The 207584-nt window shown below is 60.7% G+C and carries 178 protein-coding genes and 1 riboswitch (1 of these 179 only partly in view); of the genes, 86 read left to right on the top strand and 92 right to left on the bottom strand.

The window, feature by feature from the left end:
• From LVD11_RS01860 to LVD11_RS01870, 3 genes are all read left to right on the top strand, one after another.
• Positions 1 to 62, top strand: partial view of a hypothetical protein gene (locus LVD11_RS01860; protein ID WP_237055367.1) — the 3' end only. Its footprint begins 295 nt before the window's first position; 62 of the gene's 357 nt are visible here — the last part of the coding sequence; its start codon lies beyond the left edge, outside the window; the stop codon is at positions 60 to 62.
• 456 nt (positions 63 to 518) lie between these two features.
• Entirely contained in the window at positions 519 to 917 is a 399-nt protein-coding gene (locus tag LVD11_RS01865; RefSeq protein ID WP_237055369.1) for a hypothetical protein, read from the top strand.
• A gap of 551 nt (positions 918 to 1468) precedes the next feature.
• Positions 1469 to 1642: a hypothetical protein gene (locus LVD11_RS01870; RefSeq protein ID WP_237055371.1), complete on the top strand. Its 174-nt coding sequence runs from the start codon at positions 1469 to 1471 to the stop codon at positions 1640 to 1642.
• A gap of 208 nt (positions 1643 to 1850) precedes the next feature.
• Here the strand turns inward: LVD11_RS01870 and LVD11_RS01875 are convergent, their stop codons facing one another.
• A complete protein-coding gene (locus LVD11_RS01875) occupies positions 1851 to 2792 on the bottom strand; it encodes an abortive infection family protein (protein ID WP_237055373.1) in 942 nt (313 codons plus the stop codon).
• A 262-nt stretch (positions 2793 to 3054) separates the two neighbouring features.
• A complete protein-coding gene (locus tag LVD11_RS01880; RefSeq protein WP_237055375.1) occupies positions 3055 to 3969 on the bottom strand; it encodes a TIR domain-containing protein in 915 nt (304 codons plus the stop codon).
• A gap of 1167 nt (positions 3970 to 5136) precedes the next feature.
• Here LVD11_RS01880 and LVD11_RS01885 point away from each other — a divergent pair.
• The 5 genes from LVD11_RS01885 to LVD11_RS01905 all read left to right on the top strand — a co-directional run bounded on the left by LVD11_RS01885 (position 5137) and on the right by LVD11_RS01905 (position 12111).
• Positions 5137 to 6159 (top strand): metallophosphoesterase family protein, encoded by a 1023-nt coding sequence (locus LVD11_RS01885; RefSeq protein WP_237055377.1) that lies wholly within the window; start codon positions 5137 to 5139, stop codon positions 6157 to 6159.
• Positions 6160 to 6749: 590 nt separating this feature from the next.
• The gene (locus LVD11_RS01890) at positions 6750 to 6959 is read left to right on the top strand and encodes a cold-shock protein (protein WP_233006240.1); all 210 of its coding nucleotides are present in this window, start codon (positions 6750 to 6752) and stop codon (positions 6957 to 6959) included.
• Between the two features lie 272 nt (positions 6960 to 7231).
• Positions 7232 to 9505, top strand: coding sequence for a ribonuclease R (gene rnr, locus LVD11_RS01895; protein WP_237055379.1), 2274 nt, complete (start codon positions 7232 to 7234; stop codon positions 9503 to 9505).
• Positions 9506 to 10295: 790 nt separating this feature from the next.
• The gene (locus tag LVD11_RS01900; RefSeq protein WP_237055382.1) at positions 10296 to 11078 is read left to right on the top strand and encodes a DUF3050 domain-containing protein; all 783 of its coding nucleotides are present in this window, start codon (positions 10296 to 10298) and stop codon (positions 11076 to 11078) included.
• A 355-nt stretch (positions 11079 to 11433) separates the two neighbouring features.
• Positions 11434 to 12111 carry an SDR family oxidoreductase gene (locus LVD11_RS01905; protein ID WP_237055384.1) on the top strand — a complete coding sequence of 226 codons (678 nt, stop codon included), beginning with the start codon at positions 11434 to 11436 and terminating at the stop codon, positions 12109 to 12111.
• A gap of 39 nt (positions 12112 to 12150) precedes the next feature.
• On the opposite strand, the gene LVD11_RS01910 is transcribed toward LVD11_RS01905, so the two are convergent.
• Positions 12151 to 13869 (bottom strand): DUF5011 domain-containing protein, encoded by a 1719-nt coding sequence (locus LVD11_RS01910; protein ID WP_237055386.1) that lies wholly within the window; start codon positions 13867 to 13869, stop codon positions 12151 to 12153.
• 320 nt (positions 13870 to 14189) lie between these two features.
• Between LVD11_RS01910 and LVD11_RS01915 the strand changes: the two genes are divergently transcribed.
• Together LVD11_RS01915 and LVD11_RS01920 are read left to right on the top strand one after the other, a co-directional pair.
• A complete protein-coding gene (locus LVD11_RS01915; protein ID WP_237055388.1) occupies positions 14190 to 14510 on the top strand; it encodes a heavy metal-binding domain-containing protein in 321 nt (106 codons plus the stop codon).
• Between the two features lie 48 nt (positions 14511 to 14558).
• Positions 14559 to 14867 carry a hypothetical protein gene (locus tag LVD11_RS01920; protein WP_237055389.1) on the top strand — a complete coding sequence of 103 codons (309 nt, stop codon included), beginning with the start codon at positions 14559 to 14561 and terminating at the stop codon, positions 14865 to 14867.
• A 61-nt stretch (positions 14868 to 14928) separates the two neighbouring features.
• Here the strand turns inward: LVD11_RS01920 and LVD11_RS01925 are convergent, their stop codons facing one another.
• The gene (locus tag LVD11_RS01925; protein WP_237055391.1) at positions 14929 to 15705 is read right to left on the bottom strand and encodes an enoyl-CoA hydratase; all 777 of its coding nucleotides are present in this window, start codon (positions 15703 to 15705) and stop codon (positions 14929 to 14931) included.
• A 592-nt stretch (positions 15706 to 16297) separates the two neighbouring features.
• Between LVD11_RS01925 and LVD11_RS01930 the strand changes: the two genes are divergently transcribed.
• Positions 16298 to 17080: a tryptophan 2,3-dioxygenase gene (locus tag LVD11_RS01930; RefSeq protein WP_237055394.1), complete on the top strand. Its 783-nt coding sequence runs from the start codon at positions 16298 to 16300 to the stop codon at positions 17078 to 17080.
• Between the two features lie 128 nt (positions 17081 to 17208).
• Here LVD11_RS01930 and LVD11_RS01935 read toward each other — a convergent pair whose 3' ends face one another.
• Positions 17209 to 17631 carry an ExbD/TolR family protein gene (locus LVD11_RS01935; RefSeq protein WP_237055395.1) on the bottom strand — a complete coding sequence of 141 codons (423 nt, stop codon included), beginning with the start codon at positions 17629 to 17631 and terminating at the stop codon, positions 17209 to 17211.
• A gap of 184 nt (positions 17632 to 17815) precedes the next feature.
• Positions 17816 to 18268, bottom strand: coding sequence for a methylglyoxal synthase (locus LVD11_RS01940; RefSeq protein WP_237055397.1), 453 nt, complete (start codon positions 18266 to 18268; stop codon positions 17816 to 17818).
• Positions 18269 to 18470: 202 nt separating this feature from the next.
• On the opposite strand from LVD11_RS01940, the gene LVD11_RS01945 reads away from it, so the two are divergent.
• Positions 18471 to 18875: a hypothetical protein gene (locus LVD11_RS01945; protein ID WP_237055399.1), complete on the top strand. Its 405-nt coding sequence runs from the start codon at positions 18471 to 18473 to the stop codon at positions 18873 to 18875.
• Between the two features lie 63 nt (positions 18876 to 18938).
• Here the strand turns inward: LVD11_RS01945 and LVD11_RS01950 are convergent, their stop codons facing one another.
• Entirely contained in the window at positions 18939 to 19805 is an 867-nt protein-coding gene (locus LVD11_RS01950; RefSeq protein ID WP_237055401.1) for a hypothetical protein, read from the bottom strand.
• Positions 19806 to 19913: 108 nt separating this feature from the next.
• Between LVD11_RS01950 and LVD11_RS01955 the strand changes: the two genes are divergently transcribed.
• Positions 19914 to 20723 carry a hypothetical protein gene (locus tag LVD11_RS01955; protein ID WP_237055403.1) on the top strand — a complete coding sequence of 270 codons (810 nt, stop codon included), beginning with the start codon at positions 19914 to 19916 and terminating at the stop codon, positions 20721 to 20723.
• Between the two features lie 114 nt (positions 20724 to 20837).
• On the opposite strand, the gene LVD11_RS01960 is transcribed toward LVD11_RS01955, so the two are convergent.
• From LVD11_RS01960 to LVD11_RS01975, 4 genes are all read right to left on the bottom strand, one after another.
• Positions 20838 to 21824, bottom strand: a complete 987-nt coding sequence (locus LVD11_RS01960; protein ID WP_237055405.1) for a phosphoribulokinase — start codon at positions 21822 to 21824, stop codon at positions 20838 to 20840.
• A gap of 9 nt (positions 21825 to 21833) precedes the next feature.
• Positions 21834 to 25001: an efflux RND transporter permease subunit gene (locus tag LVD11_RS01965; RefSeq protein ID WP_237055407.1), complete on the bottom strand. Its 3168-nt coding sequence runs from the start codon at positions 24999 to 25001 to the stop codon at positions 21834 to 21836.
• On the bottom strand, positions 24998 to 26188 hold the full coding sequence (locus tag LVD11_RS01970) for an efflux RND transporter periplasmic adaptor subunit (protein WP_237055409.1): 1191 nt from the start codon (positions 26186 to 26188) through the stop codon (positions 24998 to 25000). The genes LVD11_RS01965 and LVD11_RS01970 overlap by 4 nt, the downstream gene beginning before the upstream one ends.
• A 300-nt stretch (positions 26189 to 26488) precedes the next feature.
• On the bottom strand, positions 26489 to 27196 hold the full coding sequence (locus LVD11_RS01975; protein WP_237055411.1) for a cyclic nucleotide-binding domain-containing protein: 708 nt from the start codon (positions 27194 to 27196) through the stop codon (positions 26489 to 26491).
• Positions 27197 to 27611: 415 nt separating this feature from the next.
• On the opposite strand from LVD11_RS01975, the gene LVD11_RS01980 reads away from it, so the two are divergent.
• The 6 genes from LVD11_RS01980 (at position 27612) to rlmD (ending at position 37233) form a co-directional block, all read left to right on the top strand.
• Positions 27612 to 28766: a TonB family protein gene (locus LVD11_RS01980; RefSeq protein WP_237055413.1), complete on the top strand. Its 1155-nt coding sequence runs from the start codon at positions 27612 to 27614 to the stop codon at positions 28764 to 28766.
• A 194-nt stretch (positions 28767 to 28960) separates the two neighbouring features.
• Positions 28961 to 31045: a M13 family metallopeptidase gene (locus tag LVD11_RS01985; RefSeq protein ID WP_237055414.1), complete on the top strand. Its 2085-nt coding sequence runs from the start codon at positions 28961 to 28963 to the stop codon at positions 31043 to 31045.
• Positions 31046 to 31339: 294 nt separating this feature from the next.
• Complete coding sequence (locus LVD11_RS01990) at positions 31340 to 32116, top strand: OmpW/AlkL family protein (RefSeq protein WP_237055417.1); 777 nt, start codon at positions 31340 to 31342, stop codon at positions 32114 to 32116.
• A 62-nt stretch (positions 32117 to 32178) separates the two neighbouring features.
• Entirely contained in the window at positions 32179 to 34554 is a 2376-nt protein-coding gene (locus LVD11_RS01995; RefSeq protein ID WP_237055419.1) for an autotransporter family protein, read from the top strand.
• Positions 34555 to 34566: 12 nt separating this feature from the next.
• A complete protein-coding gene (locus LVD11_RS02000; protein WP_237055421.1) occupies positions 34567 to 35838 on the top strand; it encodes an MFS transporter in 1272 nt (423 codons plus the stop codon).
• Positions 35839 to 35904: 66 nt separating this feature from the next.
• Positions 35905 to 37233 carry a 23S rRNA (uracil(1939)-C(5))-methyltransferase RlmD gene (rlmD, locus tag LVD11_RS02005; RefSeq protein ID WP_237055423.1) on the top strand — a complete coding sequence of 443 codons (1329 nt, stop codon included), beginning with the start codon at positions 35905 to 35907 and terminating at the stop codon, positions 37231 to 37233.
• A 4-nt stretch (positions 37234 to 37237) separates the two neighbouring features.
• Here rlmD and LVD11_RS02010 read toward each other — a convergent pair whose 3' ends face one another.
• Both LVD11_RS02010 and LVD11_RS02015 read right to left on the bottom strand, forming a co-directional pair.
• Positions 37238 to 37843 (bottom strand): HD domain-containing protein, encoded by a 606-nt coding sequence (locus tag LVD11_RS02010; protein WP_237055425.1) that lies wholly within the window; start codon positions 37841 to 37843, stop codon positions 37238 to 37240.
• Positions 37844 to 37875: 32 nt separating this feature from the next.
• Entirely contained in the window at positions 37876 to 38640 is a 765-nt protein-coding gene (locus tag LVD11_RS02015) for a class II aldolase/adducin family protein (protein WP_237055427.1), read from the bottom strand.
• A 100-nt stretch (positions 38641 to 38740) separates the two neighbouring features.
• Between LVD11_RS02015 and LVD11_RS02020 the strand changes: the two genes are divergently transcribed.
• Entirely contained in the window at positions 38741 to 39433 is a 693-nt protein-coding gene (locus LVD11_RS02020; RefSeq protein WP_237055429.1) for a Crp/Fnr family transcriptional regulator, read from the top strand.
• Between the two features lie 30 nt (positions 39434 to 39463).
• Here LVD11_RS02020 and LVD11_RS02025 read toward each other — a convergent pair whose 3' ends face one another.
• Positions 39464 to 40375: a bile acid:sodium symporter family protein gene (locus LVD11_RS02025; RefSeq protein ID WP_237055431.1), complete on the bottom strand. Its 912-nt coding sequence runs from the start codon at positions 40373 to 40375 to the stop codon at positions 39464 to 39466.
• Positions 40376 to 40507: 132 nt separating this feature from the next.
• Between LVD11_RS02025 and LVD11_RS02030 the strand changes: the two genes are divergently transcribed.
• The 5 genes from LVD11_RS02030 (at position 40508) to LVD11_RS02050 (ending at position 46070) form a co-directional block, all read left to right on the top strand.
• Positions 40508 to 41413, top strand: a complete 906-nt coding sequence (locus tag LVD11_RS02030; RefSeq protein ID WP_237055433.1) for a DUF1853 family protein — start codon at positions 40508 to 40510, stop codon at positions 41411 to 41413.
• Between the two features lie 86 nt (positions 41414 to 41499).
• Positions 41500 to 42060, top strand: a complete 561-nt coding sequence (locus LVD11_RS02035; protein ID WP_237055435.1) for a GbsR/MarR family transcriptional regulator — start codon at positions 41500 to 41502, stop codon at positions 42058 to 42060.
• Positions 42061 to 42151: 91 nt separating this feature from the next.
• Positions 42152 to 43531, top strand: a complete 1380-nt coding sequence (locus LVD11_RS02040) for a cytochrome ubiquinol oxidase subunit I (RefSeq protein WP_237055437.1) — start codon at positions 42152 to 42154, stop codon at positions 43529 to 43531.
• Positions 43532 to 43554: 23 nt separating this feature from the next.
• A complete protein-coding gene (gene cydB / locus LVD11_RS02045) occupies positions 43555 to 44559 on the top strand; it encodes a cytochrome d ubiquinol oxidase subunit II (RefSeq protein WP_237055794.1) in 1005 nt (334 codons plus the stop codon).
• An 845-nt stretch (positions 44560 to 45404) separates the two neighbouring features.
• Entirely contained in the window at positions 45405 to 46070 is a 666-nt protein-coding gene (locus LVD11_RS02050) for a TetR/AcrR family transcriptional regulator (protein WP_237055439.1), read from the top strand.
• Between the two features lie 11 nt (positions 46071 to 46081).
• On the opposite strand, the gene LVD11_RS02055 is transcribed toward LVD11_RS02050, so the two are convergent.
• Positions 46082 to 46759 carry a cupin domain-containing protein gene (locus LVD11_RS02055; RefSeq protein WP_237055441.1) on the bottom strand — a complete coding sequence of 226 codons (678 nt, stop codon included), beginning with the start codon at positions 46757 to 46759 and terminating at the stop codon, positions 46082 to 46084.
• A 249-nt stretch (positions 46760 to 47008) separates the two neighbouring features.
• Here LVD11_RS02055 and LVD11_RS02060 point away from each other — a divergent pair, with 249 nt between their 5' ends.
• Positions 47009 to 47272, top strand: coding sequence for an HP1242/YdcH family protein (locus LVD11_RS02060; RefSeq protein WP_237055443.1), 264 nt, complete (start codon positions 47009 to 47011; stop codon positions 47270 to 47272).
• On the opposite strand, the gene LVD11_RS02065 is transcribed toward LVD11_RS02060, so the two are convergent.
• Both LVD11_RS02065 and LVD11_RS02070 read right to left on the bottom strand, forming a co-directional pair.
• Positions 47247 to 48389, bottom strand: a complete 1143-nt coding sequence (locus tag LVD11_RS02065) for a PepSY-associated TM helix domain-containing protein (RefSeq protein WP_237055445.1) — start codon at positions 48387 to 48389, stop codon at positions 47247 to 47249. The genes LVD11_RS02060 and LVD11_RS02065 overlap by 26 nt on opposite strands.
• A gap of 87 nt (positions 48390 to 48476) precedes the next feature.
• A complete protein-coding gene (locus LVD11_RS02070) occupies positions 48477 to 50591 on the bottom strand; it encodes a TonB-dependent siderophore receptor (RefSeq protein ID WP_237055447.1) in 2115 nt (704 codons plus the stop codon).
• A gap of 188 nt (positions 50592 to 50779) precedes the next feature.
• Here LVD11_RS02070 and LVD11_RS02075 point away from each other — a divergent pair, with 188 nt between their 5' ends.
• Positions 50780 to 51031: an HP1242/YdcH family protein gene (locus tag LVD11_RS02075; protein WP_237055449.1), complete on the top strand. Its 252-nt coding sequence runs from the start codon at positions 50780 to 50782 to the stop codon at positions 51029 to 51031.
• 189 nt (positions 51032 to 51220) lie between these two features.
• Here LVD11_RS02075 and LVD11_RS02080 read toward each other — a convergent pair whose 3' ends face one another.
• The 8 genes from LVD11_RS02080 to LVD11_RS02115 form a co-directional block, all read right to left on the bottom strand.
• Complete coding sequence (locus LVD11_RS02080) at positions 51221 to 51865, bottom strand: hypothetical protein (protein ID WP_237055451.1); 645 nt, start codon at positions 51863 to 51865, stop codon at positions 51221 to 51223.
• A gap of 19 nt (positions 51866 to 51884) precedes the next feature.
• Complete coding sequence (locus LVD11_RS02085) at positions 51885 to 53279, bottom strand: selenium-binding family protein (protein ID WP_237055452.1); 1395 nt, start codon at positions 53277 to 53279, stop codon at positions 51885 to 51887.
• Between the two features lie 818 nt (positions 53280 to 54097).
• Positions 54098 to 56539, bottom strand: coding sequence for a matrixin family metalloprotease (locus LVD11_RS02090; protein WP_237055454.1), 2442 nt, complete (start codon positions 56537 to 56539; stop codon positions 54098 to 54100).
• Positions 56539 to 57180, bottom strand: coding sequence for a hypothetical protein (locus LVD11_RS02095; protein WP_237055456.1), 642 nt, complete (start codon positions 57178 to 57180; stop codon positions 56539 to 56541). Before LVD11_RS02095 ends, LVD11_RS02090 begins: the two co-directional genes overlap by 1 nt.
• Before the next feature lie 224 nt (positions 57181 to 57404).
• Entirely contained in the window at positions 57405 to 58082 is a 678-nt protein-coding gene (locus LVD11_RS02100) for a response regulator (RefSeq protein WP_237055458.1), read from the bottom strand.
• Positions 58083 to 58085: 3 nt separating this feature from the next.
• Positions 58086 to 61274 (bottom strand): sensor histidine kinase, encoded by a 3189-nt coding sequence (locus LVD11_RS02105; RefSeq protein WP_237055459.1) that lies wholly within the window; start codon positions 61272 to 61274, stop codon positions 58086 to 58088.
• Positions 61275 to 61698: 424 nt separating this feature from the next.
• The gene (locus LVD11_RS02110; protein ID WP_237055461.1) at positions 61699 to 63906 is read right to left on the bottom strand and encodes a S9 family peptidase; all 2208 of its coding nucleotides are present in this window, start codon (positions 63904 to 63906) and stop codon (positions 61699 to 61701) included.
• Between the two features lie 160 nt (positions 63907 to 64066).
• Complete coding sequence (locus LVD11_RS02115) at positions 64067 to 65434, bottom strand: mechanosensitive ion channel family protein (protein WP_237055464.1); 1368 nt, start codon at positions 65432 to 65434, stop codon at positions 64067 to 64069.
• A 521-nt stretch (positions 65435 to 65955) separates the two neighbouring features.
• Here LVD11_RS02115 and LVD11_RS02120 point away from each other — a divergent pair.
• Positions 65956 to 66153: a hypothetical protein gene (locus LVD11_RS02120; RefSeq protein WP_237055466.1), complete on the top strand. Its 198-nt coding sequence runs from the start codon at positions 65956 to 65958 to the stop codon at positions 66151 to 66153.
• Positions 66154 to 66297: 144 nt separating this feature from the next.
• Here the strand turns inward: LVD11_RS02120 and LVD11_RS02125 are convergent, their stop codons facing one another.
• Positions 66298 to 68328 (bottom strand): tetratricopeptide repeat-containing sulfotransferase family protein, encoded by a 2031-nt coding sequence (locus tag LVD11_RS02125; protein WP_237055467.1) that lies wholly within the window; start codon positions 68326 to 68328, stop codon positions 66298 to 66300.
• 165 nt (positions 68329 to 68493) lie between these two features.
• Positions 68494 to 70908, bottom strand: a complete 2415-nt coding sequence (locus LVD11_RS02130) for a TonB-dependent receptor (RefSeq protein ID WP_237055469.1) — start codon at positions 70906 to 70908, stop codon at positions 68494 to 68496.
• Positions 70909 to 71525: 617 nt separating this feature from the next.
• Between LVD11_RS02130 and LVD11_RS02135 the strand changes: the two genes are divergently transcribed.
• On the top strand, positions 71526 to 72452 hold the full coding sequence (locus LVD11_RS02135; RefSeq protein WP_237055471.1) for a LysR family transcriptional regulator: 927 nt from the start codon (positions 71526 to 71528) through the stop codon (positions 72450 to 72452).
• A 15-nt stretch (positions 72453 to 72467) separates the two neighbouring features.
• Here the strand turns inward: LVD11_RS02135 and LVD11_RS02140 are convergent, their stop codons facing one another.
• Entirely contained in the window at positions 72468 to 73163 is a 696-nt protein-coding gene (locus tag LVD11_RS02140; protein ID WP_237055473.1) for a type 1 glutamine amidotransferase domain-containing protein, read from the bottom strand.
• 196 nt (positions 73164 to 73359) lie between these two features.
• On the opposite strand from LVD11_RS02140, the gene LVD11_RS02145 reads away from it, so the two are divergent.
• The 4 genes from LVD11_RS02145 to LVD11_RS02165 all read left to right on the top strand — a co-directional run bounded on the left by LVD11_RS02145 (position 73360) and on the right by LVD11_RS02165 (position 76220).
• Positions 73360 to 74058, top strand: coding sequence for a pirin family protein (locus LVD11_RS02145; RefSeq protein ID WP_255775213.1), 699 nt, complete (start codon positions 73360 to 73362; stop codon positions 74056 to 74058).
• On the top strand, positions 74058 to 74801 hold the full coding sequence (locus LVD11_RS02155) for a sulfite exporter TauE/SafE family protein (protein WP_237055475.1): 744 nt from the start codon (positions 74058 to 74060) through the stop codon (positions 74799 to 74801). The genes LVD11_RS02145 and LVD11_RS02155 overlap by 1 nt, the downstream gene beginning before the upstream one ends.
• A 106-nt stretch (positions 74802 to 74907) precedes the next feature.
• Positions 74908 to 75567, top strand: a complete 660-nt coding sequence (locus LVD11_RS02160; RefSeq protein WP_237055477.1) for a DsbA family oxidoreductase — start codon at positions 74908 to 74910, stop codon at positions 75565 to 75567.
• 35 nt (positions 75568 to 75602) lie between these two features.
• On the top strand, positions 75603 to 76220 hold the full coding sequence (locus LVD11_RS02165; protein ID WP_237055479.1) for a hypothetical protein: 618 nt from the start codon (positions 75603 to 75605) through the stop codon (positions 76218 to 76220).
• Between the two features lie 29 nt (positions 76221 to 76249).
• On the opposite strand, the gene LVD11_RS02170 is transcribed toward LVD11_RS02165, so the two are convergent.
• The 4 genes from LVD11_RS02170 to LVD11_RS02185 all read right to left on the bottom strand — a co-directional run bounded on the left by LVD11_RS02170 (position 76250) and on the right by LVD11_RS02185 (position 80014).
• On the bottom strand, positions 76250 to 76654 hold the full coding sequence (locus LVD11_RS02170) for a GFA family protein (protein ID WP_237055481.1): 405 nt from the start codon (positions 76652 to 76654) through the stop codon (positions 76250 to 76252).
• A 208-nt stretch (positions 76655 to 76862) separates the two neighbouring features.
• On the bottom strand, positions 76863 to 77720 hold the full coding sequence (gene fghA / locus LVD11_RS02175; protein ID WP_237055483.1) for an S-formylglutathione hydrolase: 858 nt from the start codon (positions 77718 to 77720) through the stop codon (positions 76863 to 76865).
• A 14-nt stretch (positions 77721 to 77734) separates the two neighbouring features.
• Entirely contained in the window at positions 77735 to 78865 is a 1131-nt protein-coding gene (locus tag LVD11_RS02180; RefSeq protein WP_237055486.1) for an S-(hydroxymethyl)glutathione dehydrogenase/class III alcohol dehydrogenase, read from the bottom strand.
• Between the two features lie 138 nt (positions 78866 to 79003).
• On the bottom strand, positions 79004 to 80014 hold the full coding sequence (locus LVD11_RS02185) for an AraC family transcriptional regulator (RefSeq protein ID WP_237055488.1): 1011 nt from the start codon (positions 80012 to 80014) through the stop codon (positions 79004 to 79006).
• 264 nt (positions 80015 to 80278) lie between these two features.
• On the opposite strand from LVD11_RS02185, the gene LVD11_RS02190 reads away from it, so the two are divergent.
• Positions 80279 to 80719 (top strand): hypothetical protein, encoded by a 441-nt coding sequence (locus LVD11_RS02190; RefSeq protein WP_237055490.1) that lies wholly within the window; start codon positions 80279 to 80281, stop codon positions 80717 to 80719.
• Here LVD11_RS02190 and LVD11_RS02195 read toward each other — a convergent pair.
• The 3 genes from LVD11_RS02195 to LVD11_RS02205 all read right to left on the bottom strand — a co-directional run bounded on the left by LVD11_RS02195 (position 80716) and on the right by LVD11_RS02205 (position 82470).
• A complete protein-coding gene (locus LVD11_RS02195) occupies positions 80716 to 81285 on the bottom strand; it encodes a PhnA domain-containing protein (protein WP_237055492.1) in 570 nt (189 codons plus the stop codon). The two genes, LVD11_RS02190 and LVD11_RS02195, sit on opposite strands and share 4 nt — an antisense overlap.
• Before the next feature lie 242 nt (positions 81286 to 81527).
• Positions 81528 to 81947 (bottom strand): CBS domain-containing protein, encoded by a 420-nt coding sequence (locus LVD11_RS02200; protein ID WP_237055494.1) that lies wholly within the window; start codon positions 81945 to 81947, stop codon positions 81528 to 81530.
• A gap of 94 nt (positions 81948 to 82041) precedes the next feature.
• Positions 82042 to 82470, bottom strand: coding sequence for an Hsp20/alpha crystallin family protein (locus tag LVD11_RS02205; RefSeq protein WP_237055496.1), 429 nt, complete (start codon positions 82468 to 82470; stop codon positions 82042 to 82044).
• A gap of 282 nt (positions 82471 to 82752) precedes the next feature.
• Between LVD11_RS02205 and LVD11_RS02210 the strand changes: the two genes are divergently transcribed.
• The 5 genes from LVD11_RS02210 to LVD11_RS02230 all read left to right on the top strand — a co-directional run bounded on the left by LVD11_RS02210 (position 82753) and on the right by LVD11_RS02230 (position 86455).
• Positions 82753 to 83190 (top strand): host attachment protein, encoded by a 438-nt coding sequence (locus tag LVD11_RS02210; RefSeq protein ID WP_237055498.1) that lies wholly within the window; start codon positions 82753 to 82755, stop codon positions 83188 to 83190.
• 109 nt (positions 83191 to 83299) lie between these two features.
• The gene (corA, locus tag LVD11_RS02215; RefSeq protein WP_237055500.1) at positions 83300 to 84253 is read left to right on the top strand and encodes a magnesium/cobalt transporter CorA; all 954 of its coding nucleotides are present in this window, start codon (positions 83300 to 83302) and stop codon (positions 84251 to 84253) included.
• Between the two features lie 105 nt (positions 84254 to 84358).
• A complete protein-coding gene (locus LVD11_RS02220; RefSeq protein ID WP_237055502.1) occupies positions 84359 to 85039 on the top strand; it encodes a hypothetical protein in 681 nt (226 codons plus the stop codon).
• Positions 85040 to 85230: 191 nt separating this feature from the next.
• Entirely contained in the window at positions 85231 to 85845 is a 615-nt protein-coding gene (locus LVD11_RS02225) for a cytochrome b (RefSeq protein ID WP_237055504.1), read from the top strand.
• Between the two features lie 43 nt (positions 85846 to 85888).
• On the top strand, positions 85889 to 86455 hold the full coding sequence (locus LVD11_RS02230) for a YceI family protein (protein WP_237055506.1): 567 nt from the start codon (positions 85889 to 85891) through the stop codon (positions 86453 to 86455).
• A gap of 191 nt (positions 86456 to 86646) precedes the next feature.
• Here the strand turns inward: LVD11_RS02230 and LVD11_RS02235 are convergent, their stop codons facing one another.
• The 6 genes from LVD11_RS02235 to ectA form a co-directional block, all read right to left on the bottom strand.
• Positions 86647 to 88068, bottom strand: a complete 1422-nt coding sequence (locus LVD11_RS02235) for a sodium/proline symporter (protein WP_237055508.1) — start codon at positions 88066 to 88068, stop codon at positions 86647 to 86649.
• Between the two features lie 106 nt (positions 88069 to 88174).
• Positions 88175 to 89131, bottom strand: coding sequence for a tetratricopeptide repeat protein (locus LVD11_RS02240; RefSeq protein WP_237055510.1), 957 nt, complete (start codon positions 89129 to 89131; stop codon positions 88175 to 88177).
• A complete protein-coding gene (locus LVD11_RS02245) occupies positions 89119 to 90567 on the bottom strand; it encodes an aspartate kinase (RefSeq protein ID WP_237055512.1) in 1449 nt (482 codons plus the stop codon). The genes LVD11_RS02240 and LVD11_RS02245 overlap by 13 nt, the downstream gene beginning before the upstream one ends.
• Before the next feature lie 79 nt (positions 90568 to 90646).
• Positions 90647 to 91048 (bottom strand): ectoine synthase, encoded by a 402-nt coding sequence (locus LVD11_RS02250; protein WP_237055514.1) that lies wholly within the window; start codon positions 91046 to 91048, stop codon positions 90647 to 90649.
• A 51-nt stretch (positions 91049 to 91099) separates the two neighbouring features.
• Positions 91100 to 92431 (bottom strand): diaminobutyrate--2-oxoglutarate transaminase, encoded by a 1332-nt coding sequence (ectB, locus tag LVD11_RS02255; RefSeq protein WP_237055516.1) that lies wholly within the window; start codon positions 92429 to 92431, stop codon positions 91100 to 91102.
• A gap of 89 nt (positions 92432 to 92520) precedes the next feature.
• On the bottom strand, positions 92521 to 93117 hold the full coding sequence (ectA, locus tag LVD11_RS02260) for a diaminobutyrate acetyltransferase (RefSeq protein WP_237055518.1): 597 nt from the start codon (positions 93115 to 93117) through the stop codon (positions 92521 to 92523).
• A 371-nt stretch (positions 93118 to 93488) separates the two neighbouring features.
• Between ectA and LVD11_RS02265 the strand changes: the two genes are divergently transcribed.
• From LVD11_RS02265 to LVD11_RS02280, 4 genes are all read left to right on the top strand, one after another.
• Positions 93489 to 93995 carry a MarR family winged helix-turn-helix transcriptional regulator gene (locus tag LVD11_RS02265; protein ID WP_237055804.1) on the top strand — a complete coding sequence of 169 codons (507 nt, stop codon included), beginning with the start codon at positions 93489 to 93491 and terminating at the stop codon, positions 93993 to 93995.
• A 435-nt stretch (positions 93996 to 94430) separates the two neighbouring features.
• Positions 94431 to 95411 (top strand): FHA domain-containing protein, encoded by a 981-nt coding sequence (locus LVD11_RS02270; protein ID WP_237055520.1) that lies wholly within the window; start codon positions 94431 to 94433, stop codon positions 95409 to 95411.
• A 111-nt stretch (positions 95412 to 95522) separates the two neighbouring features.
• A complete protein-coding gene (locus tag LVD11_RS02275) occupies positions 95523 to 98141 on the top strand; it encodes a serine/threonine-protein kinase (RefSeq protein ID WP_237055522.1) in 2619 nt (872 codons plus the stop codon).
• Between the two features lie 210 nt (positions 98142 to 98351).
• Positions 98352 to 100916, top strand: a complete 2565-nt coding sequence (locus LVD11_RS02280) for a serine/threonine-protein kinase (RefSeq protein ID WP_237055524.1) — start codon at positions 98352 to 98354, stop codon at positions 100914 to 100916.
• Between the two features lie 6 nt (positions 100917 to 100922).
• Here the strand turns inward: LVD11_RS02280 and LVD11_RS02285 are convergent, their stop codons facing one another.
• Positions 100923 to 101390: a hypothetical protein gene (locus LVD11_RS02285; protein WP_237055526.1), complete on the bottom strand. Its 468-nt coding sequence runs from the start codon at positions 101388 to 101390 to the stop codon at positions 100923 to 100925.
• Positions 101391 to 102307: 917 nt separating this feature from the next.
• Here LVD11_RS02285 and LVD11_RS02290 point away from each other — a divergent pair.
• The 6 genes from LVD11_RS02290 (at position 102308) to LVD11_RS02315 (ending at position 109878) form a co-directional block, all read left to right on the top strand.
• A complete protein-coding gene (locus LVD11_RS02290; protein ID WP_237055528.1) occupies positions 102308 to 104092 on the top strand; it encodes a trans-sulfuration enzyme family protein in 1785 nt (594 codons plus the stop codon).
• 144 nt (positions 104093 to 104236) lie between these two features.
• Positions 104237 to 105520, top strand: coding sequence for a S1C family serine protease (locus LVD11_RS02295; protein ID WP_237055530.1), 1284 nt, complete (start codon positions 104237 to 104239; stop codon positions 105518 to 105520).
• Positions 105511 to 106581: an FHA domain-containing protein gene (locus LVD11_RS02300; RefSeq protein ID WP_237055532.1), complete on the top strand. Its 1071-nt coding sequence runs from the start codon at positions 105511 to 105513 to the stop codon at positions 106579 to 106581. Before LVD11_RS02295 ends, LVD11_RS02300 begins: the two co-directional genes overlap by 10 nt.
• Positions 106581 to 107675: a histidinol-phosphate transaminase gene (gene hisC / locus LVD11_RS02305; RefSeq protein WP_237055534.1), complete on the top strand. Its 1095-nt coding sequence runs from the start codon at positions 106581 to 106583 to the stop codon at positions 107673 to 107675. The genes LVD11_RS02300 and hisC overlap by 1 nt, the downstream gene beginning before the upstream one ends.
• Positions 107676 to 107986: 311 nt before the next feature.
• Entirely contained in the window at positions 107987 to 108853 is an 867-nt protein-coding gene (gene mepA, locus LVD11_RS02310) for a penicillin-insensitive murein endopeptidase (protein WP_237055536.1), read from the top strand.
• A gap of 26 nt (positions 108854 to 108879) precedes the next feature.
• Entirely contained in the window at positions 108880 to 109878 is a 999-nt protein-coding gene (locus LVD11_RS02315; RefSeq protein ID WP_237055538.1) for a D-alanine--D-alanine ligase, read from the top strand.
• Positions 109879 to 109889: 11 nt separating this feature from the next.
• Here the strand turns inward: LVD11_RS02315 and LVD11_RS02320 are convergent, their stop codons facing one another.
• A complete protein-coding gene (locus LVD11_RS02320; RefSeq protein ID WP_237055540.1) occupies positions 109890 to 110459 on the bottom strand; it encodes an HNH endonuclease in 570 nt (189 codons plus the stop codon).
• 739 nt (positions 110460 to 111198) lie between these two features.
• Here LVD11_RS02320 and LVD11_RS02325 point away from each other — a divergent pair.
• The 5 genes from LVD11_RS02325 (at position 111199) to LVD11_RS02345 (ending at position 117941) form a co-directional block, all read left to right on the top strand.
• Positions 111199 to 112704, top strand: a complete 1506-nt coding sequence (locus LVD11_RS02325) for a PQQ-dependent sugar dehydrogenase (protein ID WP_237055541.1) — start codon at positions 111199 to 111201, stop codon at positions 112702 to 112704.
• A gap of 90 nt (positions 112705 to 112794) precedes the next feature.
• Positions 112795 to 113058, top strand: a complete 264-nt coding sequence (xseB, locus tag LVD11_RS02330) for an exodeoxyribonuclease VII small subunit (protein ID WP_237055542.1) — start codon at positions 112795 to 112797, stop codon at positions 113056 to 113058.
• The gene (locus LVD11_RS02335) at positions 113059 to 113970 is read left to right on the top strand and encodes a polyprenyl synthetase family protein (RefSeq protein WP_369413300.1); all 912 of its coding nucleotides are present in this window, start codon (positions 113059 to 113061) and stop codon (positions 113968 to 113970) included. It begins immediately after the preceding gene.
• Positions 113971 to 114120: 150 nt separating this feature from the next.
• Entirely contained in the window at positions 114121 to 116034 is a 1914-nt protein-coding gene (gene dxs / locus LVD11_RS02340) for a 1-deoxy-D-xylulose-5-phosphate synthase (protein ID WP_237055544.1), read from the top strand.
• Between the two features lie 47 nt (positions 116035 to 116081).
• Positions 116082 to 117941: a DUF885 domain-containing protein gene (locus tag LVD11_RS02345; RefSeq protein WP_237055547.1), complete on the top strand. Its 1860-nt coding sequence runs from the start codon at positions 116082 to 116084 to the stop codon at positions 117939 to 117941.
• An 89-nt stretch (positions 117942 to 118030) separates the two neighbouring features.
• On the opposite strand, the gene rsgA is transcribed toward LVD11_RS02345, so the two are convergent.
• The gene (gene rsgA / locus LVD11_RS02350; RefSeq protein WP_237055549.1) at positions 118031 to 119176 is read right to left on the bottom strand and encodes a ribosome small subunit-dependent GTPase A; all 1146 of its coding nucleotides are present in this window, start codon (positions 119174 to 119176) and stop codon (positions 118031 to 118033) included.
• Between the two features lie 703 nt (positions 119177 to 119879).
• Here rsgA and pulA point away from each other — a divergent pair.
• Entirely contained in the window at positions 119880 to 123218 is a 3339-nt protein-coding gene (gene pulA / locus LVD11_RS02355; protein WP_237055551.1) for a pullulanase-type alpha-1,6-glucosidase, read from the top strand.
• Positions 123219 to 123431: 213 nt separating this feature from the next.
• Positions 123432 to 124505 carry an L-dopachrome tautomerase-related protein gene (locus LVD11_RS02360; RefSeq protein WP_237055553.1) on the top strand — a complete coding sequence of 358 codons (1074 nt, stop codon included), beginning with the start codon at positions 123432 to 123434 and terminating at the stop codon, positions 124503 to 124505.
• A gap of 161 nt (positions 124506 to 124666) precedes the next feature.
• Here LVD11_RS02360 and ribA read toward each other — a convergent pair whose 3' ends face one another.
• The 12 genes from ribA to LVD11_RS02420 all read right to left on the bottom strand — a co-directional run bounded on the left by ribA (position 124667) and on the right by LVD11_RS02420 (position 134129).
• Positions 124667 to 125281 carry a GTP cyclohydrolase II gene (gene ribA, locus LVD11_RS02365; protein WP_237055555.1) on the bottom strand — a complete coding sequence of 205 codons (615 nt, stop codon included), beginning with the start codon at positions 125279 to 125281 and terminating at the stop codon, positions 124667 to 124669.
• Positions 125282 to 125296: 15 nt separating this feature from the next.
• Positions 125297 to 125935, bottom strand: a complete 639-nt coding sequence (locus LVD11_RS02370) for a retropepsin-like aspartic protease family protein (RefSeq protein ID WP_237055556.1) — start codon at positions 125933 to 125935, stop codon at positions 125297 to 125299.
• Between the two features lie 34 nt (positions 125936 to 125969).
• Positions 125970 to 126464 (bottom strand): phosphatidylglycerophosphatase A family protein, encoded by a 495-nt coding sequence (locus LVD11_RS02375; RefSeq protein ID WP_237055558.1) that lies wholly within the window; start codon positions 126462 to 126464, stop codon positions 125970 to 125972.
• Between the two features lie 3 nt (positions 126465 to 126467).
• Complete coding sequence (thiL, locus tag LVD11_RS02380) at positions 126468 to 127445, bottom strand: thiamine-phosphate kinase (RefSeq protein WP_237055560.1); 978 nt, start codon at positions 127443 to 127445, stop codon at positions 126468 to 126470.
• 12 nt (positions 127446 to 127457) lie between these two features.
• Positions 127458 to 127901 carry a transcription antitermination factor NusB gene (gene nusB / locus LVD11_RS02385; RefSeq protein ID WP_237055562.1) on the bottom strand — a complete coding sequence of 148 codons (444 nt, stop codon included), beginning with the start codon at positions 127899 to 127901 and terminating at the stop codon, positions 127458 to 127460.
• 72 nt (positions 127902 to 127973) lie between these two features.
• Positions 127974 to 128444, bottom strand: a complete 471-nt coding sequence (gene ribH / locus LVD11_RS02390; RefSeq protein WP_237055563.1) for a 6,7-dimethyl-8-ribityllumazine synthase — start codon at positions 128442 to 128444, stop codon at positions 127974 to 127976.
• A gap of 66 nt (positions 128445 to 128510) precedes the next feature.
• The gene (gene ribBA, locus LVD11_RS02395; RefSeq protein ID WP_237055565.1) at positions 128511 to 129626 is read right to left on the bottom strand and encodes a bifunctional 3,4-dihydroxy-2-butanone-4-phosphate synthase/GTP cyclohydrolase II; all 1116 of its coding nucleotides are present in this window, start codon (positions 129624 to 129626) and stop codon (positions 128511 to 128513) included.
• Between the two features lie 73 nt (positions 129627 to 129699).
• Positions 129700 to 130362 (bottom strand): riboflavin synthase, encoded by a 663-nt coding sequence (locus LVD11_RS02400; protein WP_237055567.1) that lies wholly within the window; start codon positions 130360 to 130362, stop codon positions 129700 to 129702.
• Positions 130363 to 130388: 26 nt separating this feature from the next.
• Entirely contained in the window at positions 130389 to 131522 is a 1134-nt protein-coding gene (gene ribD / locus LVD11_RS02405) for a bifunctional diaminohydroxyphosphoribosylaminopyrimidine deaminase/5-amino-6-(5-phosphoribosylamino)uracil reductase RibD (protein ID WP_237055569.1), read from the bottom strand.
• Positions 131519 to 131983, bottom strand: a complete 465-nt coding sequence (nrdR, locus tag LVD11_RS02410; RefSeq protein WP_237055571.1) for a transcriptional regulator NrdR — start codon at positions 131981 to 131983, stop codon at positions 131519 to 131521. Before nrdR ends, ribD begins: the two co-directional genes overlap by 4 nt.
• 158 nt (positions 131984 to 132141) lie before the next feature.
• On the bottom strand, positions 132142 to 133407 hold the full coding sequence (gene glyA, locus LVD11_RS02415; protein WP_237055573.1) for a serine hydroxymethyltransferase: 1266 nt from the start codon (positions 133405 to 133407) through the stop codon (positions 132142 to 132144).
• A 230-nt stretch (positions 133408 to 133637) separates the two neighbouring features.
• Positions 133638 to 134129, bottom strand: a complete 492-nt coding sequence (locus LVD11_RS02420; RefSeq protein ID WP_237055574.1) for an outer membrane beta-barrel protein — start codon at positions 134127 to 134129, stop codon at positions 133638 to 133640.
• A gap of 392 nt (positions 134130 to 134521) precedes the next feature.
• On the opposite strand from LVD11_RS02420, the gene LVD11_RS02425 reads away from it, so the two are divergent.
• Positions 134522 to 135088, top strand: coding sequence for a hemerythrin domain-containing protein (locus LVD11_RS02425; protein ID WP_237055576.1), 567 nt, complete (start codon positions 134522 to 134524; stop codon positions 135086 to 135088).
• A gap of 40 nt (positions 135089 to 135128) precedes the next feature.
• Here the strand turns inward: LVD11_RS02425 and fnr are convergent, their stop codons facing one another.
• The 3 genes from fnr to LVD11_RS02440 all read right to left on the bottom strand — a co-directional run bounded on the left by fnr (position 135129) and on the right by LVD11_RS02440 (position 138134).
• On the bottom strand, positions 135129 to 135884 hold the full coding sequence (gene fnr, locus LVD11_RS02430; protein WP_237055578.1) for a fumarate/nitrate reduction transcriptional regulator Fnr: 756 nt from the start codon (positions 135882 to 135884) through the stop codon (positions 135129 to 135131).
• Between the two features lie 98 nt (positions 135885 to 135982).
• Complete coding sequence (gene hemN, locus LVD11_RS02435; protein ID WP_237055579.1) at positions 135983 to 137368, bottom strand: oxygen-independent coproporphyrinogen III oxidase; 1386 nt, start codon at positions 137366 to 137368, stop codon at positions 135983 to 135985.
• Between the two features lie 82 nt (positions 137369 to 137450).
• Positions 137451 to 138134 carry an OmpW/AlkL family protein gene (locus LVD11_RS02440; RefSeq protein WP_237055581.1) on the bottom strand — a complete coding sequence of 228 codons (684 nt, stop codon included), beginning with the start codon at positions 138132 to 138134 and terminating at the stop codon, positions 137451 to 137453.
• 276 nt (positions 138135 to 138410) lie between these two features.
• On the opposite strand from LVD11_RS02440, the gene LVD11_RS02445 reads away from it, so the two are divergent.
• Positions 138411 to 138983: a hemerythrin domain-containing protein gene (locus LVD11_RS02445; protein WP_237055583.1), complete on the top strand. Its 573-nt coding sequence runs from the start codon at positions 138411 to 138413 to the stop codon at positions 138981 to 138983.
• A 37-nt stretch (positions 138984 to 139020) separates the two neighbouring features.
• The gene (locus tag LVD11_RS02450; RefSeq protein ID WP_237055586.1) at positions 139021 to 139437 is read left to right on the top strand and encodes a SpoIIAA family protein; all 417 of its coding nucleotides are present in this window, start codon (positions 139021 to 139023) and stop codon (positions 139435 to 139437) included.
• A 35-nt stretch (positions 139438 to 139472) separates the two neighbouring features.
• Here the strand turns inward: LVD11_RS02450 and mmsB are convergent, their stop codons facing one another.
• Both mmsB and LVD11_RS02460 read right to left on the bottom strand, forming a co-directional pair.
• Positions 139473 to 140372, bottom strand: coding sequence for a 3-hydroxyisobutyrate dehydrogenase (gene mmsB, locus LVD11_RS02455; RefSeq protein WP_237055588.1), 900 nt, complete (start codon positions 140370 to 140372; stop codon positions 139473 to 139475).
• 74 nt (positions 140373 to 140446) lie between these two features.
• Positions 140447 to 141589: an enoyl-CoA hydratase/isomerase family protein gene (locus tag LVD11_RS02460; RefSeq protein ID WP_237055590.1), complete on the bottom strand. Its 1143-nt coding sequence runs from the start codon at positions 141587 to 141589 to the stop codon at positions 140447 to 140449.
• A gap of 167 nt (positions 141590 to 141756) precedes the next feature.
• Between LVD11_RS02460 and ettA the strand changes: the two genes are divergently transcribed.
• Positions 141757 to 143421 (top strand): energy-dependent translational throttle protein EttA, encoded by a 1665-nt coding sequence (gene ettA, locus LVD11_RS02465; RefSeq protein WP_237055592.1) that lies wholly within the window; start codon positions 141757 to 141759, stop codon positions 143419 to 143421.
• Between the two features lie 77 nt (positions 143422 to 143498).
• Here the strand turns inward: ettA and LVD11_RS02470 are convergent, their stop codons facing one another.
• Both LVD11_RS02470 and LVD11_RS02475 read right to left on the bottom strand, forming a co-directional pair.
• Positions 143499 to 144719 (bottom strand): methyltransferase, encoded by a 1221-nt coding sequence (locus LVD11_RS02470; RefSeq protein WP_237055594.1) that lies wholly within the window; start codon positions 144717 to 144719, stop codon positions 143499 to 143501.
• Positions 144720 to 144799: 80 nt separating this feature from the next.
• Positions 144800 to 146485, bottom strand: coding sequence for a diguanylate cyclase (locus tag LVD11_RS02475; protein WP_237055596.1), 1686 nt, complete (start codon positions 146483 to 146485; stop codon positions 144800 to 144802).
• A gap of 259 nt (positions 146486 to 146744) precedes the next feature.
• Between LVD11_RS02475 and LVD11_RS02480 the strand changes: the two genes are divergently transcribed.
• Positions 146745 to 147554 (top strand): MOSC domain-containing protein, encoded by an 810-nt coding sequence (locus LVD11_RS02480; RefSeq protein WP_237055598.1) that lies wholly within the window; start codon positions 146745 to 146747, stop codon positions 147552 to 147554.
• 36 nt (positions 147555 to 147590) lie between these two features.
• On the top strand, positions 147591 to 148562 hold the full coding sequence (locus LVD11_RS02485) for a questin oxidase family protein (protein ID WP_237055600.1): 972 nt from the start codon (positions 147591 to 147593) through the stop codon (positions 148560 to 148562).
• A gap of 61 nt (positions 148563 to 148623) precedes the next feature.
• Here the strand turns inward: LVD11_RS02485 and LVD11_RS02490 are convergent, their stop codons facing one another.
• Positions 148624 to 149013, bottom strand: a complete 390-nt coding sequence (locus tag LVD11_RS02490; protein WP_237055602.1) for a YHS domain-containing (seleno)protein — start codon at positions 149011 to 149013, stop codon at positions 148624 to 148626.
• A gap of 181 nt (positions 149014 to 149194) precedes the next feature.
• Complete coding sequence (locus LVD11_RS02495; protein ID WP_237055605.1) at positions 149195 to 152191, bottom strand: TonB-dependent receptor; 2997 nt, start codon at positions 152189 to 152191, stop codon at positions 149195 to 149197.
• A gap of 543 nt (positions 152192 to 152734) precedes the next feature.
• Here LVD11_RS02495 and LVD11_RS02500 point away from each other — a divergent pair.
• Positions 152735 to 153241 (top strand): thioredoxin family protein, encoded by a 507-nt coding sequence (locus LVD11_RS02500; protein WP_237055607.1) that lies wholly within the window; start codon positions 152735 to 152737, stop codon positions 153239 to 153241.
• A 52-nt stretch (positions 153242 to 153293) separates the two neighbouring features.
• On the opposite strand, the gene LVD11_RS02505 is transcribed toward LVD11_RS02500, so the two are convergent.
• Complete coding sequence (locus LVD11_RS02505; RefSeq protein WP_237055609.1) at positions 153294 to 153998, bottom strand: glutamine amidotransferase-related protein; 705 nt, start codon at positions 153996 to 153998, stop codon at positions 153294 to 153296.
• A 149-nt stretch (positions 153999 to 154147) separates the two neighbouring features.
• On the opposite strand from LVD11_RS02505, the gene LVD11_RS02510 reads away from it, so the two are divergent.
• Positions 154148 to 154879: an OmpW/AlkL family protein gene (locus LVD11_RS02510; RefSeq protein WP_237055611.1), complete on the top strand. Its 732-nt coding sequence runs from the start codon at positions 154148 to 154150 to the stop codon at positions 154877 to 154879.
• Positions 154880 to 155281: 402 nt separating this feature from the next.
• Positions 155282 to 157513 (top strand): TonB-dependent receptor, encoded by a 2232-nt coding sequence (locus tag LVD11_RS02515; protein ID WP_237055612.1) that lies wholly within the window; start codon positions 155282 to 155284, stop codon positions 157511 to 157513.
• 66 nt (positions 157514 to 157579) lie between these two features.
• On the opposite strand, the gene cobO is transcribed toward LVD11_RS02515, so the two are convergent.
• The 5 genes from cobO to LVD11_RS02540 all read right to left on the bottom strand — a co-directional run bounded on the left by cobO (position 157580) and on the right by LVD11_RS02540 (position 163063).
• The gene (cobO, locus tag LVD11_RS02520) at positions 157580 to 158206 is read right to left on the bottom strand and encodes a cob(I)yrinic acid a,c-diamide adenosyltransferase (protein WP_237055614.1); all 627 of its coding nucleotides are present in this window, start codon (positions 158204 to 158206) and stop codon (positions 157580 to 157582) included.
• A gap of 92 nt (positions 158207 to 158298) precedes the next feature.
• Positions 158299 to 160161, bottom strand: coding sequence for a TonB-dependent receptor plug domain-containing protein (locus LVD11_RS02525; protein WP_237055616.1), 1863 nt, complete (start codon positions 160159 to 160161; stop codon positions 158299 to 158301).
• A 124-nt stretch (positions 160162 to 160285) separates the two neighbouring features.
• A riboswitch (cobalamin riboswitch) is annotated at positions 160286 to 160454 on the bottom strand.
• A gap of 23 nt (positions 160455 to 160477) precedes the next feature.
• Positions 160478 to 161248, bottom strand: coding sequence for an ABC transporter ATP-binding protein (locus LVD11_RS02530; RefSeq protein WP_237055618.1), 771 nt, complete (start codon positions 161246 to 161248; stop codon positions 160478 to 160480).
• Positions 161245 to 162240, bottom strand: a complete 996-nt coding sequence (locus tag LVD11_RS02535) for a FecCD family ABC transporter permease (RefSeq protein ID WP_237055620.1) — start codon at positions 162238 to 162240, stop codon at positions 161245 to 161247. Before LVD11_RS02535 ends, LVD11_RS02530 begins: the two co-directional genes overlap by 4 nt.
• Positions 162224 to 163063, bottom strand: coding sequence for an ABC transporter substrate-binding protein (locus LVD11_RS02540; RefSeq protein ID WP_237055622.1), 840 nt, complete (start codon positions 163061 to 163063; stop codon positions 162224 to 162226). The genes LVD11_RS02535 and LVD11_RS02540 overlap by 17 nt, the downstream gene beginning before the upstream one ends.
• 166 nt (positions 163064 to 163229) lie before the next feature.
• Here LVD11_RS02540 and LVD11_RS02545 point away from each other — a divergent pair, with 166 nt between their 5' ends.
• Positions 163230 to 163613, top strand: a complete 384-nt coding sequence (locus LVD11_RS02545) for a DUF6249 domain-containing protein (RefSeq protein ID WP_237055630.1) — start codon at positions 163230 to 163232, stop codon at positions 163611 to 163613.
• Between the two features lie 41 nt (positions 163614 to 163654).
• On the opposite strand, the gene radA is transcribed toward LVD11_RS02545, so the two are convergent.
• Entirely contained in the window at positions 163655 to 165073 is a 1419-nt protein-coding gene (gene radA / locus LVD11_RS02550) for a DNA repair protein RadA (RefSeq protein WP_255775221.1), read from the bottom strand.
• Between the two features lie 155 nt (positions 165074 to 165228).
• Here radA and LVD11_RS02555 point away from each other — a divergent pair, with 155 nt between their 5' ends.
• The gene (locus LVD11_RS02555; RefSeq protein ID WP_237055634.1) at positions 165229 to 165936 is read left to right on the top strand and encodes a 4'-phosphopantetheinyl transferase family protein; all 708 of its coding nucleotides are present in this window, start codon (positions 165229 to 165231) and stop codon (positions 165934 to 165936) included.
• Between the two features lie 17 nt (positions 165937 to 165953).
• On the opposite strand, the gene ppk2 is transcribed toward LVD11_RS02555, so the two are convergent.
• Both ppk2 and LVD11_RS02565 read right to left on the bottom strand, forming a co-directional pair.
• Entirely contained in the window at positions 165954 to 166748 is a 795-nt protein-coding gene (gene ppk2, locus LVD11_RS02560; RefSeq protein ID WP_237055635.1) for a polyphosphate kinase 2, read from the bottom strand.
• 299 nt (positions 166749 to 167047) lie between these two features.
• On the bottom strand, positions 167048 to 167209 hold the full coding sequence (locus tag LVD11_RS02565) for a hypothetical protein (protein WP_237055637.1): 162 nt from the start codon (positions 167207 to 167209) through the stop codon (positions 167048 to 167050).
• A gap of 394 nt (positions 167210 to 167603) precedes the next feature.
• Between LVD11_RS02565 and LVD11_RS02570 the strand changes: the two genes are divergently transcribed.
• The 10 genes from LVD11_RS02570 to LVD11_RS02615 all read left to right on the top strand — a co-directional run bounded on the left by LVD11_RS02570 (position 167604) and on the right by LVD11_RS02615 (position 178977).
• Positions 167604 to 170333: a TonB-dependent receptor domain-containing protein gene (locus LVD11_RS02570; protein WP_237055638.1), complete on the top strand. Its 2730-nt coding sequence runs from the start codon at positions 167604 to 167606 to the stop codon at positions 170331 to 170333.
• A 75-nt stretch (positions 170334 to 170408) separates the two neighbouring features.
• Positions 170409 to 171140, top strand: a complete 732-nt coding sequence (locus LVD11_RS02575; RefSeq protein ID WP_237055640.1) for a hypothetical protein — start codon at positions 170409 to 170411, stop codon at positions 171138 to 171140.
• A complete protein-coding gene (nqrF, locus tag LVD11_RS02580; protein ID WP_237055642.1) occupies positions 171137 to 173002 on the top strand; it encodes an NADH:ubiquinone reductase (Na(+)-transporting) subunit F in 1866 nt (621 codons plus the stop codon). The genes LVD11_RS02575 and nqrF overlap by 4 nt, the downstream gene beginning before the upstream one ends.
• A 120-nt stretch (positions 173003 to 173122) precedes the next feature.
• Entirely contained in the window at positions 173123 to 173545 is a 423-nt protein-coding gene (locus tag LVD11_RS02585; RefSeq protein ID WP_237055644.1) for a hypothetical protein, read from the top strand.
• A gap of 135 nt (positions 173546 to 173680) precedes the next feature.
• A complete protein-coding gene (locus tag LVD11_RS02590; RefSeq protein ID WP_237055646.1) occupies positions 173681 to 174196 on the top strand; it encodes a DUF411 domain-containing protein in 516 nt (171 codons plus the stop codon).
• A gap of 8 nt (positions 174197 to 174204) precedes the next feature.
• Positions 174205 to 176175 carry a copper resistance system multicopper oxidase gene (locus LVD11_RS02595; RefSeq protein WP_237055656.1) on the top strand — a complete coding sequence of 657 codons (1971 nt, stop codon included), beginning with the start codon at positions 174205 to 174207 and terminating at the stop codon, positions 176173 to 176175.
• Between the two features lie 12 nt (positions 176176 to 176187).
• Positions 176188 to 177099 carry a copper resistance protein B gene (locus LVD11_RS02600; RefSeq protein WP_237055659.1) on the top strand — a complete coding sequence of 304 codons (912 nt, stop codon included), beginning with the start codon at positions 176188 to 176190 and terminating at the stop codon, positions 177097 to 177099.
• 90 nt (positions 177100 to 177189) lie between these two features.
• On the top strand, positions 177190 to 177552 hold the full coding sequence (locus tag LVD11_RS02605; protein WP_237055661.1) for a copper resistance CopC family protein: 363 nt from the start codon (positions 177190 to 177192) through the stop codon (positions 177550 to 177552).
• Positions 177553 to 178410 (top strand): CopD family protein, encoded by an 858-nt coding sequence (locus LVD11_RS16985; RefSeq protein WP_237055662.1) that lies wholly within the window; start codon positions 177553 to 177555, stop codon positions 178408 to 178410. It begins immediately after the preceding gene.
• A 66-nt stretch (positions 178411 to 178476) separates the two neighbouring features.
• On the top strand, positions 178477 to 178977 hold the full coding sequence (locus tag LVD11_RS02615; RefSeq protein WP_237055664.1) for a YybH family protein: 501 nt from the start codon (positions 178477 to 178479) through the stop codon (positions 178975 to 178977).
• A gap of 78 nt (positions 178978 to 179055) precedes the next feature.
• Here LVD11_RS02615 and LVD11_RS02620 read toward each other — a convergent pair whose 3' ends face one another.
• From LVD11_RS02620 to LVD11_RS02645, 6 genes are all read right to left on the bottom strand, one after another.
• Positions 179056 to 179310: a DUF5676 family membrane protein gene (locus tag LVD11_RS02620; protein ID WP_237055671.1), complete on the bottom strand. Its 255-nt coding sequence runs from the start codon at positions 179308 to 179310 to the stop codon at positions 179056 to 179058.
• A gap of 45 nt (positions 179311 to 179355) precedes the next feature.
• Positions 179356 to 179814, bottom strand: a complete 459-nt coding sequence (locus LVD11_RS02625) for an ATPase (RefSeq protein WP_237055672.1) — start codon at positions 179812 to 179814, stop codon at positions 179356 to 179358.
• Between the two features lie 71 nt (positions 179815 to 179885).
• Positions 179886 to 180344: a hypothetical protein gene (locus LVD11_RS02630; RefSeq protein ID WP_237055687.1), complete on the bottom strand. Its 459-nt coding sequence runs from the start codon at positions 180342 to 180344 to the stop codon at positions 179886 to 179888.
• Between the two features lie 106 nt (positions 180345 to 180450).
• Entirely contained in the window at positions 180451 to 180822 is a 372-nt protein-coding gene (locus LVD11_RS02635) for a cupredoxin domain-containing protein (protein ID WP_237055689.1), read from the bottom strand.
• Positions 180819 to 183137, bottom strand: coding sequence for a heavy metal translocating P-type ATPase (locus LVD11_RS02640; RefSeq protein ID WP_237055691.1), 2319 nt, complete (start codon positions 183135 to 183137; stop codon positions 180819 to 180821). Before LVD11_RS02640 ends, LVD11_RS02635 begins: the two co-directional genes overlap by 4 nt.
• An 80-nt stretch (positions 183138 to 183217) precedes the next feature.
• On the bottom strand, positions 183218 to 184420 hold the full coding sequence (locus LVD11_RS02645) for a permease (RefSeq protein WP_237055693.1): 1203 nt from the start codon (positions 184418 to 184420) through the stop codon (positions 183218 to 183220).
• A gap of 173 nt (positions 184421 to 184593) precedes the next feature.
• On the opposite strand from LVD11_RS02645, the gene LVD11_RS02650 reads away from it, so the two are divergent.
• The 3 genes from LVD11_RS02650 (at position 184594) to LVD11_RS02660 (ending at position 187393) form a co-directional block, all read left to right on the top strand.
• Positions 184594 to 185952: a DnaT-like ssDNA-binding domain-containing protein gene (locus LVD11_RS02650; RefSeq protein WP_237055695.1), complete on the top strand. Its 1359-nt coding sequence runs from the start codon at positions 184594 to 184596 to the stop codon at positions 185950 to 185952.
• On the top strand, positions 185867 to 186529 hold the full coding sequence (locus tag LVD11_RS02655; protein ID WP_237055697.1) for a replication protein P: 663 nt from the start codon (positions 185867 to 185869) through the stop codon (positions 186527 to 186529). Before LVD11_RS02650 ends, LVD11_RS02655 begins: the two co-directional genes overlap by 86 nt.
• A 129-nt stretch (positions 186530 to 186658) precedes the next feature.
• Entirely contained in the window at positions 186659 to 187393 is a 735-nt protein-coding gene (locus LVD11_RS02660; RefSeq protein ID WP_237055699.1) for an outer membrane protein, read from the top strand.
• Between the two features lie 65 nt (positions 187394 to 187458).
• On the opposite strand, the gene LVD11_RS02665 is transcribed toward LVD11_RS02660, so the two are convergent.
• The 3 genes from LVD11_RS02665 to LVD11_RS02675 form a co-directional block, all read right to left on the bottom strand.
• A complete protein-coding gene (locus tag LVD11_RS02665; RefSeq protein WP_237055709.1) occupies positions 187459 to 187998 on the bottom strand; it encodes a hypothetical protein in 540 nt (179 codons plus the stop codon).
• A 71-nt stretch (positions 187999 to 188069) separates the two neighbouring features.
• Complete coding sequence (locus LVD11_RS02670) at positions 188070 to 190028, bottom strand: phytase (protein WP_237055720.1); 1959 nt, start codon at positions 190026 to 190028, stop codon at positions 188070 to 188072.
• Between the two features lie 27 nt (positions 190029 to 190055).
• Positions 190056 to 190238: a hypothetical protein gene (locus LVD11_RS02675; RefSeq protein ID WP_237055721.1), complete on the bottom strand. Its 183-nt coding sequence runs from the start codon at positions 190236 to 190238 to the stop codon at positions 190056 to 190058.
• A 335-nt stretch (positions 190239 to 190573) separates the two neighbouring features.
• On the opposite strand from LVD11_RS02675, the gene LVD11_RS02680 reads away from it, so the two are divergent.
• Entirely contained in the window at positions 190574 to 192502 is a 1929-nt protein-coding gene (locus LVD11_RS02680; RefSeq protein ID WP_237055723.1) for a PhoX family protein, read from the top strand.
• A 50-nt stretch (positions 192503 to 192552) separates the two neighbouring features.
• Here LVD11_RS02680 and LVD11_RS02685 read toward each other — a convergent pair whose 3' ends face one another.
• On the bottom strand, positions 192553 to 193161 hold the full coding sequence (locus LVD11_RS02685) for a MarC family protein (protein ID WP_237055725.1): 609 nt from the start codon (positions 193159 to 193161) through the stop codon (positions 192553 to 192555).
• Between the two features lie 100 nt (positions 193162 to 193261).
• Here LVD11_RS02685 and aceK point away from each other — a divergent pair, with 100 nt between their 5' ends.
• On the top strand, positions 193262 to 195013 hold the full coding sequence (aceK, locus tag LVD11_RS02690) for a bifunctional isocitrate dehydrogenase kinase/phosphatase (RefSeq protein WP_237055727.1): 1752 nt from the start codon (positions 193262 to 193264) through the stop codon (positions 195011 to 195013).
• A gap of 56 nt (positions 195014 to 195069) precedes the next feature.
• Positions 195070 to 195558, top strand: coding sequence for a hypothetical protein (locus tag LVD11_RS02695; protein ID WP_237055730.1), 489 nt, complete (start codon positions 195070 to 195072; stop codon positions 195556 to 195558).
• On the opposite strand, the gene ppk1 is transcribed toward LVD11_RS02695, so the two are convergent.
• The gene (gene ppk1 / locus LVD11_RS02700) at positions 195520 to 197616 is read right to left on the bottom strand and encodes a polyphosphate kinase 1 (RefSeq protein WP_237055731.1); all 2097 of its coding nucleotides are present in this window, start codon (positions 197614 to 197616) and stop codon (positions 195520 to 195522) included. The two genes, LVD11_RS02695 and ppk1, sit on opposite strands and share 39 nt — an antisense overlap.
• Positions 197617 to 197871: 255 nt before the next feature.
• Here ppk1 and LVD11_RS02705 point away from each other — a divergent pair, with 255 nt between their 5' ends.
• From LVD11_RS02705 to LVD11_RS02715, 3 genes are all read left to right on the top strand, one after another.
• On the top strand, positions 197872 to 199344 hold the full coding sequence (locus tag LVD11_RS02705; RefSeq protein ID WP_237055732.1) for a Ppx/GppA phosphatase family protein: 1473 nt from the start codon (positions 197872 to 197874) through the stop codon (positions 199342 to 199344).
• A gap of 7 nt (positions 199345 to 199351) precedes the next feature.
• Positions 199352 to 200821 (top strand): protein adenylyltransferase SelO, encoded by a 1470-nt coding sequence (locus tag LVD11_RS02710; RefSeq protein WP_237055733.1) that lies wholly within the window; start codon positions 199352 to 199354, stop codon positions 200819 to 200821.
• Positions 200822 to 200935: 114 nt separating this feature from the next.
• A complete protein-coding gene (locus LVD11_RS02715; protein ID WP_237055736.1) occupies positions 200936 to 201352 on the top strand; it encodes a DUF2147 domain-containing protein in 417 nt (138 codons plus the stop codon).
• A gap of 80 nt (positions 201353 to 201432) precedes the next feature.
• Here LVD11_RS02715 and LVD11_RS02720 read toward each other — a convergent pair whose 3' ends face one another.
• The 7 genes from LVD11_RS02720 to LVD11_RS16990 form a co-directional block, all read right to left on the bottom strand.
• Entirely contained in the window at positions 201433 to 202917 is a 1485-nt protein-coding gene (locus LVD11_RS02720) for a DHA2 family efflux MFS transporter permease subunit (protein ID WP_237055737.1), read from the bottom strand.
• A complete protein-coding gene (locus LVD11_RS02725; protein ID WP_237055740.1) occupies positions 202914 to 204023 on the bottom strand; it encodes an HlyD family secretion protein in 1110 nt (369 codons plus the stop codon). The genes LVD11_RS02720 and LVD11_RS02725 overlap by 4 nt, the downstream gene beginning before the upstream one ends.
• A 1-nt stretch (position 204024) precedes the next feature.
• On the bottom strand, positions 204025 to 204510 hold the full coding sequence (locus LVD11_RS02730; RefSeq protein WP_237055742.1) for a MarR family winged helix-turn-helix transcriptional regulator: 486 nt from the start codon (positions 204508 to 204510) through the stop codon (positions 204025 to 204027).
• 501 nt (positions 204511 to 205011) lie between these two features.
• Positions 205012 to 205428, bottom strand: coding sequence for a GNAT family N-acetyltransferase (locus LVD11_RS02735; protein WP_237055744.1), 417 nt, complete (start codon positions 205426 to 205428; stop codon positions 205012 to 205014).
• Between the two features lie 249 nt (positions 205429 to 205677).
• A complete protein-coding gene (locus LVD11_RS02740) occupies positions 205678 to 206229 on the bottom strand; it encodes a hypothetical protein (protein WP_237055745.1) in 552 nt (183 codons plus the stop codon).
• 118 nt (positions 206230 to 206347) lie between these two features.
• The gene (locus LVD11_RS02745) at positions 206348 to 206737 is read right to left on the bottom strand and encodes a hypothetical protein (protein ID WP_237055747.1); all 390 of its coding nucleotides are present in this window, start codon (positions 206735 to 206737) and stop codon (positions 206348 to 206350) included.
• A 438-nt stretch (positions 206738 to 207175) separates the two neighbouring features.
• Positions 207176 to 207580, bottom strand: a complete 405-nt coding sequence (locus LVD11_RS16990; RefSeq protein ID WP_369413303.1) for an IS3 family transposase — start codon at positions 207578 to 207580, stop codon at positions 207176 to 207178.
• Between the last annotated feature and the right edge of the window lie 4 nt (positions 207581 to 207584).

Here is a 207584-nt window from a genome sequence, read left to right on the forward strand (position 1 = left end):
AACAGGCACAAGCGTGGCAGCGAGTTTTCACAATGCGTAAGCGCCGGGGGATGTCCCCATGAAGTGCCCCAAGTTCGACAGCTGTAACGCGCCTATCTGCCCATTCGATCCCGGGCGGGCTAAGCGCACCTACCTGAAAGGCGAGCCGGTTTGCGTGTACATGCTGGAGTATGTGAAGCCTGGCGGCGTTGAGAAAATACAGGGGACTATAGGGGGTAGAGGGGCGTCAGCAATAGGCCGGGCCACCCAAGGGGTAGAAAAGCGCTGGAAACCACTATTCCGGCGGCTGTGCATTGCCTCCCAGACCCCTTCCCGCCTTGGGGGTGCGCCATGAGATTTGTGGTCGAGATAGAGCAGACAATAACTCTCCCCACGGCGGTGGAGGCCAGAAGCGAGCGGGAAGTGCGGCCATTGGCAACGCAGCTGCTACAGCGAGCGCCGGCCGGCAGCCCAGTATCCGTTGGCGCTTCCGTGGCGCAGTCACCGCGGATAAGCTCCGCGACAGAGCTGGGGGAGTAATGGCCAAGGGTTACAAGCAAGGCTCGCGGAAACCGGGCGGCCCGAAGTTTGCCGCCTTCCCCGCGCACATGCTGAATCATCCGAACTTTGCCGCGCTCTCCCCCCGAGCCAAGGCCCTGCTGTTCCCACTGGCAGCGCAGTACAACGGGCGCAATAACGGCGATCTGTGCGCCTCTTTTTCGATTATGCGCTCACATGGCTGGACCAGCAATGACCAACTACAGAAAGCGCTACGGGAGCTGCTAGCCACCGGCTTCCTAATCCAGACTCGCCAGGGCCGCCGCCCTAATCTGGCCAGCCTCTACGCACTGAGCTGGCGCCCAATCGACGAGTGCGCGGGCAAGCACGAACTGACGGCGACAGTGACCGCTCCAAACAGTTGGAAGGGCCACGGGTGACAGCTTTCGATTTTCTGATGGCCGCCACACGGCCTAGGCTTAGGCCACCGTGCGGCCCTATCGCATGACGGTTCGCTCTCTCCTAGGCCGCCACACGGCCCTATATTTGCAATTTTTGCCCTCTGCCTAGGCCGCCACACGGACACCTTTCTAGATATATACCATGTACCCATAGGGTATTTATCCAGTGGGGCGGGCTGGCAGGAGGGTGCGCGCCGGTTACACCGCCACCTCCCCTGGGCGGCGCGGGTCCTTCCCGCGGGTCCGCGCTCACGGGTCCGCAGCAGCGCATACTATCGCTATTCATGAGGATTTTTTTGAGGGGGTTGGTGGTTGGTTATTCACGAACACGAAACACCCAATCGTCTAAATAAACCCTAGAAATATGGAACAATATCAATCAAATAGAAATACATTTACTAAGCTCAATGACCAACCTGAGCCCATCCCAAACACACATTGAGAACACTAATCACGTAGACATCAGCCCGATACAATTTGGTATACTGACTTGACAAGAAGTTAAACTATAAATCAAAAATGGAGAAAAAATGAGCAACGAAAAACCCATTAGTCTTGGAGAAATGGCCCAAAAGGTAGGAATTTCTGAGGGATCTGTTTCGCTGGCAGATATAGCTGAAAAAATAGGCTATGAGGAACGGCCAATCAGTATGTCTGAACTGGATAAAGCAGTAGAAAAATATCTTAAAAAGCAAGAAAAATAGTTAGCTTTTCCTGTTGGAATGGGAATCTCATGCTAAAGCGTTGAGTTACGCTTTAGCATGAATCTGCCAATTTCGGAGCTACCTGAAAATTGGGTACGTTGCAGAATAAAGTGATTATTCTAGTAGTAGCTTACATCATGATGTAATTCTGTTTTGATAGAATCCATCCAGTAGCAGTCCCCCACCCTGTTATTAAAACTGCCAAAAACTAAATTTTTCTTTCGGCTTCAGCCAAGAACACCAAGGCTGAGGCCGTCATATGTAGCATAAAAGCTACAAGATATCCCGGCACCTCGGTCGGAACCTCTCCCTGTCCATGCCCACTCAAGCGATTACGCCCGGTAGGGATCCCACTTTCAAGCATACTCCTAAGAGAAGAAAAATGCTGGTCCCAAAAAGCTGGTATAAGACCATTTTCAAAGCAAACGTTGATTAATGATCTTGCAGTAATCTTGCTTGGCAACTCCCAGCCTCTTTTGTTACAAATCGCTATCATTGTGCTCTCAAAAGACTTTAAACAGTCATTCAGAGCTTCTTTATTGTTGCCTTTTCTATAGTGTTCAAATGCCTTTAGAAATTCATCTTGGGATCCAGAATATTCCCTTTCCGACAATAAACGAAGCGCAGGCTTAACTACTTCTGAGTGTATAAGGGCAGAGTCAACTCGTACAATTTCACCTGAAACAAACTCAAACCCGATGGCATGCTCGTTGAACCGTTTGTTCAGCTCTTCAATACCAAATCGTACTCGCTCCCTGATCCGATCCACCCCTTTATGCCTGTATACCCTTGGAAGTATAAACATCATCTTAAATGTTTGTTCTACTACATCTAGGACCCTATCAACATCCTTTTCCTCTAGGAAGAAATCACGCAGCTCTTCCAAATACATCCTATCTTCAGGCCGAACCGGCCTCGAATGTGGCAATTGATAAACGCCATACTCTCTACAAAGTCGATTGACAATCCGCCGATACACTTCCTTCACTTCGCTTTGGAGCCAGTAATCCTGCTCATTTCCCAGGGTATCGGACCATATGTATGTGATTTGAACCCTTAAAGATTGAGGAATTTCATCATATAAATATACATCCTGAACTTCACCTTTTAGAGCTTTCTGCCTCTTTGAATAAAGGTCGATTACTGCCATTCATGACTCCCTGTTTACAAAATGAGCGCACGGCTGCAAGAGAAACTTCTGCGAAACTACAGACACCATTAACCATCATCTCGGCACTATAAGCCACTATTCATATAGTCACCGTAAAGTAACTAATAAGGCTTGGAGTTAACAGAGCTAACCAACACCAATTAAACTCTGATAAATCAATAAGTTAGCGATATACTCCATGCGTAGGAGGGAAATTTAACTCATCCCACTTACTCACATGGAAAGCGACAGACAGTCGGCTTTAGCTTTTGTTGGGCCCCGGCCCTAGTACGGCCTCAAGCCTTATTGCTAGGCGCTCAGCAAGTTCATCGGAAGATTGCCAAAAAATGCAATTGAACTGCCGAATGTCAAAATGAAGTTCCTCCATATGGTCCTGCCGGCAAGTCCAAAAAACCGGCAGTCCTAACCCCAAGGCAAAACCCGCCTCAAAGTAGACTCCGCCTCGATGCCCGGTGAAGTCGGCAACAACAAACCTGGACGCCTTGATTTGCCTGATGATTTCATCATCGATTCGGTTAATATGCTCTGCTTTATCTATTCGCAGAGGGTCATACCCCGCACCGAACACTCCCGGCTCAAAACCATCGCTATATGCGGTATTTAGGTCGTCCGAAAACCACATAGCAACAAACCCTTGGGACGAGGTGGATTCAGGCACTCTCAGCTCATCAAGCTTCATGTACCCTGGTGGCGTAATTTCACACTCCCCATCCATCGTGACGCTATTAACTAGGTACTGCTGCTCTAACACTTTCAAAAGAAAGATAACGTCTTCCCTAGTGGCCGAATAAGTCGCCGCAAGAAAGCGTGGCTCCAGCACATTAAAATGTGCCCCCAAATGCTTAAGGTCTCGACTACCCTCAACCAGGAGCTGAATTGCCCTTTCCTCTACTGACGGGATAGATCGCGTTAAAATCTGGTTTAGGTTGCTTGTCGTAATCATCGGAATTGCGCCAGCCCTCCACTGCGAAAACACCCAGCCAGACAACTTGGCACGCTTCTCAACCCCTAACCCGGCTCCCATCATCGCTAAAGCGCTACCCGTGACCTTAAACTCACCGCAACGCGGACATTTCTGGTGAACATGGTCACCCGTTGGAGGTATTGTCTCGACAAATTTGGTTGTGCAGATTACACAAGGATCTTTTTCTGACATGGTTTTTCTACTCATGAGCTAAGCGTCGGCTTCCGGCGCAAATCTTGTATTTGTTATTCCCTAGATTAAATGAGGTCAAACGAGAGAGAAAACCCCATTTGGGCGGCGCGTTTCTAGAGCACGCTTCCCACGCGGACGGGTTTTATGACGGGTTTCAAGAATTCAACATCAGATTATCGTTAACAATCATAGGGTTAGCGCAACTGTTCAACTCCCGCCATCTCCACCAAATTAAAAGGCCCGGTACCGCAAGGTGCCGGGCCTTTTTTATTTTGGCAGAGCTGTCGGGAAGGGAACGCTTAGCGCAGGGTTCGATCAACGCGCAACGCGCGTTAAGACGGCCGCAGGGCCGCCCCGTAGGGGTGAGGAGCGAGAGCGACGAATCACTCCGGCCATTACAGACTTCCAGAACCCTACCCCATTCTCTGGCGAAGCTGCTCACAAAGCGCCCGTGTTCGATCGATACGCGCATGCGCATCAAGACAGCCGCACGCCCCGAAGGGGTGAGGCGCAAAGCGCCGAGTCACTCCCGCCGCCACAGACTACCAAAGCCCTACTCCATTTTCTGACGAAGCTACTCGCTAAAGCGCCCAGGTTCGATCAACGCGCGAAGCGCGTTAAAACGGCCGCAGGGCTGCCCGCAGGGGTGAGGAGCGCAGCGACGAACACTCCCAGCATCGGCTATTCCAGTTGCCCAGCCTGGTTAAACAGCTGCGTTAGTGCTTATTCATGCCAAACACCAATCTGGCTTCAATTATTCCAGTTTTAAAGGAAAGGACTAAAATGGACTAGAGATCCCAGGGCAGAGCCTGTTGTCAATAAAATTGCTGACTAACACCAGGAGCAATGGATAGGAGGACGTTTCAGTCCACCAAAAAACAACAACAGCGCCAGTTTTGGCGCCTTCCACAGCCTGTCATCGCAGCTTCTCGTAAACCTGCTATCACTCATCTGGACAATCACAACACGTCCGAATCCGCAGCTACCCAGCTGGTGCCGCAAAGAACATTGCGAGCATTGGCGCGATCGTAAAAAGCCACGGTCCAGCATTATGGCTGGGCCCAGACTCAACGACGCGCCGAACATGCCCGCTCAATGACACATGAAGAGTAAGGACCGAACAAAGGCATGAAGCTTACATCATTAAGTATCGCAGTCGCCGTCGCAATGCTATCTCCAGGCCTCTGGGCGGAGGAAAGAGCGGATGGGTTTTCCTACGATAAGGAACGACTGTCTGGGGCCACGCCCTGGACCTCTCAGCCGATTCAGAAAGATCCCGCCGAGTTCCAGTTCGTCGTCATCGGCGACCGGACCGGTGGAGCCAACCAGGAAGGCACCTTCAAGCTCGCCATCAATCAACTCAATCTGCTGCTGCCCGAGTTCGTCATCAATGTCGGTGACCTGATCGAGGGATACAGTGACGACAAGGGGGAACTGAATGCCGAGTGGGATGAAGTCGACCAGATGTTGAGCGAGCTCAAAATGCCGTTCTTCCGCACACCGGGTAACCACGACATCGCAAACAAGACCGCGCAGCAGGTCTGGAAGGATAGGCACGGTGCCACCTACTACCACTTCGTCTACAAGGATGTCCTGTTCATGGTTCTTGATAGCGAAGACCCGCCGCGCGCGGCGCCCGAGGGCATGAGGGAAAAGCTGGAGCTGTACAACAGGCTGCAGGTGGAAGATCCCGCCAGGGCCAAGGAGATGCTGGCTGAGTTCATGGCTGACGAGGCGGTGGTCGCGGCACTCGGTAAGCCCGTCGAGTTTGGCGAAAAGCAAGTGGCGTGGATCAAGAGGACTCTCGCTGACAACCCGAACGTGCGCTGGACCTTCCTGTTCCTCCATGAACCCGCCTGGGAGAATGCGTCCGTCAGCTTCAAGGCGATCCAGAACATGCTCAAGGCTCGCAAGCACACCTTTCTCGCCGGCCACCTGCATTACTACGACTACGATTTACTCGATGGTTCCGAGCACATCACGATGGGCCCCGCCGGTGCCTCGTTCCACCAAGAGGGACCCGGCAACGTGGATCACATCATGTGGGTGACCATGACCAAGGAGGGCCCCCAGATAGGAAATATCGCCCTCAAGGGAATCTTTGACCGCAAAGGCCTCGATCCAGAGTTGTTCGGCGCCTATGACCGCAAGGGCGCCGATAAGGAAGCGAAGCCCAAAAAGGACGAATGATTTGGACAGGCTAATGATGAGAATGAACTAACCGAAAGCCGCACCTATACGAGCACATTGCTTAAGCGGTGGGGTTATTTGTGGGGTCCAACGAAAACCACCACTACAACCTCAGTAACTACGGGCCTACCAGAAAGATTTCGACTCCCGCCATCCCTGCCGCAACGGCTAACGAAATGAGGGGAAGGCAAAGCGACCGGGTTAAATCCATATGCGAACGCGAATCAATACAATCGAGGGTGACCCCGGCTGAGGAGCAATGCTACGAATCACTCATGCGATTACCCCTATCCCCTGACCTGGCGACCACTTATGAAGAGCACAGAAAACTCCAATGATGCTAAATATCGGAATATTTACCCGGAACGGGAGCTCATGCCGCATCAGGATCCCAAGATTCAGCCCCCAAAAAACCTTTGACTTGCTTCTCAAGAGGCCCTACAGTGCCTACAGTTAAAAGTAAGCCTCTTGTTTAAATCCTCAGTTTCGTCGCATCTGTATTTCTTCGTCCTGCAGCATCTAAATTCCAGTCTTTTTTTACTACCCGCGCCCCATAAAGGCTGATCAATAGTTGTTTACAGGAAATCACCATGTCTAATTCAACGACCGGTACCGTTAAGTGGTTTAACGAATCCAAGGGCTTTGGCTTTATTGAACAGAAGTCTGGCCCTGATGTGTTCGCACACTTCAGCGCAATCGTCAGCTCAGGATTCAAAACCCTGGCCGAAGGCCAGGCTGTTGAGTTCTCCGTAACCCAGGGCCCCAAAGGCCCGCAAGCTGAAAACATTGTTTGTGTCTGAGCCAACAGGCTCACATTTACAGCCGGCCCTGCAAAGGTCCACTGCTGGGTGGCCCGGATGCCACCCCGGTTGAGAGGCAACCTCCGGGTCTCCCAACCTGAAAGACCGGCCTTCAGACTGGTGACAGTCTGAATGGCCACTAGTAACACCCGCTCAACACCTTTGAGCCATTCCGCCTGTATACCTTGCCGAGTAACACCTGATCTGCCCTGCCACATCACTCAAGTTCTCACCAAGCGCAATTTTATTGGCGGTTTTCCCGAGAGAATTTTATGAGAAAAGCCCCAGTAGCTGCGTTTAATCCCAGCGATGCTGAAAAATACAGCCACCCAATTCCCGCGCGCGAGTTCATTATGAGCTTGCTCGAGAACAATAAAAAAGCCCTTGACCGTGAGAATCTGGCAACAGTCCTTGAACTCAACAGCGATGAACAGAAAGAGGCATTGCGCCGCCGGTTGCGGGCAATGGAGCGTGACGGACAAATTGCCTTTGACCGCCGCAAGGGCTACAGCCTGGTTAAAGCAGAGGACCTGGTAAGCGGCCGTGTCATCGGCCACCCGGATGGTTTCGGCTTCCTTAGCAGCGATGCACTGGAAGAAGACCTGTTCTTATCGGACAACGAAATGCTGACTGTCTTTGACGGTGACCGTGTGCAGGCCCGCATCAGCGGTACCGACCGGCGCGGTCGCAAGCTCGGCGTTATTGTCAATGTCATTGAGCGCAATACCCAGCAGCTTGTGGGCCGTTTGCAGTTTGAGGATGACCACTATTTCCTCAAGCCGGAAAACAGCCGCATTGCCCACGAGATAGACCTCGACCGTGACGAATTGATGGGCGCAAAGCCAGGGCAGTACATCTCCGTAGATATCACCGAGTTCCCGAGCCGGCGCTACAATGCCTTCGGGCGTGTAACAGAGGTGCTGGGGGACTCCATGGGGCCCGGCATGGAGATCGACGTGGCAATCCGCAGCCATGACATCCCCCACAGCTGGCCGCAGGATGCCCTGCGGGCGGCGAAAAAGCTGGGCAGTGAGGTACCCGAGGCAGACAAGCTGCATCGTGCCGACCTGAGAAAACTGCCATTTGTAACTATCGACGGCGAGGACGCCAAAGACTTCGACGATGCCGTCTACTGTGAAAATGTTGCGTCCGGTGGCTGGCGCCTGTTCGTAGCAATTGCGGATGTTTCGCACTATGTCGCCCCCGGCAGTGCGCTCGACCAGGAAGCCCGGAAGCGCGCAACATCCGTGTACTTCCCCGGCCGCGTGGTACCGATGTTGCCGGAATCACTCTCAAACGGACTCTGTTCGCTCAATCCACAGGTAGACCGGCTGGTTATGGTCTGTGAGATGACCATCAGCAAGTCCGGGAAAATGACCGGTTACACCTTCTCAGAAGGTGTTATCCACTCCCATGCCCGCCTCACCTATAACCAGGTAAACGCGTTCCTGACGTCACCGGATTCAAGCCTGGGTCGCAAGACCGCGCGCAAGCTTGGGGAAACGGCACCGCACATCCTCGCCCTCCACCAGTTGTATGCGGCATTGAAAAGAGCCCGGACAAAACGCGGCGCAATGGATTTCGAAAAACCTGAAGTGCAATTTGAATTCACGGAAGACCGCAAGATTGAACGTATAAAGCCTGTCATACGCAACGACGCGCACAAGATGATTGAGGAGTTCATGCTGAGCGCTAACGTGGCGACCGCAGACTTCCTCGAGCAACAGAAGATGCCGACACTGTACCGGGTACATGAAGGCCCGCAAGACAAGAAGCTGACGGCCCTGCGCGCCTTCCTTCACGCCAGGGGACTCAAGCTGGCCGGCGGCAACAAGCCCCGCCCCGCACATTTCGACCAGCTACTGACCCAGGTAGACCAGCGCAGCGATGCGCAAACCATCCGCACCATGATGCTGCGGTCTCTCAGCCAGGCCGAGTATAGCCCCGATAACCGGGGCCATTTTGGCCTCGCCTATTCCGCCTACGCGCACTTTACTTCACCCATTCGGCGGTATCCGGACCTGATGGTGCACAGGGCCATTCGCTCAGTGATCCGCCAGCCAAAGCAACGCGCTACTTTGCCCCAGCAGCTTAAAGCCATCTTCGGCGCGGACAAAGGAGCGGTGAAGCGTTTCGCTAGCGCTGCCCCGCTCGCCCCCCAGGAGAGCTACCCGTACGACAAACCGACAGTGGAAACCCTTGCGGAACATTGTTCCCATGCCTCGCGGCGCGCCGACAAGGCGAGCTGGGATGTAGAGGCCTGGCTGAAGTGCGAATTTATGCAGGATTTTGTCGGTGACACCTTCTATGGCCATGTGAGCAGTGTCACCAACTTTGGCCTGTTTATCGAGCTTGACGAGATTCAGGTCGAAGGCCTGGTACACGTAACGACCCTGAAAAAGGACTATTACCACTTTGATGCAGCCAGGCAATGCCTTACCGGCGAGCGCAGCAATACGAGCTTTGCCATTGGCGATGTCTTCGAAGTGCGCGTCGTGCGCGTCGATATGGAGCGGCGCAAAATAGAGTTCGCACTGGTCGATTAGGATCCTGGCCCGGGCACTTTTTGAGCAAACATTCAAAAGTTGACAGTGGTTTCCCCAGATAATTTCCTCCCTGGCAACTGACTTGCCTGGGGAGTCCTGGGTTCGACACTGTCAATGAAGCCTGAGATGCATACCGTGATGGCGGCCTGTCAACCATATGCCACGCAGCACTTTAATGGCTGCCAATCACGACCACTTACGCTCTAACGTATTAAGCTCACCAGCAGTCTTCTGCCAAGTTCCAGAAGTGCGCGGCAGATGGATCCAGACGATCCACGCAAAAGCCCTTCCCTCTCCTGTGCCGGTATACGCCACTCGACCGCAGCCACCATCAATCAACCCGCTACAGCTAAAGCCACACTACCTGCCCCACCAGCGAAAGAAAATAAATTTCACTAAAAGTGTGAACCGTAGCAATTTTTTTTTACCTAAAGAAAAAAAGTTGTTGCAGCGTGCTCGACAGTCGGAGACTCTCGAGCGGTGAAGATGAATTTGGCGCTAAGGTCATTGCACTCCCGGACCAAGCATTTCGCAGGTGGTGCGGATCCCAAACCGCCACATTACAAGCCCCATTCACATATACGAAACACCAGCGTCGATTTACGCAGGGTAAATTTACACAGCAGAAGGAGGGCAAGGGGTAAACACTTCGGGCAAGCGCTCGTCACTAGTAATTACAGGCCGCGCCAGACGGCCCCATGAGCGATGTGAAAGCCAGACACAACGACATACAACACTGTTGTACGCGAAACACCTTGGTTCAAAAGCAATAAGACAAGGAAAGAAGTGTATGAAAAATCAGCTGCAATCCGTCACTGAAACCCTCCAACACCACCGGCTCTACCAAAGTATTACCACCCTTGACCAGTTGCGCGAGTTCATGGGCATCCATGTATTCGCGGTATGGGATTTCATGACTCTCGTGAAACGCCTGCAGAACTCCCTGACGTGCGTCTCCCTCCCCTGGAAAAACCCGGACAATATCTTCGCTGCCCGGCTGATCAATGAAATCGTATTTTACGAGGAAACTGACCTGAATTTTGACGGCCAGCCTGCGAGTCACCTGACAATGTATCTGGAAGCCATGGAGGAAATCCAGGCGGATGCATCCTGCTTCCTCACATTCATTGCGGCGCTGGAGCGGGGCCAGGACCTGGAGGCCGCCCTAGAGGAGGCCAACACACCGGATTTCGTCCGGGAGTTCGTGCGGGCCAATATCCAGGTTGCTTTAGATGGTGGCGATGAAGAGGTTGCCGCAAATTTTCTCTACGGTCGGGAAGACGCCATCCCCGAAATGTTCACCCAGCTCCTGAGCCAGTGGGGAGTAGATGAGAGCCGCGTTCCCCGCATGACCTACTATCTGAAGAGACACATTGATCTTGACGGGGATGAGCATGGCCCTGCCGCACAGAAAATTCTCGAAAGCCTGATAGGGGGGTGTGAACACGCCCGGACCCGTGCGCTCAGGGCTGCGGAACAGGCGATAAAGGGAAGAATCCGGCTCTGGGATGGCATTCTACTGCAGATTGAGCAGGCTGAATCGTCCACACGGCCCGAGCGAATCGCCGTCTAGAGATACCGGCTGGCGAACTCAGCCTGCCCCCTGGCAAGTCCGGCTTCGGTAGTTGCCGGGGGGCGCCCTTCTGTAAGCCCATGTTTCCCCACACGTCCTGCACTATCCTGTCACAGGCGGCAACAATTACCGGCATACGACTTGCCAGACGAGCGTATGGTGCCCGGCGCCATGGGTGGAGTAGCGGGCTGCCACCATTTGCGGACAGCGCGGGAGCGATGCCAGGTCGGTTGCACGGGCCGCCCCAGGCCACCCACCGGTCATTACACATTCAAGCGCCAGGTTTTAAGATGGCCGGGATTTTATGTCTTGAGTGGAAACTGATCATTCATCCAACCCAGCAAGGAGGTCATTAGTGGCCAGCAAAGTCATGTTAATCACCGGTGCCTCGAGCGGCATCGGCAGGGCAACCGCCCGCAGGGCCGTGGAGGAAGGCATCAGGGTGGTTGTGACTGCCCGGAACAAAGAGGCCCTGGCTTCGCTGGTAGAGGAGCTGGGAGCGGATAACGCAGTGCCGGTCCCGGCCGACATCACCAGGTTTGACCAGCTCGAGAAGGTGGTCGATAACGCAATCGCGCGGTTTGGCCGGCTGGACGTTGTATTTGCCAACGCCGGCACCGGCATCTCCCAGCCGGGCACCGAAGCGGGCGACCCGGAGGAGTGGCAACAGGTGATTGACGTCAATATCCGCGCGCTGCTCTGGACAGCCAAGCTGACCCTGCCGCACCTGCGTAAAACACGGGGGCACTTCCTCATGACCGGTTCCCAGGCCGGGCGCACTGCGCTCAAGGGCTCGATCTACGGCGCCTCCAAGTGGTTTGTACACGGGTTTGGGGCAAATCTTGCCGAGGAGATGGCCGAGTGGGACGGGCGCTGCACCGTCATTGCGCCCGGCATGGTCAATACGGCGTTCTTCGATGAACCGAAGCCGGACAAGCTGGCCCCGGAAGACGTGGCAGACGCGGTGCTCTTTGCCGTCAGTGCCCACTCACGAAATACAATCAGGGAGATATTCCTGACGCCGACCTACTGAACCAGAAGCCGTGGCCATTCCTGCCCCGTCAGTGAGTCCTCAGCGGCCCGGCACATCGGGCGCCGGCGCATCGCCGGAGCTTACCGGCGTACATCCCTCGGAGTCGGTAAAGATCTGCGTCTCGTCGTGCAGTTCGCCGTCGTCCTGTCGGCACTCGGGATTAACATCCTGGTAGTGATTACCCCGCATGACGATATCAACACCGCCCACCCGGACCTGGGCGGCCGCGGTGTCCACCATATCGGCAAAGAAACGGCTGTTGAAAAGTCCGGAGTAGAGATAGCCAGAGGACAGTTCAACGAAAGCGGCCGAATCGTGCTCCGGCATCAGCATGGTGTCATTGAATAAGCTGTCCACGACAAAATTAAACCTCGGCGCCCAGTGATTACTGACATCGCCCGTGCGCAGGTGGTCGGTGCCGGAAAAGTCCTCCGGGTTTTTTGTGGTATTGAGGTTTTTCAGGCCACCACTGCCACGCAGGGCCAGGCGATGCTTGCCGCCACGCCCACCAATGTGGTTGCCCCGATGCCAGACGTTGGACACCACCAGGCCCCACACGCCCATAAAGCGGGCATTATGCTCCAGCGCGGTGGTCACATCGTTGCCAATCATGCCACCGTTAACCATCTGGCAGCTGTCCATGCAACCGATGTTGACGTTGGGCAGGTTATCCGGGTGACTTTTCAGCACCGAATCGGACAGGAATATCCCGTATGGCCAGTGCAGCAGCGAACAATCCAGAATGTCAGGGTTTTTACCGCAGTAGTTGGTCTGGGCAGTAAAACTGAAGCTACCCCAGTAGCGACCTGTCTCCGACCAGTCCATATCGACATCGTGCACAGTGACCAGGGTGGCCGCCATTCCCCCACTGATGTTACCAGCACGAATACCAGTAACTGTGACATTGTAACTCCAGCCCTGGACAACATTGCCCTCCGCATCCCGGAGGAGCTGCGGGTAGCCCTCGGCCTGTGCCGAAGTGGGGCTGCGGTCACCGCAGCGACCAGCAACCCCTATACGGACTTCCTCAACCAGTGGGCGCTCGCCCGGGCCGTAGCGATCGATGGTGACATCGGCTTCACTGTAATCAGTGCATATCCGGCCAAATTCTTCTCCCGCATGGAGCAGCACCCGCTTGCCCGCATACTCTCCGGTAGCGGGCACTTGGTTCCGCTGCGTCGCCCCCGCAGGGCACCCTGTGTAGTCACCGGCCGGGGAAACGCAAACCGTGTCCCCGGCACTGTAGAAGGCCTCCTGGGACTGGACCCGCACTGTCACAAAGGCGTCCTCGAAGTCTCCATGCGGATTCTGGACCCTGACGCCCACATTGTACTCGCACACACCGGCGACATAGCGACTGCTGGACGGGGTACAGACGAAGGTGTGAAGTGCCCTGGGGCTCGACCCCACCTGCTGGTTCCGGCTTCTCATGGTGGTGTCAAACTCGCCGGATTCCGGATCATCAAAATTAAAATGGAAAGCGAGCCACTGGCCGGTAGCACAGGCAACCGGATCAGCGCCGCCGGAAAGATCCACGCAGGTACTGTCAGTAGAGTCCTGGGCCGAGAAATAGATCGTCTCGGGCGAGACGCCGTTGGTGCGCGTCAGCACACGCAGGGATGCGTCGATGTTATCGCTTCCGCTACCATCGTCACATGTGCAGGGTTCATTCTTGGGCCCCTTGCCGTTGCCCTGCCCCGCGACAAGCGACAGGCCCGAGGGGTCAGTTGCGGAATCCCCTCCCGGGGCAGACTGCATCTCCAGTAAACCGGTCGCAAAAATAAGGACCGCAACAGCGGCTAATGCGAGTGATAACCTTGGCATGATGGCACTTCCCTGCGTCCAGCCTTGGGGCGATTAGCATCATGATAGCTGTGCCTAGCCAAAAGATATTGAATGCTGGCGTGGTGGTGGCGCCCATTCATGGAACCTGGTTCTCAATTTTTATAAGCTGGCCCCGAATTTTCGGAGCCTGGCCCCTGGCACCGACGACCAGTCGCGGCATCTACCGCCGACCCGTCGACGGAAAAGGGGTAGCTGGGGTAACCTCGACCGGGACGATTGCAGGGAGATCAATAATGCTCAGAACAACCACTTCTACTGTCGACGGCAAGCAAATTTCTGAATACCTCGATGTGGTCGCTGGCGAGGCGATTATGGGTACCAACGTCTTCAAGGACTTTTTCGGGGCAATTCGCGATTTCGTGGGTGGCCGCGCAGCGGCCTACGAAAAGGAAATGGGTAAAGCCCGGGCTATCGCGTTCAAGGAAATGGAGGAACAGGCGCGCGAACTAGGCGCCGATGGCGTTGTCGGTATCGATATCGATTACGAGGTGGTCGGCCCTGACGGGGCCATGATGATGGTCAGCGTAAGTGGTACGGCAGTAAAGTTCCGCTGAGCCGGCGCTTTTTGACGCCTCCTGAGCCCCATAAGACAGGTTAGAGGAATGGATAGGGACCAGTATCTCGCTGAAGTGGAGTCGCGCCTGCGGCGCATGTTTTCCGCGTCCAAAAGCGGCTATAAAACGCCGGCATCGGATCGCCACCGCCTGGAAGGCTTTATGCAGGCCGGTGTCTTTTTCGGCCTCACCGATAACCGGGAATTGACCGCGCTGATGGAGGAAACCCACTTCAGCGTGTTCGGTAAGACCATCCGGGAACGGCGTGAGGATAATCCACTGAATTGGCAGAATGAGTCAGTCGACTACAGTGCGTATGAGGCACCGACCTTTATTCGCAACAGCGACCCGGCCTGACACAAGGGCCACCCCGCACAGGAGTGGCCCCGGATAGCGGCCAGAACCGGCCGCCTGAGCGCTAGAATCGGGAGAAGTCAGCCGGACGCTTCTCCATGAAGGCGGTGGCGGCCTCCTTGAATTCCTCGGACTGGAGGCGCTTCTGGAAATGGCCTGCCTCCTCCTGGATCACTTCGAGCCCCCTGTCGTGTGTACCCTGCCGCAGCAGCTGCTTGCTCAGGCGCACGGCCTCTGGCGCACGGGTTGCCAGTTCCGCGGCCACCTGGCGCGCCCGTGGCAGCGCCTCGTCAGGTGGCACTGCAGCATTACAGATGCCCAGTTCAACCGCTTCCCGCGCACCGAATTTTTTGCCCAGCAGGAGCAGTTCCGCGGCCCGGGCATGCCCCATGATCCGCGGCATAAAGTAACTGGACGCATACTCCGGGCAAAGCCCCAGGTTCACAAAAGGCATCTGGAACAGCGCGTCTTCCCCCGCAAATGCCATATCGCAATGCAGCAGCATGGTGGTGCCTATTCCCACTGCGGGGCCATTGACGGCTGCCACCACAGGCTTGGGGAAGTTGTACAGGGCCACCATAAACTGGAATACCGGCGATTCCTCATTGGAGGCCGAGCCACCCAGGAAGTCCATCAGGTCGTTACCACTGGTAAACACCCCCTCCCCGCCGGTGATGATGACCACGCGGATATCGCGGTCACCGGCGGCGCTATTCAAGAGGTCGGCCATGGCTGAATACATGGCCATGGTCAGGGCGTTCTTGCGCTCGGGGCGCAAAATGGTGATTTCCAGTACGCGGTCGGTGACCTGCGCCTGGATTTCTGCACATGTGCTCTCCATGGGCATCTCCGGTTACAGTCTGTGGACAGGCACCGGGCAAAGAGGGGCCCGGCGCCGCGATAATGTCACCATCTTAGCTTCTGGGCCGGGGCTTGGGAGACCCGAATCGACCACATCCGTTGACCGGAGGCACCGCAACAACGCCAAACGCCCCCCACAGGGGCGACACCAGTCAGTGGCTGCTCACTTCGCAACCAGGACCGGGCACGAAAACAGGCATTGACTATGCTCACCGGCCACGGGGTGGCGCCTTTCGGCGGCCATGCCCGGACAGTTCCAGGCCGGGTGCCAACGGCCTCGGTAGGCTGCAGCCCCAACTCCACCGATGGAATCGGTCGCGACCGTCCCGCCTCCTACGGTCAAGCCCTGGCGGAGGGGGGAGCGCTCCTGCGTGCCATTTCAATGAGACTGCCGCGGAGGGGCGACATTATCGATCCACAGATTCAATGCAGTGTTTTTCATTTGCACCGCTCCAGAGCTTATAATGTGCCCAAAACTAAGTTCTATCTCGCAATTTTAGTTTTGATCCGCGGCATATTAAGAACAATTGGTTTCACCGCTGATTAAAACCCGAACAGGCTAAGCAGATTCCATGACCGTAACCTATAGCTCCTACCTCAAAGTCGATGACTTGCTCCAGTGCCAGCAACCACTCTCGGACGGCCCGGAACACGACGAAATGCTGTTTATTGTGATCCACCAGAGCTATGAGCTGTGGTTCAAGCAACTGTTACACGAGCTCGATTTCCTGATTGGGCTTTTCAATGCCGGCGAAAAGTACCGTGCCCTGCATACCCTGAAAAGGGTTGATGCCATTTACCGCACGCTGATCCAGCAGGTGGATATTCTGGAGACTCTCACTCCCCTGGAATTCCTCTCCTTCCGTGATCGCCTCTCCAGCGCCAGCGGTTTCCAGTCCTACCAGTTCCGGGAGCTGGAATTCCTCTACGGCGCCAAGGACGCCAGGAAACTGGAGAATTACCCCCGCGGTTCAGAGCATCGTGCGCGCCTGGAGAAGCGACTGGAAGCCCCAACCCTGTGGGATGCGTTTATGAACTTCCTCGCCCAGGAGGGACACTCAATCCCGGACAGCGTACTCAAGCGGGACTTCAGCCAGGTGGCCGAGCCGTCCAGTGCGGTACAGAAGGTGCTGATCGATGTCTACCGCAACGACCCGCTGATCAGTGAGATCTGCGAGGCTCTGGTGGATATCGACACTTCGTTGCAGCAGTGGCGCTATCGCCATGTAAAAATGGTGGAGCGGACCATCGGCGCCAAGATGGGTACCGGCGGCTCCAGCGGCGTCGGCTACCTGCAGAGCACACTGTTCCAGCCGGTGTTCCCGGACCTCTGGGCCATTCGCTCGGAATTCTGACCACCGCCCACCCATCACCGGTGCCGCTGCGCCGGTGAGAGGCCCGCCTGTTAACAGGCATAAAAAAAGCCAGCATCAGCTGGCTTTTTGTTGCCCGGAAAGGCTCCGGGCGATAATTTCGGGAATTATCAGTCCCCGAACGGCACCAGGGATACCTGGATACCGGAATTCACTTCCTTGGCCGCATCCGCGATGGTCACATAAGTGTCGGCACTGGACTTGTTATGTGCACGGACGATCACGATCGCCTGCGGGTTCTCGGCGAACAACTGGGCGATACGGGCACGGACAGCGCGGGAATCAACGCGGCTGGCGCCCATATAGATATCGTCGTTGGCATCCACGGTCAGCAGGATATTCTGCTTGTCGGGATCCGGCGGAGTCTGCTCTGTCTCGTTCGGATCGGGCACGTTCACATCCAGCGCCTTCTCCTTCACAAAGGACGCCGTCACGATAAAGAAGATCAGCATAATGAACACAACGTCCAGCATGGGCGTCAGGTCGATATCTGCTTTTTCCTCTTCTACGGCCTTACCGCGTCGTCTACTCATAAAACACCGTACAATTATCTAATGCGAATGGCGCCGGATTGACCGGTCTGATCAGGTGGGCAAGATTGCCGCGAAATGGCGATCTTTGCAAGTCAAACCTTCACCGTAAGGAAAAGATCCTTCCAAATCAAGCAGTTAAAGCCGATTGCAGCCTATTGCAGCGCCATTTTGGATAAAAATTGCGCTAGCGGGCCGCCAGGTAGCTTTGGTAATCCGGAACCTCCCGCTCGAAGCTGCGGTCCATGAGGGCCGACTGTACCATCATATCAGCGCTGCTGGAGTTACAGGCAACCGGGATGTTCCAGACCGCGGCGATCCGCAGCAGAGCCTTGACGTCCGGATCATGGGGCATGGGCTCAAACGGGTCCCAGAAAAACACCAGCAGGTCAATCTCCCCCTGGCAGATCTTCGCGCCCAGCTGCTGGTCCCCGCCCAGCGGGCCGCTGAACAGCCGCTCCACCGCCAGGTCGGTGGCAGCCTCGATTCGCGCACCGGTGGTTCCGGTTGCCAGCAGTTCATGCTGCTCCAGCAGTGCACGGTGCTGGAGACACCAGTCGATCAGCGCCTGCTTGCGGTTGTCGTGGGCAACCAGGGCCACCCGCTTCCGGGCGGGCAGGGGTTGGGCAATAAACTGCATGGTATCTATTTTCTCTCTTCTCTTATTAGGTCGTCAGCGACAGTAAGCACGGGATGGCGATAGCCGAGCCCGGCCAGGATAGATTTACGCAATTTTGGCAGCCCGGCACAAGTCTTCGCTGCCCCCCCCCCCCCGACGAAAGCGATTTGCCCCGTTATAATGCCCTACCACGAACGGCATCAGAATCATGAGGTGATCGGATATGAGCATTGGCGCCTGGGAGCCGGAAAGCACGACGGGAAACAGCGATGGGCAAATCGCCATAGATCCTGCACAGCTGGAAAGATTTATCCGCGCGGTGCAGGGCAACGAGCGCTTGTCGGACAGCCTTGCACGGGAGGACCTGGAAGCGTCGGCCCTGATGCGCCTGCCGGCCAGCCAGTGGCTGGGAGCCTGTGAGTCGCTGGACAACGAACAAATCTGGGACCTGATCCGCTTCTTTACCCTGGCAGAGATGCAACTACCCGGATGGGATGGCGGTGCCGAATCACCGGTTATTCCGCTGGCCAAGTCCCTGCGTCGCCGTAAGGCTGCCCTCAGTCGCGACCAGCTGCTGTGGATTCGCGAGCACTCCGACAATCGCTATCTTCCCTACGGCCCACTCTAGTCGCCCTCCCCCCGGCTCGCCAACAGCCGGGGCCACCGCAGGGCCCGGCTCAGCGAACGCAACTCAAACATCATCAATGCGTGACAGCTGGCTGCGCAGCAGCTGGATAGGGGGCGGCTTGCGGTAGTTATCCGGGACAAAACGCCACAACACGTATCCGTCCCGGTCCAGCAGCCAGTATGAAGGCCTGCAGGCACCAATTCCGGAGCGCCGGCGGCGACCCGCCCGCCTCACACCAAGCAGCCGCACCCAGAGGGGCACCGCCCCGGTATCGGTCCAGATCCGGTTATCGTCGGCGGAAGCATCCAGGGTAACCATGTAGTGGCGGTTTTTGTCGGGCATGTGCGGCTCCGGCCAATATCCCTCCGGCTCCGTTGATACCAGCACAAGCTTCATATTGTATTTTTTCAGCGCCGGGGCCAGGGAAGGCAGGTCGGCCAGGAGCTCACGGCTGCTCGCACAAAAGCTGCCACGCAACACGATCACCAACGCCCCGGAAAGGTGCTGCTGCCGCAGGCATTCAGCCACCAGCCATTCGTGCCCATCGGCAACCGCGAGCGCGGGGAATCGGTCGCCCGGCACAGGCAGGGGCGGATGGTGGAGGGAGGAAAAATGGAAAAGGTAAAGCAATACCAACCCGAGATTGAGAATCGACAAGTAGAGGGCCAGCCCGATGTCGGTATCAGTAAGTAAAACAACTGCCAACCCTGACAAAACTGCCGTCAGCCCCCCCGATTCCCGCTCATCCGCCCTGAATTTCTGCGGTCGCCAGTAGCGCAGTAACAACCATACCGGTAATCCCCAGCTGCTCAATAACATGCCCAGCCAGGCAATTTCCCCACGGGCAATCCACTGGTCAACTGCGAAAAAACCGCAGCCCCAGAGCCAGGTGAAGGCGATGAAAGTAATAAATCCCTTAAATTTAGCCATAAAAGGTCATATTGGCCCAAAAATACTTGCAATCGATTATATAAATACGCTGCAATTAGCGCGATGAAATTCTTTCGTCCACAACAAATTTAATTACAGGGATCTTTTATGGCTGCACGTAACAAAGCTTCTGCTTCAATCAGTGATGTAACCAAGCTGGAAGCAGACCTGGCTTCACTGAAATCCAAACTGGAAAAAGCCCGCGAAAAGCAGGAAAAGGACGCGGCAAAAGTTGCCGACAAGCTGGCCAAGGACGCCGAAAAAGCGGCCAAGAAAGCCGCTACTGCACAGACCAAACTGAAAACTGTCCGCGGCAAAAAGAAGACCGCGGCCCAGCAGCGCCAGCTGGCTACTGCCCGCTCCGCCGCCGCCGCCGCCAAGAAAGCTGCTGACAATGCCAAGACGGCAGCCAAGGAGGCCAAGGCCCAGCTGGCCACCATCAAGGAAGACAACAAGCAGGCAGCCAAAGTGGCCAAAGCCGTAGCCAAGGAAGAGGCCGCCATTACCAAGAAACTGGCCGCTGACGCCAAGAAAAAGGCCGCTGCTGAAGCCAAGAAAGCTGCCGCCGCCGCCAAGAAAAAAGCCGCTGCAGAGAAGAAAAAGGCCGCCGCCGCCGCCAAGAAAAAGGCTGCTGCAGAGAAGAAAAAGGCCGCTGCAGCGAAGAAGAAAGCTGCCACCAAGGCCAAGAAGGCCGCAGCCAAAGCCAAGACCAAGGCTAAAACAGCCGCCAAAAAAAGTCCGGGCCGCCCGAAGAAGGCCGCTACCAAGAAGGCCGCTACCAAGAAGGCCACTACCAAAAAGGCAGCCACCAAGAAGAAGGCCACTACTGCCAAGCGCGGTCCCGGCCGCCCGAAAAAAGCCGCTGCCAAGAAGACCGCCGCCAAACGCGGACCGGGTCGTCCGCCCAAGTCCAAGTAAGGCAGGCCATAGGCTCCCCCGGAAGCGGGTAGGCGCCAGCGGCAGACCGCCCAAATGCAAAACCCCGGCTACAGGCCGGGGTTTTGCGTTTTCATGCGAAGGGTTCCGGGCTCTCTAGCACTCCGTTCCGCAGCGGTTTAGGCGCAACCCACAGACCTGGTGATCGCGCCCCAGCTGCAGGACGCAATCCGCCCTTTGCGGCATCTCTTCCAGCAAGTACCGGGTAACCCGCTCGTAGTGCTGCACAAACCGGTTCACCGCCGCATCACTCATGCCACCACCGGTCGCCGCACGCAGCTTCTCTTCCTGCAATCGTCGCCACTCGAGCACACATTCCATATCAGGCACCTGCAACATCAGCAGCAGGTCGAGGCGGGAAAACAGCTCGCGGTAGGGGCCAGCCAGTTGGGCTCGCACATATTCCCGCCATACACCCTCGGGATCCTCCTGCCGTTCCAGTTCGTTAACCGGATCTTCTCTATCCTCCCAGGGCAGCGCACCGACGCACCACCCCTCGAACAGCAGGATATCCACCGGGGACTGCCGGTGAGGCCAGCTATCCCGGGGAGCCCGGTCATCAATGGCCTTATCGAAACGGGGTACCGGCACCTCTTCACCCGCCACCCCTGTGCCCGCGCGCTGGGTGAGCCGGTCGATAGTCTCAATACCCAGTTGCACATCGTGGGTACCTGGCACGCCACGGGTCACCAGCAGGGGATGCACCCGACGGCCCAGCTGCATGCGTTCGTTACGGGTCAGGTAAATATCGTCGAGGGAAAACCCGGCACTCTTTATACCCAGCGATTGCCAGACCAGCTGGAGGAAGGCCGTCAGGGTCGACTTACCCGATCCCTGCCCGCCACATAACCCAACAACCAGCGGGCTGCCCCGGTGTTGCTGGTGCCGGGCCAGCCATACTGCCAGCGGAAAGTAGTAGTCCCCGATCACTTTCCGGAAAGCCCCGGGCAACCGTTGCGCAGCAATAAACTGCTGGATCTCGCCGTCCAGCGCCGCCGCCAGCGCCTGTGCCTGCACAATTACCTGTGTGGGCCACCGGGTTTCAGTCATCTCCCGCCCCATGTCGATATGTTGCTCCTCCATGACCGGCCACTACTCCTCGCCCCACTGGGCCCCGCGGATCTGCGGCGGGGAAAACGCGGCAATCCCCTCCCGGAGGCGTCCCGGCAGCACCAGCATGATCGGGGTCACCACCAGCGTCAGCAGTGTGGAAAATGTCAGGCCATAAACAATGGCACTCGCCAGCTGTACCCAGAAGGAGGCAATCACCCCGCCCACCACAATATCGCGGCCAAGCATATCCACGCTCACCCCCAGGGCCAGCGGCAGCAACCCAAGGATCGTGGTGGCGGTGGTGAGGAATACCGGGCGCAGGCGTTGCCCCGAGGCCTTGACCGCCGCGGCGGCAGGTGACAGCCCGGGCTCGCTATTCCGGACAAAGTTATACGTATCGATGAGCACGATATTGTTATTCACTACGATGCCGGCCAGGGCGACAATGCCGACACCGGTCATAATGACGCTGAATGTGGTCTGGGTGACCAGCAGGCCCAGTAATACCCCGATGGTCGACATCACCACCGATGACAGGATCAACAGCGACTGGTAAAAGCTGTTGAACTGCGTCACCAGCAGGATAAACATCAGGAACAGTGACAGCAGGAACGCCACCCCGAGAAAGGCCAGGGATTCATTCTGCTCCTCATCGGCACCGCGGAACAATAGTTCGATATCGGCAGGCACCGGGTTCTTCTCCAGCCAGGCGCGTATTTCCTTTACCTTGTCATCGGCCAGCACCCCCTCCTCGGTGTCCGCCTTGACCTGCATCCGGGTAACGCCATTGATCCGCTCGATCTTGTCTACCTTGGGACGCGCCTGTGTTCGCACAAAACTGCCCACCGGTACCGCGCCATCAGGCGTATTGACCTTCAACCGGTCCAGTGCGGCAATACCCCGTGCGTGCTCCGGGTAGCGAATACGGATATCCACCTCCTCGTCACTATCGTCCGGACGGTACTCGGCCACCCGCACACCGGTGGTAACCAGTTGCACCGCGCGGCCGACCTCGGTCAGGTTTGCGCCATAGAGCGCCGCCTTGGCCCGGTCCACCTGTACCTCCCACTGGATACCCGGCAGCGGTGCGGTATTGACGATGTCCCGCAGCCCTTCGAACTGGCTTTCCAGCGCGTGATGCAGGCGCCTGGTTTCCGCCAACAGCTGGTCGTAATCCCGCCCGCGCAATTCGAGCACGATGTCCTTGCCGATTGGAGGCCCTCCCTCGAATACGTTGGCCGTCACCTTGATACCGGGGAAGTTGCCAGTCCGCGCGCGCAGGTCGGCAAAGATATCGCGGCTGCGGCGCTCCCGCTGTTGCGCCGGGTAGAGTTCCACCAGCATGTTGGCGATCTGGTCTGGTGCGCGGTCGCGGTTGCCGGACAGTCCGCCGGAACCTACCGCGGTATATACGATGCGCACCTCTGGGATCCCAAGTACGGCTTTTTCCACTTCCGCTACCAGCGCACGCTGCTCGGCAACCGAGAGATTGCCTTGTGCGCGCACTTCCACGTTGCCGTACTGCTCTTCCGTATCGGTGAAAAACTCCACCCCCGCCCCGAATAAGATATACGCAATAAGAATGCCAGCCAGTATCCCCACGGCACCGAAAAACGCCAGCAGCGGACGACGCAACAGGGCGTCCAGGGTACGTGCGAATGTCCCGGTCACCCCGGAAAGCTCAGCGGGCTGGCCGGTCTCCAGCTGCTTGAGGTAGTGCTGGGTGTCACTGTCCAGGTTGCCCTTGCCAAACAGACTGCCCAACACCGGGGCGAAGAAGAGTGCGTATAGCAGCGAGCCCGCCAGTACCGCAAACACGGTCACCGGCAGGTAACGCATAAAGTCACCCACTACCCCGGGCCAGAACATGATCGGCAGGAAAGCCGCCAGCGTGGTGCCGGTAGAGGCAACCACCGGCCAGAACATCCGCCGCACCGACAGGGTGTAGGCAACCCGTGCCGACATCCCCTCCGCCATTTTGCGATCGGCGTATTCGGTGATCACGATGGAGCCATCGATCAGCATACCGAGTGCCAGCAGCATGCCGAACATCACCATGAAATTGAATGAGTAACCCAGGTACCAGGTGATAATGGAGCCGAACAGCAGGGAAAAAGGAATACCGAGCCCGACCAGGAGTCCGGAGCGAAGCCCCAGTGCCGCCACCACGATAATCATCACCAGCAACATCGCGGTCAGGATATTGCCTTCCATCTCGCTGACCATGTCGCGAGCGAAGCGGGACTGGTCGAAAACGAAATTCACCTCCACCCCACGTGGCAGGCTGTTGAGTTCCCCGTTGACCACCTCCCGGACACGGTCGGCCAGCGCCACCGAGCTGGCATCGTTGCGCTTTTCCACATTGATGGCCAGGCCCGGGCGGCCATTGACGCTCGTGTAACTGGAAGCATCCTTGAAGGTGCGGCGCACATCGGTGACCTCTCCCAGGGTCACCACGCCGTCCGGGGACGACTTCACGGGGATGTCGTAGACATCCCTGGCGGTCTCGATCAGGCCCGGCACCTTGACCGAAAAGCGGCCGCGTTCGGTCACCAGCTCCCCGGCGGGAATGAGCAGGTTGTTCCCCACCACCGCATTGATCAACTGGCCACTGGTAATCTGGTAGTGCTCCAGACGCACCGGGTCGATGATGGCTTCCATCACCTCCTCGCGGTTGCCGCGCAGGTCCGCACTGAGAACCTCGCTGATATTCTCGATGCGTCGCTGCAGGTATTGCGCGCTCTGCAGCAGCACCCGCTCGCCCACGCCCTCCCCTGCCAGCGTCACCACGATGGCGGGAAATGGCTGTGCGGCAGCCTCCTCCACGATCGGCTCATCCGCGTCCCGGGGAAGCTCGGCCTTGGCCCGGTCCACGGCGTTGCGCACTTCGTCCAGGGCTTCGTCAACGGGAACCGCTGTATCGAACTCCACCACCAGGTAGGCCAGGGATTCGCGCGCAGTGGCGATCATCTCCTGCACGCCCTCCAGCGCTCGGATTTCCTGTTCCAGCGGGCGCACCAGCAGGCGCACACCGTCCTCGGGCGAAATGCCCTCGTGACGCACCTGCACGATCACAAATGGCGGGTTTACCTCCGGGTTGGTCTCAATCGTCATCATCTGGCGCGCGACAATCCCCACCAGTACCACCAGCAGCATCAGGCTGATGGTGCTGCGCGCGCGGGAAACTGCGCTGTCGAGGATACTCATGGGCGGTTACCCTCTCCATCAGGGGTCACCGGGTCTGCGACCTGCCGCACGGCTGGCAGGCCGGAGCCCGGCGCCGGGGGCGGCAGGGCGGACTGGCCATCCTCCTGCGTCACCGCCACCACCTGCCCGGCAGTCACGTATTCCTGGCCTACGGTAATCAGGTTGGTTTCTTCCGGAAGCCCGGTGACCCAAACCCCCTCGCTACCGTCGCCCACCAGCTGCACATTGGCAAACTGCACCCGGTTCTCGCGGTCCAGGTGGCGCACCCCCAGCTTGCCGCGATCATCCAGGGCCAGCAGGGAGGAATTGATCAGGTGCGCCCGGACCTCGCCGGTGGGCAGCACCAGCCGACCACTCAGCCCGGCACGCAACCCACCGTCGCCGTTGTCCACCGCAACTTCCACCCGGTATGCCCGGGTAACCGTGTGGGCTTCCTGGCTGACATAGCGCAGGCGCCCCTCAACCGCCCGGCCCTGGTGAAGTTCGGCCGCGGCCGGGGCGCCGGGCGACAGACTGCCCACCTCGCCCTCGGAAACCTCGCCCACGACCAGGATCGGGTCCAGGTCGAGCAAAGTGGCGCACTCCTCACCGCGGCGAATGTAATCCCCCAGTTCCACCGCCCGCTGATTGATCACACCGGCAAATGGCGCACGAATCTCCAGGTTCTCCATTTCCACCCGGGCGCGCTCGAACTCGGCGCGGGCATTGGCCAGGGCCATCTCCTGCTGGGCCAGGTCGGCTTCGGACTGGAGCCCTTTCTCGCGCAGTCGACGGGTCGCGGCAAAGTCCAGTTCGGCCTTGCGCAGGGCGGCCCGGGCACGCTCCAGCCGCTGCGGTCGGTCCTCGGCCTCCAGTCGGCAGATCACATCCCCCTTCTCCACTGACCGCCCCTCGGGGACCGGCAGGCCCGTTATCACGCCATCGAGTTCCGCCCGCAACCGCACACTGCGGTTCGCCTCAGTGCGGGCATTGACGGTCACGCGGGTGGTAAAGGGCCGGGCCTCCAGGCGACGCGCGCGCACACTGACCGGGGCCGCCTTCCCTCCGGCTGCGCCATCTGTCGCGGGCGACTCCCCCTGTTCACCGGAACCAAGCAGGCCACTCGCCAGCCACAACAGCGCCACCACGGCAACGACCAGCGCTGTCCGGTAGTTTTTATGGCGCCAGATCTCAATCAGGGAGTTCATTGCGTAAGCCATCCTCAAAGAAAGTCGATCAGAAAACCTGACAGGAAACCGCCCCTGGCGGGAGCTGGATTATAGTGGCCGCCCGCCTGTTCGCGTCTGCCGGATTACGAAAACCACAAGCACGGCGCTACGGCCTCCCAGAATACACCGGGAGGACGGGCCCGAAATAGCGACAGCCGTACCGCAATGGCGATTCAGCCAGCGGCGGCGTGCCACCTGCACGCAGTTTTCAATGAAGGGATTGGCGGGACACGCTGGCGGGATTCCCGCCCATAGATACCCCGCAGGGAGGGATTCAGATCAGGAGAGCATGGACTCGAGGAAGTCGGACATACCGGACTCCTCATCCATCAGCTGGCCACTGCCGAATTCAGCATTCCAGTCCAGCAGGATCCGCGCCAGGGCTCGGGCCTGGTTGGCGAGTGCCATTAACTCATCGCGGCTGTTTTTAGGGCCGGTATAAAGCTTGAGCCGACGATGGCTGTCGGCCAGCTGGTGATCCGGGTACTTGGAGCGGTATACCTCCAGCTTCCAGCGCAGGGAATGCACCATGTTCCGGTAAAAGATCAACTTGGTGGACAGGTGCAGCAGGGAAAAATCATCCAGGTCGCCAAAGAGGGTGCAGTCTACGCCCAGAACCTGGGTATCCCTACTCGCCGGGGCGGCACTCACGTTGGCGGTGCGGGGCTCCGCCAGCAGCATAGACAGGTCCCCGAATACCTCGCCGGGACGGATCACCGCCAGGGGCCGGCCGGAGTGCACGGTCTCGTCATCTTCCGCATCAATGTGAACGTCAAGCTCCCCCCGCAACAGGAAATATACCCACTGGTCCACATCCCCCTCCGCCAACAGCAATTCACCCGGGGCCAGGCCCACCAGCCGCGAACGCTGCAGCACCACGTCATACTGCCAGTCACTGGCCGCACGAATGTCACGAAACAAATGAATGACGTTCAGGAGGCGGTCTACTGCCTCCCGTGGGTAGTCACTGAGTGGTTTTATTTCCATCGGGTTCTTTACAAAGAAATCTTTCAGAGAGCGTTATCGCTGCATGTGTATTGGGCGCGCGGAAGCGCACTGTCGAAAATCCCACCAGAGAGAACACGCATTCCATGCCCCTCTTTCCTACCGGACCACAACCGGACTGAACCCGATTGTACTGTCCCTATGATCACTGTCTCCCCGCTGCAAGTGCAATTTCGGAAAAACGAGACATTCTACCCGTTTTAGACTTGAACTCCATTGCAGTTGAAGTAGAGTTAGGTACAGCCTGGACCAATTAAAGGGTTTGTACTACCAAGGCGTTCTCAGAATGATCGGAGTAGGACAATAGTTTACCGGGCAACGCACTTCGGGGGAGGAGAGCGTAAAGTAACCTATCCTACGGATTAATCCCATCCGGAAAGACAGACACCAAAATAAAATGAAATCTTTAAAATTCATCACCGCTGTAATGGTGTTTGCCGCGGCAGTGTCCGCCAGCGCTGCACCGTTATTGAACGGCCTCGCACTTGAGCAACAATTCAACAAGGATCGATACATTGCCGCTGTCTATTCCGACACACTTGCCGACAGCGCCAACGTGCTTCTCGATGAGAACACCACCCGCCGGCTGGAAATCCGGGTAGTCGCCGACAGCGTTTCCGCACGCCGCCTGCGCAACCAGTGGATGGAGGCTATCGCCATTAACAATGCCGGCAGCGCCCTGACAGCCCAGGCCGACAACATGGTGACCTTCGCCAACCTGTTCTCCGGCCGGTTCAAGAAAGGTGATCAGCTGCGGGTTGATTTCGACGGCGCGTCCGGCGTCAGCACGGTGTCCCTGAATGGCATCCGGCTGGGCAAGATCGCGGACCGCAAGTTCTTTACCACCCTGCTCCGCTCATGGGTCGGCCCGGTGCCGCCCTCCACGGAATTCCGCGAGGGCCTGCTGGCCTCCGGCGATGTGGACACCGGCCTGCTGGCACGCTTTGAGCAGCTGGAACCCACCGATGCCAGGATCCTGGAACTCACTGAAGCTCGTGAGGAAGACGACGCGGAGGAGGAACAGGCAGAATCGGAGACTGAGGCCGTCGCTGAAAAACCGAAACCCTCCAAGCCCAAGGTAGCGGCCGCCATACCGCCACCCACGCTCGCCAAGATAGAGAGCAAACCGCAAGCGCCACAAGCACAACAGCCGGCGCCCGCCAGCAAGCCCCAGCCACGTCCGCAGCCCAAACCCGCCCGGACAGCACCCGAGCAGGCCGAGGAGGAGGACGACCAGCCCCTGACTGCAGATGTGCTGCTGGCTCGCCAGATTTACCACTCCATGCTGCTGCGCCACACCTACGACTTCCTCGAGTATCCGCAGCGGGCACTGGAGCGCAACCAGGAAGGCAGCATCCGTATCCGGGTCACTATCGATCCATCTGGCCGCGTGCGTGACATCCAGACAGTCCAGGCGTCCCGCTTCAACGACCTGAACAAGGCCGCCCTGTCTGCGATCAAGGCCGCGTCGCCCTACCCGAAGGTACCGCCGGCACTGGCGAAGAACGACTACGAGTTCTCCGTGCCGATCACTTTCCGCCTGCCGGACTGATCCGCCAACGGCGCAGCCCGAAAGACCCTATAGCCCCGCCCCGTGCGGGGCTTTTCGATTCATGCCGCATTGCCGGCAAACGCCCTCCCTCTGTACACCGTTCCAGGGTTACCACTGGCCGCAGGCCGGTTGCCCGCGAATGGCGCCAACGCTTACTATCCCATGGGAAAAAACAGACCGCGAAAGGCCGTAGTATGAAAAAACTGATTCTCTCCCTCGCCATTGCCGGCGCCGTGGCCGGCTGTTCGAAGCCAGAGGACACCACTGCCGGGCAGCAGAATGCCACTGACGGGGCACAGGCTGTCGCCGGGCAGGCGAGCGCCCCGCAAGCCGAGCTCGGCTCCGGTATTGACCTGGACGCCATGAATACCCGGGTCCGCCCGCAGGATGATTTCTTTGCCTATGTTAACGGCGGCTGGATGGAGAAGACCGAAATCCCCGCCGACAAGTCCCGCTGGGGTACCTTCGACCAGCTGGCGGAACTGAGCACCGAGCGGGTCAAGGCACTGATCGAGGAGGCCGGCAAGCATGCCGAGACGCCCGAAGCCAAAAAGATCGGGGCCCTGTTTAACAGCTTCATGAATGAGGAGCGGGTTGAAGAGCTGGGTATGCAGGCCATTGCCGGCGAGCTGGCCAGGATCGATGCCATTGAAGACCGGGACCAGCTGACCCGCTACTTTGCCTACGCCGACAGCATCGGCTACGACGCCCCATTCGGGGTGTTTATTAACCAGGACGTGAAGGATGTCGAATCCTACACCGCATACTTCTGGCAGTCCGGACTGGGTATGCCTGACCGCGACTCCTACTTTGACGACAGCGAAAAGGGCCAGAAACTACAGCAGGCCTACCGGGATTACCTGGTCAAGGTGCAGCAGATTGCCGGCCTGGAGAACGCCGAGGCCCAGGCAGAGGCTATCTACCAGCTGGAAGAGAGCCTTGCCAAGCACCAGTGGACCCGTGTAGAAAACCGCGACCCGGACAAAACCTACAACAAGAAAACCCTCGCAGAGCTGGCCGAACTGATGCCCGCCATCAACTGGGAGGCCTACTTGCCCGAAGCCCGTCTGGATGCCCTCGACAGCGTGATCGTTGGCCAGCCCGACTACTTCGAGGCCGCCAACCAGGTTATCGCCGACACCGACCTGGCGACCTGGAAGCGCTACCTGAAGATCAAGCTGCTGACCGCCATGGCCCCATACATGCACGGCGAACTGGCGCAGGCCCGGTTCGATTTCTATGGCACCGCCGTACGCGGCGTGACGGAAATGGAGCCGCGCTGGAAGCGCGGGGTGCAGTTCGTGAATGGCTCCGCTGGCGAGCTGGTGGGTAAGCGCTATGTGGAAAAGCATTTCCCCCCGGAAGCGAAGGCGCGCATGCTGGAGCTGGTGGACAACCTCAAGGCGGCCTATCGCGACTCCATCGAATCACTGGACTGGATGAGCGAGGAGACCAAGAAGCAGGCCCTGGACAAGCTGGCCAACTTCACCACCAAGATCGGTTACCCGGACGAGTGGCGTGACTACAGTGCGCTCGAGGTCAGCGCTGATAACCTGGTAGGGAACGTGATCGCGGCCCGCGCTTTCGAAAACGCCTACGAGCGCGGCAAGCTGGGCCAGCCCATTGACCGCGGTGAATGGCATATGAACCCGCAGCGGGTCAATGCCTACTACAACCCGCCGATGAACGAGATTGTGTTCCCGGCCGCGATCCTGCAGCCGCCATTCTTCAATATGGAGGCAGAGGACGCCGTTAACTATGGCGGCATCGGTGCGGTCATCGGCCACGAAATCGGCCATGGTTTCGACGACAAGGGCAGCAAATACGATGGGCAGGGCTACCTGAATAACTGGTGGACCGACAGCGATCGCGCCAACTTTGAGCAGCTTACCGGCAAACTGGTCGACCAGTACAACGCCTTCGAGCCGCTGGAGGGCGACCACATCAACGGTGAACTGACCCTCGGCGAGAATATCGGTGACCTGTCGGGCCTGGGTATTGCCCACAAGGCTTACCAGATGTCACTGGAGGGCGAAGAGGCACCGGTGATCGATGGCTTTACCGGTGACCAGCGCCTGTTTATGGGCTGGGCCCAGGTGTGGCGCGGGAAGACCCGGGATGAGGCGCTGCGTAACCGCCTGAAGACCGACCCGCACTCTCCGAAGAAATACCGGGTGCTGGGTGTGCTGCCGAATATTTCCGGGTTCTATGCCGCCTTTGACGTAAAAGAAGACGACAAGATGTACCTGCCGGAAGAGGACCGCGTCACCATCTGGTAAGTGCCGGCGAAACACCACTCCAAAGCCCCGCACTGCGGGGCTTTTTTATTTTCCCCCGGGCGAGATACCCCACCCTATTGTCCTTCCTGCAACCGACAGCGCGTGATTCCTCTCTCCGGGTGCAGGGTGAAATTCGCGTGCTAATGTAAATGTTCAGTGGCGGCAGTCCATTGCCTCACCGGTGAAAGCGACAAATCATCCGCCGGTGTCCGCACAATCCAGGCAATCGTAAACCGGGCTGCGCGCACCCGGCCGGAAACCAATAAGCCTGACGTTCCCCGGATGGAGCCCGAGATGAAACTTTTCCAGACCCTGCTCGCCGCAATATTCCTGCTCCCATCTCTGTCTGCCGCCGGGCCGGCGGGAGAGCCGGAAGTGCTGGATAGGCCACAGGAGTGGCATCATATCGGCTGGGGCGATTTCATGCTCCGGATCGGCGGCTCCTACATTCATCCCGATGACCGCTCCAGCCAACTCAAGTTCGCCGTATTGCAGTCATTCGACCTCTACCGCACCCGGTGGGAATTCGACAGCGAAACCACCTGGCATATTTCCGGCGCATGGCGCCCCATGGAACACTGGGGCATCGAGCTGATGTATATCGACGGGGCCGAATACGATGTAAACCTCAGTAACTTCTACGTCTATCCCGGCAGGAACACCATTGACCTGGGCAAGTTCGAGGCGACCTCATCCAACGCCTTTGTCAACTGGTACCCGCTGGACGCTTCCTGCCAGGCCCGCCCTTACTTTGGCCTGGGCATCAACTATACCGACTATCACGATGACCGGCTTGATGGGGACTTTGCGGCTTACCTTGTCGATGCAGGGCTCGCCACGGGTCCCGCAGACCTCACCCTGGGGCATTCCTGGGGCCCCGCGGGCCAGATCGGCGTGGATTACACACCGGTCAGAGACATGCCGCTGCTTCTTAACTTTGCGTTGGTCTATTTCAAGTCGGATACCAACGCCAATATTCGCTACCGCACCCGACGCGGCAATGACCGCCTCTATTCAGACTTCGACTACGACCCCTGGGTAGTCAATTTCGCAATCGGTTACAAGTTTTAGCAATCACCGGGACCGGCGCGCAAGCCGGTGGCCACAGACTCCGGATAACGACAGGTATATCGGTGATCGAGCACATTGAGCCGGCACAAGGCAAACGTAAAGACAAAAAAATCACCCGTGCCCGGGGCTTCCTGGGCTACCCGCTGCTGGCCCTGGGCCTGCTCACCGCAGCATCGGGCAGCTGGGCGACCTGCAGCCCGGACAATATCGGTACCGCAGGTAATGACCTGATCACCTGTGATGAAGACAACGATGCGGACGGAGCTGATGTGTCCTCACTCCAGGGTGACGACACCCTGGAGCTACTCGGCGGCACAATCAATGTCGTGGATGCCGGCGAGGGGGACGATCAGGTCAATATCCTGGGGGCAGATATCGAAGGCGGTGTCTTCACCGGTGACGGTCGCGATACCGTCATCCTCAACAGCCGCGAATCCGTGGTAGGGGACTTCTTCAACGGAAGCGGCATCGACACAGGAGCGGGCGATGACACCGTCGAGATCCTGGACGGTCTCGCGCTGCAAGTGAATACCGGCACAGGTGACGACTATATCCTGCTCGATGGTGGCCTGGTATACGAATTTATCGACGCCGGTGCCGGCGATGATTTTTTTTACTGGGATGAAGGTGTCATTTTCGAGTTTCGCGGCGGCACCGGTTCCGATACGGTAGAAATAGATGCCTATGCCTACGAGGGCGATGCGGTGCTGGATGGTGGTGACGATCACAGTCCCGACGATGGCGATATCGACTTTCTGTTGTTCAAGCTCGATCACACGATCGATGGCAGCCTGTTGCGGAACTGGGAACGCATTGGTGTACAGGGCAGCTCAAAAATAATTTTTGTCGGTGGCCTGGAGGTGGGGGGCGGCTTTGTGGATGGCAACCATCTCGGGCTCGATGTGTTCTGGGGCGGGCTGGTGGAGTTCGACCCCGCCGAATTCACCCTGATTGGCAATATCGCCAATGCCGGCACCGTGAACCTGCAAAATAACCGTTTCGATACCGTCTCGGTGGTGCGCAACAGCGGCGGACACTACGGGAGCTTTATCGGTCGCAATGGCCGCTTGTGGCTGGACGCACAGCTGAATACCGACTCTTCCCCGGCTGACGTGCTGCGAATAGAGAATGCCCTGACTGGACGCACTACGCTGCGAATAAAAAACCTCGGGGGGCTCGGCGCGTTAACGACTGGTGACGGCATCCGCATCGTCGAGATCGGCGGCGACTCCCCCGGGGATGCACTGGTCCTTGATGGCGACTACGTGAGTCTGGACGGCTACCCGGCGGTGATAGCCGGCGCCTACGGTTATACCCTGCACCACAATGCATTATCAGATCCCCAGGACGGCAACTGGTACCTGCGGTCATCGCTGGAGTTTCCGCGTGGGAACTCGATTGAACAAAGATCGCGCTGGCAGCCAGGCGCAGTGGTCTACGAATCCTATGCCCAGGTTCTGCGTTCGCTGAACCAGGCACCTACCCTGCGCCAGCGGCTGGGCAACCGCTTCTGGATGGGCAGCAGTTACTGGGATATCGGCTCCTTTGACTACGTCGACTCCCGCGAGCGTACCATCGACGGCGGTGGCCCATGGATTCGCGCGGAGACCCGCTATATCGAAGAGGCCCCAGACCTCACCACCACATCCAGCCAGTGGGAGCAGGATCGCTGGCTGGTCCAGCTGGGATTGGATGTTCCCCTCCACTACGACATCTACGGCCGCGCCCCCATCGCCGGGATTGCCCTGCATTACGGCGAGGCCGACACCGACATCACGTCTTTCTTTGGCCATGGGACTATTGATACCGAGCAGTTCGGTGTTACGGGTACCTTTACCTGGTATGGCACCGACGGCACCTACGCCGACTCGCAGGTTTACCTCAACTGGTTCCAGTCCGACCTGCGTGCCGGGGGGTTGCGACGGCTGCCCGAAGACCGTGATGCATTCGGCTACGGGTTCTCGGTGGAGGCCGGGCGAAGTTTCAAGCTTTGCAACCACTATTCCGTCACTCCCCAGCTGCAGCTGAATTACAGCAACGAGGATGCCGACGACTTTCGCGATGTCTACGATGTGCATGTCACCGATGTGGACAACGGTGGTTTGAGTCTCCGTCTCGGGGCAGCCTTTGAAGAGCGGGTATCAAGACGCAAGGCTGGGACCAACATGTTTGGTAACCGGGAGCTGGAGAGATACAGCCTCTATTTCACCCCCAGCATTATCTACAACGCTGGCGATGAGAGCGGGGTGACTGTCTCGGAAACCTTGCTGGAGCAGGAACCGGATGACTGGTTTGGGACTGTCGCCTTGGGCGCCTCATACGAGGAGTGCGGTGATCACTGTTCCGTCTACGGCGAGCTCAACCTGTCCAGCAGCCTGGAACAATTCGGCGACAGTGTCAGTGCAGCGGTGATCTTCGGCCTGCGCCTGAAGTGGTAGCCCGGGGGCATCGTGGAGACCGCGGGCCAGCCGGTTTCGCCCTATAACCGGCGCCGGATATGGAGCTGGGCCTTTTACGACTGGGCAAATTCCGCTTTTGCCACCGTCGTCCTCGCAGGTTTCTTCCCACTGCTGTACCAGGACTTCTGGAATATCGGCGTTTCGGCGGAAACCGCCAACCTGCGCCTGGGGTGGACCAACGCCGCAGCGTCTCTGGTCATCGCTGTCAGCGCCCCATTCCTGGGAGCGTTGGCGGATCGCGCAGGCGCGCACAAGCGCCTGTTGTGCCTGTTTGCCCTGTGCGGTGTACTGGGCACGGCGCTGCTCGCCCGCGTGCCCGGTGGCGACTGGCTGGCCGCATCGCTGCTGTTTGTGTGCGCCACTGTCGGCTTTCTCGGCGGCAACCTCCTGTACGACGCCCTGTTGGTGCATGTGGCACCGCCATCGCGGTGGCACGCGGTATCCGGGCTGGGGTTCGGGCTCGGCTACCTGGGGGGCGGCCTGCTCTATCTGGGCTGTGTTGTGGCAGCATTGCAGCCACAGCTGTTCGGCTTCACTGACAGCACTACCGCGGCGCTGGCCGCATTTATTGTGACCGCGCTCTGGTGGGCACTGTTTTCTCTGCCACTGCTGATGTGGGTTCCGGAACCTGAACCAGTGGCGAGCGGTAACCAGCCGGCCTGGCGCCAGGCCATCGCCCAGCTGCGGGCCACACTGCGTATGCTGCCGCATTACCGGCCGGTGGCCACCTTCCTGCTGGCCTACTGGCTGTACATCGACGGGGTCGGCACAGTCATCAGGATGGCAGTGGCCTACGGACGAGGCCTGGGATTTGAGCGCTCTCACCTTATCCTGGCGCTGCTGCTGGTGCAGTTCGTGGGGTTCCCGGCCGCCGTGGCCTTCGGCTACCTGGGGGCGCGCATTGGTGCCCGGCGCGGGATCTATATCGGTCTCGGGGTCTATACCATCGTCTGTACCTGGGGAGCCTTTATCCGATACCCATGGGAGTTCTTCGCCATCGCCGTCCTGATCGGACTGGTCCAGGGCGGTGTGCAGGCACTGAGTCGCTCGCTGTACGCACAGCTGATCCCGGTGGAAAAGAGCGGGCAGTTCTTTGGTTTCTACAACCTGATGGGCAAGTTCGCGGCCCTGGCAGGACCGCCCCTGTTCGGCCTGTTCGGGGCCTGGTTCGGGGATGTGCGTTACTCGATGCTGGCGCTGGTCGTACTTTTTGTCGCCGGCGGGCTGCTGCTGGCGCGCGTGCCGGACGGGTCGCACCCGTGACACCCGGGACGGCGCTGCCTATCATGGCGCCCTTGCCCCCTGCGGATCAACACAGCGGTACACAGCATGAAGAGACGGCGCCAGCGCCTGCCGGCCGGCACCCCTACGGTCGAAATCGAACGGCTCAGCCACGAGGTGCGCGGAATCGGCCGCGTAAGGGGAAAAACCGTATTTGTCGATAACGCCCTGCCGGGGGAAACGGTGCGGATCGGCTACACCGCCAGCCGCTCGAAGTTCGACGAAGGTGTCGCGCGGGAAGTTATCGAGGTATCCCCGGATCGCTGCGTCCCACGCTGTGCTCATTTTGATGCCTGCGGGGGCTGCGCCCTGCAGCATATGCAGGCACCGGCCCAGATCGCTGCCAAGCAACAGATACTACTGGACCAGTTGCAACGCTTCGCGGGCATTATTGTGCCCGAAATACTGCCGCCACTGGTGGCGGCCCCCTACGGCTACCGGCGCAAGGCGCGACTGGGTATCCGGGCCTCGCGTAGCCGTGGCGTTGTGCTGGGGTTCCGCGAAAAACGCTCCAACCAGCTTACCCCTATCAGCGAGTGCCCGATCATGCCGGACGACTTTACCCGGCACCTGCCCGCACTAACACAGCTGATCGGCCACTGTGAAAGCCGTGCCGGCTTTTCGCACCTGGAAGTTGCCATCGGGGAAGACGCCAGTGCCATGGTCCTGCGCCACCAGCACCCCCTGCCCGAGGCAGACCTGCAACAGTGGCTGGCATTCGCACAACGGGCAGGCATCCACCTTTACCTGCAGCCGGGTGATACCGACAGCGTCCACCGGCTCTGGCCGGGTACCGGGGCAGAACGCCTCCACTACCGGCTGCCCGAATTTGACCTGCAGCTGGGGTTCCACCCGCTGGATTTTATCCAGGTGAATTTCGCCATCAACCGGCAGATGGTTGAACGTGCTGTGGAATTACTGGATATCCAGCCCGGTGAGCGGGTGCTCGACCTGTTCTGCGGGCTGGGGAATTTCACGCTGCCGTTGGCGCGCCGGGCGACAGCGGTGGTGGGCGTGGAAGGTGAGGCGGCACTGTTGGTCCGCGGTCGGGAAAACGCCGCCGCAAACGGCCTGGACAATGTCACCTTTCACGCCGCCGACCTGACCAGGGATATCAGTGCAAAACCCTGGGCCAGGGCCGGCTTCGACAAGGTTCTGATCGATCCGCCGCGCACGGGGGCCATCGAGGTGGTGCGGGAGCTGGCGCGCTTCCAGGCCAGCAGGATCGTTTACGTTTCGTGCAATCCGGCCACACTCGCCCGCGACGCCGCAGAGCTGGAGAAGCTTGGCTACCGCCTGCAACGGGCCGGTGTGATGGACATGTTCCCCCAGACCACGCACGTCGAGTCCATGGCCATGTTCGAGCGAGAAAAGTAGCGTTTCAGCCCGATCGGGCGATGGTCTCCACCGCTTTCCTGTAAAGGGATTTCCTGGGCTGCGCGAAGACCCGCCGAAGCATAGGCTCAAAGAATTCCAGCGGCAGGGTCTCACCGTCCCGGTCGAATGCAGGGGCATCGTACCTGGATACGAATTCCAGCGTGCGTTCGTAGTGGGGATGGCCGCGATACTGCTCACGCAGCTCGCGGTCCATGCCCAGGTGGTGGAAAAAGTAGTAGCCCTGGAATATCGCGTGGTGCCTGATCATCCAGTGGTTGGCTTCACTGACAAACGGCTCCAGCAACACCGCAGCCACATCGGCATGGTTATAGCTACCCAGCGTATCGCCGATATCGTGCAACAGTGCGCATACCACATACTCCTCGTCCCTGCCGTCGCGGTAGGCCAGTGTCGCGGCCTGCAGGCAGTGGGTCAGCCGATCCACCGGGAAGCCGCCGCAGTCACCCTCAAGCAGTTTCAGGTGGTCAATTATCCGCTCCGGTAGTTGCCGTGCGTATGGACCGAAAGCATCGGCGATCACCTGCCAGTCCTCCGCCGTGCCATGCTCCATATGCGTAAACTGTGCCTGTTGCTGAACTTCCTGCCCCATCGGGTCTCTCCTGGCTGGCGTTCGTTTGAGTCTCAATCGCGGTAGCTCGGGTCCATGCGATCCAGCTTGCGCAACAGGCCAGGCCAGATGAGCTTGCCACCCTGGCTGCTGGTGACCCTGTCGCCCTCACCCAGGATTTTGTCGAGAATCGGTTGCGGGACCGGCGTGAGGCGCTGGTTACCGGCCAGTGCCGCCACCTGGATCTCGCAGGCGCGCTGCAGAATAAACATCGCCAGGAAAGTATCAGCCACGGTCGGGCCGCAGGTAAGCAGGCCATGGTTGCGCAGGATCATGTAATTGGCACTGCCCAGATCAGACACCAGCCGGACCTTCTCATCGTCCCGAACAGCGATACCCTCATAATCGTGATAGGCAAGACCCGACAGGGGGAACAGGGACTGCTGGGAAATCGGCAGCAGGCCCTCGCTCTGGGCAGCCACAGCCACCCCTGCGGTGGTGTGGGTATGCATCACACACTGGGCATCCTCGCGGGCCTGGTGGATGGCACTGTGAATGGTGAAGCCCGCAGGGTTGACCGGGAAGGGGGTGTCCTCCACCTTTTCACCATCGAGGTCGATCTTGACCAGGCTGGACGCGGTAATCTCCTCGAACAGTGCCCCGAAGGGATTGATCAGGAAGTGATGCCCGGGGCCGGGCACCCGGGCTGACAGGTGGGTAAAAACCAGCTCATCCCAGCCGTAATGGGCAACCAGCCGATACGCCGCCGCCAGCTCGACACGCAGTTGCCACTCCTCGTCGCTGACCTTGCCCTGCAGGGACGGTATTGAATCCAGCATTGCACTTCTCCGTCTATCGCTCAGTATTTGTTGTTATCAGCCGGTTGCATTCTAGGAATCGATCTGCCACCAACACTGTCAACTTGTTTACACTTGGCGGATGACTGAACTGCTGCCATTTCTCGACGCCTGCCCCCTGCTCGCCGGCCTGCCTGATACCGCCAGGCACTCCCTGGCCGGCCATGCGCGCCTGCACCGTTATCCTGCGGGGCAGGAGATTTATCCGGCAGGCTCACTGCAGAGCCGCCTGTCAATCGTGGCGGCGGGGCGGGTACGGATCTGCTCCGGCAATGCCGAGGGCCGCGAGGCAACACTGGCCCTGCTTGATAGGGGTGCCTGGTTCGGTGACACGGTATTTTCCCCCGGCATGCCTCGGGTGTTTGGCGCGACGGCGCACGAGGACTGCGAGGTGGTCGATGTCGCCGGAGAGGCCTTACGCGGACTGCTGGCGCAGTATCCCGAGGCCTACCCGGTGGCCCTCGACCTGGTGAGCCGGCGCCTGTGGGCCGCCATGTCGATCATCCAGGATGATGTGCTGCGCGGCACCGAGGCGCGCATCGCCCGGCGCCTGCTGTTCCTGGCACAGATGCAGAACCCGGTGAGCGACGCCAGTGGCGCGACAAGTTTCCGCATGACCCGGGAATTGCTCGCCAATATGATGGGGATGACCCGGCAGGGGCTGCACCGGGTACTGAAAACTATCGAGGCCCGGGGGCTGGTCCAGTTCGAGTACGGTCGCCTGACCATCCCTGACCCCACCCGCCTGCAGGCCTATATCAGGCAGCTGGACTGACCCGCTGCCGAGAGGAAAAGCCCCCTGGAATCAACCGGCTCCCGCCGGTTCGACCGGTTCCTCACTACCAGCCCGCTTGCCTGATGGAATCACACGCCGGCCATAGGCCGCGAGCAGGAAGCCGATGGGGAACATCAATACGCCATAGATCGCCGAGGGCACCGACATCTCGCTGGAGTGCAACAGGGTCAGGGTGACCATCAGCCCCAGGGTACCGTTCTTGATGCCCAGTTCTGTGGCCACAGCGAGCCCCTCGCGCCGGGACAGCCCGCAGGCACGGCTGGTCAGCAGCCCCAGGGCGACACCGGTCAGGTTCAACACAATGGCCGAGGGACCCGCCTGGGCCAGCAGCTCCAGAAAGCGGTCCCGGATACCGTATACCAGCGCGACAACCAACACCGCCAGCACCAGGCCGCCGAAAATACTGACCACGCTCTCTGCACGGGCGGCCAGCTGTGGCTTCCAGGCACGGACGCCCATACCGATTATTACCGGCAACAGGACGATCAGCGACAGCATCAGCACCGTGCGTCCAAAGGGCAGCACGATTTCCCGCTCCGCTCCCATAAAGAGCTGCAGCGCGTAGTTGGTGAATATCGGCAGGGTCATGACCGTGATCAGGCTGGCCGACACTGTCAGCACAATGGACAACGCCACATTGCCCCGGGCGAGGAGAGTGAAAAGATTGGAGGTAGTGCCCCCCGGACAGGCGGCAATAACCACCAACCCCACAGCAATTGCTGGTGGCAGCCCCAGGAGCCAGCATAACGCAAAGGCGACCAGCGGCATTACCAGGATCTGGGCAATCGTGCCCAGAAGCAATCCCGCAGGCTTTACCGTTACCTGGTGGAACTCCCTCGCGGTGAGGGTCATGCCAATGCCGATCATGATGATAAACAGGGAGATCGGCAGGCCGATCGAAATCATTGGTCCGGATTCCACAGGCAGCTCCATTCGTTATTATGTAATTCTGGTTGCCCAAACCCTAGCACAGCGCTGGCACGTCCGCGCCATAAAAATTGCCGGGGCAAAGTGTCCGCCCAGAGCCTGTACCACCCCCGTAATGGAGAGCAGATGCTTGCAAGACAATCATCCGTAACGCCAGACCACTGGGCCAACCTGATCTGGGCGCTGGGCGCGGAGAACATCGTCGGCGACTTCGGGTTACCGTGGCTCCCCCCCCAGCGCCAGTCCGAACTGGCCGATTACTTCTCCCGCAACGACATTGCCCGGCAGCTGGCGCCGCAACTGCAAGGGACGCTCGACCGGGCCGACCAGCAGCGATCGGCCAGTCGACTCGGCGCCTATTTCGAAAACCTCTGGGCCTTTGCCTTCACCCACCACCCCGACTACCGGCTACTGCACCGCAACCTGCCCCTGCGCGCGGGTGGCCGCACCCTGGGAGAACTGGACTTTATCGTGCGGCACCACCCCAGCGGCCTCACCGAGCACTGGGAAATTGCGGTCAAGTTCTACTTGCAGGTGCAGGAAGAATTCTGGGTGGGGCCGGGCTTGCGGGACAGGCTCGATATCAAGCTGGCGAGGATGCGCGAGCACCAGCTGCCCCTGATCCGGCAGCCCGCCGCTGCAGAACTGCTGGCACAGCAGGGGATATGCATCGAGCGCCAGTGGGCACTGATGCCGGGCCGGTTGTTCCGCCCCCTGGACGACGGCAACACGTCCCTGCACCGGACCATCAATCCAGCCACCGCGCACTACTGGTGGGCGCCGGCGGACGAGTTCCTGTTCCACTTTGCCGCACTGCCCTACCGGTGGGTTCGCCTGCCGAAGCGAGCCTGGCTGGCGGAACGAGGCTACCTGGTTACCGACACAGCAAGCTGCGAGGCCTTCGCTGCCAACTTGCGGGAAGAAGGGAGCCGCGGGCCCGTCTGTGTCGCGGCACAGAATGAGACAGGCGAGGCGGTTCGCGGCTTTATCGTCCCGGACAACTGGCTCGATCTCGCCACAGAAAGCCTCTGAGCCCTACCATCACCGGATGATACGCGGGTTGACATACATCAATTTGCCTTTACAATTTTCAGAAATTTCTGAAAGCTCAAAAAGTAATGAAACTATCCAGTCAGTCCCAGGCATTCGTGCTGCACTTTGGCGAGATGGGCAGCCGCTGGGGCTTCAATCGCACGGTCGGCCAAATGCTGGCCTTACTGACCATCCACAGCGAGCCCCTCAATGCCGACCAGCTGGGAGAGGCGCTGAAAATCAGCCGCGGTAACGTGAGCATGGGGCTCAAGGAGCTGCAGGCCTGGCGCCTGGTGGAACTGCACCATCGTCCCGGGGATCGCAAGGACTACTTCACCGCCGCCGGCTCCATCTGGGATATGGCACGGACCGTGTTCGAGGAACGGCGCAAGCGCGAGCTCGACCCCACACTCTCCCTGTTGCGGCAGTTACTACTGAACGACGCCCAGGATGAAGAGGAAAAGCGCACCCAGGAGCGGATGCAGGAGGTATACGCCCTGCTGGAACTGCTCGATGAGTTCGCCACCACACTGAGCCGCCTCGGGGAGGACGACCTGCTGCGACTGATGAAAATGGGTTCCGGCCTCAGCCGGCTCCTCGACCTGCGGGAAAAGCTGAAAGGAGGAACCTCCGGCGCCGGGGACTGACATCCTCCCTTGTGCAGACCTTTTACTATCAGGGCGCGCCAGAGCATCTATCCTATTAGCCTCGGGGTGCCCATCATCTACCGAGGTAACCATGTTAGATACCCTGGTCCTGTCAAGAATACAGTTCGCCGCCAATATCAGTTTCCATATCCTCTTTCCCGCCATCACCATGGCACTCGCCTGGATACTGTTCTTTTTCAAGTTGCGCTACGACCGGACCGACAATCCCGTCTGGATGCGCGCCTACCGTTTCTGGGTAAAGGTATTTGCCCTGACATTTGCGCTCGGTGTCGTCAGCGGCATCACCATGTCCTTCCAGTTCGGCACCAACTGGCCCGGTTTTATGGAAAACGTGGGGAATATCGCCGGCCCCCTGCTGGGCTACGAGGTGCTTACCGCGTTTTTCCTCGAGGCGACATTCCTCGGCATCATGCTGTTCGGTATCGACCGGGTGCCCAGCTGGCTGCACACAGTTTCAGCCCTGGTAGTAGCCATCGGCACCTCTCTCTCCGCATTCTGGATCCTGGCACTGAACTCCTGGATGCAGACACCAGCGGGCTTCGAGATACGTGACGGTGTAATCCACGCCACCAGCTGGCTCGAGGTTATTTTCAACCCATCCTTCCCCTATCGCTATACCCATATGATGCTCGCCTCCGGCCTTACCGCCGCCTTTTTTGTTGCCGGGCTCTCTGCGTACCGCATTCTCAAGGGGGACGAAAAGCTGGCGCCACGCCTGGCGCTGAAAACCGGGCTGGTTATTGCGGCGATCCTGGCCCCAGTCCAGGCCTATGTGGGCGACCTGCACGGGCTCAATACACTCAAGCACCAACCCCAGAAAGTCGCCGCCATGGAGGCAATCTGGGAAACGCAACGCGGTGCGCCATTGTTGCTGTTCGCGATCCCTGACGAAAAGGAGCGCACCAACCACGCGGAGATCGCTGTGCCGCACCTGGCCAGCCTTATCCTGACCCATGAGGTGGACGGGGAGATCCGTGGCCTCGATGAATTTGAGGGTAACCACCCCCCGGTTGCGCCGCTGTTTTTCGGTTTCCGCATCATGGTGGGCATGGGGATCCTGATGCTGCTCACCGCCTGGACCGGTTGTTACCTGCTGATCAAAAGAGAGGAGCTGCCTCGCTGGATGCTGCGGGTGCTGGTGGGTATGACGTTCTCTGGCTGGGCCGCCGTCCTGGCCGGCTGGTATGTCACAGAGATAGGTCGCCAGCCCTGGCTGGTTACCGGGATCCTGAGAACCGCCGATGCGGTAACACCCCTGGCCCCCACCAATGTGGGCTTCTCACTGGCATTGTACCTGACGGTTTACGTCATCCTGATGTATGCCTATATCCACACGCTGAAAGTCATGGCCCTCAAGGCCGTCAAGGTGGAAGAGTTCGAGACCGAGTCGCCGTCTTCCGAGGGCACCACCAGCGGCCTGCCGGGATCCGCCGAGGAGGGTGCAGCATGAACGCCGAAATCCTGAACGAGAGCCTGACTTACGCCCAATGGCTGCCGATTATCTTTATCGGGCTTATGGGCCTCGCGGTACTGATCTACGCCATCCTGGACGGATACGACCTCGGCGTTGGCATACTGCTGCCCATGCAATCCAGAGATGAGGCGCAGCGGGATACCATGATTGCCTCAATCGGACCCTTCTGGGACGCCAATGAAACCTGGCTGGTACTCGCCGTGGGCATTCTGCTGATCGCCTTCCCCGAAGCCCACAGCATGATCCTGATGCACCTCTATATTCCGGCGGCCCTGATGCTGATAGGCCTGATCATGCGCGGGGTCGCTTTCGACTTCCGCGCCAAGGCAGCGGTCGACCTGAAACTTACCTGGGACCGAACCTTCAAGGCAGGATCACTGCTGACCACACTCACCCAGGGCTATATGCTGGGGCAGTATGTGATGGGGTTCGACAGCCACTGGAACGCACTGCTGTTCTCCTGCCTCAGCGCCCTGGGAGTCACCGCAGCCTATTCCTATGTCGGTGCCGCCTGGCTGGTGATGAAAACCGAGGGCGAGCTGCAAAGACGCGCAGTACGCTGGGCGCGGCGCGCGGGCCGGGCAACCTTCCTCGGCGTGGTGGCGGTGTCAATGGTGAACCCGCTGGTTAACCCGGGAGTATTTGACCGCTGGTTTACCTATCCCCTGGTGATGTTTGTGCTGCTGATCCCGACAGTCTGCTTTGCTATTTTTGTCTTTAATGACAGGCTTCTGAAGCGCATGCCAAAGGAAAACGACCGGCACTGCCGTGTGCCATTCTTCCTTACCGTGGCCATATTTATGCTTTGCTTCTCCGGGCTCGCATTCAGCTTTTTCCCCGAAATTGTTCCCGGCAAGCTCGATATATGGGAAGCCGCAAGTGCCACCGAATCGCTGACGTTTATCCTTGTCGGTGCTGTAATAGTGGTCCCACTCATCATCGCATACACCGCACTGGCTTACCGGGTCTTCCTCGGTAAGGCAACAGCACTGAAGTACCACTAACAACAATTCCTTCCGGGGCCCGGATCCTGGGCCCCATTTCCCGCGATCCGTCACCCTGGTACCAGCCGCACCAGCCCCACCTTCGAAAACACCGGCCGTGCTGGTGCCGATTTCCGGCATTCCCCGGTTACCCTCCTGCATGGGTGAAAGGGGGGAACTGACCTCTTTGGGTGACTGGCAATTCACACCAAAGGCCGCCGCCGTACCTTAAACACACCCGAAAGCAAACTGAATAAAGGTTCGACTTAGGCGGCGATATTTCGACTTCTCGCCACAGGAAATATTGTTTTTGAGACTTACATCAAATTCATTGAACCAATGCAACATCGCTCACAAAAAAAGCGTGATAACAATCTTTCCAACGCCAATAAAACTTTATACCATTCAAGCTCTTGAAATAATGATAAATAAAAACCGCCATATAAAATCAAAAACAATCCGGCGAATAATAAAAAATAAAACCTTCAAGAGAGAAACCGGTGAAAGCCCAGCTTTTGGATCACTTTCACCTGCAATCCCGGCCGAGCAATCGGAGGGGATAAAACCCAAAAAAATATAGTTAGAGCAATGGACGCGAAAAACCATATCAACGACAAGTTATCACTCCCCCACCCAGCAGCCAGTGTTGTCGGGCAGCCCCCTGCGCATAAATATCGAGAGCACTGTTTCAGCTGATCGCTTTACTGAGCGGGGCCGGAATACCTCCCTATAAAACGCGCAGCACGCGTGCGTGGCCCAATGCTTACCTGAAGCGCCTGATCACCCGTTCCGTAAAGCATTTCCCCCGGGAAATGACTTAAGCCAGGCGGAACGGATAACCAATGGTGAGAGACTGGAGTATGGAATTGAGTGATACTGATCAGCTAATCCAGACCAAGCGCAGCATTGCCCTGCCCCGCAAACCCCAGCGGAAGAATGGTCGGGAAAAATACGAGAAGCTACTGGACAACCTGGAGACACTGCTCTCCGAACGGGAGGCCAGCGAGATTACCCTTGCCGACCTCAGCGATGCTGCCGGGGTCCCGACGGCTTCCATTTACCACTTTTTCCCCAGTAAGGACGCAGCGCTTACGGCGCTGGCCGAACGCTACTTTGAAACCAACTTCCATGAGGAGGCTTTTCGGCCGGCGGGAGCTGAGTTCAGCAGCTGGCAGGAACTGGTATGCCTTGTCTGCGAGCGGGCCCTGTCCTACTACCAATCCAACACTTCAATGCAGAAGTTGCGGTTTGGCCCGGATGCCAGCTGGGCTATTCGAGACCTGATCCTGTCGAACAACCAGCGCCTGGCACAGATCCTGTACGATAGCTGCATAAGGGAATTCCAGTTACCGGACTCCAATGACTGGAACAGCCGCTTCCTGGTTGCCATCAGCATCAGCCACACACTCTGGTCGCTATCCTATACGCTTTACGGCCGTATTACCGGGGAGATGACCAGCGAGTCCAAGCGCGCCACCATTGCTTACCTGAAAATGTACATTGGTGAGTTGCTGGAAAAGCGGGTCGCATAGACCCGCCAACTTCATTCGCGGCCGGCCAGGTCGCCCAGGTGGCCCGTCTTACGGTAAATCACCGCTCCTGTCTCCCGGGTAAAAAACGGATGCGCCTCCATCGGCGGGTTACGGATCCAGCTACCGGCGGGATAGGCGCAGTGATCATCGTAGAGGGCCCCCTCCAGCACCAGGATTTCCTCCCCCCCGGCAAAAGCCCGGTCCTGGAACTCCCGGTCAGGGGCACAGCGCACGAGCACCACCCGCTCGCCGTCCAGCTCATGCAGGGGCATCAGCTCCAGGCCCGGCTCAGGCCCCGGTTCCCATTGCCGTCTCCGTGTATCAATCACGGCGCGCTCCCGCTCACTGTCGCTGTGCTGGTGAAGCTTTACGAATATTACGCAGCCGCGGGCGCCAACCCGGGGGCTGTGGCTGGAACCAATGGGATTGCGGATATAAGTACCGGCCGGGTAGGTTCCGTGCTCGTCGGCGAACTCCCCCTCCAGTACCAGGATCTCCTCGCCGCCGCCATGCTCGTGGGCAGGAAACTCGCTGTCCGGCGCGTAGCGCACCAGGGATGTGGCCCGCGCAACCTCCTCGCCAATGCGATCCAGCATCATTCTCTCCACCCCCGGCACCGGGGACGGTTTCCATTCATAGTCTCCCGGCAGCACCACCGCGCGCCGGCCGAAATCTGCATTGAGTCTCATCGGCAATTCCCGGGGAATTTCAGGATATTTTCGACGACATCCTAGTCACAGATTATATGGTAGGCAATTGGAGGGGAGACACCCCCTACCACCAAAGCCATCAATGAGCCGATCCTGAGCAAAAACTGGCACCGAATCATTCATCGCTGGCACGACTTGGAACCAACAAGTCGACCTGCCGACATAGACTGCCGCCAGGCCTGACACAAGACTCGCGCAGCTGGCGGCTGCACCAACAAGGAGATCAGTATGCCGTTTATAGAAGCCCACACTCTCGAGCGAGACTTCCCGGAATACGCGGATAAGATCAAGCAGCTTTATCGGGAGGACCTGGAGTTCAAGCTGGAGAGTGAGCGCTACCACCAGCTGGACAAAAAGATACGTGGGCTGGAGGCCTCAGGCGTGACGACGGATGACCAGAACTACAACGCACTGAAGAAAATGCGGGTACAGATGAAGGATCAGCTGTACCAGCAGATTGTCGAGTTCAGCCCTGCCCACGAGCCGGGCTGAGCTGCCCGCCGCCCAGCCGGCACGCGCGTCGCTTTGCCCTGGCAGAGCGACGCTTGCCCCGTCGCCTGGACCACAGGTAGAGGCCGGTTATCGCGAGCAGGAACGGGCTTAGCCCGATCACACACCAGAGTATGCGACTGGCCAGGCCGGCAAAGTTCCCGAAGTGCAATCGCCGGTAGCTGTCGACAAACTTTGCGCCGAAGCCCGCGTCGCGGATATCAGAACTGGTGATGAAATCGCCGCTGCGCGCATTGTAGGTCACACTGCTGGCATACTGGCTCAACAGCGGGTTTCCGGTTGGGACATCGCCCCAGAAAGTAATATTGACACCCGGCTCCCAGGGCATGGTGATATAAGTGGCCTCAAAGCCTTCCACCCGCCGGACGGCATCGTCTTGCAGGGCCTGTAACGAAAGGCGGCCATCGTAGAGGCGCCCCTCCATCACATGATGCCCCTGCCCTTCCGCATGCTCCCCCAGCTCATGGGCAAAGTGGGTGATATTCCACCAGGCGCCGGTGAAACCAAGCACCAGCAGCACGGGGGAGGCGATCACCCCGCTCATCTTGTGCAGGTCGGAAAAGTACACCATAAGCCGCGCCTTCCAGCGCAGGGTAAAGAAGTTTTTCCAGAACTTCCGGTGCAACACCAGGCCGGTAATACCGAGCAGGCAGAGAAGGATGGAAAAGATGCTGCTGACCAGCATCCCCCAGTCGCCCATCAGCAGGGTGTAGTGCAGGTCCAGCAGCCAGTCGGTCAGATAGTGGGTGAGCCCGACCGGCCGGGCAAGTACCTCGCCGCTGTACTGGTTTAGCAGCGCGTAACGCCACTCGCTGCTCCCATGCGCCATCATGTAGACCAGGTCCGCGCGATTGCGGTCCTGGAACAGGGTCCAGCCGACAATCTCGTAATCCGGCAACTGCGTTTCCAGGGCCTGGCGCAGGTCATCCAGCCCGAGTCGTTCACTCCCCGCCGAATCGACACGTACACGATCCTCCATGAGTAGCGCATCGATCTCATGCTTGAAAACCAGGATGCTGCCCGTGAGGCAGATGACCAACAGCGGGACAACGGCCACCAGCGCCATCCAGCTATGAAGCTTGAACAGGATCTTATTCATTCTTTGCCTGCCTTTAACACACAGACGGGCGACGGCCCGAGCCGTCGCCCTCGCCCAGCTGCCAGGGGTTGAATTGACCGCGCCGTATCAGTAATTCCAGCTCACTGAAGCACTGAAATTTCGCGGTGCCGCGTAGAATGCCTGGTCCCAGTAGAGGCTGTTGAGGTACTTCTCATCTGTCAGGTTGTTGCCGTTCAGGGAGAGGGTCAGGTTTTCACTCGCGGCGTACCGGGCAAAGGCACTGACCGTCGCGTAGGCATCCTGCCTGACCGTGGCGCCGATGGCAGTGGTCCGTTCGATATCGTCCTGCCAGTTAATGCCACCACCGATTTTCAGCCGCTCCAGCATCGGCAGGCGGTAATTGGCGTAGGCTCGCAGTACCCGCCCGGGTACAAAGTTGCGCGTCTCCTCGCCTTCCCGGTTTTCGATTTGCAGGTCGGTATAGCCAAGGGAAGCGTGCAGCCCCGGCGCCAACTCACCGATCAACTCCAGCTCATAGCCGTGGCTTTCATAATCACGACCCTCGTAGATGGTTGCCCCCAGCTCCGCGTCGAAATAGGCAGATTCCGAAACATTGTTATGCTCTGCCCGGAACACGGCCATTGATGCCTGCAGTTTTCCATCCATGAATTCACCCTTGAGGCCGAATTCATTGTTATTGCCCTCAGCCGGCGCCAGGCGATTCAGGTCTGCCCCCATATCCCGCTGCGGCATAAAAGTCCCGGTATGGCTGACGTAAGCGGAGTACTGGTCCGCGAAGGTATAAACCAGCCCGGCATAGGGCAGCACTTCCCCGGACGCCTCGGTGCTGTGGTCTTCACCGTAGCTCTCCCCCTCGCTGTCCCAGTCGGTGACCCGCGCACCGGTTATGAGTGACAGTGCACTGGTGAGTTTCAGGCGTGTGGCGGCGTACAGCGACTGTTGACGGTCGGTCCAGTCGCTGCCACTCAGGCCATCGGTGAATACCGGGCGTACCGGGGTATCACCCTGCCATTGGGTAAAGTCGCCGATGGCCGGGAATCCGTTGGCATAGTCGTAGAGTGAGTAGTCCTCCACACTGCCCTCGGCCGCTGTATAGCCGAACAACAATTCGTGTTCGCGACCGGCAAAAGCGAAACTTCCGCTCAGGCGCAGGTCCAACAGGTCCTGTTGCTCATCAAGGCCATATTCACTGGCGTAGCCGATCAGGCCGACCTCGGTGGACGGGTCAGGCAGGCTGTACATGTAGAAGAGCTCGCTATTTCCGTCGATCTCCGCGTGATTGTAATAGGCGCTGGCCTGCCAGCCGTTGGCAAACTCGTGCTGCAGCTCTACAAATGCACTGGTGTCGACAGTATCCCACCAGGACCAGTCCGCCGAGGTACTCGCGGAGACGTCGTAGTCGGTGGGAGAGCCGTCGTTATAGGTCAATGGAAGCGCCCCCCACAGGGGGCTGTTGGCACGGCTTTCCTGGTGGCTGATCCCGCCGGTGAGGCGTGTCGAGCTGCCCAGCTCATGCTCCAGCACACCATAGGCGACGTTCTTGTCGATGCCGTAGCGATCCAAATGGGAATCGCGACTCTCACTGGCAGCCACAAAACGCCCCCGCAATGAGCCTGTCAGGGGTGCGCTCAGGTCTGCTTCCACACGTCGTTTGCCCCAGGAGCCGGCGGTGCCACGGAGGACCATTTGCAGCTCATCGGTGGGACGCTTTCGTACCATATTGATGGTGGCAGAGGGATTACCGGCACCGGCCATCAGGCCACTGGCGCCACGCACGACTTCGATGCGTTCGTAGATAGCGGTATCGATTTCACCATTCTGGTTGCCATAGGTGGCCTGAACACCAACCCCGTCAAGCTGGAAATTGGTGATATCAAAACCCCGGGCGGTGTAGTAGGTGCGATCCGTCTCGACACTTTCCACCATGATGCCCGGACTGGTCGCCAGCGCCTCATTCAGGCTGTCGATGGCGAAGTCATCCAGCACTGCACGACTGATCAGGGAGACAGACTGCGGTGTCTCAAGCGCGGTGAGCCCCAGCCCGGTCGCGGTATCCATTTCCCCCGGCAGGTAGGTGCCCCTTTCTTCCCCGGTTACTTCCACCTGCTCCAGCGCCGCCTGTGACGGCTTTTGGTCTTCCGTGGCCTCCTCGGCCAAGGCCAGGCCGGTCCCTGTGCCGTTGATCGCGACCAGTGCCGCTGCGATTAGCGTGCGACGCATCCCCGTTGGATTTTCAGTGCCCACAATCTGCTCCCCTTGTTGTGTCCCTGTTGTTACGGCGGGCATCTTAGTAAACCGTAAACGCTTTTGCAAATTATTATCATTTCGCTTTAACAATGGGGCCGCTGTCACCCTTTGCAACTACAATAAATCCTGTGGCAGATTAAAAATTAGCCAGGAGTCGATCAATGGCCATTGCTCCCCATACTCTGGAAGCGGACTTTCCCGAGCACTCAGAAACCATCCGCCGGCTCAGTGAAGTCGACCTGGACTTCAAGGCCCAGAGCGACACCTACCACAGGCTGGATAAGCAGATACGGGGCCTGGAGGAACGCGGTGTCGCCACCGATGACCAGCATTTCAACTCACTGAAGATTCAGCGGGCCCATATGAAAGACCGGCTGTATCGGCGGATTACCGACATGAATATCCATCTGTGAGCAGTTGGACGTGCGGGAACGGGGAAACACCGGGAAACCAGGGCGACGGCCCAGGTGTCGGACAGGCAGCCTCTCAGGATGCCCACTGAAACAGGGCGAACGATGACGGCCTGGACCGCAGGCGCAAGAAAGGTCAGGGCCATGTCGCTGTTTAAGGTATGAGTGAGCGCAGGACGAGAGCGGCGGCACTTATAGCGCCATCAGCGCTGCAATGGCCGCGGCCACCAGTAGCGCACAGGCCCAGATCAGGTCGAAATTGACCCAGCGCTGCCGCAGGATGGCCAGGCCGAACTTCCGGTACACAAACCAGGCAGTGATCCCCATCACGAGCAGCATGGCAGCGGTATGCAGGGCTACTGCCACCAGCATTGCGACTCCACCGCTCTCGCCGTGGCCGGTATGTGCGGCGTGCCCCTCCATACTCCCGGCAACCCCCAACAGCACCGGCACCACCATAAGACCCGCACCGTGCGCGGTGGCCATCAGGAAAGACCAGAGGAACAGGTCCCCCGCCCCGACTTTCATACCCACCCAGCGTGGATGGCGATAGTAATTGAACAACTTGTACAGACCGAATAGCAGCAGCACCCCCGCGGTAATCCACTGCAGGGCAGCCAGCGACACCACCCGCAAGCCTAACAGCACCAGCACTACCGCCAGGCCAATTGCAAGGGCGTGCCCGGCGGCAATGGGTATCAGGGAGAGCCAGATAACCCGCTCGCGCTGCTGCTGCAACCCCAGTGACAGGGCAAACAGCCAGCCCATGCCCGGGTTGAGGCCATGAAAGGCACCGAAGCCGATCATGGCCAGCCACGGGCCAACGGGGCCTAGCATCTGGTCCGCCACGCCGTCATCAGGGGTAGCAGAAAGAATCGGTCGAGGCGTCCCCGCCTTCCAGTCGCACCTGGTGCACCCGGGTCTCGCCGAAATCCACAAAGAAATCCGGGTCCAGCTGGATGCCACCATCGGGGTCCACGTCCACTTTCACCATCCAACCCCCCATCTTGTCCGGGTAAAACTGGTCATCCCAGCTGCTGTAGAGCGAATTGGTGAAGTAGACCCGGCGGCCGTCACGGCTGATCTCCACCATCTGCGGCCCACCCAGCAGTGGATCGGTGGATTTCGGGTGGGGGGCCTTGTTGACGATACCGCCGATTGCCACCTTTCCGGCGAGCCTGGGCTTGAACGGGTCCGACACGTCGTACTGATGCAACTCCCCGATCCCCCAGCAGGACACATACAGGAAGCGATCATCCAGCGACAGATCGATATCGCTTACCAGTGGCGGTACTGCGCCGAAGTCCTTGAGCGCAGGGGGCAGCTCATCGGCGTCGGCGGGTTGCGGCGGGATGGTAATGATTTTTTCCATCTGCCACAGGCCATCCTTTTGGTGCCAGAGCCAGATGGATGCAGAGAGATCCTCGGTGCTGACGACAACCCCGGCAAACCCGTATGTCTTGCGCGGATCATGGGCGGGCCGGAGTTCCAGCGCCATCTGGTGCTCCTTGCCCAGATCGATGGTCTGGCTGAGCTTGCGTTTCCGCAGGTCCCAGAAATGAATGCGGTGACCATATTTCTGGCCCAGCAGATCCTCCGGCACCAGTCCATTCTCAAACTGGCGCGGTGTGCCCCACTCACTGGTCACCATGACGTCCTGTGCCAGGTGCCACCAGAAATCGTAGGCCAGCTCCTGGTCCCCTCGCTCTATTTCCCAGGGACCGATGACATCGAAGCTGAAGTGGTCCAGCAGGAATATGCCACCGGGTCCCTCATCGCTATTGGCAGCCCCCAGGGCGCTTACATAAATGGCATCCGGGCCACAGTGCACCGTATGCGGGCGGCTGTAGCCGGACTTGGCCATCATTTCCTCGGGCTCGATCACCTTGGCGATCCGCGGCCGTCGCGGATCAGGTTTGGTATCAATGATGTAGAGCCGCGAACTGCGGATTCCGGGCACCACCAGGTAACGCCGCTCCAGGTGGGGATGTGGCGCGTAGGGGCAGAGTGCCGAGCTACAGGCGTTCCAGCCAAAGTGGTGCAATTCGTCTTCCAGGTGTGGCAGGTCCAGGGCGTGCACAACCTCACCGTAACTGGGTGAATGCGGGTCCAGGTCCACCACCCGGATACCGTCAGGCTGGTCGTTACGGCCGATATTCAGGGCAGCCACATAGGCATGCCGCTCCGGCGGCGCCTGCATCGCCATTTTGGCAGAAGGATAGAAGGACGGATCGGGTTTCCAGAGCGCCATGCTGCCAGTCCTCTTTATTGTGTTGGCAAATGAAAAGCACGAGGAAAGCAGTATAGGAATGCTGTGCCTGCGATGCGGGCAATCGCCGGCTGAAAGGAAGCTTTCCGCGTCTGGATTTTCCGATAATTGAATTCCACGCCATTAACCCAGCGGCTGAACCCAAACAACAGGACCATGCCCCGTCCCGGCATCAGGGAGAAGATGGTTGCTGTTGTTCTGCAAACCTACCTTGTTCCACTCCAGCGTCGGCAGCCTGGGAGGAGGAGGAGGAGGAGCGGTGTGATCATCAACATGCAGCCCCGCTGGATTCCTGCCGTCAATATTCAGCACTTACCCTGGTTTGGACATATCGCCGGCAGACAGCCGGGACCCACATAGGATAGAGACAAGGATTTCAGAACCGCACCGGGGCACCCCCAATACAGGGTCGACGGGAATCCGCCCCTTGCCGGGAACAGCGGCAGCCGAGTACCCCCGGGAAGGTTTCCGGGAAAAAAGGCGGGGACAAGCCCCGCCATCAACGCCTCAAGGGAATCACTGAATCGTAATTGCGTTCCGATCAATATTTTTTAGAAGGCGTGGCCCTGGGAAGTGGTCTTGGGGTACCACCATCCCTGCCGCATCTATTTTCGATCGAGAATTACCTCCAGCGGGTCCGGACCCTCCGGCCCGAACACGGTATATAGGCTAGGGCTTTTACCCTGCGCGATACATAGGGGATTCCCCTAAATTACCGCCCCGGCCCCAAACCTCCTCCCATACCCATAACGCAAAAAGGCGGGGCCAGGCCCCGCTCAATATGAAGAGAGGAATAGTTATTATCGTTCTATGAATTCGCAGCGACCGACCTCAGCACCCGCGTTCACTGCCTCGCGCAAACCGCCGGGGAAACCGACCTGCTCGGAGACCCCTTCGTTGCAGACGTAGGCCTGGTCCAGGTCGACCTTCCAGGAATACTGGATACCAGCCAGCCCCCCAACGATTTCCGTCCCGGATGCGCTGATAGAGATCGGGTTATTGATCGGCAGTGAGTTCATTTCCACTACACCCTGTTTCTTCAGGAAGTCGGCAAACTCCATCCAGCCAATTCCTTCGACCCAAAGGCCGCCTGCGAGCCCCATACGCCAGTTACCGGCACGGCCGATGGCAACGCGGCCGTCATCACTCATGTCGAACACGGTCATCGGGATCGGGCCTACAGCCTCGGTGATCTCCTCTTCTGTCAGCAACTGGCAATAGTTGTAGCCAAAGAAGTAGAACGGCATGTCCGCGCACCAGCGCAGGGAGCCGATATTGGTGAGTGAATCGGCACCGGTACCCTTGGCCGGATTCCAGAGCTGGACCCCGTCGCGGGTGGACAGGGCGACCCTGCTACCGTCCTGGCTGGTGGCATACGCCTCGTAGGCACCAAAGGCACCGTGCAGGTCGATCATCGAACCGTCATTGACCCAGGCGACCGCCTTCTGGTGGGTGTTGGAGCCGAGGACCACTTCGCCATTGCCGGAGATCGCATGGGCGCGGACAAACTGGGTGCGATTCCAGTCGACACCCTCGGTATCCAGCTCCCGCATACCGCCTTTCTCATCCCAGATAAAGGGCACGATCTCGCCACTGTAGGACTTCTGGCAATTACCGTCACCATCGAGATCCTTGTAGGCCAGGCCCACAGCCGTTTCACCCTTGTCGTCCAGGGCCCAGCCACTGGTGGCGGTCACGCCGGTTACCGAGCCCCCGCCACAGCTGTTGCCGTTAAGGTCACCCAGTGGCGTAACGCCCTGCTCACTCCAGATGGCGGCCTCCTGGATGCCGTTGCCGGTAAAGTCTTTCTGCACCAGCATTTTCTGCCCGTTGCGGTTCAGGGCGCCATTGGCCGGCACGAACTCCGGCGGCAGGACCTTGTAGCCCTTCTTATCATCCCACAGGAACGCCGTGGGGCCCGCCTGGCCCGCGGCACGCTTGCCGCCCTTGGCCATGTCGCGAATAAAGGCTGACACCAGCGGAGTCACCTGGACACCCTTTTCGTAGCCGTTGAAGTAAAAATCGGCTTCTTTGGTCACACCCGCCTCGGCCACAATCGGGGTCGCGTCACAGGCATTGTCCGCCAGCGGATCCGTGCCCTCGGCCGCGTTCCAGTATTCGGCCTGGGATACCAGGCGCGTACGCGAAGTCGGGTAACCGCCCGCGGTGATCTCCTCCAGGTACAGGACGTACTGCTCACCCGGAGTCAGGTTGCGAATGGTGAAACGACCGTCGGGACCCAACTTGCCCTGGGTGGCCGAACCGCTCATGTCAGAAACCGCATCGTAGATCGGGTTGTTGACGTTCCGGGCAATGACGTTGATACCACTGTATTCGGTCTTGCCATCCTTGAGGCGCAGCACGCCGGTGATGGTGCCGGTGCTGGAGGCGTAGTCAGCGGTCGGGTACAGGTTGGAAATCGCCGCAATATCATCCGGGTGCTCCACAGTACTCTGCTCGGCACCAGCCTGGCCGCTGTGGTCAATAAACGGGAACATCGTCTCGATGATATCCGGGCTGGCGTTATTGGCCCCGAAGAAAGCCGGGTAATCCCAGCGGTGGATCGGGTCCAGCCCGCAACCAGCGACACCCGGGTATTTCGGGTTGTAGGTATAACTCATGTACGCCAGGGAACCGTTCACCTGCGAGTGGGAGAGGTTGATGGCGTGGCCGAACTCATGGGTGAACACGCCGGCCACATTGTTGCCCTCGGTATCGGAGTTCCAGACGTTCCAGCCATTCATCACCGCGGTTGCCTCGATGATGGTACCGTTGCCATCGGTCCACTCCGGGAAGGCGATGCCCAGCACCGCTTCTTTCGGCACCCCGAAGAACTCTTCCAGGATGGAACCGTCGGTGTCGTAGAGGACCCAGAAACCGTAGCCATTTTCCTTGGTGTAAATCTCCGTGGCGTTAGCACCGGTCACGTCGGCGATCCCCAGTTTTTCCTCGATGGTGCCGGAGATCTCGGCGGAGAAAGTGGAGGTGGGGACGTCGCTCCAGTTGGCAAAGGCGTGGGCCGTGATCTCGTTGGCACGGTCGATGGACAGGAACGGCGTGCCATCGTAGTTCCAGGTGAAGGCCTCACCACCGTCGGTATATACCGGGATGGGTCCCTTGCTGGTGTCCCACTTGAGGGGCTGGGGGTTTTCGCCATCAGTGGTGTAGAGCGGGCCTGCCGCCTGCGCCGATGTCGCCGCAACAGCAAGGCCAATTGCGAGGGTCAGGTTATTCAGTTTCATTATTTCATCGCCCCCTTGCCAATCCAGTCTTCAGCAACTGCACGGCCGACCAGGTCCATAAACTGGACGACATCTACCGCGCCGGGCGAGGTCAGCATGTTCTGCTGTTCCGGGCTCAACAGCTGCTGGTTGATTTCCACATTGTCGAACAGGCCGGCGTTGTTGAACTGGTTCGTCAGCTTGCCGTTGATCACGCTGAACTTGCCCTGGGCCATGCCGGCAGTAGTCTGCAAGCCGGTACGGCCAGCTTTCTCATGCATGAACGCAACCACGAACTCCCCCTCATTCCAGCGCGGGAAACCTTCCGGTGAGACTGCCAGCAGCTGGTGACCATTGGCCATCGTACGGGGTCTCAGCAGACCGAACTGGCGGAAGGTATATTCACTGCCTTCCTCTATCTGGCCTCTCGCATCACTGCCTACCTGCAGGGTGACCTCGGTGTAGGGAATGCCGACAGCGTCAATGCCGTCAGACACGCTTTTCACCGTACCCGAGACAATGGCTTCGGAGCTGGTAATCAACTGGGTGAGATTCTGGGTCTTGAGTTTCATAGCGCTGGCGACTGGCGCAACCAGGGCCACCACGAGTGTGGCGAGTAGTGCGGCAAGCGGCTTGCGGCACCGTTGGACTTTACCTAACACGATGATTTCCTCTCATTATTGTTTGCATCACGGGCGGGGTTGTATGGGTCCCTGCCTGGCGACAGTTTCACGTTAAGGAGAGGGGTTGGGATGAGGTATCGGGGATTCCCCGATATTAAAACCGACGCGAACTGCGTCACACTTTCGAAGCTTTGGCGGCATGGCCCCGGTGCAGAATTTTCCCATATGGGTGTTACCGGCACGGTAACAGGGCGCCGCTGGATTCAGGACTCCGTATTCACTAACCCGATGCGGATCGCGAAGCGAACCAGGCCCGGGACATTGTGGATACCCAGCCGATCCATCAGTTGCGCGCGGTGGGCCTCAACGGTTTTGACGCTGACATTCAGTCTGTCGGCAATTTCCCGCGGCCCACGCCCCTCCGCGATCAGTTGCAGGATCTGTCGTTGGCGGGGTGTCAGAACTTCCGCAGCGGAAATGGCATCGCTGCCCGTAGCGAGAAAACGCTCCACTACATCGCGGTCAATTGCGGCGCAGAGATACTCCCGTCCGGCAAACAGCGCCTTCAGGGCCTCTGCCAGTTCGTCGAAGGCCGAGTCCTTCAAGAGGTAACCCTGTGCGCCGGCATTCAGCGCACGGGCAACATATTCTGCCCCCGAATGCATGGAAAGGATCAGGATTCTCACATCGGGGTAGTGCTGGCTGAGGTAACGAGCCACCTCGAGCCCGTTCATACCAGGTAGCGACACATCCAGGAGAACGGCATCCGGGGGATCTCGCCGGATAAACTCAAGGGCCTCCAGGCCATCGCCACTTTCACCGATTACCGCAATGCCGGCCATATCGTCCAACAGGGCTCGCATCCCCGCACGCAGCAAACTGTGATCATCCACCAACAGGATACGCCTGGTACTCTGCTGACCATATGAGGTTTTCTGCATGTTTCAGCCCGGTATTGTTGCAGTGACCCGGCATCCAGCGCCGGGACTGGAATCGAAATTCATCTCCCCTCCCACGCCATGTACCCGCTCGAGCATACCCAGCAGGCCCAGGTGCTCACCGCGCCGGGCCCGCCTCCACACCTCCAACGGCTCGAACCCGCAGCCGTCGTCCTCGATTTCCACGGTAAGGCACTGCCCATCGTGCCGCAGCCTGACGTCGATACGACTCGCATCCGCATGCCGGATGGTGTTACTCACGGCTTCCTGCACCAAACGGAAAATAGTGATACGGAACTCAGCGGTTATCGAGGAGAGTTCACTATCTGCCTTCAACCCGATCGGTATGGCCGCACGGTCGCTTACCGAATCCAGGTGCACTCTCAGCGCCTCAACCAGCCCGGCTTCATCAAGTAGCGGCGGCCGCAGGCTCAGGGAAATATTCCTTACCTGGGCAATCATATGGTCGATCATGGTAAGCGGGGCACCGAGCAACCCCTGTGCTGCACCCGGATCGGTGGCTCCCCCTACACGCTGGAGACTGATCTTGGTTGCAGTCAGGGTCTGCCCCAACTCATCGTGCAGTTCCCGGGATATCTCCTGTCGCTGCTCTTCCCTGGCGGTCTGTAACCTGCGTGTCAGGTTGCGCAGGCCGGAGTGGGCCTGGGACAGCTCCTCACGGCTCTCTTTTACTTCCTGCAGTGCATAGTCCTTGTCCTGCTGTAGCTGCTCCAGCTGGCGATTGCGGCGGCGCAAGCCACGCACCCGGTGCCGGTGCCACCTCCAGGTCCCGATGACCAACAGGAAGAGGCCTCCGATGCGGAATTCTGCCGTCATCCAGATTGGCGGTATGACTTCGAGTTCCAGGGCCGGGGAGATACTCCAGTTACCGTAGGTATCCCGCCCCCGGATCCTGAGTTGGTGAGAGCCGGGCGACAATTCCAGCAGGGTAACGAAGTGCCGGTCGCCCACAGCCTGCCAGTCAACCTCATCACTCAACCGGTACTGGTACTCGTGCCTGCCACGCGCGTAATCCAGTACCGCATATGAGACCGAGAACATCTCACCCCAATTAATTGAATACTCTGTCAGTGCGGATGCCGGCTGTATCCTGAGGCCCCCGTGACCATCCGGCTGGGTCAATTCAATCAGCCGGACAGCACTGGGTTCCCGCTCACGCATCGGGGTACCAGGCGGAATCAATACCACGCCGCCGAGCCCGCCGAAGTACAAGTAATCCTCATCGCGCGCAGTGGCCCGCACATTGAACTGCGTGACCGGCAACCCGCTCGCGGCAACATGGTTGATCAATGCCCCAGTGGCCGGCTGCAACCGTGTCAGCCCATCCCGGGAGCTGATCCAGAGCGAGCCGTCGTCATCCTCGACAATACCCACTACATTGTCACTCAGCAGACCATCCCGCTCGGTCCAGCGACGTTGTAGCTGCAATCGCCCGGTCGCGGACAGTGTGAACTGGTGCAGGCCACCCCCATTCGTCCCTACCCAGAGGTCCCCGGTCCCCGAACGATGCAACCCCGTTACGCTGTGGTGCCCCAGCCCATCCACCACGCCATAACGCTGGCAGGACCACTGGTCCGTCCGGCACAGGTTAAGCCCACTCGAGCGGGTACCGACCAGGAGCAGGCGGTCGCCTAGCGCCAGAAGTCCGGAAATATAATTGCCGCTGAGGGACTCTTCCCGTTGTGGGACATGGGAGAAGGATTCGAACTGCTTGCCCGCCGGCGCAAGCCGGTACAAGCCACTTCCGCCTACACCGGCCCACAATGCGCCCAGTTCGTCCTCGGTCACACTGGTGACATACCCCTGCCCCAGCCCACGACCGGAATCCGCAGTGACCAGCTCGGCGGACTTGCCGCCCGCTGGCAGGAACCACAAACCGTGATTGGTTCCCGCCACCAGGTCCCCATTCCGCCTACGGGTAATCGCGATCACCCCATCATGCGCCAATGCCTTCGGCACATCCTGGAGCCGCTCAACCTGCTTCCGGTCAGGGGACAAAGGCTGCGGTCCACCACCAAAGGTCCCGACCCAGGGGCGCTCATCGTTATCCGCAAAAACTGCCGTCACATTGCGGTTGCGGAAATTACTGGATTCCGCGTCGGCATTGAGGAAGACGAACGGCTCTTCCGGTAACCATCCAAGATGGACGCCACCCCCCCAGGTGCCAACAAAAATGCGCTGGCCACTGATTACCAGGTTCATCTGTGGCAGCGATGGCAGCTGTCCAGGCAGGCCAAGCGATTCCGGGTTTGCCGGATACACCCCGCCACCTTCAGGATCGTAAACCAGAACCCCTGAGGTCATGGTTGTCATCCAGAGGCGACCCCGGGGTCCCCAGGCCAGGTCGGTGATCACCTGCTCTACACTGCTTTCCGGCGCTATCGGTATATGCCGGATCTCGCCTGCACCGGGACTGATAAACACCAGCCCATTGCGGGTTGCAGCGTACATGGCGCCGTCGCTCGCCTCGGCGAGCCCGAATACATCATTGACCCCGGCCGGACCTCCCGTACGGGCGGACAGGTCAATACGATCGAAGCCCTCGCGTCCCGGCCGGCGGATACTGACACCACCGCCCACGGTGGCAATCCAGATCGCCCCGTCGCGATCAGCATGCACCGTGAAAACATAGTCATGGGCAATTGAACGGGGATCCGCAGGGTCGTGAAGGAAACGCTCGACCAGGCCGCTTTCGGGATCCAGCCGGTTCAGTCCTATCTGGCTGCCGACCCAAAGGTCACCGCTGGCGTCCTCAGCCATGCCGTAGATGCTCTCGTGGCTGAGGGTCTGCGGGTCGCCGGTCCTGTGCCGGAAATGGCGAAACCTGCCCGTTTGCGGATCGTAACGGCTGAGGCCAGCGGTATTACTGGCTATCCAGATATGGCCGTGCCGGTCCTCATAGAGGCTGCGGATATCATCATCGGGCAGGCTCCCTGCCCCTCCCACGCCCACCGGCAGCAACCGGGCCTGATAGCCGTCGTAGCGGAACAGGCCTTCACGAGTGGCCACCCAGAGGAGGCCGGCACGATCCACCAGCAGGGACGGCACCACCTTTACATCCAAGCCATGGGCGACACCCAGGGGCCGGAACTCCACTGGCTGCTGCGCCAGTAGGGGGCGAGACATCAATAAAAGCACTGCCGCCAGCAGTAGCCTGGTAGCCCTGCCTGTCATTGTCGTTCCATGGTTTTCTTTCTGGACCTGGTGGACATCTTCACCGGCCCGCCGGTGCTCTGCCAGGCCAGGGCCCGGTAGCGCCGGTAGTTGGGGCGCGGGAAAATTGGAATTCAGGGAATATAACCAAACTTTATAGCCCGCTGCCAGAATGGCATAGCAATAAAACTTTTATGAATTTTCAGTCACTTTAACGGCCCTGTTTGCCGCCACCAGCCAGAACAAAAAACCAGAATATGCAATCAGGGGAAATATTTTCCCAGGGCTTATCACTGCTCCCGGAGCGGTGCCTTCAGCAGGCAGCAGGCATGAAAACAGCGGGCATGAAAAAGCCGGGCATTGCCCGGCTCGTATGTTGCACTTACCACCTGTGACAGGAAGGCGGGGCCGCACGCTGTCAATCAACGGCAGTCCCTCCCGGCTCTCAGCCGTCGGTTTTCAGGTGGCGATCAAAGAATTCCCTGATCATGGTGTACTGGTGTATCCGCGTTTGCTTGCCGCGCAGGCTGTGCTTCTTGCCCGGATAGGTCATCAACTCGAACTGCTTGCCCTTATCCTGCAAAACCTTGATCAGCCTGGTGGTATTGGTAAACAACACATTGTCGTCGGCCATGCCGTGGTAGATGAGCAGGTCGCCCTGCAGGCCATCAACATAGGGAAACACCGAGGACGCCTCGTAAGCAGACGCATCGCTGTTGGGGTTGCCCATATAGCGCTCGGTGTAGTGTGTATCGTAGAGGCCCCAGTCAGTTACCGGCGCACCGGAGACGCCGGCCTGGAAGTAATCGCCGGCCTTGAACATGTTCATGAGGGTCATGTAGCCACCGTAGCTATGGCCATACACACCGATCCGGTCTTCATCCACATAAGGCAGGGAGCGCAGGAATTTCACTCCGGTAACCTGGTCCTCGACCTCCACCGACCCCATCGCCTTGTAGATCGGGTTTTCAAACTCGGTGCCACGGTTGGCAGATCCGCGGTTATCTACGGAAAACACAACGTAACCCTGCTGCGCCATGTACTGGTTAAACAGCCGGTCCCAGCTGTTGGTCACCACCTGGGCATGCGGACCACCGTACTGGTATACCATTACCGGGTACTTTTTCGTTGAGTCGAAATTCGCCGGCTTGTACAGGCGGTAATAGAGCTGGTGCCCCTGTGGCGCTTCGATTGTGCCGAATTCCGGCACAATCCAGTCTTCCATATAGGGATACAGCGGATGCCCTTTTTCAACCGCGTTTTCTTCCAGCCATGTTACCTGCCGGCCCCCGGCGCTGTGCAGGCTTACCTGCGACGGCGTGGTGATATTGGAAAACTTGTCGATATAACCCGAGGCGTTATCGGCAAAGGTAATGCTGTGCATGCCATTTCGCTTTGATACCTGCTCGATCGGGGCATCCGCAGAGAGGCCCGTACGATACAGGTGACGCTCCATCGGCGTGCTCCTGCGCCCGGTGAAGTAGATCAGGCCGCTGTTCTCATCCACGGCCTCGAGTGCGTCCACCGACCAGTTGCCCCGTGTCAGCTGGCGCACCAGCTCCCCGTCGAGGTTATAGAGATAGAGGTGGCGGAAACCATCGCGCTCGGAGGACCAGATAAAGAGGTCACTGTCTCGAAGGAACTTCAGGTCATCATGGAGGTTCACCCAGGTATCGCTGTTCTCCTCCACCAGCGTACGGGTGCTGCCAGAGTTAATGTCCACCAGGCGCAGTTCGAGGGTTTGCTGACTGCGATCCTGCCACTGGTAGCTGAGCAGGTTATCCCGAGCCCATTCCACACGCGGTATGTAGATATCCCGCTCTTCCCCCAGGTCGATCCACTGGACATCCCCACTCTCGACATTCAATACGCCTAGCCTGAGTAACACATTGGGGCGCCCGGCCGCAGGGTAGCGCTGCTGGATCATGTCAATACGATCGGCGTATATCTCGCTGCGAGTGACTTCGTCGACGGGAGACTCGTCCACCTGCAGGAAAGCAATATGGCGGTCATCGGGTGACCACCAGTAGCCGGTCATGCGATCCATCTCCTCCTGGGCAACGAACTCGGCCATGCCATTCTTCACCGGGCCCTCCCCGTCGTGGGTCAACTGGCGTTCACGGCCGGTCTGCGGGTCGACGATAAAGATATCCTGGTCGCGGATAAAAGAGACATAGCGCCCCTGGGGCGAGACCCGCACATCGGTTTCAAACGCATCACTGTCGGTCAGGCGGCGGGCAGATTTGCGGGCGAGGTCATAATAGAAGACATCACCGGCCAGCGGGAACAGCAGGGCATCGCCTTTCCGGGACCAGGTGTACTCCATGATGCCGCTGCCATAAATTCGCTGGCGCTCGCGACGGGCCTTCTCCTCGTCCGAGAGAACTTCCTCACCTTTGTGCAACGTGTCGGAGTCGACCAGCAGCCGGGTTTCACCCGCCTGTAGGTTGTATTCCCACAGGTCATAGCGGTTGTAATCCTCCTCACGCCCCTTGAGGAAAGTGACACGGCTGCCATCGGGAGAGTATTTCAATGCGCGGGGCGAGGATCCGTCGAGAGCGGGATCGGAGAACATTCTCTCGATCGACAACGAATCTGCGGAAGTATGCCCGGCCACAAGGCAGCCAAGCAGCAACAACATCTGTTTTTTCATAAGTATACGGGGCTCCCGATTGCGTCTTTCTCGTTGCGGCAGAATCTCACCTGTACGGGATTCTAAACGCAAGTACCAAACACGGAAAGGCGCGATCGAGACAGCCAGCGATGGCCAGCCTGGGCTCCGCCCGGCGCGTCACAGGCTCCGGCCTGCCCCATCAATCATTCCCGGCCCTCGCCATGGTTTCGACCCGCCTGTCCCCGGCAGCCCGATCCCGCAGGGCAACCCTTGCCGGCGGCGCCTGGCCGGACTTGTCTTCGCCGAAGTAGATCGTCTGGTGTGGGAACGGAATCTCAATCCCCTCGCGGTCAAACTTTTGCTTGATGCGGCGGTTAAACTCCCTTCCTACGTGCCACTTTTCGTGCGCCCGCGTCTTCGTGCGGGCCTTGATTACGACCGCACTGTTCTCAAATGCATCCACACCCAGCACTTCCAGTGGCTCGAGGATCAACGGGCCAAATTCATCACTCTGCCGCAGCTCCTCGTCCACAGCATGCAGGCAGTCGATGACCTCATCGGTGTCTTCGCGATAGGCCACACCGATTTCCAGCATGTAATAGCTATAGTGCTTGGTCATGTTATCGACTACGGAGATTTCACTGAACGGAATGGTGTGCACAGTGCCGTCCAGCGCCCGCAACTCGATTTTCCGGAGGGAAATATTGGTGACCTCCCCGGTCCGGCCGCCTACCGTCACGATATCTTCCACCTGCAAGAGATCCTCAAGCAGAATTGTAAAACCAGTGAGAAAGTCCTTGACCAGGGTCTGGGCGCCGAAACCGATCGCAATGCCAAACACACCGGCACCGGCCAGCAGGGGCATGACATCAACGTCGAATTCGGACAGGACCGTCAACACGGTCATCACCGTCAGTACGAACAGCAGCAGGTTGCGGATCAACGGCACCAGTGTTCGCACGCGGGCATTGGCTGACAGCATTTGCTCACCGAAATAGTGCTCGATCACCCCGTTGATCGTTTCCCACAGTGCACAAAACACTGCGAGCACCAGAAACAGTGACAGAGTGACCTGGGCCATATTGCGCAGGGCCTCCCTGGAGACCAGCTCACCCAGCGCCCCGCCAAGCAATTCCACCCCGGTATAGCCGAACAGGATCACCGCCATGGCGTAACCCAGCCAGCGCTGCAACCGAAACAGGACAGAATAGCGCGAACGCGCGATGCCCAGCCGCTTACGTCCGGGCCACAACTTTGCATCGACAAATGAAGCTACGCGGTTATTGATGGTGACGCCTACAAGTAGAATTACCGAGGCAATGATCATCAGCAGGATTCGCCCAGCCTCATTGGCAGAAAGGCCAATCCCATTCAGGAATGATGAATAATCCCTGACTATTTCGGTAGCAACATCATCTACAGCAAAAGCATCACTGATCTTGAGGGCACCCTCGCCCGGGCCAGCCTGGCTGGCCTGACGAAGCCGCTTCAGGTTACCCAGAAACTGCTTGCGCTGGGCAGGATCCTCCAGCAACTCAACCAACTGGTCGATCTGGCCAGGGGACAAACTGGATTCACCGCCGCTGGGTGTCCCGTTGCCTGCGACGCGCGATGCAGCTGCGACAGCGGGAACCGTGCCGCCAGTAAGGCCTTCGGACTGGGTCGGACTTTCCTCCGACAGAACCGCCGGCGATAACAGAAGCAGCTGTAGCAGTAGCACAGCCACCGGCCGCACACTGACACGATATGAAAAAATATTCCCCCCTGCCTGAAAACTCTGTGGGTTCGACGGTAATATTTCCCAGGCCGAGACAGCCCCGGCCGGTTTCCGGTCCAGGGCAATGTGCTCGAGCACTCGCCAATCCCGGATAAGCAAAATTCACCGCACACTACCCGGCATGAGGGTGGCAGCGCCCATTTTCAACCCCCCCCCTCGCAAGGGGACTCGCTGAGCGCCATCCGTTGCGCGATGGGCTGGCGGGCCACACCGATGATTGCCAGCATGGTGAAGAGTCGGGAACTAAACGACTCCGCACTTTGTCGGAGCGTGACCGCCATAAACTTGTTAACCAATCGAGGAGTGAAAATATGGTTATCAGCAGGAAACTGGCACTGGTGTTTTTCGCCACATTACTGGGCGCGGGCATCGCCGGCTGTGACCGCGATACCGATGCCGAGGAAGTGGGTGAAACCATCGACGAGAAAGTCGAGGACGTTGGCAATGCGGTAGAGGATGCCTGCGAGGAAGTAAAAGAAGGCGTCGAAGCCAAAGATACCGACTGCTAGCAGCTCACCATGGTCGTCACTGCAGGGAGAGCCGTGGCGACGCTCGCTATGCGGGCCCGCCAGCCGGGTTAGCCACTCCCTGCCCAGCCCACCCGATCAAGCCGGGTTTGTTGCAATACCAGGCCCCACAGCCAACCGGCAAAATCAGGGATGCGGATACCGCGCTAGCTCATCGGCCAGTATCGCCTTCAACGAGGACAGCTCGTTCTCGAAGTTTCGCCACTGTTCGGTGCTGCTTCGGTAAATTGGCTGCCGCACCTGCTCCGCGCTTGGTGTGCGGACGGCGCGCCGGGTAGCATGGAATTCGATGCAGGCTTCTTCAAAAGGTAGTCCGCAGAATTCCAGTATGCGCCGGACCTCGCCCTCCAGATTATCGACAACCGCTTCGTAGTGAACACGCAACACCTGCCCCGGCAGAACCCGGTCCCAGTGGTCCATCAGTCGCACATAATCCCGGTAATACTCCCCGACAGTTTCCTGGCCGTACGTGAACTCCTGCCCTTCGGCAAACAGCTGCTTGAAACCGCTGAAGCAACATGCCACTGGGTGGCGACGGGCATCGATGATCTTTGCGTTGGGCAGCATCAACTTGATCAGGCCGATGTGGCGGAAGTTGTTGGGCATCTTGTCGATAAATAGCGGCGCGGCTTTCCGGTGTATCCGCGTCTCCTCGATATAGCGCTCACCCAGCTCGCGCAGTTGCCCGGAGTCCAGGTCATGTAAAACCGCCGGGTAGCGCGGCGTCTCGGTGGCGCGTCGGCGGCCATCCAGGCGGCGAGCTGCCGCCATGATATTGTGCAGCTCCAGGGTGCCATCCACCTGCGAATGGGATGAAAGGATCTGCTCGATCAGGGTCGAGCCGGCACGGGGCAGGCCCACGATAAATATCGGGTCGGGTGCAGGACAGCCGCTGTCCGCATTGCGGGCAAAAAGCTCTGGAGTGCAGTGTTCGATCTGGAGATCGGTATCGCGACGGTTATGCCCCATACTGTAGCGGCACTCCTGCTGTTTGAGCGTATTACCCTGCTCATAAAAGCTGAACGCTTCAGCAAATTCCTTGCGATCCTCCAGCGCCTTCCCCAGGGCAAAGCAGAGATGATAGCGGTCCTCCAGGGCGGTCTCCGGCCGGGACTGCAGTGTGCGCATGCGCTCCACTTCGTCATCGGAGAAACGGTAGGTTTTCATATTGGCGAGGCTCCAGTAGGCATCGCCGAAATCCTCTCGCGCACGATAGGCTGCACGGTAGGCATCGTTGGCCTCTGTTGCACGACCGATGGTTTTCAGGGTGTGGCCGCGCTGCAGGTGAATATTGGCAAGTTGCGGTTCTTCTGCCGCGATACTGTCGTAGATGGCCAGCGCAGTGTCGTAATCGCCCACCATTGCACTCTGGGTGGCATACAGGATATCAGCCTGGCGACCGCCCTGGCCCTCGCGCAACTTTTTCGCCTGGGCCAGTGCCGCGGCGAACTTCTGCCGCTTGCGTAATACGCCGATGTAGTCAAAGCGGGCCTGGTGGAAATCCGGGTAAAGCTCGAGACAGCTTTCCAGCAGGAAGTCCGCGTCGTCAAGGATTCCCAGTTCGGCACCCACCAGTGCCAGCAGGCGCATGGCTTCGGGATGATGCCGGTGGCGCTGGAGGAAACCGCGACAGATCTGCTCCGCCTTGTGGAGCTTGCGCTCATATAACAGGCTCGCGGCGCTGGCCAGCTCCGGTGGCAGCTTCTGCAGGTGCTGGAACTGGCGCAGGGCATGTTCCGCCTCTTGCTGCTCTCCCGCCTGGCGCAGGCCAAGTGCAAGGCCTTTCCAGCTGGCGTGCAGTGCTGGGTTCAGTTCCACCGCCCGCCGGTAGGCACTGACGGCCGCCGGTCGATCATCGAGCCCGGTGAAATTGTGCCCCCGCTCCTGGTACGCCCTTGCATTGCGATCGTCCAGGGCCAGTATTTGATCCAGGGTTTCCAGCGCTTGCGAGAACTCGCCCAGATAGCGCTGGCAGGCAGCCAGCATATACAGCGTTTCCGTATCCCGGGGATATTCCGCAGCGAGCTTTTCCACCAGGCCCCTCGCCCGGTTGAATTCCTGCTGTTTCATTGCGCTGCGAACCTCACGGAGCGAATCCCGGTCGGCGCGGTCCGGCATGGGAGAAGTCTGTTGTGCGGCCTGTCTGTCTGTAGACACGGAAAATACTCGTCAGTGGCAGTCGGTTAAAGCCGGGCTGGGGTAAGCAGGGGATTCGCCTTTGGCCATGTGCAACGCACTAGCGTAAAGGAGAATCCGCTACCCACCCGGATTGCACTCCCCTGCCTGGGGAGCGCAACCCGGCCCTGATTCCAGAATCAGTGATCAGAAATCATAGGTCAGCCGCACGCCCATGGTAAGCGGACGGTTAGTGGTAATGCGCTTGGAGTTATCCAGCGTGTTGATAAACAGCTCCGCGCGCTCATCGGTGAGGTTTTCGGCGTACAACTCGGCACCCCAGTTCATCTCACGCAGGCCAACAGATGCGTCTACCGTGGTGTATGCATCCTGGCGGAAGCGATCGTTAGGCTGCACCACGATGGAGCTCCACGCTTCATCGCTGTACTGCGCACCCACCTGCCAGTAGGCGTCAAATCCGGAAACAGTCCAGTCATAACGCGCACGCAGGTTCATCTGCAGGGGCGGAGAGAGAGCCAGCTCACTACCTTCCGGCGCCACGTTCACGGCACTGGCCGGTACCTTGGTGATCTCGGTGTCATTGTAGGAGAAGGCACCGATAATCTGCAGCTTGTCCGTGGGCAGCCAGGTCACGTCGGCTTCAATACCGCGGATTTTCGCATCGAGAGCGTTATCCAGGTAGAACAGGAAGTAGACGCTCGGATCGAATACCGAAGTCTGGATATTGGACCAGTCCACCTGGTAAATGCTGCCGTTGAACTGCAGGCTGTAGTCCATCAGGCTGGTTTTCCAGCCGGCCTCGTAGTTGTCGACGGTGTCGGTGGTGACAGTGTATGGCACCGTGGTGGTTTCGTTGCCGTTACCACCGCCGCGGTTGAAGGCGGGCGGACGGAAGCCCTCAGAATAGGTGGCATACAGCAGCACGTCGCTGCTGGGCGTGTAGCTCAGGGTGAACTTGGTGATCACGTCACTCTCGTTCAGCGGCGTTTCCACTCCTGCTTCAGCCCACTTGGAATCCAGGTTGTCACCGTACAGGTCCAGGTCGACACCTTCGCTGAACTGCGGCGAGTTGCCGAATGAAGAGTTGGCGGAGCCCAGCAGTTCCACGTCAATATCGTACTGGCGCAGGCCTACAGTAGCGGTCAGCTCGTTGGTGAGGTCATAAGAGAGCTCGCCGAAGAAGGCCAGCTGCTCTTCCGTACGGGTGATGTCGTTAAAGAAGGCCACGCCGGCCGGGCGCGCGCTCGGGTCGATGACGGTGGCCTTGTTGGGATCCAGGGTGTCCGGGGACCAGCCACGCGGGTAGTTTTCCGGGAAGCCCAGGTCAATGATGGAGTTGTAGACGAAGTTGCCCCGGTCCAGGATCTCGACATCCTCATAGAAGGCGCCGGCGGTCAGGCGCAGGGCGTGCTCTTCCGGCGTAGAGAAACGCAGCTCGTGGCTGGTGCGGGTGTTTTCCACCAGGCCGACATAACCTTTGGTGGGATCGTAGCAGCTGTCGACATAGTCACAGGTGTAGTAAGCCACGTAGCCACCGACATCGTTGTAGCCGGTGTAATCCATCGACTGCTCCACCTCGCGGTCCAGGTAGGCACCGGTATAAACCACGTCCAGTGCCGCCAGGCGGCCTTCCAGGGTCCAGCTGGTGAGGTCGAAGCTGTCTTCGAGGGAATCCTCGAAGTAGCGCTGCACTTCCAGGTCGCCCACATCTTCCGGGTCGTGGTCGAAGACACCGTCCGCATCCAGGTCCTGGTGGGTATGCTGGACCAGGGCTTCCCAGTTGTCGTTGATCAGGTACTTGACGCCGATCCGCGCACCGCGATAGCTGGCGTCGTTGAAATCCTCTTCCACCAGGTCTTCGTTGGTGGCGCTCTCTACCGGCAGGCCAGCCCAGGCCGGGTTCACTTCCGGATCGGGAGTGTAAGTGCCGGCCACGTTGTCGATGTAGCCACCCTCATTGGACTGGTATGCGGCAACACGCGCGGCCAGTTTGCCTTCCACCAGCGGCAGGTTGACCACCGACTCCAGGGTATCGGACATCTCGCCGTCCTTGGTGGAGGCGAGGCCCGCTTCAACACCCAATTCAAACTCGTCAATCACCGGCTTATTGGTGATCAGGCGCACGGTACCGGCCTGGGAGCTGGCGCCGAACAGGGTGCCCTGCGGGCCCTTGAGGACTTCCACCCGCTCGATGTCGGTCACATAGACATCCAGGTTGCGCCCGCCGACGCTGACCGGGGCCTCATCGACGTACAGGGCCACATTGGGAGCGGTGCCATTCGCCTGGGACAGCTGGGTAGCAATAGTGTCGGTGGCCATACCGCGGATGTAGATGGATGACTGGCCCGGGCCGCGACCGCCGGAGGTCACATTGGGCATGTGGCGGATATAGTCGTCGAAGTTGGTGACGTTGAGGTTTTCCAGGTTCTGCTCCCCCAGTGCCTGGACAGTTACCGGGATATCCTGTGCGCTTGAAGAGCGCTTGGTGGCGGTAACCGTCACCTGTTCAATCTGCCTGGGAGCGGCGTCTACTGCCGTACTGCCCAACAGCGCCGCGGACGCGGCGATGACTGCGCTGTGCAGTTTATTTTTCTCGAACACAAAGTTCTCCTTGCTTTCCTTAGGTTGATTTCAATCGTTGAAAATCGCCGCCCGCGTCATGCGGGCCATTCCCGGCAACCGTTATGCGGCCCCCGGCAACAGCGGATGTAGATGCACCGGCCCGCGCACTGTGTGCCGGCACTCTCATCTCGCTTAAAAAGTTTTGTGGTGTAATTATTTTTGGATAATTGCCCGAATCGAAGTGACCAAAAACACACTTCGCGAGGCTAAAGACAGGGTAGGCATTGCGATTACAGTCAGCACATTGCCTTTATTTGCGGCGAATTTTTGCAAATTTACGGGAGAAAGACAAATACCCGTCACAATTAGTGCAAAAATTGATCAAGGCAAATTATTTTGCACTGAAAGCTTTGTGTCGCTGGAGCGCCGGCAATCGGGGAGAACATGATTAGAGATCAAAAGGCCCCGTCCGGGTGATCATGTTTCTGCGGCCAGGCTTCGTGCGGGTCGAGCCAGTTCGCCGGAGTCAACTGGCAGGAGCTTGCCGGTGGAGGAAAGCGGGGCAGTGCCACCACTCACGGTCGCGTCATTGACCACCAATTGGGACACTGCTGTAATCCACACGCAGAAACCCACCTGACATAGCAATCCAATACATGAATATCTCTACCCGCGACGTCAACCTGCTGGTGTTGTTCAGGGTGCTGTATGAAGAGCAGAACCTGACCGCCGCCGCCCGGCGTATGGCGCTGAGCCAGCCAGCGCTCAGCCACCGCCTGAGCAAACTGCGCGATGAGCTGGGTGACCCGCTGTTTGTGCGCGCGGCGCGCGGCCTGACCCCCACCCCCAGGGCTCATGCCCTGGCGCCGGAAGTGACACGTTTGGTGGACCAGATTGAGGGGTTCTACCAGGGCGCCGATGAGGATTTTCTGTCCCTACCGGACACAGTGCATATCTATGGCACCGACTATATCGAACAGCTGCTGATGCCGGGGTTGATCCGGCGGGTTTCGGAACTGGCGCCCAGGCTGCAACTGGTGACCCACAACACCCGCGGCCAATTACCGGCACGCGAACTGGAGAGCGGCGCCTGCGATATTGCCATCGCAGGCTTTTACACCGGCCTGCCGTCGACCTTTTACCAGCAGGCACTGCACTCCGAGGACTTTGTGGTCCTGGCGGCGCGGGACAACAGCCGGATTGGCAGGCGCCTGACGCTGAAGGCATACCTGGAATGCCCGCACCTGGTGACAACCCTCACCGGCGACCTGCACGGGATTGTCGATCGCGCCCTGCAGGAGCGGGGGGAGAAACGACGGGTGGTGGCGGGCCTTTCCAGCTTCCTCGCGCCTCCGGCAATGGTACGCAACAGTGATCTGTTACTGACCTGCCTGCGCTCGATTGCCGGGGAAGCGACGCAGCGCTACCCGGACCTGGAGATCCACCGAGTGCCAATCCCCCTGGAACCCGTACAGGTAGTCCAGACCTGGCACCAGCGAACCCACCGGGATCCGCTGCGACGCTGGCTGCGCGGGCAGATCAGGGAATTGCTGACTGACAGCCCGCACGAAAGTGACAGCTAGTGCCCGTGTCGCCTGCTAGTCTCCGGTGAGTTCGCGCACGCGATCCCGGATCGCCTCACCAACGCCCCTCGCCGAAGCCGGGTTCTGGCCAGTCACGAGGCGATCGTCGACGGACACCGATTTCTGGAAATTTTCCGCCTTCTCGTGCGTGGCGCCACGCTCCTTCAGCTTCGAGGCCAGCAGGAAAGGTACAATGCCGTCTTTCTCGACCGCTTTCTCCTCCTCATCGGTAAAGGCGGAAACCGTCTTGCCTTCCACCAGCCAGCTGCCGTCGTCCAGCTTCACGTTCACCAGCGCTGCGGGCCCGTGGCAAACGGCACCGACGACCTTGCCGGCTTCGTACACCTGGCGAATCGCAGCCTGCACGTCGGGGTGGTCCGGCAGGTCCCACATGGTGCCATGGCCACCGGGGAAATACAGGGCCTCATAGCTTGTGAGATCCAGGTCCTTCAATGCCGGGGTGCGCTTCAGCTTGGCATTTACGTCCGCGTCCCCGGTAAACTCCCGGTTTACCGGGTCATCAAGGTCCAGGCTCCCGGGATCGATCGGCGCCTCGCCGCCATCCGGCGTGGCAAAGTCGACATGGAAGCCCGCTTCCCGCAGGACCCTCCAGGGTTGTGCGGCCTCGGACAGGTGGAAGCCGGTCTTGTCCCCGGTGTCCCCCAGTCGGTCGTGGCCGGTGAGCACAAATAATACCTTTCGCTCCGCCATCTGGATCCTCCTTCAAGCATTGTCAGGAATAAGTCCTGTGACCTTAAATTTCTTTGCGGTCGAGTTCAAACGATCCTCGCAAGTACAGCAGACCGTTCGATTTAATCCAGCAAACCTGCAGGATTTATGCGATTTAAAGCCACACGGCCGCCCCTTATGATTCACGCTATCCCTGGGTTACGGCGAGGAAAAAGCGATGGATTACCTGAGGAAAGCAGACGAGCGCGGACGCGCAAATTTTGGCTGGCTGGATAGTCGCCACTCTTTTTCCTTTGGCAGCTACTTCGATCCGCGCCATATGGGCTTTTCCGTGCTGCGCGTAATCAACGACGATCAGGTCCGTGGCGGCATGGGCTTCGGTGCCCACGGGCACCGGGATATGGAGATTGTCTCGTACGTGCTCGAGGGTGCCATCGAGCACCGCGATAGCCTCGGCAACCGCTTCCTGTTGCCCGCTGGTGAAGTACAGCGTATGTCTGCCGGCACCGGGATTCAGCACTCGGAATTCAACGCTTCGCAGACCGACTCCCTGCGCTTCCTGCAGATCTGGATTGAGCCCGCGGTGACCGGCATTGAACCTGGGTACGAGCAGGCAAACATCCCGCAACAGGGAGCGCTGACTCCGCTGGTAACGCCCGATGGCCGCCATGGGAGCCTGCGCATTCACCAGGACGCCAGCCTGTACCGGCTCCGGCTCGCCGCCGGTGAGGCGGCGGCGCTGGGCACCGGTGAGCGACAGGGGTATCTGCATGTGATTGACGGCCATGCCAGCACAGACGCCGTAACACTCGCACCCGGGGATGGCCTGGGCATGAAAGCACAGCGTGAACGGGAGATCACCGCCGGACCCGGCGGCTTTGAGGCACTCTGGTTCGACTTGCCCGGAGATCACTGATGGAGGCACTGGCGGGCAATCCAGTATTCTGGCTGCTGGCCATCGCCGGGGTCGTGCTGACGGGCATCTCCAAGTCGGGGTTCGCGGGCGGTGCCGGCGTCGTGGCGGTGCCGCTGCTGGCACTGGTGATGCCCATCCCCCAGGCCGTGTTCCTGGTGCTGCCGCTGCTACTGGTGATGGATGTAAAGACCGTTCAGTACTACCGGCACCACGCCAGCTGGACAGACCTGCGCGCCGTGTTGCCCGCGGCGCTGCTCGGCATCGCCGCAGGTGGCCTGATGCTGGGGCGAATGCCCGAACAGGCCCTGCGGATCACGCTCGGGGGCATCTCTATCGTATTTGCGCTCTGGCATGGACTGGCCCCGTTACTCGGGGGCATGAAGGGCGCCGGCTGGTTGTGGGGCGCAATAAGCGGCCTGACCAGCACGCTGATTCACGCCGGCGGCCCGCCTATCAACATCTACCTGATCGCCCGCCAGCTGCCGAAACTGTCCTGGCTGGCCACTGCCGGCATTTTCTTCGGCACCATGAATGTCATCAAGCTGGTGCCCTACCTGCTGACCGGCGAGTGGGGGGCGGATGTATTCCTGATGTCGCTGCTGCTCCTGCCGGTGGCCTTCCTCGGCACCTGGCTCGGCAAGCATATCCAGGGACGAATACAGGATCGACATTTCATGCTCTGTTGCCGCGGCCTGCTGCTGGCCTCGGGATTGCTGCTGATCGCCCAGGCAGTGTCCGGGTAAATTGCGCTACTGCCATTGAAGTCCCGCACAAGGCCCCCAACTACACTGGTGGAATGAAAGGCACGAACCTGGCTGTCGCCCCGCCAGTGAAACAGAAGGCTCAACCATGAAGAAATTACCCCTACAGATTGAAATAGTTTCAGACGTCGTCTGCCCCTGGTGCGTGATCGGTTATTACCGCCTGCTGCAGGCGCTGGAACGGTTCGAATACGAGGTTGATCCGACCATCTCCTGGCTGCCCTTCGAGCTCAATCCGCAGATGCCCGAAGAGGGACAGAACCTGCGCGAGCACCTGGCCGAGAAATACGGCACCACGCCGCAGGAGAGTATCGAGGCACGCCAGCGACTCACCGACCTGGGCGCCGATGTGGGCTTCACCTTCAATTACAGCGACGATATGCGCATGTACAACACGTTTAATGCGCACCAGCTCTTGCACTGGGCTGCCGAGCAGGGCAAGCAGAATGCGCTCAGTATGCGCCTGTTCGAGGACTTTTTTGGCAAGCGCAAAAATGTTGGCGATACCGCTGTACTGGTAGAGGCCGCCCGGGATGTGGGCCTGGATGCCGATCGCGCACGAGAGCTGCTGGAGCAGCAGGCCTACGCGGATACGGTGCGCGAGCTGGAGCAGCTGATCGCGGGCCAGGGCGTACAGGGGGTTCCACTGTTTGTCTTCAACCGACAATATGCCATCAGCGGTGCCCAGGAGGTGGCAACTTTCGAGCAGCAGCTGCAGCAGATTCTCGATGAAAGCGAACCGGGCTGACACACCGGTAAATCACCGGCACGGGAAAAATAACAATGCAACGGAAGACAATCGTAGCCTGCTGTATCGCAGCAACCATTTTCAGCCTCACAGGCTGCGGCCAGGAAGGCAAGCCCCGACAGCCCGCTGACCAGTTCCTTGCCAATATCGCAGAATATTGTGGTAAGGCTTTTGCCGGCAAGATCGTTGCCAATGCCCCCGCCACCGGACAACCGGACCCGTTTGCCGGCAAGACGCTGGTCATGCATGTGCGCGGCTGTGACGAGCCCCGGCGGGAATTGCGCATTCCCTTCCATGTCGGTGATGACCACTCCCGCACCTGGATCCTGACTCGCACCGATACCGGCCTGCGCCTCAAGCATGATCACCGCCACAAAGATGGCTCCGCCGACCCGGTCACCATGTACGGCGGCAATAGCAACGATGCCGGTAGTGCGAAACGGCAGGAGTTTCCCGTGGATAAGGAATCCGTTGCGATGTTCAAACGGCAAGGACTGGCAGCCTCGGTCGACAATACCTGGGCAATGGAGATTCACCCGGGGAAGACCTTCGCGTACGAACTGACCCGTCCCGGCGGGCGCCGGTTCCGGGTGGAATTCGGATTGGACAGGGAAGTCCCGCTGCCGCCCGCCCCCTGGGGGAGCGGCAACTGATAACACCCGGTATGGAAAAGGTGTGAGCGCTATGCCCGCTTGGGCAGGTCGTCGTCAATATCGACGATCCGTTCTCCGTAGTGGAAGTGATTCTGCGGGGCCAGGGTATCCGGCAGTTCACCGCCATTATTGCGCCGCACCAGCAGCTGCGATACCACCCGCCAGTCGGCGCTGTTGCTGTTGAACAGGGTATCGCCGCACTCGGAACAGAAGAATCTCTTCATCTTCTTGTGGGGATGCTGGAATTCCACCAGCCTGTCCGCGCCTTTTCCCACTGTCAGCTGGTCTTTCTCCCAGACATCCACAGAATGGTACGGGACCTTGAGGAAATTGCGGCAGTCAGCGCAATGGCAGAAGCCCCGCACCTTCGGCGCGCCCTTCACGGTAAACTCCACCGCACCGCAGTCACAGCTGAACGAATAGCTCTCCGCCATTGTACTTTGCTCCATCCGGCCAGAATTATCGGGCCATCCCTGAAGTGCCCGCCCTGGACCCGCCACAAGCGTCTCGTCGGCTGACCGCGGGGGACCGGTCCGCTCACCGAAGGATAGCAGCCCGGAGCGTCAGGGCACCGCCGCGCTGTCGTTACGCACCGGCGCCTCGGGCACTTTGCCGGGCAGGTCGGGCGGGAAGGGTGACGAGTCACCCCTCCGGCTTCAGCAGGTAATCGGCGTGGAAACGCAGGTGCTGCTCGATAAAACTGGCGATAAAGTAATAGCTGTGATCGTAGCCAGCGTGGTGCTCGACTTTCACCGGGTAACCGGCAGCCTCGGCTGCGGCTTCCAGCGCACCCGGCTTGAGCTGGGTCTCCAGGAACTCGTCGTCCTCTCCCTGGGAAACCAGGATCGGCTGTGTTTCAGTGGCCCGGCTGAGCAGGACCGTTGCATCGTACTCCTCCCAGCTACTGCGGTCGGTGCCCAGGTAGGCGCTGAACGCCTTTTCCCCCCAGGGACAGCTGATCGGGTTGGCGACCGGGCTGAAAGCCGATACCGAAGTGAAGCGCCCCGGATTGCGCAGTGCCAGCACCAGCGCACCGTGCCCCCCCATGGAGTGCCCGGCAATGGCACGCCGGTCGGTCACGGGGAAGTTGTCTTCCACCAGCGCCGGCAGCTCCTCCAGCACATAGTCATACATATGGTAATGGCGTTTCCAGGGGTCCTGCGTCGCGTTCAGGTAGAAGCCGGCCCCCTGGCCGAGGTCGTAGCCGTCGTCATCCGGCACATCGTCCCCACGCGGGCTGGTATCCGGGATCACCAGGACAATACCCAGCTCCGCCGCCATCCGCTGTGCGCCCGCTTTCTGGCTGAAGTTCTCATCGGTGCAGGTAAGCCCTGACAGCCAATAGAGCACCGGGAAGCGCTGGGTTTTCTCCATCCGCTCGGAAAGTGGCGGCAGGAAGATCGCAAAGCGCATTTCACAGTCCAGCGCCTGCGAGTAATGCCGGTACTGCTCCTGCCGGCCGTCAAATACCTTGGTACTGCTGATCCGTTCAAGACTCATCGGTGACGCCCCCGCTACTGTTCGAAATGAATGACGCTGCGGATGCTCTTGCCTTCATGCATCAGGTCAAAAGCCTCGTTGATCTTTTCCAGCGGCATGGTGTGGGTGATAAAGTCCTCCAGCGGGAACTCACCGGCCAGGTAACGCTCCACATAACCCGGCAACTCAGAGCGCCCCTTGACCCCGCCAAAGGCGGTGCCGCGCCATACACGCCCGGTCACCAGCTGGAATGGGCGCGTGCAGATTTCCTGGCCGGCGCCGGCCACACCGATAATCACCGACTCACCCCAGCCCTTGTGGCAACACTCCAGCGCCGAGCGCATGACCTCCACGTTGCCGATGCACTCGAAGGAGTAATCGACACCGCCGTCGGTGAGCTCGACGATCACTTCCTGAATGGGCTTGTCGTAGTCCTTCGGGTTGATGCAGTCGGTGGCACCCAGCTTTTTCGCCAGATCGAATTTGGACGTATTGATATCGATGCCGATAATGCGCCCGGCATTGGCCATGCGCGCGCCGATCACCGCCGACAGGCCGATGCCCCCCAGACCGAAGATGGCCACGGTCGCCCCCTCTTCCACTTTCGCCGTGTTCATAACCGCGCCCATCCCGGTGGTGACGCCGCAGCCCAGCAGGCAGACTTCCTCCAGCGGGGCCTCCGGGTTCACCTTGGCCAGGGCGATCTCAGGCAATACCGTGTACTCGGAAAAGGTCGAGGTGCCCATATAGTGATAAACCGGCTTGCCGTCGACAGAGAAGCGTGTGGTGCCGTCCGGCATCAGTCCCCTGCCCTGCGTCTCGCGGATTTTCTGGCACAGGTTGGTCTTGCCGGACAGGCAGAATTTGCATTCGCCGCACTCCGGCGTATACAGCGGGATCACGTGGTCCCCGACGGCGACACTGGTCACCCCCTCCCCCACAGACTCGACGATACCGCCGCCCTCATGGCCGAGGATGGCCGGGAAGTTGCCCTCAGGGTCCTCGCCCGAGAGCGTAAATGCATCGGTATGGCAAACCCCGGTGGCCACCAGCTTGATACGAACTTCGCCCTTCTGCGGCGGCATTACCTCGACCGTCTCGATACTCAGCGGCTCGCCCGCTTTCCAGGCCACCGCGGCCTTGCATTGGATCGGCTCTGCGCTCATGCGTGCTCCTGTGATGGTTATTCGTTGGTCTGCGGGCACGGCAAAGCCGTACCGCCAGCTTATGATAAGCGGGTCAACCGCCTTTACGTGTGATTTGGCGCGCCATTCCGTTAATGGTTCCAGAGGATGGCGACAGTCTCAGCCGGCCTCGCGCTGCTGTTTACGCCACTGTAGGGGGGACTTGCCATGGATGGCGCGGAAAGCCTTGGAAAAGGCACTGATATCCGTGTAGCCGAGTGTGGCTGAGAGCAGGTTGATATCGATGCTGGAAGAGCGCAGGTGCCAGCGCGCTGTCTGCATACGCGCATCCTGCACCAGCTGCTTGAAGGAAGTCCCCTCGGCACTGAGCCGCCGCTGCAGGGTCCTGGCGGGCACCCCCATCAGGCGGGCCACCTGGGCCAGGCTGTGGCGCTGGGCCCCCAGGGTCTGCAGGATCAGTGTTTCCACCTGTGCGGCAACACTATCCTGGTGTTCGGCCAGTAACTGGCGGGTAAATTCCTGAAAATACCGCAACAGGCTGTCGCCGGGCGGACAGACGGGGCGCCGGGCAATATCCGCATCAAAGACAAGCCTGTCGCTCTCCTGCCCGAAGAGTACCTCGGTATGGAAGAAGTCCCGGTGGCGCTGCGGGTCGGCGGCCGGCTCCTGGCGGAAAGTCACCATACGGGGCCGCACGTCCTTGCCCGCCAGGTCCTGCATCAACCGGTAGCAGGCTGCCATGGAGAGCTCGCGGTACTGGCGCGCATCGATAGGTGCCTCGAAATGATCATGGCGCTCGGCAATCAGCTGGTCCCCCTCTATCCGCATCCGCCAGTGTTCGGCCTGGTTGTGCAACGCCATATAGCGCTGGGTCACCGCCAGCGCCGTTTCAATATCCAGGTTGTCCAGCAGCTGGCCCACTGCGCCGAGCATCCGCATCCCCTGCATGGAGGCCAGACGCACGCCAAAATCGCGACACTGCAATTCCTCCGCGCAGATGTTCAGGAGGCGGCAAAGGGTAGCGATGGGCACCAGCAGGTCCGGTCGCCGCATACAGTCTTCCGGCAGCCCGACCCGCGCGAGCAGCGTGGAGGGATCACCGCCCAGGTGAGGGACCAACTGGTTGAAGCCCGCCAGGGCACCACTGCGAATTTCGTAATTGGGTCTCATTGGTTCTATTCGCGATCCTTCTTGTCTCTCACCACCCGACACCGGCAAGCAGCAGAGAAAATTCAATATATTATGCCGCGCCGCACTTTATGGGGCCCTCTGGCCGCAATCTGGTCCACGCTGGTGCATCCCCCGGCCCGCGCTTCCGGCAAAACGGCGTGGTGAGAAGCACCTGGGCCGATGGCCTGGAATTTGCTCTGGATTCTCGCAGCAGCGGAATTTCGGCACCAACCAGTTTCGGCACCAATTAGAGGAGCGGCCACTATGGACAATCACCACTGGCTGATGAGCGCGGAAGCGCTCACACTCTTGCGCAAACTGCGCAAGCGCCTGCAGGCGGAGTTCGATGTCAGCCTGCGATTTTCCGAATTCGCCTTTGAGCAGCACCTTGCCCGGGCCAAGCACCGCACCGTGGACGAGGATACCCGGCGTATGATTGCACAGCTGGAGCAGTTGCGCGGCACCCCCTTCCTGACCGGGGACGAACCGGCGCCACGATTGTATCGCGGCCAGCCGATTCTGGAGGAAACGCCAAACCGGGATATATATTCGATGATCTACGGCGAGGAGCTTTCACGGCACGACCCCTCGCTGCGCGGGCGACAGCACACGAAAAAAATGTACCGGGGGCAACTCATCCTGGAAGAGGAGCGCCCCACGCCGGGGTCCTCCAGGCGTATGTCACGGGGCCGCTATTCGGGCTAACCGGTCTTTTTGACAAACCTGGACAGGATCACGATCCGCTGGCCATTGACCCGGCCCTCGATCTGCTCCGGGTTATCGGTCAGGCTGATACCGCGTACTGCTGTGCCCCGCTTGGCAACAATACTCGTACCCTTTACGTCCAGGTCCTTGACGATGGTGACCGTATCGCCGGCACACAGCTCGACCCCATTGCAGTCCCGCTGCACCACGCGCTCCTCTTCGGCGACAGTGGCCCCGGCCTCGGCCCACTGGCGCAGGTCGTCTTCGAGATAAAGCATATCCAGCAGGTCCTGTGCCCAGGTCTCACCGCTGAGCCGCTTCAGCAGTCGCCAGGCCTGCACCTGCACCGCCGGTACCGGGCTCCACATGCTGTCGCCGAGGCACCGCCAGTGCGCACTGTCCAGGGGCTGCCCGCCCTCCAGCTGTGCCCGGCACCGGCCACACACCAGGATATCGGTATCCCCCCGCCCCTCGGAGTGCGGGATGCTGTAAACACCCAGCTCACTGCCATCCCCACAAAGCTCACACTGGTCGCCGCTGCGCTGGCGAAGCTGCTGTTCATTCATCACTCAGGGTTCCTCGATTATCCTGGCCAGGCTGCCAGGCGAAAGCGGCGCGCATTATACCCGGCATCCCGCCACTGCCAACTCGACAGCCCGGACGGGCGACCCTGGGCCGGAAGCAATAGCGCGATGTCCCTGGCAACCGGCTGCCGGGGGGGCCAGCTTTCGGGAAGTGCAACGATGACTGCAAGATACCGGCAGCCGGCTCCCCACCGAATCAGGGGGGATACCGGCCCGGCATGGGTTCAGCTGTGGTGGGCAGAGACGCAGGAGGCGAATTCGCCACACTGATCGTGGGCGAGAGAGTGGGAAATATCTCCCAGGCTGAGGATACCGACCATGCGTTTTTCGCTGTTCATCACCGGCATCCGGCGCAACTGCAATGACTCCATCTTGTGCAGCACCTCGTGCATGTCGTCATCCTCCCAGCACCATTCAATCCCCTCCGTCATGACATCGCGGGCGGTTAAGGAGGAAAGTTCACTGCCCTCCACCACGCCGCGGCAGGTGATATCCCGGTCTGTGACCATCCCGATCAGGTGATCGTTCTCACCGACTGGTACTGCGCCGATATCCTCGTCGCGGAGTATCTTTGCCACTTCGGACAGCGGCGTGTCCGGTGAGCACCAGGTTACCCCCTCGTGCATTGCCTCTTTTACTTTCATGGGAACCTCCGGTCCAGGCGTCAGCGCCACTACGAGGAAGCGCCGACCCCGGGTTTACAAACGAAATTGACAAGCGCCGTCAACGGCCCTCGGGTCAGTGGATTTCAATCCGGTGCTGGCTCGGCTCGGACTCCTTGCGCTTGGGCGCTATCAACTTGAGCACCCCGTCCTTGAAGCTAGCATCGATTTCCTCCTCACTGACATCATTGCCCAGATTGAAGCTGCGCATGTACTTACCGTAGCGTCTCTCCTCACGGATGACGCGCCCGGCCTTCTCTTCCTTCTCTTCCCGGTGAACCTCAGCCTCCAGCGTGAGCACACCGTTTTCCAGCGTCACGCTGATATCATCCTTGTTGACTCCGGGAATTTCGGCACTGATTACATAGCTGTCCTCAGTCTCGCTGATGTCGATACGGGGCGAAAAAAAGCCCTCTTTTCCTTCCGTACTTGCGCGGGATGGCGACATCCACTGGTCGAATATATTGTCGAGATCGAGTAGTGATCCCCTCGGTACCAAGCTCATAGCAGAACCTCCAGCAAGCCGTCTCAAGTGGAATGGCCGCGATCACCCGCAACACCTCAAGGCTGCGCGGGGAAACCCCGGTCATGCGTGCAAATTTTAGCGAGCCAGAGTCGGATCGGTAGGGTCTGCAGGCCACCAGTCGGTGACTTTCTTCACACCTGGAAAGCAGGCTTATTATGCGAAAACAATCTATAAAGACCTGCGGATATATGTTTAATCGCGTCTTTCTGACGTCGCATTCAACTAATATTTCAGGAGACACCAACAAGTGAGGAACTTGCCATGGCAATTGCATGGGTGCTTGTAGCCAACCAATCGCACGCGCGCCTTTTTGAAGCGGCCAATGCCTCGGGGGGCCTTCATGAGGTGGAAGGCATGATTTACCCGGAGGCACGCATGAAAGGCACGGAGCTCTACTCTGACGGCCCTGGTCGCGCCTACGATAGTAGCGGCGAGGGACGCCACGGCATGGGAAACCCGCGAGAGCTTCACAACCGTGCCGGCAGCCGCTTTGCCAAGGAACTCGCCCACGCCCTCGAGCGGGGACGCCAGGAGGGGCGTTACGAAAAGCTCTACATTGTGGCCGAGCCACAGATGGTAGGGAATTTGCGCGAGGAGCTCGATTCGCCCACACGTGCCACCATTGCCGGTGAGACCGGCAAGAACCTGGTATCTTCCGATGCCGACGAAATCCGCTCACAGTTGCCCTACCTTCTGTAGGCGCGAACGGCGGAGAGGAAACGGCACAGGGCACTCTGGAATGAGGGATTGATTTGCACCTCCCGGCTTGCAACCATTGGGTTTACATGAACGCCATAAGGTGGGGGCAATGCTGAGACTTTTCGATATCCGGCGCGGCACGATCAACGAAGCGGCCCCCGCCACGCCGCCGGAGCCACGGCAACTGGCCGAAGCTGTATGGATCGACATCCAGGAACCGGAAGAACAGGAACGGGAACTGCTGGAACAGCTGCTGCGCACCGAGCTGCCCGAATCCGAGGACGTCGAGGAAATCGAGGCCTCAGCGCGCTACTTTGTCGACGCGGCCGGCGTGCATATCCACTCCCTCTTCCTGACCCAGAGCGAGGGCCGCCACAACACCTCAACCGTGGCTTTCATCCTGCAGCCAGACCGGCTGATCACCGTCCGCGACTGCGAGCTTGCGGATTTCCGCCTGTTGCGCATGCGTGCCCGCCGCGGCGGCGTCGAGGCCCGCAGCGCGCAGGAACTGATTGTCGAAGTCTTTGAGCAGAAAGCGGAAAACCTGGCGGATGCCCTTGAGGATATCCACCTCAGGCTCGGTGAAGTCAGCTATATGGTGCTGGAAGACGAAGCCGCAGAACTCGAAGACGCGATCGACCAGCTGGCGAAGGTGGAGGACAGCAATGGTAAGGTCTTGCTGTGCCTGATGGACACCCGCCGCTCCATCACTTTCCTGCAGCGGCATATGCAGATCGATGGTGAGCAACAGGAGCGTTTTCGCGACATTATCCGCGATATCGACACCCTCACCGCCCACACCAGTTTCCTCTTCGACAAGATCAACTTCCTGATGGATTCCACCCAGGGCTTTATCAATATCGAACAGAACCAGATCATCAAGATTTTCTCGATCGCTGCCGTGGTGTTTCTGCCGCCAACCATGGTCGCCAGTATTTACGGCATGAACTTTGAGTTCATGCCGGAGGTTGACTGGGTGCTGGGCTATCCCTTTGCACTGGGCCTGATGATCCTCGCGGGGGTGGCCCCGTACCTGTATTTCAAGCTGAAAGGCTGGCTGTGATGGTGGCACTGGCGCCGGCTTCGACGGCAGGACATGCCGCGTAACTGCTAAAATTCTTGCTCCTGCACTCGGATTTCGCGCACCGGTATACCGCTCCGGGGGAAGATGAAGATAATGGTGACACCGACCCACAAGCATTTTCACCGCAAGCGCTGGCTCAGCGTGCAGCAGGCCGTCGACCACCTGAGCGCGCTCTCGGAGGAGCCGCTCACCAGCGCCGACCTCGCCGACCTCGCCGAGGAGCACCAGCTGGACCTGTACTGGTACCGGCCTGGCCAGCAGGTGGCCTATATCGGCCGTCCCGAGGTCGCCAGCCTCGACACCCCATTGCGACTGTGCGCGGAAGACCACAGTGACTGGCGCGCAATTGCCGACATCCTGCGCCAGCACCCGGCCCTGCCCGCATTCGAGCAGGATACGCCACTGCTGGAGGACGCGGGCGGCGACCGCCTGCGTATCACCTTTGACCAGCGCCACAAGCCTGAACCATTCAGCAGCCGCTGGTACCCCACCCTGGCGGAACTGATGGTCCGGCGTCAGGACCTGGAACAGCTGGAACCGCACCTTTTTTCCAGCCAGGAGGATGGGGACACCCATATCCTGGAAACGCCGTTGTTGCTGCGGGTTATCTGGCAGCTGGAACAACTCGCCCTGGATGGCGATCACCACTCCACTTCCTGGCTGGCTGACCAGCTTGCCCGGCGCTCCCCCGGGGTGGACCGCGCCGACCTGGTGCGCGTCCTCGATGCCGCCCAGCGGGAAGGCCTCCGCGGCACACCCCACTGACTGCCACTGGCGCCGGTTAACGGGGCCCGGTCCGGCAGCGCTTCTAATAAATCGAAAGGTTACACCAGCTTTTTTCGCTGGAAGGTTTTGCCGCAATTTATTTACACTCCCTCCATCACAATAACGTGGGCTGTAGCCCCGGCGGCTGTCGGCTGCTGCACCACGGTATCGATACACAGGGAGAGGCAACTGTGGCAGCCAGGAACAGTGAGCAACAGTACGGTTGGGTGGCCATTGGCCTGCACTGGCTGATGGCCCCCGCGGTCATTGGCATGTTCGCGCTGGGCTGGTGGATGCGCCAGCTGTCCTACTACGACCCCTGGTATCGCCAGGCCCCGGAAATTCACAAGGGCATCGGTATCCTGCTGCTGGCCCTGTTGCTGGTGCGCCTCCTGTGGAAGGCCCTGAACCCCCATCCCGGGGAACTGCCGGGCACACCACGCTGGCAGGCACTCACTGCACGGGCGGCGCATGCCGGGCTCTACCTGCTGTTACTGGCCATCATGATTTCCGGCTACCTGATCTCCACTGCGGACGGTCGCGCGATCAGCGTTTTCGGCTGGTTCGAGGTTCCCGCCACCCTGCAGGGGCTGGCCAACCAGGAGGACCTGGCGGGAGAAGTTCACGAGGTGCTCGCCTGGACCCTGATGGCGCTGGTGACGCTACATGCACTGGCGGCGCTGAAACACCACTTTATCGACCGCGATGACACCCTGCGCCGCATCCTGGGCCGCAGCAGCAATCCGCAACCCAGTCGTCCGCGTAACGCGTCAGGTATGGACGGAGCGGCACAAACGATCGAGTAACCACTGCTTGTACCAATAACCGAAGAAGACAAAGGACCAACCCATGAAGAAAATCGCCATTTTCCTGTTCGCAGCCCTGGTAGGGGCCACCGCCCAGGCAGCCGAATACAAGATTGATACCAAGGGCGCTCACGCCTTTGTCCAGTTCCGCATCAAGCACCTGGGCTACAGCTGGCTGTACGGCAGGTTCGACGAGTTCAGCGGTTCCTTCGAGTACGACGAGAAACAACCTGCCGATTCCTCCGTCAATGTGCAGATCGATGTAGCCAGCATCGACAGCAACCATGCCGAGCGTGACAAGCACCTGCGCGGCGAGGACTTCCTGCACGTGGAGAAGTACCCCACCGCTACCTTCAAGAGCACCAGCTATGAGCCCGTGGGCGAGGGCAAGGGTAAACTCAGTGGTGAACTGACCCTGCACGGCGTGACCAAGCCGATCGTCATCGACGTCGAGCACGTGGGCGGAGGCAAGGATCCGTGGGGCGGTTACCGCCAGGGCTTTACCGGCACCACCGAGTTTGCCCTGAAGGACTTCGGCATCATGTACGACCTGGGCCCCGCGTCCCAGACCGTGGAGATGATCCTGGACGTGGAAGGTATCCGCATCTGATTGCAACCACGCAGCAATAGAGCATAAGCCCGGCAACGCCGGGCTTTTTTGTTTGGATGTGAACGTCCCACGCATACCTCTGCATTCCACGGCTTGGTATTTACCGCGTACCGGAGTTCGCCCCCTTCCTCAGCCTGGCCAGCCATAAAAAAGCCCGACGCGAGCCGGGCCAGGAAGATATCTGTACAGGGTCAGGCGCTGGCCTCGCTGGCCAGCGGCGCCCGTTCAAGCAGGCGGTAGCCGCCATACACGGCGAGGCCCGCAAGGATGCCCGGCATCCCCTCGTAGATATGACTGTGCCAGCCCAGCCCGTAGCGCCACAACAGGGCCGTCGCCAGTCCCACCACGCTCATGGCGATATACACGCGCTGCGATGGGCGCCCGCCCAGCGACAGCACAATCAGCAGCGGTGCAAAAGCGGAGGCCAGGGCCGACCAGGACATCACCACCAGGCTGAAAACACTCTGTTTATTCAGCAGTGCCCACCCCACCGCGGCAACGGTAATCCCCAGGGTGGCGGCCTTGAGCATCCAGGTACGGTCGATACGGTGTGGCAGGATATCGTGGGTGAGTGCGGCGGAGCAGCTCAGCACCAGCGAATCCGCCGTGGACATGGTCGCGGCAAAGACACCTGCCAGGATCAGGCCCACCAGGGCCGGATGCAGCAGTTCCTGCGCCATCATCGGCAGTGCCAGCTCGGCGTCGAAGCTACCCGGGTCACTCAGCATGATCCGCGCCAGCATCCCCACCCCGGTGGCCATAAAGTAGAACGCGGTAAACCACAGGTAGTACCAGCACCGGGCATGGATCATGCGGTTCTCATCCTGCAGCGCCATAAAGCGCACCATGACATGGGGCTGGCCAATCACTGACAGGCCGGCAAACAGCCACCCGATTGCAAAAACCACCCCGCCGGCCAGACCCGGCAGCAGCATATTTTCCGGATACCAGTTGAGGTAACCCTCTACCTGGCCCATCTGGCTCCAGGCGGCCCCCAGGCCACCAACTGACTGGGTGGCGGCAAACAGCAGGATGCCCATGGCAATGATCATGACGATCGACTGGGCCGCATCCGTCCAGATAGAGGCGCGGATACCACCGGCCAGGCAATAGGCCGCCACAATTACGCCACCGATTACCGCGCCGCTCCAGATCGGCAGGTCCAGCAGCACATACAGGGCCTTGCTGCCCGCCACCAGCTGGGCACTGGCATAGGCCAGCAGGAACATCAGCGCCAGCACGCCGGCCAGTCGCTGCCAGGTGGAAAAGCGGCTGCCGTTCCAGTAGCTGATCACGCCCGCATAACTGCTCTCACCAGTTTCCCGGGTGGCCCGGCACAGGGAACGGTGCACCCACATGGAACCGAGGAAATCCCCCAGTATCCAGCCCACCATCAGCCAGATGGACGCGAGGCCGGTGGCATAGGTGTAACCGATCACACCGATAAACATATAGCCGCTGTTATTGGTGGCCACAGCGGACAACCCCACCAGGAACGGCGGCACATCACTGCTGGCGAGGTAGTAATCGTGCTTGGTGCCGCGGCTGCGCAGGAAAGAACTGACACCGATCGCGGCAAACAGGGCGAGGAAGAACAGGAAACTGAGTAACACGGGCCACTCCTTGCGGTCGTTATTATTGTCAGGCGGGCTGCTCCCGGCGGTCGCCGGGAGGAACCGTCCGGAGGATCAGTGTGAATCCACCGGGCATCAAAGGCAATCAGGCGCTGTTTGCCTGTCCCCCAGATGTACTGGTGTCCGCGGGCTGCGCACTGACGTTCTGGATCCCCATCAGCTCGGCAAAGGGCGGGAACTCGAACAGGCCGTCCAGTGCCGGATCGTCCATCGCCTCATCCCGGTACGCGCTGGAGATCTCCAGTGCCCGCGCAAGGTTGGACACCGCCTCCTCCCACTGTTCCTGGCTCGCATGGGCACAGGCCAGCTGGTAGTAGGCGTTTCCGTTTTCGGGATCGATTTCCAGTGCCTGCAGGCACAGGTTGATGGCCCACTGGGGTTCACCCAGCTCCAGCACCGCATCGGCCTTGTAGGTCAAGGCCTCGCCGTCGTCGCGGCGCAGTCCCAGGATCTGGTCATAGACGGCAATTTTACCGGCGGGCGTGTGCTCGCGACCGGCCCGCAGCCACAGGGACTGGATTTCCTGGGTCAGCTCGATTTCATCGCGGTTGTGTTCGATATGCCGCGTCTTCTCGCTGAGCTGCTCCTCGATACTGCGCAGGCGCTCTTCGTACTGGCTGACCAGTTTGTTTACCTCGTCGGTAGCGAGGCTGTGCACCTTTTCCTTGATATCGCGGATCGAGGTCCAGCCTACAAGCACCAGCATGGAGCTGACGCCAGCGATCAGGTAAAAGAAATAAGTCACCGTATCGGTGGCATAGGTAATCGCCTTGTCGGCGGCATTGATCTGGCGATCCACCACTTCCTGGGTGATCGCCACCCGCTGGTCTGCCATGTCCTTGCGCAGCTGTTTCAGCTCGTCCAGCACATAGCGTTCCACAAACGGGGTATAGAGCGGCTCCTGCAGCTTGTCGACATGCCGCTCGGCGGCCCGCTGCGTCTTATCAACGTCCTCGTTGCCTTGCGGCTCCTGCTGGGCGCTGGTCGCCAGCGGCAGCAGCAACGCCGCCGCCAGCATCAGCCATGCACTCAGGCCGCGCATATCGCCTCGCCGTGGTCATATACCTCTACCAGCGCATGGTGCAGGCTCTTGACCGCTTCCTCGTAATCCGTCTCATTGATGATGAACTGCATATCCACCTGGCGCATTGACTGGTGGACAGCCAGCACGCTGATTCCGGAACGGGCCAGCGCGGCAACGGCGCGGGAAAGCATACCCGGCACTTTCATATCACTGCCGATCGCGGACACCACTGCCACCTTGCGCACCTGGATATCACAATCCGGGTATTTTTCGCAGATTGCGCTGCGGATGCGCTTCACCGTCTTCAGGTTATTGGCAATGAAGTGGGTAATGGTGTTGGCGTTGATGTCCTTCGTCACCACACTGCCCTTGAAGCGTGCGATGATATCGTTGATGCTGCGATCGTAGCTGGTCATCAGGCCCATCATGTCCTGATCAAAGCACTCCACGGCATAGATGTTCTTGCGTCCCGCAATGATCTCTACACAGGGCGTCTCACTGACGTAATCACCGGTAACCAGCGTACCGCGGTGCTCAGGCTCGAAGGTATTCATGACACGCAGCGGGATTTCCTGCTGGCGCAGGCCCTTGGCCGCACGCGGGTGAATTGCCTCCATGCCCAGGTTGGCCAGCTGGTCGGCCACATCGTAGTTGGTACGACCAATTGGCACCGCCTGTTCCTCACCCACCAGGCGCGGGTCGGCGCTGCTGAGGTGGTATTCCTTGTGAATGATGGCCTCACGTGCCTCGGTGATGACCGCGATTCGGCTGAACGTCATCTCGCTGTAACCACGGGCGAAGGTGTTCATCAGGCCCTCGGCGGTGTGGGCATAGCCGGTGACGATGGGAAGCTCCCTGGACATGTCGATGTCCTTGAAAGCGCGCTGGATGCGCTCATCCAGCGTCAGGTGGTCGCTGTCCTGCCAGCCGGTAAGGTCCACAAAGCGGGCATTGATGCCCTCTTCCTCGCGCAGCAGTGCCGCGGTGTTCCAGGCGCTGTGGGCTTCGCCCAGGCTGGCGAGCATCTCGCTGACAGTATTCAGGTGGCCTTCCAGTGCGAAGTGACCGTGCTGGCACACACGCTCCAGGTCACCAAGGCAGCGCTCGGCATCCTCGAGGCGCTCACCGATAAAGTCATTGGCTTTCGCCAGCAGCTCCGGGTCCTTGAACAGGGATGCGTTGATTTCTTTCATGCGGTCGCGCAGGCCCTCGATGGCCTCGGACCAGCTGCGATCTTCGTTGGCATCGGCGAACAGCGCAAAAATACCCGGGCGCCCGGACTTCTTGTGCTCCAGCAGCAGGTCGGTGATACCGCCGTAGGCGGATACCACGAAGATGCGCTGGTACACGCCTTCCATCGCGGCCTTGCGGTTTTTGAGAACGATATTGTCACGCACCGCGGCATAGTCGCTCATGGACGTGCCGCCAATTTTTTCCACCGTGTGTTCTTTCATGGTCTTCCTGTAGATGTTGTCTCTGGATGTAAGTGAACCGGCGCCTAGTGGGGGCGCCGGTGCGAACCTCGCAACATCTTTATTTGTCGGATACCTCTTCGGCGTCCAGTTCGTAAGCGCCTTCCGCGTTGTGCACTTCCTTGCCGTGCAGCGGCGGATTGAAAACACAGGCCATTTTCATTTCTTTCTTGGCGCGCAGGATATGCTTGTCGTTCTTGTCCAGGATGTAGATGGTGCCCGGAGTGATCGGGTACACCTTGCCATCCTCGACGGTTTCCACTTCACCCTCGCCGGACATGCAGTACACAGACTCCAGGTGGTTCTGGTAGTGCAGGTTCAGGTTGGCACCCTCATAAATGGTGGTGATATGGAAGGAAAAGCCCATGTTGTCGGCCTTCAACAACAGGCGGGTGCTCTCCCAACCCTCGGAAACAATACGTCGGTCGCTTTTCTCTGCTTCTTGCAGCTGTCTGACAATCATTGCTGGTCTCTCATCAAATTACGTTAAGGACTAAAATTTCATGGGCGCCGATCAGGCGGCGCCAGCCAGGGATTTCTTATCTGCTTCGTCGGTTTCCTCGGCGAAGAAATCGTGCTCTTCCGGCACATCCTGGCCCTTCAGGACTTTCTTTACCGCCGCTTCGACGATATCCAGGCCACGCTTCAGGTTTTCATCGCTGATGGTCAGGGGACACAGGGTTTTTACCACCTGGTCGTCTGCACCGCTGGTTTCGATCACCAGGCCGTGCTTGAACGCTTCGCTGGTAATCTGGTCGGCCAGCTCACCGCTGATGCAGTTCAGGCCACGCATCATGCCGCGACCGCGGGTAGTCATGTTGCCATCACCGTATTTCTCGACGATGGCGTCCATGCGCTCCTCGATATACTTACCCTTGCGCTGCACATCCTTGGCGAACTTGTCGTCGCTCCAGTAATGGTCGATGGCAGCCTTGGCGGTAACGAAGGCCAGGTTATTGCCACGGAAAGTACCGTTGTGCTCACCCGGCTTCCACTGGTCCAGCTCCGGGCGCATCAGCACTACCGCGAACGGCAGGCCGTAACCACTCAGGGACTTGGACAGGGTGACGATATCCGGCGAGATTCCGGCTTCCTCAAAGCTGAAGAAGGCACCGGTACGGCCGCAGCCCGCCTGGATGTCATCGACGATCAGCAGCATGTCGTGCTTCTTACATACCGCGTCAAGGTTGCGCAGCCATTCCATGCTGCAGGCGTTGATGCCGCCCTCGCCCTGCACGGTCTCGACCATTACCGCAGCCGGGTGGTCCACACCGGAAGAGGAGTCGGACAGAACCTTGTCCAGGTAAGCGGTGGTATCGATGTCGTCACCCAGATAACCTTCGTACGGCATGCGGGTGATACCGCTCATGCTCACACCGGCGGCGCCGCGGTGGTGGGAGTTACCGGTGGCAGCAAGGGCGCCCAGGCTGCAGCCGTGGAAGCCGTTGGTGAAGGAGATGATGTTCTCGCGGCCCTTCAGCTTGCGCGCGATCTTCATTGCCGCTTCGACGGCATTGGTGCCGGTCGGGCCGGTGAACTGCATGACATATTCCATGCCGCGCGGCTTCAGGATCTTGTCGGAAAAGGCTTCCAGGAACTCGCCCTTGGCCTTGGTGTGCAGGTCCAGGCCGTGGGTGATGCCGTCGGCCTGGATGTACTCCAGCAGTGCTTCCTTGAAGACCGGGTTGTTGTGGCCGTAGTTCAGGGTGCCGGCACCGCCGAGGAAATCCAGGTACTGGTTACCTTCCTCGTCATACAGGTACTCGCCCTGGGCCTTGTTGAACACCCGGGGGAAAGCGCGCGCATAGCTCTGGACTTCCGATTCGATTTCGTCAAAAACTTTCATGTTGTCAACCTTTGATTGGTAAATTGTCTGATCTCAGGACTTGGGAAAACTCAACTCTTGCCCGGTATGGACTGCATACCGTTACCGCCTCAGCTGCCGGTCCCGGTAAAAGGGCCGATACGCAGCAGCATCTCGCTGTCATGCTGACCGTGGAAATGACGCTCACGGTCAAACATCACGGACTCATTGCACTCGGTGCCCAGTTTGCGGGCCAGGCCGCGGAACAGGGCCCAGGAGGCCTCGTTGTCGGGCGTGATGGTGGTCTCCAGGTAGCGCACCTGTGCACAGGCCTCGCGACCGAGGATCTCGCGGATCATGCGGCCGGCCAAGCCCTGCCCGCGACCTTCCTCGGCCACGGCCACCTGCCAGATAAAGAGAGTGTCGGGACGCGACGGCACCAGGTACCCGGAGACGAAGCCGGCAAGTTCCCCGGCAACCTCCGCGGCGACACTGGTGTCGGCGAAATGGCTGGTCTGCAACAGGTTGCAGTAGACGGAATTTTCATCCAGTGGAGGGCAGCGCTGGATCAAGCGGTGCACGTCGGCACCGTCTTCACTGACCGGCCGGCGCAGCAGGGCTTCCCTTTTGGTGGAATCCTGCCGCGCCTGGACCTTGTCTTCCGGGGACTCTTCGGCCTTGTCTCCCGAACCCCCGCCCTGATTGTTGGCTACGCTTGTGGCGCTCAAATCAATACCTTTAGTCATCAAATTGTATTAAAAGACCCTGAAAACGCGCGGTGCCACGCAATTTCGGCCTTGCAGGCCATATTTGACCTTTTGTTAAATTAATTGTTTACTGCTCTAAACAATTTTTTGCATAGTACTCTAAACAAATACGAGACCGCAAGACCAAACCCATGGAGACTGAACAAAATCTGGCCAAGCAGGAGCTTCCAGAGAGCACAGATAGGGATATAGCACAGCCCGTTGAGCACAAATATGACCGGCGCGCGCAGCCCCGTGGCGAGCGCGTGCACGGAAGGATTGACAAAACGCCAGCGGCGCATAAAGTCGGGCGCGAGCGGATGTCCCGCCGAGAACTGCAGAGCCTGCTACTGATGGACAAGATTGAAGAAGTACTGATTACCCTGCGCCGCCTGATCCGCGCCACTGACCTGCACTCCAAGCAACTGGTCAAGACCGCCGGGCTTACCGCGCCGCAACTGCTGCTTCTTCAGGCCATCCGGGAGAAGGGCCAGGTCACCATCGGCGCCCTGGCGAAGGAGATCAGCCTCAGCCAGGCCACGGTGACCACAATCCTGGACCGGCTGGAAAAACGCGGGCTGGTGTACCGTGAGCGCTCATCAGAGGACAAGCGCAAGGTGCACGCCTATCTCACCGACAAGGGCATGGATTTTATCCGCGACGCCCCCACCCCGCTGCAGGAGCACTTCGTGCGCCAGTTCCGCGACCTGCGCGAATGGGAACAGTCCATGATCATCTCCTCCCTGCAACGGGTGGCACTGATGATGGACGCAGAGCATATCGACGCCTCACCAGTACTCGACATCGGCGACCTGGACCGGCACCAGCCACAGGAAAAAGGCGAAAAGGACGACTCGTGAGCCCGCTGCCGCGGCGGGACGCTTGTCTTCAGGCGCCAATTCCGCCGCTTTTTCAGGCGGCCTCCCCGGCATCCGCGCAATCCTTGAACAGGTGTTGCGGGAGTGGCACGCAATCATTGCATTTACACCGCAGATCGGTATAAATGAGGCCACAAAATTAGAAAGGCGCGACACGGCTAAGTTAGCGCTAACTTACTCAAGACACGGCGTAAAAACCAAAAAACAAGGGACTTGTCGCAAGAATAACCGCCACCCCCTCTCGCACCGCTAGCCACCAGCAAGCGGGAAAGGGGGTAGTGCCGTGTGCGACTCTCCCAGGGCGCCTGGCGAAATCAGCCCAACTCCCGGACCGGGGCCTGTGCCAGGCGAAAGTTCTGCCTGTCCTGAGATTGCGCCAGAAACGCAAACACCCCGCAGGGAAAGGGACAATTTAAGATGGCTTGTTTGCAGCACCCGGAAAGGGAGCACCCCGTCTACCTGATGGCCCATCACACCGTCGGCCGTCGCCACGGTGCTGTGGATACCCGCATCACCAGCGCCGAGATTTCAGGCATCCACGCCGCCATTCAATGGACCGGCACCCACTGGAATATTCGCGACCTGAGCCGCAACGGCACCTGGCTCAATGGCCAGCAGCTGGTGCCCGCCAGGAATTACGAGCTGGAACAGGGGGACAAAATCTGTTTCGGCCGCGCCACCAATCCGGCCTGGATAGTGGAAAACCTCGATGGACCGGAAAACCTGCTGATCGACCTGCAGTCGGGCGATGCCCTCAACCTCGAGCAATACCACTTGTTGCCGGACGAGCGCGAGCCCCTCGCCAGCCTCCACTTCAATCCCATTTCCGGCCAGTGGCTGTATGAGTTCACCGGAAATTCCAGGGGCAGCGAAAGCGCCATCGCCGTCGACCACGGCGAGCGTATCGACTGCGGCCACCACAGCTGGGAGCTGTTCCTGCCCGATAACCAGGGCGCGACCAAGGAACTCTCCATGCAGCAGATGACCATCTGCGAGTTCGAGCTGCGCTTCTCTGTGAGCCACCACGAAGAACATGTGCAGCTGCAACTGCGCCGTGGGGACCTGCAGGTGGCACTACCCGCACGTATCCACCACTACCTGCTGCTGTACCTGGCGCGGGCACGCATGGTGGATATCGAGCGCGGCGCCGACCCGGAGTCCCAGGGCTGGGTCTCCATCCAGGTAGCCACCCGCGAGCTGGGCATTACCGTCAACCACCTCAACACCCAGATCTTCCGCGCCCGCAAGCAGATCGCCGAAGCGCTGCCGGACGCCATCGACACCTCGGGACTGGTGGAACGGCGCTCCTGGGAGATCCGCCTGGGGTGCAGCAATTTCGAGATCTACAAGGGCTCACAGCGCGAGTCCCGGGCCGGGCATATCACCGAGCCCGCCTGATCCTCGACGGCGGCCCAGGGAAAGGGATTCGGGCCGCCGGAAAAAACAACGACAACAACTGATCGTCAGGGAAGGCAGACAGCAGGAACAGGGCCATTCCCCGGAATCGTGATGTCAGAAGAACAACCAGAACAGATCGGCCGATACAGAATCACCGGGCAGCTGGGTGCCGGCGGTATGGGTGTGGTGTATCTCGCCATCGATGACCACCTCCAGCGCCGGGTGGCCATCAAGCGGCTGATTCGCAACCCCTCCAGTGATACGGCGCACCTGCGCATCCGCCAGGAGGCCAAACTGCTGGCGCAACTCAACCACAGCAATATCGTGCAAATTTACGATGTGGTGGAGCAGGCCGGCGAAATGGCGCTGGTGATGGAGTTTATCGACGGCTGCTCCCTGTCCCAGTGGCAGCGCGAGCGGGCTCCCGGCCTCGCACAACGACTCGATATTCTCGGCCAGGTCTGTACCGGCCTCGCCCGCGCCCACAGCATCGGCATCATCCACCGGGACCTGAAAGCCGACAATATCCTGGTGGACCGGGACAACACCGCCAAGATCACCGATTTCGGCATTGCCAAGAACTGGCGCGAGGAAAGCGACCTTACCCGCGAACAGCACGTGGCCGGCAGCTGGGGCGCCATGTCGCCGGAGCAGGCCCTGGGACGGCCGCTGGACAACCGCTGTGACCTCTTCGCCCTGGGCGTGCTCGCCTACCGCCTGCTCACCGGCCAGGGCCCGTTCGGCGACCACGACAGCGCCTTTGTCATCGTGGACCGCATCGTCAACAGCGGGCACCCGCCGGCGCAGAAACTCAATCCGGAGCTGCCCACGGTACTGTCGCAACTCCTCGACCGGCTGCTGGAGAAAGACCCCGACAAGCGCCCGCTGAGCGCCCGGGCTGTCGCCGAGGAACTGCACAATATTCGCGCCACCCTGGATGCGGCGACCGCGGCCTCGACCATCAGCCATACCGCCACCATTACCGCCGAGAGCTTTCACGCCCAGGCCCGGCGCCGCCAGGGCCAGCGCAAACCGCTGCTGCTGGGGGCCGCAATCGCCGTGGCCGCCGCGGTGACCCTGGCCTCATTGAGCACCCTGATCCCCGAGACCGACAAGCAACAGGGCGAGTACCTGGCAATCCTCGCACCACACCAGGCCAACCTGGGGACACGGGAAAAGCGCCTGCTGGGCAATAATATCCTCAGCGCGCTCAAGCAGGGGCTCTCCAATCGCGAGGGGCTGCTACTGGTGCCCTACTCGGAATCGGAGCAGCTGGTGGGCGAGCGACTCCAGGACCAGGTCGAGGCGCTGAATGCCGATCTGCTGCTGCACCCGACCCTCACCTGCGAGGGACAGCAGTGCGAGGTCTCCCTGGAACTGATCGATGCCGACAGCCTGGCCGTGATCAGCAACCGTACCGCCTCCCTAGATATCAACGAGGGGCTGGAAACCCGGACGCGCACCATGCAGCAGCTGAACTACCTGCTGCGGGATTACCCCCCCCGCGACGACCGGGCCCAGGGCAACATCACCGAAGCGGACTACCAGCGCTACCTGGCCCTGTACGACCGCAGCTCCAACGACGCCAACCTGTCCGAGGCACTGGAATCCCTGGAGGCACTGCAACGGCGTGCACCAACCTTCACGCCCCTCTACGAGCTCTACAGCGAGCTGGTGATCGACCAGCGCTTCAACACGCGCCATATTGACGCCCTCGACCGGCTGCGGGACTTCCTCACCCTGGCCCCGCGCAAGGTCAGCAACCACCCGGACCTGCTGCTGGCAGAACTGCGCCTGGCCATCGCTGACAGTGACCCCGGCCGCGCCGAGGCACTGCTCGAGCAGCTCAGGGTAAGCCTGCCGGACCGCGCCACCTACTATCAGATGCTCAATTACTATCACCAGCAGCGCGGGCAGTATGACCAGGCCCTGGCTGCCATCAACAAGGCCCTGGAACTGCGCACCAGCCACCGCTACCTGGTGCAGAAAGCCCTGACCCTGAGCACCCAGGGCGACATGGAAAACGCCAGGCCATTGCTGCTGGAGGCTCTGGAGATCGACGAAAACAACATGAGTGTGATCTCCCTGCTGGCCGCCAACGAGCTCGACAGTGGACGCCCGCAAGAGACCATCCGCCTGCTGCAGAATGCCGGTACCGGCCAGCTGGGGACCATGGATACCTACAACCTGTGCCTGGCCTATTACATCGAGAAACAGTTCGAGCGGGCCCAGGCCTGCTTCGCCGGCGTATCGGAACGGGCACCGCGGGATGCCGACTCCGTGCTGTACCAGTCTGAGATCGCCCGTGTCCGGGGAAAGCCGGACCAGGCCCGGCAACTGGCAGAGAAAGCCCTGTCGCTGACAGAAGGGCGAGACGACTGGGAGGGGCTGCTGATGCGCGCCCGCGCCTATGCCGAACTGGGGCTGCCGGACAGGGCAATCAGCACCCTGATGCAGATTCGCCGTTCCGCCCCGGATGACCTCTACGTAAACTACGCCCGCGCCCAGGTCTACATCGCCAGCGGCGACCTGGTCTCCACCCGGGCACACGTGCAGAAAACCCTCGAACAGGGGCTCTCGCCCATCTGGTACAACACCGCCCGCTTCGCGCCCATCTGCAGCAACCGCAAGTTCGCCCAGCTGCGCAAGGAGCACCCGGTGCTGTGCCAGCCGCGGCAACAGGAACCCACCCGCATGGCGCGGGGCCAATCCACCGGGGGCCAGGGCTAGCGCCGGGGCGCCGCCACAGGAAAAGCAAAGAAACACAACAGTACCCGGCCAGGAACAGGAACAGGAACAGGAACAGGAACAGGAACAGGAAATAGTACCGCCATCTTAAAAGCGGTACACTGCTGCCAAGTCGCCCGCAGGCAACCAGGAGCACGGCCTGCAAGGGCGGGGATGTACCGGACCTGTCGTCTCCAACAAGAATAAATGGCCATGGAAATCGCCGAACCACCACAGTCCCTGCTCGGTCGCTACCGGGTCGAGCGCGCGCTCGGCGCCGGCGGTATGGGCGTGGTGTACCTGGCCCGCGACACCCAGCTGCAGCGCCCGGTGGCCATCAAGCAGCTGCGCGCTGACGCCACCACCGAGTCCGCCGGCGCCCGCATCCGCTCCGAGGCCCGCCTGCTGGCCCAGCTCAACCACCCCAATATTGTCCAGCTGTACGACGTGATCGAGCGCGATGGCGATATCGCGCTGGTAATGGAGTACGTGGAGGGCACCACCCTCAAGGAGTGGATGCGCGAGCGCACCCCCACCCTGCGGGAGAAGCTGGACCTGCTGATGCAGATCTGCCGCGGTCTGTCCGAGGCCCACAGCCTGGGCATCGTCCACCGCGACCTGAAGCCGGACAATATTCTGCTGGCCATCGGCACCGGCGGGGTCACGGCCAAGATCACCGATTTTGGCATCGCCAAGTCGCTGCAGCAGGAAAGTACCGATATCACCCGCGAGGACCATGTGGCCGGCACCGTGGACGCCATGTCCCCGGAACAGCTGCAGGGCCAGACCCTGTGCCCGCGCAGCGACCTGTTCAGCCTGGGCGCCATCGCCTACCAGCTGCTGTGCAACGCCCGCCCGCTCGACAAGGGCGACGGCGGCAGCCTGGCACTGGCCCACAAGGTAATTCACGAACCGCATATCCCGCCGCAGCAGGCCTGCCCCGAACTGCCGGAGCCCCTGGCCGCCCTGCTCGACCGCCTGCTGGCCAAGCAGCCCGGGGCACGCCCGGAATCCGCCCAGCAGGTCTACGAGGCGCTGGCCTTCCTGCACCAGCACCAGGCCGCCGACACCGACAGCGACGAATTCTCCGCCACCGTCACCGCCCTGCTGCGCAAGCCCCCCAGCCAGCGCCGCAAGCTGTACAAACGGCTCGGCTACACCGCCGCCCTGGGCGCCCTCACCGTCGCCGGCTACTTCGGCTGGGAATACGCCACCCGCCTGGAGCCGCAATATATCGCCGTCATGCCGGTGGAAATCAGCGGCGAGGTACGTGGCGAGGACAACGCCAAAGCCCTCACCGCCACCATGGTGCGCCAGGCGCTGATGAATTCCGTCTCACAACTGAAAGCCAGCGCGCTGGTGAGCTTTACCCCGAAAGAGGGGCAGGATTTTGACGCACAACTGCAGGCATTGCGGGACAAGGGCGTGACGGATGCGCTGTTTGCGCGGCTGGAGTGTGCGCGGGTGCGGTGTGAGATTGAGTTGCAACGGATTGGGCCGATAGACAGTCAAATACGTAACCAAGCTGGCATGACGCTATTGGCGAGCAAGCAACGGGAATCAAGCTACTCATTGACAAATATAGCTCTTAGTCTTTTTGACAAGCAGTATCATGGCCCAGCCAATTCCGCACAAATGCTTTCTATAGCGGATTACCAAACATATATTGCCATACTGTCAAGAACTGAAAACAAGGACATACGGGAAGAAGACCTTAATACCCTTAGAAAATTATTAAACAAAAACCCTGAAAACCTCAACCTTTACAGACTATTCACCAAGCTTTCCTGGCAAACATTTACGATCACTAATGATAGATCGTATATCTTTGAGGGCCTCACGTTACTTAAAAACCTGGGCTCCAATATCGACAACAAAAAAATAATACTTGAGCTTGAGCTTGTCTTAAGAGGTTTTCTAAACGACGAAGAAAAATTCGATAGCACAATCAAAGAGTTACAGACTGAAGGATTCCCATCCGCACATTTATTAACCCAACGAGCAAGATTTTCAAGAAACCAAGGAAATTACGAGCAAAGCTTAAATTATGCCAAGCAGGCCAATCAGCTAAACCCATCAGCAGAAAACCATTACCTGATTGCGCTCAACCAATACCATATGGGCAACTATCAGTCCTCAATCGAGCAATTAACCAAAATCATAAATAAACACCCAAATCACTGGACCTCATATAAAACCTTGGGTGCAATCTTTCTCGAATCAGGTGAATATGAAAAGGCCAAAAACATCTACAAAAAAATACCTGACGGCTTTCGCACCTGGCACATGTACACCAACATTGGAACCGCATACTTTCTTGAAGGAAATTACACAGCCGCCTTGCAGAGCTACGACCGCTCTCTCAAACTATCAAAAAACGATCCAAGCACACTAGGTAATATTGCAGAAATATACCTAATAACTGGCAAATCAGAAAAGGCGCTAGAATCGTTCAAAAGACTACAATCGATAACATCGAAGCAGGACAGCCCGACCTCGAAGAGGTATTACGCCCTTTCCACCGCTTATCTTGGGGAGAAATCTAGATCAATTGAACTAGCACACAAGCTTATTAATAAATATCCAGATGACCCCAATATCAAATTTACTGCCGCTCAAATATATTTACTGGCAGATGAATACAGATCTGCCAACTACTTTGTTGAAACACTTTTAAAAAACGGGATGGGCCCAAAGTTTTTTATACTACCTGTATTTAAAAAACTTTGCGGCCTACCCGAGACTTCAAAAATAGTAAATGAACAACTCTGCAATTGACGAGAATTAACTAGGCTCTACCACAACCGCCGGATCCTCAGACTTGTATTTATGCCCATTTCGTCTCGCCACCCAACAGAACTGATATCGCCGCTGCGCTCCATTCTCCTTACGCTTTGGATCAAGCTCCAGATACAGCACTTGTCCATCCTCTTCATCTACATAACTTTGAAACTCTGAGCGCACGCGCGGTGATTTGGGACGGCTACAGAAGTTGATACCCGGAATCCGGTTCCGGCCACACGACTTGAAGTCCCAACTCCAACCCGCACCCTCGAGGGTAAACTTCAGAATGGCAGTCCCATAACCTCGCCCATCATTATTTAGGCTCTTGAATTCGGCCAGGATATCGTCAACCACTTCCCCTTTGTCGTCAGTGATTACCCACTTCTGGTCATTCTGGGCCACCGGTGTCACCGTAAAGTTACGGGATACCAGCTCCTCCGCAGGCACGTCGATTTTGCATTCTTTCATTTTGTTTTATCCCCAATTCCCTATCCATTAGAAAAGATGAACCCGCACGCCCTTCCACCCGGCACCAAAGCTGCCTGGGCCAAGAGGGAACCTGTATCGAATTCGCAGAATTTTTGTGACGTGCGGCACGCGCACCAATGTACCATCAGCGCAGGGATCGCAGAAGCAAAATCAATTACAGGGGATTACATCTGCTTTTTAGAAAGGCCAGTGCAAACTTTGCAAGGTCATAACGCAGAGATTCCAACGGTAGAGGTTAGTAATTGACCACTGACATCCGCAGCGGACTCCGGCCCACTGCCGGTTTTTGGTGCGTGCAGGAAGCAGTAATTCCGGACGCCACCCCATACAGGCTAGTAGGTGAGTGAAAATAAAAAAAAACCGGCAGCAACCAGGTTACTGCCGGTCCGAATGATGGTCCCAGCCATCGACGGTTACAACAACACTATCAAGAGCGAAATGGAGCCTCCTTGCCCCGCGTCAGGCCCTTCCCCACACCCCGGCATTCAAAGGCTCTGTGAAAGCCGGGGCCGGCCTGACGATTCAGCTTGCGCTGAATGGGTTTCCGCGCCACGCCGGGTTTCCCGGGCTTGGCATATCGGATACAGCGGTCAGGGAACGGGCGTCCTGCGCGGACACATCACAGTGGCAATGTCCCCCCTGAACCATGACAGCTACTCTACGGGCCGGGGCATTACAGGTCGATCACACAGAATTACAGGCAATTACACCCGCCGGGCACAGGACAAACCGGTCAGGGGATCCCGCGTCGTCCGCAGGCCGCCCCCTGTTATTGCTCTGTCTCGTGGTGGCAACAGGTATCGGTGGCGGGATCCCCACCGCGCGCTGCCCGAACTGCCTGTGGTCAGCGGGTCTACGCTTGTGGCTGGCAAGGGCTCTGACCACAGGGGCGACCAATGAACGAATCCATCGACCGGGCGCGGATACTGTCCCCGCGCCGCAACAGCTCGCAGGCCGGGGATATCCCGGCCCTGGCGCGGGAGCAACTGGCGCATTTCCATATCGACCCGGACAGCGAGCACGGCGGGCTGCTGCTGGACACGGCGGAGCAACTGTACCGGGCCCAGGGCAATATCGCCGCTATGGTGGCACAGAGCGCCCGCATCCTCGGCGGCCTGGACCGGCGCGACCGTATTGCCTATTTCAACGCCAAGCGCTTTATGAGTTTCCAGCTGGCCAAGCTGTTGCACGAATTACAGGGCCCGCTGCGCGACAGCTTCCGCGGGCTGCAGGGGCAGCAGGAATTCAATGCCGCCACTCGCGGCGGCTACCCGTTGTTCGACAATATCCCCGCCGTGTTTGCCGCCACCCCGGTGATTGCCCGCACCGCCACTTACATCTACGCCTGCACCGAGTGGATCGGCGACGCTTTCCGCGGCCGCGAGCCCAGCCACGATATCTATTCCCGCCTTTTGAACCCCACCGCCATCGCGCTGGCCAACGCCATGGTGGGCCTGGAGTGCGGCCCCTATGCCGGCGACTACCTGGCGTGGAATTTCAATTCCGGGATGGCGGCGGTGGATGCATTGCTGGCCAACCAGCTGCGCCACGGGGATATCCTGGTTGTCTCGCGCCACGTCTACGGCGGCGTGCACCAGATACTGCAGGACCATTATGCCCGGGAGGACAAGCTGGCCATCCGGCTGGTGTGGTTCGATGGCACCAGCGGGGAGGAATTCGAGCAGTGCCTGCGGGCGGCGCGCGGCGCGCATGAGGAAGCACTCACTTCCGGGGCGCGGATGAGCGTCTACCTGGAGTCCCCCTGCAATCCGCACGGCACCATGCTCGACGTTCCCGCGATCTGCGCGGCGGCCCACCGCAGCGGGCTGACGGTCATGCTGGATTCCACCCTGGCCACGCCATTCCTCAACCGGCCGCTGCAGCGGCGCGACCCGGTGGAGCGGCCGGACTTTGTGCTGCACTCCTACACCAAGGATATCGGCGGCACCGGTGCCGCCACCGCCGGCGTGGTCATCGGCACGGCGCACCGCATGTTTATTCCCAAGGGCGAGACGGCGAATGGGCTGGACTGGAGCGCATGCCTGTTCTGGGATGTGTATTACATCAAGGGCGCGTTCCTGGATGCGGACAAGGCCTGGCAGGTGCACGAGGGCCTGCGCACCCTGGAAATGCGCATGCTGAAGAAGTGCATCAACACCCTGTGCCTGGCCCACTTTTTTGCCAGCCACCCCCAGGTCCGGGTCAACAGCCACGCACTGGAAAACGACGCCAACGCACCGCTGCGGGAAAAGCTGCTGCACCTGGGGCTGCCGGTGCCGCTGTTCACCATTGATATGGAGGGCGCCGGCCTGCCCACCGGTGCCTTCCAGCGCTTTTTCGATTCGCTCGAGCCCGGCTTCGGCCAGATGGTGAGCCTGGGGCAGACCAATACCATGGTGCTGTGCCCGGCACTCACCTCCCACTCTGAACTGAGTGAAGAGGCGCAGCGCGCCGCACACATCTATCCCACCACCCTGCGCATCTCGGTGGGCGACGAGGATATGGCGCCGCTCGTGGCCCAGGTGCTTCTCTGCGCCCGCTTGCACCTGGACCCGGACAGCCCCGGCTTCAGCGCGGGCTTTATGTCCCCGGAAGATGCGGACGCCATGTTTGCGCGTTTTTATACGCAAGTGCACGGGCGGGTGGCGCGGGAATTTCCACAGGTGGCGGATTACCTCTGACCGCAACAGGCTGCGCCGGCGACTGCTGTTGCCATAACTTTACCAGTGGGGGCTGTGTGGCGCCGCTTGTTGCACTATCTTATATCCCGTAATATCCACGGCCTTCTGCCCATAATTTAATCACACATAATGCCCAGAATTTGCATGCGCCTACTGATACTGCTGTTGTGCTGTTTTTCCGGTTTCGCCGCGGCGCAGAGCTACGAGCAACTGTACAGCGACTATCGCGACACACTGTACCAGATCCGCCTGATCGAGAAGACTTCCAATTCCAAGGCCGCGATCGGCTCGGCCTTCCAGATTTCCGCCGATGGCCTGCTGGCCACCAACTACCACGTGGTGGCGGAAGCCGTCAGCGACCCGGACAAGTACCTGCTGGAATTTGTTTCGGTGGACGGGGACAAGGGCAACCTGAAGCTGCTGGATATCGACGTGATCAACGACCTGGCGATCCTGCGCCTGGAGCGGCCCGGCAAGTCCCACCTGCAGCTGGCCAGTGACACCCCGAAACGGGGCGAGACCATCGTCTCGCTGGGCAACCCGCTGGATCTGGGCATGACCCTGATTCCCGGCACCTATAACGGGATTGCCACCGGCAGCTTCTACGACCGCATTCACTTTGCCGGCTCCATCAACCCCGGTATGAGCGGCGGCCCCGCCATCAATACCCGCGGCCAGGTAGTGGGCATCAACGTGGCCACCGCGGGCAACCAGGTGAGTTTCCTGGTACCGGTGGAGAAACTCTCCCGCCTGCTGTCCCACTACCGCAGGGAGGCAAACTCCGTCGACCTGCACGCGGTCACCAGCCAGCAACTGAAGGCCAACCAGCAGCGCATCATCGAAGCCATCCTCGGCGCCGAGTGGAAAAAGCGCGCCCTGGGTGAGGCCAAGGTAGTCGGGGAGATCATTCCCGCCATCCAGTGCTGGGGCAATACAGAGGAAGACGAGGACAACCCGGTCAAGCGTATCGACAAGGGCTGCACCGGCCAGGACGTGGTGTTCCTCGCCGATGACTTCAATACCGGGCGGGTGGAATACGAGTTTTTCTGGTTCGAGGCCGAGGACCTGCTGCCCGCCCGTTTCTACAGCGAATACGAGCGCCAGATGAGCACCTTCTTCCCCGGCAACGACGCCGGCGAGGAGGATGTCACCAACTTCAAGTGCAAGCAGTCATTCACCGCCCAGCCGCGTAACGGCCGGCCGGGGGTACCCAAGGCCGAGAACAACAAGCCACCGGTGATCGCCCGCACCAGCTACTGCGTGCGCCGCTACAAGGATTTCCCCGACCTCTATGACATCTTCTACCTGAGCCTGAGCGTCGACCGGGAGAACAACGCGCTGGTGAGCCACTTCACCCTGTCCGGCTTTACCCAGGAATCCGCCGAGGCGTTTACCGAGAAGTTTACGAGCGAGATCCAATGGCACTGATAATCGAAGAGCTGAACCGCGCCCGCCACGTGCAGGCGCGCTACCGCATGGACGGCGAGCGCCTGACGCTGGGCCGGGGCTACGGTAACGATGTGATTATCGAGGATGTGCACGCGGATCCCACCCATGCGGAAATCCTGCGCGACGAGGACGGCGGTTTTGTCCTGCACGACCTGGACACCGTCAACGGAACCCAGCTGGTGCGCAACCTGTACGACAGCTCGATCAAGAGCGAGGAAGTGAACCGGCGCCAGATCGAGTCCGGTGACGAGATCCAGGTGGGCCGTACCCACCTGCGCATCAGCCATTCCGAATCGGCGGTGCCGCCGGCAGTGCCCCTGCACTCCCTGGAAGGCATACTGGAGCGGCTGTCGCACCCGGCCAAGGCCATCAGCCTGCTGGCAGTGGTGGCGGTACTGACCCTGCTGCTGGCGTACCTGAATTTTGCCGGCCGGCTGGAGTGGACCGCGGTCATCAACCTGGCCATCGGCAGCCTGGCCGGGTTGCTGCTCTATGCCGGTGCCTGGGCGTTTATCGGCCGCGTGGTGCGCCACGACACACGCTTCTTTGCCCACCTGTCCATCGCCGCACTGGGTGCCCTGGCCTATACCTGCTGGGAGTGGTTCCGCAGCCTGCTGGATTTCAATTTCGCCATCGGCAAGACCATGCCGCTGCTGAACTTTGCCGTGCTGGCGGTGATCCTGCCCACCATGCTGTGGTGTGCCTGTTACCTGGCGCTGAATATATCCCGCGGCTGGCGCTGGGCCGTCTCGCTGCTGCTGCCGCTGGGCTTCCTTGGCCTGGGACTGGCCGAGGAAATTGCCGGCATGGCCGAATTCAGCGGCATCCCGCAGATATCCACCACGCTCAAGTACGAGGATCTCCTCCTGCGCGAACCGCAGCCGATGCAGGAATTCCTGGCGGAATCATCCGGCCTGTACGATATCGAGATCCCGCAGGAAGAGTCCGCCGCCGGGGACAACGGGGAAACCGCCGCGCCGGGGGAGTCCCCGGCCACGGAAGATGAGGCCACGCAGGAACCCGGCATGGAGGAACAGTGATGAGCAGTCCTTTCTGGAGCCCGGCCCTGGCGGCGCTGGAGCCCTATGTGCCGGGCGAGCAGCCCCGCGGCACGCGCCTGGTCAAGCTGAATACCAACGAGAACCCCTACCCGCCCTCGGCCCGGGCCATGGAGGTGCTAGCGGACCCGCAGCTGCCGGATGCCCTGCGCCGCTACCCGGATCCCGAGTCCACGGAACTGTGTGCCGCCATCGCCGCGGCCGAGGACCTGGACCCGGCCCAGGTGTTCGTGGGCAACGGCTCCGATGAGGTGCTGGCCCACGCCTTCTACAGCTTCTTCCGCCGCGGAACCGACGAGCCACTGCTGTTCCCGGATATCACCTACAGCTTTTACCCGGTGTACTGCCAGCTGTACGACATCCCCCACCGCCGGCCGGCGCTGCGGGAAGATTTCAGTGTTGCAGTGGAGGACTACGCCGGCCCTGCCGCCGGGGTGATCCTGCCCAATCCCAACGCCCCCACGGGCCGCTTCCTGCCGCTGGCGGAAATCGAGCAGCTGCTGCAGCTGCAGTCCGGGCGCGTGGTGGCGATCGACGAGGCCTATATCGATTTCGGTGGCGACAGCGCCGCGCAGCTGATCGACCGCTACCCCAACCTGCTGGTGATCCGCACCCTGTCCAAGTCCCACGCCCTGGCCGGATTGCGCCTGGGCTACGCACTGGGCCAGCCGCACCTGATCGAGGGCCTGCTGCGCACCAAGAATTCCTTCAACTCCTATCCCATCGACAGCGTGGCGCAGCGCCTGGCCGCCGCGGCCATCAGCGACGCCGGCTGGCTGCGGGAAACCAGCGCCAAAGTGATTGCCACCCGCGAGCGGGTGACCGCCGACCTGGCGGCACTCGATTTTGAGGTGGTGCCGTCGCTGGCCAATTTTGTCCTGGCGCGCCCCCGGGCGATCGACGCGGAGTCACTGTACCTGCAGTTGCGCGAACGGCAGATCCTGGTGCGCTATTTCAACAAGCCCCGCATCGGCGATTACCTGCGCATCAGTATCGGCACCGATGCGGAGATGGATGCGTTACTGGAGGCCTGCAGGGAAATCCAGGCGACAAAAGACAAGTCACAGACCCGATAACCGGAGCCTCTATAATGTGCTCTGGAGTCAGCACTAGTGTGATGTAAGGTACTAAATGCGGATATCAGAGCCCCCCAAATTGTTCACAGCAAGGCGTCGCTCGCAGGGAATGGTGGTTCCATTTGCAAGAGCGGCAACGCCGCTGTGGGCGATTTGGGGGGCTCCCTTCGGGCGGGCCGCTAAGCAGCCATCTGCGGTGTTGCATTCGCTTGCCGTAGAACCACTACGCCTGCGCAAATGCGCCTTGCATCTGGCCGCTCAGCGGCCCGCTGATATCAGCGTTTAGTACCTTACACCACACTCGAGCGCTTATGTTTACCAGAAAAATCGCATCCCTGTTGCTCGGCGGCGCCATCGCGGCCGCCGGTCCCGCGGCTGCCGGTCCCGCCGGCGGCAACCCCTGGGAGGAGGTGGGGCAGCCCTCCACCCTGTCTCCCGCCAGTATCGGCACCTACACCAATGGCTGCCTCAGTGGCGCCCGGCAGATGCCCCTGCGCGGCGAGGGCTTCCAGCTGGTGCGCACCGGTCGCGACCGCCATTACGGCCATCCCGAGACGGTAAGCTTCCTGGAGGACTTTTCCCGCCGGGTGGCCCGGCAGGACCTGGGTCGCCTGCAGATCGGCGATATGTCCATGGCCCGCGGCGGGCCCTTTTCCTCCGGGCACCGCAGCCACCAGGTGGGACTGGATGTGGACATCTGGTATTCGCAGGACAGGCGCGCCGGGAAGCGGGCGCTGACTGCCTGGGAGCGCGACAATATTTCCGCCATCCCCATGGCTGACACCGAGCAGCACCGCCTGATCGAAAAAAACTGGGACGAGCGAATTCCGTCTATCCTGCGGATAGCGGCGGAAGATGAACGGGTGGAGCGAATTTTTGTCCACCCAACCATCAAGCGCAAAATGTGCAACATGGCCGGGTCGGACAACGAGTGGCTGCGCAAGGTGCGTCCCTGGTGGGGCCACAATTACCATTTCCATGTGCGGCTGGCCTGCCCCGAGGGCGAGGCCAACTGCAAACCGCAGCGCCCGCCCCGCGGCGCGCCTTGCGGCAGTGACCTGGACTGGTGGTTCAGCGATGAGTTTTACGCGCTGCTGCGGGCACCGGAAGAGCCGGCGCCGAAGAAGAAACCCCGGCCCATGCCGGAACAGTGCGCCCGGGTGCTGACCGCGCCCTGAGGGCGCCTGAAACAGGGAATACAACGATGATCAATACCCTGCTGATCTGCGGCGGTGGCGGCAGCGAACACGAAGTATCGGTGCGTACCGCGGAATTTATCCAGCGACAGCTGCAGGCGTTCGACGACCTGGAAATCATCCCCGTGGAGATGGACGGCAACGGTCGCCTGGCGGATACTGCCGGACGCGTTTTCCGGCTGGGCCAGGATCGCCACCTGCGCGGCGACGACGGCAACAGCGATACCGAAATCCACTATGTGATCCCGGCGATCCACGGCTACCCGGGGGAAACCGGCGACCTGCAGTCGATGCTGGAGCTCTACGGCATTCCCTATTTTGGTTGCGGGCCCGAGGCCAGCAAAACCTGCTTCAACAAGATCAGTACCAAGTTGTGGCTCAGCGCGCTGGGCATCGACAACACCCCCTACCAGTTCCTGTGCAGTGGCGATGCGGAGGAACTGGGCAAGGCCACCATGGCACTGGAGCAATGGGGAGAGATTTTCGTCAAGGCATCCAACCAGGGCTCTTCCGTGGGCTGTTACAAGGTGACCTCGCGGGAGGAGCTGGACGATGCCCTGCAACAGGCCTTCGAGCTGTCTCCCTATGTGCTGGTGGAAAAATGCCTGAGAGTGCGGGAGCTGGAAGTGGCGGCCTATACCTATGACGGCGAGCTGGTGGTCACTCCGCCCGGCGAGGTCTGCGCCCCCTCGGATACTTTCTACAGTTACGAGGAGAAATATGCCGAGGGCAGCCGCGCGGTTACCCATGTCGAGGCGCAGGGCCTGAGCGACGCGCAGCTGGGCTGGATCCAGGCCGCCAGCCGCAAAGCCTTCAACGGGCTACAACTCAGGGACCTGTCGCGCATCGATTTCTTCCTCACCGATGATGGTGATATCTACCTGAACGAGGTCAATACCTTCCCCGGCATGACGCCGATTTCCATGTTTCCCAAAATGATGGAAAACGCCGGCCACGATTTTGGACAGTACCTGCATGGCCTGATCCGTGCCGCGACCGGCAACTGACACCGCACGGCCTAGACCAGCCAGCCTTCCTTGCGCCCGCTGGAAAACTGCCCGCGCAGGAATTCCATCTGGTCGCCGCGGATCCGCTCACTGTTGATCAGCGCCAGGTACTCCGCGGCGTTGGGGCAGAATGGCAGCGCCAGCAGCTCCATATCGAGATTTTCCAGCAACCGGTTTCCCTTGTGCTGGTTGCAGCGGCGACAGGCAGTGACCACATTTTCCCAGACATCCCGACCGCCCCGGGAAACCGGGTGCACATGATCGCGGGTCAGCTCACCGGTGCGAAATTCGCTGCCACAGTAAAGGCAGGTATGGCGATCGCGGTAGAACAGCGCCCGGTTGGTGAGCGGCGGCCGGCGCCGCGGTCGCGCCATGCGCTCCCCACCACAGGCGATGATCGCCGCCAGGTCGAGGCTGGAGCGCTCACCATGGCGGTTGATTCCGCCATGTACCCGCTGCACCACCCCGCCCAGGGACCAGGTCACCAGCTCACGCACATAAAGGCAGGCTGCCTCCTGCCAGTTGAGCCACTCCAGCGGCTGCCCGGCCAGGTTGAGACGCAGTATTCTCGCTTCCGTCATGACACCCCCACTCCATCATCCGCCCCAAGACCTTGTGCAGATACCGGCGCCCCCGGGCTCGGGACGCCGGAAACAACGGATTCCGGAAAACAAAAAGCCCCGCGGGCGAGCCGACGGGGCTTTGGCTGAAAATCGACAGTGAGAGGGAGATGGCCCGCCGGAGTCAAGGAGGCTACAGGAGTGGCGGACGTTTCTGGCGCTGAATTACGGAATGCTTCACCCTCCGCCGGCCGCATCAAAAAATGGCCGGTTCGTTGAGATTAAAGCGGAATATTGTTTCAATTTCCAGACAGGAAAATCGCAGGAAGAAAATGGCGACGGTGGTGCGGACCGTGTCGCTTTGCGGCGGCGCTTGCCGGCCCCCAAAAAAACCGTGCGCCCAAATTAAAAACACCGCTCGGGCTTCCCGCCCGAACGGTGCGTCTCACAGGATGGTGCCCAATTCCCTGGGCGGAGCGGCTCATCTATCCATGCATCCCTTGCCGCTGTGGTCAGTCCCTTTCGCGTCCTTGCAATTACATTATGGACAGGGGGGAAAAATTTAACAGGGGAAATCGGCTGAATTTCGTGTGCGAGATATCCTACAAGCGTAGGAGATATCGCACGCAGATGAGGCTGACTGGAAGAATCCGGGCCCCGGGGGAAGGGGAAATGCGTTGCGCAGGTTGCGCACAACGTGTCCACGACCGTTACTCTATTACAAACCATTACAATATCAAGAAAAGGCATAACCAACTTGTTGAAATACGCGCTAACTTTTTTCGTCACGCTGGCCACAGGCCTCGCTGCCCTGGTGTTCCTCACCCCCGGAGTCGATATTCCGTGGAAACAGCTGACCGGGGGCGGGGACACCGATGAGCAGGTGGTCAAGCACCAGTTGCGCGTGGCAGAGGGCTACCGCGTGGACCTGTTTGCCGACGACCTGCCCAACGCACGCTGGCTTGCCGTCACACGCCGCGGGGACCTGCTGGTGTCCCAGCCGATGCGCGGCCAGGTATCGTTGCTGCATGCGGACAGTGATCGCGATGGCCGCAGCGACGGGCGGCGCATCCTGATCGAGAACCTGAGCCGCCCCCACGGCCTGGTACTGCATGAGGACTGGCTTTATATCGCCGAGAGCGATGCCGTCGGCCGTGTCGCCTTCGATCACTCGGACGGGCGCCTGGCCGGCAGCTACCAGCGCATCGTCACCGGCCTGGGGGACTCCGGAAACCACTGGACCAAGACCATCGGCATGGGACCGGATGGCTGGCTGTACCTGAGCAGCGGCTCCACCTGCAATGTCTGCGAGGAAGAGGATCCGCAGCGCGCCACCATCATGCGCTTTCGCCCCGACGGCAGTGGGCTGGAAATATTCGCCACGGGACTGCGCAACAGCGTCGGCTTTGACTGGTCACCGGTCGACGGCGCCCTCTACGCCACCGACAACGGCCGCGACTGGCTCGGTGATGATTTCCCGCCCTGTGAACTGAACCTGGTGGAGCAAGGTGCCTTCTACGGCTGGCCCTTCGCCAATGGCAACCGCATCCCGGACCCGGACCTGGGTGTCGATGCCGGGCCGGAGATACAGGCGAAGATCGCCAACTCCCGCAATCCTGTGCACAATTTCCCCGCACACAACGCACCGCTGGGGATCCAGTTCCTGCGCAGCCCGGCCCAGCCCGAGAATTACCGCGATGTGGCCCTGGTGGCACTGCACGGCTCATGGAACCGCTCGGTGAAGGACGGCTATAAGGTTGTTTCCCTGCACTGGGATGACAGTGGCGAGATCCGGCAGCGGGACTTCCTCTGGGGTTTCCTCGGCCCGCAACGGGAAGAGGTCTTCGGCCGCCCGGTGGCTATTGCCGAGGACGCCGCAGGCAATATCTACATTTCCGATGACTACGCCGGAGCCATTTACAGGGTCACCACCGGACAACAGGCCGGGGCGGTGACCGCTGCCGGACGCGCCCCCCGGATACAGGCCCCACCCAAACCCGTGGCCATCGACAGCGATGCCGCCCAGCGTGGTGGCGAGCTCTATCGACGGCACAACTGTGGCCAATGCCATGCGGAACAGGTGGTGCTGGAGAACCTGTCGGGCAAATACACCCTCAGCTCCCTGGCGGATTATTTCGATACCCCGACACCACCGATGCCCAAGTACGATTTCAGTGGCACCGAGAAACGCGCCCTGGCGCATTACCTAATGTCCCTGGAGGAGGAGACGGACATCACCCTGCCGGGAACCGAGCCCGGCAGCTGAACCGGGCGGGGTCGGCGAGATTGACCGTGGACGCGGCAGCGGCTAAGGTTGCCGCGGCGCAATATACCACCGGGCTGAGGCAACAGGCTTATGGCAGCAAAAGAAAAACCCGCGACTTTCGAGCAGGCTCTGGGAGAGCTGGAACAGCTGGTAGAACGCCTGGAAGCGGGCGACCTGCCGCTGGAGGATGCCCTGGCTGATTTTGAGCGCGGCGTAAAGCTGACCCGGGAATGCCAGCAGAAGCTGGCCAGCGCCGAGCAGAAGGTCAAGGTGCTGATGGAGGAAAACGGCGAGGTCCGCGAGCAGACCTTTGATGCCGGCAGCGCCGCCGACGACCGCGGGGACGGCACCTGAGTGACCACGCCAGCACATTCCGCCAGTGGACTGCAGGCATTCCTGAAAGAGTCCGCTGACCGGGTCGAGGGACAACTGCAAAGCGCCCTGGCCCGTGCCGAGCCCGGCGCGGAAACCCTGTATGAGGCCATGCGCTACGCGGCGCTTGGGCCTGGCAAGCGGCTGCGTCCCGCGCTGGTTTATGCCAGCGCCGCTGCCATCGACAGCAGTGCCCGCCACCGGGAGCTGTGCGACATCGCCGCCGCCGCCCTGGAATGCATCCACGCCTATTCACTGGTCCACGACGACCTCCCGGCCATGGACGACGACGACCTGCGCCGCGGTCGGCCCACCTGTCATATCCGCTTTGACGAAGCCACCGCCATCCTGGCCGGTGACGCCCTGCAGACCCGCGCATTTGAATTGCTCGCCGGCTGCGATGCACCGGCCGAGCTGCGCCTGCAACTGCTGCAGGAACTTGCCCGGGCCTCGGGCGCCTGCGGCATGGTGGCGGGCCAGGCCATCGACCTGGCGGCGGTCAACCAACAGCCGGGCCTGGCCCAGCTGGAACAGATGCACCGCCTCAAGACCGGCGCACTGATCCGCGCCAGCGCCCGTATCGGTGCCCTGATCGCCGGCGCCGACCGCCAGCACCTGGACGCAGTAACCACCTACGCCGACGCCATCGGTCTCGCCTTCCAGGTACAGGATGACATCCTCGATGTCACTGCCGATACCGCCACCCTGGGCAAGACACAGGGCGCGGATGCCGCCCGCAACAAGCCCACCTATGTTTCCCTGCTGGGGCTGGACGGCGCACGCGACAAACTGGCCGCCCTGCACCGACAGGCCCTGGATAACCTGGCGGGGCTGGGCGGCAACTGCCGCCTGCTGGAGCAGCTGGCAGACTTTATCGTCCAACGCGGTCACTGACCCGCCGGACAGCGCTGTCGGCCCCGCCAACCGGGATGCATTCTGCCCCCCACAGGCATACAATCCCCTGTTTGAATCGTTGCAATTGATACCATGGCACGACAGGCCCCTCGCGGCGGCGCGCGCCCTGGTGGAGTTACAGGACACTTGATGTTCGACGAAATCCCCCGTAAACGCCCGGATACCCCGCTGCTGGACACCATTGACGAACCGGCGCAACTGCGCGCGCTCGACGAGCGCCAGCTGCCCGAGCTCGCCTCGCAGCTGCGCGAGTACCTGCTTTACAGTGTCGGCCAGAGCGGCGGGCACTTTGGTGCCGGGCTGGGCGTGGTGGAGCTGACCATCGCCCTTCACTACATCTACAACACCCCGGAGGACCGGCTGGTGTGGGACGTGGGTCACCAGACCTACCCGCACAAGATCCTGACCGGCCGCCGCGAGCAGATGCACACCATGCGCCAGCAGGGCGGCCTGTCCGGCTTCCCGAAGCGCAGCGAGAGTCCCTACGACACCTTCGGCGTGGGCCACTCCAGCACCTCCATCAGCGCGGCCCTGGGCATGGCCCTGGGATCCCCGGAGGAGCGCAAGGTGGTGGCCGTGATTGGCGACGGCGCCATGACCGCCGGCATGGCCTTCGAGGCCCTGAACCACGCCGCCCATACCGGGCGCGACATGCTGGTGGTCCTGAACGACAACCGCATGTCCATTTCGAAGAACGTGGGCGGCCTGGCCACCTACTTTGCCCGTATCCTCGCCAGCAAGACCTACCTGAGCATGCGCGAGGGCAGCCGCAGGATCCTGTCGGTGATCCCCAAGGCCTGGCAGCTGGCGCGACGCACCGAGGAGCATGTAAAGGGCATGATCACCCCGGGGACGCTGTTCGAGGAGCTGGGCTTCAACTATGTCGGTCCCCTGGACGGCCACAACCTCCACGACCTGGTGCACACCCTGCGCAACCTGCGCAGCCAGCGCGGCCCGCAGCTGCTGCACATCGTCACCACCAAGGGCAAGGGCTTCGGCCCCGCCGAGGAAGACCCGGTGGGCTATCACGCGCTGAACAAGCTGGAACCCGAACCCAAGGTACAGGTCGCCGTGCCCGGCGAGCGCAAGCTGCCCAAATACCAGCAGGTGTTCGGCCAGTGGCTGTGCGACATGGCGGAGCAGGATGACAAGCTGGTCGCCATCACGCCGGCAATGTGCGAAGGCTCCGGCATGGTGGAGTTCGCCGAGCGCTTCCCCGACCGCTTCCACGATGTGGCCATCGCCGAACAGCACGCGGTGACCCTGGGCGCGGGCCTGGCCTGTGAGGGCCAGAAACCCGTGGTGGCGATCTACTCCACCTTCCTGCAGCGCGGTTACGACCAGCTGGTGCACGATGTCGCCATCCAGGACCTGGATGTTACCTTCGCCATCGACCGCGCCGGCCTGGTCGGCGAGGACGGACAGACCCACGCCGGCAGTTTCGACCTCACCTTTATGCGCTGCCTGCCCAACATGGTGATCGCCGCTCCCAGCGACGAAAACGAATGCCGCCAGCTGCTGTACACCACCTACCAGCATGAGGGCCCGGCTGCAGTGCGCTACCCCCGCGGTACCGGTACCGGCGTCGCGATCGAGGAAAAAATGCAGGCCCTGCCCATCGGGCGTGGGCGTCGCGTGCGCGACGGGCGCCGGGTTGCCATCCTCAACTTCGGCACCCTGCTGGCCCCGGCCCTGGAAGCCGCGTCGCGCCTGGATGCCACCGTGGCCGATATGCGCTGGGTAAAACCCCTGGACGAGGACCTGATCGATGAACTGGTGGCCGGGCACGAGCTGCTCGTCACCGTGGAGGAAAACACCATTGCCGGTGGTGCCGGCAGCGCGGTGGCCGAGTACCTGAACGCCCGCGGCACACTGGTACCACTGGCGCAGCTGGGGCTGCCGGACCGCACCATTGAACACGGCAAGCACAAGGACCTGCTGGCCGGCATCGGCCTCGACGCGGACGGCATGGAACAACAGATCCGCCGCCGGCTGGAGCAACTCGACGACAAGAACATAAAGGGCCAGGCGGCGGCGTTTTAACCGCCCGCCCCGCAGCGCCCCAGAATAATCCGCACCGAGAGGTACTCATGTCCTTTTTCCGCAAATCCCTGCTCGCCGCCATCGGCCTGTGCGCTGCAACCGGCACTACCGCAATGGAAGAGCGCGCCTTTAACGAAGCGTTTGCCGAACTGCCCGCCGAGGGCGCCACGGCCCGGCTCAAGGGTCTTCAGGACCTGCGCTACCGCTGGATCATGGAGAGCTATCCCGCCAGTGCCACCTACCGCGGCTACCCCGGGATGGACGATCGCTGGACCGATAATTCGCTGGAGGGCATCAAGCGCCGCCGCGAACAGACCCGTCGCATGCTGGCCGCGAGCCGCCAGCTGGACGACTCCGCACTGCCCGGTGAACTGCAGCTGGATTACCAGTTGCTTTACCAGGACCTGCTGACCGAAGTGAAAGGCTTCCAGTTTCCGGACCACCTGCTGCCGGTTACCCATATGAGTGGTATCCAGCGCAATGTCCCGGGCGTCCTGAATGCCATGGCCACCGGTTCAGTGGCCGACTACCAGAACATCCTCAGCCGCCTGGAAAAGCTCCCCGCACTGGTGCAGCAGACCCGCGAACTGATGGAGCGCGGGCTGGAGCAGGAGATCACCCCCCCACAGATCACCCTGCGTGACCTGCCGGCACAGATCCGCGCACTGATCCCGGAAAACCCGGAAGACAGCCCGCTGCTCAAACCATTCAACGAGATGCGCGACAGCATTCCCGTTGCCCAGCAGCGCCGCCTGAAAAAGCGTGCCCACGCGCTCTACCGCGATGAGCTGGTACCGGCCTGGCGCGTGATGGCGGAATTTGTCGAGCGTGACTATATCCCCGGTGCCGTCACCGATACCGCTTTCACGAGCCGCCCCGACGGCCTGCGCTGGTACGCGCACAAGGTGCGGGAGAACACCACTACCGCCCTGAGCCCCGCCGAGATTCACCGCATCGGCCTCAACGAGGTGAAGCGTATCCGCGGGGAGATGGACAAGATCATTGCCGAAACCGGCTTTGAGGGCGATTTCAAGGCATTCACGGAATTCCTGCGCACCGACCCGCGCTTCTTCCACACCAGCCGGGAAGCGCTGATGCGCGATTACCGGGATATCGCCAAGCGCATCGACGGCGAGCTGCCGAAGCTGTTCCGCACCCTGCCCCGCCTGCCGTACGGGGTAAAGCGGATCCCGGAGTACTCGGAAAAATCCCAGACCACCGCTTACTACATGCCCGGCTCGATCGAGGCGGGCCGCGCCGGGGTCTTCTTCGCCAACACCTACGCCCTGGACAGCCGCCCCAAATGGGAGATGGAAGCGCTGACCGTACATGAGGCCATGCCCGGCCACCACCTACAGATTGCCCTGGCACAGGAACTGGAAGGCGTGCACCCGCTGCGCCGGCTGGGCGGTTACACCGCCTTCGTCGAGGGCTGGGGCCTCTATTCCGAGAGCCTGGGGCATGACCTGGGACTGTACCGGGATCCCTACAGCCGCTTCGGCGCTCTGACTTACGACATGTGGCGCGCGGTGCGGCTGGTGGTGGACACCGGCATGCACCAGCTGGGCTGGAGCCGCGAGCAGGCGATCGAGTATTTCATGAATAACAGCGCCAAACCCAGGCACGATGTCACCGTGGAAATCGACCGCTACCTGGTCTGGCCGGGACAGGCCCTGGCGTACAAGCTGGGCCAGCTGAAGATCAAGGAACTGCGCGCGGCAGCTGAGGAAGAACTCGGCGACAGCTTCGATATCCGCGCCTTCCACGACCACCTGCTGGGTGCCGGCGCCGTGCCGCTGAACGTGCTGGAAAGCCGCATGACCGCCTGGATCGAAACCCAGGCCTCTCAGCGAGCCGGCAACGACGCCGAGGAGAGCAGCGCCGGCCAGGCCGCCGCTTCCCTGTAATTTCCCGGGGCGGGTCCCGCTGCCCGCCCAGCCCGCAGTCTCACGCTCCCCCGCTCCGGGGGGAGAATGCGCACAGGGAGAGCGAGCTGTCAGTCTCCGCGCTGCTTGCGATTCCGCGCGTGCCCCTGCACCGCCCGGTACAGCTGCCCCAGGGCCCTGTCGCCGGCACGCTGCTCCGCCAGGGTGCGGTTGTTCCGCGCCACTTCCCGCTCCAGCTTGCGCCAGTTGCCCAGGCGCCGCTCGTCCAGCTCACCGCGCTCCAGAGCCGCCAGAACCGCGCAGCCGGGTTCAGACTCGTGCCGGCAGTCGCCGAAGCGGCACCTGGCCGACAGCGCGCCGATATCACCAAACGCCTGCTCGAGTCCCCCTTCCACACCGGCGGGGCCCAGCTCGCGCATGCCCGGGCTGTCCAGCAGCAGGGCGCCCCCGGGTAGCGGATACAGCTCGCGATGCCGGGTTGTATGGCGTCCCTTGCTGTCGTCTTCACGGATACCGGCCGTGGCGGCGCGTGTTTCGCCGCCCAGCGTATTGAGCAGGGTGGACTTGCCCACGCCGGAAGATCCCAGCAAGGCCACCGTCTCACCGGCGCCGCACCAGTTCCGCAGCGGTTCCACCCCGCCCGGGTCAGTGGCATCCACGGCCAGTGCCTGGATACCGGGCAACGCCCGCAGCCTGTCCAGGTAAACCGACGGGTCGTCACACAGATCGGCTTTAGTCAGTACCACCAGCGGGCTGGCGCCGGCGGCCTGCACCAGCGCCAGGTAACGCTCGATACGCGACAGGTTGAAGTCATGATTACAGGAGGACACCACCACCGCGGTATCCACATTGGCCGCGATCAACTGGGCGCGCTGCGCCCCGGGCGCCATGCGCTGGAACAAGCTCTGCCGCTCCAGGGTGCGCTGCGGCCGTCGGGACGCCCGATCCAGCAGCAGCCAGTCGCCCACGGTGATCCGCTGTCCTCCTGTATCACTGGAGGCTGGCTCGTTGAAAAATGTGCCGCCCAGCGCCAGGACTTCCTCACCCCGCTCTCCGGCCAGTAAAAGCCGGTCCCGGTGTACGGCCATGACCCGGAGCGGGTCGCAGGCCTCCAGCTCCTCAAGAACCAGTTGTTGCTGGAAGAAAGGCTTCCAACCCAGCAGTTGCAGTGGGGAAAGTGATGGCGCCGCAGCGCGGCCATTGGTCACGCTTCCGCGCCGGTGGCCCGGACGGCGTGAAATCAGTGATTTGCTCATTGCTGTAATCCCGGTATTGCGCGTATGCGCAAGTCAGCCACACCCAAACAGGTGGCGGGCGGGTTTCCGGTAACAGGGAAACCCGGCGAATCTATGGAAACTGGTCGCCGGGTGGAAAGCGCCGGTTCACTGGCGCGGGGCAGGTGCAGGAACCTGCCCGGTTGCGCGGGGAACGGATCTGGCGCTACGCGTCCCGGCGGAGACTGACAACAATCATCTGGAGTCCTCCGCAGCAATTCAAGGACAGGGATAAGCCTCACGGAAATTAGCACCGGGCGCCGGCGCCCGCAAGTCGCCGGACGGGAGCACAAAAAAATTTCCGCCGGTGAGCGGAAACGAAAAAGCCGGCGAAACGCCGGCCTTTTTACCCGACTGCAGCGAGTGCATCACCTTTCTCGACTCGCCACAACCAGATGGACTGAGTATAGACAATGCTCAGCTCCTGCATTGCCTTGCTCGCCAACAATATTCCCCTGCCCGCGTTTCCGCCTCGTGACGGTTTTATAAAACTTATGTGACATCGGTCATCAGAAAAGATGTAGCAAACGCCAAAAGCGCTCACTTAGTACCTCCGCCCCCCGGGGTGGGAGGAGCCTGCTGCAGAGGTGGGGTTCAATGGTGCCAGGGGGGAAGATTCGAGACGCTCCCCGCGCGATCCAGAAACAAAAAACCTCAATAACAATAAACCTGAGGAACCACATCTATGCGAACCATGAGAGTCCTCTCGATACCGGCGCGTCCCGAACTCCTGGCCCTGGCAATCGCCGCCGGCATGCTGGCCACCAACCTCCCGGCCCGTGCCAGCGACACACCCGCTCCCACCGCTGTGAATATTCCCGGCACTGTCCAGAGCCCCATCGGTTGCCCCGGTGACTGGCAACCGGAATGTGCCGCCAGCATGCTGGGCTACGACAACGCCGACGACAAATGGCAGGGCAGCTTCCCGTTGCCCGCCGGTGACTACGAGTACAAGGCCGCCCTGAACAGCAGCTGGGAGGAAAACTATGGCCAAGGTGCGATCCGCAACGGCGCCAACATTCCCCTGCAGCTGGATACTGCCCGCGAGGTAAAGTTTTATTACGACCACGAAACCCACTGGATTACCGACAACGTCAGCAGCACCATCGCCACTGTGGCCGGCAACTTCCAGTCCGAGCTGGGCTGCCCCGGCGACTGGCAGCCGGACTGCCTGCGCAGCTGGATGCAGGACGAGGACGGCGACGGCATCTACACCTTCCTCAGCACGGATATTCCCGCAGGCAGATACGAGTTCAAGGTGGCCCTGGACGAGCGATGGAATGAAAGCTACGGCAACAACGGCGGCAATGTGCCATTCACCGTGGCAGCCGACGGCGACGAAATCTATTTCGCCTTCGATACCCATACCCGCCAGGTAACCGTCAGCACTGACGGTATTCCCCGCGGCGACCTGGGACTCGACAGGGCACACTGGGTCGACAGGCAGACCTTCGCCTGGAATATTTCTGTCGACGAGGGTGACACGGTAATGCTGCATTACAGCGACAGCGCCGGGCTGGCGCTGGGGCCCGACGGTGTCAGCGGTGACGGCGCCATTGCGCTGCGGCAGATCAGCGGGTTGCCCGCGGCAGCGCGGGAAAAATTCCGCCACCTGTCCGGCTATACCACCCTGGCCCTGCCGGCGGATGCGCCCCCGATCGAATCCCTGGTGCAGAAGCAGCTGGCATTGGCTGTCTATGACAAGGCCGGCAAGGTGCGCGATGCCACCGGTATCCAGTTGCCCGGCGCGCTGGACGATGCGTTTGCCTATGACGGCAAGCTGGGCGCCGAGGTGCTCGACGACCGGGTTGTTTTCCGCCTGTGGGCGCCCACCGCCCGTTCACTCAACTTGCAATTGTTCAGCACTTCCGGCAAGGACAAAGCCGACATGGTTGTTCCCATGCAGCGCAACCCGGCTACTGGCGTGTGGACCGCCGAGGTGAGCCGGGAGTGGGACCGCAAATTCTATCTCTACGAGGTGGAGGTCTACTCCTACTTCAGCCGCGATATCGAAACCAACCGGGTGACGGACCCCTACTCACTCAGCCTGTCGCTGAACAGTGGCAAAAGCCAGGTGATCAACCTCGACGACTCTGACCTGAAACCCAATGGCTGGGACCGCCTGCGCAAATCCACCCTGGCGCAGCCGGAGGATATCTCCCTGTACGAGCTGCACGTGCGCGACTTCAGTATCGAAGACGATACTGTCCCCGACGGCGCACGCGGTACGTTCAAAGCCTTTGGCCAGCGCAACAGCAACGGCATGCGTCACCTGCGGGCCCTGGCGCAGTCCGGCCTGAGCCACGTACACCTGTTACCCGCTTTCGACTTCGCCACCGTTAACGAGGACCGCTCACAGCAGGCGCAGTCCCCGGACCTCAGCATCTACGCGCCGGACAGCCCGGAACAGCAGGCCGCGGTCAACGCCATTCGTGATACCGATGGCTTCAACTGGGGCTACGACCCGCTGCATTTCACCGTGCCCGAGGGCAGCTACAGCACCGCCCCCGACGGTGCCGCCCGCATTCGCGAGTTCCGCGAGATGGTCCAGGGCCTGGGCAAAAGCGGACTGCGGATGGTGATGGATGTGGTCTACAACCACACCAGCTCCTTCGGCCAGTACCAGAATTCGGTGCTGGATAAGATCGTCCCCGGCTATTACCACCGGCGCAACAGCGATGGCGGCGTGGAGATGAGTAGCTGCTGTGCCAACACCGCCAGTGAGCACGCCATGATGGAAAAGCTGATGATCGATTCCATGCTGGTGTGGGCCCGCGACTACAAGGTGGACGGTTTCCGCTTCGACCTGATGGGTCACCACAGCCTGGATAATATCCTCAACACCAGCGAGGCACTGGGGGCGCTGACCCCGGAGCAGGACGGTGTCGACGGCGACAGCATCTACCTCTACGGCGAGGGCTGGAACTTCGGTGAGGTTGCCGACGATGCCCGATTCAAGCAGGCGCGCCAGTGGAATATGGCCGGCACCGGCGTGGGCACCTTCAATGACCGGCTGCGCGACAGTGTGCGCGGCGGCAATCCCTTCGGCGGCTACGAGGAACAGGGCTTCGGTACCGGCCTCTATACCGACTCCAACGGCAAGTTCAGCGGCAGCGATGAGCGCGCCACCCTGCTGACGCTGGCGGACAAGGTGCGGGTTTCCCTGGCCGGCAACCTGGCCGATTTCCCGCTGATTGATTCCCACGGCAATGTGATTACCGGCGCGGAGCTGGTCTATAACGGCCAGCCCACCGGTTACACCAGCGACCCGCAGGAGTCCATCAACTATATCGCCGCGCACGACAACGAAACCCTGTTCGACGGTATCCAGATCAAGGCCAGCAGCAGCGCCACTATCGACGAGCGTGTGCGCATGCAGGCCTTCAGCAACTCACTGGTGCTGTTTGCCCAGGGGGTGCCGTTTATCCACGCCGGCCAGGAATTCCTGCGCTCCAAGTCCATGGACCGGGACAGCTACAACTCCGGTGACTGGTTCAATGCACTGGACTTCAGCTTCAGGACAGGTAACTGGGGCGCGGGCCTGCCGGTCGCCGACAAGAACGAGGACAAGTGGCCGCTGATGGCTCCGCTGCTGGCCGACCCGGATATCGCTCCGCAGCGGAAACACCGTCTCGATACGATTGCGCTGTTCCGCGAGCAGCTGGCCATCCGCAACAGCTCGCGCCTGTTCCGCCTGCCCAATGCCGACGCGGTGGTGGAGCATGTGCGGTTCCTGAATATGGGGCCGGACCAGGTGCCGGGCCTGATCGCCATGCAGCTGCTGGACGAGGAGGGCCATTTCGACCGTCGCCACAAGGAGATCCTGGTGCTGTTCAACGGCGATGACGCAACAGTGGAGTTTGCCAGTGAGGAACTGCAGGGCAAGACTTTCGTGCTGCACCCGCGCCAGCGCCATTCCACGGACCAGCGACTGCGCGAGGTGGATTTCGATCGCCAGTCCGGGAGAGTCTCGATTCCGGGGCGAACCACTGCGGTACTGGTGAATTACCGCGGTTCGCACTGATCGAAAAAACAGGCATCAATCCGAGAGGGCCGGCATTACGCCGGCCTTTTTCACTGGTAACTCCCTGCGCTCAGCCGAAGACCAGACCCTTTTTGCCCCCCGGGGGAACGCTATGCTGTAATTTCATCAGGCTGCAACCGCCGGCCGCTAGCCAGGCGTGGCCGGACCGGCAGGAATCCATCTACCTTTGCCACAGGCCCGGAGGGCTTACGTATGACGCTATTGCAAAAACTGCTTGTTGGCGGCACTTCCACGCTGCTTTTCATTGCCAATGGCCACTGTGCAGATACTGGCCCAGCGGCGGCGGAAAAGGTCAGTGCCATCCGCGGGGTACAGACGACCGGTGTCACCGTTACCGACGCTGGCAGGATCTTTACCAATGCGCCCAACTGGCGTGATGGCATTCCCTTCGCAGTCGCAGAGGTCAATCCCGACACCGGCAAGTACCGGCCCTACCCCAATGCCGCCATGAATCGCTGCATGGCAGACAGCACTGCCCGGGATGACTGCTTCCTGGCGGTGCAGTCTGTGGTGGCCTATGGCGACAAGCTCTATGCCCTTGATACGCGCAACCCCAAATTCCAGGGTGTTGTGGACGCCCCGCGTATTTTTGTCTTCGACCTGGACAGCAACAAGCTGGAGCGCGTGCTGTTGCTCGGCGATGCCGGTTATCACCCGGACTCCTACATCAATGACCTGCGTATCGACGAAGCGGCGGGCCGGATTTACATGACGGACTCCAACCACCCGGGACTGGTGGTTTACGAGCTGGGCCAGGAAGAGAATGGGGAGAAAGGGAAGAGTTACCGGGTGCTGGACGATCATAAGAGCACACGGGCGGAACAGGACTACCTGACCATCGACGGCAAACGCTGGAACAACACGGTGCACAGCGATGGTATAGCCCTCGACCTGGAGAATCAGCGGCTCTACTTCCATGCGCTGACCGGCTACACCCTCTATGCGATCGGGACCCGCCACCTGGATCCCGATAGTGACGCTGCCGGCCATGTCCGCGAGGTGGCGAAGACCAGCGCTCCCGATGGCATGATCCTGGACCAGCAAGGCAACCTGTATTTCGCCGACCTGGAAAACCACAAGATCCTCTATCGCGATCCCGCCGGCGAGACACATGTCCTGGTGGAGGGGGACAGGGTCCGCTGGGCCGACACCTTCAGCATTCACGACGGCATGCTGTATTACACCAACAGCCGTATCCACGAGGCCACCGGTGCTATAGACGATATGGAGTTCGGTATCTACCGGGTGCGCCTGCCGGAGAGCTGAGAGGAGCACCGCTCGAATAGAACGTTGGGGACGCCGGCCCTGCAGGCGAGCACACCGGCACCGTGTTTGCGGGGAGAGGGGTTACCGCGTGGGGTACGGGCGGATACAAGGTCCGCCCCTACGAGCGAAAAACAGCAATCAGTGGGGAAGGCGGGGAAGGCTCAGGAGTCCGGGCCATCCTCCTCCTCGTCATTGAGCAGGTGCCCAAGCTTGCCCCGCTTGGTGGAGAGGTACTTGATATTATGCGGGTTGCGCCCGGTCTGGTGGGGCAGCCGCTCCACCACTTTCACTCCCAGCTCTTCCAACGCCTTCACCTTGCGCGGGTTGTTGGTCATCAGGCGGATGGAACCGATATGCAGGTGCTCGATCATGGCCTTCAGGATCGAGTAATCGCGCATATCCGCACCGAAGCCCAACTGTTCATTGGCTTCGACGGTGTCGGCACCGCAATCCTGCAGCTTGTAGGCGCGGATCTTGTTCAGCAGGCCGATGCCCCGTCCCTCCTGGCGCAGGTAAAATACCGCCCCGCGGCCCTCCATTGCGATCCGGTGCAGGGCGTGCTGCAACTGTGCACCGCAATCACAGCGCAATGAGAACAGGGCGTCGCCGGTCAGGCACTCGGAATGAATCCGGGCCAGCACCGGCTCATCGGTATCCAGGTCCCCCATGGTCAGCACCAGGTGTTCCTTGCCGGTATCGGTTTCCTCAAACCCGTGCATCTCGAACATGCCCCAGGGTGTAGGCAGCTTGGAGGACTCCACAAAGCGAATGGTCAAGTTCTTACCTCATCATCAGTTGCGCGCGCGCAGGATCAGCATGCCGCGCTGCTGCTCCATATCCACCCGGCTCAGGAAGCTGTTGCCCAGCAGGGTGATATGGGGGAAATTGTCGGCGTGGACGGTGGCGTCGATATTATGCAGCTTGATTCCGCCCACGGTGACGCTCGACAGCGTCACTTGGTAGGCTCGGGCGATACCATTGGCGGTGGCGACACGTACGGCCCGGGCATTGTCCAGGTTCAACCCCAGGCGCTGGGCCGTCGGGTAATTCAGGGCAATGCTGGTCGCGCCGGTGTCCACCATTACCGGCACCCGGCGGCCATTGACCCACGCATCCGTGCTGAAGTGCCCACGGCTGTCCGCAACCAGGCGCACCTCCGTGCGCGCGGCCTCGGCATAGCGCGCCGCCACCGGCGCATCCAGGGTCAGTTTCTGTACGCGGCCGTCGACCTTTACCCGGGCGAAGCTGCTGTTGGCCTCGAGCAGCCGCACCCCTTCCGGCGAGGTTTCGCCGCTCTTGAGCAGCCTCTGCTTACCATCCACTTGAAGCATGGCACTGGTTCCGAACAACGCCTTGAGCTGGACCTGCTGCGCCCATACCGGCGACGAACAGAGAAGGAAGCAACAGGCGAGCAGGCGACGAATATTCACGGTGCGATCCCCTTTCACCGACCGGCAAGCCGGTCTACCCGATCCATGCCGCGGTCAGCTGTAATACCAGCGCCGCGTACCCGGCAGCCAGTATATCGTCGAGCATAATACCGACACCACCGTGGACGCGGCGGTCCACCCAGCCAATGGGCTGCGGCTTGGCAATATCGAACAGGCGGAACAGCACCAGCCCGTACAGCGCCCATCCCCAGCCTGCCGGGGCCAGGAACATGGTCAGCCAGTAACCCACCATCTCATCCCAGACGATGCCGCCATGGTCGTGTACTCCCAGCGCCCGGGAGGCGGCGCCACACAGGTAGCAGCCCACCACGGCACCGACCACCACCACCGCCAGGTACTGGGCCGGAGGCAGGTGCTGCAGCAGCCACCAGAACGGCAACGCCATCAGGGTTCCGAAGGTACCGGGCGCCTTCGGCGCCAGCCCGGAACCGAAGCCGAAGGCCAGCAACATGGTGGGGCTGCGCAGCAGCTGGGCGGCGGTGGGCTGGGGAATGGAGGTATCAGTCATAGTTCAAAAATGCCGGTATCCGGGCCTTGCGGCCTGCCACTCCTCGCCATTGAGAAAGCAGCGCACACGCGCCCGGTCCTGCGCCCCGGGCGTCCGTGCCACCAGGGTGCCAATTTGCACCGGCGCGGACTCGCCCCCGGCGCAGCGTTCTTTTACCGCGTCCACCATTGCCGGTGGAACGGTGAAGCAGAGCTGGTAATCATCGCCTCCGGTGGCCGCCAGCTCCAGCGCGCGGCTGCCCGCCAGCTCGACCGCCAGTGGATCCACCGGCAGGTCTTCCATCACCAGCTCCGCGTCCAGGTTGCTGGCGGCGCAGATATGGCCCAGATCGGCCAGCAAGCCGTCGGAGATATCCAGCGCGCTGCTGGCAAGGCCGGAGAGGGCAGCAGCCGTTTGCAGTTGCGGCTCCGGTGCGTAGTAAGCGCTTACCGCCCGCTGAAAACAACCTGGCTCCACCGTGCGCTCGCCGAGGATTACCGGCAGCGCCGCGGCGGCCGCGCCCAGGGGCCCACTGACGAAGACCGCGTCCCCGGCCCGGGCCCCATCACGCCGCAGCGGCGCTGCGGTGGCGCCGGTCACCTGGACGGTGATCGTGAGGGGGCCCCTGGTCGTGTCGCCTCCCACCAGGGAGATACCGTAAGCCCGCGCCGTTTGCAGTAGGCCGTCGGCGAAGCCTCGCAGCCATGTCCGGTCGCTTTCCGGGATCGTCAGGGCCAGGGTAAACCACAGCGGGCGCGCGTTCATTGCCGCCAGGTCACTCAGGTTCACCCGCAGCGCCCTTCCCGCCACCAGTGCCGGGTCGGCCCCCTCGGGGAAGTGCCGTCCTGCCACCAGGGTATCCACGCTGGTGGCGAGCTGTTCCCCGGCGGGCGGCTGCAACAGCGCACAGTCGTCGCCAATGCCCAGCACGACCCCTTCTCCGCACGGGGCTCCGGCAAAGTACTCGCGGATAATCTCGAATTCGCCGGGAGCTGCCCGCATGGTCCGGCTTTCTCAGCCCTGCTTGTCGGCTTTGACTTCCGCCGCACGTACGTCTGCAGCAGTCTTGTCGAGTATGCCGTTGATATATTTGAACGCGTCGGTGGGGCCAAACTTCTTGGCCAGCGCCACCGCCTCATTGATCACAACCTTGTAGGGCACATCGACGCGGTTCTGCAGCTCGTAAGTGGACATCCGCAACAGTGCCCGGGATACCGGGTCCAGGTCCTCGATGCTGCGGTCCAGGTGTGGACCGAAAGCCCCCTCGACGTCATCGAGGTTTTTCGCCACGCCGTGGAAAATGTCGCGAAAATACTCCACGTCAGTCTTGCTCATGTCGTTGTCGGCGCGGAACTCGGCCTCGATGGCATTCAGGCTGGCGCCCGCCATCTGCCACTGGTACAGCGCCTGCATGGCGTAGTGGCGCGCCTTGCGGCGCGCGGATGCGGTAACGGTCATTATCAATTCCGATTCCAAACTGTAGGGGCAGCCGCCCCTACATGGTTATCCACTAACCGGCGTTACCCGGTGTTAAACCTTGCCCAGCAGGGAAACCATTTCCAGCGCGGTTTCCGCTGCTTCACAGCCCTTGTTACCGGCCTTGGTGCCGGAACGCTCGATGGCCTGCTCGATTGAGTCAACAGTCAGCACACCAAAGGTCACCGGTACACCGCTGTCCAGGGATACCTGTGCAAGGCCCTTGGTGCACTCGCCCGCCACATACTCGAAGTGCGGGGTGCCACCGCGGATTACCGCGCCCAGGGCGATGATGGCATCGTAGCGACCGCTGGCCGCCAGCTTTTTTGCCGCCAGCGGGAACTCGAAAGCTCCCGGTGCATAGTAGATGGTGATGTCCTCTTCCTTGATGCCCTTGCGGCGCAGGGTATCCAGCGCCCCGTCTTTAAGGCTCTCCACCACAAAGCTGTTCCACCGGCTCACCAGCAGTGCGTACTTGCCCTGGCAGCCGACGAAATCCCCTTCGATAACCTTGATCTTGCTCATCGTGTATTCCAAATGTGTTCTTTTGTTTTGCCATTGCCCACACAGGCAATCAACGGCCCGGAGGACTCAGTCCTCTTCTGAGTTCAGGTACTCTTCCACTTCCAGGTCAAAGCCGGAAATGGCACTGAAACGGAAAGGCGCGCTCATCAGGCGCATCTTGCGCACATTGAGGTCCCGCAGGATCTGCGAGCCGGTCCCTACCTGCTTGTAGACCAGGTCCTGGCTGGGGCGCTGCTGCTTGCCGCTGATGAGCCAGTCGATGCTTTCCTCGATCTCCTCGGTGGTTTCATTGTGGCAAATCAGTACCACCACACCCTTGCCCTCTTGTTCCACCCGCTGCATGGCGCGGCGGAAGGTCCAGGGGGTGTATTTCTCATCGCCACGGCGGATGGTGAGCACGTCCCGCAGGGTATTGCCCACGTGCACCCGTACCAGGGTCGGCTCCTCCGGGCTGGGCTCGCCCTTGATGAAGGCGAAGTGACGCTCGCGCCGTGCCTTGTCCAGGTAGGTTCGCAGCCTGAAATTACCGTACTCGGTCTGCACCTGGCGTTCGTTGGTGCACTCCACGGTGGTCTCATTCAGCGCCCGGTAGTTAATCAGGTCGGCGATGGTGCCGATCTTCAGGTTATGGGTTTTGGCAAAGGTTTCCAGGTCCGGGCGCCGGGCCATGGTGCCATCTTCATTCATGATCTCGACGATCACCGCCGCCGACTCGAAACCCGCCAGGCGCGCCAGGTCACAACTTGCCTCGGTGTGGCCGGCACGGCTCAGTACACCACCGGGCTGGGCCATGATCGGGAAGATATGTCCCGGCTGGACGATGTCCCGCGGCTTGGCGTTGCGCGCCACCGCCGCACGGACGGTGCGGGCGCGGTCGGCGGCGGAGATACCCGTGGTCACGCCCTCGGCCGCCTCGATGGAGACGGTGAAATTGGTGCTGAACTGGGCGCCGTTGTCCTGGGACATCAGCGGCAGGTCGAGCTGCTCACAGCGCTCCCGGGACATGGGCAGGCAGATCAGGCCGCGGGCGTGGGTGGCCATGAAGTTGATATCCTCGGCGCGTACCTGCTCTGCTGCCATCACCAGGTCGCCCTCGTTCTCCCGATCCTCGTCGTCCATCAGGATCACCATCTTGCCCTGGCGGATATCGTCGATCAGTTCTTCAACCGTGTTCAGTTCCATAAATCTCTCTTTGTGTTCGCCTGCAAGCAGGCTCCTACAGTCAGGTCTCGTACTCCCGCAGGAGTCTTGGCGTTCAGCCCTTGTAAAAACCGTGCCGGGCCAGGAATTCCACCGTCAGGCCCTCGCTGTCGGGCTGGGCGGCCTTGTCACCGAGCAGCAATCGCTCCAGGTAGCGGGCGATCAGGTCCACCTCGAGGTTTACCCTTGTCCCCGCCTGGTAGCCGCCCATCACCGTCTCCTGCAGGGTGTGCGGGACGATGGTCAGCTCGAACTCCGCGCCGTCGACAGCATTGACGGTGAGACTGGTGCCGTCCACCGTGATGGACCCCTTGTGGGCAATATACCTGGCCAGCTGCTCCGGTGCGCGCAGGCGGAAGCGCTCGGCACGGGCTTCCTTCTTGCGCCAGACCACCTCGCCGATGCCATCCACATGGCCGCTGACAATATGCCCGCCCAGGCGCGTCTGCGGTGTCAGGGCTTTCTCCAGGTTGACCCGGTCCCCCTTCTTCCAGCCGCTGACACTGGTGACATCCATGGTCTCCGCGGACACATCTGCCCAGTAGCCGTCGCCGGGCAGATCCACCACCGTCAGGCAAACGCCGTTGGTGGCAATGCTGTCGCCCAGTTGCACATCGGACAGGTCCAGCTTGCCGCTCTTTACCCGCACCCGCAGGTCACCGCCCACGGGCTTCAGTTCGGTGATTTCGCCTACGGCTTCCACAATACCGGTAAACATCGGGAAAAATCTCCAGTTGGCTGGCGCTACCGCTCGATATCCGTGGTGGCGGTAATACGCCAGTCGTGCCCGACTGCGCGCATGTCGGTTATGGTAATCGGGAGCACCGAGCCCATCCGCTCGATCGGCAGCTCGAACAGCGGCCGCGCCGTGCTGCCGAGCAATTTGGGCGCCATGTAAACGATGATCTCGTCCACATGCCCGCGGTAGAGGAATTCGCCCGACAGGGTCGCACCGCTCTCTACCAGTACCTCGTTACACTCCCGCCGCGCCAGCTCCTGCAGCAGCGCCAGCAGGTCGACGCGGCCGTCGCTGCCAGCCGGCAGCACCAGCACCTCAGCCCCGGCTTTTTCCAGTCGCTCGCGGCGCTCCGGCTCGGCCTGCGCGGTCGTGCACACCAGTGTGGGGGCATCGCCCTGCAATATAAAGGCCCTGGCTGGCGTGCGCAGACGACTGTCGACAATGACCCGCAGTGGCTGCACTTCCGCGGCAGCCTCGGCGGCAAGCAACTCCAGCGCCATTTCGTCGGCGCGCACGTTCAGGTTGGGATTGTCGAACCGCACCGTATCCACACCGGTGACAATCGCACAACTGCGCGCCCGCAGCCGCTGCACATCGGCACGTGCCGCGGGCCCGGTGACCCACTTCGATTCACCACTGGCCATGCCCGTGCGACCGTCCAGGCTCATGGCCGACTTGCTGCGCACCAGTGGCAGACCAAGGGTCATGCGCTTGATAAACCCGGGGTTCAGAGCCCGACAGGCCTCTTCCAGCAGCGGCCCTTCAACCTCAATTCCGGCGTCCCGCAGCACCTGCAGGCCCTGGCCGCTGACGGCGGGATTCGGGTCTTCCATACCGTAGACGACACGTGCCACGCCCGCCTCGACCAACGCGTGGGCACAGGGCCCGGTTTTACCGGTATGGCTGCACGGCTCGAGAGTGACGTAGGCAGTGGCACCGCGGGCACGCTCACCGGCATCGCGCAGCGCCTCGATTTCGGCGTGGGGCAGGCCCGCGCGGCGGTGCCAGCCCTCACCCACGATGGCGCCACTATCATCGACGATGACACAACCGACGCGGGGGTTGGGCATGGTGGTGTAGAGACCGCGCCCTGCCAGGTACACGGCACGGTTCATCAGGGCCTGGGGATTGTGGGTCATTGCGGCTCCGTCGGCTTCGTCAGGCGCTCGATTTCCTGGCTGAAGTCACTCACATCCTCAAAGCGGCGGTAGACCGAGGCAAAACGCACGTAGGCCACCTGGTCCAGCTCGCGCAGCTGCTCCATCACCAGCTCGCCAACCTGCATGGCCGGCAACTCGCGTTCGCCGGTGGCCTGCAGGGCGTGTTTGATCTGCGCCACTGCAGACTCGACCCGTTCGGTACTCACCGGGCGCTTTTCCACCGCGCGCTGGATTCCGGCCCGCAGCTTGTCCTCGTTAAAGGGCTCGCGCTGCCCGTTCTGCTTGATCACGCGGGGCAGCAGTAGTTCGGCGGTCTCGAATGTGGTGAAGCGCTCGTGGCAGTCGAGGCACTCACGGCGTCGACGCACCTGATCGCCCTCCGCCACCAGGCGGGAGTCGACGACCTTGGTTTCTTCTGCGCTGCAGAAAGGACAGTGCATGGGGAAGTGGGCCCTGTAGAAAAACGGGCCGCAGTTTAACACAGGCGGCGCCCGGGGGCGCCACCAGCGCGTCCCGCCGTGTGGAGTGGCACAACCGCAGGCAAAAAAAAGCGGCCCCAGTGGGCCGCCTTGGATGAAGTGCCTGGACCGGCTGCAGGTTACTTCTGGTACACCGGGAATTTGGCGCAGATATCCAGCACCTTCTGCTTCACCTCGGCAATGGTGCCCTCGGCGTCGCCCTTCTCCAGCGCATCCAGCACATCGCAGATCCAGTGGGTCAGCTGCCGGGTCTCCTCCACCCCGAAACCGCGGGTGGTGATGGCCGGGGTGCCAACCCGCAGGCCAGAGGTGATGAACGGCGAGCGCGGGTCATTGGGTACCGCGTTCTTGTTGACGGTGATATTGGCCCGGCCCAGCGCCTCATCCGCATCCTTACCGGTGTACTCCTTGCCGATCAGGTCCACCAGCATCAGGTGGTCGTCGGTACCGCCCGAAACTATGTTGATGCCGCGATCGAGGAAGGTATCGGCCATGGCACGGGCATTCTCAACCACCTTCTTCTGGTACTGCTTGTATTCCGGGGTCATGGCTTCCTTGAAGGACACCGCCTTGGCCGCGATCACGTGCATCAGCGGGCCGCCCTGGCCACCGGGGAATACCGCGGAGTTGAGCTTCTTCTCGATCTCTTCGTTGGCCTTTGCCAGGATGATGCCACCGCGCGGGCCGCGCAGTGTCTTGTGGGTGGTAGAGGTCACCACATCGGCGTGGGGAATCGGCGACGGGTATTCACCGGCGGCCACCAGGCCGGCCACGTGGGCCATGTCCACCAGCAGGTAGGCGCCCACCTTGTCGGCGATCTCGCGGAAACGAGCCCAGTCCATGATGCGGCTGTAGGCAGAGAAGCCGCCCACGATCATCTTCGGCTTGTGCTCCAGCGCCAGGCGCTCCACCTCCTCGTAGTCCACCTCGCCGGTGTCCGGGTTCAGCCCGTACTGCACCGCGTTGTAGATCTTGCCGGAGAAATTCACCCGCGCACCGTGGGTCAGGTGGCCACCGTGGGCCAGGCTCATGCCCAGCACGGTGTCGCCCGGGGCGCACAGGGCCTGGTAGACCGCAGCGTTGGCCTGGGAACCGGAATGCGGCTGGACATTGGCGTAATCGGCGCCGAACAGCTCCTTGGCGCGCTCGATCGCCAGCACTTCCACCTTGTCCACATACTCACAGCCACCGTAGTAACGCTTGCCAGGGTATCCCTCGGCGTACTTGTTGGTCATGGTGCTGCCCTGCGCCTCCATCACCAGTGGGCTGGTGTAGTTTTCGGAGGCGATCAGCTCGATATGCTCTTCCTGGCGGCGGTCCTCTTCCTGGATGGCTTCCCAGACTTCCGGGTCGTAAGAGGAGAGTGTGACTGATGGATCAAACATGGTTTTCCCTCAATGAATCGGGCTGTGGACGCTGCACCGATGGGCACAGGAGCCATTAGCACAACTGTAGAAAGGCGCGCATTGTACACCAAGGGAAAGTGGTCTGCGCCCCAATTTATGCGGCGTCGAACGGGATAAACAGCGCTCTTGACCGGAGGGTCTGGCAGCCGGCGTGCCGGAGAGGCAGGGAGGGAAGGACGCGGCCGTGGCCGGCCGCGTCGCGAAGGGGATCAGAAGGTCAGGATCATGGTGCCGGACCAGAAATTCACGTCCTCTTCGATCATGGTGTACTCGAACTCGACATTGGTGTTCGGGCTCAGGTTCAGGCCGATGCCACCGCCTACGGAGATGCCGGTGTCGTCGCTGCTGTAGCCGCCCACGCTCACGTCTTCGTAGATCAGGCCCAGGCGGCCCTTGAAGTAGACGTCACCGAAGGAGCGGTAAGTGCCGTAGCCACCCAGGGTCTGGATATCCACATCGATGTCGCGGCCGTCGAAGGCATCCGCCTCGCCGCTGATCAGGGAATCGGTGAACTCACCCTCGAAGCCCCACCCGGAGGAGAAGGTGTAGCCGCCGCGCAGGCCGAAGTTGATCGGGTCGTCAACGGTGTTGGCGTCAACCGTCATCAGGCCGGCTGTGGCGCCCCAGTAGCCGCCCTCGGCGTTCGCTGCAGAAGAACAAACCAGTGCCAGGGCCGCCAGGCCCGTCGCCAATTTACGCATAAGGAAAATCCCCAAGTTGTTGTGGTGATCGAATTTGCGCGGATTCTATCCGCCTTTTCCTGGTCCAGCCAGTCACCTGTTCACATCCCAAGGGGTGTACAGGTCTCAGGCTGGCAATAGACCCGGCTGTCGCGAGAATCGTTCCACCGGTAGGGGAAAAAGTCACAATTCAGCCGCAATCGCCCCCGCTGGCGCCATAAGCCTCTCACTCACTGCTACATTGAGTTGGCTCCGGAGTTGTCGCCCGATAAAGGACAAACCGACGTCAAGACCCCGGAAGTCCCTGCCCGACATTTTGACCACTGGTGATTAACAGAACCTGAACAGAACCAGACAATGACATTTCACGGATCGATGCGTTAACAGCTCAATACCAAGAGACGGAGACAGCGATGGACAGCATCTACGTACAATTGTGCCAGGATCACGGGAATATCCAGCAGGTGCTCGACGCCTTCGAACAACTGCTGGTGGACATGGCGCGCGAGGACCGCGACCCGTCAACCCTCGACCTGATCATCGATGCGCTGGATTACATCGCCATCTACCCGGAAAAGTGGCATCACCCGGTAGAGGATATTACCTGCGAGCTACTGCTTGCCAAGCCCGGGATTGAGCCGGAGCCGATTCTCCGCGCCCGCGAGGAACATCGTCGCCTGGCGCAGGAAACACGCAAGATGAAGGAATTGTTTTACACCGTCGCCAATGATTGCGCAGTGGAGCGGGATCACCTGTATGGGGCGGCGCGCCAATATTTGGCGGCCCAGCGCTCCCATATCCTGATGGAAAACCACTGTGTCTTTCCATTAATGGAACGCTACCTGGATGCGGCCGACTGGGAGCAGGTGCGCGCACGACTGGGCGACCGCGTGGACCCACTGTTCGGGCCGGCAATGCGCGACCAGTACGATGCCATGCAGCGGTATGTCAGCGACCTCCGGACAACGGCACCCGCCTGACTGGAACAGGTGCCAGCGTCCGAACGGGGGTAGGAATCTTTCAGACGGTCGCCGAACGGCGACCGATTTCACTCTCATCATAGCCGCAGTGGGTGCCGGCCAGTTCACTGAGCCCGATCAGGTCGAGCACTTCCACCTCACGCCCGCTCACCCGGATCAGCCCGTCTTTCTGCAGCGCCTTGAACAGGCGGCTCACCGTTTCCGGCGTCAGCCCCAGGTAATTGGCGATATCCGTGCGCGGCATTGAGAGTACGAACCGGCTGGCGGAATATCCGCGCCGGGCATAGCGGCTGGAAATATTCACCAGCAGCGCCGCCAGGCGGGCGTTGGCCGCGCGCTTGCCCAGTAGCAGCAGGATCTCGTTCTCCTGCCGCAACTCTTCCGAGAAGATACTGTAGATCTGCTGTTGCAGGGCGGGAACTTCCTGCGCCAGGCTTTCCAGCTGGCTGAAGGGCAGCACACAGATACTGCTGTCCTCCAGCGCCTCGGCGTAACTGGGATGGGTGCGGCTGCTGTAGGCATCCAGCCCGAGCAGTTCCCCGGGCAGCGCGAAATGCGTGACCTGGGTATCCCCGTCGGACGCGATCACGGCGGTCTTGAAGCTGCCGGAGCGGATGGCATAGAGATTGTGGAAGGAATCGCCGCTGCGGTAGAGCGTCTCCCCCGCCTTCACCAGCCGCTTGTTGCGCGTCACCCGCTCGAGACGGTCGATATCTTCCACCGGAAGCCCGGCGGGCAGGCACAGGCGACGCACCGAGCATTCACTGCACTTTACTGCGTGGCGACTGTCTTTCATGGGCTGGCCCCGGATTGGCTAGAAAAACGCCATTGTAGCGGCTCGGGAACCTGTCGTCTCGGTCGATTTACGCGCCCCCAGGCAACCGGTTGCACGACTCAGAGTACCCGGGAGTAACGCCGCTCACCGGCAGGTTCGTGCAGGTAGGCATCGAAGGCCGCCGCCACATTGCGCGTGAACCAGCGTCCGCGGTCGGTGATGACCAGGTCGCCGCCTTCCTCACGCACCAGGCCGTCAGCCATCAGCGGCTGCAGGCGCTCCAGCTCCGCGGCGAACGCCTCTGCCAGCGGCGCGCCGGCACGGTCTGCCACGGCCCGGTGGTCCAGCCGCATGCGGCACATCAGCTCCATGATCAGGTACTGGCGCAGGCGGTCATCCTCCGACATGGCCCAGCCACGGAAGCCGGCAAAGCCCCGCTCGCGAATGGCTTCCACATAGTCCTTCAGCCGGTGGTGGTTCTGCCAGTAACCGCCGGCGCTGTAGCTGATCGCGGAGGCACCCAGGCCGATCAGGGCATCCGCGGGCATCAGGGTATAGCCCTGGAAGTTGCGCCGCAGTTCGCCGGCGCGGGCAGCCCGGGCCAGTTCGTCGCCCGGCAGGGCAAAGTGGTCCATGCCCAGGAACTCGTAGCCCGCGTCCCCCAGCATTTCGACGGCTCCCACCTGCATGGCAATCTTGTCCGCCGGGGCCGGCATGGCGTCGGTATTGATCAGCCGCTGGGCCTTGAAGCGCTCCGGCAGGTGGGCGTAGTGGTAGAGCGCGATGCGGTCCGGCCCCATCGCCACCACCCGGTCAAGGGTTTCCCGCAGGGTATCCACCGTCTGGTGCGGCAACCCGTGGATCAGGTCATAGGAAATAGAACGAAAGCCCCGTTCCCGGGCGGCGCAGGTAATCTGCTCCACCGCTTCCGGGGCGCAGATACGGTTGATGGCGCGCTGCACCTGCGGGTTGAAGTCCTGGATGCCGAGGCTCAGGCGGTTAAAGCCCAGCTCCCGCAGGGTGTCCAGGGTATCCAGGCGGAAGGTGCGCGGGTCGGCCTCGACACTGTACTCGACGCTGTCATCGCGGCGCAGGTCGAAGATCTCGCCCAGCCCCTCCACCAGCCGGTGCAAGTCCGAGTCGGTGAGGAAGGTTGGCGTGCCGCCGCCGAGGTGGAGCTGCACCACCGGGGCTGCGGCTACCCGGTCGCGGTACCAGCGCGCCTCCTCCAGCACCCGGTCCAGGTAGCTGGACGCCAGCCCGTACTGGTTGGTGATGACCTTGTTGCACGCGCAGAAATAGCACAGGGAGTGGCAGAACGGGATATGCACGTACAGCGACAGGCTGTCGATTTCCCGTAACGCATCCCAGGGGCGCATACCCTCCTGCAGCGGCACGAAGCGGTCCGCGGTCGGGTAGGAGGTGTAGCGGGGACAGGGGCCACTGTAGCGGGACAACAGGTCAGTCGAGAGTGCAGTATCGGCGTGTTGGTGGAGAGCGGTCATCTTGGTTCATCCCGGAGCCGGGCCATCGTGCACCGGCTCCTCTATTGTCTGCAGTTCAGGGAAATTATCCGGCTCCTGGTGCTCAGAAGCGGTAGCCGAGCCCGGCCACGGTAACCAGCGGATCCAGTTCCACGTCCGCGGCGATGGTGCCGACGCCCGGCACGCGAACCTCGGCCTCGGTATCAATATCCATCCACAGCACACTCAGGTTGAGCAGCCAGCGACGGTCCTGGCCGAAGCTGAAATCCACCCCTGCCTCTGCCGCGAGCCCCACGGAATTTTCGAGTGAAAGGTCGGCATCGCCAGTGGCGCCGAGCGCGGCAAAGAGTTCGTTTGCAGCGCCATCCACCTGCTCGTCGAAGAACGCGGTGTAGTTCACCCCCAGGCCGAGATATGGCTGCAAGGGGGATCCCCCGAGGCGCGGATACCACTGCAGCAGCAGGGTGGGCGGCAGGTGGCGGGTCTCGCCAAGGGCAAAGGTGTCTCCCAGTCCCTCAACAGCGAGGTCGTGGCTGAACGGCGATGAAGCCACCAGCTCCACGCCCCAGGTATCCGTGAGCATATAGGTGGCCGTCAGGCCCAGTGCAGTACCGTCATCCACATCGGCCGCGGTGCCGGCAAGCGCCACGCCGGACAGGGACAGCGGGCCCGAGCTGACATCCGGGCTGACGGTGGCCGCACCGCTGCGGAGGATGACTTCACCGGGCTGGTACGCCACAGCGTGCAGGGAAACGAGAAGGCCGGCGACGGCGGCAAATACTTTCATTTTGGGTTCTCCATACCTGATACAAGCCGCCCGCCCGAAAACATCCTGTTATTACTTTTATTACTGCCTCACAGGCGAGCGGGACGGGCGCAGATTATGTTGGAGCAGAACGCCCGCAATTGATGTAAATCAATTGCGCGGCAAACAACGAGGCTGGCCTGCCCGAGCGCGGGCGCAGCGATGCCGAAGCGCCGGTCACTTGATTCAGGTCAAGGCAGCATGAGCGTACAGATCCAATACTGCGGCCAATAACCTGACCCGGGTATGGAGATCGCCATGCACCACCTCTACCGGCAGCTTTGCCGCGACCACCGCCATATGCAGCAACTCCTGGATGCCTTTGACCAGCTGCTGCAGGATTTCGCCCGGCGCGAACGGGATCCCGGCACACTGGGGCTGATCCTCGATGCCCTCGACTACATCAGCGTCTATCCGGATCGCTGGCACCACCCGGTTGAGGACCTGGCCATGGAGCGCCTGCGCACCAGGCCGGGGGCCAGGCTAGCGCCGGTTAACAAGACCCTGGCGGAGCACCGGGCCATCACCGCCGCAACCCGTCGCATGAACACCCTCTTCTACGCCATTGCCAATGATGCGGCGGTGGAGCGGGAGCAACTGTTCGGGCCTGCGCGGGAGTATCTGTCGCTGCAGCGACAGCATATGGAGCGGGAGAACCGGGAAGTATTTCCCCAGTTCGAGCGGCTGTTAACAGAAGAGGATTGGCAGGCGATCGAGCAGCAACTGCGCTTCCAGCAGGACCCGCTGTTCAACACCGATATCCGCGGCCTGTTCGAGTCACTGCAACACTACATCGCCAACCTGCACCTGGATGCCTGTGTCGGCACATGAATTCTCAATCCAGCTGTCACAAACAAGGGAGACACCAATGATGGATTTCCAGCGCCACGGCCTGTCTGTCGGTATCGAGCGGATCGGGTCGGAGTTTTTCCTGCTCATCCGGATAAGGGGTGACCTGACCCACTGGGATTACGAGATCATCACCCCGCTTCTCGAGCAGGCCCTGGACTCGGTCGCCCATCCACAGGTGAAAGCACTGGTGGATATCCGCGAGCTGCGGGGCTGGGAGTGGCGTGCAGCCTGGGACGACCTCCGCCTGGGATTGCGCCACGGCAGTGAATTTTCCCAGGTCGCCCTGCTGGGGAATGGCAACTGGCAGGAGTTGGCCACCCGCGTGGCAAACTGGTTTACCGGCGCCGAACTGCGTTACTTCCGGGCGCAGGATGATGCCCTGCAATGGCTGGCAGAAGATCCGGAAGACAGGACGGAGCGGGCACAGGCCTGAACACCCGGCCTGCAGGTCCCGCAAGTAAAGAGCCGTTAATCCCCGGCGGGACGCCGGAACATGTTCTGGATGCTGGAGAAATCCAGCATCTGGTTATCCGGATCACCGCCATGCAGCTGGTAAAGGTTTTTCGCCAGTGCGCCCAGCGGCGTCGAGGAAGCACTACCTGCAGCAGTATCCATCGCCAGGCCCAGGTCCTTCAGCATCAGCTGTACCGAGAAACCACCCTCGTAACCGCGCGATGCCGGCACTCCCTCCATTACACCCGGGTAGGGATTGTACTTCTCCAGTGACCAGTTGCCCCCGGAACTCGCCCGCATGATGTCGGAAACTACCTTCGGGTCCAGGCCGTTGTCGACCCCCATCTGCAGGGCCTCGGCGGTGCCGATCATATGGATCGCCAACAACATGTTGTTACAGATCTTTGCCACCTGGCCCGATCCTGCCGGTCCGGCATGGAAGACGTTGGCCCCCATTGCTTCCAGCAGCGGCCGCGCCGCATCCACCGCAGAAGCATCCCCACCGCACATGAATGACAGGGTGCCCGCCTCGGCCGCGGCAGTGCCGCCTGAAACCGGGGCATCGATGGCCGGCAGGCTGCGCTCGCGGGCTGCGGACACCAGTTGCCGGGCGTCACTGGCGGCAATGGTGGAGCAATCAATGACCAGGGTGCCGTCATCCAGGGCCTGCAGCAGTCCCCGCGCGCCCAGGTAGATGCCCCTCACCACCTCACCGGTGGTGAGCATTGAAATCACCGCATCGGCCCCGGCCGCCGCCTCGTGCGCACTTCCCCCCCGCTTGCAACCCTGCGCCTCAGCCTGCACCAGGGCCGCTTCCGACAGGTCAAAGGCGGTAACCGTAAATCCCGCTTTCACCAGGTTCGCTGCCATGGGGCCGCCCATATGACCCAGGCCGATAAAGGCAACTTTTTGCATGTCTGTGCATCCTTCTTATTGTTGTATCTGTGTTTTGTGCGCAACCGCGCCCGGTTGCGGACCAGCGACCGGGATCACAGGTCGCGCAGGGGGTGCACCGGCCAGGGATCGCGGAAACAGCACAGCACCTCGCCCAGGGGCACCTCCTCCAGCCTGGCCGGTTGCCATTGCGGATTGCGATCCTTGTCCACCAGCAGTGCCCGCACCCCTTCGCGCAGGTGACCACTGTTACAGAGGTTGACTGCCAGGGCCAGCTCCATCCGGAATACGTCCACCAGCGACAGGTGCCGGGCACGCTGCAGCTGCTCCCAGACAACCCATGGGGTCATCGGTGAGCCACCAGCCAGTGTCTTTGCCGCTTTCTGCAACCAGCGATCCTCCCCCTCGTATCCCGTAATGGAGTGCCAGACGCCCGGCAGGGTGGGAAAATCGGTGAGCTGCTGGATAATGTCGTAATGCTCCCTGAGCACGGAGGCCGGCTGCTCTCCTAAAGGCAGCTGCAGGTCTTTCAGGCAGTCACTCACCAGCTGGTGGAACGTCTTGGCGGAACCGGTGAAATCCAGTCCGGCCACGGCTTCCAGCGCCCGTTCCCGGTCGCTGTCGGCCAGCATGCGGTCGGCCATGCCGGCAAACAGCGCATCGCTGCCGTTGAACTGGGCCCCGGTCAGTCCCAGGAACAGCCCCAGCCGCCCGGGCATACGGTTGAGGAACCAGCCGCTGCCCACATCCGGGAACAGGCCGATCGTGACCTCCGGCATGGCCATACGGGTGGACGGCGTCACGATACGGTGACTGGCACCGGCCATGATGCCAATCCCACCGCCCATCACATAGCCACCTCCCCAGACCACGATGGGCTTTTCGAAGGTGTGGATACGGTGATCCAGCCGGTATTCGTGCGAGAAGAACGTCGTCGTGAACTCGGTACTCACCTCACCGGCAGTCGCCTCGGTATAGCTGGCGGATTCTTCATACAGCGCCACCACATCACCGCCGGCACAGAACGCCTTGTCGCCACTGCCATCAATCCACACGCAGGCGACACTGTCGTCCTCGGCCCATGCCTCCAGCTGTGCCGACAACAGGTCAATCATCTCGAGATTGAGGGCGTTGAGCGCCCGCGGCAGATTGAGGGTCGCCTGCGCCAGGGCGCCGTGGCGACGGAAAGTGACCGGTGACTCGCTTTGCGCTTCTCGCTCCATGTGTACTGCTCTCATCTCGCTTTATGGGTATTCACTGCAGTTAACCATAGATCGACGTGCGGGTCAGCCGGGCCACAGAGGGCGGGATTGGCGGGCCGGCCGGTTGCACTTTTCCGGCAACCTGATAAGTTGCGCGCAATTTCTGACCGATCCTGCAACCGATTACAGGAAGCCCTCTATCAATGGCTGAATACGTCTACACAATGAACCGGGTGGGCAAGGTAGTGCCGCCCAAACGTGAAATCCTCAAGGATATCTCCCTGTCCTTCTTCCCCGGCGCCAAGATTGGTGTGCTGGGCCTGAACGGCGCCGGCAAGTCCACACTGCTGCGCATCATGGCCGGCGTGGACCAGGACTATAATGGCGAAGCCCGCGCCATGCCCGGCATCAAAGTGGGCTACCTGCCGCAGGAGCCGCAACTCGACCCGGCCAAGACCGTACGCGGCAATGTGGAGGACGGTGTGCGCGAGGCCATTGATGCCCTCGCCGGCCTGGAGCAGGTCTACGCCGATTATGCCGACCCGGACGCCGACTTCGATGCGCTGGCCAGGAAGCAGCAGCAATATGAGGACGTGATCCAGGCCTGGGATGCCCACAACCTGGAACACCGCCTGGAAGTGGCCGCCGACGCCCTGCGCCTGCCGCCCTGGGACGCCGACGTGAATAACCTGTCCGGCGGTGAGAAGCGCCGCGTGGCCCTGTGCCGCCTGCTGCTGTCGCGCCCGGATATGCTGCTGCTGGACGAGCCCACCAACCACCTGGACGCCGAGAGTGTCTACTGGCTGGAGCGCTTCCTGCACGACTTCGACGGCACCGTGGTGGCCATCACCCACGACCGCTACTTCCTCGACAATGTCGCCGGCTGGATCCTGGAACTGGACCGCGGCCATGGCATTCCCTGGGAGGGCAACTACACCACCTGGCTGGAGCAGAAGGAGAAGCGCCTGGAACAGGAGCAGAAAGGTGAGCAGGCCCGCCAGAAGGCGATGAAGAAGGAACTGGAATGGGCGCGCCAGAACCCCAAGGGCCGCCAGTCCAAGAACAAGGCCCGCCTGTCGCGGCTGGAAGAAATGCAGTCGCAGGATTTCCAGGCCCGCAATGAGACCAACGAGATCTACATTCCGCCGGGTGAGCGACTGGGCGATAACGTGATCGAGTTCGAGCATGTGAGCAAGGGCTTCGGCGACCGGCTGCTGATCGACGACCTCTCGTTCCGGGTACCCAAGGGCGCCATCGTCGGTATTGTCGGCGGTAACGGCGCGGGTAAGTCCACCCTGTTCCGTATGATTACCGGCAGTGAAAAACCGGATTCCGGTGAGATCAAGATCGGCGAGACCGTACAGGTGGCTTACGTCGAACAGGGCCGCGAGAACCTGGACGACAACAAGACCGTATGGGAGGCCATCTCCGATGGCCACGACATGCTGAAGATCGGCAATTACGAAGTGGGTTCACGCAATTATGTGGGCCGTTTCAACTTCAGGGGCAGCGACCAGCAGAAGCGCGTGGGCGAGCTGTCCGGCGGTGAGCGTGGCCGACTGCACCTGGCCTACACCCTCAAGCAGGGCGCCAACGTGCTGCTGTTGGACGAACCGTCCAACGACCTGGATATCGAGACCCTGCGCGCACTGGAAGAAGCCCTGCTGAACTTCCCCGGCTGCGCCCTGGTGATCTCGCACGACCGCTGGTTCCTGGACCGGGTGGCGACCCATATCCTGGCCTACGAGGGCGAGAGCGATGTGGTGTTCTTCGAGGGCAACTACACCGAGTACCACGAGGACTTCGTGGCGCGTAAGGGTGAAGACGCCACGCCGCACCGGATGCAGTACAAGAAGCTGAAGACCTGATTTCCAGGTACAACAGATCAAAGGGCGGCCTGCATGGCCGCCCTTTTTATTTGTGCCCACCCCAAAGGAAAGCCGGCTTAGCGGGTCGCCCGGATCAGGATATTCCGCGGCGTAATTTCACGTGGGCAGAACTCGCCCACCTCTACCTGCGCCCCCTGCTCTTCGAGGAACAGGGCCCGGTCTAGCACCAGCCACAATTCCAGGGGCCGGCGGAAGATATGGGCCACCAGTTCCATGCGCCGCACCCGGTGCCGGCGCTGCAGCCCGCGCTCCAGCCAGTATTCCTCGTCGATCGTCGCCGGCAACGATAATTGCCGGCACTCAGCCGCCCAGCGGGCAAAATCCGCAAAACGGCCGGCCAGCAGGCTCTTGCGTACATTGGGTACCGGCAGGTACTCGTCCACCCCGCGAGCTTCGCGCTGCAGCTCGTCGAATGCCATGCGCCAGTGCAGTTCACAATGGCGCAGCCGGCGTACGCCGGCACCGGCGGTGACCGTCTCCTGTAACGGCAGGTGCAGGTCATCGCGGGAGAGCTTTACCTGCCCGTTACGGGCAGTTTCCGAGAGCGGCGCGAACGCTTCGCCGCGCAGCAGGTGGTAACAGCAGGGGGACAGGCTCAGGGAGTGCCCGCCGTCGGCACTCCAGTGACGCATCAGGGTCGTATGCAGGTCGCCGCAGGCGTGCAGGGCCACCGCATCGGAACCCGCGACCCACTGCCCCGCGTCCGGCGCGAACGCATCGCAGTGCACGAAACGCATGGGAGCACCGCTGCGTTCCGCCAGCTCCCTACCCTCCTCACAGAGCCGTGCCTGCCACTCGAGGCTGGTCACCGGCCGCCCGTCGCAGGCGGCCAACAGCCGCCCCAGGTGGCCCTTGCCGGCACACCATTCCAGTAGCGGGGCATGAGTCTCCGGCAGGCGGGCGGCAAAGGCCAGGATCTGCTGCCACTTGCGCCCCGGCACGCCGTGGTCCAGGCGCGGTGGCGGGTGCAGCTCACGGGATTCGAGCAGGGGCAGGCGGCTGAGCTCAGACAGTTGGCGGGCGGGCAGCCAGGGGGACAGCCACGCACCCGCAGCCTCCATATCCGTCTCCAGTGAGGCCAGCTCTTCATCGGTCAGCGCATCCAGGGCCCGGCAGAGTTCCGGCTGACTGTCTCGCCAATACCACTGGCGGTGATGAAAGGGCCTGAACTGCCACCACTGGGCACCTGCAGCCAGCAACCCGTCCAGCCGCGCGAACCGCTGCCGCAGGGTGCCGGGCGTACCACCGGGGATTTCGCGTCCGATATCTGCGGCCATTGAAAGCCCCGTTCCAATTCCTGCTCAAAATGAGCAGCCATTTTACCGGGGCTGCTGGAGGTACCAAAGCCCTCCGGGGATCAGGACAGCCCGAGGGCCTCGGCGCCAGCGAAGCCCATTTGCACCCGGTCGCGCCCCTGTTGCTTGGCCCGGTATAGGGCGCGGTCCGCGGCGTCAAACAGCTGCATGGCCGAATCGAAATTGTGGCCATCGTAAGTCGCCACCCCGATGCTGATGGTCAGAGGGAGGTCAAACAGGCCCAGCTCCTTCACTTTTTGCAGTAGCCGCCCTGCCAGCACCTGCGCCTGCGCGGCGCCGGTCTGCGGCAGCAGGACCGCGAACTCCTCGCCCCCATAGCGGCAGGCGACCACCGGCCGGCGGGTCTGCTGCAGGATCAGTTGCCCGACTGCACGGATTGCCTCATCCCCCCGGGCGTGGCCATAGCGGTCGTTGATTGCCTTGAAGTGATCCAGGTCCATGAACAGCAGCGACAGCGGGGCGCCGGTGCGATCCACGTGGCTGAACTCCCGCGGCAGTCGCTGCTCGAAGAAGCGCCGGTTACACAGGCCCGACAGTTCGTCGGTATAGCCCCGCCGGCGTATCTCCCGCACCCGCGCCCCCAGCGCCAGCGACAGCAGCACCATCTCAATCAGGGCGGCCACCTGGAAAGCGTTGTGGGTATAGGGGTTGTGAGGCAGCCAGCCAAATGTCTTCAGCACATACACGATCACGCTGGCGAGAAAGGTGCTCCAGCCGACCATGAAGTAGCGCGCCGGGACCGATCCGCGCCAGAGGCTTACTGCGCCGAGGATCAGCATCAGCACACTGGACAGCAGCACCTGTACGGTGAGGACGGTGACCATCAGCCGGTAGCCGACGAAAGGCGCTATCACTGTCAGGGCGATGGTCAGGTACAGCAGCAGGCGTGCCACCCGGTCCACCCGCGGTGCCAGCTGGCGCCCGGAGCAGATAGTCCGGGCAAACTGGATTCCGAAGATAATGCTCAGGCCCAGCAGCACAAGCAGGCTTTCATTGGCAAGCCAGGGGTTGTCGGGCCATACGAACTGGAAAGAGACCCCGTTGAGCGCGCCGAAGTAAAGGCTGTAACTGAGGGCGTAGCCCATGTAGAAACCGTAGGCCGGATCCCGGACCGCCAGGAACAGCAAGAGGTTGTAAATCACCAGCACCAGGAAGCCACCGTAATAGACTCCCAGCAGGAACTGCTCCAGCGTCAGGTGCGGAATCAGCGAAACCTCGCTGCTGACGGAAAGGCCGATGTTCATGGCCCCCTGGGTGGCAAAACGCAGGTAGAAGGTGCGCTCGCTGGCCGGGGGAAGGGTCACCGGGAAAACGAATTCGCGCAGGGCCAGCGGGCGGGTGGAAAACGGCCGGCGATCCCCCGTCGCGACCTGCCGCCAGCCGCCACCGTCCCGGGGTTCCCAGAAATCCAGGAAATCGATCAGCGGGTAGTCCTGGCGGATAAGGAGCGGCAGGGCCTGGTCGGAGGGGTTGCGCAGGGTGAAGGCGACCCAATAGGCCGAGGACGTGTAGCCAAAATTGGCAGAGTTTTCGTTCCAGGGCCTGAGCCCATCGGCGGCGTCGCGCAGCTCATCAAAGGCGAGCGAGCCATCGCGGTCTTCCAGCAGGCGCAGGTGTGGTGCCAGGGACACAGGCTGTTGGCCCGGAGCCACTGTCAGCGGCCCTGCCTGGCCATCCAGCGCCAGGCAGAACAGAAATATTCCCCACAATATCCCGGCGACTCGCATCGCACTTTCCCGTTATTATTTTTTCAGCCAGCGCCGGCAACCCGGCATGAGCACGAGGCGCCCGTGCCGCAGGCCACATGTCACGTCAAGACTGTGATCATATTAGAATTTCCGGGCCAGACAAATTACATCTGCCTACAGCCGAATGATATTGACACCAATGCGTGGAATGACAGGCTAGCCCTGCCGGTTCGCAGCAGGTGACCGGCTTTTGTGGCCCTTCGGCGCTACCGGGCACACGACCGCAGGACTCCCCCTTATGCAGATTTCCGATCTTTTCCAGTTCCCGGTGAAGTCACTCCAGGGCTATCGCACCCGGGCCCTGGCCCTCGACCGGTTCGGTGCCGTCGATGACCGGCGGTGGATGCTGGTGGATACCGATAACCAGTTCGTCACCCAACGCCGGCTCCGGCGCATGGCACAGCTCACCGCTTCCATCACCGCCAGCGGGATTCGCATCGCGAACCGCAAAGGCGATGCGATAGAGGTTGCCCGGCCAGCGGATGGGGCGTCAACGCTAAGGGTAAGGGTCTGGGACGATGAGGTGGTCGCGCGGGATTCAGGCGACCTTGCCGCCCGGTGGCTCACCGAACAGCTGCATACGCAGGTGAGGCTGGTGGCAATTGGCGCCGAGTTCCGGCGGCCGCTGGCCGCGCCGCGCGCAGACCGGCAGGTGGGATTCGCCGACGCAGCGCCTCTGCTGGTCGTCGGCCAGGCCTCGCTCGACGACCTCAACCGGCGGCTGGCAGAACCGGTCTCCGTGTTCAATTTCCGCCCCAACCTGGTGGTGAGTGGCTGCCCGGCCTTCGCCGAGGACCACTGGCAGCGGATGATCGTCCATACCCGCGACGGACCGGTGGAATTCGAATGCACCCACCCCTGCGCACGCTGTGCGATACCCGGCCTTGACCCACTGACCGGTGAGGTCCGCAGGGAACCGCTGCACACACTGGCCAAGTACCGCCGCGGCACCGATGGACAGGTGTATTTTGGCATGAACCTGACGCCAGTCTTTGGCAACCCCGCGGGCCACACCATAAACTTGGGCGACAGCGTGGAAGCCCTGTAACGCCTTTTTTATCGATTGCCGAGCGGGAGGGAACGGATGGCCATTACCCGATATTGCGCGGAACTGCTGGAGTCAGCGAGCCGCTTCCATGTCCACTACGGGGACCGGCTCGCCAACCACCTGCCCATGGTCCTGATTGCGCTGGACCAGATGGGCGCCACACGCGCACAACTTCAGTACGCGTTCGATCGATCTACCCCCCACCTGAAGTTACGCCCCGCGAGCCCCCTTAAACCCATTACGGATATAGCCGCATGCCGGCGTAGCGAGGAACTGTTTCCCAGTGCGCTGCGATATTATGAGCAGCAGCTCAAGCAACATGGCGTACAGGAATGCCTGCGCCGCGAAATCCCGCCGCTGTTACCCTCCATCGCCACCGCGGCCTTCCACGGCCTGATCCGGACCGCTTATGGGATCGACGCCGGGCACCTGCAGGAAATCGCCATGGGGCTGGCCTACTGGAACCTGGAATATTACACACTGGAGTCGAGCAACGAGCACACCGATCTTTCTGCCGCCGAGGTCATTGAAGACGTAAGGCGCCGTTTTCCCCGGATAGAGGTGGCACCCGGAAATATCAGTGACCACATGCACGCGGTAACGGGTCAGGACGGATGGGCGGATACGCCAATACAGCCCAGCCAGTTAAGCCTGCAGGATATCGCGCGAACTGCACTCGACGCTTACTGTGGGACCAGGGATTTCACCCTGCTGCACGGGGTAACCGGATGCCATGCCTTGCGGTTGATCCTTCCTTTTTGTCCGGACCCGGAGGCTGCCATGCGCTATTTCTGGGAGGGACTGGTGATCGCCTATCTCAGCACCGGACCAAAGGAAATCATCGGAAAGACGCTGGAGGTGGACAATGGCAGTTGGAAGGAGATCAAGGCTCTCGCCTGTCAGAGTGACGACGACCACTTAATCAAACTGAGCTACTCCTGCGAGCAGGAGTTTCTGTATTACGGAGTCGAAAAATACACCAGAATGGCAAGTACGCTGTTCAACTGAACCTCGGTCGCTCAGCCCAAAACATAAGATGACTAAAGGGGAAGTGATAAAGGAAGCCCCTCTACTCCTGTCCTGACACCCCCTCTACTTGCCAGCGCTGCAATGCTGATAGCGACGAGAACATGTAAAGCTTCCCGTCCACAAGAAGGTAAATCAAGGGGTTCGCGGGCCTCCGAAAGCCTTCACGATAATTCGTGGCACAAAGCCCTGAATATTGTGGGATAAAACGCTCCGGATTAGAGCTGAACTCTTCCAGGTTAGACTCCACGGAAAACCAGTAAGCCGTCCCCGCATGCGTGGCCACGAGGCGTCGCTTTCCTTTTTCTGGAAATGCCTTGAAATAACTCACGGGGTCATATCCACCCAGAGCCGGATTATCAGCCCCGGCATGAGCAGGGGACTGCAACAGCAGGGCAATTACAACGAAGAAATAAGCGATATAAGCCTTCACGACACCAAGCCAATCTAGATAGTCCGGATCAACTATAGCTCGCGTCCACTCCAATCCCCCGGATGACCATCGCTCAAGGGAAACAATATCTGCCCTTTCTCGAATAACTAAAGCTCAAAAACAAAAACCCCGCCAAATGGCGGGGTTTCCGTCTAATAACTTCTAAGCAGAACTTCTAACCTTAGAAATTATAAGCAGCACCAAGACGAACGTAGAACGGACGCTGGTAGCTGGTGGTCAGGCCGTAGCGGGGATCCGCCACACCGACTTCTTGCTCCGCGAACTCATAGCTTTCGAGCTCAGAAGCCGCATTCAGGATATTAAATGCGTCAGCACGGAGCTCCAGCTCGCCGGAAGCCATCGGCATCACGTATACCGCGTTCAGGTCCAGCTGGCTAACCCAGTCGGTACGGCCCATATCGCCACGAGCGACCTGGGTATACTCCTGAGAACCGCTGTCCCACAGGTAGTAAGTATCACCGTAGGGCGCGGACCCCGGAACCGGATTGCCATCAGCATCATAGGTGGTGTAGTCAGGGTGACCCAAACCGAAGGCGTTGACCGGGCGACCGGACTTCAGTGAGAAGTTGGCACCCACGCGCAGATCTTGGGTTACCTGATAGGCACCAAACACTTTCACCTGGTGACGGCGGTCGTTCGGCAGGTAGCCTTTGGCGCCATCCATCAGGGCCGGGAAGTCAAAGTCCTGCAGAATGCCGGCATCGTCCTGGCCGTTGTCTGACTTCACGTAGCCTTCGGCATTACCGTAGGACTGAGACCAGGTGTAAGAACCTTTCAGGCTCCACACGCCGTCCCATACACGCTCAAAGCTCAGCTCTGCGCCGTTGTAGTAACGCTCGGCAGCCGGGTACTCCATCTCCGCAGCAGACAGGGTGATCGGCTCAACCTCTCCATCGCCATCAAGATCAGCGTAGGTTTCCACATCCGAACCAGGGTTGGTCAGGATATACTGGTGAACGCTGGCACCGTACTTGCTCGCGACAGCGTGGTCGATCAGAACGTCCTCAATGGTGCTGCTCAGGTCACGACGAACAATCTTCAGGCCTACCAGCCAGTCATCATTCAGGAAGGTTTCTGCACCGATGATGAACTCATCCTGATACATCGGCTCCAGGGTGGTATCCAGGGTGGAGCGGGTATCCGGCACAGTACCATCAGCACTTACCAGCGCGGAGCCCAGTTCCTGGCTGGTCGGCATCAGCTCAGCGTCAATGTTGATCGGCGCGCCGGTTACCGAATCGCGAGGACCTTCGTCAACGAAGAAACGCTGCACATCAGACTCGGCACCAGACAGACGGACGTTGGTGTTGTTGGCAATCGGCAGGTGGTAACGGCCATAGTTCGCGAAAAGACGAGTTTCGCCATTACCAAATACATCCCAGGACAGCCCCAGGCGCGGAGCCCACTGGTTATCCACCTCGATGAAGGAATCACCCTCGGAGTTCTGGTTGTTAAAGTACTCATTCCGCAGACCAAGCACTGCGGTCAGGCTGCTGGTGATATCCCAGGTATCCTCAACATAGAAGGCCCTGGAGGTAGTCTCGAACATGCCACCGTTCGAGAACTGTCGGGTTCTGACCACATAGTTTACGCCGTCAGGAACGATAGCACCGTTAGCCAGTGCAGAGCCCGGGGCAACCTCGAGGTAGCGATAATACTGGCCACCGGAGTAGAAGGAGGCCGCATCGGAGGTGTTGATTTCCTGGTCAATACCGAACCGCAGCTGGTGGTTAGCCCCGACAAACCATTCGGCGTCAAGACGCATGGCTTCACGGGTATCTTCGCCCTGGTCAACCAGGGAGTTAACCCAGCAGCCGGGTGTAACGCCATCCCAGTCCGGCTTGGAGAACTGAAGGTCAACAATAATCGGGCAGTTCACATCGTTGGATGAGAACGAGGTCAGGTTGTACTGGTTCTCGCCCCACATGGCGGATACGGCGAAGGTGTCAGTGATCTGACCGGTATAGTTGACGATCAGGTTGTCACCACCGCGCTCATCAGTCGCAGTACCAACTGACTCCAGTTTCTTATCGTTCTCGTAATCGTAATCGAAGGTTTCAGTCACGATCTCACGTGCATCGGAGAATGCAGTGACCCGCATTGAGTGTCCGTCGATGATATTCCAGTCCAGGGTAACGCCCCAGAAATCGGTGTCGACTTCACGCTCGTTGAATCGATTCGGGCTACCTGTACTTGCGTATCCCTGAGTGTTCTGCTGAGGCGAGTACATGGCGGAGAAAAACAGCTTATCCTTGATGATAGGACCGGCCGCATAGAGGTTTACTTCCGCATCATCCCAGGTGTTGTACTCATTGACATCATAAATGGTGCCATCCTCATAACGAGTGTTCGGGCTCGTGGCAGCCAGCGACTCCGGAGACATATAGGAGGAAATGCCGAATTCAAACTCGTTCGAACCGCTCTTGGTCACTGCGTTCACGACACCACCGGTAGAGCGGCCGAACTCTGCAGAGTAGCCGCCGGTCTTGACCTGGAAGGCGTCATAGAACTGGAACGGAACGGTGCTGCCACCCAGACCGTTACGGAAGTTCGTGACGTTCATACCGTTAATGAAGTAAGTATTTTCCGCTACAGAGGCCCCGCCAAAGGAAGCCAGGTTGCCGAAGGCTCCATCGCCTTTCACGGTACCCGGAGCAAGCAGCGCAACATCGGTAATGGTGTGAGCAACCGGCAGGCGGTTCACTTCGTCGGCAGAGATGTTCAGTGCGCTCTCCACTGCAGAAGTGTCCATCTGCGTGATTTCACTGCCTACGACAACAACCTGCTCCATCTCCTCTGACGCCATGGGAATACCGATGGCAGTATCAGAACCGAGCCGCACCCTGATTTCAGCGATCTTGGTAACCTGATAGCCATCCTTGACCGCTGTCACGTCATAGGTGCCGACCGGCAGGTTGGACATCACAAAGGCACCGTTCTCGTCAGCGGTAACGGTACGAGTCAAACCAGTCTTTGAATTGGTTACAGTGATAGTGGCCCCTGCGATCTGGGCTTCACCAACGGAGACAACACCTTTCAGGCCCCCGCTAGTATTGTTGCCTGCAGCCATGGCTGCGCCACTCACCATAGAAGCGCCGATAGCCAGCGCCAGAACACTCTTGGCAAGGTGCTTCTTGAGCTTGGTATTTGAGCTCATATTGACCCCTTTCATTTGTTGTTTGTTTATCTACTTCTTATTGAATGGATGCGACCGCCCCCCAGCAGTCGCATTCCCAACACAATAACTGGAACGAATAACCAAAGTGCGTACTCAAACCTTTTTTGAAAAAATTTCACCGAACAACAAGGTTTAATAAAAAATTTATCCGCATGAAAAGCCTTTATTTATGCCTCTACCTCTAACAAACCACTGAAATTAAACTGATTAATGATTTTTTGGCTCAAACTTAGGATGACATTGCAAAGCGACCTTGGCCTGCAGGTTATGGACAATGTCATATTTAGTCACATAAGTTCAGCGAGATATCTCCCGGAATTCAGGCTTCCCAGCTCGGGCTCGCAAGCCGAAATCCAGCGCGGGGGGGGGCTACAGGCACCTTCGCCATCAGCGAATTAACGCCCTGCTGCTAGCTTCCAGACACCGGGCTCCACTGCTATGCTGGCTCTCAAGCCATTGCAGCCAACCCTGGAAGAAGTAATGTCCCTCACTCCCTCAAACATGAAGCCGCTCGGAACCCCGATGCCAGAATTCAGGCTCCCCGATGCCACCGGCGAAATCGTGTCGAGTGAGAAGTTTTCCGGCAAACCGTTGCTGGTGATGTTTATCTGCAACCACTGCCCCTACGTAAAACATGTCGCTGCAGCATTGTCGGAATTTGCGGAGCAATACCTTCCTGCGGGGCTGGGTATCGTCGCCATCAACAGTAATGACTACGCCACCCATCCCGATGACAGCCCCGAAAAGATGCGTGAGGAGATCGCCGCGAGGGGCTATCGCTTCCCCTATTTGGTGGACGAAAGCCAGGAAGTGGCCAGGGCCTTCGGTGCCGCCTGCACGCCGGATTTCTTCCTGTTTGACCGGGAAGGCAGGCTCGCCTACCGGGGACAGTTCGACAGCAGCCGCCCGGGCAACGAAGAGCCTGTGGATGGCAGTGACCTTCGTGCCGCCTCAGATGCAGTTTTGAGAGGGGAGCAGCCGCAACTGGAACAGGTACCGTCCGTGGGCTGCAATATCAAGTGGAAGTGATCTGTAGGTAGGAGCAGCCACGGGCCACCCCTACTACTGTGGCGGAGCCAGCTTACTGATTCCGCAGGAACTCCAGCATCCAACGGGCCACGGTGCTCTCGTGGATATCGTTTTGCAGTGAAGCCTGCCCTTTTTCCACCACATCCTCACCGAAAGCCTCGCGGCGTAATTCCATCAGGCTGTTTGAGTAGGGCTTGGTGAATTCCGGGTGGGCCTGGAAGGTGAGCATATGCTCATCCACCTGGACCATCGCCATCGGACAGAAATCGCTCGATGCCAGCACCCGCGCACCCGGGGGCAGCGCCTCGACCTGGTCTTGGTGGCTCACCAGCAGGCTGAAACGCTTCTGGGGCTCCGACATCCAGTTCGGCGTCTCCTGCAGCTCATAGCTGTGGACACCCACGCCCCAGCCCTTGTCTGACTTACGGGCCCTGCCCCCCAGGGCCTGGGCAATCAGCTGGTGGCCGAAACAGATGCCAATGGTTGGCTTACCGCGCTCACGCAGGTTCCGCACAAACTCCATCAGGGGGGCAATCCAGGGCTTGTCCTCGTAAACGCCGGTCTTGCTGCCGGTGATCAGGTAAGCATCCACTTCGTCAACGTCATCCGGGTAATGACCATGCTGCACTTCATAGGTCACGAATTCCAGGGAGGGGTCCTGGTCCCGCAGTAGCTGGGCAAACATCTCGGGGTATTCACCAAATTCACCCACCAGTTCCTTGCGGACATCGTCTGTTTTCAAAACGCCTATTTTCATTATCTCACCGCTGAGTTGACTACTGAGATGGCGGATTATGGCATATCCGAGCCCGGGCTGGCGCCCGATGCTTCGCTACAGGCAACGCCGATGCGGGCAGTGTCTAGACTGACGGTTGGAAACCGGAGTCTTCAGGGAGCGAAACAACGATGAAACCCACGACACTGCTCGCGTGCAGCCTCGCAGCGACCCTGCTGAGTGGTGGCGTACTGGCCGACAACCGCCAGGGTGATTTCATCGTGCGTGCCGGGGTCGGCGCAACAATACCGGACGACGAGTCGGAGGAACTCAGACTGAATGGGGTGAAGTTGCCGGGCAGCCGTGTACTGGTCGCAGACGGATATGCAGCCACCTTTACCGGCACCTGGGTTTTCGTCGACCACTGGGGGCTGGGGCTGCTGCTGGCCACCCCCTTTGAACACGACCTGGACGTCCGCGGTCTTCCCGACGAAGAAGGCCTCTCAATCGGCACTGTTCCCCTGGGGGATATCAAGCACCTGCCACCGACCCTGACAGTACAGTGGTTCCCGGTCTGTGTGGAATCCCGGGTCCAGCCTTACGTCGGCTTCGGCGTCAACTACACCACTTTCATGGACGAGGATGTCACACGAATTGCCAATACTTACTTTAAAAGAAGACTCGGTGCTACGGCTGAATCGGACCTGGAGCTCGACGACTCCTGGGGTTTGGCCGGTGAGGTTGGCGTCGACGTGCAATTCGGCCCCGACAGCCGCTGGCTGTTTAATGCGGCGGTCTGGTACCTGGATATCGACAGCGATGCGGAAATTCGCTTCCCAACAGACAATGGCGTTTCGCGAATCAAAACCGAGGTCGAGATCGACCCGTTTGTCTACAGCCTCGGGATCGGCTATCGCTTCTGATAGCTGGCGCCCCAAAAAACCAAACCATCCCGCCAAAGTCGCATTTCAGCGATAAAGTTTCCTTTTATGCGCCCTTGCGGTAGCCGATTATTCTATATATGGTGAAATAATTCTTTCACCCGAAATGGAAATCGAGTCATCTTCAGCCTGGCTCAACAAGGGTGCCTGTTCGGGGCGCAGCGCCTGAAATCCCTGCGCTACCAGATTCTGCCAATCGCTGTTCACCAACAAGAACAACAGACAAATCCTTCTCTGCAGTCCATTACTGGAAACTTTGTATCCGTTGCAGACGCGTGCCCCAGTATTCGCTCAGCTGTAACCGACTGTAATAGCGTTGGCAAAGTACAAAAAGCAGAAAGTAAACGCTGCAAAAAATAATTAATGCACGACAAGGAGAGTACTATGCATCGTTCCCCCGCCCCCCTGGCCCATGCCATCCGCCGCTGTATCTCCGGCAGCCGATTTGCCCCGACATTGCTGGCCGTGGCAATAGCGGGACCGGCCATGGCACAGCAGCAATCGGTCCTCGAAGAGGTTACGGTCACCGCCCAGAAACGCGAGCAGTCCATGCAGGATGTCTCGGTGGCTGTCAGCGCATTTTCCGGTGATGCCATCGAGAAAATGGGTTTCGAAGAGGGCCTGGATATTACCCAGCAGGTACCCAACATGAATTTCTTCGCCATCTTTGGCGAAGCTTCCAGTCCTTCGGTCAGCCTGCGCGGTATCAGCCTGGTGAATTTTTCCGATTCCTGGGAATCACCTGTGTCCATCTACGTGGATGACGTCTATCGCGGCAACCCCGCCGGGTCTGCAATCCAGCTGTTCGACCTGGAACGGGTGGAAGTATTGCGTGGGCCCCAGGGTACCCTTTACGGCCGCAACACAACCGGCGGCCTGATGCACTACGTATCCCGCAAGCCCACCGACGAATTTACCGCAAGCGCGAGTGCCAGCCTCGGCAGCTATTCGGAGCAGATTCTGGAGGGAGCTGTGGGTGGCGCCCTGGCAGAGGGCGTGCGCGGGCGCTTCGCGTTCAAGAGCACCACCAACGACGGCTGGCAGACCAATACCGTAACCGGCGACAAGCTCAATGACACGGACAGCTTTGGCTACCGCGCCCAGCTCGACTTTGATCTCGGAGAAAGCGGTGGCCTGCTGCTTAATTTTCACGGCAGCGAGGCAGACCAGAACTCAGTCGGCTTCGCCCACATGGGTTACCTGGAAGAGGGTAGTGAGGGTGCCGCAACCTGCCCGATTTCCCGTATCCAGGATGGCGGCTGTACCAGCAATACCTTCGGGTTTACCGGTGTAGAAGCAGTGGACGGTAAATTTGATCCCGAACACGTAGCCAGCGGCGCCGCCAACGGCCTGATCACCCAGATAGACACGTACGGCACATCCGCCACCCTCGACTGGGAGTTCGAGAGTTTCACCCTGACCTCCATCACTGCCTACGAAGAGCTGGACAAGTTCCTCCAGGATGATGGCGACGGCACCGAAGTGGTCTGGTTCGACGAACAGTATGCGGTGGACGCCGAGCAATATACCCAGGAATTACGGCTGGACGGTGCCACTGACAACGTTACCTGGGTCACAGGTTTTTATTACTATAAGGATGACCGCGGACTGGTCACGGAAGCCCCCACAACCGCCGATGGCCTCTGGCACCAGGAAATCGTCGCCCTCGACAGCGAATCCTGGGCACTGTTCGGCCAGGTGGAATATGACCTTGCACCCACGCTGACCCTGGTAAGTGGCCTTCGCTATACGGAAGAGGAACGGCAGTTTTCCCAGGAATCCGGCCCCAGCTTCTACGACCCTCTTTCGGTACGCGACAGCCTCAGCGAAAGTGCCACCACAGGCCGCCTGGGTCTCGACTGGCGCCCGGACGATAACACGCTCGCATATGCCAGCTTCTCCACAGGATTCAAGAGCGGCGGGTTTTCCGGCAGCTACAACGCCTCTCTTGAAGCCACCCGCCCGGTGGGTGCCGAGGAAATCGCCAACTTCGAGGTGGGACTGAAAACCACCCTGGCAGAGGTATACCGGCTTAACGCGGCAGCCTTCCATTACACGGTGGAAGACTACCAGGCACAGGTATTCCTGACGGTGGCGGATGGTAGTGTGATCACCAATGCGGGGGATGTGGACGGCACCGGGGCTGAAATCGAATTGACGGCACCAATCACCGATAATTTTGAGGTGATCGCCGGTGCCGGCTGGCTTTCCACCGGGTTCGACTCCGAGCAGATCTTTTTTGTTGCCGGGGACAGCTATACCCTGGATGGCAATGAGCTGCCCTCGGCCCCCGGATTCACCTACAACCTGGTGGCCCGTTACTACCAGAGCCTGGGCGGGTCCGGCGAGCTGGTATTCCAGGGTGATTACTCCTGGCAGGACGACCACTACCTGCAGATCGAGAATGATCCCTACTCATTGCACAAAGCTTACGGCCTGGCCAATGCCAGCCTCAGCTGGTACTCCCCGTCAGAGCGTTACAGCGTACAGGCTTTTGTAAACAACCTGGCAGATGAGGAGTATTTCACCTACCAGAACACCCTGGGCAGCGACTGGGGTTACGGCGTCTGGGGCCAGCCGCGGACGGCGGGAATGCGTTTCAACTGGAAACTCTAACCTTGTCGTGTACTGCAGCTCCCCGTGACAACACGCTTGTCGCGGGGAGCTCAGACAACGGAAAACTCACCACTCAATCCCCTTACGCGCGGAAACGCCCGCCTCAAAGGCGTGTTTTTCCGCGCGCATTTCCGTCACCGTATCGGCGACATCCTTCAGGTACTGCTTCGCCCCACGGCCGGTGATAATCACCGACTGTTCCCGCGGGCGGTTCGCAATCGCTTCAGTCACGGCATCGCGATCGAGCCATTTGTAATTGAGCGCGTAAGTGAGCTCGTCCAGGACAACCAGGTAAACCGATGCATCCTCCAGGGCGTTCCGCAGTTTTTCCCAGAGCGCCAGTGCCGCTGCCTTGTCAGCCTCGAAATCCTGAGTTTCCCAGGTGAAATCGGTACCCATTTCATGCCACTGCAAGGGGCAGCGTTCCGCAGGGAGCCCGGTAAGCAGGTTTTTCTCCCCACACTCCCAGGCTCCCTTGATAAACTGCCCCACAACGACCTTGTAGCCATAGCCGAGGGCCCGGGTTACCGTGCCCACCGCCGCAGTGGTCTTGCCTTTTCCGTCGCCGGTATAAAGGATGACGATACCGCGCTCTTCCAGTGCTTTCGCGACACCGGCATCGACAATTTCCTTGCGTTGCTGCATGCGCTTCTTGTGGCGCTCGGCCTTTTTACCTGTGTCCGAATCGCTCATGGACAAAACCCCGCTTTTATAAATTACTCGCCATGGCACAGGCGGCGGCCGCTGACCGCGACCGCCTCCCGGCAATGGTGACAGCTGGGGGCCTAGAGCGTCAGCTCCAGCCCGGCATAAACCGCCGCCCCGGCCGTATTGTAGCCGGCCACTTCACGGTAATCCTCATCGAGGACATTCTCACCACGCAGGTTCAGTTGCAGCGAGTCGGAGACCCGGAAGGAGGCCTTCAGGTCGAGAACGCCGTAATCATCCAGGGCGACCGCAGGACCGAAAAAATCCGGGTTCGGGCTCAGCCGGTTTGCCACCCGCCGCCAGTTTGCCCCCAGCGCGAGCCGCTCCCCCAGCAGGCGATAGCTGCCGCCCAGGTTGTAGACCTGCTGCGGCACCTGCAGGCGCTGGTTACCATCCGCGCTTTCGGCATCCAGGAAGGTTCCGTTGAAGTACCAGTCCAGCCTGTCCGCAAGGGTGCCCGACAGGGCCAGCTCGATCCCCTCGGAGCGGCTTTCTCCATCATCCTGCCCGTAGGCACCGAAACCGGAATTCCCCAGGCTGTAGTCAAAGATGATGGCATCCTGGATCTGCTGGTCAAAATACACCAGCTCCAGCTGCAGCCGCCCGGCAAGCCGGTATTCGCCAGCCAGTTCATAGCCATGGCTGGTTTCCGGCCCCACCGGCGCAGCCCCCTCGCCAACGTTGTACGCCAGCTCAAACGGACTGGGTGCCCGGTAACCGGTGCCGTAGCTGGCTCGCAGTTTGGCTTCGCTATGGTTGCCCAACAGGATTGGATAGGCGATGGAGCTACGCCAGCTATCGTGCCCCCCGGTTTCCAGGCTGTCGCGACGAATACCGACAGAGTAATGAACTGCCCCGCCCAGATCGGCCCGCCATTCGCTGAAGACTCCGAGGCTGTCCAGTTCCCGGGCATCGAAGGCGCTGGAGAATTCCTGCTGCTCGTACTCCGCCCCCCAAAGCAGCTCGCCACCGGCGAGTGCCGTGTTGCCCACATAGTTGAGTTCGTCGATACCACCATCAACAGCAAAGGTACTGGCTCCCACCGCGATGCTGTCCCGCTCGATCTCCTGTCGTGCCACCGCCAGCTGGTTGGAGATGCCGGAAACCCGGTAGTCGGCACTCAGGCGATAGCTGCCCTGGGTGTATTCGTCGAGGCAATCATTGGAAGTGGAAAAGCCGGCGAAGCAGCCATCAAACTCCGACTCGGTGTCGGTATGGCGCACCTGCGCGCGCAGGGCCAGGCTTTCGCTGGGCTGGTACCCGAGCTGGGCGCTGGCAGTGCGATTGCGATAGCCGTCCCGTTCGCCGCGGGTATCCGCCACCTGACTGTTGTAGCCGTCGGTGTCGAACGCGCCCAGGTTGATGCGGTAATCCCATTGCTCACCCTCGCCATACAGGCTGGCACTGGTATCCCGACTGCCGTAGCGCCCCGCCTCGACCGCCAGGGATGCGCCAAGCGGGGCATCAGCTTTTTTGGTGATGATATTGATTACGCCGCCGGCACCAGCGCCATACATCATGCCCTGCGGGCCGCGCAGGACCTCCACGCGCTCGATATCGCCCGCCAGCAGGTGCTGGAACTGTGTAGCCACCTGGGTATTGGCAGGGTCGGCAATATTGACACCGTCCAGTAACACCAGGGTGCGGTAATTGCTCTCGCCGCGCAGGTAGAGATTGCTGACTTTGCCGGCGCCACCGTTATTGCTGACAGCGATTCCCGGCAGGCTGCGGAGGACATCCAGCAACCTGGCATAGCCCAGCCGTTCGATATCGGCAGTGGTAACGACCGATACCGATACCCCCAGTTCCTGTCGAGGTATTTCCACGCGGCTGGCAGTAACGGACATCTGTTCCAGTTCACCGCTGTCAGCGGCGGACACGGTCTGGCTGGCGGCAGCCAACAATGGCAGGACCGCCGCAGGGAGAAGAGTTTTGTTCACAGTGATTCCCCAATCTCGAAGAAGGACGGATTGAGGGAGGGTGAGTGCAATCGGTGCGTACCACAGGGACCGGAAGCGGGCTTCCAGGATCGCCTTGCACAGACCAGACAAAGCCCTCCGCTTTATCCTACGAATGCAGAGGGCCGGTATCGGGCTTACCGCGGTAGCGGCTCACCGTTGCGGGGGCAGCGCCGGAATTACTGTAACCAGTTCACCGGACTTCCCGTTTAACCCGACCAAGCGCAATTCCTACCGAGGGAAAAGACACTGCCGGGCACCCAAAGCGGGCGGCAGTATAACAGTGAAGCGCCTGGGGCTACAGCAGGTCCAGCGGTACAAAATCCGCCACGCCGTCACGCCAGCGGAGCTCGCAGCTGATACCGTAAACCTCACCGATCAGTTCTGGCTTGAGAACATCCGCCGGTACGCCCTCGGCCCGCAGGCGTCCCCTCTCAAGCAGCAGGATTCGGTCACAGTAGCGGGCCGCCAGCGCCAGGTCGTGCAGCGCCAGCACCACCGTGCGCCCGCTGTCTGCCTGTCGGCGAAAGTTCTGCATCAGCTGCAGCTGGTGGCGGATATCCAGCGCCGCTGTGGGCTCGTCGGCAACCAGAAATGGCGCTTCGCCCACCAGCAACCGCGCCAGCTGTACCCGGCGCAACTCACCCCCGGACAGTTGCGTCACCGGGCGTTCGGAAAAACCCCGGGCATCCACCTGCCGCAGCGCCGCCGCCACCCGCCGCTGCCGGTCCACCCGTTTCCCCCAGGGCAGCAGTCCCAGGGCTACGAAATCGCGGACCGCCAGGCTCCAGGCGGGCACCTCCGCCTGGGGGAGATAGGCACATAACTGCGCGCGCCTGGCAACAGGGATTGCTGCCGAGTCCAACTCCCCGAAATCAATGCGCCCGGCGGCCGGGGACAACACTCCGGCCAGCGCCTGCAACAGGCTGCTCTTGCCCGCGCCGTTCGGGCCCACCACCGCAGTGAGCTCTCCCGGTTGCAGCCTGCAGCTGAAGCCCTCGATAACCCGCTCGCGGCGACGCTCAACAGCCAGCCCGTGACAGGAAACCACCAGGGTAGAGTTCCTCATAGTGTCCCCGCCCGACGTGCGCTCACGATCAACCAGAAGAAAAATGGAGCGCCGATAAACGCGGTCACCGCACCGATGCGCAGCTCCTGCGCGCCAATAAAGTTAAGCACCAGGATATCCGCCAGTAAAAGCAACAGTGCGCCGGCAAGCGCGCTGGCCCAAAGCAACCGGCCCGGATCTTGCCGGACCAGTGGCCGGACCAGGTGCGGGACTACCAGGCCGATAAACCCGATGGTGCCGGCCACTGCTACCGCGGCGCCCACCGCCGCGGCTATGCCCAGCAGGATGGCCAGCGGATAGCGGCGCCCGCCATAGCCCAGTGAAACCGCGCTCGCCTCACCCAGTGACAACGCCCGCAGGTAATTGCGGCCACTGAACAGCAGCAGCGCCCCCACTGCGACAAAGGGGAAGGCCAGCAGAAGCTGGTCCCAGCCGCGATTGGCGAGCGACCCCAGCAGCCAGAAGACGATTTCCTGCATGGCAAACATACTGGGGGCATAATTAAGGGCCAGCGCCATAAGGGCCGAAAGGAAGGCATTGATAGCCACCCCCGCCAGTACCAGCCGGCTGGCACTGGCGCCGCGGCCGGCCAGCAACCAGACACAGGCCACCGCCGCGAATGCGCCGCCAATCGCCAGTAGCGGCAACAGCCAGCCCGCCTGCCAGGCCAGCCCGTAGTACAGAAGCAGTATGGCCGCCAGCGCCGCGCCACTGCTCACCCCCAGCAACGCCGGTTCCGCCAGCGGGTTGCGCAGCATGCCCTGCATGGCAGCCCCCCCCATGCCCAGCGCGGCACCCACCACCATGGCCAGCAGGGCCCGGGGCATACGCAACTGCCAGAGGATTACCGCATCGCTTCCTTCGCCGCGCCAGCCACTGGCCAGCGCGCTGCCCAGGTCGATGGTCACCGGGCCGCTGGCCAGGGCACCGATCAGTGCCAGCGGCAGGGCCAGCACTATCAGCGTCAGTATTGCGTTACTGCGATTCAACAAACTCTGCTCTCTTTTCCGTGAGTTTTTCCAGGGTCTCCCCGGCCACCAGCGCCGGGCAAAAACCCAGCTCTGCCGGCAACGTAAACACCCGGCCGCGCTCTATATAGCGCCGGATTACCGGGTGGCGCGTTGCCAGGTGCGCCAGCGCAAAGTCCTTTTCGCCGCCATACAACACCAGCAGGTCCGGTTGCGCGGCAATCACCTCTTCCAGGCTCACCTTCTGCAGCTGTTGCGCGCCTTGTTCGGCAGCCAGGTTGCGGAAACCGGCGCGTTCCAGCAGCTGGTGCTCCAGCATGCCACTGCCGTACGTAATATTGTTCGCTGACAGGATCAATGCGGTTGGTGTCTCGCCGGTTTTTCCGCTCGCCACTGCCGGCGCTTGTAGCGCAAGCAGCGACTGCAGCTTGTTATAGTGGACCTCCAGCGGCGGGTTCTTACCCAGTACCGAGCGCAATGCCTGCAGCTGCTGCAACAGCTGCTCCAGGCTGTAGGCGTCGGGGATCTTGACCACCCGCACCCCCAGCTCGTGCAGGCGCGACGCCGCGCGACCGGCACCGTACTGCCCTGCCAGTACAAGGTCGGGGCCCAGCTTCAGCAGTTCTTCCGCCCGCCCGCGGTTCAGGTGCAACCCCTCCGGCAGGGGCCCGCGGCGATAGTGGTCATCGCCGGCCAGCCAGGTCACCGATACAATTTTCTCCGGCGCCACCCACTCCAGCAGCAGCTGGTCCAGGCACAGGTTGAGCGACGCAATCCTCTCCTGGGCCAGGGCGACGGGCGCCATGGCCAGTAATAGCAGTGGCAGTAACCGGGACACATAACGCATCGCTGCTCTGGTTTCCTTTACTATCTGTTCCCTGGGCGTAGCGCGGTGAGAAAATCCGGTTCCCGATGGCCCAGCTGACGGAGGGTGCATCCAGATTGCCTTGTCGATGCATCATACCGACTGCATGGGCAAATAGTTAACGACAAAGAAAAAGACGGAGAACACCGTGAACGAATCAACTCTTGCACTCCTGGTCCCCTTCGGGGTCTTCCTGCTGATCGGGGTCTCACTGTGGCTGGTTTTGAATTTCCACGCCAAAAAGAACCTGGAAATCCAGAACACCCTGCGCCTGGCGCTGGAGAAGGGCGTCGAGCTGACACCGGACCTGATTGAGCGCCTGGGAGCCAACAAGAAGCCCCACCCGTTGAAGGACCTGCGGCGGGCCATCGTCTGGATAGCGGTTGCCGCAGGAATCGCCGCGTTTGGCATCTTCGTCCCCGACCCCAGCAATCAGGCCATGTATGCCCTGCTGGCAGTCGCCACACTCCCCTTCGCTATTGGGCTCGGCTATCTGGGCATGCACCTGTTTTCGCGCCAACAACCGGCCTGACGCGAAGACAGGGCCGGGGCAAGGGACCAGCCCCGGCGCAGTCAGCCCATCTCTATCGCACTGAGCGCTTCCGCCAGGGTCTTGACCGCAATGATTTCCATCCCCTCGATATCGCTCTTGAGGCGATTGGCAGCCGGGACAATCGCCTTGCGGAAACCGTGCTTGGCGGCTTCACGCAGGCGCTCCTGGCCGTGGGGTACCGGGCGTATCTCGCCCGCCAGGCCCACCTCGCCAAACACCATCAGGTCACGCGGCAGCACGCGGTTGCGGAAACTGGATACCACCGCCAGCAACAGGGTGAGGTCGGCACTGGTCTCCATGACCTTCACGCCTCCCACCACATTGATAAACACATCCTGGTCACCGACAAGAACACCGCCATGCCGGTGCAGCACCGCCAGCAGCATATTCAGCCGGTTCTGGTCCAGGCCCACCGCCACCCGGCGCGGGTTGCCCAGGCTGCTGTCGTCCACCAGCGCCTGCAGCTCCACCAGCAGCGGGCGGGTGCCCTCCCACACCGAGGTCACCACCGAACCGGCAGCCACCTCCTCGGCGCGCTGCAGGAAAATCGCAGAGGGGTTGGAAACCTCTTTCAGGCCCTGCTCGGTCATGGCGAAGACCCCCAGCTCGTTGACCGCACCAAAGCGGTTCTTGTGCGCGCGCAGGGTGCGGAATCGGGAGTCGTGGGTACCCTCCAGCAGGATGGAACAGTCAATGATGTGTTCCAGCACCTTGGGGCCGGCGAGGCTGCCGTCCTTGGTGACATGCCCCACCAGCAGCAGCGCAGTCCCGGTCTGCTTGGCGTAGCGGGTCAGGTAGGCGGCACTCTCACGCACCTGGGCCACCGAGCCCGGGGCCGACTGCACATCGCTCATATGCATCACCTGGATCGAGTCCACCACCATCACCCTGGGCTGGACATCCTTGGCGACATGGCAGATACGCTCCACATCCGTCTCGCTCAGCATCTGCAACTGGTCCGCCGGCAGGCCCAGCCGCTTGGCACGCATGGCCACCTGCTGCAGGGATTCCTCACCGGTGATGTAAAGCGCCGGCATCTGCTGCGACAGCTGGCACAGGGTCTGTAGCAGAATGGTGGACTTGCCGGCCCCCGGATGGCCGCCAATCAGAACCACCGAGCCCGGCACCAGGCCCCCGCCCAGTACCCGGTCCAGCTCCGAGGCGCCGGTGGGTGTGCGGGGTAATTCGGTCAGGTCGATCTCCGACAGTTTCTGCACTTTGCCGGCACCGGCCGCGCCGGCGTAACCGGACTGGGCATCGGTGAAGTTGGCCGCACGGCTGTCCCGGTGCTCGGTGCCCAGGCGCACCTCGCTGAGGCTGTTCCAGGCGCCGCAGGCACTGCACTGACCGGTCCACTTGGAGTAGTCCGCACCGCACTCGTTACAGACAAAAGCGGTCTTGCTTTTCTTGGCCACGGCCTGTCCCCCGGAACTTGGCATAAATTAGGAATGAATCGTGTGGGCGCAAAGTTTACCTGTCTGTGACGACCGGGGCGAACCCGAGACGCCCCCGGGGCCAACCGTACTGGTGGGGATTCCCCGCGGCAGTTAGCATACTGCCCCTGGGCCGATGACTACCCGAGGAACCCGCGACCATGACCACCTTCAGCTGGCTGCTGCGGCTCGATGATATCCCGCCCGGCGACGCGCGCCTGCCGACACTGTCCGGACTACTGTCAGCCGAGGAACGGCTATATCGCGAGCGCCTGCACGGTGACGCTGGCCGTCACCGTTTCCTGCTGAGCCGGGCCCTGCTCCGCACCGTGCTGGGCGAGCTGACCGGGCGCCCCCCTGAATCACTGCGCTTTTCGCGGCTGCCCAGTGGCAAGCCCCTGCTGGTGGACGACCCCGGCCTCCATTTCAGCCTGAGTCACAGTGGTGACTGGATTGCACTTGCGACCAGTGAACGGAGCCCGGTGGGCGTCGATATCGAACAGCCGCGCCCCCACCGGGATGTCCTGCGCATTGCCCACCGCTACTTCCACCCGGACGAGTGTGCACTGCTGGAGGCGCCACCCGCAGCGGATACCGAGCGCCAGTTCTATCGCCTGTGGACACTCAAAGAGGCCTTCTTCAAGGCCAGGGGTACGGGGATTTCCGAGGGGCTGGGACGGATCAACCTGGCCACCTTTGAACGGGATCACCGGGCACTGATCGATCCGGAGCTGGAGGGCGACGCCCCCTGGCAGTTCTACTACGCGGAGAACCCGCAGGCAGACACGCGCGATTTCTACCTGGCGGTGGCGGGACAGGACCCGGATCTGGAAAGGCTGCACCTGGTGCGCGGCCTGCCCGGGCAGTGACGCTTTGCCGGCGGGGCTCAGGGGGCAATCCTGCCGCTCAGCAGTTCCCGGCCATCATAGGGGAAGACAATTGCCGGGTCGGGTTTTTCTGCGTGGTGCCCGCTCTCCGGGCAGGCGACCGCCCGCAGCAGGTGGCGAATGACATTCAGCCGCGCCTGTTTTTTGTTGTTGGCGCGGACCACGGTCCAGGGCACCTGCTCGGTATGGCTGCGGGCAAACATCTCGTTGCGGGCCTGGCTGTACTCGTCCCAGTGTGCCAGCGCCACCTCATCGACAGGACTGACCTTCCACTGTTTCAACGGGTCCCTACGCCGGTCCTCGAGCCGGCGCTCCTGCTCCCCGCGGTCGATGTCCAGGTAATACTTGAGGATCTGGATACCGGAGTTCACCAGCATCTGCTCAAACGGCACCACTGACACCATGAACCGGCGATACTCCCGATCAGTACAATAGCCCATCACCCGCTCGACGCCGGCGCGGTTGTACCAGCTGCGGTTAAACAGCACCATTTCCCCCTCTGAGGGCAGGTGCGGGACCCAGCGCTGGAAATACCAGCTGGCGGTATCCCGGTCCGATGGTTTGCCCAGCGCCACCACGCGGGTTTCCCGCGGGCTGAGGTGCTGGACGATGCGCTTGATGGTACCGTCCTTGCCGGCCGCGTCGCGCCCCTCAAACAGCACCAGTATCTGCAGGTTGTTCGCGATCAGCTGGCGCTGCAGGGATACGAGGCGGATCTGCAGGTTCCGCAGCTGCGCCTTGTATCCTCTCCTCACTTCCTTGCGATCTCGGTCACCACGCTTCTGCCCCTTCATTGCAGCCTCCCGGCACTTACCCGATTCCCACTCCTGTTTGCCTTCCACCTGTCGCCAACATCGACTCGTCACATCGAAGACTGATAACACGAAACAATAAGGTAAAAGGATGCCTGTCCGCACTGCCGCCGGAAATCCACAAAATTTTTTTAACCATGCCTGTTCCCCGCCCCACTGAATGACCGGCATCCCGATTTTTAGTGAAAGGCCAACCGCCAATCAGACTTGTATAGACAACTGTTAGCGCTTATTCTCGAGCTGCCTGATCATAATAATTACCTGGCTTTAAAGATTTGATGTCACTTGCCCTCACTCGCATATTGCTGATTACGCTGGCGCTGGCCCTGAACGGCCAGGCGTTCGCGGCACCCTGTCCCGGGGGCAAAGGTGGTGGCGATCACGGTGGTGAACATCACCCGGTCGGGCAGGCAGAAGAAAGCTGCGCCCCTGAATCCCATCACTGTGAAACAGGTTCAGCTCAGGCTCCCGCAAATCAGGATAGCGGCATTGACAGCTGCGAGCAGGCCTGTAGCTGTTGCCCGGGCCACTGCGCGAGTGCAATCACTGCCCAGAGTGTCCATGGCCCCGCAGCGCAGACGCCTGTGGCGCACACTCTCTACGCAGAACTCCAGTCATCCCCCCTCCCCGAAGCCGCCCTGCGGCCACCCATCACTGCCTGAGCAGGATTGGTGCGCCCGCAGTAACCTGGACCAGGCACTGGGCCACCCACGGTTTTCTCAACCTTCGTACACAAGCAGCACCCTGTCTTAGGGGCGCGTAGCCGCACGCCTGGCTTACGCGCGCAACCAGTCGCCTCGCGACAGGTATAACAAGTTAGAACCAGAGGACAACTAAATGACCCGTCCCAATAACACACTGACAAGAACACCGCTCTTCCTCGCACTTGCCACTGCAGTCGCAGGTTATGGCCAGCTGGCCCTGGCGCAGGACGACAGCACTGTCGCCAAGCCGGAAATAGAGGAAGTCAACGTAACCGGCACGCGCATCAAGCGCGCTGACATCGAGGGCGTCGGCCCGGTGACCGTTTTGAGCGAAGCCTCCATTGAGGCCACCGGTCACAGCTCACTTGAAAACCTGCTGCAATCCATTCCCGCGGCAGCGGGCTTTGGCGGTAACCAGACCAACGCCTACTGGACATCAAATGGCTGGGGAACTCCGCAAATCAACCTGCGCGGCCTCGGCATCAATCGCACCCTGGTAATGGTCAACGGCCGCCGGGTCGTCAATGGCGGCACTGGTGCCAATAGCAGTGTCGACCTTTCCATGATCCCCATGTCACTGATTTCCAGCATCGAAGTCCTGAAAGACGGCGCCTCTGCCACCTACGGCGCCGATGCTGTGGCCGGCGTGGTGAACCTGATTACCAAGAAGGAATTCGACGGTCTGGAAATTGAAGGCAAGTATGGGCAGACCGCCCTCGGTGACGGCGAGGAAACTGTGCTCGACCTGACCTGGGGAGTATCCGGTGACCGTGGCAATCTGATGGTCAACATGAGCTACCAGGATAATGGTCCCTCCCCCCTGGTCGATCGCGTGCCCTGCCCGCTGACCAGCGACAGCTACTCCGAATGCAGCGGCAGCTCCTCAACCATCGGTGGCCGCGCGACCCTGCCCACCGGGGCAGTGCTGGCAGACGGCACCGTGCTGACCGAGCCGACCCGCATCAACTTCAACCAGGACCCGAACGGCAACGGAGACTTTTACGAGCGCTACGACGGTGCCAGGCACGGTTTCAACTACAACCCCTACTTCAATGCCGTGCAGCCCATCGAGCGTTTCAGCTTTACCAGCCTGGGCAACTTTGCGCTGTCCGACTCGGCCACCCTGTTTACGGAACTGATGTTCACCAACCGCCAGTCCATGCAGCCGGCCTCTCCGGCAAGCCTGTCAGGTATTGCCTACTCCGCCGATCACCCAACCAACCCCACCGGCACCGATTTCGTGCTGGAGCGTCGTCGCCTGCTGGAAAACGGGGCGCGCGACTTCTATCAGGAAGTGGATACCTGGCGCGCGGTGACCGGTATCGAGGGAGATATCAACGGCAACTGGGGCTATGAAGTCGCCTTCAACTGGGGGCGCAATACCGCCACCGATGCCATTGCCAACAACATCAACATGCAGCGTGTGGGCGAAACCCTCGATCCCAGCCTGTGCGGCATGAACGGTGTCCCCTGCGCCGACTACCTCGGCTACGGTGACGTCACCGCCGATGTGCTCGACTACATCGTGTTCAACCAGGAAGGCACCGGCGGCAATGAGCAGAAGAGCATCAGTGCCAACGTCAATGGCGACCTGTTCGAAATGCCGGCAGGTACCGTCGGCTTTGCTGCCGGGGTCGAATGGCGCGAGGACAGCGGCTGGCGCAAACCCGACTCACTGGTGCAGGCGGGCTACGCCCTGGGTAACCAGGCGGACCCGATCTCCGGCTCTACCGAGGCCCGCGAAGTGTACGCGGAAATGCTGGTACCGGTACTTGCCGGGCTGCCGCTGGTGCAGTCGCTGGACATGGACCTGGCGATGCGTTACTCCGATTACGACCTGTTCGACGGCGAGGACACCTACAAGGCGGGCCTCAACTGGCAGGTAAACGACATGCTCAAGGTGCGGGGCACCATGACCACGGCATTCCGCGTGCCCAACGTGCCGGAGCTGTTTGGTGGTGTGTCCGAGGGCAACCTGACCACCGTGGATCCCTGCTCCGATTATGCCTCGCTGGACCCATCCAGCACTGTCTACCAGAACTGCCAGGCCGCTGGCGTGCCCCTCAACTATACCCAGCTGGGCACTACCATCCTGACCGACCGCGGCGGTAACCAGAACCTGACCCCGGAGAGTGCCGAGACCTTCACCCTGGGCCTGGTGCTGCAGCCGCTGGATGGCCTGTCGCTCACCGTCGACTACTTCGATATCGAGATTGAGGACGCCATTCGTGAAGTCTCCGGCTCCACCAAGCTGGCCATGTGTTACGAGTCGGCCAACCTCAGCCACGCCTTCTGCGCACCGGACCAGCACACCCGCAACCCGGTCAACGGCGACGTGAACTACCTGTCCACCCAGAAGTTCAATACCGGCATGGAGTCCATGCAGGGCATCGACTTCGGCGCGCTTTATGATTTCGACTTCGCCGGCCTGTCGCACACCCTGGACTTCAAGGCCTCGTACCTGAAGGAATACGAGACCGTGGCATTCGACGGGGACGAACCGTTTGTGCTCGCCGGCTACATCGGCAGCGGCAACGGCGGCTACCCGCACTGGCGCACCAATACCTCGCTGACCACGCGTGGTAACCAGTGGAGTGGCACCTACTCAATCCGCATGATCGGCGAGGGTGACGATTTCAATGCGGACAGCGGTATCGGTTCCAGCATGCCCAACATCTTCTACCACAATGTCCAGTTCTCGTACGCGATGAGCGAGGCATTGCGGATGAGTGTGGGTATCGACAACCTGTTCGACCAGGAAGCACCACGGGTGGCCAGCTGGACGGATGGCAACACCGACACCATGACCTACGACCTGGCGGGCATGCGCAGCTATCTGCGGATGACCTACCGGTTCGACTGAGACATTCACGGTGGCGGGAGTTAAACTCCCGCCCAGTGTCTAATTTCTCAACAGTTGTTATAAAGAGAATAAAGAATGCAAACGGCATCCGTTTCCAGAAAGGTGCATAAGTGGATTTTCCTGTTTATCGGAATCCAGGCCCTGCTTTGGACCCTGAGCGGGGTTTACATGGTGGTGGTGGACCTGGACTTCATCCACGGAGACCACCTGGTAAAAAACCTGCGTGAGCCCCTGCCCGATGACCAGGCGCAAGTCACCCCCACCGAAGCCCTGCTGCAGGAGTACAGCAATCCACGCTTTGTGCAATTAAAAGCGATCAAGGGAAAACTGTTCTACATCCTGCGCGACGATAATGGCGCACACCTGATTGATGCCCGCAGCGGTACCGAGGTATCCCCGATAGACCGGGCGCGCGCCAAAGAGCTGGCAGAGTACTACTATGCCGGCGAAATGCCCGCCGCCACCGCGGAGCTGATCGAGAGCAACCCGCCCACCGAGCTGCAGTCCCGCCCTCTGCCGCTCTGGCGCATCGACTTCGACGATCGCTACGGCACCAGCTTTTATATCCACCCGGACACCGGCTCGCTGGTGACCCGACGCCACGACTACTGGCGCGCATTCGACTTCTTCTGGATGCTCCACATCATGGATTACGAAGAGCGCGCGGATATCCACAACCCGCTGCTCCTGACCGTAACACTGGCCAGCCTCGGCGGCGTGATCGCCGGCCTGGTGCTGTTGTTCTACAGTTTCGGGCGCCGCCGCAGTGAGACACCCGACCCGACCCAGGCGGGAGGTGCACAATGAACTTCATCAAGACAGCCCACAAATGGCTGAGCCTGGTTATTGGCTTGCAGTTGGCACTGTGGCTCGCCAGCGGTCTCGCCTTTGCCCTGCTGGACTCAAGCGTGGTCAGTGGGCGCCACCTGGCCGAACGCCAGCCGGCGCAGTCGATCGCGCCGCAACAGTCGCTGCTCTCCCACGCGGAAATCGCCCGGCGCCATCCGGGTACGGAGATCTTCTCCATCCGCCTGCAACCGGGCCTCAATCGCCCGGTCTACCGGGTGGAGACTGCAGACGGAATCCAGCTGCATGATGCCCGCAGTGGCGAAACGCTGGTCATCGACGCAGCCATGGCCGCCGACATCGCCGCACGGGACTATGCCGGCGACGACAGCCTGGTTGGCGAACCGGTCCTCCTCGAGTCCGGCACCATGGAAACACGCGGCCACAGCGGTGCCATCTGGCGGGTGGACGTGGCCGATGAGTTCGGCACGACCCTGTACGTTTCCGCCCGGGATGGGCAGGTACTCGAGCGCCGCAACGATAGCTGGCGGCTGTTCGACATCTTCTGGATGCTGCACATCATGGACTACACCGAGCGGCAGGACTTCAACAACCCGTTCGTCATCGCCTTTGGCATCGGCGCCCTGCTGATGTCCATCTCCGGCTGCCTGCTACTGTTTTCCAGCTTCAGCCGCCACGATTTCAACCTGGTGGCAAAGCTGCGCCGCAGCAAAGTGGTGGTGACCCTGCTCGATCGGGCCGCAGCGCCGATCCAGGAGCTGGCGCTGCCCAGCGGCGTGAGCCTGTTCGACGGACTCGCCGCAAACGGTGTACAACTACCGTCCAACTGCGGCGGCGGCGGCAGCTGCGGCCTCTGCCAGGTGCAGATGCCGGCGGACACACCGGTGACCGGCAGCGAGAAGGCTCTTTTGTCGCCAGCCGAGTTAGCTGCCGGCTATCGCCTCGCCTGCCAGCAGCGCGCCAGCGGCGCAACCCGCCTGGTGCTGGATGACAGCGTGTTGCAGGCCTGCCAGTTCGAGGCCGAGGTGGTTGAAACCCGTTTCCTGACGCCCTTTATCAAGGAAATCCGGCTTCGCCCTGACAGCGGCGGGCCCTTTTCCTTCCGTGCCGGCAGTTTTGTGCAAGTGGAGATCCCTCCACACCAGCTGCGGCTGGGAGAAATGATTGTGGAGCCCGCTTACCGCGACGATTGGCAACAGTGGCGCGACACCCCTGCCGGCGCGCACGGCGAGCCTGTGCGGCGCTCCTACTCGATGGCCAGCGCCCCGGGCGAGGCCCTGACCGGCACCGACGGAGAGGGCATCATCTCCCTGAATGTCCGCATCCAGCCGCCGCCCCCGGGCCAGGCCGCAGCGCCTGCCGGCGCCGGTTCCAGCTATATGTTCAACCTCACCAGGGGTGACCGCGTGCACCTGAGCGGCCCCTTTGGCAGCTTCCACGCCAGCGACAATGACCGGGAGATGATCCTGATCGGTGGTGGCGCCGGCATGGCACCTCTGCGCTCGATCATCGTGGACCAGCTGCACAACCGCGGTAGCGGGCGAAGGATCCACTTCTGGTACGGCGCACGGAGTCTTCGTGAGGTCTTTTACGAGGACCTGTTTGATGCCCTCGCGGCCGAGCACCCCAATTTCCACTGGCACCTGGGGCTGTCGGAACCGCACCCGGATGACCGCTGGTCCGGCCCTACCGGTTACATCAGCGATATCGCCGCGGAACAGTACCTGCGGCAGCACCCGGACCTGGGCAGCTGCGAGTTCTACCTGTGCGGCCCGCCGGCCATGCTGAAGGCCAGTATCACCATGCTCACCGGACTGGGCGTAAGCGAGGAACAGATCTCCTTCGACGATTTTGGGTGCTGAAGTGGGGCTCTTGGTGAACCGGCATACCGGGGCGTCTTGCAAAGCGCCCCGGCAGCCTCTAATCTGCGTCGGCACACCCGACAGCCTATGCCGACGGGACGCCCTGGGAAAAGGACTCTGATGCATCAATTCACTGCACGAGCACTGTTACTGCTGATGTTGCTCACCGTCTTCGGACAGGTGACCGCCCAGCCGTGCGTGGATATGCAGAGTCCGCTTTCCACCGGTCATCCAGCCTCCACCGAACAGGCTCCGCCCGCCCACGATGATATGGGCAGTAGCGCGCGAGTCCCCGGCATGGAGCACTGCGACAATGCGGCGATGACGGGCAAAGCAGATTCCAGCCATTGCGACGATACCGCTGTTGCCAGTGACGACTGCGCCCCGGAGTGCTCCTGCTGCCCCGGCCATTGCGCCTCGGCGGTCCCGGTTGCCGACAGCCATACTCCACTTTCACCGCGTCACGTCCCCGAGTGTACCTATCGCGAAATAGCCTCCACCCCCCACCCAGAGAGTGAGTTCCGGCCACCTATCACTGGCTGACCTCCGGGTCCCTGCGCCCACAGTGGCGCAATCCCCCGATTGAATACCTGGCAGCGACAGGCGCTGCGGCGGCTTCCCTACGCCCGGAGCCAGCGCCGCTGCCACAGCTCAAATTGCCTTGATGAGAACACTTTTATGTATCGCAAACTGAAAATCGTAATGCTCAGCACCCTGGCTGCCCTCGCGCTGGCCGCCTGTACCGGAGAGAGCGCTGACGCGGCGGGCCAGGCCGGCAGTGATTCCGACGTGGCTGCCATCACCCTGACCACCTTCAAGAGCCCCACCTGTGGCTGCTGTGGCCAGTGGGTGGAGCATGCACGGGACAATGGCTTCCGGGTCTCCGTAAAGGACGTCGATGACCTGAATGGAGTCAAGGCCAGCCACAAAATCGCCCCCAGGCACCAGTCCTGTCATACCAGCGTGTCAGCGGAGGGCTTCGTATTCGAAGGGCATATCCCGGCGAAATATATCCGCCAATTCCTGCAAGCTCCACCCGCCGGTGCCCGCGGCCTGGCCGTACCGGCGATGCCCCTGGGAAGCCCGGGAATGGAAGTGGATGATCGTTTCACGCCCTACACCGTCATGCTGCTGCATGAGGATGGCAGCGAGAGTGTCTACGCCCGGATCGACAGCGCAGCACAACAGCACTGAGGTAAAAGATGAGTAAAACAGCCCGCCCGCAAATCGAACTGCCCCGGCTCTCCCGACGCCGGTTTGTCACCGGCATGGCCGCCGGCGCCGCCCTGATGGGCATGCCCGGCACACTGGCAGCGAGTGCGTCCCGAACCAACCCGGCTCCCCAGACCCTGCGGGGAAACCAGTTTGACCTGAATGTAAACTACCTGCCGGTAAACTTTACCGGCCGTGACCGCATGGCAGTGGCGGTAAACGGTAGCGTGCCGGCCCCGATACTGCGCTGGAAGGAAGGCCAGACAGTCACCCTGAACGTCACCAATAACCTTGCCCACGACACCTCCATCCACTGGCACGGCCTGATCCTGCCCAGCGACATGGACGGTGTACCCGGCCTCAGCTTCAACGGCATCAAGCCCGGCGAGACTTTTACCTACCGGTTCCCGGTAAACCAGAGCGGCACTTACTGGTACCACAGCCACTCTGACTTCCAGGAACAGCAGGGACATTACGGCGCCATTGTCATCGATCCCGCCGAACCCGACCCGGTTGGTTATGACCGCGACTACGTGGTGATGCTGACCGACTGGAGCGATGAATCGCCACATGACATCTACGCGAAGCTGAAAAAGGAAGGCCACTATTACAACCGCCGTCGGCGCACAGCGGGTGACCTGTGGCGCGACATCCGCGAAAAAGGGGTGGCCCAGACCTGGCGCGAGCGGGAAATGTGGAACGAGATGCGCATGTCCGACCGCGACATTTCCGACGTTACCGGTTACACCTACACCTACCTGATGAATGGCCAGACACCGGATGCCAACTGGACCGCGCTGTTCCAGCGGGGGGAAAAAGTCCGCCTGCGCTTTATCAACGGCGCGGCGATGTCCATCTTCGATATCCGCATCCCCGGCCTGAAAATGACCGTGGTCGCCACCGATGGCCAGAATATCGAACCCGTAACGGTGGATGAATTCCGTATCGGTGTTGCAGAGACTTACGACGTGGTGGTGGAACCCGCCGACGACCGTGCCTATACGCTTTTTGCCCAGACCATTGACCGCAGCGGTTATGCCTGCGGCACATTGACCCCGGACCCGTCGCTGCGAGCCGAAGTGCCAGCCATGGATTACGCTCCGGTGCTGGGACACAGTGATATGGGCATGGGGCACGGCAGCCACGGCGGCCACAACATGAACGCCGGCGCGGGCAAAATGGACCACAGCGGTCACGGCGACATGAATGGCATGGACCACAGTCAGCATGCGGGCATGCAGGGCATGGATCACAGCCAGCACGGTGGTGCAATGGATCACAGCCAGCACGCCGGCATGCAGGGCATGGACCACAGCCAACACCAGGTGAATGCGGTCGGTTACAGCCCGCACGGCGGCCGCCCGGAGCTCGGCGGCATGCAGGGCGTCTGGCATACGCACGACCTGGGGCGCGCCGGCCACGGCAGCAACAGCCCGATCGTCCACTTGCCCAGTGAGCATGGCTACGGCGTGGACATGCGTTCGGAAATGCCGACAAGCGGACTGCACGACCCGGGTATCGGGCTACGGGACCACGCTGAGCGCTACGGCCGGCGGGTGCTCAACTATGGCGATATCCGCAACCTGACCCCGACCCTCGACCGGCGTGAGCCCACCCGGGAATTACAGCTGCACCTGACCGGTAATATGCACCGTTACATGTGGTCGATGAACGGCGTCAAGTTCAGTGATGCCGAACCGCTGGTACTGAAGTATGGCGAGCGGATTCGTATCACCCTGGTCAACGACACCATGATGACGCACCCGATCCACCTGCACGGTATGTGGAGCGAGCTGGAAACCGGCGATGCGGAATATATCCCGCGTAAGCACACCATCCTGGTACAACCCGGTTCGAAAATCAGCTACCTGGTCACCGCCGATGCCTATGGTCGCTGGGCCTACCACTGTCACCTGCTGTACCACATGCCGGGGATGTTCCGCGAAGTGCGGGTTGTATAAGGGGTTATGATCATGAAATTGAAATCACTCGTATTTTTTTGCAGCGCGTTCGTTACCCCCGGGGTCCTGGCGCAGGATGCCATGGACCACCATGGTCACGATGCGCACGGGTCACACAACAGCGGAACAACAACTGCGGCAAACGAGGAGGCGCGGGAGGAAAGCGGCCACGGGCACCACGATGGCCACTCAATGCCCGAATCCGGGGAACACCACGGCCATCACGACAGGATGCAGGCGCCGGCCGCAACAAACCTGGAGCATGCACCTGACCAGCCCGACCATGTCATGGATCATGAGGTGCTGCTCACAAAAGTCACCATCGACCAGCTGGAATTACGCGAGCATGAAGGCAGCGCCCTCGAGGGCAGTGTCTGGTTTGGCAGCGACAGGGACAAGCTCTGGCTCAAGACCGAAGTGGAGCGCGAGGAGGACAACACCGAGAGCGCGGAGCTCCAGGCCCTCTATAGCCGCGCGATCGCACCATACTGGGACCTGCAGATGGGCGTGCGCCACGACTTCCAGCTGGAGGATGGCGACAGCAAGAACTGGGGTACGATCGGATTTAACGGCCTGGCACCCTACTTCTTTGAAGTGGACTCGGCACTGTTTGTCAGCGAGGATGGCGATACTGCCCTGCGCCTGGAGGCAGAATATGAGTTTCTGTTCACTCAGCAGTGGATCCTGAGCCCTGAAGTGGAAATGAATTTTTACGGCCAGGACGACCCGGACACCAATACCGGGGCAGGCCTGTCAGATGTGGAAGCGGGCCTGCGCCTCCGTTACGAGTTCACCCCACAGTTCGCGCCCTATATCGGTGTGAATTACGAGAAGAAATTCGGCGACACCGCCGATTTCCTGCGCGCCGAGGGTGAATCCACCGGGGAGACCACCTGGGTGATCGGGCTGCACGCCTGGTTCTAGGTGAGTTAGGCGGGTTCCGGAGGAAGGATTACCCTCCGGTCCCCGCGGCACAGCCGCTAAAATTCATACTACACGTAAAGGGGTGTAATCATGCTCAAGTTATCACTGGTGCGGTTCCTGGCCATGGCTGGTTTTATCTTCAGTACCACTCTTGCCGCCCATACCGGCCTGCAAGGCTCCAGCCCGGCAGATGGCGATCAGCTCAGCCAGCCACCGGCTTCCCTGCAGCTGAACTTTTCCGGAGAAGTCCGCCTGATGCGCGTATCTCTTGAAGAAGCCAAGCAGGGCGAAGTGAAGCTCGAATTTATGCCCACCGCCGTTGCAGAAAAAAATATCAGCCTCCCGCTACCGGCACTCGCCGATGGCGAATACACCGTGTCATGGATGGCCATGGGGGGCGATGGCCACAAGATGTCCGGGCAATTCTCCTTCGAAATCACAACGGAAAACTAGGTGGTGTGGGCGACGGCTTTTGCGCTGAACAAGTGGTTACTCTACGGCGCACTTTCGGTGGTGATCGGGGGTACTGCCACAATGTTGCTGTGGACGCCGCGCCGCGACATCCGGGCGCAGGTGCAGGCCTACCTGCTACCCGCCACTGTCGCCGGCCCGCTGTTCGCAGCTACAGGTTTCCTCGTGCAGGTGGGAACCTTCGCCGAGGCGGGATTGCCAGGCATGGTCGATCCTCTCTACTTATCGATACTCTGGCAATCACCGGCGGGGGCGGTAGCGCTGCTGCAGAGTCTGGGTTTTGTCGCAGCCCTACTGGCGGCACTCTGCCTGTTGCGACACTATCGCCGGTGGGCCACGGCCTTGTGGCTGCTGGGCACGTTACTACTGCTGCTGCCCTTTTCCTGGCGAGGCCATACGGTGGACGCCTCCCTGTGGGTACGGGCCGCCCTGTCATTGCACGTCGGCCTCGCCGCCTGGTGGATGGGAGCCCTCTATCCCCTGTGGCATCTGAGCCGCCATGGGGATCCTGCATTGTATGGCGACGCCATGGCACAGTTCGGGCAACTGGCGAGCTGGCTGGTGGCATTGCTGGCTGCCTGCGGGACCTGGGTACTGTACTCCCTGATCGGTGGTTTCGGGCCCCTGGTGCAGAGTGGCTACGGATTGTCGATGCTGCTGAAGCTGGCCCTAGTGGCCACAGTGCTGCTGCTCGCGGCGCAGAACAAGTGGAGACTGGTCCCACGCCTGCCCGCCACCGCTGCGGGGCTATCCGGAAGTATCCGCGCGGAAATGCTCGTAGGAGTGGCGATACTTCTTGTCACCGCCCTGCTTTCCACTCTTACCGGTCCCGGACACTGACGGGCGCTGCGGCTCCGCAATGCCTGGCGGTGCCGGGAACAAACACAGGTATAAAAGGACGGAATTATGAGACGCTGTCAATTACAGGGGCCCAATACCCGGTGGCTGCTTTGCATACTGCTGGCCCTGCTTTCGCTCGGGGTCGCAGCACACGGAGAAAAAGAGGAGCAGCAGGAGAGTTCCTCGCTGTTCTCCGGCCTGGATTCCCCGGCCGGCAAGACGGTGGAGTCCTTTCACCGTGCACTGCGTAGTGGCAACCGCGAAGGGGTGCTCCATGCACTGGCTGATAATGTAGTGATTTTTGAGGGCGGCAAGGTAGAGCGTTCCCGGGCGGAATATGCGAGCCATCACCTGGAAGCCGATATGAGATTCCTGCAGCAGGTGCAAGCGACTCAACTGGAGCTGCAGGTAACAGAGAGCCGGGAACTGGCCTACTCCTACGGGCGCAGCCGGCTGCAGGGCAGCTATGAGGGAAAGGCGCTGGACCTGGAATCCATGGAGACCCTGGTACTCAAGCGTGTCGGCCAGGAGTGGAAAATTGTACAGGTGCACTGGTCGAGCAAATAGGTCCCGCCACTTTGACCCAAAGCCCTCCACACGGCCAGCAGCCCCGGGACTCAGTCCGGGAGCCGCAAGCAGTAACGTCTAGATCAGCCGGTTATAAATACCGGCCAGCAGCCAGGCAATCAGCCCGGCGGATATAGACCAGGCCACCAGGCCCAGCAACACGCCGCCGAGCGTCAGCTGCCACCCCATGGCCGAAATGTCCATATGAACCATGTGTCCGGACATCTCCATCATCATGGTGGGCATCAGCAGCACCAGCAACGCACACAGCAGCCACGCAATGCCAAAGCTGATCGCAGTGGCAAGCCCAAATTTTGCCGCATCCAGTTTCATTGTCCTCTCCTTTCCCAAGGGTGACAGGGGTGAACTGTTGACCCGCTACATATCTTCCAGGCGATTGGCGCCCTGGGTCATCTGCATGGTCTCCCGCTCTTCCAGTTCTTTCACCTCCGCCATCAGTTCACGCGTGGTATCGGTGTCAGCGCGGGCGTGGAGGTAGCGGTAGAGTTCGATCACCTGCTGGTGCTGGTCGGCTACCATATCCATGATTTCCCCGGCATCCAGCTCGGCGAAAGGCGCATCGCAGTCAGTGCGATGAAGGATCGGGTTCTGCTCCCGGTAATCGTAGCACCAGGTTTCGAGAGCGCGGGTTTCCGCACGATCCTCAAACATCGCCACTAGCTCACCAAGCCGGTGCTCATGCTTCGCGAGATAATCCAGCAACAGGTCGGCACGGGCGTTCGGATTACTTTCAGCACTTTGCCTGAGACTATCTCCCAGGCTCCGGTGAAACCTGGTGGTCCACTCCAGTACATCTCTCAGTGTTTCAACTTGCATTGGGACTCCGGGCCAATTAGTCGTAGAAAAAAGTTGTGTCACAGTGGCGCGGTGAGACCTCCCGCACCGGCTCAGGCATCCTCGAGCCGGTTGGCGGCCTGCATCATCTGCATGGCCTGCTGCTCCTCGAGCGTTTTCAGATTGGCCATCAGTTCGCGCGAGGACTCCGTTTCCATCCGGCGGTGCAGGAAACGGTACAGCCCGATCACATCGTTGTGATAACCCATCACCACTTCCATGACCCGGTTGGGGTTCTCCTCCAGAGTCGGGATCTCATTCACGTCTATATGGTCGATGGGGTGCTTGTGCAGGTACTCGTAGCACCAGGTGTTCAGGGCACCGCCGCCGGCGCCCCGTTCGATTGCGGTAACCAGTTCGGCCAGCGTCTGCTCGAACTGCGCCAGGTAGTCGAACAAAAGCGCCGTGCGCGTGCTGCCAGACGCATTGCCGCCCTCCTTGAGGCGCTGGTGCAACTGCTGGTGAAAATCGCGGGTGCGGGCAATGATGTCCTGCAGTGTCTCGGTACGCATGGGTCCTCCGCCTGGGCCGGAAATTCTTTGCGGTGCGCCGTCCGGCGGCGCAGGTTCCGCGGTTACCTACAGACCTGAAGGTGACTCATCCCTTTTTCAACCCCCGTCATTCCACCGTCAGTGAACCCCGGTACATCTGCATCTGGCAGGTAAACGGATATTTACCCGGTTCCGCCGCCGGCAGCTGCACCTGCGTGCGTTCACCCACGGCCAGCTGGGCGCTGACTTCCAGGTCGGGGAAGAGCACGTATTCCGCGCAGGGGCTCGGGTCCTCGCGGCGGAAGTAGAGCGTGGCCGGCTTGCCCGCGGGCAGGCGGATGTGGTCCGGCTCGTAGACGCCGTCCCTGACCAGGATCTCCGTCTGTTCATCTCCCACGTTTACCGACGCTTTGTCCTGGCCTGACTGGGCCAGCCAGAACCACCACACAATCGCCGCAATCAGCAACAGGCCGGAAATATTGATTAACAGGGTCGTCACTGTGCCTCTCCACTTTTTGCCGAATTCTTCGCTGTCACTGCAGGGTTGCTGCCTTCGGGCTGGAAGAAGCGCAGCCGGTTGGCATTGGTGACCACCGTCACCGAGGACATCGCCATGGCCGCGCCCGCGATCACCGGGCTCAGCAGCGCCCCGGTAAACGGATACAGCACGCCCGCGGCAATGGGTATCCCCAGGGTGTTATAGATGAAGGCGCCAAACAGGTTCTGCTTGATGTTGCGCAACGTCGCCCGTGACAGCGCGATGGCATCGGCCACCCCGTGCAGGGACGAGCGCATAAGGGTGACATCCGCGGTCTCGATCGCAACATCAGTGCCGGCACCGATGGCAAAACCGACATCCGCGCGCGCCAGCGCGGGCGCATCGTTGATACCGTCGCCAGCCATACCCACCTGCTCACCGCTCTGCTGCAGCTCACCGATGATTTTCTCCTTGTCCTCGGGCTGCAGTTCCGCGTGTACGCGATCGATACCCAGCTGGCGCGCGACCGCATGGGCGGTACCCTCGTTATCGCCGGTCAGCATCTCGATGCGCACTCCCAGCTGCTGCAGGCGCGCCACCGCTGCCTTCGCATCCTCGCGCAGCGGGTCGGAGACCGCGATAATCCCGGCCATGCGCCCGTCGACAGCCGCATACATTGCCGTGCGACCCTCCTCGCCAAGCTGCTTCACACGCTTGTCCCAGCTGCCGGTATCGATATTCTCGCGCTGCATCAGCTTGCGGTTGCCCAGCAGCAGCGCGCGCCCGTCGACGCGGCCGGAAACACCATGGGCGGTAATCGCCTCAAAGTCCTCTGTGCGCAGGAATTCAATATTCCGGTCGCGGGCCGCGGCCACCACCGCCGCCGCCAGCGGGTGCTCGGAGCCCTGCTCCAGGCTCGCCAGCAGTTGCAGCAGCTCGTCCCCGGTGCCATCGAAACTGTCATCCGCCTCGATCTCGGTAAGCCGCGGCTCCCCCTCGGTCAGGGTGCCGGTCTTGTCCACCACCAGGGTGTCTAGCTTGCTGGCCTGCTGCAACGCCTTGCCGTTGCGGATCAGCACACCGTGCTCGGCGCCCTTGCCTACCCCCACCATCACCGACATGGGCGTGGCCAGGCCCAGCGCACAGGGACAGGCGATGATCAGCACGGCGGTGAGCACCACCAGCACATGGGCCGCGCGGGGCTCGGGGCCGAAGTTGTACCAGGCCAGCGCGGCCAGCACCGCGATGATCATCACCGTGGGTACGAAAATGGCCGAGATCCGGTCCGCCAGCCGCGCAATGGGTACCCGCGAGCTCTGTGCGTTCTTCACCATTTCGATGATCTGCGCCAGGCGCGTGTCCGCGCCCACCTTCTCGGCGCGGAACAGCAGGGTGCCGTTCTTGTTCAGGGTACCCGCAGAGAGAGAGTCCCCCTCGCCCTTGTTTACCGGCACCGGCTCGCCGGTGAGCATGGACTCGTCCACCAGGCTGCGGCCCTCTTCCACCGTACCGTCGACCGGGATCTTCTCCCCGGGCCGTACGCGGATCAGGTCCTCTACCTGGACCTGTTCGAGTGGCAGGTCCCGCTCCTCCCCGTCGCGCACCACCCGGGCGGTGGGATCCTGCAGTTCCAGCAATTTTTCCACCGCGGCGCTGGTGCGCCCGCGCGCGCGCAGTTCCAGCGCCTGGCCCAGGTTGATCAGGCCGATGATCATGGCGCTCGCTTCGAAGTAAACATGGCGCGACATCTCCGGCAGCGCCTGGGGCACAATCACCACCGCCATGGAGAAGAGCCAGGCGGCACCGGTGCCGAGCGCCACCAGCGTGTCCATATTGGCATTATGGTGCCGAAATGCCCGCCAGGCACCGCTAAAGAAGTGGCCGCCGCAGTAAACCAGCACCCCCAGGGTCAACAGGCCGACAGTGCCCCACGCCAGCTGCTGCGCGGGAGAGTTCACCATCATCTCGCCCCCCAGCAGGCCCCACGCCATCAGCGGCACCCCCAGCCCCAGGGCCAGGAAGCAACGCAGCAGCAGCGACCGGTAGTGGCGCTGCTCCTCGGCGTGCTGTTGCTCGCGGCGCTCACGCTCGCTGCTGCGCACCCGCTCGGCGCCGTAGCCCGCCGCCTCAACGGCGGCGATACACTCGTCGTCGGTGGCGGACCCGGAAACCGCCAGGGTGCGATCTGCCAGGTTCACCCGCGCCTCGGCCACGCCGGGCACAGCATCAAGGGCCGACTCGATGGAGCGGACACAACCCGCGCAGGTGACACCCTCCAGGCGGAAGGTGCGACTCTCCACCGGCGTTGATTCACTTCTGTTTGTCTTGTCAGGCATGCTCCCTCCATCAATTCCAGCGTGGCGCGAAGTGTAGAACCCTGCCCCGGGGGCAGGGCAAGGGACCGGCCGAATCCGCCTCAGGCAGGCAGGAAAACACCGATTGCCAGCCAGAGGGCCGCCAGGCCTGCCAGAGTCAGCAGGACTTTATCGGTCATCCTTTCCGTCTTGAGTCCCGGCAGGCCCCTGGCCTTCCAACGCCAGGCAAGGAACCATATCCCCTGGGCCAGGAACGCCAGGTTCAGGAACAGGGTGTAGTCCACTTTGAAGAACTCCCGGTCCGTTACCGTCTTGGCGATGGACGAGTCGGGGAGCAGGTCAAGGGCGGCAAAACCGTAGTGCAGCAGCATGGCACTGGTCACCAGGATCACCAGGAACACCCCGAGAATATAGAGCGCCATTTTCCAGCCGTAGTATTCCGCCTGCACCCGCAGCACCGGCAGCACTACCAGGTCACTGAAGATAAACGCCATGATACCGGCGAAAGCCACACCGTTATCGAACAGCACCGCCGCCAGCGGGATGTTGCCCATGGAACCGATGAAGGTGAAGAATGCGGCAATCGGCCCCACCAGTGCTTGCAGCAGCACCTCCCAGAAGGCCGGATCAGTCTTGCCGGAGCCGACGAACAGGGTCTGGAAAAACGATTTCGGCACGAAGGCTGCGATAATGCCGGCCACGGTAAAGCCCACCGTGACGTCCTTCCATACCATGTGCCATTCCATGACGTATTTGCTCGCCACCTGGCGCCAGCCCTCGCGGCTGCGGACCAGTTCCTTCCAGTCGGGAATCTCACTGTCGTTGTCGCCGCTGCCCTCGGCCTCACGGGCCCGTTCGCGGGCCTTCTTCACCAGCTTTTTGGGCGCCGTGAGGCGCACCAGCAGCCACATCAGCAGGATCAGCAGCACGCCACCGACGTACTCACCCACCACGAACTGCCAGCTGAGGAATACCGCAATCACAATGCCCAGCTCGATCACCAGGTTGGTCGAAGCCAGCAGGAAGGCCAGCGCCGGCACCAGCCCGGCGCCCTTGGCAAACAGGGCGCGGGTCGCGGCCAGCGCAGCAAAGGAACAGGAACTGGAGATAAAACCGAAGAAAGCAGCCAGCCCGACGCTGCCCGCGCCGGTCTCGCCCATGCTCTTGCGCATGCGCTCGCGGGTGACGAACACCTGGATCATGCTGCTGATCAGGTAGCCCAGGCCAAAAGCCCAGAAGGCCATCCAGAACAGGCCCAGGGTAGTCACAGCCGCCTCGTGCCAGGTGGCGAGGAAAGATTGCATCGTCTTATCTCCAGATTCGTGGGGCCCGCCAGGGACCACTCTGTTACTTTCGCGAAACGCAATTTCTGCGCCATAGCAAACCACAGGAGGGACTATAGGGTCAAAATTGGTCAGGCTTTCACCGCCGACATAAGCACCCTGCGGGAAGCCTGAGGGAGTGATAGAATCGCGCCATGAAACACCCCCTGCTACCGGAACGCCCCCTGAGCCTGTCCCCCACTCTGGCCGCCACCATCGGCCTGGAGGAAGCGGTGCTGCTCACAGCGCTCGGCGACCTGCTGCCGTTCCTGCAGCCGGAATCGCACCCGGGGCGCGACTGGTACACCGCGGACGGCGAGCAACTACAGCAGCTGCTGCCATTCTGGGAGCCGGCGGACATCCAGCGCGTGGCCACCAGCCTGCGCAACCAGGGTGCCCTGCTGCTGGGCTCGGCGCCCTATGGCGGCAGCCTGCAGCTCAAGTTCGCCCTGCCGGGGGAACACCGACGCCCGGAAGGCGCCGCCCAGCCCGACCAGGGGCACCACAGCCTGCAGCCGCGGATGCGGGAACCCGCACCGCCCGAGCACAGCGGGCGCAGCGCCAACACTATAGCGCCCGGCTGGCAGCCGGACCGGGAGACCCAGGCACGCATCGCCCAGCTGGGAGTACCCGAGCACTTCTGGCGTGAACAGCTGCCGGAGTTCGTCACCTACTGGCGGGAGCGGGGTGAACCCCGCCATTCCTTCGGTTCCCTGTTCCTCAAGCAGGTGAAGAGCCGCTGGGAGGCCTTTCGCGCCACTGCCCAGCGCAAGCAGCCACTGCCCGGGGAGTGGTACCCGGGTGAGGACACGCTGCGCAAACTGGCGGACGAAGGCGTGCCCAGCACCTTTGTACAGCGGGCCCTGCAGCGCTTTGGTGACTATCACCGCTCCAGCGGCAAGCAGTCCATCTCCTGGGACCTGGAATTCAACGACTGGGTCATGGAGGACTGGGAGAAGCAGGACACACCGTTTATCGAAAAGCGCAAGCCGGTGGCCATGACCCGCGACTGGCAGCCCAGCGAACATACCTGGGAGCAGTTGCGCCGACTGGCCATCAACCCCAACTTCGCTGCCGAGTTGCTGCCCGAGTTTATCTACAAGTGGCTCGAGCGCGGCGGCCACAGCGCCCGCTGGGGGGAACTGTTTATTGAATACGCACGCGAGGAGTGGGCCTACTACTGCCAGGGGATCGAGAAGAACCCGGTAGCCAAACCCATCCCGCGCAACTGGCAACCCGGAGGCGACTGCTTGAGCCACCTGGTGAACCAGTGTGAAATAGACCGCGACTTCGCCCTGTCGCTGGTCCCCGAGTTCATCATTTACTGGCGGGGCCAGAATGCGGCGCGCAAGAGCTGGGACGCCGTGTTCGTCCGCCACGCGCGCTACCAGTGGGCAGAGCGCAACAAGCTGGCGATAGGACAATCTCATGGCACGCAGCAACACAACCACACCGACAACCAGCGCACCCGCGACCGCTCCGTCCTCGACATCGTCACGGACACAGACTGGTAATGACACTGGCGGCGAACAACTGAACGCACGCAAGCGGGCCCTGAACGAGGTTTTCGGCCTGCTCAAGCTCAGCTATCACAACCAGTTCAACTCGGCCTTTCCCGACACCGAGACCCTGAACCACGCCAAGCGCCTGTGGCTGGAGTCGCTGGCAGCCTTCAGCCCGGAGCAGATCGTTGCCGGCGCCAAGCGCGCGATCCGGCAGAGCGAATACCTGCCTACGGTCCACAAGATGCTGCAACTCTGCGCCGCCGGCGACAACGGCCTGCCCGAAGCGCGGGCGGCCTATCGCGAGGCCTGCAACGCCCCCAGCCCCAAGGCCGCATACCAGTGGAGCCACCCGGCGGTTTACCACGCCGGCCGCGAGGCCAACTGGTTCTTCCTCGCCAACAACCCGGAACACGTGGCCTACCCGGTGTTCGCCGAGCACTACCGCAAGATCTGCGCGCGTGTGCTCGAGGGTGAGGCATTGCCGAAGCCCGAGCAGCCCCTGCTGGAAGAAAAACCCGGCAAGCCGCTGAGCAAGGCGGAAAATGCCGAGCGCATGGCAAAACTGCGCGAAGACCTGGAACTCTGATCCGGGCCGGAAGCTCCGGCACCGCGGGAGGCGGGGATTGTCCCGCCAAAATTCATCGGCCGGCGGGCAATCTGCGTACGGTTGGGGGAGGATAGCTCCAGGATAACAACCAGCCCCGCAGGTAACGCCATGCCCAGGCCCCAGCCCACGCTCCCGGTTTTCCCGCCCACACCCGTTGTTTCACTACTGGCTTTCCTGCTGGCCCTGCCGGCCAGTGCCGACTTCTACTCCCACCGCTACGTCGGCGCCAGTATTGGTGATGCCGGCACCGGAGAGTTCTGCCGCCAGGCCACCGACGCGGTACAAAGGTTCAGCTTCAATGGCCAGCCGGCGCAATTACTGAACTGCGATGCGGGCGGTGGGAACTGGAAGCTGTTCACCGGATGGCGCTGGACTCCCTACCTCGCCGTGGAAGCCAGCCTGCAGCAACTGGCCGGCAACGACCTGGACTTCGAGTTCCGCAGTGAACGCGGGGAGTTCCTGCGCTTTGAGGATGAGCTGGAAACCTACCTGGTCAACGTGCACGCGGTGGGGCACTGGCCGGTCTACGGTGGCCTGAGCCTGTTCGCCAAGGCCGGCGCTGGAGCCTGGAATATGCAATTATCCCAGCGCCAGTCGGGAGAGCTGCTGTTTTTCTTCCTGGAGGACGGCGTCGTCATGGAGGAACTGGTCCCCGTCAGCGGCAGCAGCGGTACCTCCGACAACGGCTTCCACTACGGCTACGGCGCCGGCATCAGCTACCGCCACCACAACAGCTGGACGCTGCGCGCCGAGTGGGAGAGTTTCAGCGATATCGGCAGCGACGACCTGCGCGGAGAGTTCGATGTAGAAACGGCATCGCTGGGGTGGAGCATGCATTTCTAAACCACTGGCAAACACTCATGCCCATTGCTACCCCGCAGGAGCGGCCGCTGGCCGCGACCGGCCCCCTACCACTTCATCATCGGCAAGGGCCGGAATGGGTGGCGCGGCAGCCAGTGAAGGGCACGCTTGCCCAGGTTGCGGTGGAATCCGGCATTGGGAAAAGCGCTGCGCACCTCCTCCACCTGCCCACGGTCCAGCCCAAAACGGACCAGGCCGCAGGAAAAGTCCACCAGGTCGCCACGCCGGAACAGCTCCACCATGGGTGCATACTCTCCCCGGTAACGACGCAGCTTGTGATGCTCACTGATCATCAGCCGCACCTCGTCGCACCAGTCTTCCAGGCCATTGTGCCGCAGGTACTGCATCGCCGGTGAAATCGAGGGCGGGATATAGTCGACCGTGTCATCGACCCAGATGCCGATGTCGTGAAAGGCACCAGCGATCACCAGTTTCTGTCGCTCCACGGCACCGCAGTCGCGTAGTGCCATGCAGAAATGCAACATCCGGTAGATATGGTTGCGGTAGCCCCGGTATTCGGCGCCGATACACTCCCGCCAGTCGGCGAGAATTTCTTCCAGTAGCGGGATATTCTCTTCAATTTCCATGAGCAGGCACCGGTTCATCCAAAACAGCAAGGCCCGACGATGACAGCACCGCCGACTCCACTGGGGCAAAACTACTGCAGTTGCAGTTGCTCCGCAATTTCCGCCCAGGATACCAGCTTGAAGTTCTGCGGGCCCGCGGGCATCCGCTTGCGTCCGTCCTGTACCACCAAAAGGCCACCGGGAAAGTGATTACCCAGGGCCGCACTGGTGACTGCAAGCCCCTCTGTTTTCGAGCTGCCATCGATGCCCAGCGCCAGGTTGATGTCGACCCGGAAATGGCCGATGAACTCACTGCCGTCACGGCTAAACAGCGCATAACTGTCATTGCCCTGGCTGGAGACCACCAGGTAACCGCGATCGCCATCGAGGAAAATATCGAGTCCCTCCACATCTGCCACCAGCCGGTTGCCATCGACTTCCGCCACCAGTTCCTGTTCCGCATTGCCGGCCAGGAAGGCGGCGATATCGAGGCGCCAGATACCGCGATCCGCCTCACCGAAGAACAGCAGGCCACGCTCGTCATCCACGACACACCCTTCCACCCGGCCGTGTACCGATACCTTCGCCCGCGGCTGCAACTGCCATTCGAGCGGATCGTCACCCAGCTCGACCTCCGCCAGGTGCAGCGCACCGCCCTTATCCGATACCCAAACCATGGTGCGGCCGTCGTTGCGGTACATGCACAGGCCATGGGGATCCTGCAGCCCCATCTCCCGCAACCCCAGGTGCTCGACGTTGCCGCTGCGACGGATACCGAACAGGTTGATCCCCGGTGTGGTGCGATTGGATGTAGCCGCCAGTGCGGCGTAGCGACCGCCATCCACGGCGCGCAGGTCCACATCGTTGACGCGCCCAACCGCGAACTGCTCCAGCAGGCGTCCCGACAGGCTGTAGACATTGAGGCCGCGCTTCCTGTCGGTGCCGAGCACCAGGCTCTCACTTCTGTCCTTAGGGTTTACCCAGATCGCCGGGTCGTCCGCGGCGTCACCGGTGGAGGCGACCGGCGCCGTCTGCGCCCGTGGGCTGACCCGCGGAATATCCGCTGCAGCAGCCGCAGCGGCGGGCTCGGCCGTCGGCTCCTGCTCCGACGGCGTGCCTGGCAATTCCACGGCATAGCGCTGGACAGCATCGCTGCCCTCTTCCAGCGCAAACAGCGCACGGCTCAGGCGCGCTATGGACACCGGTTCAAGCTCGTACAGCTCCCGGTCATAGAGCGCCTTACCACGCGGGTGCGACAGGGGAAAGGCCTGCACCCGGTCACCGCTGGTCAGCCAGAGCAGGTCCTGGTCGCGGTCCAACCACAGACTACCGAATTCCTCCCCGAGCGCCTCTGCCGCAATAAAAGCCTGCCGCTCTTCATCGCGCTCCGCACTGGCGTTCAGGCTCCAGACCCCCAGCGGCGGTTGTGACACCAGCAGTCGCTGGCGCTGTTCGTCGACCACACAGCTGTTGACCTGCTGGCCAAAATGCAACGGCCGGATTTCGGTGAACAGCCAGGCCTGGTCACGGGGGTGCACCACATATTCATGGCCGAGGCCATTCTCATCGATGGTGTACAGGTGGGAGCGGTTGCCCTGGCGACCAAAACACAGGGCCGACTGCGGCGCCGCAACTTTCAGCATACCCAGGTATTTCATCCCCGGCTGACCCGTGCCGGGCTCGATATCCAGTGACCGCAGGTGCACCTGGCCATCGCCATCATCGTAGGCGGCGATCAGCCAGCCGCCATCGGCCGCCGGCTGCACCGCGAACCGCTCGACACTGCCGCCATCGAGGGAGGTGGCCTCGGTACCGTCTTCCCGCAACAAAACCAGGCCGCGCACCTCGCTCGCCAGCAGCAGGTAATTCTTGCCGCCCAGTGCCAGGGGAGTGACCTGGCTGGACACCACATCGGATAGCTCCAGGGTCCCTGAGGCCTGCAGTGCCTGCGGCTTGCTCCCGGTGGTTGTGCCCGGTGGCGTATCACAGCCGGCCAGCAATACCAGCGCCGCGGCCACGGGCGCGATTTTCAACAGAATATGGAGTGCCATCGTCTTCAGCTTTTCCGTAAATCCCCTTTAAGAATATGACAAATTTACGCCAGTCTTACGGCAAACAAATGACCGGGCGTGCCGTTCCCGGTCCAGCAGGTTGGCGCCACTGAAATACAGTACCGGCGCCTGGTTGATATGCCATTCGACCAGCAGTTCCCCGATACCGTCATAGTCGGTGCTGACATATTCCCCGAGTTCTGTCGCCATCGACCCGCGGTGTTTCTGGTATGAAATGCCGGCCCCGCCAAAGCCCGGCAGGGCCCGGGTAGGCGTCGTTGGCGCAGCCCTCCAGGCAGAATTTATGTTGTTCATGTCGTCCCTGTTTTTTTTATGGCCTGAAGCTTTTTAGCGCCTGCTGGTCAAAAGGGGGGACATGAACCTTCCGTTACGCTTTTTCCTGGTTTGCCGCTAACCTTTTATTCATCTACCGCCCACCGAAGGCGGGCAAACTCTTATAGCGCTCAGGTTGACGAAAGAACACGGCCGGAAGCATTGTGAAATAACGCGCATTCCGGCGCCCGAATCCACCGGAAGCCCCGCCAATGACTGACACCCCGGAAAACCCTTACCGGCGCCACCTCCTGAAAGCCGCAGGCGTGTTCACCATCATGGGTGCTGGCAGCGCTGCGCTGCCGGGCTGCAGCAGGCAGCACTCCGGTCGCGACAGGCCGCTGGCTTTCAGTGAAATCCCCCACCTGCTTGATGCCAGTCACCACCTGCCGGAGGGATATCATGCCGACGTGCTGTTGCGCTGGGGCGACCCCATCCATACCGATACCGGCACCTTCGATCCCGCGACCCTCACCGCTGCCGGCCAACGGCAGCGTTTCGGCTACAACAATGACTTTATTGCCTTTATGCCACTGGCCGGGGATGCCGGCCCGGGCGAGGCGGACCGGCACCGCCGCAGCACCAACAGCGAGCGGGGCCTGCTGTGTGTCAATCATGAATACACCCTGCCGCACCTGATGTTTCCCGGCTACGACGACGAATACAGCGCCACGCGGGGCGTCAGTGCAAAACATGTGGCCATCGAGCAGGCCGCCTGTGGCCACACCGTTGTCGAGATCGAGAAAACGGCCCGGGGATGGCAGCCACTCCTGGACAGTCCTTATAACCGCCGCATCACGCTCGATACCGAGATGGATATTGTCGGCCCCGCCGCCGGCGATCCGCGCCTGCAGACAGCTGCCGATCCCAGTGGCACCCGGGTTTCCGGCACTGTGGGGAACTGCGCCGGCGGCAAGACCCCCTGGGGCACCGTGCTGATCGCGGAGGAGGGATTTGGCGGCGCTTTCCAGGGTGATCCCGATGCCATCGCCGATCCGGTCGAGGCACGCAACCACCACGCATTCGGCATTGTCCCGGACAACCGCAACTGGGGCGATCACGACCGGCGTTTCGATATCGCGGTCGAACCCCGGGAACCCAACCGCTTTGGCTGGATGGTGGAGTTCGATCCCTACGACCCGGAATCCCGCCCCCGCAAGCTCACCACCCTGGGTCGCTTCGAACACGAGGGCTTCACCCTGGTGAGCAAGCCGGGCCGGCGCGTGGTGGCATATGGTGGCGATGACGACGAGGGGCAGTTCGTTTATCGATTTGTCTCCGCCGAGACATACCACCCCGGCGCCCACGCCACCAACCGCAACCTGCTCACCGCCGGCACTCTTTACGCCGGGCAGTTCAACCCCGATGGCAGCGGCCACTGGCTGCCACTGGTGTTTGGCGATGGGCCGCTCACACCGGAGAACGGTTTCCGCAACCAGGCCGATGTGCTGGTGGATGCCCGTCGCGCCGCTGCCCTGCTGGGCGCCACGCCCATGGACCGGCCGGAGGACGTGGAAACGAACCCGGTGAACGACTGTACCTATGTCATGCTCACCAAAAACAAGAGACGTGCGAAGGACGAGACAGAACCCGCCAATCCCCGCCCGCGCAATGCCGCCGGCCATGTGCTGGAAATCGTACCGCCCGGTATGCAGGGTGACCGCGACCACACCAGCGACAGCTTCCGCTGGCACACCTTCCTGCTGGGCGGCAACCCCAACGCGGAGGATCCAGACGAGCGCGGCGCCTATGGCCAGCAGGTCACCGGGGCCATTTCACCGCACGGCTGGTTTGCCAACCCGGACAATGTCGCGTTCGACCGTGCTGGCAATATGTGGATTGCCACCGACGGCTGTGAGGGCTTCGGTTTCCATGACGGCCTCTGGGCCATGGCAACCGAAGGCGAAATGCGCGCCGCACCCCGCCACTTCTTTGGTTGCCCACAGGGCGCCGAGGTCTGTGGACCAGAATTCACACCGGACGGCACCACCCTGTTTATCGCCGTGCAGCACCCTGCCGACGGCGGCCATTCCACCTTCAGTAACCCCCTGCACCGCTGGCCGGACAACGACCCAGCCTTGCCACCACGGCCGGCGGTGCTGGCAATTCACCGCAAAGACGGCCGCACTGTCGGCAGCTGAGTGGGAGGGGGAGTGGGAGTGGGAAAGCGGTGCCGGGCTGGCACGATGATTCAGACGGAAAAGAACTGCTGCAACCCCACCAGGACATTGGTAGTGGCAACTGATGCCAGGATCAGCCCCATCACCCGGCTGACAATATTGGCTCCGGCACTGCCGATCCAGCGGAAAATCCACTGGGCGGTCAGCAGCAGCAGAAGCACAATCGCCAGCACCGCCAGCATCGACGTGGCGGTACGCATCTGGTGGATCGGGTCGAAGCGGTAGTTGTCAGTCAGTACCACCGCCGCCAGCATGGCCCCGGGCGAGGCGATGGAGGGCACCGCCAGCGGAAAAATAGCAGTCTCGTGGCCGCTCTTCGCAATCCCGACCTCCTGCTCGGGCTTGCCCTCGCCAAAGATCATCGTCAGCGCAAACAGGAACAACACCACCCCACCCGCCACCTGGAAGGCCGACAGCGGCACACCGATTGTCTCCAGCAGGTATTGCCCCGCCAGCAGGAAAAACAACAGGATACCGGTAGCCACCGCCACGGCAATGATGGCGATCTTGCGTTTCTGCCACTCCGCGTGCCGCGCGGTCACGGCAATAAAGACCGGCAGGGTGCCCACCGGGTCGATCACGGCAAAGAAAAAGACAAAGCTGCTGATCCAATCGTTCAATGGCTGCTCCGGCGCACCGTGCTACTATCGGCGTATCGCTGCAGGAATGGCCGCTCCTGCAGGAGAGAGCTGAGATGGGCCCCGAACAGAAGTCTAGTGCATGACCAACCACTCACCGACAGCACGGCGAATTGCCAAGACCATCCTGAATGGCTTCGATGCCTATTTCGCGGATTTCCAGAATATTACCCTGGGGGCCAAGGCGCGTTTCGAAACCGCTGCCTGGCAGGGTGTCCACCACGCCAACAAGGAGCGCATCGACCTCTACAAAACCAAGGTCAACCAGGTGGTGAAACTGGTGCACTCGGTCACCAGCAAGGACACCACCATGCTGCAGCTTTGGCGGGAGGCGCGCGCCACCTTTGCCCAGCTGATTGCCAACCACAGTAACTACGAGATTGCCGAGACATTCTTCAACTCTGTGTTCTGCAAGCAGTTTGACCACGCCAACATCCACGACAGCAACTTGTTCGTGAAACCCTCTCGGCCGCCCGATGACAAGCCGCTGCGCGATTACAGTATCTATATCAGCTACAGCGGCCGGGACGGCCTCGAGTACATGATCGAGGACATCCTCAACGATTACGGTTTTTCCATCCCCTGGGAAAACCAGCAGCGGGATATCCGCAATATCTGCGAGGCCCTGCGGGCCCGGCCACTGTCACATGTGACCGATGAAAAAAAGTTGCGCGTGGATATGCTGGAATCCGTGTTCTACCGCAACAAGGCCGCCTACCTGGTGGGCCGGCTGATGTACGCTGGCGAGGTGATCCCCCTGATCCTGCCGTGCCTGAATAATGGCCGCGGCGCCATCTTTGTAGATACGGTGCTCTACAGCAACGACTCCGCCAGTATCATCTTCAGTTTCACCCGCTCCTATTTCATGGTGGATGCGCCCATCCCCTCACGGTTCGTGCGTTTCCTCTCCACCATCATGCCCCTCAAGGAGCGCTCGGAACTCTACAATTCCATCGGCTTCCACAAGCACGGCAAAACGGAGTTCTATCGCCATATCCTGGCGCATATGAAGGTGAGCAATGACAAGTTCATCATCGCCCCGGGCATCAAGGGCATGGTGATGAGCGTCTTTACATTGCCCTCCTACCCGGTGGTATTCAAGGTCATCAAGGACAGGTTCGACCGCCCAAAGACAGTCACCGAAGCGATCGTGAAGGACAAATACAAATTTGTATCCCGCTCGGACCGGGTTGGTCGCATGGCCGACACCCAGGAATACACCAATTTCATTTTTTACCGCAATCGCTTCAGTGACGAGCTGCTGGAAGAGCTGCAGGAACTGGCCCCGTCAAAGCTGCAGATCGATGACAAGTGGGTGATCATCAAGCACCTGTATGTGGAGCGGCGCATGGAACCGCTCAATCTCTACCTGCAGGACGCCAGTGACGACGAGATCCGGGAAGCCATGGAGGAATACGGCAATGCGATCAAGCAGCTGGCGGCGGCCAACATCTTCCCAGGGGATATGCTGCTAAAGAACTTTGGCGTCACCCGCCACGGCCGGGTGGTTTTTTACGACTACGACGAACTGTGTCCGCTGACCGAGTGCAATTTCCGCAAGATCCCGGAGCCACAGACTGCGGAACAGGAACTGTCGGACCAGCCCTGGTACACCGTGGCCGAGGCGGATGTGTTCCCGGAGGAGTTCCGGCTGTTTTTCTCCGGCAACCCGGTGGCACGCAAGGCCTTCGAGAGCCAGCACAGTGATCTCTATGACTACCGTTACTGGCAGCGCCTGCAAGACCGCATACGAGCCGGCCATATCGAAAGCGCTTTCCCCTACCGACGCAAGTGGCGCTTCAAGCGTCGCTCCAGCAAGACTGCGTCACAATAGTTGCGGCTATAGTGAACAGAGTGGCGACCCGGATTTAACAGTACCAGGAGTTGACTGTGCAGTTTTTTCGCGCGGCAGTGTTGGCAGGTCTCATGGGTATCGCCGGTTCCGGCTGCGGCTACCTGCCCAGCGAACTGGACTCCGGCAAAAAATCCAATAGCGGGCACGCACGGGTGACAGCCAAACAGCACACCACCAGCTGCGATGCCCCGGCCCGGGGCTTTCGCAAGGTCAGCTTCTCCCGCCTGTACCGCACTACGGGAGACCGGAAAACCCCGTTCGAGGAGAACAGTGAGCTCCCGGCCCAGTACGATGTGTACGCCTATGTGTGGGGCTATGGCAAATGCAACGCCTCCGGCGATTGCGCCGCGGGGGATCACTACTGGCTGATCGAGCGCGGTCCCGGCAACGACTTCAGCACCTGGGTAGTCACACCGCAGTACCCGCGTATCACCATCCAGTCACAGTGCCGCGACCGCCTGCATGTGGGCAAACGGTACCGGTTCTCATTCAGTCGCGGTCACCTGGTCGGGTTCAGCCGCTAGAAGCTGCGGCAACTCCTCCTGCCGCTTCTTCAGTAAACGGTAAACGGAATCCTGCGCCCGGCAGCCACGGGCGCTGTGGCCGGCAATGCGGGTATTGCTCTGGTCCCGGTCCAGTACCCGCGCCTTGCGATTATCCCGCCACTGCAGTTCCATAACCTGTCGCACCGTTTCGCGATGGTGCTTGTCCCAGACCGGGAAGGTCACCTCGACACGATGATCCAGGTTGCGGGTCATCAGGTCCGCTGACGACAACCACACCTCCTCCTCACCGCCATTATGGAACAGGTAGACCCGCGCGTGCTCCAGGTACTTGTCCACCAGGCTGATTGCCTCGATATTGTCCGACAGCCCCGGTGTCTCACAGACCAGCGCGCACATGCTGCGCACAATCAGGCGCACGCGAACGCCCGCACCGCTGGCACGGTAGAGCCGGGCAATGATCTCGCTGTCCACCAGGTTGTTGCACTTGAAAAACAGCTCGGCCCGCTCGCCACGCTCGGCCGCCTCGATTTCCCGGTCGATGGCGTGAAGCAGCGCGGGGCGATTGGTATAGGGGGACACGGCAATGTGCTGGTACTCGGGCCGCTGGTGGGTGTACTGCAGGAATTCGAATACGTTGTAAACATCCTTGCCCAGCCGCTGGTCACTGGTGAGCAGGCTGAAATCACAGTAGACGCGCGCCGTGCTCTCGTTGAAATTGCCGGTGCCCAGGTGGCTGTAAAAGCGCTGCTGACCGTTTTCCTCGCGGAGGATCGAGATCAGCTTGCAGTGCACTTTCAGGCCCGGCGCGCCGTAAATGACTTCCACCCCGGCATCCCGCAGCTCATTAGACCAGTGGATATTGGCCAGCTCGTCAAACCTCGCCTGCAACTCCACTACCGCCACTACCCGCTTGTTGTTGCGCACCGCATTGACCAGCGCCGCCACCACGCGGGAATTGCTGGCCACCCGGTACAGGTTGATTCGGATCTCACGCACCTGCGGGTCGATGGCGGCGGAAATCAGCAAATTGGTGATGGCGCGGAAGTCGTGGTACGGATAGTAGAGCAGCTGGTCGCGCACATTCAGTGCCCCGAAGACGCTCTCTTTCTCCGGAAGCGTTTCCAATGGTTTCAGCGGTCTGTAGCGATGGCGGGCGGAGTCAGCCGGGAAGCGCATGAAATCCTTGGAATTATGGTAGCGCCCGCCCGGGGTATAACTGTCAAAGCGGCCCATCCGCAGTTTTTTCTTGACCAGGTTGAACACCACTTCCGGCATGGCCGCATCGTAGGCCATCCGCACGGGGTCCGCCTGTTTGCGCTTCTTCAGGGATTTGGCCACACGGTCGACAATGTTCTGTGTGATTTCCTCGCTCAGCTCGAGCTCCGCATCACGACTGATCTTGAACATGTAAGCTTCCGCCTTCGCGATGGGCAGTACATAGCGGAAGACATCTACCAGGCAGGCACGGATGATGTTGTCGAGTACGATATAGACTTTCTCGTGCTGATCCTCCCGCGGCGGGATAACTACAAACCGCGGCAACGTATCGGTGGGAATTTCCAGCGCCGCAAAGCGCTCACTGCCATCCTCCAGCTGCAGGTAAATGGCGAAATAAATACTCGCCTCGTTAAGCAGCGGCATGGTATCGCGGTCATCGATAAAGAATGGTTCCAGCTCGGGCAGCACTTCGCGGTGAAAATAACCCTCGACAAAGCTGCGCTGCTTTTCGGTGAGCTGGGCCTCGCTGACCAGGTGGATATCGTGCTTTCCCAGATCACTCAGCACCTTGGTATAGGCGGCATAGGAGCGCCGCTGCAGGCGCAGGACTCTCTCGTTGATGGTGGCCAAAAGCTCGGAAAAATCCTCTTTCTTTTTTGTGCTTTTGGCAAAAGTTGCCACCCGTCGTACGTCGGCGACCCGCACCCGGTAAAACTCATCCAGGTTACTGGAGAAAATCCCCAGAAAGCGCACCCGTTCGATTATCGGCACGCGCTCGTCCTCGACTTCCTGCAGGACGCGCTCGTTGAAAGACAGCCAGCTCAGCTCTTTGGGGTAGACCGGTGTATTGTTAATCATGTACCACTTGCTTGGATCGTTCTGCGGGAGTTGAGCCGCTATAGCCTGGTGCTGGCACCTGAAAATCCGGGGCCCGCCTGCCATGCCCGCATTGCCCTACTCTTGAATCTGCGCCACTATTTCACAGGCGGTGATTATTATGCCCGAGGCCAACGGTGCCGTATGTAGCTGGAACAGGCCCGGTATTTTTGGATTGCCGGATAATAGTAGAGCAGTTTGCTACATTCAGATGACAATTATTTGACAGGAATAATAATGCTGCATGACGCCGAACGCTACGCGGCACTGGACCTGGGTTCCAACAGCTTTCACCTGTTACTGGCGGAGTTTCGCGACCAGCGCATGGTGCGCCTGCATACTGACCGTGCCATGGTGCGGCTCGCAGAGGGCCTGGACGATGAGCGCAACCTGGACCCCGAGGTGGCCGAGCGCGCGCTGGCAGCCATGCAGCGGTTCCGGCCGGTACTGGAGCAACTGCCGGCTGACCATGTGCGGGTCGTGGGCACCAACACCCTGCGCGCCGCCAGCAACGCCGACGGCTTTATGGAACGGGCCGAGGATCTCCTCGGTGTCCCGATCGAGATCATCAGCGGTATCGAGGAAGCGCGGCTGATCTACAGCGGCGTGCTTGCCGCCGCGGACGGCCCGCCCCGGCTGCGCTGTGCGGTGGATATCGGCGGCGGCTCCACCGAGCTGGTGCGCGGTCGCGAGGTGCCCCACGAACTGCAGAGCCTGTATATGGGCTGCGTGGCTTACAACCGCCGCTTTTTCAGCGACGGCAAGATCGACGCCGGCAAGCAGAACAACTTTGTCCGTGCCCGCCGCGCTGCCAGCGCCGAGCTCCAGGGGTTGCGTCATTTCGCCGACAATGCGGAAGTCGTGGGTGCGTCCGGCACCGTCAAGTCGGTGGCCCGGGTCCTCAACCGGGGAGAACCGGACGATATCGAGCGGGAAGCGCTGGAAGTGCTGGCCCAGCGCGTGGCGGCCAGCAAGACCATCGCCGACCTGGACCTGCCGGACTTCGACGAGGAACGCCGCCCGGTTTTCACCGCCGGCCTGGCGATCCTGCTGGCAGTATTCCGTGAATTGAATATCGAGCGCATGCGGGTTTCACCCTATGCGATCCGCGAGGGAATCGTCCACGACCTGGCCGGCCGCCTGCACGGAGGCGATCGCCGTGCCGACACGGTGGCCGACATGATGCAGCGGGGGCAGATCGACCCCGACCAGGCACGCCGGGTGGCCAATAGCGCCGAAGACCTGCTGCTGATGTTGCGCCCGCAATACCCCACTGACCAGCGACGGCGCCTGCACTGGGCCGCGCAACTGCACGAGCTGGGACTGGCATTGTCCCACAGCAATTCCCGCAAGCTGGGGGCCTATATGATTGAGAAGGCCGACCTGGCGGGCTTTGCCCGCGGGGAGCAGGAGCACCTGGCCCACCTGGTCCGCAACCAGCGCGGGCGCATCAAACCGCCACGGGAGCACTACGGCTTCCACCCCAATCCCGACCTGTTGCTGTGCCTGAGGCTGGCCTGTATCGTGCATCGCGACCACACCGACCACGACCTGGATGGTGTGGAATTAAGCGCGGAAGAACAACACTACCGCCTGCGAGTCTCCCGCCAGTGGCTGGAGCAGAACCCGGCAATCGAGGACCTGCTGGACCAGGAAGTGGAGCACTGGCAGTCCCGATCCCCGGGTCTGGAACTGGAGCCCTACAATTAAAGGCACTATGAAGAAACTGGACCAGGTCACGCTCAGCCATCACTACGCGGATCTCGGCGATGCCTTCGGCAGCCGGGTTGCACCCGCCCCGTTTGAGCACCCGCACCTAATCCATGCCAATCCGGCGGTAATGGCCGAGCTCGGGATCGACCCGGCGGAGGCCGGCAATCCCGCCTGGGCGGAATATGGGTGCGGCAAGCGCCTGTTCCACGGCAGTCGCCCCTTCGCAATGAAATACACCGGCCACCAGTTCGGCGTGTACAACCCGGACCTGGGCGATGGCCGCGCGCTGCTGCTGGGAGAGCTGGAGCGGGATGGCAGGCTGTGGGAGCTGCACCTGAAAGGCGCGGGCAAAACCCCCTATTCGCGCTTCGGCGACGGCCGTGCGGTGCTGCGCTCGACCATCCGCGAATACCTGGCGGGCGAAGCCCTGCACGGGCTCGGCATCCCCACCACCCGCGCGTTAAGCATCGTCGGCAGCGACGAGCCGGTGGCCCGCGAGCGGGTGGAGACGGGCGCCATGCTGATTCGCGTGGCCGAAACCCATATCCGCTTCGGCCACTTCGAATACTTTTTCTATACCAAGCAGCTCGAGGCCCTGCACCGGCTGCTTGCCTTCACCTGCCGGCGCTTCCTGCCGGAGGCCGCAGACCTTTCCGCTGCGGAACAGGCGGAAGCCCTGCTGCGCTTTACCACCCGCCGCAGCGCGGAGGTGGCCGCCGCCTGGCAGGCCGTGGGCTTTGCCCATGGCGTGCTCAACACCGACAACATGTCGATCATTGGCGATACCTTCGATTTCGGTCCCTATGGTTTCCTGGACGATTACGAGCCGGGCTTTATCTGCAACCACTCGGACCACACGGGCCGCTACGCCTTCGAACAGCAACCGGGTGTGGTGCTGTGGAACCTGAATGCGCTGGCGCACGCGCTGTCCGCCTTTGTCAGTGCCGACACCCTGAAGGATTGCCTCGAGGAGTTCCAGCCATTACTCATAGAAGAGTATGCGTCGCGCATGCGCGCCAAGCTGGGCCTGGAACACGCCGAGGAAGGCGACCAGCATCTGTGCGCGGAACTGCTACAGCTGCTGGAACGGGCCGGCGCGGACTACACCCTGTTCTTCCGTGCGCTGGCCCATTACCGTGGCGAACGCCCGGCCGCCGCACTGCAGGAGGTGGTCCCCGTGGCCCAGCACGAAGCCCTGGAGCACTGGCTGAACCACTATGACCAGCGCCTGGCCCACGAACAAAGCGACAGCCGCAGCCGCAACCGGGCCATGCTGGCCGCCAACCCCAAGTACATCCTGCGCAATTACCTGGCGCAGAAAGTGATCGAGGCCGCCGAGGGCAACGACTTCCGGCCCCTGCAAACCCTGTTCGGCTTGCTGCAGGCACCTTTCGACGAGCACCCGGATCACGAGACCTGGGCCGCCGCACCGCCGGATTCCGGCAAACACATGCCCATCAGCTGCTCCTCCTGAGGCTCGGCAAACAGGATGCTCCCCAGGCAGCTAAACTGAAAACAGATTCCTGCTATAGCGGTGACCTGTTGTAAGATGGCAGTCACCTGAAGCAACAATCACGGGTATAGGAAGATGATGAGAAGTCTGCTGATTTTCGCCGCCGGGCTGCTGTTCTCCCTCAGTGCCACCGCCGCCGACGTAACCGGCAAGTGGCGCACCATCGACGACGAGACCGGCCAGCCCAAGTCCATCGTGGAAATCTACGAACAGAACGGCAGGTATTACGGCCGCGTGGTGGACCTGCTGATGAAACCCGACGACACCCTGTGCGAGAAGTGCCCGGGCGAGCGCCAGGGCAAGCCCATCGTCGGCATGAATATCATCACCGGCATGGTAAGGAAGGGCGATATCTACGAGGGTGGGCAGATCCTCGACCCCAGCAAGGGCAAGGTCTACGACTGCAAGATGTGGCGCGAGGGTAATACCCTCAAGGTACGGGGTTACCTGGGCTTTTTCTATCGCACCCAGAGCTGGCAGCGGGTCGAATAATCCCCTTCCGCACCACCGGGCGAACCCAAGGTTCGCCCGGGATCAGGATTCTCCGCGATTCGTCCTGACCTCCAACCCGGTCAGGCCGCCTGTGGCTCCCGTCCCGGGCTGGACAGCAACAGCACCAGCGGCATCGCCGCCAGGTTGATCCACATCAGCATCTGGAAGTCGTTTACATAGGCGATTTCCGCCGCCTGGCGGGAGAGTTCCCCCACCATCAGCTGTGGCAGCGACGCCAGCTGCTCCGCAGTCGGTACGCCCGACAGCAGCTCGGGGGACATCTGCACCCGCTCCCCGAGTTGCTGCTGGTTGATCCACAGGTTGCGCGTCAGCACCGCCATCACAATCGACACCCCGACACTGCTGCCCAGGTTGCGGGACAGGCTGAACAGTGCCGTGGCCTCGCCGCGCAGCGCCGCCGGCAGCGTGGCATAGGCGAGTGTCGAGATGGGCACAAATACCATGCCCAGGCCAAAGCCCTGCAGGATTCCCGTGGTCACCAGGGCGCGCTGGCCCACCTGCAGGTTAAAGCCCGCCATCTGCCACAGGGACAGGCTCACCAGCAACATCCCCACCAGGATCAGGATCCGCCCGTCAAAATATTTCAGCAACCGCCCCACCAGCAGCATCGCCAGCATCACGCCCACGCCGCGGGGCATCAGGACCAGGCCGGTAGCCACCACCGGATAACCCTTCCACTGCTGCAGGTAAGATGGCAGCAGCGCCATGGTGGCCAGCAGGATAATGCCCACCACGAAGATAAACACCAGCCCGGAGACATAGTTGCGGTCGCGGAATAGGCCCGGCGACAGGAATGGCGTCTTGCTGGTCATCGAGTGGACAACAAACAGGTAGAGCCCCAGTGCCGCGGCGATGGCGTACAGCTGGATCTCGAGGGAATCAAACCAGTGCACCTGTTCACCACGGTCCAGCAGCATCTGCAGCGCCCCCACCGCCAGGGCCAGCAGCCCGAAGCCCAGGGCGTCAAAGCGGGTCTTCCCGGTCTTGCCATCGGGCAGGTACAGGTAGATGCCCACCAGGGACAGGATGCCCAGTGGCAGGTTGATGTAGAAGACCCAGCGCCAGGAGTAATACTCCGTCAGCCAGCCGCCCAGGGTGGGCCCCAGGATGGGCCCCAGCATCACGCCCACGCCCCACAGGCTCATGGCGGAGGCATGCCGCTCCCGGGGATAGGTATCCAACAGCGTGGCCTGGGACAGGGGCACCAGCGCGGCACCGAACACCCCCTGCAGCAGGCGCCACAGGATCATCTCATTCAGGCTGCCCGCCTGGCCGCAGAGCATGGAGGTGAGGGTGAAACCGGTGACCGACCACAGGAACAGTCTGCGCCGGCCGTAGCGCTGCGACAGGTAGCCCACCGGCAGGGTCATGATCGCCGCGGCGACAATATAGGAGGTGAGCACCCAGGTGATCTGGTCGCTGCCCGCGCCGAGGCTGCCCTGCATATGCGGCAGGGCCACATTGGCAATGGTGGTATCCAGTACCTGGATCACCGTCGCCAGCATGATGCTGACGGTGATCAGCCTGCGCCGCGCTTCCGTCATTCGGACAGGACAACGCGGCTGCCGTCACCGCCGGACACCCGGGCGGATACCAGCTTGTCATCCTCGCTGGTGTCGATGGTGACCTGGGCGCTCATGCCGGCACGCAGGGTCGGCGACTCCTTGGCCGGATACAGGCGCAGCCGCACGGGCACCCGCTGCACCACCTTCACCCAGTTGCCGCTGGCGTTCTGCGGCGGGATCAGCGCGAACTCGCTGCCACTGGCGGGGCTCAGGCTGTCCACCTGGGCCTGCCAGGTAAAGCCCGGATAGGCATCCAGGGTGACTTCGGCCTGCTGGCCGGCGCGCACACGGGCCAGCTGGGTCTCTTTCAGGTTGGCCTCGACCCACATGCTCTCACCGCCCAGCATGCTGATCAGGCTCACGCCCGCCGGGGCCATTTCCCCCACCTGGGGCACCTCGTTGGCAACCAGCCCATCGGCCGGCGCGGTGATCTCGGTGCGGGACAACTGGTAGCGGGCCTTGTCCAGTTTGGCCTGCGCCACCTTCAGGTCGGCCTGCTCCTCCAGGGGGATCATGGGATTACCGCCCAACTCTGCGCGCAGGCTCGACAGCTTTTCGGTGTTGATGGCGATCTGGGCGCGCGCATGGTCCAGTTTCTGGCGCGACTCATCCAGCTGCGCCTCGGACAGCGCCTTGCGCCCCAGTTTCTCGTTGCGCTCCAGCTGGCGCCGGAAGAAATCGGCATCCTTGCGCGCCTGCTCCACTGCCGCCTCGGCCTCGGCATAATCCGCCCGACGGGCCAGCAACTGGTTGCGCACCTGGGCCAGGTGCCCCTCGGCCTCCTCCACCGCCAGCCGGAAGGGGGTATCGTCCAGCTTCAGCAGCAGATCGCCGCGCTTGACCGGCTGGTTGGGGCGTACGGCCACAATCGAGATCACGCCGCTGACCTCGGGCGCCAGTGCAATCTTGTCGGCCTTGACGTAGGCGTTCTCGGTCTCGACCGTGCCGCGACCGCCGAACAGGCACCAGCCCGCTACCAGCAACGCCACCAGGATACCCGCAGCGAACCCCGCCTGGCGCATACCTATGCGGCGCGGCGCCCGCTCGGCCAGGCGGCCCGCCACTTGCTCCAGTTTTTTTACCACCTCACATCTCCTCGCGCGTCAGGTTTGCCCGCAGGCGGCTCAGCAGGCCCTGCAGCTGTATTACTTCCTCGTTGGAGAAGCCCGCCAGTGCCTGCGCCCGGGCCTGGTGGGCCAGCCCCCGCAGCACCTGCAACGCGGGCTCCGCCGCACCGGTCAGGAATATACGGAAACAGCGCCGATCGTCGGGATCCTGGCGCCGTTCCACCAGTCCCTCGCCCTGCAGGTTGTCCAGCTGCCGCGCCAGGCTGATGGGAGCAATATCCATCAACTCCGCCAGTTCGGCCTGCTTCAGGCCCTGCTCCCGGGACAGGTGCCAGAGCACCTGCCAGCGGGACCGGCTGAGGTCGTGTGCGCGGGCGCGGCGATCGAAATTCCGGCGCAGCAGGCGCGCGGCGCTGTGCAGCTCGAAGCTCATCTGCGCCGCGAGATCCTGGCTGGCGGACTCCCCTGACGGGATTTTCTGGACGGAATTGTTGTTTGCGGTCATACCCCCCTCCGATAAGGGCGCCAATTATAAGCGTGCTTATAATCTTCGCAATGGGGAGAGGGGAATCCGGATACGGGCCCGGTAACCAGCCGTCGGGCCCAGCAAAACCCAAAACCGCCCGGTCACTCATGAACTTGGCATAGATGCATCGCGCCCAGGGCCGGGCCTGAACCAGGTTTGTAACAAACACTAGCAACCGGGACGCGTGAGTCAGCTCATAAGCAGGGGGATGAAGGGGCCTGTTGCCGGTAATGCTTCTTCATTGGCAGCGCACTCAGTCCCTGGCAGCGCCTGGACAAAGTCATGGCCCATCAACATGGGCAAGCCCGGGGTCGGCATCTGGGCTATTACCCTAATGCCTCCTGGCTTATTACTGACAGCTTACCAGGAAGGGCTTCCATGCTGTCTCCTGCAAGCTACTGGGTACCGATAAAGATAGGGCACCCGCAAGAAGAGCGAATTTATGGCGCAACAGAAACTTTACGCCTGCCCACTCAGACATTAACCGCTAATGCTCGATTCGCGATCAAGTACCCAGCAGCGTGGATTATGACTAAAACCAATATGTTCATAGTACTGATTCGCTGCCGGCGCAGCGATGAGTATCAGCTTACACCTTGGACCCAGCTGTTCCTGGGTGAGGGCTTGAAGCCGCCTTCCAATACCAGATTTCTGGTGCTTCAAACTCACCGCCAGATCTGAGAGGTAACAGGCATAATGGAAATCCGTTACGCTTCGGGCAATACCCACGAGCTGGTTCTTATGCCAGGCACTCACGACAAGATTGCTATTTGAAATCATACCTTCGATGCAATCCCTGTCCTCTACAGGACGGCGTTCACCCAGGGTCGATTCTTGTAATAACACCACAAACTGGTCAGTGGTTACCGGCTCATTGATTTTGTATTCGATGCTCATCTCTTCCTCGACACAGCTAATGGCTTCGACACGGTGAGCCCAAATGCTGTTTGCTTTTAGCGTTACAGAAACAGCGCACACACCTAATGCAAGCAGAGAAAATCGATCAATTAAAATACAAACTTGTTCATGATTCAGCTTCAGGCATGTAACACATTAAACGCCAGCCTTGGTCAACTGCCGGATTTTGTGCAGAACTTGCAAAAGGTGCCACCCTGCCCAACTCCCCGCGCAGTGCTCATCAAGCATTCATCTACAACCCTCGTAGGCTTCTGAATAGCTTTTATCAAAACAGTGAACAAAAGAGTTTACTACATGAAGATTCGGCGGCCATGCCAACTGGACTGGATTCCCATCACCATCCACCATCTTCAACCCTTCAGGTCTTGGGACCTTTGAAAGCAGGTCACGACTTTTTAAAAGCATCTCTTTGTCTTTTTTCACAAAAGCAATACTTGCATCAACGTAGTAGTTCCAGCCAATTCTATCTGAACCTTCAGGCTCTCTGGCTTTCTCAAATAAAAGAACTGCCTTCTCATTCTCACCCAGCTGCGCCCTAAGCTGCCCCTCATGCCAAAAGAGAATGGTCTCTTCAGGAGCATTCTTAATACGATATTCACGGATAATATCAGCCGCTATGGCCTTACAGCCCTCAACCCTGGCAAGCCGCCTCCACCCTTCGTTCACACTCTGATCAAATGACCTTAAATTCAGCGACAACAAACGCTCTATATCGTAATCACAACTTCCACTGGCATTGGCGGCCAAGGAAGCTGCCATGATAAATGCGATATATTTCATTAGCCCTCTATTATTAATGTCACCAGCGGTGGCGGCTTTTTTTCTGCTTCATGTGCACGAAGCAATCTGTCAAGCTAAGGCGCACAGGGCCGCAACGAAGTGCCTCGGCTTGTCAGACTTACTCACCACCTGCATCAAAGGAGAAACCCGCCTCAGAAGCCACCGTTCTTTTAGGCGCTTTCCCCACTAGCCACAATATATTACAGCCACAACAGAACTGATAAATCGGTGTTCCAGGAGCTTTTTCATGAGTCTCAACTTTCCCAATATGACGCTTACAATCCGGGCATTTAAACCTTCCCCACCGGAACCTATTTAATCCTGACAGGATTGAAAAGAACGAAACAAGCAGGACAACAATACCCGCAACAAACTTTATCGGATCATGCGGCCCAACATGGGCAAACAATTTATCCAGCAAATAAAAATGCAACCCCCCAAACAGCAACATTGCCAATAAAATTGACCCGTTACTTCGATTGGCCGTCTTGACTTTTGGCTCACTCATGGGAATTGTGCGCCCCAACACGCGCTGATTTGCAGCGTGGGCACAGCCGCAAAAGAAATGGCGTCACAGCTCTGAAACTGTTAAGCGACTGCCAAACCTCAGCCACCGATCGAGAAAAATATACCAACGGAAAACTCAACCCAGAAGTATAGGAAAGCCATAAAAACGGCCACAACCAGAACTGATAAAGGAACTGAGGGAAACTTCCTGGCCAAGAATATGAATACCGAACCAGCTGACAGCAATAAAGTCGCCATGGCCACAAAGTCCAGGCCTGTCCAATGGACCTCGCTACTGAACTTCATCGCGACAAGTGGAACAAGCAGAGCTGAACAGGTTCCTCCGCCCAGCCAGACAAAGATGCTGTTTCTCTTTAGCATTTCTCTCACGGATGCATTTCCTATGCCTGGTCTTACCCACAAAAAGTAGACACTCTAACTACGCGCATTTGCGCTCATACTCTGCCGGGCTTACATACCCAATCGCAGAGTGCCTACGGATCCTATTGTAGAAAACCTCGATGTATGCAAACACCTCAGATTTCGCCTGGCTGATACTCTCAAAGTTTCCTGCGTATACCAGCTCTACCTTGAGCCTACTGAAAAATGATTCCATTGCGGCATTATCCCAGCAATTGGCCTGGCGGCTCATGCTGGGACGGCAGTGATTCGCCAAGAGAAGGTCCTGGTATCCCTGAGCTCGATACTGCACACCCCTGTCTGAGTGTACGATCAGCCCCGGCCTTAGCTTTCTCTGTCCTAAGGCCATCCTCAGGGCCCTTTTCGTGAGCTCCTCTGTCATCTGGCTATCCAGGGCCCAGCCGACTATGCGGCGTGAATACAGGTCC

This window comes from Microbulbifer sediminum (genome assembly GCF_021729035.1).
GTDB lineage: Bacteria > Pseudomonadota > Gammaproteobacteria > Pseudomonadales > Cellvibrionaceae > Microbulbifer > Microbulbifer sediminum.

Bases quoted from the DNA above. Each gene is read 5' to 3' on its own strand.
- LVD11_RS01865 (WP_237055369.1), top strand. From the start codon at position 519: ATGGCCAAGGGTTACAAGCAAGGCTCGCGGAAACCGGGCGGCCCGAAG.
- LVD11_RS01870 (WP_237055371.1), top strand. From the start codon at position 1,469: ATGAGCAACGAAAAACCCATTAGTCTTGGAGAAATGGCCCAAAAGGTA.
- LVD11_RS01875 (WP_237055373.1), bottom strand. From the start codon at position 2,792: ATGGCAGTAATCGACCTTTATTCAAAGAGGCAGAAAGCTCTAAAAGGT.
- LVD11_RS01880 (WP_237055375.1), bottom strand. From the start codon at position 3,969: ATGTCAGAAAAAGATCCTTGTGTAATCTGCACAACCAAATTTGTCGAG.
- LVD11_RS01885 (WP_237055377.1), top strand. From the start codon at position 5,137: ATGCTATCTCCAGGCCTCTGGGCGGAGGAAAGAGCGGATGGGTTTTCC.
- LVD11_RS01890 (WP_233006240.1), top strand. From the start codon at position 6,750: ATGTCTAATTCAACGACCGGTACCGTTAAGTGGTTTAACGAATCCAAG.
- rnr (WP_237055379.1), top strand. From the start codon at position 7,232: ATGAGAAAAGCCCCAGTAGCTGCGTTTAATCCCAGCGATGCTGAAAAA.
- LVD11_RS01900 (WP_237055382.1), top strand. From the start codon at position 10,296: ATGAAAAATCAGCTGCAATCCGTCACTGAAACCCTCCAACACCACCGG.
- LVD11_RS01910 (WP_237055386.1), bottom strand. From the start codon at position 13,869: ATGCAGTCTGCCCCGGGAGGGGATTCCGCAACTGACCCCTCGGGCCTG.
- LVD11_RS01915 (WP_237055388.1), top strand. From the start codon at position 14,190: ATGCTCAGAACAACCACTTCTACTGTCGACGGCAAGCAAATTTCTGAA.
- LVD11_RS01920 (WP_237055389.1), top strand. From the start codon at position 14,559: ATGGATAGGGACCAGTATCTCGCTGAAGTGGAGTCGCGCCTGCGGCGC.
- LVD11_RS01925 (WP_237055391.1), bottom strand. From the start codon at position 15,705: ATGGAGAGCACATGTGCAGAAATCCAGGCGCAGGTCACCGACCGCGTA.
- LVD11_RS01930 (WP_237055394.1), top strand. From the start codon at position 16,298: ATGACCGTAACCTATAGCTCCTACCTCAAAGTCGATGACTTGCTCCAG.
- LVD11_RS01935 (WP_237055395.1), bottom strand. From the start codon at position 17,631: ATGAGTAGACGACGCGGTAAGGCCGTAGAAGAGGAAAAAGCAGATATC.
- LVD11_RS01940 (WP_237055397.1), bottom strand. From the start codon at position 18,268: ATGCAGTTTATTGCCCAACCCCTGCCCGCCCGGAAGCGGGTGGCCCTG.
- LVD11_RS01945 (WP_237055399.1), top strand. From the start codon at position 18,471: ATGAGCATTGGCGCCTGGGAGCCGGAAAGCACGACGGGAAACAGCGAT.
- LVD11_RS01950 (WP_237055401.1), bottom strand. From the start codon at position 19,805: ATGGCTAAATTTAAGGGATTTATTACTTTCATCGCCTTCACCTGGCTC.
- LVD11_RS01955 (WP_237055403.1), top strand. From the start codon at position 19,914: ATGGCTGCACGTAACAAAGCTTCTGCTTCAATCAGTGATGTAACCAAG.
- LVD11_RS01960 (WP_237055405.1), bottom strand. From the start codon at position 21,824: ATGGAGGAGCAACATATCGACATGGGGCGGGAGATGACTGAAACCCGG.
- LVD11_RS01965 (WP_237055407.1), bottom strand. From the start codon at position 25,001: ATGAGTATCCTCGACAGCGCAGTTTCCCGCGCGCGCAGCACCATCAGC.
- LVD11_RS01970 (WP_237055409.1), bottom strand. From the start codon at position 26,188: ATGAACTCCCTGATTGAGATCTGGCGCCATAAAAACTACCGGACAGCG.
- LVD11_RS01975 (WP_237055411.1), bottom strand. From the start codon at position 27,196: ATGGAAATAAAACCACTCAGTGACTACCCACGGGAGGCAGTAGACCGC.
- LVD11_RS01980 (WP_237055413.1), top strand. From the start codon at position 27,612: ATGAAATCTTTAAAATTCATCACCGCTGTAATGGTGTTTGCCGCGGCA.
- LVD11_RS01985 (WP_237055414.1), top strand. From the start codon at position 28,961: ATGAAAAAACTGATTCTCTCCCTCGCCATTGCCGGCGCCGTGGCCGGC.
- LVD11_RS01990 (WP_237055417.1), top strand. From the start codon at position 31,340: ATGAAACTTTTCCAGACCCTGCTCGCCGCAATATTCCTGCTCCCATCT.
- rlmD (WP_237055423.1), top strand. From the start codon at position 35,905: ATGAAGAGACGGCGCCAGCGCCTGCCGGCCGGCACCCCTACGGTCGAA.
- LVD11_RS02010 (WP_237055425.1), bottom strand. From the start codon at position 37,843: ATGGGGCAGGAAGTTCAGCAACAGGCACAGTTTACGCATATGGAGCAT.
- LVD11_RS02015 (WP_237055427.1), bottom strand. From the start codon at position 38,640: ATGCTGGATTCAATACCGTCCCTGCAGGGCAAGGTCAGCGACGAGGAG.
- LVD11_RS02020 (WP_237055429.1), top strand. From the start codon at position 38,741: ATGACTGAACTGCTGCCATTTCTCGACGCCTGCCCCCTGCTCGCCGGC.
- LVD11_RS02030 (WP_237055433.1), top strand. From the start codon at position 40,508: ATGCTTGCAAGACAATCATCCGTAACGCCAGACCACTGGGCCAACCTG.
- LVD11_RS02035 (WP_237055435.1), top strand. From the start codon at position 41,500: ATGAAACTATCCAGTCAGTCCCAGGCATTCGTGCTGCACTTTGGCGAG.
- LVD11_RS02040 (WP_237055437.1), top strand. From the start codon at position 42,152: ATGTTAGATACCCTGGTCCTGTCAAGAATACAGTTCGCCGCCAATATC.
- LVD11_RS02055 (WP_237055441.1), bottom strand. From the start codon at position 46,759: ATGAGACTCAATGCAGATTTCGGCCGGCGCGCGGTGGTGCTGCCGGGA.
- LVD11_RS02060 (WP_237055443.1), top strand. From the start codon at position 47,009: ATGCCGTTTATAGAAGCCCACACTCTCGAGCGAGACTTCCCGGAATAC.
- LVD11_RS02065 (WP_237055445.1), bottom strand. From the start codon at position 48,389: ATGAATAAGATCCTGTTCAAGCTTCATAGCTGGATGGCGCTGGTGGCC.
- LVD11_RS02070 (WP_237055447.1), bottom strand. From the start codon at position 50,591: ATGCGTCGCACGCTAATCGCAGCGGCACTGGTCGCGATCAACGGCACA.
- LVD11_RS02075 (WP_237055449.1), top strand. From the start codon at position 50,780: ATGGCCATTGCTCCCCATACTCTGGAAGCGGACTTTCCCGAGCACTCA.
- LVD11_RS02080 (WP_237055451.1), bottom strand. From the start codon at position 51,865: ATGCTAGGCCCCGTTGGCCCGTGGCTGGCCATGATCGGCTTCGGTGCC.
- LVD11_RS02085 (WP_237055452.1), bottom strand. From the start codon at position 53,279: ATGGCGCTCTGGAAACCCGATCCGTCCTTCTATCCTTCTGCCAAAATG.
- LVD11_RS02090 (WP_237055454.1), bottom strand. From the start codon at position 56,539: ATGAAACTGAATAACCTGACCCTCGCAATTGGCCTTGCTGTTGCGGCG.
- LVD11_RS02100 (WP_237055458.1), bottom strand. From the start codon at position 58,082: ATGCAGAAAACCTCATATGGTCAGCAGAGTACCAGGCGTATCCTGTTG.
- LVD11_RS02105 (WP_237055459.1), bottom strand. From the start codon at position 61,274: ATGACAGGCAGGGCTACCAGGCTACTGCTGGCGGCAGTGCTTTTATTG.
- LVD11_RS02110 (WP_237055461.1), bottom strand. From the start codon at position 63,906: ATGAAAAAACAGATGTTGTTGCTGCTTGGCTGCCTTGTGGCCGGGCAT.
- LVD11_RS02120 (WP_237055466.1), top strand. From the start codon at position 65,956: ATGGTTATCAGCAGGAAACTGGCACTGGTGTTTTTCGCCACATTACTG.
- LVD11_RS02135 (WP_237055471.1), top strand. From the start codon at position 71,526: ATGAATATCTCTACCCGCGACGTCAACCTGCTGGTGTTGTTCAGGGTG.
- LVD11_RS02140 (WP_237055473.1), bottom strand. From the start codon at position 73,163: ATGGCGGAGCGAAAGGTATTATTTGTGCTCACCGGCCACGACCGACTG.
- LVD11_RS02145 (WP_255775213.1), top strand. From the start codon at position 73,360: ATGGATTACCTGAGGAAAGCAGACGAGCGCGGACGCGCAAATTTTGGC.
- LVD11_RS02155 (WP_237055475.1), top strand. From the start codon at position 74,058: ATGGAGGCACTGGCGGGCAATCCAGTATTCTGGCTGCTGGCCATCGCC.
- LVD11_RS02160 (WP_237055477.1), top strand. From the start codon at position 74,908: ATGAAGAAATTACCCCTACAGATTGAAATAGTTTCAGACGTCGTCTGC.
- LVD11_RS02165 (WP_237055479.1), top strand. From the start codon at position 75,603: ATGCAACGGAAGACAATCGTAGCCTGCTGTATCGCAGCAACCATTTTC.
- LVD11_RS02170 (WP_237055481.1), bottom strand. From the start codon at position 76,654: ATGGCGGAGAGCTATTCGTTCAGCTGTGACTGCGGTGCGGTGGAGTTT.
- fghA (WP_237055483.1), bottom strand. From the start codon at position 77,720: ATGAGTCTTGAACGGATCAGCAGTACCAAGGTATTTGACGGCCGGCAG.
- LVD11_RS02180 (WP_237055486.1), bottom strand. From the start codon at position 78,865: ATGAGCGCAGAGCCGATCCAATGCAAGGCCGCGGTGGCCTGGAAAGCG.
- LVD11_RS02185 (WP_237055488.1), bottom strand. From the start codon at position 80,014: ATGAGACCCAATTACGAAATTCGCAGTGGTGCCCTGGCGGGCTTCAAC.
- LVD11_RS02190 (WP_237055490.1), top strand. From the start codon at position 80,279: ATGGACAATCACCACTGGCTGATGAGCGCGGAAGCGCTCACACTCTTG.
- LVD11_RS02195 (WP_237055492.1), bottom strand. From the start codon at position 81,285: ATGAATGAACAGCAGCTTCGCCAGCGCAGCGGCGACCAGTGTGAGCTT.
- LVD11_RS02200 (WP_237055494.1), bottom strand. From the start codon at position 81,947: ATGAAAGTAAAAGAGGCAATGCACGAGGGGGTAACCTGGTGCTCACCG.
- LVD11_RS02205 (WP_237055496.1), bottom strand. From the start codon at position 82,470: ATGAGCTTGGTACCGAGGGGATCACTACTCGATCTCGACAATATATTC.
- LVD11_RS02210 (WP_237055498.1), top strand. From the start codon at position 82,753: ATGGCAATTGCATGGGTGCTTGTAGCCAACCAATCGCACGCGCGCCTT.
- corA (WP_237055500.1), top strand. From the start codon at position 83,300: ATGCTGAGACTTTTCGATATCCGGCGCGGCACGATCAACGAAGCGGCC.
- LVD11_RS02220 (WP_237055502.1), top strand. From the start codon at position 84,359: ATGAAGATAATGGTGACACCGACCCACAAGCATTTTCACCGCAAGCGC.
- LVD11_RS02230 (WP_237055506.1), top strand. From the start codon at position 85,889: ATGAAGAAAATCGCCATTTTCCTGTTCGCAGCCCTGGTAGGGGCCACC.
- LVD11_RS02240 (WP_237055510.1), bottom strand. From the start codon at position 89,131: ATGCGCGGCCTGAGTGCATGGCTGATGCTGGCGGCGGCGTTGCTGCTG.
- LVD11_RS02245 (WP_237055512.1), bottom strand. From the start codon at position 90,567: ATGAAAGAACACACGGTGGAAAAAATTGGCGGCACGTCCATGAGCGAC.
- LVD11_RS02250 (WP_237055514.1), bottom strand. From the start codon at position 91,048: ATGATTGTCAGACAGCTGCAAGAAGCAGAGAAAAGCGACCGACGTATT.
- ectB (WP_237055516.1), bottom strand. From the start codon at position 92,431: ATGAAAGTTTTTGACGAAATCGAATCGGAAGTCCAGAGCTATGCGCGC.
- LVD11_RS02265 (WP_237055804.1), top strand. From the start codon at position 93,489: ATGGACAAGATTGAAGAAGTACTGATTACCCTGCGCCGCCTGATCCGC.
- LVD11_RS02270 (WP_237055520.1), top strand. From the start codon at position 94,431: ATGGCTTGTTTGCAGCACCCGGAAAGGGAGCACCCCGTCTACCTGATG.
- LVD11_RS02275 (WP_237055522.1), top strand. From the start codon at position 95,523: ATGTCAGAAGAACAACCAGAACAGATCGGCCGATACAGAATCACCGGG.
- LVD11_RS02280 (WP_237055524.1), top strand. From the start codon at position 98,352: ATGGAAATCGCCGAACCACCACAGTCCCTGCTCGGTCGCTACCGGGTC.
- LVD11_RS02285 (WP_237055526.1), bottom strand. From the start codon at position 101,390: ATGAAAGAATGCAAAATCGACGTGCCTGCGGAGGAGCTGGTATCCCGT.
- LVD11_RS02290 (WP_237055528.1), top strand. From the start codon at position 102,308: ATGAACGAATCCATCGACCGGGCGCGGATACTGTCCCCGCGCCGCAAC.
- LVD11_RS02295 (WP_237055530.1), top strand. From the start codon at position 104,237: ATGCGCCTACTGATACTGCTGTTGTGCTGTTTTTCCGGTTTCGCCGCG.
- LVD11_RS02300 (WP_237055532.1), top strand. From the start codon at position 105,511: ATGGCACTGATAATCGAAGAGCTGAACCGCGCCCGCCACGTGCAGGCG.
- hisC (WP_237055534.1), top strand. From the start codon at position 106,581: ATGAGCAGTCCTTTCTGGAGCCCGGCCCTGGCGGCGCTGGAGCCCTAT.
- mepA (WP_237055536.1), top strand. From the start codon at position 107,987: ATGTTTACCAGAAAAATCGCATCCCTGTTGCTCGGCGGCGCCATCGCG.
- LVD11_RS02315 (WP_237055538.1), top strand. From the start codon at position 108,880: ATGATCAATACCCTGCTGATCTGCGGCGGTGGCGGCAGCGAACACGAA.
- LVD11_RS02320 (WP_237055540.1), bottom strand. From the start codon at position 110,459: ATGACGGAAGCGAGAATACTGCGTCTCAACCTGGCCGGGCAGCCGCTG.
- xseB (WP_237055542.1), top strand. From the start codon at position 112,795: ATGGCAGCAAAAGAAAAACCCGCGACTTTCGAGCAGGCTCTGGGAGAG.
- dxs (WP_237055544.1), top strand. From the start codon at position 114,121: ATGTTCGACGAAATCCCCCGTAAACGCCCGGATACCCCGCTGCTGGAC.
- LVD11_RS02345 (WP_237055547.1), top strand. From the start codon at position 116,082: ATGTCCTTTTTCCGCAAATCCCTGCTCGCCGCCATCGGCCTGTGCGCT.
- rsgA (WP_237055549.1), bottom strand. From the start codon at position 119,176: ATGAGCAAATCACTGATTTCACGCCGTCCGGGCCACCGGCGCGGAAGC.
- pulA (WP_237055551.1), top strand. From the start codon at position 119,880: ATGCGAACCATGAGAGTCCTCTCGATACCGGCGCGTCCCGAACTCCTG.
- LVD11_RS02360 (WP_237055553.1), top strand. From the start codon at position 123,432: ATGACGCTATTGCAAAAACTGCTTGTTGGCGGCACTTCCACGCTGCTT.
- LVD11_RS02375 (WP_237055558.1), bottom strand. From the start codon at position 126,464: ATGACTGATACCTCCATTCCCCAGCCCACCGCCGCCCAGCTGCTGCGC.
- thiL (WP_237055560.1), bottom strand. From the start codon at position 127,445: ATGCGGGCAGCTCCCGGCGAATTCGAGATTATCCGCGAGTACTTTGCC.
- nusB (WP_237055562.1), bottom strand. From the start codon at position 127,901: ATGACCGTTACCGCATCCGCGCGCCGCAAGGCGCGCCACTACGCCATG.
- ribH (WP_237055563.1), bottom strand. From the start codon at position 128,444: ATGAGCAAGATCAAGGTTATCGAAGGGGATTTCGTCGGCTGCCAGGGC.
- ribBA (WP_237055565.1), bottom strand. From the start codon at position 129,626: ATGGAACTGAACACGGTTGAAGAACTGATCGACGATATCCGCCAGGGC.
- LVD11_RS02400 (WP_237055567.1), bottom strand. From the start codon at position 130,362: ATGTTTACCGGTATTGTGGAAGCCGTAGGCGAAATCACCGAACTGAAG.
- ribD (WP_237055569.1), bottom strand. From the start codon at position 131,522: ATGACCCACAATCCCCAGGCCCTGATGAACCGTGCCGTGTACCTGGCA.
- nrdR (WP_237055571.1), bottom strand. From the start codon at position 131,983: ATGCACTGTCCTTTCTGCAGCGCAGAAGAAACCAAGGTCGTCGACTCC.
- glyA (WP_237055573.1), bottom strand. From the start codon at position 133,407: ATGTTTGATCCATCAGTCACACTCTCCTCTTACGACCCGGAAGTCTGG.
- LVD11_RS02420 (WP_237055574.1), bottom strand. From the start codon at position 134,129: ATGCGTAAATTGGCGACGGGCCTGGCGGCCCTGGCACTGGTTTGTTCT.
- LVD11_RS02425 (WP_237055576.1), top strand. From the start codon at position 134,522: ATGGACAGCATCTACGTACAATTGTGCCAGGATCACGGGAATATCCAG.
- fnr (WP_237055578.1), bottom strand. From the start codon at position 135,884: ATGAAAGACAGTCGCCACGCAGTAAAGTGCAGTGAATGCTCGGTGCGT.
- hemN (WP_237055579.1), bottom strand. From the start codon at position 137,368: ATGACCGCTCTCCACCAACACGCCGATACTGCACTCTCGACTGACCTG.
- LVD11_RS02440 (WP_237055581.1), bottom strand. From the start codon at position 138,134: ATGAAAGTATTTGCCGCCGTCGCCGGCCTTCTCGTTTCCCTGCACGCT.
- LVD11_RS02445 (WP_237055583.1), top strand. From the start codon at position 138,411: ATGCACCACCTCTACCGGCAGCTTTGCCGCGACCACCGCCATATGCAG.
- LVD11_RS02450 (WP_237055586.1), top strand. From the start codon at position 139,021: ATGATGGATTTCCAGCGCCACGGCCTGTCTGTCGGTATCGAGCGGATC.
- mmsB (WP_237055588.1), bottom strand. From the start codon at position 140,372: ATGCAAAAAGTTGCCTTTATCGGCCTGGGTCATATGGGCGGCCCCATG.
- LVD11_RS02460 (WP_237055590.1), bottom strand. From the start codon at position 141,589: ATGAGAGCAGTACACATGGAGCGAGAAGCGCAAAGCGAGTCACCGGTC.
- ettA (WP_237055592.1), top strand. From the start codon at position 141,757: ATGGCTGAATACGTCTACACAATGAACCGGGTGGGCAAGGTAGTGCCG.
- LVD11_RS02470 (WP_237055594.1), bottom strand. From the start codon at position 144,719: ATGGCCGCAGATATCGGACGCGAAATCCCCGGTGGTACGCCCGGCACC.
- LVD11_RS02475 (WP_237055596.1), bottom strand. From the start codon at position 146,485: ATGCGAGTCGCCGGGATATTGTGGGGAATATTTCTGTTCTGCCTGGCG.
- LVD11_RS02480 (WP_237055598.1), top strand. From the start codon at position 146,745: ATGCAGATTTCCGATCTTTTCCAGTTCCCGGTGAAGTCACTCCAGGGC.
- LVD11_RS02485 (WP_237055600.1), top strand. From the start codon at position 147,591: ATGGCCATTACCCGATATTGCGCGGAACTGCTGGAGTCAGCGAGCCGC.
- LVD11_RS02495 (WP_237055605.1), bottom strand. From the start codon at position 152,191: ATGAGCTCAAATACCAAGCTCAAGAAGCACCTTGCCAAGAGTGTTCTG.
- LVD11_RS02500 (WP_237055607.1), top strand. From the start codon at position 152,735: ATGCCAGAATTCAGGCTCCCCGATGCCACCGGCGAAATCGTGTCGAGT.
- LVD11_RS02505 (WP_237055609.1), bottom strand. From the start codon at position 153,998: ATGAAAATAGGCGTTTTGAAAACAGACGATGTCCGCAAGGAACTGGTG.
- LVD11_RS02510 (WP_237055611.1), top strand. From the start codon at position 154,148: ATGAAACCCACGACACTGCTCGCGTGCAGCCTCGCAGCGACCCTGCTG.
- LVD11_RS02515 (WP_237055612.1), top strand. From the start codon at position 155,282: ATGCATCGTTCCCCCGCCCCCCTGGCCCATGCCATCCGCCGCTGTATC.
- cobO (WP_237055614.1), bottom strand. From the start codon at position 158,206: ATGAGCGATTCGGACACAGGTAAAAAGGCCGAGCGCCACAAGAAGCGC.
- LVD11_RS02530 (WP_237055618.1), bottom strand. From the start codon at position 161,248: ATGAGGAACTCTACCCTGGTGGTTTCCTGTCACGGGCTGGCTGTTGAG.
- LVD11_RS02540 (WP_237055622.1), bottom strand. From the start codon at position 163,063: ATGCGTTATGTGTCCCGGTTACTGCCACTGCTATTACTGGCCATGGCG.
- radA (WP_255775221.1), bottom strand. From the start codon at position 165,073: ATGCCAAGTTCCGGGGGACAGGCCGTGGCCAAGAAAAGCAAGACCGCT.
- LVD11_RS02555 (WP_237055634.1), top strand. From the start codon at position 165,229: ATGACCACCTTCAGCTGGCTGCTGCGGCTCGATGATATCCCGCCCGGC.
- ppk2 (WP_237055635.1), bottom strand. From the start codon at position 166,748: ATGAAGGGGCAGAAGCGTGGTGACCGAGATCGCAAGGAAGTGAGGAGA.
- LVD11_RS02570 (WP_237055638.1), top strand. From the start codon at position 167,604: ATGACCCGTCCCAATAACACACTGACAAGAACACCGCTCTTCCTCGCA.
- LVD11_RS02575 (WP_237055640.1), top strand. From the start codon at position 170,409: ATGCAAACGGCATCCGTTTCCAGAAAGGTGCATAAGTGGATTTTCCTG.
- nqrF (WP_237055642.1), top strand. From the start codon at position 171,137: ATGAACTTCATCAAGACAGCCCACAAATGGCTGAGCCTGGTTATTGGC.
- LVD11_RS02585 (WP_237055644.1), top strand. From the start codon at position 173,123: ATGCATCAATTCACTGCACGAGCACTGTTACTGCTGATGTTGCTCACC.
- LVD11_RS02590 (WP_237055646.1), top strand. From the start codon at position 173,681: ATGTATCGCAAACTGAAAATCGTAATGCTCAGCACCCTGGCTGCCCTC.
- LVD11_RS02595 (WP_237055656.1), top strand. From the start codon at position 174,205: ATGAGTAAAACAGCCCGCCCGCAAATCGAACTGCCCCGGCTCTCCCGA.
- LVD11_RS02600 (WP_237055659.1), top strand. From the start codon at position 176,188: ATGAAATTGAAATCACTCGTATTTTTTTGCAGCGCGTTCGTTACCCCC.
- LVD11_RS02605 (WP_237055661.1), top strand. From the start codon at position 177,190: ATGCTCAAGTTATCACTGGTGCGGTTCCTGGCCATGGCTGGTTTTATC.
- LVD11_RS02615 (WP_237055664.1), top strand. From the start codon at position 178,477: ATGAGACGCTGTCAATTACAGGGGCCCAATACCCGGTGGCTGCTTTGC.
- LVD11_RS02620 (WP_237055671.1), bottom strand. From the start codon at position 179,310: ATGAAACTGGATGCGGCAAAATTTGGGCTTGCCACTGCGATCAGCTTT.
- LVD11_RS02625 (WP_237055672.1), bottom strand. From the start codon at position 179,814: ATGCAAGTTGAAACACTGAGAGATGTACTGGAGTGGACCACCAGGTTT.
- LVD11_RS02630 (WP_237055687.1), bottom strand. From the start codon at position 180,344: ATGCGTACCGAGACACTGCAGGACATCATTGCCCGCACCCGCGATTTT.
- LVD11_RS02640 (WP_237055691.1), bottom strand. From the start codon at position 183,137: ATGCCTGACAAGACAAACAGAAGTGAATCAACGCCGGTGGAGAGTCGC.
- LVD11_RS02645 (WP_237055693.1), bottom strand. From the start codon at position 184,420: ATGCAATCTTTCCTCGCCACCTGGCACGAGGCGGCTGTGACTACCCTG.
- LVD11_RS02650 (WP_237055695.1), top strand. From the start codon at position 184,594: ATGAAACACCCCCTGCTACCGGAACGCCCCCTGAGCCTGTCCCCCACT.
- LVD11_RS02655 (WP_237055697.1), top strand. From the start codon at position 185,867: ATGGCACGCAGCAACACAACCACACCGACAACCAGCGCACCCGCGACC.
- LVD11_RS02660 (WP_237055699.1), top strand. From the start codon at position 186,659: ATGCCCAGGCCCCAGCCCACGCTCCCGGTTTTCCCGCCCACACCCGTT.
- LVD11_RS02665 (WP_237055709.1), bottom strand. From the start codon at position 187,998: ATGGAAATTGAAGAGAATATCCCGCTACTGGAAGAAATTCTCGCCGAC.
- LVD11_RS02670 (WP_237055720.1), bottom strand. From the start codon at position 190,028: ATGGCACTCCATATTCTGTTGAAAATCGCGCCCGTGGCCGCGGCGCTG.
- LVD11_RS02675 (WP_237055721.1), bottom strand. From the start codon at position 190,238: ATGGCGACAGAACTCGGGGAATATGTCAGCACCGACTATGACGGTATC.
- LVD11_RS02680 (WP_237055723.1), top strand. From the start codon at position 190,574: ATGACTGACACCCCGGAAAACCCTTACCGGCGCCACCTCCTGAAAGCC.
- aceK (WP_237055727.1), top strand. From the start codon at position 193,262: ATGACCAACCACTCACCGACAGCACGGCGAATTGCCAAGACCATCCTG.
- ppk1 (WP_237055731.1), bottom strand. From the start codon at position 197,616: ATGATTAACAATACACCGGTCTACCCCAAAGAGCTGAGCTGGCTGTCT.
- LVD11_RS02705 (WP_237055732.1), top strand. From the start codon at position 197,872: ATGCTGCATGACGCCGAACGCTACGCGGCACTGGACCTGGGTTCCAAC.
- LVD11_RS02710 (WP_237055733.1), top strand. From the start codon at position 199,352: ATGAAGAAACTGGACCAGGTCACGCTCAGCCATCACTACGCGGATCTC.
- LVD11_RS02715 (WP_237055736.1), top strand. From the start codon at position 200,936: ATGATGAGAAGTCTGCTGATTTTCGCCGCCGGGCTGCTGTTCTCCCTC.
- LVD11_RS02720 (WP_237055737.1), bottom strand. From the start codon at position 202,917: ATGACGGAAGCGCGGCGCAGGCTGATCACCGTCAGCATCATGCTGGCG.
- LVD11_RS02730 (WP_237055742.1), bottom strand. From the start codon at position 204,510: ATGACCGCAAACAACAATTCCGTCCAGAAAATCCCGTCAGGGGAGTCC.
- LVD11_RS02735 (WP_237055744.1), bottom strand. From the start codon at position 205,428: ATGAGCATCGAATACAAAATCAATGAGCCGGTAACCACTGACCAGTTT.
- LVD11_RS02740 (WP_237055745.1), bottom strand. From the start codon at position 206,229: ATGAAATATATCGCATTTATCATGGCAGCTTCCTTGGCCGCCAATGCC.
- LVD11_RS02745 (WP_237055747.1), bottom strand. From the start codon at position 206,737: ATGAGTGAGCCAAAAGTCAAGACGGCCAATCGAAGTAACGGGTCAATT.